Annotated in this window: 173 protein-coding genes and 6 tRNA genes (1 of these 179 cut by a window edge); 120 read left to right on the top strand and 59 right to left on the bottom strand. The window is 50.5% G+C overall.

What is annotated here, in order from left to right:
* The 4 genes from ACG2F4_RS00895 to ACG2F4_RS00880 form a co-directional block, all read right to left on the bottom strand.
* Nucleotides 1-515 carry the start of a SurA N-terminal domain-containing protein gene (locus ACG2F4_RS00895; RefSeq protein ID WP_395257346.1) on the bottom strand. Its footprint begins 1246 nt before the window's first position, so the window shows 515 of its 1761 coding nt (coding positions 1-515); it begins with the start codon at nt 513-515; the stop codon falls past the left edge of the window.
* 289 nt (nt 516-804) lie between these two features.
* On the bottom strand, nt 805-1737 hold the full coding sequence (locus tag ACG2F4_RS00890; RefSeq protein ID WP_395257344.1) for an MlaD family protein: 933 nt from the start codon (nt 1735-1737) through the stop codon (nt 805-807).
* A complete protein-coding gene (locus tag ACG2F4_RS00885; RefSeq protein WP_395257342.1) occupies nt 1721-2491 on the bottom strand; it encodes an ABC transporter ATP-binding protein in 771 nt (256 codons plus the stop codon). Before ACG2F4_RS00885 ends, ACG2F4_RS00890 begins: the two co-directional genes overlap by 17 nt.
* A 13-nt stretch (nt 2492-2504) precedes the next feature.
* Nucleotides 2505-3242, bottom strand: coding sequence for an MlaE family ABC transporter permease (locus ACG2F4_RS00880; protein WP_395257340.1), 738 nt, complete (start codon nt 3240-3242; stop codon nt 2505-2507).
* A gap of 124 nt (nt 3243-3366) precedes the next feature.
* On the opposite strand from ACG2F4_RS00880, the gene ACG2F4_RS00875 reads away from it, so the two are divergent.
* Nucleotides 3367-4464, top strand: a complete 1098-nt coding sequence (locus ACG2F4_RS00875; RefSeq protein WP_395257338.1) for a potassium channel family protein — start codon at nt 3367-3369, stop codon at nt 4462-4464.
* 154 nt (nt 4465-4618) lie between these two features.
* Nucleotides 4619-5821, top strand: a complete 1203-nt coding sequence (gene aroC / locus ACG2F4_RS00870; RefSeq protein WP_395257336.1) for a chorismate synthase — start codon at nt 4619-4621, stop codon at nt 5819-5821.
* A 389-nt stretch (nt 5822-6210) separates the two neighbouring features.
* Here the strand turns inward: aroC and ACG2F4_RS00865 are convergent, their stop codons facing one another.
* A complete protein-coding gene (locus ACG2F4_RS00865; RefSeq protein ID WP_395257334.1) occupies nt 6211-8538 on the bottom strand; it encodes a S46 family peptidase in 2328 nt (775 codons plus the stop codon).
* 474 nt (nt 8539-9012) lie between these two features.
* Between ACG2F4_RS00865 and ACG2F4_RS00860 the strand changes: the two genes are divergently transcribed.
* The 7 genes from ACG2F4_RS00860 (at nt 9013) to ACG2F4_RS00830 (ending at nt 15907) form a co-directional block, all read left to right on the top strand.
* Entirely contained in the window at nt 9013-9363 is a 351-nt protein-coding gene (locus ACG2F4_RS00860; protein ID WP_395257332.1) for a hypothetical protein, read from the top strand.
* 59 nt (nt 9364-9422) lie between these two features.
* Nucleotides 9423-10133: an RluA family pseudouridine synthase gene (locus ACG2F4_RS00855; protein WP_395257330.1), complete on the top strand. Its 711-nt coding sequence runs from the start codon at nt 9423-9425 to the stop codon at nt 10131-10133.
* A gap of 233 nt (nt 10134-10366) precedes the next feature.
* Nucleotides 10367-10864: a Dps family protein gene (locus tag ACG2F4_RS00850; RefSeq protein WP_395257328.1), complete on the top strand. Its 498-nt coding sequence runs from the start codon at nt 10367-10369 to the stop codon at nt 10862-10864.
* A gap of 83 nt (nt 10865-10947) precedes the next feature.
* Entirely contained in the window at nt 10948-11238 is a 291-nt protein-coding gene (locus ACG2F4_RS00845; protein ID WP_395257326.1) for a hypothetical protein, read from the top strand.
* A 96-nt stretch (nt 11239-11334) separates the two neighbouring features.
* A complete protein-coding gene (locus ACG2F4_RS00840) occupies nt 11335-12159 on the top strand; it encodes a mechanosensitive ion channel family protein (RefSeq protein WP_395257324.1) in 825 nt (274 codons plus the stop codon).
* 199 nt (nt 12160-12358) lie between these two features.
* On the top strand, nt 12359-14500 hold the full coding sequence (locus ACG2F4_RS00835) for a DUF349 domain-containing protein (protein ID WP_395257322.1): 2142 nt from the start codon (nt 12359-12361) through the stop codon (nt 14498-14500).
* 138 nt (nt 14501-14638) lie between these two features.
* Nucleotides 14639-15907, top strand: coding sequence for an MBL fold metallo-hydrolase (locus ACG2F4_RS00830; protein ID WP_395257320.1), 1269 nt, complete (start codon nt 14639-14641; stop codon nt 15905-15907).
* A gap of 271 nt (nt 15908-16178) precedes the next feature.
* Here ACG2F4_RS00830 and ACG2F4_RS00825 read toward each other — a convergent pair whose 3' ends face one another.
* Entirely contained in the window at nt 16179-16655 is a 477-nt protein-coding gene (locus ACG2F4_RS00825) for a hypothetical protein (RefSeq protein WP_395257318.1), read from the bottom strand.
* Nucleotides 16656-17035: 380 nt separating this feature from the next.
* On the opposite strand from ACG2F4_RS00825, the gene ACG2F4_RS00820 reads away from it, so the two are divergent.
* Both ACG2F4_RS00820 and ACG2F4_RS00815 read left to right on the top strand, forming a co-directional pair.
* Nucleotides 17036-17650 (top strand): TIGR04282 family arsenosugar biosynthesis glycosyltransferase, encoded by a 615-nt coding sequence (locus ACG2F4_RS00820; protein WP_395257316.1) that lies wholly within the window; start codon nt 17036-17038, stop codon nt 17648-17650.
* Nucleotides 17647-18333 (top strand): TIGR04283 family arsenosugar biosynthesis glycosyltransferase, encoded by a 687-nt coding sequence (locus ACG2F4_RS00815; RefSeq protein ID WP_395257314.1) that lies wholly within the window; start codon nt 17647-17649, stop codon nt 18331-18333. Before ACG2F4_RS00820 ends, ACG2F4_RS00815 begins: the two co-directional genes overlap by 4 nt.
* 174 nt (nt 18334-18507) lie before the next feature.
* Here the strand turns inward: ACG2F4_RS00815 and ACG2F4_RS00810 are convergent, their stop codons facing one another.
* Nucleotides 18508-19692 (bottom strand): CynX/NimT family MFS transporter, encoded by a 1185-nt coding sequence (locus ACG2F4_RS00810; protein WP_395257312.1) that lies wholly within the window; start codon nt 19690-19692, stop codon nt 18508-18510.
* A 160-nt stretch (nt 19693-19852) separates the two neighbouring features.
* Here ACG2F4_RS00810 and ACG2F4_RS00805 point away from each other — a divergent pair, with 160 nt between their 5' ends.
* Nucleotides 19853-20296 carry a hypothetical protein gene (locus ACG2F4_RS00805; protein ID WP_395257310.1) on the top strand — a complete coding sequence of 148 codons (444 nt, stop codon included), beginning with the start codon at nt 19853-19855 and terminating at the stop codon, nt 20294-20296.
* 72 nt (nt 20297-20368) lie between these two features.
* Here the strand turns inward: ACG2F4_RS00805 and ACG2F4_RS00800 are convergent, their stop codons facing one another.
* The 4 genes from ACG2F4_RS00800 to recN form a co-directional block, all read right to left on the bottom strand.
* Entirely contained in the window at nt 20369-21832 is a 1464-nt protein-coding gene (locus ACG2F4_RS00800) for a lipase maturation factor family protein (RefSeq protein ID WP_395257308.1), read from the bottom strand.
* 443 nt (nt 21833-22275) lie between these two features.
* Complete coding sequence (locus tag ACG2F4_RS00795; RefSeq protein WP_395257306.1) at nt 22276-23784, bottom strand: acyl-CoA dehydrogenase family protein; 1509 nt, start codon at nt 23782-23784, stop codon at nt 22276-22278.
* Nucleotides 23785-24068: 284 nt separating this feature from the next.
* Complete coding sequence (locus tag ACG2F4_RS00790) at nt 24069-24338, bottom strand: hypothetical protein (RefSeq protein ID WP_395257304.1); 270 nt, start codon at nt 24336-24338, stop codon at nt 24069-24071.
* 101 nt (nt 24339-24439) lie between these two features.
* Complete coding sequence (recN, locus tag ACG2F4_RS00785; protein WP_395257302.1) at nt 24440-26146, bottom strand: DNA repair protein RecN; 1707 nt, start codon at nt 26144-26146, stop codon at nt 24440-24442.
* Between the two features lie 393 nt (nt 26147-26539).
* On the opposite strand from recN, the gene ACG2F4_RS00780 reads away from it, so the two are divergent.
* The 6 genes from ACG2F4_RS00780 to ACG2F4_RS00755 all read left to right on the top strand — a co-directional run bounded on the left by ACG2F4_RS00780 (nt 26540) and on the right by ACG2F4_RS00755 (nt 33817).
* Entirely contained in the window at nt 26540-27592 is a 1053-nt protein-coding gene (locus ACG2F4_RS00780) for an RluA family pseudouridine synthase (protein WP_395257300.1), read from the top strand.
* A gap of 625 nt (nt 27593-28217) precedes the next feature.
* A tRNA-Arg gene (locus ACG2F4_RS00775) sits at nt 28218-28291 on the top strand.
* 170 nt (nt 28292-28461) lie between these two features.
* Entirely contained in the window at nt 28462-29904 is a 1443-nt protein-coding gene (locus ACG2F4_RS00770) for a tagaturonate reductase (RefSeq protein WP_395257298.1), read from the top strand.
* An 86-nt stretch (nt 29905-29990) separates the two neighbouring features.
* On the top strand, nt 29991-31643 hold the full coding sequence (locus ACG2F4_RS00765) for a UxaA family hydrolase (protein ID WP_395257296.1): 1653 nt from the start codon (nt 29991-29993) through the stop codon (nt 31641-31643).
* A 220-nt stretch (nt 31644-31863) separates the two neighbouring features.
* Nucleotides 31864-32739: a DUF3078 domain-containing protein gene (locus ACG2F4_RS00760; RefSeq protein WP_395257294.1), complete on the top strand. Its 876-nt coding sequence runs from the start codon at nt 31864-31866 to the stop codon at nt 32737-32739.
* 313 nt (nt 32740-33052) lie between these two features.
* Nucleotides 33053-33817, top strand: a complete 765-nt coding sequence (locus ACG2F4_RS00755; protein ID WP_395257292.1) for a lysophospholipid acyltransferase family protein — start codon at nt 33053-33055, stop codon at nt 33815-33817.
* A gap of 27 nt (nt 33818-33844) precedes the next feature.
* Here the strand turns inward: ACG2F4_RS00755 and ACG2F4_RS00750 are convergent, their stop codons facing one another.
* Complete coding sequence (locus ACG2F4_RS00750; RefSeq protein WP_395257290.1) at nt 33845-34714, bottom strand: nucleotide excision repair endonuclease; 870 nt, start codon at nt 34712-34714, stop codon at nt 33845-33847.
* A 332-nt stretch (nt 34715-35046) separates the two neighbouring features.
* Here ACG2F4_RS00750 and ACG2F4_RS00745 point away from each other — a divergent pair, with 332 nt between their 5' ends.
* From ACG2F4_RS00745 to ACG2F4_RS00735, 3 genes are all read left to right on the top strand, one after another.
* Entirely contained in the window at nt 35047-35850 is an 804-nt protein-coding gene (locus ACG2F4_RS00745) for a hypothetical protein (protein WP_395257288.1), read from the top strand.
* Nucleotides 35851-35972: 122 nt separating this feature from the next.
* Nucleotides 35973-39248: a UvrD-helicase domain-containing protein gene (locus tag ACG2F4_RS00740; protein ID WP_395257286.1), complete on the top strand. Its 3276-nt coding sequence runs from the start codon at nt 35973-35975 to the stop codon at nt 39246-39248.
* Nucleotides 39249-39513: 265 nt separating this feature from the next.
* Nucleotides 39514-39993 (top strand): BsuPI-related putative proteinase inhibitor, encoded by a 480-nt coding sequence (locus ACG2F4_RS00735; RefSeq protein WP_395257284.1) that lies wholly within the window; start codon nt 39514-39516, stop codon nt 39991-39993.
* 16 nt (nt 39994-40009) lie between these two features.
* Here ACG2F4_RS00735 and ACG2F4_RS00730 read toward each other — a convergent pair whose 3' ends face one another.
* Together ACG2F4_RS00730 and lhgO are read right to left on the bottom strand one after the other, a co-directional pair.
* Nucleotides 40010-42898: an FAD-binding and (Fe-S)-binding domain-containing protein gene (locus ACG2F4_RS00730; protein ID WP_395257283.1), complete on the bottom strand. Its 2889-nt coding sequence runs from the start codon at nt 42896-42898 to the stop codon at nt 40010-40012.
* Between the two features lie 360 nt (nt 42899-43258).
* A complete protein-coding gene (lhgO, locus tag ACG2F4_RS00725) occupies nt 43259-44461 on the bottom strand; it encodes an L-2-hydroxyglutarate oxidase (RefSeq protein ID WP_395257281.1) in 1203 nt (400 codons plus the stop codon).
* A gap of 182 nt (nt 44462-44643) precedes the next feature.
* Between lhgO and ACG2F4_RS00720 the strand changes: the two genes are divergently transcribed.
* Complete coding sequence (locus ACG2F4_RS00720) at nt 44644-45180, top strand: TlpA family protein disulfide reductase (protein WP_395257279.1); 537 nt, start codon at nt 44644-44646, stop codon at nt 45178-45180.
* 123 nt (nt 45181-45303) lie between these two features.
* The gene (ahcY, locus tag ACG2F4_RS00715; RefSeq protein WP_395257277.1) at nt 45304-46614 is read left to right on the top strand and encodes an adenosylhomocysteinase; all 1311 of its coding nucleotides are present in this window, start codon (nt 45304-45306) and stop codon (nt 46612-46614) included.
* A gap of 126 nt (nt 46615-46740) precedes the next feature.
* Here the strand turns inward: ahcY and ACG2F4_RS00710 are convergent, their stop codons facing one another.
* Nucleotides 46741-47733, bottom strand: a complete 993-nt coding sequence (locus tag ACG2F4_RS00710) for a carboxypeptidase regulatory-like domain-containing protein (RefSeq protein WP_395257275.1) — start codon at nt 47731-47733, stop codon at nt 46741-46743.
* Between the two features lie 181 nt (nt 47734-47914).
* Here ACG2F4_RS00710 and gldC point away from each other — a divergent pair, with 181 nt between their 5' ends.
* Complete coding sequence (gldC, locus tag ACG2F4_RS00705) at nt 47915-48250, top strand: gliding motility protein GldC (RefSeq protein WP_395257273.1); 336 nt, start codon at nt 47915-47917, stop codon at nt 48248-48250.
* Nucleotides 48251-48590: 340 nt separating this feature from the next.
* Nucleotides 48591-49676 carry a serine hydrolase domain-containing protein gene (locus ACG2F4_RS00700; protein WP_395257271.1) on the top strand — a complete coding sequence of 362 codons (1086 nt, stop codon included), beginning with the start codon at nt 48591-48593 and terminating at the stop codon, nt 49674-49676.
* A gap of 58 nt (nt 49677-49734) precedes the next feature.
* Here ACG2F4_RS00700 and amrB read toward each other — a convergent pair whose 3' ends face one another.
* Both amrB and nth read right to left on the bottom strand, forming a co-directional pair.
* Complete coding sequence (gene amrB, locus ACG2F4_RS00695; protein WP_395257269.1) at nt 49735-50997, bottom strand: AmmeMemoRadiSam system protein B; 1263 nt, start codon at nt 50995-50997, stop codon at nt 49735-49737.
* Nucleotides 50990-51718, bottom strand: coding sequence for an endonuclease III (gene nth, locus ACG2F4_RS00690; RefSeq protein WP_395257267.1), 729 nt, complete (start codon nt 51716-51718; stop codon nt 50990-50992). Before nth ends, amrB begins: the two co-directional genes overlap by 8 nt.
* 305 nt (nt 51719-52023) lie before the next feature.
* On the opposite strand from nth, the gene ACG2F4_RS00685 reads away from it, so the two are divergent.
* From ACG2F4_RS00685 to ACG2F4_RS00660, 6 genes are all read left to right on the top strand, one after another.
* Entirely contained in the window at nt 52024-52950 is a 927-nt protein-coding gene (locus ACG2F4_RS00685; protein ID WP_395257265.1) for an ATP-binding cassette domain-containing protein, read from the top strand.
* Between the two features lie 13 nt (nt 52951-52963).
* Nucleotides 52964-53689: an ABC transporter permease subunit gene (locus tag ACG2F4_RS00680; RefSeq protein ID WP_395257263.1), complete on the top strand. Its 726-nt coding sequence runs from the start codon at nt 52964-52966 to the stop codon at nt 53687-53689.
* Nucleotides 53686-55272: a GldG family protein gene (locus ACG2F4_RS00675; RefSeq protein ID WP_395257261.1), complete on the top strand. Its 1587-nt coding sequence runs from the start codon at nt 53686-53688 to the stop codon at nt 55270-55272. Before ACG2F4_RS00680 ends, ACG2F4_RS00675 begins: the two co-directional genes overlap by 4 nt.
* A gap of 145 nt (nt 55273-55417) precedes the next feature.
* The gene (locus ACG2F4_RS00670) at nt 55418-56359 is read left to right on the top strand and encodes a DUF4340 domain-containing protein (RefSeq protein ID WP_395257259.1); all 942 of its coding nucleotides are present in this window, start codon (nt 55418-55420) and stop codon (nt 56357-56359) included.
* Between the two features lie 324 nt (nt 56360-56683).
* Nucleotides 56684-57751: a hypothetical protein gene (locus ACG2F4_RS00665; protein WP_395257257.1), complete on the top strand. Its 1068-nt coding sequence runs from the start codon at nt 56684-56686 to the stop codon at nt 57749-57751.
* 357 nt (nt 57752-58108) lie between these two features.
* The gene (locus ACG2F4_RS00660; protein ID WP_395257255.1) at nt 58109-59389 is read left to right on the top strand and encodes a spinster family MFS transporter; all 1281 of its coding nucleotides are present in this window, start codon (nt 58109-58111) and stop codon (nt 59387-59389) included.
* Between the two features lie 73 nt (nt 59390-59462).
* Here ACG2F4_RS00660 and ACG2F4_RS00655 read toward each other — a convergent pair whose 3' ends face one another.
* From ACG2F4_RS00655 to ACG2F4_RS00645, 3 genes are all read right to left on the bottom strand, one after another.
* Nucleotides 59463-60884, bottom strand: a complete 1422-nt coding sequence (locus ACG2F4_RS00655) for an NAD(P)(+) transhydrogenase (Re/Si-specific) subunit beta (protein WP_395257253.1) — start codon at nt 60882-60884, stop codon at nt 59463-59465.
* Nucleotides 60884-61171: an NAD(P) transhydrogenase subunit alpha gene (locus ACG2F4_RS00650; RefSeq protein WP_395257251.1), complete on the bottom strand. Its 288-nt coding sequence runs from the start codon at nt 61169-61171 to the stop codon at nt 60884-60886. The genes ACG2F4_RS00655 and ACG2F4_RS00650 overlap by 1 nt, the downstream gene beginning before the upstream one ends.
* Nucleotides 61172-61266: 95 nt before the next feature.
* Nucleotides 61267-62400, bottom strand: a complete 1134-nt coding sequence (locus ACG2F4_RS00645) for a Re/Si-specific NAD(P)(+) transhydrogenase subunit alpha (RefSeq protein WP_395257249.1) — start codon at nt 62398-62400, stop codon at nt 61267-61269.
* 239 nt (nt 62401-62639) lie between these two features.
* Between ACG2F4_RS00645 and trxB the strand changes: the two genes are divergently transcribed.
* A complete protein-coding gene (trxB, locus tag ACG2F4_RS00640; RefSeq protein WP_395257247.1) occupies nt 62640-63611 on the top strand; it encodes a thioredoxin-disulfide reductase in 972 nt (323 codons plus the stop codon).
* Nucleotides 63612-63657: 46 nt separating this feature from the next.
* Here trxB and ACG2F4_RS00635 read toward each other — a convergent pair whose 3' ends face one another.
* Complete coding sequence (locus ACG2F4_RS00635) at nt 63658-64083, bottom strand: DUF4342 domain-containing protein (protein ID WP_395257245.1); 426 nt, start codon at nt 64081-64083, stop codon at nt 63658-63660.
* A 120-nt stretch (nt 64084-64203) separates the two neighbouring features.
* Here ACG2F4_RS00635 and ACG2F4_RS00630 point away from each other — a divergent pair, with 120 nt between their 5' ends.
* From ACG2F4_RS00630 to ACG2F4_RS00585, 10 genes are all read left to right on the top strand, one after another.
* Complete coding sequence (locus tag ACG2F4_RS00630; protein ID WP_395257243.1) at nt 64204-65742, top strand: YifB family Mg chelatase-like AAA ATPase; 1539 nt, start codon at nt 64204-64206, stop codon at nt 65740-65742.
* 403 nt (nt 65743-66145) lie between these two features.
* On the top strand, nt 66146-68590 hold the full coding sequence (priA, locus tag ACG2F4_RS00625) for a primosomal protein N' (RefSeq protein ID WP_395257241.1): 2445 nt from the start codon (nt 66146-66148) through the stop codon (nt 68588-68590).
* An 89-nt stretch (nt 68591-68679) separates the two neighbouring features.
* Nucleotides 68680-70635, top strand: coding sequence for a glutamate-cysteine ligase family protein (locus tag ACG2F4_RS00620; protein WP_395257239.1), 1956 nt, complete (start codon nt 68680-68682; stop codon nt 70633-70635).
* Nucleotides 70607-71560, top strand: a complete 954-nt coding sequence (locus ACG2F4_RS00615) for a succinylglutamate desuccinylase/aspartoacylase family protein (RefSeq protein WP_395257237.1) — start codon at nt 70607-70609, stop codon at nt 71558-71560. Before ACG2F4_RS00620 ends, ACG2F4_RS00615 begins: the two co-directional genes overlap by 29 nt.
* A 141-nt stretch (nt 71561-71701) precedes the next feature.
* Nucleotides 71702-72508, top strand: a complete 807-nt coding sequence (gene scpB / locus ACG2F4_RS00610) for an SMC-Scp complex subunit ScpB (protein WP_395257235.1) — start codon at nt 71702-71704, stop codon at nt 72506-72508.
* Nucleotides 72492-73325 carry a pseudouridine synthase gene (locus tag ACG2F4_RS00605; RefSeq protein ID WP_395257233.1) on the top strand — a complete coding sequence of 278 codons (834 nt, stop codon included), beginning with the start codon at nt 72492-72494 and terminating at the stop codon, nt 73323-73325. The genes scpB and ACG2F4_RS00605 overlap by 17 nt, the downstream gene beginning before the upstream one ends.
* A 10-nt stretch (nt 73326-73335) precedes the next feature.
* On the top strand, nt 73336-74211 hold the full coding sequence (locus tag ACG2F4_RS00600; RefSeq protein ID WP_395257231.1) for an alpha/beta hydrolase family protein: 876 nt from the start codon (nt 73336-73338) through the stop codon (nt 74209-74211).
* Between the two features lie 83 nt (nt 74212-74294).
* A complete protein-coding gene (locus ACG2F4_RS00595; RefSeq protein ID WP_395257229.1) occupies nt 74295-75455 on the top strand; it encodes a tetratricopeptide repeat protein in 1161 nt (386 codons plus the stop codon).
* Nucleotides 75456-75604: 149 nt separating this feature from the next.
* Complete coding sequence (locus tag ACG2F4_RS00590) at nt 75605-76516, top strand: ketopantoate reductase family protein (RefSeq protein ID WP_395257227.1); 912 nt, start codon at nt 75605-75607, stop codon at nt 76514-76516.
* Between the two features lie 75 nt (nt 76517-76591).
* Nucleotides 76592-77080 (top strand): metallophosphoesterase, encoded by a 489-nt coding sequence (locus ACG2F4_RS00585; RefSeq protein ID WP_395257225.1) that lies wholly within the window; start codon nt 76592-76594, stop codon nt 77078-77080.
* Between the two features lie 212 nt (nt 77081-77292).
* Here ACG2F4_RS00585 and ACG2F4_RS00580 read toward each other — a convergent pair whose 3' ends face one another.
* Both ACG2F4_RS00580 and fbaA read right to left on the bottom strand, forming a co-directional pair.
* Nucleotides 77293-77937, bottom strand: a complete 645-nt coding sequence (locus ACG2F4_RS00580) for a GntR family transcriptional regulator (RefSeq protein ID WP_395257223.1) — start codon at nt 77935-77937, stop codon at nt 77293-77295.
* Between the two features lie 233 nt (nt 77938-78170).
* The gene (fbaA, locus tag ACG2F4_RS00575) at nt 78171-79235 is read right to left on the bottom strand and encodes a class II fructose-bisphosphate aldolase (protein ID WP_395257221.1); all 1065 of its coding nucleotides are present in this window, start codon (nt 79233-79235) and stop codon (nt 78171-78173) included.
* Between the two features lie 223 nt (nt 79236-79458).
* On the opposite strand from fbaA, the gene ACG2F4_RS00570 reads away from it, so the two are divergent.
* From ACG2F4_RS00570 to ACG2F4_RS00470, 21 genes are all read left to right on the top strand, one after another.
* Nucleotides 79459-80520, top strand: coding sequence for an isocitrate/isopropylmalate dehydrogenase family protein (locus tag ACG2F4_RS00570; protein WP_395257219.1), 1062 nt, complete (start codon nt 79459-79461; stop codon nt 80518-80520).
* On the top strand, nt 80517-81158 hold the full coding sequence (locus tag ACG2F4_RS00565; RefSeq protein WP_395257217.1) for a cyclase family protein: 642 nt from the start codon (nt 80517-80519) through the stop codon (nt 81156-81158). Before ACG2F4_RS00570 ends, ACG2F4_RS00565 begins: the two co-directional genes overlap by 4 nt.
* Complete coding sequence (locus ACG2F4_RS00560; protein WP_395257215.1) at nt 81151-82563, top strand: four-carbon acid sugar kinase family protein; 1413 nt, start codon at nt 81151-81153, stop codon at nt 82561-82563. The genes ACG2F4_RS00565 and ACG2F4_RS00560 overlap by 8 nt, the downstream gene beginning before the upstream one ends.
* A 77-nt stretch (nt 82564-82640) precedes the next feature.
* A complete protein-coding gene (locus ACG2F4_RS00555) occupies nt 82641-83894 on the top strand; it encodes an MFS transporter (protein ID WP_395257213.1) in 1254 nt (417 codons plus the stop codon).
* A gap of 10 nt (nt 83895-83904) precedes the next feature.
* Complete coding sequence (locus tag ACG2F4_RS00550; protein ID WP_395257211.1) at nt 83905-84963, top strand: Gfo/Idh/MocA family protein; 1059 nt, start codon at nt 83905-83907, stop codon at nt 84961-84963.
* Nucleotides 84964-85229: 266 nt separating this feature from the next.
* Entirely contained in the window at nt 85230-85784 is a 555-nt protein-coding gene (locus ACG2F4_RS00545) for an RNA polymerase sigma-70 factor (RefSeq protein ID WP_395257209.1), read from the top strand.
* Between the two features lie 281 nt (nt 85785-86065).
* Complete coding sequence (locus ACG2F4_RS00540; RefSeq protein ID WP_395257207.1) at nt 86066-87085, top strand: FecR family protein; 1020 nt, start codon at nt 86066-86068, stop codon at nt 87083-87085.
* 146 nt (nt 87086-87231) lie between these two features.
* Complete coding sequence (locus ACG2F4_RS00535; RefSeq protein ID WP_395257205.1) at nt 87232-90744, top strand: SusC/RagA family TonB-linked outer membrane protein; 3513 nt, start codon at nt 87232-87234, stop codon at nt 90742-90744.
* Between the two features lie 48 nt (nt 90745-90792).
* Nucleotides 90793-92574, top strand: a complete 1782-nt coding sequence (locus ACG2F4_RS00530) for a RagB/SusD family nutrient uptake outer membrane protein (protein WP_395257204.1) — start codon at nt 90793-90795, stop codon at nt 92572-92574.
* Between the two features lie 101 nt (nt 92575-92675).
* Nucleotides 92676-93341, top strand: coding sequence for a hypothetical protein (locus tag ACG2F4_RS00525; RefSeq protein WP_395257202.1), 666 nt, complete (start codon nt 92676-92678; stop codon nt 93339-93341).
* Nucleotides 93342-93697: 356 nt separating this feature from the next.
* Nucleotides 93698-95281 (top strand): sulfatase, encoded by a 1584-nt coding sequence (locus ACG2F4_RS00520; protein ID WP_395257200.1) that lies wholly within the window; start codon nt 93698-93700, stop codon nt 95279-95281.
* A gap of 45 nt (nt 95282-95326) precedes the next feature.
* Nucleotides 95327-95848 carry a plastocyanin/azurin family copper-binding protein gene (locus ACG2F4_RS00515; RefSeq protein ID WP_395257198.1) on the top strand — a complete coding sequence of 174 codons (522 nt, stop codon included), beginning with the start codon at nt 95327-95329 and terminating at the stop codon, nt 95846-95848.
* A gap of 84 nt (nt 95849-95932) precedes the next feature.
* Nucleotides 95933-97240, top strand: coding sequence for an FG-GAP repeat domain-containing protein (locus ACG2F4_RS00510; protein ID WP_395257196.1), 1308 nt, complete (start codon nt 95933-95935; stop codon nt 97238-97240).
* A 460-nt stretch (nt 97241-97700) separates the two neighbouring features.
* The gene (locus ACG2F4_RS00505; RefSeq protein WP_395257194.1) at nt 97701-99998 is read left to right on the top strand and encodes a DUF6797 domain-containing protein; all 2298 of its coding nucleotides are present in this window, start codon (nt 97701-97703) and stop codon (nt 99996-99998) included.
* Nucleotides 99999-100138: 140 nt separating this feature from the next.
* Complete coding sequence (locus ACG2F4_RS00500) at nt 100139-101050, top strand: hypothetical protein (protein WP_395257192.1); 912 nt, start codon at nt 100139-100141, stop codon at nt 101048-101050.
* Between the two features lie 60 nt (nt 101051-101110).
* Nucleotides 101111-102295 carry a serine hydrolase domain-containing protein gene (locus tag ACG2F4_RS00495; RefSeq protein ID WP_395257190.1) on the top strand — a complete coding sequence of 395 codons (1185 nt, stop codon included), beginning with the start codon at nt 101111-101113 and terminating at the stop codon, nt 102293-102295.
* Between the two features lie 47 nt (nt 102296-102342).
* On the top strand, nt 102343-104322 hold the full coding sequence (locus ACG2F4_RS00490) for a DUF5060 domain-containing protein (protein WP_395257188.1): 1980 nt from the start codon (nt 102343-102345) through the stop codon (nt 104320-104322).
* 360 nt (nt 104323-104682) lie between these two features.
* Nucleotides 104683-106056 (top strand): hypothetical protein, encoded by a 1374-nt coding sequence (locus ACG2F4_RS00485; RefSeq protein ID WP_395257186.1) that lies wholly within the window; start codon nt 104683-104685, stop codon nt 106054-106056.
* Nucleotides 106057-106232: 176 nt separating this feature from the next.
* Nucleotides 106233-106760, top strand: coding sequence for a hypothetical protein (locus tag ACG2F4_RS00480; protein ID WP_395257185.1), 528 nt, complete (start codon nt 106233-106235; stop codon nt 106758-106760).
* Nucleotides 106761-107137: 377 nt separating this feature from the next.
* On the top strand, nt 107138-108265 hold the full coding sequence (gene pelA / locus ACG2F4_RS00475) for a pectate lyase (RefSeq protein WP_395257183.1): 1128 nt from the start codon (nt 107138-107140) through the stop codon (nt 108263-108265).
* A gap of 153 nt (nt 108266-108418) precedes the next feature.
* Nucleotides 108419-109888, top strand: a complete 1470-nt coding sequence (locus tag ACG2F4_RS00470) for a hypothetical protein (RefSeq protein ID WP_395257182.1) — start codon at nt 108419-108421, stop codon at nt 109886-109888.
* Between the two features lie 44 nt (nt 109889-109932).
* Here ACG2F4_RS00470 and ACG2F4_RS00465 read toward each other — a convergent pair whose 3' ends face one another.
* Complete coding sequence (locus ACG2F4_RS00465) at nt 109933-110277, bottom strand: hypothetical protein (RefSeq protein WP_395257180.1); 345 nt, start codon at nt 110275-110277, stop codon at nt 109933-109935.
* 313 nt (nt 110278-110590) lie between these two features.
* On the opposite strand from ACG2F4_RS00465, the gene ACG2F4_RS00460 reads away from it, so the two are divergent.
* Entirely contained in the window at nt 110591-110785 is a 195-nt protein-coding gene (locus tag ACG2F4_RS00460) for a hypothetical protein (RefSeq protein ID WP_395257178.1), read from the top strand.
* Between the two features lie 87 nt (nt 110786-110872).
* Here ACG2F4_RS00460 and ACG2F4_RS00455 read toward each other — a convergent pair whose 3' ends face one another.
* The 6 genes from ACG2F4_RS00455 to ACG2F4_RS00430 all read right to left on the bottom strand — a co-directional run bounded on the left by ACG2F4_RS00455 (nt 110873) and on the right by ACG2F4_RS00430 (nt 117027).
* The gene (locus ACG2F4_RS00455; RefSeq protein WP_395257176.1) at nt 110873-111877 is read right to left on the bottom strand and encodes an isocitrate/isopropylmalate dehydrogenase family protein; all 1005 of its coding nucleotides are present in this window, start codon (nt 111875-111877) and stop codon (nt 110873-110875) included.
* Nucleotides 111878-112120: 243 nt separating this feature from the next.
* Nucleotides 112121-113110, bottom strand: a complete 990-nt coding sequence (locus ACG2F4_RS00450; RefSeq protein ID WP_395257174.1) for a zinc-dependent alcohol dehydrogenase family protein — start codon at nt 113108-113110, stop codon at nt 112121-112123.
* Between the two features lie 222 nt (nt 113111-113332).
* The gene (locus tag ACG2F4_RS00445) at nt 113333-113764 is read right to left on the bottom strand and encodes a DoxX family protein (RefSeq protein ID WP_395257172.1); all 432 of its coding nucleotides are present in this window, start codon (nt 113762-113764) and stop codon (nt 113333-113335) included.
* 21 nt (nt 113765-113785) lie between these two features.
* A complete protein-coding gene (locus ACG2F4_RS00440) occupies nt 113786-114937 on the bottom strand; it encodes a PQQ-dependent sugar dehydrogenase (protein WP_395257170.1) in 1152 nt (383 codons plus the stop codon).
* Nucleotides 114938-115160: 223 nt separating this feature from the next.
* Complete coding sequence (locus ACG2F4_RS00435) at nt 115161-116087, bottom strand: cobalamin-binding protein (protein ID WP_395257168.1); 927 nt, start codon at nt 116085-116087, stop codon at nt 115161-115163.
* Between the two features lie 319 nt (nt 116088-116406).
* Nucleotides 116407-117027 carry a YceI family protein gene (locus ACG2F4_RS00430; protein WP_395257166.1) on the bottom strand — a complete coding sequence of 207 codons (621 nt, stop codon included), beginning with the start codon at nt 117025-117027 and terminating at the stop codon, nt 116407-116409.
* A gap of 212 nt (nt 117028-117239) precedes the next feature.
* Between ACG2F4_RS00430 and ACG2F4_RS00425 the strand changes: the two genes are divergently transcribed.
* The gene (locus ACG2F4_RS00425; RefSeq protein ID WP_395257164.1) at nt 117240-117725 is read left to right on the top strand and encodes a DUF4168 domain-containing protein; all 486 of its coding nucleotides are present in this window, start codon (nt 117240-117242) and stop codon (nt 117723-117725) included.
* Nucleotides 117726-117807: 82 nt separating this feature from the next.
* Here the strand turns inward: ACG2F4_RS00425 and ACG2F4_RS00420 are convergent, their stop codons facing one another.
* Both ACG2F4_RS00420 and ACG2F4_RS00415 read right to left on the bottom strand, forming a co-directional pair.
* Nucleotides 117808-118410, bottom strand: a complete 603-nt coding sequence (locus ACG2F4_RS00420) for a DNA-3-methyladenine glycosylase (protein WP_395257162.1) — start codon at nt 118408-118410, stop codon at nt 117808-117810.
* Between the two features lie 5 nt (nt 118411-118415).
* Nucleotides 118416-119330 carry a YihY/virulence factor BrkB family protein gene (locus ACG2F4_RS00415; RefSeq protein WP_395257160.1) on the bottom strand — a complete coding sequence of 305 codons (915 nt, stop codon included), beginning with the start codon at nt 119328-119330 and terminating at the stop codon, nt 118416-118418.
* Nucleotides 119331-119517: 187 nt separating this feature from the next.
* Between ACG2F4_RS00415 and mutS the strand changes: the two genes are divergently transcribed.
* Nucleotides 119518-122196, top strand: coding sequence for a DNA mismatch repair protein MutS (mutS, locus tag ACG2F4_RS00410; RefSeq protein WP_395257158.1), 2679 nt, complete (start codon nt 119518-119520; stop codon nt 122194-122196).
* Nucleotides 122197-122289: 93 nt separating this feature from the next.
* The gene (locus ACG2F4_RS00405; protein WP_395257156.1) at nt 122290-123183 is read left to right on the top strand and encodes a GntR family transcriptional regulator; all 894 of its coding nucleotides are present in this window, start codon (nt 122290-122292) and stop codon (nt 123181-123183) included.
* A gap of 184 nt (nt 123184-123367) precedes the next feature.
* Here the strand turns inward: ACG2F4_RS00405 and mnmD are convergent, their stop codons facing one another.
* On the bottom strand, nt 123368-124153 hold the full coding sequence (gene mnmD / locus ACG2F4_RS00400; RefSeq protein WP_395257154.1) for a tRNA (5-methylaminomethyl-2-thiouridine)(34)-methyltransferase MnmD: 786 nt from the start codon (nt 124151-124153) through the stop codon (nt 123368-123370).
* Nucleotides 124146-125456, bottom strand: coding sequence for a DUF4097 family beta strand repeat-containing protein (locus tag ACG2F4_RS00395; RefSeq protein WP_395257152.1), 1311 nt, complete (start codon nt 125454-125456; stop codon nt 124146-124148). The genes mnmD and ACG2F4_RS00395 overlap by 8 nt, the downstream gene beginning before the upstream one ends.
* 161 nt (nt 125457-125617) lie before the next feature.
* Here ACG2F4_RS00395 and ACG2F4_RS00390 point away from each other — a divergent pair, with 161 nt between their 5' ends.
* Nucleotides 125618-126817, top strand: a complete 1200-nt coding sequence (locus ACG2F4_RS00390; protein ID WP_395257150.1) for a M20 family metallopeptidase — start codon at nt 125618-125620, stop codon at nt 126815-126817.
* Nucleotides 126818-126864: 47 nt separating this feature from the next.
* Entirely contained in the window at nt 126865-127974 is a 1110-nt protein-coding gene (locus ACG2F4_RS00385) for an NAD(P)/FAD-dependent oxidoreductase (protein WP_395257148.1), read from the top strand.
* A 144-nt stretch (nt 127975-128118) separates the two neighbouring features.
* Here ACG2F4_RS00385 and ACG2F4_RS00380 read toward each other — a convergent pair whose 3' ends face one another.
* Nucleotides 128119-128775 carry an NUDIX hydrolase gene (locus tag ACG2F4_RS00380; protein ID WP_395257146.1) on the bottom strand — a complete coding sequence of 219 codons (657 nt, stop codon included), beginning with the start codon at nt 128773-128775 and terminating at the stop codon, nt 128119-128121.
* A 501-nt stretch (nt 128776-129276) separates the two neighbouring features.
* On the opposite strand from ACG2F4_RS00380, the gene ACG2F4_RS00375 reads away from it, so the two are divergent.
* The 5 genes from ACG2F4_RS00375 to ACG2F4_RS00355 all read left to right on the top strand — a co-directional run bounded on the left by ACG2F4_RS00375 (nt 129277) and on the right by ACG2F4_RS00355 (nt 135918).
* Nucleotides 129277-130272: an adenosine kinase gene (locus ACG2F4_RS00375; protein ID WP_395257144.1), complete on the top strand. Its 996-nt coding sequence runs from the start codon at nt 129277-129279 to the stop codon at nt 130270-130272.
* A 61-nt stretch (nt 130273-130333) separates the two neighbouring features.
* Nucleotides 130334-130930 carry an RdgB/HAM1 family non-canonical purine NTP pyrophosphatase gene (gene rdgB, locus ACG2F4_RS00370; protein WP_395257142.1) on the top strand — a complete coding sequence of 199 codons (597 nt, stop codon included), beginning with the start codon at nt 130334-130336 and terminating at the stop codon, nt 130928-130930.
* Nucleotides 130931-131011: 81 nt separating this feature from the next.
* Nucleotides 131012-132559: a sodium:solute symporter gene (locus ACG2F4_RS00365; protein ID WP_395257140.1), complete on the top strand. Its 1548-nt coding sequence runs from the start codon at nt 131012-131014 to the stop codon at nt 132557-132559.
* A 194-nt stretch (nt 132560-132753) separates the two neighbouring features.
* Nucleotides 132754-134358 carry a carboxylesterase/lipase family protein gene (locus tag ACG2F4_RS00360; protein WP_395257138.1) on the top strand — a complete coding sequence of 535 codons (1605 nt, stop codon included), beginning with the start codon at nt 132754-132756 and terminating at the stop codon, nt 134356-134358.
* Between the two features lie 141 nt (nt 134359-134499).
* Nucleotides 134500-135918 (top strand): serine hydrolase domain-containing protein, encoded by a 1419-nt coding sequence (locus ACG2F4_RS00355; RefSeq protein WP_395257136.1) that lies wholly within the window; start codon nt 134500-134502, stop codon nt 135916-135918.
* 118 nt (nt 135919-136036) lie between these two features.
* On the opposite strand, the gene ACG2F4_RS00350 is transcribed toward ACG2F4_RS00355, so the two are convergent.
* From ACG2F4_RS00350 to metH, 4 genes are all read right to left on the bottom strand, one after another.
* Nucleotides 136037-136969 carry an ABC transporter permease subunit gene (locus ACG2F4_RS00350; RefSeq protein ID WP_395257134.1) on the bottom strand — a complete coding sequence of 311 codons (933 nt, stop codon included), beginning with the start codon at nt 136967-136969 and terminating at the stop codon, nt 136037-136039.
* Nucleotides 136962-137909, bottom strand: coding sequence for an ABC transporter ATP-binding protein (locus ACG2F4_RS00345; RefSeq protein WP_395257132.1), 948 nt, complete (start codon nt 137907-137909; stop codon nt 136962-136964). The genes ACG2F4_RS00350 and ACG2F4_RS00345 overlap by 8 nt, the downstream gene beginning before the upstream one ends.
* Before the next feature lie 2 nt (nt 137910-137911).
* The gene (locus ACG2F4_RS00340; protein ID WP_395257130.1) at nt 137912-139096 is read right to left on the bottom strand and encodes an NEW3 domain-containing protein; all 1185 of its coding nucleotides are present in this window, start codon (nt 139094-139096) and stop codon (nt 137912-137914) included.
* Between the two features lie 872 nt (nt 139097-139968).
* Complete coding sequence (metH, locus tag ACG2F4_RS00335; protein ID WP_395257128.1) at nt 139969-143661, bottom strand: methionine synthase; 3693 nt, start codon at nt 143659-143661, stop codon at nt 139969-139971.
* A gap of 369 nt (nt 143662-144030) precedes the next feature.
* On the opposite strand from metH, the gene ACG2F4_RS00330 reads away from it, so the two are divergent.
* Nucleotides 144031-146220: an ATP-binding protein gene (locus ACG2F4_RS00330; protein WP_395257126.1), complete on the top strand. Its 2190-nt coding sequence runs from the start codon at nt 144031-144033 to the stop codon at nt 146218-146220.
* A 109-nt stretch (nt 146221-146329) separates the two neighbouring features.
* A complete protein-coding gene (locus ACG2F4_RS00325) occupies nt 146330-147295 on the top strand; it encodes a methylenetetrahydrofolate reductase (protein ID WP_395257124.1) in 966 nt (321 codons plus the stop codon).
* 55 nt (nt 147296-147350) lie between these two features.
* Here the strand turns inward: ACG2F4_RS00325 and ACG2F4_RS00320 are convergent, their stop codons facing one another.
* Nucleotides 147351-147815, bottom strand: a complete 465-nt coding sequence (locus ACG2F4_RS00320) for a CHRD domain-containing protein (protein WP_395257122.1) — start codon at nt 147813-147815, stop codon at nt 147351-147353.
* A 272-nt stretch (nt 147816-148087) separates the two neighbouring features.
* Between ACG2F4_RS00320 and ACG2F4_RS00315 the strand changes: the two genes are divergently transcribed.
* From ACG2F4_RS00315 to ACG2F4_RS00285, 7 genes are all read left to right on the top strand, one after another.
* Nucleotides 148088-148459, top strand: coding sequence for a hypothetical protein (locus tag ACG2F4_RS00315; protein ID WP_395257120.1), 372 nt, complete (start codon nt 148088-148090; stop codon nt 148457-148459).
* 432 nt (nt 148460-148891) lie between these two features.
* Entirely contained in the window at nt 148892-150151 is a 1260-nt protein-coding gene (locus ACG2F4_RS00310) for an MFS transporter (protein WP_395257118.1), read from the top strand.
* A gap of 265 nt (nt 150152-150416) precedes the next feature.
* Nucleotides 150417-151253, top strand: coding sequence for a hypothetical protein (locus ACG2F4_RS00305; RefSeq protein WP_395257116.1), 837 nt, complete (start codon nt 150417-150419; stop codon nt 151251-151253).
* Between the two features lie 167 nt (nt 151254-151420).
* Nucleotides 151421-152707 (top strand): phosphopyruvate hydratase, encoded by a 1287-nt coding sequence (gene eno / locus ACG2F4_RS00300; RefSeq protein ID WP_395257114.1) that lies wholly within the window; start codon nt 151421-151423, stop codon nt 152705-152707.
* Nucleotides 152708-152863: 156 nt separating this feature from the next.
* On the top strand, nt 152864-153991 hold the full coding sequence (gene recF / locus ACG2F4_RS00295) for a DNA replication/repair protein RecF (RefSeq protein ID WP_395257112.1): 1128 nt from the start codon (nt 152864-152866) through the stop codon (nt 153989-153991).
* Between the two features lie 195 nt (nt 153992-154186).
* Nucleotides 154187-154489, top strand: coding sequence for a DUF721 domain-containing protein (locus ACG2F4_RS00290; protein WP_395257110.1), 303 nt, complete (start codon nt 154187-154189; stop codon nt 154487-154489).
* A gap of 43 nt (nt 154490-154532) precedes the next feature.
* Nucleotides 154533-155540, top strand: coding sequence for a YbbR-like domain-containing protein (locus tag ACG2F4_RS00285; RefSeq protein WP_395257108.1), 1008 nt, complete (start codon nt 154533-154535; stop codon nt 155538-155540).
* Nucleotides 155541-156066: 526 nt separating this feature from the next.
* Here the strand turns inward: ACG2F4_RS00285 and ACG2F4_RS00280 are convergent.
* On the bottom strand, nt 156067-157323 hold the full coding sequence (locus tag ACG2F4_RS00280; RefSeq protein WP_395257106.1) for a 4-hydroxy-3-methylbut-2-enyl diphosphate reductase: 1257 nt from the start codon (nt 157321-157323) through the stop codon (nt 156067-156069).
* 563 nt (nt 157324-157886) lie between these two features.
* Here ACG2F4_RS00280 and ACG2F4_RS00275 point away from each other — a divergent pair.
* The 26 genes from ACG2F4_RS00275 to ACG2F4_RS00150 all read left to right on the top strand — a co-directional run bounded on the left by ACG2F4_RS00275 (nt 157887) and on the right by ACG2F4_RS00150 (nt 202216).
* Entirely contained in the window at nt 157887-158453 is a 567-nt protein-coding gene (locus ACG2F4_RS00275) for an RNA polymerase sigma-70 factor (RefSeq protein ID WP_395257104.1), read from the top strand.
* A gap of 366 nt (nt 158454-158819) precedes the next feature.
* Nucleotides 158820-161543 (top strand): SusC/RagA family TonB-linked outer membrane protein, encoded by a 2724-nt coding sequence (locus tag ACG2F4_RS00270; RefSeq protein WP_395257102.1) that lies wholly within the window; start codon nt 158820-158822, stop codon nt 161541-161543.
* Nucleotides 161507-161956, top strand: a complete 450-nt coding sequence (locus ACG2F4_RS00265; RefSeq protein ID WP_395257100.1) for a hypothetical protein — start codon at nt 161507-161509, stop codon at nt 161954-161956. Before ACG2F4_RS00270 ends, ACG2F4_RS00265 begins: the two co-directional genes overlap by 37 nt.
* Nucleotides 161957-162007: 51 nt before the next feature.
* Entirely contained in the window at nt 162008-163522 is a 1515-nt protein-coding gene (locus ACG2F4_RS00260) for a RagB/SusD family nutrient uptake outer membrane protein (protein ID WP_395257098.1), read from the top strand.
* Between the two features lie 145 nt (nt 163523-163667).
* Nucleotides 163668-167015 carry a VCBS repeat-containing protein gene (locus tag ACG2F4_RS00255; RefSeq protein ID WP_395257096.1) on the top strand — a complete coding sequence of 1116 codons (3348 nt, stop codon included), beginning with the start codon at nt 163668-163670 and terminating at the stop codon, nt 167013-167015.
* 397 nt (nt 167016-167412) lie between these two features.
* Nucleotides 167413-168519, top strand: coding sequence for a FecR family protein (locus ACG2F4_RS00250; RefSeq protein WP_395257094.1), 1107 nt, complete (start codon nt 167413-167415; stop codon nt 168517-168519).
* A gap of 300 nt (nt 168520-168819) precedes the next feature.
* Complete coding sequence (locus ACG2F4_RS00245; protein ID WP_395257092.1) at nt 168820-172287, top strand: SusC/RagA family TonB-linked outer membrane protein; 3468 nt, start codon at nt 168820-168822, stop codon at nt 172285-172287.
* A 113-nt stretch (nt 172288-172400) separates the two neighbouring features.
* On the top strand, nt 172401-173363 hold the full coding sequence (locus ACG2F4_RS00240) for an RraA family protein (protein WP_395257090.1): 963 nt from the start codon (nt 172401-172403) through the stop codon (nt 173361-173363).
* A gap of 48 nt (nt 173364-173411) precedes the next feature.
* Nucleotides 173412-174833, top strand: a complete 1422-nt coding sequence (locus ACG2F4_RS00235) for a mandelate racemase/muconate lactonizing enzyme family protein (RefSeq protein WP_395257088.1) — start codon at nt 173412-173414, stop codon at nt 174831-174833.
* A 165-nt stretch (nt 174834-174998) separates the two neighbouring features.
* Nucleotides 174999-176156, top strand: coding sequence for a bile acid:sodium symporter family protein (locus tag ACG2F4_RS00230; RefSeq protein WP_395257086.1), 1158 nt, complete (start codon nt 174999-175001; stop codon nt 176154-176156).
* A gap of 228 nt (nt 176157-176384) precedes the next feature.
* Complete coding sequence (locus tag ACG2F4_RS00225) at nt 176385-177782, top strand: mandelate racemase/muconate lactonizing enzyme family protein (protein ID WP_395257084.1); 1398 nt, start codon at nt 176385-176387, stop codon at nt 177780-177782.
* Between the two features lie 281 nt (nt 177783-178063).
* A complete protein-coding gene (locus tag ACG2F4_RS00220) occupies nt 178064-179434 on the top strand; it encodes an AGE family epimerase/isomerase (RefSeq protein WP_395257082.1) in 1371 nt (456 codons plus the stop codon).
* Nucleotides 179435-179587: 153 nt separating this feature from the next.
* A complete protein-coding gene (locus ACG2F4_RS00215) occupies nt 179588-181744 on the top strand; it encodes a PQQ-binding-like beta-propeller repeat protein (RefSeq protein ID WP_395257080.1) in 2157 nt (718 codons plus the stop codon).
* A 213-nt stretch (nt 181745-181957) separates the two neighbouring features.
* Nucleotides 181958-183055: a carbohydrate-binding family 9-like protein gene (locus tag ACG2F4_RS00210; protein ID WP_395257078.1), complete on the top strand. Its 1098-nt coding sequence runs from the start codon at nt 181958-181960 to the stop codon at nt 183053-183055.
* A gap of 455 nt (nt 183056-183510) precedes the next feature.
* Nucleotides 183511-184062, top strand: a complete 552-nt coding sequence (locus tag ACG2F4_RS00205) for an RNA polymerase sigma-70 factor (RefSeq protein ID WP_395257076.1) — start codon at nt 183511-183513, stop codon at nt 184060-184062.
* 255 nt (nt 184063-184317) lie between these two features.
* Nucleotides 184318-185256, top strand: coding sequence for a FecR family protein (locus ACG2F4_RS00200; protein WP_395257074.1), 939 nt, complete (start codon nt 184318-184320; stop codon nt 185254-185256).
* Between the two features lie 178 nt (nt 185257-185434).
* Nucleotides 185435-188935, top strand: a complete 3501-nt coding sequence (locus ACG2F4_RS00195) for a SusC/RagA family TonB-linked outer membrane protein (protein WP_395257072.1) — start codon at nt 185435-185437, stop codon at nt 188933-188935.
* A gap of 94 nt (nt 188936-189029) precedes the next feature.
* The gene (locus ACG2F4_RS00190; RefSeq protein ID WP_395257070.1) at nt 189030-190562 is read left to right on the top strand and encodes a SusD/RagB family nutrient-binding outer membrane lipoprotein; all 1533 of its coding nucleotides are present in this window, start codon (nt 189030-189032) and stop codon (nt 190560-190562) included.
* Nucleotides 190563-190836: 274 nt separating this feature from the next.
* Nucleotides 190837-191751, top strand: coding sequence for an RraA family protein (locus ACG2F4_RS00185; RefSeq protein ID WP_395257068.1), 915 nt, complete (start codon nt 190837-190839; stop codon nt 191749-191751).
* 46 nt (nt 191752-191797) lie between these two features.
* Nucleotides 191798-193099 (top strand): mandelate racemase/muconate lactonizing enzyme family protein, encoded by a 1302-nt coding sequence (locus ACG2F4_RS00180; protein ID WP_395257066.1) that lies wholly within the window; start codon nt 191798-191800, stop codon nt 193097-193099.
* Between the two features lie 299 nt (nt 193100-193398).
* On the top strand, nt 193399-194232 hold the full coding sequence (locus ACG2F4_RS00175; protein ID WP_395257064.1) for a fumarylacetoacetate hydrolase family protein: 834 nt from the start codon (nt 193399-193401) through the stop codon (nt 194230-194232).
* Nucleotides 194233-194236: 4 nt separating this feature from the next.
* The gene (locus ACG2F4_RS00170) at nt 194237-195796 is read left to right on the top strand and encodes an aldehyde dehydrogenase (NADP(+)) (protein ID WP_395257062.1); all 1560 of its coding nucleotides are present in this window, start codon (nt 194237-194239) and stop codon (nt 195794-195796) included.
* Nucleotides 195797-195885: 89 nt separating this feature from the next.
* Nucleotides 195886-197079, top strand: coding sequence for a bile acid:sodium symporter family protein (locus tag ACG2F4_RS00165; RefSeq protein WP_395257060.1), 1194 nt, complete (start codon nt 195886-195888; stop codon nt 197077-197079).
* A gap of 95 nt (nt 197080-197174) precedes the next feature.
* The gene (locus tag ACG2F4_RS00160) at nt 197175-199271 is read left to right on the top strand and encodes a PQQ-binding-like beta-propeller repeat protein (protein WP_395257058.1); all 2097 of its coding nucleotides are present in this window, start codon (nt 197175-197177) and stop codon (nt 199269-199271) included.
* A 244-nt stretch (nt 199272-199515) separates the two neighbouring features.
* Complete coding sequence (locus ACG2F4_RS00155) at nt 199516-200715, top strand: mandelate racemase/muconate lactonizing enzyme family protein (RefSeq protein WP_395257056.1); 1200 nt, start codon at nt 199516-199518, stop codon at nt 200713-200715.
* A 106-nt stretch (nt 200716-200821) separates the two neighbouring features.
* A complete protein-coding gene (locus ACG2F4_RS00150) occupies nt 200822-202216 on the top strand; it encodes a mandelate racemase/muconate lactonizing enzyme family protein (RefSeq protein WP_395257054.1) in 1395 nt (464 codons plus the stop codon).
* A gap of 115 nt (nt 202217-202331) precedes the next feature.
* On the opposite strand, the gene smc is transcribed toward ACG2F4_RS00150, so the two are convergent.
* From smc to rplM, 7 genes are all read right to left on the bottom strand, one after another.
* Nucleotides 202332-205793 carry a chromosome segregation protein SMC gene (smc, locus tag ACG2F4_RS00145; RefSeq protein WP_395257052.1) on the bottom strand — a complete coding sequence of 1154 codons (3462 nt, stop codon included), beginning with the start codon at nt 205791-205793 and terminating at the stop codon, nt 202332-202334.
* A 151-nt stretch (nt 205794-205944) separates the two neighbouring features.
* Nucleotides 205945-206514, bottom strand: coding sequence for a ribosome recycling factor (gene frr, locus ACG2F4_RS00140; protein ID WP_395257050.1), 570 nt, complete (start codon nt 206512-206514; stop codon nt 205945-205947).
* Nucleotides 206515-206832: 318 nt separating this feature from the next.
* Nucleotides 206833-207558: a UMP kinase gene (gene pyrH, locus ACG2F4_RS00135; protein WP_395257048.1), complete on the bottom strand. Its 726-nt coding sequence runs from the start codon at nt 207556-207558 to the stop codon at nt 206833-206835.
* 85 nt (nt 207559-207643) lie between these two features.
* Nucleotides 207644-208477, bottom strand: a complete 834-nt coding sequence (gene tsf / locus ACG2F4_RS00130) for a translation elongation factor Ts (protein WP_395257046.1) — start codon at nt 208475-208477, stop codon at nt 207644-207646.
* Between the two features lie 54 nt (nt 208478-208531).
* On the bottom strand, nt 208532-209419 hold the full coding sequence (gene rpsB / locus ACG2F4_RS00125; RefSeq protein ID WP_395257044.1) for a 30S ribosomal protein S2: 888 nt from the start codon (nt 209417-209419) through the stop codon (nt 208532-208534).
* Nucleotides 209420-209645: 226 nt separating this feature from the next.
* Complete coding sequence (gene rpsI / locus ACG2F4_RS00120) at nt 209646-210032, bottom strand: 30S ribosomal protein S9 (RefSeq protein ID WP_395257042.1); 387 nt, start codon at nt 210030-210032, stop codon at nt 209646-209648.
* 8 nt (nt 210033-210040) lie between these two features.
* Nucleotides 210041-210490 (bottom strand): 50S ribosomal protein L13, encoded by a 450-nt coding sequence (gene rplM, locus ACG2F4_RS00115; RefSeq protein WP_395257040.1) that lies wholly within the window; start codon nt 210488-210490, stop codon nt 210041-210043.
* 273 nt (nt 210491-210763) lie between these two features.
* Here rplM and acnA point away from each other — a divergent pair, with 273 nt between their 5' ends.
* Both acnA and ACG2F4_RS00105 read left to right on the top strand, forming a co-directional pair.
* Entirely contained in the window at nt 210764-213484 is a 2721-nt protein-coding gene (gene acnA, locus ACG2F4_RS00110; RefSeq protein WP_395257038.1) for an aconitate hydratase AcnA, read from the top strand.
* A 192-nt stretch (nt 213485-213676) separates the two neighbouring features.
* Complete coding sequence (locus ACG2F4_RS00105; protein WP_395257036.1) at nt 213677-214855, top strand: histidine kinase dimerization/phosphoacceptor domain -containing protein; 1179 nt, start codon at nt 213677-213679, stop codon at nt 214853-214855.
* Nucleotides 214856-214910: 55 nt separating this feature from the next.
* Here ACG2F4_RS00105 and ACG2F4_RS00100 read toward each other — a convergent pair whose 3' ends face one another.
* The 11 genes from ACG2F4_RS00100 to ACG2F4_RS00050 form a co-directional block, all read right to left on the bottom strand.
* The gene (locus tag ACG2F4_RS00100; protein ID WP_395257034.1) at nt 214911-216092 is read right to left on the bottom strand and encodes an FAD-dependent oxidoreductase; all 1182 of its coding nucleotides are present in this window, start codon (nt 216090-216092) and stop codon (nt 214911-214913) included.
* Nucleotides 216079-216777, bottom strand: coding sequence for a methyltransferase domain-containing protein (locus ACG2F4_RS00095; RefSeq protein ID WP_395257032.1), 699 nt, complete (start codon nt 216775-216777; stop codon nt 216079-216081). Before ACG2F4_RS00095 ends, ACG2F4_RS00100 begins: the two co-directional genes overlap by 14 nt.
* A 7-nt stretch (nt 216778-216784) precedes the next feature.
* Entirely contained in the window at nt 216785-217894 is a 1110-nt protein-coding gene (locus tag ACG2F4_RS00090; protein ID WP_395257030.1) for a type III polyketide synthase, read from the bottom strand.
* Nucleotides 217895-218073: 179 nt separating this feature from the next.
* Entirely contained in the window at nt 218074-219420 is a 1347-nt protein-coding gene (locus ACG2F4_RS00085) for an MATE family efflux transporter (protein ID WP_395257028.1), read from the bottom strand.
* Between the two features lie 176 nt (nt 219421-219596).
* On the bottom strand, nt 219597-223481 hold the full coding sequence (locus ACG2F4_RS00080; protein WP_395257026.1) for an ATP-binding protein: 3885 nt from the start codon (nt 223479-223481) through the stop codon (nt 219597-219599).
* A 37-nt stretch (nt 223482-223518) separates the two neighbouring features.
* Entirely contained in the window at nt 223519-224493 is a 975-nt protein-coding gene (locus ACG2F4_RS00075) for a 2-hydroxyacid dehydrogenase (protein WP_395257024.1), read from the bottom strand.
* Nucleotides 224494-224499: 6 nt separating this feature from the next.
* Nucleotides 224500-224916, bottom strand: coding sequence for a hypothetical protein (locus ACG2F4_RS00070; RefSeq protein ID WP_395257022.1), 417 nt, complete (start codon nt 224914-224916; stop codon nt 224500-224502).
* 18 nt (nt 224917-224934) lie between these two features.
* Nucleotides 224935-225354 carry a ribosome silencing factor gene (rsfS, locus tag ACG2F4_RS00065; RefSeq protein WP_395257020.1) on the bottom strand — a complete coding sequence of 140 codons (420 nt, stop codon included), beginning with the start codon at nt 225352-225354 and terminating at the stop codon, nt 224935-224937.
* A 4-nt stretch (nt 225355-225358) separates the two neighbouring features.
* Nucleotides 225359-225808 (bottom strand): LytR C-terminal domain-containing protein, encoded by a 450-nt coding sequence (locus ACG2F4_RS00060; protein ID WP_395257019.1) that lies wholly within the window; start codon nt 225806-225808, stop codon nt 225359-225361.
* Nucleotides 225809-225838: 30 nt separating this feature from the next.
* The gene (locus ACG2F4_RS00055) at nt 225839-226333 is read right to left on the bottom strand and encodes a hypothetical protein (RefSeq protein ID WP_395257017.1); all 495 of its coding nucleotides are present in this window, start codon (nt 226331-226333) and stop codon (nt 225839-225841) included.
* Between the two features lie 415 nt (nt 226334-226748).
* A tRNA-Ser gene (locus ACG2F4_RS00050) sits at nt 226749-226836 on the bottom strand.
* Nucleotides 226837-226946: 110 nt separating this feature from the next.
* On the opposite strand from ACG2F4_RS00050, the gene queA reads away from it, so the two are divergent.
* The 9 genes from queA to ACG2F4_RS00005 form a co-directional block, all read left to right on the top strand.
* Complete coding sequence (gene queA, locus ACG2F4_RS00045) at nt 226947-227993, top strand: tRNA preQ1(34) S-adenosylmethionine ribosyltransferase-isomerase QueA (protein WP_395257016.1); 1047 nt, start codon at nt 226947-226949, stop codon at nt 227991-227993.
* 2 nt (nt 227994-227995) lie between these two features.
* Nucleotides 227996-228688: a 2-C-methyl-D-erythritol 4-phosphate cytidylyltransferase gene (gene ispD / locus ACG2F4_RS00040; RefSeq protein ID WP_395257014.1), complete on the top strand. Its 693-nt coding sequence runs from the start codon at nt 227996-227998 to the stop codon at nt 228686-228688.
* Nucleotides 228685-229167, top strand: coding sequence for a 2-C-methyl-D-erythritol 2,4-cyclodiphosphate synthase (gene ispF, locus ACG2F4_RS00035; RefSeq protein ID WP_395257012.1), 483 nt, complete (start codon nt 228685-228687; stop codon nt 229165-229167). The genes ispD and ispF overlap by 4 nt, the downstream gene beginning before the upstream one ends.
* Nucleotides 229168-229170: 3 nt before the next feature.
* Entirely contained in the window at nt 229171-229815 is a 645-nt protein-coding gene (locus ACG2F4_RS00030) for a DedA family protein (protein WP_395257010.1), read from the top strand.
* Nucleotides 229816-230065: 250 nt separating this feature from the next.
* Nucleotides 230066-230137: transfer RNA gene (locus ACG2F4_RS00025), tRNA-Thr, on the top strand.
* Between the two features lie 49 nt (nt 230138-230186).
* Nucleotides 230187-230269, top strand: a tRNA-Tyr gene (locus ACG2F4_RS00020).
* A gap of 77 nt (nt 230270-230346) precedes the next feature.
* Nucleotides 230347-230419: transfer RNA gene (locus ACG2F4_RS00015), tRNA-Gly, on the top strand.
* A 27-nt stretch (nt 230420-230446) separates the two neighbouring features.
* Nucleotides 230447-230518, top strand: a tRNA-Thr gene (locus tag ACG2F4_RS00010).
* 73 nt (nt 230519-230591) lie between these two features.
* A partial coding sequence (locus ACG2F4_RS00005) for a GTP-binding protein (protein ID WP_395257691.1) occupies nt 230592-230686 on the top strand: 95 nt, incomplete at its 3' end.

Here is a 230686-nt window from a genome sequence, read left to right as displayed (position 1 = left end):
GACTGCACAAAATTGTTCATCTTTTCCTGGCGCCGCTTTTGGCGCAGTTGCTGTTCAATCATCACCCACACCTGGCTGTTTTCAGGTGATTCAATAGCCGCCTGGAGGGCGACCCGGTCGATGGTGCCATCCTCGCGCTGAAACTGTTGCCGTATAAACGGATCCGGATTTTCCCCGGTGATCATCTCAACAACCTCCTGGTCGGTCACAGTGATTCCCAACTCGCTCATCTTTTGTTGCAACAGCTTGCTGGTTACAAGTTCATTCCAGGCCTGATCCTCGTAGTAAGCCCGCATCTCCGGGGTGATGGAGTTGCCGGTCTGCTGCGAATAGCGATCGATATATCCGCTAATTCTGCTGTTGTATTCTTCCATCGAAATGGGATCCCCGTTGACACTGCCCAGGGAGCGGGGACCTGCCTGCATGGCATCAAAAACCTGTGTGTCAGCCAAAATCCAAAGTACACCAAAAGAGAAAATCAACACCCAAAGGATTACCCCGGTGTTCTTTCTCATTCTCTCCATTACGCCCATAACAAAAAACCTCGTATCTACTACAAATTTCAGTTTGAAAAATCGTTACAAATGGCCTCGTAACAGCCTGTATAAAGCTTGTAAATATACAAGAAGCCTGAACTAAGAGCAATTAAGGGTTCGAAGTTAATTCTATTACGGGTCAAGGCCCAAAGTATTGTTTGCAAGAGTCTTTTCAGAACCTGATGTCTAACCATTAGGTTACATGATTCGAATGTTTTGTCGAGTCCTCTGCAAGGGTTATTTAAACCGGTTTCGTCACTTCACATCCCTAAAAAACCTCTATAAGCCGCATGTGTTTGAGATATTTCTGAGGATCCTTGTTGATACCTTCGATCAGAGTTTTCATTTCCGCAGCCAGGCTGTCGTAACGGTTGTAAAGGGAGGGATCGTTGACCAGTTTGCCCAGCGTGCCGTCTCCATTCTCAATTTTACCCATAATGGTATTCAGCCGGTTCGAGGTTTCCGTCAGCTCTTTGCTCAGGCGTTCAACCTCCTGCAGGGAGCTGTTCATTTGAACCAGTGCGGAGTCGATCTGCTCCCGGTTGTCGGTGGTCAGCGTGTCAATGTTGGCCAATATGGAGTTGGCGTGATCGATGCTGGACTCCAGCTCATCGCGCTTGCTGTTGACAAGTTCGGAAACGTTGTTTGAAGTAGACTCAAGGTTGGAAAGCGTTTGTTCAATCCTGCCCCTGTTTTCTTCGGTCAGCGTGCGGTTGAGTTGTTCCAGCAGTGTATTAAGCTTGTTGAATGAGGAGGAGACATTGCTGCTCAGCTTTTCACCCTCGTTTTGGAGGGTTTCCATCATGCCGCCCTCGTACCGCCCCTTGATGTACCCGTCGTAGGGGACCAGCTCGTCGGATGTGCCTTTTTGGATGATAATTGCCTTTTCATTGAGAAGTCCCGATGACTCGAGTACGGCTACAGATCCCCTGGGGATGTCAACACCGAGATCGAATGTCATCCCCACAAGCACACTGTCTCCCCCCGCCAGCTCGATCTGTTTGACAGAACCGACCTTTACACCGTTGATATACACATAATTTCCCGCACTGAGGCCGTCCACACGGTCGAAATAGGCGTTTATTTTATGGGATTGCCGGAAAACCGGCATGTCTTGCATGACTCTGAACCCGAGAAACGCCACAACCAGCGACGCGATGATGGTGATTGCAACTTTCAGTTCGTTACTGATTTTTGCCAATGAAATTCTCCTTGTCTGTTTTTATTTGATATTCACTTGCCTTTATAAAGTCGAGTAGCTCTTTGTTGCCGCTGCTGCTCATGCTGTCGGTACGCCCGTGCCACCACAGTTTTTGTTCGTGCAGGAAAGCGACCTTGTCAGAAATATCCAGTACGCTGTGGATGTCGTGCGTTACCACAATAGAGGTGATGTTAAGATTGCTCGCCATTGAGGTGATTAGCGCGTTTATCTCATCGGAGGTTTGGGGATCCAGTCCCGAGGTCGGCTCGTCGTAAATCAAAAAGTCAGGCTGGAGCACGGTAGCGCGGGCCAGGGCCACGCGGCGGCGCATTCCGCCCGAAAGCTCACTGGTGTCTTTGTCGGCCGCTTCCAGCAGATTTACCATTTCGAGAGCCTCATGGACCTTCTCGGTGATCTTCTCCTCCGAAAAATCGGTAAAATACCGCATCGGGAAGGCCACGTTTTCAAATGTATTGATCGAATCGAACAGGGCCGATCCCTGGAACAGAACACCAAATCGCTGGCGCATTTTGCGAAGCTCTACGTACTCCAGCTCGAAAACATTTTCGCCGTCGATAAACACCTTGCCGGAGTCGGGATACATCAGCGCGTTCAGATGTTTCACCAGCACCGACTTGCCGCAGCCCGACCGACCGATAATGGCCAGGGTTTCCCCGTCTTCAATATCGAAGGAGACGTCCTGCCAGACCAGGAGGTCGCCGAAGCTTTTGGTTAGATTTTTTATCTCGATCATATAATCCTGCAATTTACAACATTATGGCGGCTAATAAGAAATCTGCCAGCAAAACATATATACAACTTAATACGGTGGCCTGGGTCGTACTGTTTCCCACCCCTTCGGCTCCACCGGTTGCAAAATATCCCTTGTAGCATGATATTGACGTGATTACGTAGCCAAATACAAACGCTTTGAGCAGGCCAAAGGAGACATCCCAGGGGTAGAAAAACTCTCGGGCCCCCTGCATATATTCGGCCGCCGGCACAGCGCCGGAAACTACAGCGGCGACGAGTCCGCCGGTAATACCCGATGCCGAGGCCACGATATAAAGTATCGGAAACATGATGAGGCCCGCCAGAACGCGTGGTACCACCAGGAACGAAACGGAGTTGAATCCCATCGATTCCAGCGCGTCGATCTGTTCGCTTACCCGCATCGTTCCCAGCTCGGTGGCAATGCGTGCGCCCACCTTGCCTGCCAGTACCAGGCTGGTAATCACGGCTGCAAGCTCAATCAAAATCGATTCCGAAACAATAGCGCCGATGACCGACTGCGGAACATAGGCGATTTCGAGCTGGTAGGCCGTCTGAAGCGTCATAACGGCCCCGGTAAATGCCCCCGTCAACAATACTATGGGTAACGACTCATAGCCTATCTTAACGAGTTCATTGACCAGGTTGTTTTTGTAATTATTATACTCATAGGAAGATCGAAGTGCGCGATAAAGCAGCAGTCCGTATTGTCCCAGTTTCTGTAGAGCTTCCATTCGGGTGTTTCGGTTTATATTTTCAGGGGTGGAAACTATTAAATTTACAAGTGGTTTTCATTTCATACGCTTTATTTTTCGGCTATATTGTCAACTTAATTTCCGACCAGTTCGTTTAAACACCGTGAGAAATATCTATAATGATATTATAAATAATATTGTCGCCTTCAGGATACTGGGGGCCACCGGTATTCTATGCATCATCTTTTTGGTGGGGTCGGCGGGATATCACCTCATAGAAGGTATGGATTTTTTTGATGGCTTCTACATGACTTTCATCACGATAACGACCATCGGGTTTTCCGAACTGCAGAACCTTTCCAACGCGGGGCGGGTCCACACGATGGCCCTGTTTGTGATGGGAATCGGGGTAATATCGTATATTGCCTCTCAGACAACACAGCTTATATTTGAAAGTGAAATTTTTAGAAAACGTGCTATGAAGAAGCAGCTGGAAAAAATGGAGAATCATTACATAATCTGTGGATATGGCCGCATCGGGCACCGTATCGGGCAGGTGTTGCGGGATGCGGACATCCCGATAGTGGTGGTGGAGAATCGGGATACCAGCATTGATCGAATCAAAGAGGATCGGCTCTTGTACGTGGAAGGAAATGCGCAGGAAGAAAATGTGCTGATTGAAGCGGGTATTGAACGGGCCAAAGGGCTTATCTGCACGCTTTCGCGCGATCAGGACAATGTGTTTGTAACGCTGATTGCGCGTGAACTCAACGAAGATATTTTTATTCTGGTACGTACCAACCAGCGCTCCAACACAAAAAAAATATTGCGTTCAGGGGCCAACAAGGTGATCTCTCCCTATGAGGTCGGCGCCGACCGGATGGCCAACGTGATACTGCGTCCGCATGTGGATCAGTTCATGGATAAAATTCTCGGGGGAACTACCCAGGACCATATTTTTGATGAAGTAAAAGTGTTCGAGGGGTCCGACCTGGCTGGAAAAACACTTTCAGAAGCGCGAATCAGGGAAAAATATTTTGTCGTTATCATCGCCATAATTCCCGAGGGAGATGCAAGTCGCATCAAGTTTAACCCGGGCAGCAGTGATAGCATCGAGGTTGGGGACTCCCTCGTTGTGCTTGGAGATGTCGACCGAATTGAGCAGCTGCGCGAAAGCGGCTGTGATGATACGCGCACCCTGGAAGAGCGGGTCTCCCGCCATGATTATATTAAGCACGAGCATATTGATATTGAGACCTGACGGCGAAAATAAAGGAAAACCCAGGTATGAAAGATTAAATCCTCTGAATATTAAACCCGCCTGTGCGGTTGATTTACAGTAAATAAGGAAGTTTGTGAACTGGCGTACAGGATAGAAAATTGCAATCTAACAACCCGTTTTACCCTACTACAGCATGATTCGATATATAACAGCAGGAGAATCGCACGGTCCACAACTAACCGGAATTATAGAAGGTATTCCCGCCGGCCTCCCGATTACAGAAGATGAAATTGCCCTTCACTTGGCGCGCCGCCAGAAAGGATATGGCCGCGGTGGCCGGATGGCATTTGAAAAAGATAGAGCAGAAATACTGTCGGGCGTCCGGTTTGGGAAAACGATGGGAACCCCCATCGCCCTGCAGCTGCCCAACCGTGCGTTTGAAAAAGATGACACCGGCTGGCCCAAAGTAATGAACAAGGAGGGAGACGGCGAAGATGTAGACCCGATAACCGTCCCCCGGCCGGGACATGCCGATCTCGTGGGGGTTCAGAAATACCGGTATGACGACATACGGCCGGCTATTGAGCGGTCCAGCGCCCGCGAGACGGCCATGCGCGTGGGATTAAGTGCGATTGCACGGAAACTGCTCAAGCATTTTGGTATCGAAATCGGCGGTCATATAATTCGTATCGGCAGTGTGGGGTATGAAGATGAGTGGCAGGATGTGCGTGCCGTTGCCGATCCCCTGATGGAGAAGGGGGCCGAAACGATATTTCGGGCTGCTGACGAGTCTCCCGTGCGCTGCCTCGATGAGGAGCTGACCCGCAAAATGCGCGAAGAGATCAAGCACTGGAGAAAAGAGGGAAGTTCACTCGGAGGCCACTGGGAGGTTGTGGTAACGGGTGTGCCCACCGGGCTGGGCAGTTTTGTGCACTGGGATCGCAAGCTGGAAGGTCAGCTGGCCCAGGCCATCATGGGTACCCAGGCGATGAAAGGGGTGGAGGTCGGGCTTGGCTTTGAGGCCGGTCGCCGCCCGGGACATCAGGTCCACGACGAAATCACCCATGAAAATGGAGCGTTCCGGCGCCGGACCAATCGGCTTGGCGGCTTCGAAGGAGGCGTCACCACCGGCATGCCGATAGTCATTCGCGGGGTGATGAAACCGATTCCCACCATGCTCACGCCCCTGAAGACCGTGGATATGAATACGAAGGAGGAGATGGATACCCGCTACGAGCGCTCTGATGTATGTGCGCTGCCTCGAGCGGTCGTCGTAATCGAAAATGTGATCGCCCCGGTAATCGCGAACGCTTTCCTGGAAAAATTCGGCGGTGATTCGGTCGAGGAGATTGAAGAGCACTACCATTCGTTTAAAGCAAGCAAAAAGAGGAAGTAAAAACCGGGACTTCTCCTCTTCAACAGGCTTTAAACGTTGTGGACGTAAGAGGTAGGATAACCTGAATTCGACATAAGGATCTCAACCAGAATGCCTGTTTGCGTTGAAATGGCAAGAAACGAGTCCCTCTTTGAGGAGGGTGGCCCAATCGCGTGGCTCTCGCAAATGGGCCGGGAGGTGCAGGTCTGAGATAGAGAATAACAACCCTTCCGCCTTGGGCAGGGCGTTGTTAAACCATACTTCTGCCCAATTCCGTCATTTTTGCACATTTGAAATCCTCATTTATGAGGTATAAGCTTCAGCCCCGAATGGGCTCATGGGTTGGTCTTGGACAAAACCCCTGGTTTTGCAACGCTTTCCTGCAATTCAATTGGCTGCACGGAAGTTTGTTATTCCGCGGCTTCCGGCAGTGCATTCGCCGGGTTATCCCGGATGATATCCAGTTCTTCCAGCAGCCGGTCGGCCCTGCTGTACTCCTCCATCAAAAACAGCATGTAGCGGATATCTACGTTGATGGTACGGTTAAGGTCGGGGTCATAATAGTAGTCGCCAATTACCCCCTCGTAGTTGCTGTCGAAGGCGATACCCACAATCTCTCCGTCACCGTCCAGCAGTGGACTCCCGGAATTCCCTCCCGTTATGTCATTCGTAGTCAGCAGGTTGACAACAAGGTGACCGGATTCCGTTGTATAGGGAACGGAGGCGGGATCCTCTGTATACCTGTTTTTGTAGTAGTCCTCGAGCTCCTGCGGCGTATCAAACGGCTCCTTACCGGTGTCTTTGGCGATCATCCCTTCAAATGTGGTGTAGGGCGAATTATAAAGGCCGTCGGTGGTGCTGTACCCGAGTACGCGTCCCCCGCTGAGCCGGAGCGTGAAGTTGGCATCGGGATATTCTGTGGAGTCCTGCCGGAATCGTTGCATGCCCTCCACGTACCGTTCGCGGGCAGGATTAAGGTAGGCAAAATGCTGGGAGTAGTTGTTACGGCTAAATTCAAAAGCCTCATACATGGCACGATACAGCTCTACCAGCGGGTCGACCGGCCGGGGGGATGACTTTTCGACAGGAGAAGCAAGGAGTTGTTCCGCCTGGGCGGGGCTGTAAATCATCGATTTTTTCAGCCGGTCTTCTACATAATGATTGATCGCTTTTGCCAGCGCATCCCCCTTTTTATCTGCGAAAAGATCAACGAAAAAGAGTGGTTTTTTGCCGGCGGGCAACGATGCCATAATATGGAGCATCTGCTGCAGCATCATGGTTTGGGCCTCGGGGTTGACCGATTCCAGCATCTGGCGGTGCTGCATCAAAAGGGTGTCTTTTCGGCCGGCACTAAAGGAGAGACTGTCGGGATGCTCAACGTAGGTAAAATAGTCGTCATACAAACCGGCGGCCTGCAAAAGCGTGTTGTTGTTTAGTGCATAATAGGTGCCATACAGCAGATCCCCGGTTTGCGAAGCGATATCAAATGCCTGCTCCAGCTGGCTGAGTACACGCCCGTAGCGCAGATCGCGGGCCGAATCACTTTCCACCCACTGCCGGAACTGCTGTTCCTGTTCTTTTTTTCTCTGCACGATTCCGTACTTGTCAAATCCATCCTGAACACCTTTGAGGTACTTTAGCGTGTTTGCTACCGAGGCGCGGTCAGAGGCCTGCTCAACTCTCACATCCTCATCCTGCTCCGCCGCATACTCCATCGCGTCGTGGATCGCCTGGAACGCCTTGATCATTACGGGATTGCGCACATTCTGGTAAAAGCTGAATGCATAGCTGCTCTGGTAGCGGTAGGTGGAACCGGGAAACCCCAGGGTCATGGTAAATTCGGTTGGTTTCGCTCCGTCTGCGTCAATAGCCAGGTGTCGTGAGGGCGTAAATGGGATGTTTTGTTCATCATAGGTTCTACCGCTGCCGTCGGGGCCCACGTAAGCGCGAAGGAAAGCATAATCACCGGTGTGGCGCGGCCACTCCCAGTTGTCTACATCCCCGCCATATTTACCGATGGACGAGGGCGGGGCGTACACCAGCCGGATGTCCCGGATCACTTTGTAAACAGCCATAAACTGGCGATTGCCGGCCCAGTAATCGTCGATCTCTACCACCAGGTCCTGGTTGCCCTCTTTTCGCTGCTGAATTAGCTGCTGCCGGACCTGCTGTTCCAGCTCGCTGCGTTCATAATTGTTGAGGGTATCCGGGATCTTAGCGCTGATCCGTTCCGTTACTTCGGTCTGTTCAACCGGGATATAAAGGGAATACCCCTCAGCCGGAATTTCCTCTGCTCCGTTCTCAGCGTAAAATCCCTGCTCAAGGTAGTTCTGCCGGGCCGTACTTGCCGAGGTGATGGCATCGTAGGCTACGTGATGATTGGTCAACAGCAGTCCCCGTTCCGAGACGAAAGAGGCCGTCCCTCCGCCGCCTTCACCGATATTCAGGCGAACAATGGCCTGGTTTAGTGAAGGAGTGTTGGGGCTGTAGATTTCATCGGAGGATAGGCGCAGACCCTTGGAAGCCATTTCGGCATGAACAGCACCCTCAATTTGGGGCAGTAGCCACATGCCGGCATCATTGGGGGTGTCGCCGAAAAGATAATGGGTCGAGAGGTCGGGAAGCTCCCCTGCTGCATCACGGGAGGAATCCGGCTGCTGAAGGCTGGCAGTGCTTGAACAGGAGGTAAATAGCAACAGACCCAGAAAAAGGGGAATCCAATATCTGATATTTGACATGGGAAGAAAGTTATTCAACTGGTAAATGGTTTTCGGAAGCGCTGTTTGTTTTGTTCTTTAATTAAAATGCCGGCCTGTTGTTCAGAACTACATCTTTGAATTCCGTTTTATTCATGTGCTGCCAAACTTGTTTTCTGCTAACCTGCAGCGATCCGGACTGACAACGGCTGGCTTGCATTGCGTTACTGCAAGATTGTAATAATTCAAGGATTCAAAAAACGGAAAACATACCTATATTAGACGCAGGCAAATATAAAATACTAAATACGAATATTTTAATTCGGTTATTGTGAAAATCGGATGTCATCTGGTGTTATGACGATCAGATTCATATGGCAGCAAGCCGTACGCTTTTGGATAGTTGAGTGATTTAACAGGGCATGAACCCAAACTCCAGCACGTAGTCTCGCACAAATAACGACTATACTAATTAACCAATAACCACATTAGCGAACCTATAAGTCACCTTTCAATATGATTTACAAGCAAAATTACTTTTATCTCTGTAAAACTCCGTTAAGTGCAGAAGGACCGGAAGATGTAGAAATTATTACACGGGCTGACAATAGCAAGGATTTCCCCCGCGTTTTCAAGGAATACGAAGAGCTGCGCTCGCACGCTTTTAACGAGGATAAGCTTTACAGCGTTGTGCGTGCCGATGACGTATACGACCTGATCCGGACCGGTACAAAAGAAGAAGCCAAAGAAGCCGCTTTTGAACAGGCACAACAGGAGATTATTACCAATCTTCAGCACCGGGTTATGCAGGATGAGGACAAAGATGCAAAGGCCATTCTGAGGGAAGTTCACGGTGTGGAAGGGTAAGACGGGCTATTCCCCACCAGATTAACGTAACAATACCGGACAAGGACTTCACTTCATCTATGGGTAGAAAAAGAGAATTTTATATCGTTCACCAGGACAAGGATATCTTTGTGGTGGACAAACCCGCCGGTCTCCTTTCGGTTCCCATCCCAAACAGCAATGTTAAAAACCTTTTCGACCTTGTTGCCGAACATCTTGGCAGGCATGGGGCGCGCGTGGGCAGCGTGCATCGCATAGACCGGTATACCAGCGGACTCATGGTATTTTCCAAGAATGAACGCGCGCATCACAACATGCTGGAGCAGTTTAAAAATCATACACCCGAACGCTGTTACCTTGCTATTGTTCGCGGCGTGTTGAAGGAGGATGAGGGAGAGCTGATTCACTACCTGAAGCTGATAAAGGAGGGCTTTCGGAATATTGTGGTAGATAAGGAGGAAGAGGGTGCCACGTATGCCCGCCTTACCTACAAAGTGAGAGAGCGGTTTGAGGAGAACACCCTGGTTGAGGTCTACCTTGACACGGGACTGAAAAATCAGATTCGCGTGCAGTTCAACGAGATCGGTCACCAGCTGGTGGGAGACCAGCACTATGCGCCCGAAGAGGAGCAAGAGCCGCTCATCAACCGCCAGGCGCTCCACGCGTACCGTTTGGCGTTTGAGCATCCCCGTACGGGTAAAAAGGTGTCTTACGAGGCCAAAATACCGGCTGATATGCTCCGTCTCATCGACCGGTTCCGGTGGAACCGGGAGCGTGCCGAAGAATCCTGAATTTGCTGTTTCTCTTTTGTCCTTTCTATCCCGGATATAGGAAGTTCCTATCGAAAAAGAGGAATGATTTTCCCGCTTTTGATGTAGTCAATAGTGAATTGCAAAGCCAATGCAGGAACAAGCAAAGATTAAGAAAAATTGTCTGCGAGCGGTCTGTTGCCAGCTGTCGAAAAGAAATATGAAGCAGACAACAGCATTCAATATTCAACAAAATTATTAGGAGGTATTATACGATGAGCAACAAAGATGGAGTCATGGATATGGAAATCAATATCGGGCTAAGCGAAGAGGATCGGAAAGCGATTGCGGAAGGGTTGTCGCACTTGCTGGCCGATTCGTACATGGTCTATTTGAAGACGCACAACTATCACTGGAATGTAACCGGCGAACTTTTTCATCCGCTGCATGAGCAGTTTGAGCAGCAGTATACCGAGTTGGCTGAAGCCATCGATGAGATTGCCGAGCGGATCCGCGCACTCGGGCACAAATCTCCCGGCTCGTTCAAGGAATTTAACCAGCTGACCTCAATCAAGGAGGATCCCGAGAAGCCGAAAGCCCTGGAGATGGTACGCCGGCTGGCCATTGCCAACGAGCAGGTGATCCGCACCGCACGGGAAGCGCTGGAAGCCCCTAAAAAAGCAGATGACGAGGCTACCATCGATCTGATCACCCAGCGCCTTAATGTGCACTCCAAAGCCGCATGGATGCTTCGCAGCCACCTTGAAGACTAAGGTGACCAGGTTGAAAATATCGATATTCGGCAATACCGGTTTCCCTGTTAACTTTAAATCATTAAATACCAGAGGAGGTCACTATGGCCACTCGAGAACAGTATATCGACAAACTCGAAAAACAGTTGCGTGAATGGAATCAGCAGATCGACACCCTGCAGGAAAAAGCGCAGGGAGAGTCGGAGGAGATCAAGACAAAGATTTCCGACAGGCTTGAAGAGCTAAAAGCCAGGCGCAGTGAATTGAACGAAAAACTGGATCGCATTAAAGATTCAGGCGAAGAAACCTTCGAAAAAATAAAAGAGGATGCTGAAGTCCTGTGGAAGGATGTGAAAGAGGGATTTTCAGAAGTGCGTTCTATTCTGAAAGGGTAGAAAACACAATTAACATAATATTTACCTAATTTAAGGCAGCATTTCGAAATGCTGCCTTAATTTTTTAGTACAGCCTAATTCAAAATTACAGGAGAAATGATGGAGAATATCAATACACTATGGCAGACTGTCAGGGAAGATCTTGCCGTATATGGACTCGATGTAATCGGGGCCCTGGGAATATTGATTGTCGGTTGGATCGTGGCAAACTGGCTGAGCAAGAGAGTACAAAAGGCTACCATAAAAACCGAAAGAATTGATAATACCATATCGCCCATTTTGATAAAGGGCACAAAAATTATAGTGCTTGTTATTACCATCCTGGCGGTCTTGAGCAAGTTTGGGGTGGAAACGGCCAGTATTATTGCCGTGCTCGGTACGATCGGACTGGCCATCGGGCTGGCTTTGCAGGGCACCTTGAGCAATATCGCTTCCGGCTTTATGCTGCTGGTACTTCGCCCGTTCAATGTGGGAGACGCTGTGGATATCGGGGGTACCTCCGGGGTGGTCGATGAGATCGGCCTGTTTGTAACCGAGATGCACACTTTCGATAATATCGGCGTCACCATGCCAAATTCCCAGATCTGGGGCGATAAAATTGAAAATTTCACGCGACATAACACCCGGCGCGTCGACATGGAGATCGGCATAGGCTATGACGACGACATTGATGAGGCGATGGCCGTCATCAATGAAATTCTGGATGCGGATGAGCGGGTTCTTCCGGAACCGGAACCGCTTATTGCCGTGGGAAGCCTCGGGGACAATGCCGTGGTCCTGCGCGTACGCCCGTGGACCGCTACAGAGGAGATCTGGCCGCTGCGGTACGATCTGACCAAGAAAATCAAGCAGCGTTTCGACAAGGAGGGTATCAGTTTCCCGTTCCCCCAGCGAGACGTGCACCTGTTCCAGCAAACCTGAAGCCGTGACCGCACAGGATGCATGATCCGTTGCTGTTTAAAAATGTGAAGCCGGCCGCTGGGTCGGCTTCCTTTTTTTACTTGACAGAAGAAGTTTGTAATAAATTGTATAGAAATATTATCTTAGTTCAACTTAACGAGTTTTAAAATATTGCAAAGGATAGGTCTCTAAAGAGGGAAAAGGGTCCCGGATTGAAGTTATGAGTGAAGAAACCAAGACAACAGTGGATGTGGAATTTGAAAATAAATTCTCCTATTTGACCGACAAGGGAGAGCTGATACTAAAGGAAACAAGCCTGTTTGGCGAACGGAAAATCGCAGAAGTGACAGACGAGGAAGAGCTTTCTGAAACGGTGGATGAATACCGGGAAATGTTCCAGCAGCTCGAGGACAAAATTAAAGCGTTTCTCGGGAAGGATGAGAAAAGTGCTGATAAAGTGGAAGCACTGATTAATGAGCTCAGGGAAGCACAGGCAATTGGCGATTTTGAGGAACTGTACAATCGGTTAAAAAAGGAGAAAGAACAGTTGAAAGAAGAAAAGTCCAAAGCGGAAGAGCCGGTGAATAAGCAGGAAGCTGAATCAGCTGTCAGCCCTGAGGATGGCGAGAAAAAGCCGGAAACCGATGAAGCTGAAAAACAGGAATCGGAGGAACCGGAGGAGCAGACCGGCCTTGGGTACTATAAGGAGCTGGTCGAAAAGGCGGAATCGCTGGCCAAGCAGTCTGACTGGCCCTACATCACGATGGAACTGGACAACCTGGGCGGCAAATGGGATGAAGGCCCCGAGATCGAAGGTGAAGAGGATATCCTGAAAAACCTGCTGAAGCGGTTCCAGGAGGCGAAAGAAACGTTTGAGCAGCGGAAAGAGGAACACTACGAACAGCTGAACAAGCAGAAGAAAAAGAACCTGGAAAAAAAGCAAAACCTGCTTGAACAGCTGACCGAGATTGTGGAAAACAAAAACTGGACGGCAACCGACAAGGTCAGCAGCATCAGGGGCCAGTGGAAAAGTGTTGGTATTTTACCTTCCGGCACCGGGGATGAGCTCGACGAGGAGTTTGAAGCCAGGCTAAAAGAGTTTGACGAACACAAGGTGGATCGCCTGGTAAGTAAACGCCAGCAGGAGGAAGACAATCTTACCGGCAAACTGATTGTGCTGGACAAGATGGAAGAACTGGCGGCCTCGATCGATGACAGTACAAGCGATTGGAAGGCGGTCGACAAGGAGTTTGACGATCTGACCAGGCAGTACAAGCGAATTGGCCGGGTTCCGGCTGAAAAATCGGACGAGGTGTGGGATCGATACAAGTCTGCACAGGACAAGTATTATGACAAGAAATACCAGCACGACGAGAAACATCGCCAAAAATTTGACAAGTATTACCAGAAAAAAGAGGATCTGTGCCGCAAGGCGGAGGCCCTGATGGACGAGGACAACCTGCCGAGGGCAGCCAAGGAGCTCAACAAGCTGCACCGGCGCTGGAAAAAGACCGGCAACCTTCCACAGCGCGATGAAGACAAACTGTGGGCGAGGTTCAAGGCGGCGACGGATGCCTTCAACGAATATAAATCCGAGCACTCGGATGAGCTGCGCAAGCAGGAGGAGGCCAACTATGAGAAAAAGGTTGAGCTGATTGAGAAGGCCCGCGAGATCAATGACACCACCGAGTGGGACAAAGGCCACAGCAAAATGCAGAGCCTGCTCGACCAGTGGAAAAAAGTGGGTCCGGTCCCGCGGAATAAATCCCGCAAGCTCTGGAAAAAATTTAAGGAGGCACAGGATGTATTTTATGAGCGCCGGCGCGAGCATTTCAAGGACAGGAAAGAGCAACAGAAAGAGAATCTAAAGGAGAAGGAACGGATTCTTGAAAAGTTGCGCGAGCTCGGCACGCATGATGATCCCATTGAGGCGGTTGAAAAGGCTAAGCCGCTGCAGGAAGAGTTTAAAAATATCGGCTATGTGCCAATAAAGAAGAAAAACGAGGTATGGAAACGGTATCGCGAGGCTTGTGATGTTATTTATGAGCGGTTTCGTGCGGCCAAATCGGGCAATAAGTTTGACCAGGAGCTGGCGAAAGCTGACCTGGAGCCCGACCAGCGGTCCAAAATTATGGATATCCGCAAAAAGTACAAAAAGGTGAAGCACGAGATGAATGAGCTGAAAGAGGAAGTGCTGCAATACCAGGAATCAAAAACCTACTTCAAATCCAGTGATGATGACAATCCACTTCTGAATGAGATACAGTCAAAAATTGACAAAGTGGAAGAAAAACTGCAGCAGAAACAGGATAAGCTGGACGAGCTGGATCAGAAGATTGATGAGTTACGAAGGGACGAGTAACGAATGACGAGACCGCAGGCTGGGAATAACAAATAGCGGGAATAATCTACAGGAACGGTTGCAGGCGGAACAACGGCTATTGATAACGCAGAAAAATGAATGGTTCAGGCAGGAAACGGTTGACAAAGGTCCCTTTTTGTGAGTGAAAAAAGAATAAATAAAAAGGTATTTCTTGTTTCGGAGTCCCCCTCCGATTTAACTGTGTTAACCCGGGCAATCGAGGAGAGCGGGTTGCGGCTGATCAAGGATAGAAATTCCGATAATGAGGAACTGGTAAACCGTATACGTACCAGCCATCCGGATCTTGTCTTTTGGGACAGCAGGGCATTTGCCACAGAGGCGATCTCCATAATTCAGGCCCTCAGAGACAACGCCGAGACGGAGTCGATGCCCGTATACCTGTTTCAATCAGCGAGGCAGGGAGTGAATGCCTTTCCGGCTGAATTTACCTCGTTTGAGCAAGTGACTGTGTTGGATGAGAATATCGATGCCCCCCAGGTACGTCGCCTCTTGAACGGTGTTCTGAAACCCAGCCTAGCGGTTAAACTGTGGGGAGTCCGCGGATCGACTCCATGTGCCAATAAAGAGAATATCGTTTACGGTGGGAATACCACCTGCGTGCAGGTGGAACTGCCATTTACCGACGAGTTGCTGATCCTGGACAGTGGTACCGGAATTCGCAACCTGGGCAACTATCTTTCGGCATTCCGGGAAGAGGTTACCGGCAATATATTTATTACCCACCCGCATTGGGATCATATTCAGGGCTTTCCTTTCTTTAAACCGATCTACAGTGCTGAAAATCATTTTGCCATCCACATGCCTCCCCAGGCCACCGGCGGGTGTCGTGAGATTCTTTCAGGCCACCTCTCCAAAACTTTTTTCCCGGTTACGCTGGATATGTTTGATGCCAGCCTCGAGTACGTCACCCAGGACACCGGAAAGCAGGAAGGCAACGGGTATTCCATAGAATACATGCTGGCAAATCACCCGATTAATACCGCTATTTACAAGTTGAAGGCTGCGGGAAAAACCATCGTGTTTGCCCCGGACAACGAGTTGCAACCGATCGATCAGAAATCCTGCGCCTTTTTTTACGAAAAGTTCAGGGAGTTTATCCGGGATGCTGATATTTTGATTCACGATGCCCAATATGACAAGATAAGCTACAGGAGCAAGGTCGGGTGGGGACACTCCGCGTGGGAGACTACCGTTGATTTTGCACGCCGTGCCGGGGTGAAAAATCTTTTGTTAACCCATCACGATCCGGATTCCGACGACACCTACCTGGCAGAACTGGATGAAAAAATAGAAAGAAAATTCGGGGAATATTTTGAATCCGTACAGCTGGCTAAAGAGGGAACCAAAGTAAAGCTGGAAGTCAGGGATCAGATCCGGAATGATTAGCAGAAGCCTTTGCAGAACCTGATCCTTAGTTGGGAGGTGGTTGTACACCGACCTTCTATAGCGCATAAAGCGGAAGTACAACTCCCTGCGAACGGTGATTCAAATGTTTTCCAAAGGATTCTGGCAGAGGTTTTATAAAATCGCTGCTATGCCCAATGTTAGCATTTCACGGGTTTGAAATTCTCATTTATGGTATAAAGTTATATCATTGCAGACCCCGGGAAGGGGCTGCTTCGAGAAGTAATCCCTTCTCAAACAACAGTAATCGGTATTACAGGTAAATCCGTACCCCCAGCGCCCCGCCGATGTCGAAATCAGTACTTGGCGCCAGGTTAATGGTGGGGGCCAGTTCCAGGAAAAGGCCTACCGGTGATTCTTCGAACAGATAGTTGATACCGACCGGTACGCGAACTCCGAGGACGGCATCATTTTCTGTAAAAATCAATCGCCCGCCGATACCATAGAACAGGGGGAGCTGGCCTTCCTCCACTTCGTCAAATACAGAATAATTGTGCCACAGGTAATCGGCATGCAGGTGGACCGCATCGTACTGCCCAAGCGACCATGCCAATCCCCCGTCAATGGCGTTTTGTTGCGACTGCCAGTATTTAAGGCTGATACCTGTGGGTTCGCCGACCATCAGGCCCACTCCGAGCTTGCCATCCTGGTTTTGAGCAACGGCAGAATGAGCGCTAAATAATAAACATAGTATTGAAACGGTTAACAATCCCGAAAGAGATTTCTTCATAGGTTGCAATAAGATTTTGATTATTTAGTAAGATTCGCTCGTCAAAGATGGTCTTTAAATTTAATAATTGCCAAAAAGTTTCGAACATGACAAATATTTTTCAGAAGGGCCCTGGACCAGGGGTTATATCTGGAATCAAGGTCGGATCAAACTCGAAACCAGGGTTTATCCCCCTGTAAATAAAGCTTTAACATTTGTGAAAACGCCGGGATTGGGCAAAATAAGAGTTTTTGAAAGTCCTCTTTTACGTAGAGCGATGATGATCACGGGTGGATTTTACACAAAATGGCCAAGCGGGGTGAAATTTCGATTCAGCATGGATATGTTACACTGGAATATCAACCGAGATCATAATCCTCAAAACACGTAATTGACAGCAGGTGCCAACAGAAGAACTTATACTTGTTTTCGTAAAGAATCCACACCAGGGAAAAGTCAAAACGCGGCTTGCTGAGTCGGTCGGCGCGCAGAAAGCGCTGCAGATATATCATCAGCTGCTCCGGTATACATGCGACGTTGTGAAGCCTCTTGAGGCCGATGTGCAGGTATGGTACTCCGACTATATTCCCCTTAATGACATGTGGGATGAGGTTGGGGCTGAAAAGAGAACCCAGATTGGAGAAACTCTCGGCCAGCGGATGAAACACGCGTTCAATTGCGGCTTTGCCGGTGGATACCAGCGCATTGGCATCATTGGGAGTGACTGTGCCCAGTTGGAAACCGACCATCTCCGCCAGGCCTTCCGGGAGCTGGAGGGAAATGAGGTCGTTGCCGGTCCATCTCGCGACGGCGGGTATTACCTGCTGGGGATGCGCAATTACTACCCGGAACTTTTTGAAGATAAAGAGTGGAGCACCAGTGGAGTTTATGCCGCCACAGTCGCCGATATTGATAGTCTCGACCTTTCATTTGCCGAACTCCCGGAACTCAACGATGTAGACACGCTGGATGACTGGAAAGAGGTCAAATACCGATTTGTTAACTCCCGGCCATGAAAATTAGCGTCATTATCCCGACCCTGAATGAAGAGGATATGATCGGTCGGACAATCCGGGCTGTAAAGAAGCGTTCCGGCGGCTACCTGGAAGAGATCATTGTGGTAGACGGTGGGAGCGCCGACCGCACGATTTCCCGGGCAAACCAGGCGGGGGCTACGCGGGTGCTGCAGACGGCCGAAAAAGGGCGCGCCCGCCAAATGAACAAAGGGGCCCGGCACGCCTCCTCGGAGATCCTGTACTTTTTACATGCCGATACCATCCCGCCCCATCAATTTGACGTGCAGGTGGCGGCGGCCTGCCAAAGAGGGGCCACTGCCGGTTGTTTCCGGCTTGCATTCGACCGCGATCACCCTCTCCTGAATTTTTATGCCTGGTGTACCCGGTTTGACCTGAACGCATTCCGCTTTGGGGACCAGAGCCTGTTCACCACCCGGACACTGTTTACACGTACCGGAGGATTTGATGCCGACCTGCTGGTCATGGAGGATAATATGATGGTGAGGAAAATAAAGAAATTAGACAATTTTGAAATATTGCCCGAGCAAGTGACAACCTCCGCCAGGAAGTATGAGAGGGTCGGTGTGGTTCGCCTGCAGCTGATATTTACGCTTATTTATGGACTGTTTTTCCTGGGCATATCCCAGGAGCTGCTGGTTCGCATCTATAAAAAGCTGATATAAAAAGGGAGCTCTTTGCAACCGTGTTGGGGTACTATCGTACCATTTATAGCTGAGACTATCTTTATTTCTGTATTTTAGTCTGCCCACTCAAGATATATTTGTCCTTTCATCGTTATTGTTGCTTGCCTTATTTCCCAAACAATATTGGTGGAAATCGGAACAGAAAAGCAGGAGTTAACACTTTTGGGGTTTTGCTGCCCCGAGTCCCACAAAAAGTTTAACCAGGAGAACGGCAAAAAGGAGTCCCAGCGGAACCAGCCAGGCCCCGGTAAAATCGTGAAGGGCCCCGAACAGGGTGGGACCGGTAGCGGCCAGCGCGTACCCGATGGATTGTGACATGCCGGAGAGCTCTGTCGAGGTTTCGGAGTTTTCGGTGCGAAGTACAATAAAGAGGAGGGCCAGTCCAAAGCTTCCTCCGAGGGCGATCCCGATAAGGGACACCCACAGCGGTACCCAAAATGTGCCGGGAAGTAATAGCCCGACAAGGCTGATAAGCTCCATAATTACGACAATCCAGACGGCAACGCGCTGGTCGCTCATCTGCTCAGCCCAGGTGGGAATAATGAGACTGCCCAGGATTCCCATTCCCTGCGACAGGGAGAGCATCCAGCCGGCATATTCGGCTGTCAGTCCCCGATCCACTAAAATTTCCGGGAGCCAGGCCAGCACAACATAAAAAGCAAACGACTGAAGTCCCATGAAAAGAGCCACCTGCCAGGCCAGCCTGGAACCGCCCAGGTCTTTCATTGCCTTAAGAAAACTGCGTGAATGTTTGGGGAGCGTGGTATTGCGGGTCTGGGGCAGCCACACCAGCAGGGCGATGACTGCGGGAAGGGCCCAGGCCCCCAGTGCCCAGCGCCAGCCCAATCCCACCTCAAAAGCCAGTGGAACGCTGATGCCCGCCGCTACCATGGCACCAAACGCCATGGCGCTGGAGTAAAAACTGGTCATTAAACCCGTTTTGTGGGGAAAATCGCGTTTTACCAGTGAGGGAAGCAAAACATTGCCAAATGCAATGGCGATGCCCAGCAGCAACGTTCCTCCGAACAGTGCCAGCGGAGACTCCAGCACGCGCAGCAGAATTCCTGAGGTCAGCAAAAGGAGCGCACCAGCCAGCGTCTCCTCAATACCGAACCGCTTGGTAAACAGGGGGGTAAGCGTAGAGAGGGCAGCAAATGCCAGCAGCGGCAGCGTTGTTAATAAACCCAGCAGCGTGTTGGAAAGTCCCGTGCTGTCACGAATCGCCCCGATCAAGGGGCCCACTCCCGAAAGGGCCGGCCGCAGGTTGATCCCGATTAAAAGGATCCCGGCTATGAGCAGAAATTGTTGAAGTGGTGACCGGGGTTTGGATGTAACCATCTGCAACGTTGATTAGCGGTTGAACAAAATGCAGCGGAAGATACAAAGCAATGGCAAAAAAGCCGAAGGCTAACACCTAAAATACCAGAAAGTATATTGCGTTTATTATTGGTGGATTAAAAGAGATCAGTTTCCAAAACTTTTGTAATACTTCAACAGTATGAGTGCACAGCGACTGTATATCGACATGGATGGAACGCTGGTCGACTTTGAGGCCGGTATCCCGTTGGTTAGTGAACATCAGAAAGAAGAGTACGGCGATGATTTCGATGATATCCCGGGATTTTTTGACGACCTGCCCCCGGTGGAGGGAGCTGTATCGGCATACCGCACGCTGGCAAACGCTTATGATACATATATTCTTTCTACCGCACCGTGGAATAACGAGACGGCATGGGCGGCCAAAAACTTGTGGGTGCGCCGGTATCTTCCCAAATCAGCTCACAAGCGACTTATTTTGACTCATCACAAGCACCTGGTGTTTGGAGATATACTTATTGACGACAGGAAAGCCCACGGGGTGGATAAGTTTGATGGGGAACATATTCATTTCGGAACTGAGCGTTTTCCGGATTGGCCGTCGGTACTGGAATACCTGCTGTAGCGCTAATCGTTTGAAGCAGGGATTCTCGATTTTGCACGTAGCATAATGTATCCAGATGAAGAACAACGGGTATCAGGGATCAACAAGGTCCGCACGGGAAAGAGGGCGTATGTAATCACTGACATAACTCCGTTTCCACCAGGTGCCGCCTCGCCTCCGTTCCTCTTTTGTAGCATACCTGTATTTGAACAGCCGGGCCCGGATATGTCGGGGTGATGCACCCTTGAAGGGAGTATCCCTCAGCAGTTTTTCTGTAGCCCTGTCGCCCTGCAGTAACTTTTGGATAAGCTGCCTGAGCCAGGGATTTCGGTGGGGCGAAGACATGGCTGCAAACCACATTTGCCAGTCAAGCCGCAGGTGGTAGGGCGATATTTGGGGAGGTCGCCGGGAAGGAGATCCGGGTTTGCCCTTGAACTCATAGGCTTTCCATTCGGTGTCGGGCCCAATCGAGCTGTCGCGGGTTCCCTCGAGTATTATCTCATATCGGGTTTTGGTTACAGAGCCGAATGCACCATAGGTATTTACAAGGTGGAGGGGATTAAAACTGAAATTCATCACCTGCCTCGGAGAAAGCATGTTTTTGACGGGACGGTAGCTCAAATATAGTACCGTTAGGCCCAGAATGACCAGCACAGGCCAGTAAAGTTCGGGAATAGGTGCCATTTGGGGAGGCGTAATGGTTACGAACCGTTGTATCACAGCGTCATTGAATCCACTGAAAGCCAGCGACAGGGTTAGCCAGTTCAGCCACGAATAGTTGCCACTGACGATGAGATAGGCTTGTGAGAGAATGATAAGGGCCGCGGAAATGGAGGCGATCGGTTGAGGAAAGAACAGGCCCCAAACTACAATAAGTTGTATAAAATGGTTGAACAGCGTTTCGGTTTTATGGATCCACTGCGGCATAAGGTGGAAATAACGACTCAGGGGATTGGGCAGCGGCTGGGTTTCGTGATGGTAGTTGAGGCAGGTAAGGTCGCGCCAGCACTGGTCGCCGCGCATTTTGATGAGACCAGCTCCAAATTCCACCCTGAACAGCATCCACCGAACCAGCCAGATTACCAGGACCGGAGCAGCCATATGCATTGGGCCCAGGAAGATGGCAAAGAACCCGGCTTCCAGCAGCATCGATTCCCAGCCAAAACCGTAGAATGTTTGCCCCGCATTTACAATGGAGAGGTATAGCACCCAGAGCAGAAACCAGATCAGCATGGAAAACCCCAGTGGCCCCGATTCCGAAAGACCCGTCAGGGCGATCAGCGATAGCACGATGCCGGTTCCGGCTACCCCTCTGAGCAGTGCGTCTGAGTATTTCCAGTGAAAAATACTGGGAGCTTTTTTGAAAGGGATCCGGTTGAGATGGGAATCGATAGGCATCAGGCCGTGTTTCCCGCAGAGCGGGGGGAACTGATTCAGCGCGTTGATAAATGCGATAAGATAAATAAAGCCGAGCGCCCGCTGCAGCAAGAACCGACTAATCCAATACTCTCCGCTATATAGCTGACCCAGGATCTCAAACACGTTTATTTTCCCCACCTCCGCTCGGGAAATTGTTAACGTTAATCAAATATCTTAAAATGTGAAGAAAATTCAACAGGTGACCTGCCAGAATCCCGCGTTCCCTCCGAATTTTAAACCGGATGCATTCAGCGATGAATTGGGTTTAGATATTTTCTCTACTCTCATTGTTGGTGGAATGATAAATGAATGCTCTGGGCTACTTTTCCCATTTTATAAATGGGGCGGGGATATCTTCAAAACATTCTTTGAGTGTAATATGGGCTACTGTTTGCCATCCCGTGAACACGCGGCAAGAAATGCAGGAATTGGGGAGAGTCCATTATTCATTACCAGATAAAAGTTGAAGACAACCCACGCCGAAATTTACCTGGGGCATCTGCTACACTCAATGGATCTGCAGTTCCTGCACTACGTTACATACAACGAACTACAGGTTTCGTATTTCCCGCCGGGTACAATTAGTCGTACTGTAGCTCGGGAGCTACAAAACGGACCCAGGAACTGTCTTCTTCATAGTGGTCTACAACCTCGGCAGTCTCTTCATTCTGGAACGAAGCCATCAGCTGCTCAACTTTGTCTTCCAGCGTACGAAGGCTGTTTTGGATCAGGTCTCGATTGAATCCATAATCTTCCAGCCGCAGGGTGTACTCCATGGAGATTACACGGCTGAGGATGCGCCCCATATCAACCATTTTGTGCTGTACCATCTTGGAATCCACATTAAAATTGAACAACCCGTTAAAACGGTCGGCCACATTGGAGGTCAGCTCATATTTTTGGAGGAAATCAAACATGTTGGTAAGCTTCAGCCGGCGCATTTTTTTGAACACCGATTCGGCAATCTGCTGGTAAAGAATATCGTTGGATCCCTCAAAGATCTGGAAGGGACGGCTGTCAATCAGTGAACGCCCTGCGATATGATCTAGCCGGTACCCCTTGGCTCCCATCAGCTGAAGCAGCGATTGCGAGGCTTCCTGCATAAGGTCGGTGGTAACGGTCTTGATCGTATTGGCCTGAACATCCATTGTTGAGGTGTCGCAGCTGAGTGGCACTTTGGTGCTCGTGTGTGTGCACATGGCAGAACAGACCGTAAACGCCATCTGGAGCCGGGCAATGCGGCGTTTTACCTGGTCGTATTCAAACAGGTTTTTGCCACCAACCAGTCGGGATTTGCAATGTTTGTGGGCTTCGTCAAGAAGACGCTTTAAAAAGCCCATGCCCATTCCGGGGAATTGCAGGCGGCTGCGGTGCAATACGTCGAGCATCATTTTGATACCGGTGGAACGGGGATTCAGCTTGTATTTCTGTGGAACGGTAATATCAATTTTGTTACGACCGTAGGGAAGCATGTACAGACCGAGGTTGTTATAGTATTCTTCGACTTCTATACCGCCGTTTCGGGTGTCATGAATGAAGAAGCCTATGTCGCGCCCCAGCCCGCTGCCGTTTTTCTTGTTCATGCGGGCGGTGATCAGCCAGTAATCCGCCTGTCCCGTCAGTCCCGCCCAATGTTTGGTTCCGGTCACCCGGTAGCTGGAAGTCTTGTCATCTTTTATGTAACTGGTTTCCATGCGCAGGGCATCGGAGCCGTAGTCGGGTTCGGTAATCATGAGACCGCCCATGCACTGATCGTCCAGGAAGCGTGAAAAGATATCCTGCTTAATCTCTTCATTACCATAATTGGCCAGGGGTTGCAGGAAAAGCGCCCCGTTGATTCCCATCATCAGCGAAAGTGCGAGCGACTCGTAGGAACTGGCTTCCAGCATGGAAAGAGCTTCGTGTGTTTTGCATCCTCTCCCCCCGTACTCTTCGGGGATAAAGGTCGACAGAGGCTGGCAGTCCATAACCTGCCGCAATGTTTTGGAGGGGATGCCCCGCTCCAGGCTTATTTCGTTGATATTGTCATCCGTTCTGAAAACAGTTTTAAGCCTGTTTCGATAGTTTTCTATAAACTCTGAAAAATCCATTCTTGCTATTTCAACTATTTGGAAAGGTAAACCGTGCTAATTCGTTTTATTGATCCCGGTTGCCAGGTGAAAGAAATTAATTCATTCATTTTGTAAAGATAATGAATGCGGTATCTAAGTGAAAGTACCGGAAATTCGACGCCCTCATTCCCCGGCATATATAATTAAAGCTGATCTGGTATATCTGATGTAATATAACGAACTCCTGCGATATTAAGTATTCCAGATGGGATAAAGTGAATTGAACAGGGAAGCTGTAATCAAAGAAAAATGAAGGAAGCTGCTCAGCAAATCTCCCCGGTTTGGGGATCGATATAGCAGCTGTCGCCTGAAACCATCCGTTGTTCACGTAGTTCTGTTTCCAGCTCGCGGAGAAACTGGTTGATCTGCTGTTTTCCCGTTACCAAATGATCGTTTTCCTGCAGGTAGGGGAGTTCCTGGTTCGCTTTGGCGGGATAGCGATGAATTTTGTGGGAGATGACCATCTCTTTCAATCGTTGTTCAATCTGGTCTGAAAGAGGATCAGGTTGTTCCGGGCGGTGAAGAAGAATCATAATCGTGTAATTTTATAGAGTGCTTTGCAAAACTTCTGGTTTTTCAAAACCCTCTTTATAATGTATGGAAAACCACGATGCGGTATCATCTTTTATGGGCCTTAGTTTTTAAAAGTGTTCCGTTCAATGAGCTCTCGGGCACTTTTTAGGGCGGCATCGGTGATATCCTCGCCGCTCATCAGGCTTGCCACCTCCTGTATGTGTTCCTTATTGGATAATGGATTTATGCGGGAGACCGTTCGCCCGTCCTTCTCCGCTTTTTCCACTTTGTAGTGATGGTGCGCCTGGCTGGCGATCTGCGGCTGGTGGGTGATCGCGATAATCTGGCACTGCTGGGAAAGGCGGCGCATGCTGCGTCCCACTTTTTCCGATATTTCGCCGCTGATGCCGTTGTCGATCTCATCAAAAATCATAACCGGCAGGCTCTGTTCCTTGGCCAGGATCGATTTTAGCGCCAGCATCACCCGGCTGATCTCCCCGCCCGAGGCGATTTTTGCCAGTGGTTTGGGTTCTTCACCCTTGTTCGTTGAAATGTAGAGACTGACTTCATCACAGCCATGTTCGGTGCATTCGACCGGTTGGCCATCCACCTGTATCCAGCCGTGATCCGAAAAAAGCCAGTCGACGCGCACTCGAAACTGCCCTTCAGGTATCCCCATCTGGCGCAGCTCATCCACGATATCCGCACTCAGTTTTTGTCCGATCTGCCTCCGCTTGTCATGCAGGGCCCGGGCGCGCTGGCTAAGTTCTTCGGCCTTGGCAGAGATCTTCTTCTCCATTTTTTCGATTTCCAGGTCAAAATTTTCAGCCAGGCTCAGCTCTTTACGGATCTGGTGGTGGTATTCAATGAGTTCCGGGATGCCGCGATTATATTTTTTGCGCAGCCGATTCAGCTCGGAGAGCCGGTTACGAAGTTCGTCAAGGCGCTGGGGATTAAATTCGATGCTCGAGCGATAACGTTCGGTAAAGTTAATCATCTCCTGTATGCTGATACGGGCGGTGGAGATCTCTTCAAGATAGGTCTCAAAGTCTTCCTCAATGCGGGCCATATCCTCCAGGTGAAGCTTTATTCTGTTCAGCAGCTCCATTACGTTTACCTCATCTCCACTCCCCATCTCGACGACAGCCGCCGCTTTTTGATCGAGGTCCTCTGCATTGTCCAGCAGTTTCAACTCTGCCTCCAGCTCCTCCTCTTCATCGGGGTCGAGATTGGCCTCTTCCAGCTCCTGGTCCTGGAACCGGTAGAGCTCCATTTTTTCCTGCAGTTCGTCTTCCCGCTGCTGCAGCTTGCGGAGTTCTCGTTTTAGTTTTCCCATCTCGTGGTAGGTCTCCCGGTACGCGTTCAGAAGGGGAGCTATTGCATCAAAGCCGTCAATGACCCCCCGGTGATTTTCCTCCTTCAGCAACAGCTGGTGATCGTGCTGCCCGTGGAGGTCCACCAGGTAGTTGCCCACCTCGCGGAGTACGGCAATTGTGACCGGTGTATCATTGATAAATGCCCGGCTGCCCGATTCCCGGATCTCCCGCCGCAGTATCAGGTCTTGAGCGTATTCAACGGCGTTATCCTCAAGCAGCTCCCGGATGGGGGGCATCTCTCCCACGTGGATGATGCCTTCGGTAATAGCTTTGTCAGCCCCCTGGCGAAGGAGCTCCGTGTCGGCACGTTCGCCCAGGATCATATTCAGGGCCCCGACGATGATCGATTTACCCGCACCGGTTTGGCCGGTCAGTATATTCAGGCCGTTGCCGAGCTCAACCTCCAGCTCATCGATCAGCGCGAAATCTTTTACATACAGTGATTTGATCATAGCGACACTTTTTTATTTTGATGACGGTACAATGTAACAAGCGAGCAGAAAAAAGTCTCATTCACGGTGCTGATAATCAAGCTACCGGCGATATCGGCATTCAGCCGGGATAAGGAGATAACAATTGCAGGCAGATTCAGTTCCATGAAAAAAGGCTTCCGATCAAGGGAAAACCGGAAGCCTTATGAACTCTGTTGGAATAGTTTAATAATGATATCTATAGAACGAACATCTCAAGTAACTCTCCCTTAATGAAGAGTCACTTTATTGATACTTTTCGGGCCCGATCCTTACAGAAAATTTTTATTTTTTTTGTGCGTTACCTGATAGCTAAAAAAATATGAGCTAAATTAATGAATGACAGTGGTTTAGCTTATTTTCAGTATTGCTGATATGGCTAGAGATACCGCGCTAATTTTAAAACTGGAGGCCGCAATTTTGGAAAAAAAAGAATTTACAGAGCATCAGTACCGGGTTCCGGACGATTTTACATCCGGAACCCGGCTTGACAAGTATATCGCCTCGTTGCTGGATGATACCTCCAGGACGAAGGTTCAGAAGGCGATTGAAGAGGGATATGTTACGGTCAATGAGAAGGCAGAGAAATCGTCCTATAACGTGGAGCCCGGCGACTGTATTAAAGTGAAGATTCCGAAACCGAAAGAGCCGGAGGCCATTCCCGAGCAGATGCCGCTGGATATAGTATATGAAGATGAAGACCTGCTGTTGGTCAACAAACGGGCGGGAACTGTGGTCCACCCCGCCAAGGGGAACTGGACGGGAACGCTGGTCAACGGTCTGCTCTGGCATGTAGACAGCCTTTCGGGCCAGGATGAGGATACGCTACGCCCGGGCATCGTTCACCGCCTGGACAAAGATACCAGCGGTCTGCTGGTTGTGGCAAAAAACGACAAAACGCACGAGGTACTGAGCTCTTATTTTAAAGAAAAGGATATTGAGCGGACCTACTGGGCGATCATCTGGGGAATCCCGGAAAAGGAATCGGGTACCATTACCGGCAATATTGGACGAGATCCACACCACAGGAAGCGAATGGCGGTACGACCTGAAGGACAGGGTAAACGAGCGGTGACCCATTACCGCGTGCTGGAATATTTTGATCACCTGAGCCTGGTTGAAGTGACCCTGGAGACGGGGCGCACGCACCAGATACGTGTCCATTTTGCTCATGAAAAGCACTGGGTGTTTGGCGACCGGCAGTACGGGGGCGACTCGGTCCGCTACGGCGCCAACACCGGTACACGCCGGCAGATGTTTAACAACCTGTTTGCCAACCTGAAGCGCCAGTGCCTGCACGCAAAGACGCTTGGATTTGAACACCCCACCTCGGGTGAGCCGGTTATCTTTGACTCGGAGCTGCCGGGCGACTTCCAACAGGTGCTCGCCACGCTCCGCCAGAACTGCAAGCCCGAACCGCTGTATTAACGTGAGTTCTATATTGCTTCCAGCTTTAACATTGTTTCTTAATTTCTTGGGGTAGGCCTTTAATCTCCCCCTTGGGGGGAGCCCCGCCGAAGGTGGGAGGGGTGTTCTTCTCTATGTCAGACCTGCACCTCCCGACCCATTTCGCAAAACCCGCGATTGGACCACTCTCCTCAAGGAGAGACTGTTTTACTGTCATTTTAAGGCAAACAGGCATTCTGGTTGCGATAATTACGTTGAACTCAGGTGTATTAGGTAGGTTGTTGGTTAAACTGACATGATAGTTCTCAGGGAGGCACAGATTATTTTTTGCGTCCTGTCTCGTACCGTCTTCTTTGGTGCGGAAGAATGGTCCTGTATTTCGGGTACCATCATATTGTTCCCGAAGACGTGTGATTACCACAGGCAAATGGCTATTAAGCAAGATTATTCCATCCAGAGTCTGGAAAATCCCTGGATTAAATACCAAAAAACATCTTGCCTGCCTTCCCAAAGGTGCTTATCTTTGCAAACTATTTTGGAGGAAGTGAGATGATTGGCAGATAAAACAGATTGATATGCCGGAATTTGAATGGCAGTCATCGAAATTCAGCCAATTGTTACGAATCCTTCTTTCTTTGAAAAAAATGCGCACGTAGCTCAACTGGATAGAGCACCGCACTACGGATGCGGAGGTTGGGGGTTCGAATCCTCCCGTGCGTACTTTAATCCCTGCAGGTCACTGGCTTGCAGGGATTTGTTGTTTTAGGGTGTATCTTCGATAAAAAGAATCCCCCAATATTCCATTTCCCTTGGTCCAATAAAATTTATTACATTAAGTAACCGGTTAAGTCCTTGTTATTAACACTCCAATCAACATAACCAGATTTTCTATGAAGCCTAAACCACTCAATAATGAAACTGTTTCCACGGCTCGCAACGGTACGCCCAAAATTGTTCAATTTGGAGAAGGGAATTTCCTGCGCGCATTCTTTGACTGGATGATTGAAAAGATAAACAGGGAGACCAGCTTTAATGGATCCGTCACCATTGTGCAGCCGATACCCAGTGGACTGGTGGATGTGCTCGAAGAGCAGGATGGATTATACCACGTGCAGTTGCAGGGACTTAAAAATGGCAAGCCCCATACGAGTACGGAATTGATAACATCGGTGCAGGGAGGGATTAATCCGTATGAGGATTACCAGGGATTTTTGAAGCTGGCGGAAAACCCCGACCTCGAATTCATTGTCTCGAACACGACCGAGGCGGGGATCGCATTTGATGAAAGCGATACAGGTTATGAAACGATCCCCAACAGTTTTCCCGCCAAGCTCACGGCGTTCCTCCTGCACCGGTTTAACCATTTTGATGGAGACCGAAACAAGGCGCCCGTGGTGCTGCCGTGCGAGCTGATCGACAAGAATGGCGAAAAGCTAAAGGAATATATACTCCGGTACGCCGACTTGTGGGATACAGATTACCTGTTTCGCGACTGGGTGGATACCTACATGACATTCTGTAACACGCTGGTGGATCGGATTGTACCGGGCTTCCCCAGTGACAATATTGAGCAGATACAGCAGGACCTCGGGTATGAGGACAAGTTGGTGGTTACCGGCGAATATTTCCACTTGTGGGTCATCGAGGGACCAGAGTGGATCCAGGAAAAACTCCCTTTCCAAAAAGCGGGACTGAACGTGCAGTTTGTGGATTCGCTCTCTGCGTACCGGACCCGCAAAGTTCGCATTCTCAACGGAATCCATACCAGCATGGTACCGGTCGGTTACCTGGCGGGTGCCCGCACGGTTAAGGAGGCGATGGATGATGACGAGGTCAGCGCTTTCCTGGAAGCGGCCCTTTTTCATGAGATTATCCCGTCGCTCGACATGCCGTTGCACGAGCTTGAAGGGTTCGCCCGCGATGTGCTTGAACGGTTCAGAAATCCATATATTAAACATGAACTGAGTTCCATTGCGCTTAACTCCGTATCCAAATACAAGGTTCGGGTGCTTCCGTCTCTGTTGAGTTACCGCAGGAAGAAAGGCGAACTGCCCCTCCGCCTGGTGTTTGCGCTGGCATCCCTGATTCGATTTTACAAGGGCTCGTGGCAGGATCAGCCCACGCCTATCAATGATTCAGAAGAGGTGGTATCATTCATACAGGATGCGTGGATGCAGGGCGACTATGAAGAGGTGGCAAATGCCGTACTTGGGAATACCGACTTTTGGGATCAGGATCTCTCGGAAATATCGGGACTTGCCGACCAGGTGGCCCGCTACCTTGAACATATTGACAACAAGGGAATAAACCGGTCAATAAAAAAGCTGTTTTAAACCCTCTACCAACAATTCACTCATTCACTCATTCATTCAATAATTAACCTCCCCGGTTCTATTAATTAACCATTTCCCCTATCAACATGAGTAAAAATACACTGCAAATACACCCGGACGACAACCTGTTAGTAGCCCTCACCGACCTGGAAGCCGGTCAGGTTGTCGAGACAGGCGACAGAAAAGTAACCGTAATGAACGACATCCCGGCCAAGCACAAGTTGGCGCTTCAAGACCTGGAGGCCGGTGACAAGATCTATATGTATGGGTCGCTGGTCGGCACGGTCACCGAAGATGTCCCCGCGGGAGGATTGCTGACGGTTCAGAATACAAAGCATGAAGTCTCCGAGTACTCCACGGATCCCTCTGGGGGCACCTGGAATCCCCCCGATGTAAGCAGGTGGAAAGACCGGCAGTTTATGGGGTATCACCGGCCGGATGGGCAGGTCGGGACGGCCAACTACTGGCTGGTGGTTCCCCTTGTGTTCTGTGAAAACCGCAATGTCAACACCATTAAAAATGCGTTCATGCAGGAGCTGGGGTACGCCAACAGCAATATTTATGAGAAATACGTATCGGAGCTGGTACAGCTGTATAAGGAGGGAAAAACCGGCCAGATTCAGGAGATGACAGACCCGCCGCCCAAAAGTGAACTCAATACTGCGGATCCGCTATTTGAAAATGTGGATGGTATCAAGTTTTTAACCCACGAAGGGGGATGTGGGGGCATTCGGCAGGATTCAGAAGCGCTATGCGGCCTGCTGGCGGGATATATTTACCATCCCAACGTGGCGGGAGCAACAGTCTTGAGCCTTGGCTGTCAAAATGCACAGATTGAGATCCTGCTTGAGAAGATCAGGGATCTGACTCCCGACCTGCAGAAGCCGCTGTATATTTATGAACAGCAGCAAAGCGGAACGGAGTATGAGATGCTCACCTCCGCTATTCGTCAAACATTTTTGGGACTGACCGAGGCAAACAAAAACGAGCGGAAACCAGCGCCGCTCAGCAAGCTCACCGTGGGGATGGAGTGCGGGGGCTCCGACGGCTTTTCAGGTATATCGGCCAACCCGTCCGTGGGACAGGCCGGCGATTTCATAACGGCACTGGGAGGCTCGGTTATCTTGTCGGAATTTCCGGAACTTTGCGGAGTGGAGCAGGAGCTGATAGATCGCACCACCAGTAGGGAGATGGTTGAGAAGTTTGTCACCCTCATGCAGAACTACTCGGATGCGGCGGAGGCGTCCGGTTCCGGGTTCGACATGAACCCTTCCCCCGGAAACATCAAGGACGGCCTGATTACCGACGCCATGAAATCGGCCGGCGCGGCAAAGAAGGGGGGCACTTCCCCGATCAAAGCGGTCCTCGATTACACCGAGTATGTGCGGGAACCGGGCCTGAACCTCCTCTGCACGCCGGGCAATGATGTGGAAAGCACCACGGCAATGGCGGGTTCGGGGGCAAATATCATCCTCTTTACCACGGGACTCGGAACACCTACGGGCAACCCCGTCGCCCCGGTCGTCAAAGTTTCTTCGAACAGCGCGCTGGCTGAGAAAATGCCTGACATCATCGATATTGATACTGGGCCGGTCATCAAGGGGGAGAAAACGATTGAAGAGATGGGGGCGGAAATCCTGGATTATATCATCGATTTGGCCAGCGGTAACATACAAACAAAAGCGATGCAGCTGAACCAGGATGACTTCATCCCCTGGAAACGAGGAGTTTCCCTTTGATTGGCGGCAGAATGCCTGGGCCTGCTTGCAAAAAATCGCATTTCATCCCCGCAAGGGATCCGGAAACCTGTAATGGCCGGTTTATAAGAACGTTTGGCACTCCATTCTCTTTTGTATAATATCAGCAAATTATTTTGGGAATGTGAATTCGCAAGATTTGTTGTATCCTGTTATTGACCGAATTGAGAGAAATACAACGTTAAATAAACCGAATCAAAAGATGAAGAAAATATTATTACCACTATTTGCATTTGTACTATTTTCAGCGGCCCCTTTAGCTGCGCAGGAAACTATTATGATCAGTGACACGCTGGCGGGATGGAGCCAAAGCTGGGTTGCCGGGCTCAACGGATCCCAGGCTTCCTACTCCAACTGGTCGCAAGGCGGTGTTAACAATATCAGCGTGACCGGTAATTCTACTTTTACCCTGAAGCACAGGAAAGACAGGTTTGGCTATGGATTTCTGTTGGGAACCCGGTACGGGAAATCCAAAATTGAGGACCAGGGCACGCGAAAAACAGATGACCGGCTATCTATACGGAATCGGTTTACGTATGAACTGGCCCGCGAGAACAGCAGCTATTCAGCCTATGGAAACATCAACTTCCGGACACAGTTTGACAAAGGGTTTGAATATGGCGCAGGACCGAATGAAACGGACGTGTTGATCTCCAGGTTTATGGCCCCAGCCTACTTCTCGCAGGGTGCCGGTGTGGCCTATATCCCGTCCGACTATTTGAGTGTGGAAGCAGGACTGGGACTGAAACAGACCATCGTAACGGATGATGACCTGGAAACACTGTATGGACTGGACGAAGGGGAGACCCTCAGGAATGAAGGGGGTGTCACACTGGGGATTGGATATGAACAGGCTGTGTTGCCTGATTTTCAGCTGAGTTCCAGCGTAGAGACATTCACCAATGTTAATGAAGCGTTATCGAGCACCGATATTTACTTCTCCAGCCAGTTGACGGGCAAAGTGAATGACCTCATCAACACTTCATTGAGGGTAGACCTGGCTTATGATGAGGATTTTTCTGATGAGATCCAGGTGTTGCAGGTATTTTCTCTCGGAATCTCTTTTATACTGCTTTGATGGATTGACCTTACAACCAGCAGAAGCCATTTATGGAAGCGTCGCATCAGAACCAGGTGCGGCGCTTTATTTTTTTCTGCTCATCTATTCCTTGATTTGGACCTTCTATTTCGAAATGGAAGCAAGGCCCGCGTCCCGGCCCACCCGCGATTACGTGCGTTGGGCGTTGAGCTGCTGCCAGTGGCATCTAATAAAATGAGATTGGTCAAGCCGGTAGCCCGCATTTGAACAATAGATGTTTCAGTCAATACTCGCCTCTTTTTAGCGTTGAGCTGTTTACATTGCTTAAAATTTTACAGTACTTCCATTTCTTATGTGGTCCTCCATAAAATCGATTGTTATATGGTTGGCGGTTCTGCTGCTGATTCTTTGCTGGCTCCCGGTGGTGGGACTGGTCTACCTGTTTGACAGCGATCCCGCCCGCTACCGAACAGGCCAGATGTTTCGGAAGCTGGGGAAGTGGATTACCAAAGTGAATCCGGAGTGGAAAATCCGTATTTCCGGCAACACATCGGTGGATGACCGAACCCCGTTTGTAATCGTCAGCAATCACCTTTCCAATGCGGATATCCCGTTGATCTCCAACCTGCCCTGGGAGATGAAATGGATTGCCAAAAAAGAGCTTTTTGAGGTACCGTTCTCCGGGTGGATGATGAAGATGGCCGGAGATATCCCGGTAAACCGGCGCGATCCGCGCAGCCAGATATCCACGCTCAAACAGGCGGTCCACTACCTGCGCAACGACTGCTCGGTGATGTTTTTCCCGGAAGGAACCCGGTCGCGTTCGGGCAGGCTGGGGCGATTTACCAACGGGGCGTTTCACCTGGCTATACGCGAGCAGGTCCCCGTTCTGCCACTCGTAATCGACGGTACGCAGCAGTGTCTCCCCAAAAATAGCTGGAAGTTTGGCCCAGCCCCGTCGATCCGCCTGAAGGTATTGGAGCCGGTACCCGTCGAAGGGCTAACCTCAGAGAATGTGGAGGCGTTAACCCGCCAGGTTCGATTGCAGATCCTGGAGCAGCTCGTCGAGTGGCGGGATGAGTCTCCTGAAAAGGTGGACGCTACAAGCCAACCCTGAGCAGCCACATCAAAAGATCAGCGTCATTCAATCCAGGGCCACCTCTATCAGGTAGTCATCAAGCTTTTGCTGGGGTATGATATGACTGTCGAGCTCCAGCTGAGTCACAATTTGCCGGTTGCGCCGGCAGCAGGTTGTATAAAATCGATTGAGCGATTCCAAATCTTCGAGGATCAGTTTGCCAATATACTGCTCCATAAGGTGTTCTCGCCGAAATTGTTCCAATACAACGTCAAAAAAGCGGCTTGATTCTCCGGTAAAAAGACGGCCAATAAGCCGGACGTCCAACAGCTTTTTGTCAGGCACAGGCAGTCTGTAATTCATGGGCGTCAGGTTTTTAAGCAACACCGGGGGTAAATGGTGGATCGAGTCGACGCGATGTTCCGCCAGGTAGACCAGCCGGAGCAGGGCGCCCAGGGCTTTGCGGACGACCACATGTCCCTTGAAAGCCCCATACGTTTTCCACTCCTTCTCCTCCATTCGCTGCCGCATATTGAGCCTGAAAACCAGCGCTTTTTCTTCTTTGCGAAGGTGGATAAAGTAGTATGTTTCGGGTGATTTTTTTGCATGATTGAATTCCGGCTGTTCCTGCCTGATCAATTTGTTCTCCAGTAGCAGCGCCTCTTTTTCATTCTTGCAAAGCTCGTACGTTATGTTGTGCACCATGCGAATAAGACGAATGGTCTTCCGGGAGGTCGCTCCCACTTTGGCCCGCCGGTAGCTGAAGAGCCGGGCTCTCAGATTTTTGGCCTTGCCAACATACAAAAGCAGGCCACTGCGCCCGAACATTTTGTAAACTCCGGGTTCCGATGGAAGCGCTTCAAAGAAATCGGTGCCCACCCGGTCTTCCAGTGGATTGTAATGATTGAAAAGTCGCTGCTGTTGGCTGTTTTTCATCTGTTTAAAGGCTCTTCATAAAAAGTATGCGGATCACGCAATGTATCCGGTTTCCCGGCTTTGTCTTTCCTATTCGGGTATACTCGTGCACTGGGGATCCAAATGTATAGATGATGTTGCAAAAAGTTGACTGGAAAAGTCCTCCGATAATTATTCAAGTGAAATCCGCAGTATTAGATGTACTCCGTTTCTGACTCCCTGGCAGATTGCTGAGTTTACGGGTGCTCGTTTCATGAATAAAAAATATTCTCCTTAATTAACACAAGAATTACCATTTTTCGAGTTATTTGCATTACTTTATAAATACAATCTTCAGAAAAAAAGGGGAAGTTATGAAGAAGCTATCAGGTACAGGGATGTTTTTGTTCATTATTCTTTTCACATCTGCGGGCTTTGGACAGTCAGAAGAGGCGAATTATCTGAGATTCGACTACGTGAAGGTTGCCCCGGGACAGGTTCAGGCATATGTGGAGTACATGAACTCCACGTGGAAGCCGCTTTACCAGCAGCAGGTTGAAGAGGGAAAGATTGATAGCTGGAGTCTTTACAGGGTCTTTACTCCCGGTGGAGATGGCGGCAAGTATAATTTTGTTGCAATCACATCGGCGGCAGGATTGAATGTTTTTGAATCGTTAAGTCCCCGTGATATCCTGATGATGGACCAGAGGTCCAGGGACCAGATCAATAATATGATGGCAAAAGCCAATGAGCTCCGGACGGTCATGTACACCGAATTCTGGAAGGCGATCAACAAAATTGCAGAAGATGCGGCTTCTCCCCATTCTGCTAAATATATGATGGTTGATTACATGCTTGTGGCCCCCGGGAAAGATTATGACTACCAGATGCTTGAGGATGAGGTCGCCAAGCCGATCCACCAGGAGCGAAAGGCCACAGACCGGATGGTGGGATGGGAGCTCTATTCCCTGATAACGCCAGGTGGACAAAATTACGGGTACAACTTCGCCACGGGCAATTTTTTTGATGAGCTGGAGGATGTGGAGTATGGATTCACCGAGGATGTAATCAAGAACGCCCTGCCCGGTACTGACATACCGGAACTGTTTGATACTATTTTTGACACGCGAAGACTCGTCAACAGCCAGATATGGGAGCTGGTTTACCGGGTGGATTGACAGCATGCAGGGTAATATTCAATGAGCCATCTGGATAACGATGTGTTTCTGTTATGGGCTTGTGTTTAAATGAGACATTCTCCATCTTCATCGTGAGCTGATTTCAAAGCAACCGCTGAAGCATGCCGTACATTGCCGATCTCCACGTCCATTCCCACTACTCCCGGGCCACGAGCAAGGATCTTAATCTCGAGTCGCTTTACCAGTGGGCGAAAATTAAGGGCATCAATGTTGTTGGAACCGGCGACTTTACCCATCCCGCGTGGTTCGCCGAGTTGAAAGAGAAGTTACGTCCCGACGGAAACGGCCTGTATGTGTTGAAAGACCCACCCCGCGAAGAGGCGATTCCCGGCACTGTGACTCGGGATATTGACGTTCGGTTCTGCCTGTCCACGGAGATCAGTTCCATTTATAAATATGGAGACCGGGTCCGAAAAAACCACAACCTCGTGTATGCCCCGGATCTTGAGACCGTAGCCAGGATCAATCACAGGCTCTCTTCCATCGGAAACCTGGAGGCAGATGGGCGCCCGATCCTGGGACTTCCCTCGCGTGACCTGCTCGAAATCGTGCTCGAAACGTCTGGGCGCGCCCACTTGGTGCCGGCCCACATATGGACGCCCTGGTTTTCCACACTCGGTTCCAAGGCGGGGTACGATAGTATGGAGGCCTGTTTTCGCGATTTGACACCCCATATTTTTGCAGTCGAGACCGGTCTCTCTTCCGATCCGGAAATGAACTGGAGGCTGAGTGCACTCGACCAGTATACGCTTATATCAAACTCCGACGCCCATTCTCCCTCCAAACTGGGTCGCGAAGCCAATATCATTGACACCGGATTAAGTTATGATGAGCTGTTTGACTCCTTCAAAACAAGGGACGGGTTCCTGGGGACTTATGAATTTTATCCTGAAGAAGGAAAGTACCACCACGACGGCCATCGAAAATGCAATATCGCCCTACCTCCTGAAGTGACGAAGAGATATCAAAAAAAATGTCCCGAATGCGGCAAGCCGTTGACGGTGGGTGTATTGCACCGGGTTGTTGATCTTGCTGATCGGGGAGACTCCCGAAAGCCAGAGAATGCTGCGGGATATAAGTATATCATCCCGATTCCGGAGGTACTGGGTGAGATTGAGGGAGTGGGGCCCAAAACAAAAACCGTTCGCAGGAAATACCGCGACGTGATCTCGAAGTATGGAAATGAATTCAGCTTGCTGCACGAGGTACCTACAGATGAAATCCGTAAGAACAGCGGACCGGTACTGGCAGAGGCCATAAGCCGGATTCGTAACAATGAGGTGACCCCAAAGGCGGGATATGATGGTGTCTACGGGGTTGTCAAGGTATTTGAAGAGGGAGAAATTGAAAGAATTCGGGGTCAGCTTGGATTCTTTAATATGGGAGAATACAGGAAGGAAGAAACATCTGCTAATGTAGCTGAGCCCGTCCAACCGTTGGATGTACAGGAAGACAAGGAAACGGCCTCTCGATTTTCGCTGAATGCCCGGCAGGAAAAAATTAAACAATCGGTTGAGGGAGCGACGCTGGTGGAGGCCGGTCCCGGGACCGGGAAAACTCACACGCTGGTGGAATGGATTGTCCGACAGGTAGAGTCGGGCAAATGGACCCCGGGAGAGATACTGGCCGTTACATTTACAAATAAATCCGCCGAGGAGCTGCAACAGCGATTAACTGGTCGGTTGGGAGGCAGGGCCGAGGCGATGACGATCGGAACGTTTCACGGCGTGGCATGGAAACTGCTGCGCGAGCTGAATCCCGGTCTTAACACAATTTATGACCGTGCAGCTCGGAGAATGGCCTTCCGTTTTCTTTTTCCGAAGCTGCGTCCCGAAGAGAGAGCGACGGTTGAAGATCAACTCGTGGACCACTTTGAGCTTGGGAAGGAGCTGCCAGGAAAGTTTCGGAGTTACCGGCAGCGGTATCTGGATTACCTGGCAGAGCAGGGCGCAGCTGACCTCTCAAATTTGATTAACCGACTGGTTGGTATTCTTGTTGAGGATGTGAGTCTGCAAGAAAAACTGCAGCACAGGTTCGGGGCGGTCGCTGTCGATGAATTTCAGGATATAAACCCAATACAGTACTCCCTGGTGAAATTGCTGGCCGGAGGCGATGACCAAAGTATCCTGGCCATCGGGGATCCACGCCAGTCGATTTACGGTTTCAGGGGGTCCGATCCCGGGCTCTTTTTTGAGTTTGGGCGCGAGTTTAAAGCACGGAAAATCTCGCTGAACCGCAACTATCGATCTACCGGCTCGATTGTACAGGCGGCGGGATCGCTGATACGCAACAATAAAGGAAGCGGCAGTACCAGAGTAAATGCCGTCAAAAAGGAGGGAAGTCTGGTTACTATTCATCGCGCGCGAAATCCATTTGAAGAGGCCGACTATATCCTGGATCAAATTGAACGCTATATCGGTGGTATTGACAGCCTGGCTTCCGGAACACATACCGACAGCGAGCACTCATATGGACTTGGAGACATCGCGGTACTTTTCCGCACCAACGCGGTCGGAGATGCGCTTTTCAAATCATTCCTGGAAGCAGGCATTCCCGTCAGTTACGGGGACGGAACGTCATTTTTGGCGGAGCCCCCGTTTACGGTAATATCGAATCTGCTGCAGTTACACCTTGATCCCGGGAACAGCATGGCTCTCAGTGATCTGCTTTCGGAGGCCTATGGATGGAGCGATGCTCAGGTAACGTCACTGTTAAGCCGGGTCAAGAACAGGTCCGATTCCTTGTTTGGGAAGCAGCTGTCGGAAAAAATTGGAGCTCCGCTTCAGGGCGATCTGAAAGAGCTTCGGAGGCTGCTGGAGCAGGTATCTGACGAAATGGAAATGGGAGGTAAAAGACTGAAGCGGGTGGTTGAGCTTATTTCATCACATTTTTTGCCGGATGAACTGCTAAGTGAGACGCAGCTTCTGAAAAAAGAAACACTTCTGGAACTGGCCGGGCAATCTGGCGGAAATATTGAACAATTCCTGCATCAGATGCAGCTGAATCCGTATACCGATGCGGGACGCCTTAAAACGGAGGGGGTCCACCTGTTGACGTTTCACGCCGCCAAGGGGTTGGAGTTTCCGGTCGTGTTTATCGCCGCGGCAGAAGAAGAAATTACCCCGCTCCTTCGGGAAGGTACGGACATGGAGGAGGAGCGTCGTCTCTTTTATGTTGCCATGACACGGGCTGAAGAAGAGCTGCAGATCACCTGCTCGAGGGAACGGAGCCGGTATGGGGAGATTCGCCCAATGGAGGAGTCCCGGTTTATTGCCGAAATACCGGAAGTCCTGAAAGAAGTAACCGGAAAAACGGAATCCGTACCGGAACAGCAGGAGGATAATTCCGCTCTCTCCGGGCAGCTTGGCCTGTTTTAGGGAATGCAGCAGTCTGCCAGTCTCATGTCACATGCCAACGATGAACATTCAGCTTTACAGGATCGAAGGTAATATTGATGCTGCAGATCACACAGAATAAGTAGTTCTGACAGTATCTTTCCAAGCGGTATGTGTAGATCAGCCTGATCGGTGGTATCCGCGTTATGTCAGGAACAGGCCGAATTGATGTGACACTAGTTATTGCCACCTGCAGCGTGTATTGATTACGCGCATAAGAGGAATGGAGAATGCAAACAATTGCAACATGAGACGACTTCTATACCTTGTGCCGGCACTTCTGGTCATATTCTCTTGTGAGAATGCCTCATTACTGTCGGGAATTGATCAGGAAGATCTGTTCCATTCGGTCAGGCATACCGACTCGCTGAGGATAGAGCTGGATTTTCAAAACCGGGAAATATCAGAACCGGAGGATATTGAAGCAGAATTTGTTCTTGAGAATATCACGGATGATACGCTACGCTATAGGTTTTCCTCCGGCTGCCAGGTTGGATATTTCATCAGCACCAGAGGCCAGAGAGTCTTCGACAGTACAGAGAGGGTGATGTGTACGGCCGCACTAACCAAGTTGGTAATAGAGCCGGGCAAAAGCGCCAGGTACACGATCTCCCTTGAGCACTTTGATACAGATGATATTCAGCTCGAAAAGGGGTTATACCGGTTAACAGCGTTTCTCCTTGGGGATAACGGGGTGAAAATTACTGCCCCGTTTGTAACCAGGTAAGTGGAAATATCATCCATCAGATGGCGGGTGAACCCACTTCAAGCGCGGGGTTGTTTTGGGCCAGCAATTCCGCCGGATGATACGCTTTCCTTCCTGTCCCGTCCCTGACCTGGTGCCGGCAAGAAAATCCGGGGGCACAAACCAGCGCGTCATCCGGAAGATCCCGTAATGCCGGGAAAAGCACCAGTTCTCCGATCTCCATGGATACCTCATAGTGGTCATGCTCGTATCCAAAGCTGCCGGCCATGCCGCAGCATCCCGTTTGCAGGTCTACTGGCTCGAAGCCCACTTTCTTCAGCAGCCTCATGGTTGGTTCCATGCCCACCAGTGATTTCGCGTGGCAGTGACCGTGCACATAAACTTTTGTGCCGGACGCGGATCGAAGGATCGAGGTATTATCCAGTTGGTTAATAAACTCCTCGAACTGGTAAGTGTGATCTGCAACGGCTTTGGCCTTATCTAGCTGTTCGTTGTCACACAAATCGGGGTACTCATCACGGAGTGTCAGGATCTCTGACGGTTCCAGTCCGACAATAGGAAGCCCCCTGTCCACGTAGTTAAACAAGGGAGGTATATTGGAGTTAACCATTTGTTTAACCTCCTTCACCATTCCCTTGGATAGATAGGTGCGTCCCAGTTCCTTAATCCCGGGTACCATTACTTCATACCCGAGCTGTTCCAGCAGGGAAACGGCGGCTTTGCCAATTTCAGGTTCATGGTAATCGGTAAAAAGGTCGACTAACAATACAACTTTTTTTGAAGAGGCGATGGAGCGGTGGCTTTTGAACCAGCTACGAAAAGTTTGGGAAGCGAATGCGGGCAGGTTCCTGTTGGGATGAATTCCGATGAACTGTTTAAGCAGCTCTTTGCCGGGATTGCTTTTGATAAACCAGTTGGTTAGTTCTGGCAAGAGAGAGGCCAGGGGGTACAGTTTGCCGGTGTGTCCAAAAAATCGTTCTGAAAGAGTGAGGCCGTGCTGCTCATGCCAGCCTTGCATGAACTCCGCTTTCATGCGGGCCATATCAACATTGGCGGGACATTCACTCTTGCATGCCTTACAACTGAGACAGAGGTCGAGGGCATCCCTGAGCTCTTCGGAATTAAACGCATCAGCTTGTTTGCCAGAAAAAAGCTGGCGAAAAAGATTGGCGCGGCCGCGGGTACTGTCTTTTTCTTCCCTGGTAGCCATGTATGAGGGACACATCGTACCGCCGCTTTCCGCCAGTTTCCGGCAGACGCCGGCTCCATTACACAGTTCCAGAGCGTCCCCGAAGCTGCCCTCGTTGCGCCACTTGAACTGGGTATCGATATCGGTTTTCCGGTAACCTGAGGCAGAAAAGCGAAGGTCTTCATCAATCGGGAGGGCACGTACAATTTTCCCCGGATTCAGGATATAGTTTGGATCGAACATCTCTTTTACTTTGTGAAGCAGTGGTATCATCTCCCGGCCCAGTACCTTGGGAATGTAGGGTGCCCGGGCCCGTCCGTCCCCGTGCTCACCGGAGAGCGACCCGTTGTAGCTATGCACCAGTTCTGCGATTTCTTCCGCCATTGCTTTCATTTTTTCGACTCCTTCGGGGGTGTGTATGTCAATAACGGGTCGCAGGTGAAGTTCACCCACCGAGGCGTGAGCGTAAAACACGCAGTTGGTGTCGTATTTGTCGAGCAGTGCCTGGAAGTCATCCACATAGTCGGGGAGATCTTGTACTCGTACAGCGGTATCCTCACAAAAGGAGGGAGATGGGGCATCGGCTCCCAGACCCATAAGGAGCCCGAGACCGGCTTTGCGAAGCTCCCACACCCGGGTTACTTCGTCCGGTTCTGTAAGGATGGGGGTGGAGTATCCGTAGCTTTTTTTCTGCAAAGCCTCTTTAAGCTCAGAACTTCTCTGCAGCAGCTCCTCCATCCGTTGGCCCTCGAGCTGTACGATCAGTATGCAGTGCGGCTCCCCATCCAGGAAAAAACGATTCTTTCGCTGCTCAATGTTTCCCTTTGTGGCGTCCAGTATAATGTTGTCGACCAGCTCCACGGCAGCGGGATCATGTTTGACAATCTCAACCGTGGCCTCCATCGCCTCCCGTATGGAGCTAAAATGGGGCACCAGCACCAACCGGCAGGGATCAAGTGGCACAAGGTTTATCTTCGCCGATGCGGTTATGGCCAGCGTTCCCTCGCTTCCGCAAAGCAATTCCGCCATGTTAAAGGGACGCCCATTCGGATCAAATGGCTGCATCGTGCAGAGTTTGTCCAGCGCGTATCCGGTATTCCGCCGGATAATATCGGGATGGGGATATGCCTGCAGGATCTGCTCCCGGTGTTCTTCAATAAGCTGTAGAACCCCCCGGTAAATATGACCTTCAAGATTCTCAAGCTGCTTTTTCTCCTCGAGCTCTTCCGGCGATAAAGGCTTAAAGACGGCACGGGTTCCATCACTCAGAACCGCTTCGATCTCCAGGACATGCTCCCGGGTAGTGCCGTATTTTATGGAAAACGAGCCACACGAATTGTTGCCGATCATTCCTCCCAGCATACATCGATTTGTGGTAGCCGTATCAGGACCAAACAGCAGTTGATGTTTCCCCGCCTCCCGGTTCAGGGTATCCCGGATCACGCCCGGTTGAACGTGGGCCATTCTATTTTGAGGATCCAAATCCAGGATTTGTGTCATATGCCGGGAGACATCCATAATAACGCCATCCCCCGTGGTCTGCCCGGCCAGGCTTGTGCCGGCACTGCGGGGCGTAATACTGAACTCCTGCTTGTTGGCCTGCAATACCAGCTGCTGGATCTCCCTGAGAGATCTGGGAAAGGCAACACCTTTGGGGATTTCTTCATACATGGAGGCATCGTTCGCGTAGAGACGTCGAGTTTGGGAGTCGGTCTTTATCTGGATCGATTCTGGCATATGCGTCTGTTTTTTTGATCAGGACAGTTCTAACGTAATAAATTCAGAGGAGTCGGCAAATGCAGTTTTGTTCCAAAAAGGAATACCTCTGTTTGGGAAGTGTTTCTAAAATTTTTTGAGAAAGGTCCAGTTAGATTCCAAATCCCAGGTTTTACAGGCTGAAGGAAGGGGAGGGTACGTCAATGCGGTAGTACGACTGCACCATCCAGCTGTGCCGGACTTTTATGAGAGCAACTGTCACTGAAAGACAGAATAACGATCTTCCGATTAACGTATCGTAGGGGCCGATTATATTGCATGTTTGTACAAGCAACGGTTGGGTAAAAGTTCCGTAATACATGAAATAGCCTGTTTCATGGCTCAAAATTCAAAATTTTGTTCTGCCCGCTTGACGACTTCATCCCCGATGGCCAGGCCTGCAGTAGCGGCGGGACTGGGCGCGTTGAGGATATGGATCTCATTGTCCGTGGTCTCAAAATGAAAATCATCCAGGATCTCACCGTTGGGTTTCAGCGCCATGGCCCGCACCCCGGAAGGGGAGGTTGTCAGATCATCTGCACGTATGGCGGGAACCAGCTTTTGAAGCCCTTCCACAAAAGCTTTTTTGGAGAACGAGCGGTAATACTCATCCAGTCCCATGCGCCAGTGCTGCCGGGCCAGGTTCCAAAACCCGGAAAAGTTGATCGTTTCAATGGTTTCGTTCAGGTTGAAAGAGAGTTTCTCATACCCTTCTCGCTTGAAGGCAAACACCGCGTTGGGCCCGCATTCCACCCCACCCAGCACCATCTTGGTAAAATGGACCCCCAGGAACGGGAACTCCGGGTTTGGCATCGGGTAAATGAGTCCGTTGACCAGGTGCTCGGCTTCCGGTTTCAGCTCGTAATATTCGCCCCGGAATGGTACAATCTGAATTTCGGATCGAACGCCGGCAGATTCCGCCACGTGATCGCTGTAGAGGCCGGCACAGTTAATCAGCCACGACCCCTCAAAATGATCGGTTTCGGTTTCTGCAATGACCGACCCGTTGTGATGACGGATATTTTGGACTTCCTGGTTGAATTTAACCTCATTTCCCTTCTCTTCAATAAGACTTTTTTGCTTTTCGCAAACACCGACGAAATCAACAATCCCGGCACAGGGAACGTGAATCGCTTTTACCCCTTCGGCATATGGTTCAATTTCGGCCAGCCGTTCGGGCCCGATCATTTCAATTCCTTCAATTTCGTTGATCTGCCCGGTTTCATAGATCTTTTCCAGACGGGGAATATCCTTCTCTTCAGTGGCAACAATCACTTTCCCGCAGATTTCATAGGCCACCTCGTGCTTTTCGCAAAAATCCACCAGCTGATGCCGCCCGTTTACGCAGTTTTTGGCGCGGTAGCTGTTCGGTTTGTAGTAGATGCCGGAATGAATGACGCCGGAATTATGTCCTGTCTGGTGGGCTGCCACCCGATCCTCTTTATCAAGGATTAAAATATTCAGATCGGGGTATTTCTCAGAAAGTTTGTAGGCGGTGGAAAGTCCAACGATGCCGGCGCCTACAATGATGAAGTCATATTTCATGGGTCTGGAATCTCATGATTGGTCGCATTCAAAATGAACTGAAATTACAAAAAGCTGAGTCTATAATCACAAATAAAATTACAACAGCTTCTTCAAAAAATGATAAATTACGGTCTCTGGTGAAATATTTTATTCACTAAACGGTTGTAGCACTTAATATTAATGGAATATTCTGATTCGATATGAAATCTACGGTTCTACTGGTATTTACCCTGCTTTTTGTGTTCTCTTGTGGCAGTGAAAAGCGGGAGGCGGCGGATACGCAAAATGAGTCATCCACACAAAGTAACGCTTCGGAGGCGCGCGCGGTAGAGCAGGCCGCATTTACTGACCTGGAGGGCAATACCGTGGAGCTCTCCGAGTTTGAGGGCAAGGTCATCCTGATTGATTTTTGGGAGACATGGTGCAAGCCGTGCCTCGATAGCTTTCCCACCATGCAGAAGCTGGTGGAGGAGTACCCCGACAAATTTGTGGTCTTGGCGGTAACGCCCGGGTTTACAAACACAGTTGAAGATGCCCGGCAATTTGCTGAAAAACAGGAGTATGATTTTGTGTATCTCTACGATGAGAACAAGCTGCATCAAAAATTGCAGGTGCAGGGTATTCCCTTTAAGGTATTTGTGGATGCCGAAGGCAATTTTATTGAGTCCTCGATGGGCAGCAGGGGGCCAGAGGGCGATTATAAGCACACAAAAGAGATCATAGAGGACCACAGCTGAAAATATTTTTTTGACAATCCCGGGAGCGCGGGAACAGGTCCGACCCCGGTGCTTCTTTTGATTGGGGATCTATTAACAGCTATCTTTAGTCAGCAATATTAAATTCTAAATTCAGGTAATTTTATGGCACAACAAGTTGAAGAAAAACTACCATACAAGGTGAAGGATATCGGTCTGGCCGAGTGGGGTCGCAAGGAGATCCGCCTGGCCGAAGCCGAGATGCCGGGACTGATGTCCCTTCGCGAGGAGTACCGCGATGAGCAGCCGTTGAAGGGCGCCCGTATTGCCGGTTGTCTGCATATGACGGTTCAGACGGCGGTGTTGATAGAAACGCTCGTCGAACTGGGGGCGGAAGTGCAGTGGTCCTCATGCAATATCTTTTCTACCCAGGATGAGGCGGCCGCCGCCATCGCCAAGACAGGCGTCCCGGTCTATGCCTGGAAAGGAGAGACCGAAGAGGAGTACTGGTGGTGCATCGAGCAGACCCTCTATTTTGAAGATGGAAAACCGTTGAATATGATCCTGGATGACGGGGGTGACCTGACCAAGGTTGTCCACGAAGAGCATCCCGAACTGCTGGATGACATACGGGGTATTTCCGAAGAGACCACGACCGGGGTAAACCGGCTGTACCAGATGGCGAAAAAGGGGGAGCTTGGGGCCCCGGCGATCAACGTGAACGACTCGGTTACCAAGTCCAAGTTTGACAACAAGTACGGCTGCAGGGAATCCTGCGTGGACGCGATCCGAAGGGCTACCGACATCATGTTTGCCGGCAAGGTTGCTGTTGTGGCCGGCTATGGCGATGTAGGCAAAGGATCAGCCGCTTCGCTGCGCGGGGCCGGTGCACGGGTTATTGTCACCGAAATTGACCCGATTTGTGCCCTGCAGGCTGCCATGGAAGGTTATGAGGTGAAGAAGATGGACGATGCGGTCAAAGAGGCGGATATCGTGGTTACGGCCACCGGCAACAAGGATATCATCACCGAGCGCCACTTCAAGGCAATGAAAGACAAGACGATCGTGGGCAACATCGGTCACTTTGACAACGAGATCGACGTGGCGTGGCTGAAAGCGAATGCGGAACGGGATAATATCAAGCCGCAGGTGGACCTGTTCAAAATGGAGGACGGCAAGGAAGTGATCCTGCTGTCGGAGGGGCGCCTGATGAACCTGGGGAACGCCACGGGTCATCCCTCGTTCGTGATGTCCAACAGTTTTACTAACCAGACGCTCGCACAGATCGCCCTCTGGAACCGCCCGGATGACTTTGAGCTGGATGTTCACGTACTGCCCAAAGACCTGGATGAGAAAGTGGCGCGACTCCATCTGGAGAAGATTGGGGTCGACTTGGAAGAACTTACCGAAGAGCAGGCTGAATATATTGGGGTTCCCAAAGAGGGACCATACAAGCCGGATCATTACCGGTATTAAAATTCTTCGGCAGATTTAAATTTGCATAAAAAAAGCCTCAGCTTACCTGCTGAGGCTTTTTATGGTTGAAGAAATATTTCTTACTGCATCTGCTACTTCGGCAGCGTGGGATTCGGAAGTATGTGTTTAATATGAGCCCAGGATTGTATCGGCATCGGTGCCGTAGTCAACCAGCTGGCTTTTGTATACCATTTCATCTTCCTGTTCGGTGGAATATTGGACCGTACCCCCGGGCACATCCAGAACTCTCCATATTTTTAAGTTGACCCCGGGAGATACTCCAAAATTAATCAGATCAGCTGAGTAGGTGCCGTCGGGGACCTCGATTTGAACGTCTCGCTCCTCGATAGCTCCTTCAATCGATTCTTGGGTAAGGCGATTCGGCTGTGAGTACCAGTTTTCAGTTACCGGCTTTTCCTGTGGATCGTTGTCCCCAATTTGTTCCCGGTAGCGGCGAATTGAGGATTTGTTGGTGTCAAACAACACTTCAGCCGTATACGAGGCGGTCGTGCCGTCCTCTTCAAACAGCTGGATTTGCCACCACTGCTGCCCGTCATCGGTTTCATTTAGAAACGCCTTTCTCATAACCAGTGTGTCATCCTCGTCATCTTCTTCGGTAACAAGACGCCATTTGGTCCACTCCCCGGCCTTGTAGTCGGTGAGCTCCATGTTATAGCCGAAACTGTTGAAGAGGTAGGTAAACATCATGGGATAAAGCTGGGCACCCGACATCTGGGCAAATCCACTGGTTAACCCGGAATAATCCACTTGCTGGGCCAGCCGGGCCGTTTTTAACTCGTTGTTATCGGTAGGCAGGGTGACCGTCATCCTGGTTGGCAGGTGATCGGAGGCCGATACGGTGACATTGTGAACGCCCACCGTTCCAAAACGAAGCGTGGCCATGCCGTTTTCATCGGTGGAAGTACTTTTCCCGTTGCTCGATTCAACGGTGGCTCCCTGTAGCGGTTCCCCGTTGGAGTCCAGCACCTCAAAGTTTACCGAATGTACCGGAACCCTGTTGAGCAGTTCGGTGCCCGGCGTGCATCCGGCCAATAGGGCTATTGACAATAATATTGCAAGACCGTTATATAGTCGTACTCCTTTAAAAAAGTTACTCATAATCATTATCCCGTGATTTATTTTAGTTGTAGCCTTGGGGCTATTTTTGTATTTGTAGGTGTTTGTTGAACGCGCCTCAAATCTTGTTATAGTATTATCAAATAATCATAGTCCCATATTATTAGCAAATTTGATTGGCTGCAAGTGTACAAACTGTATTTATAATTAAAGATTTGTAATAATGGCAAAAAAAAAGAAAGAAATTAATATTACCGTGGAACTTGACGAAAACGATATTCCCGAGCGCATCGTCTGGGATGCCAGCGACATGGGAGGCTCCGATGCCGCCACCTGCCGCGCAATGTTCCTCTCCATGTGGGAGCCGCAGGAAAAGGATACGCTGAAGCTGGATCTGTGGACCCGGGAAATGACGATCGACGAGATGAAGATTTTTTTCCATCAAACACTCGTTACGATGGCTGATACGCTCACCCAGGCAACGAAAGAGGAACAGATGGCTGAGGATATGCGTGATTTTTGCGCCTATTTTGCCGATAAAATGGAGATCATTGAGTGAGCTGATCCGCGATGCAAAGGCTGACTACAGTGGTGATGGGAAGGTTGGATCTGAATGTTGCAAATCAGTTTTGGGGCGGTTCCTGCAAAATGGTTATTAGGACCGGCTGAACTTCCTATAGCTATTCTCTTCTGTGGATGGGAAACCCGGGTTTAGTGGATTCCCCTACCTATCCGCCATTTCTTTTGTTATTGATTTTTGCAGAACCTGCTATTTTGTTGGGAGGTAGTTGTACTATTGACCTTATTGGCCTGTTAACGGAGTATAACTCCATCGGTACGGGGAAGTGAGTTTTTTTAAAGCCTTATTAAGAGAAATATAACCTGAAAATCGATCTGCCATGATATGCAGAAATATACTCACGCCGGTGTTTGTGTTGTTTTTTGTCTCCCTCTCGACTGAAATGTATGCTCAACCGGGTAACCGTTCCCCGGTTTATCCCGATACTAGCTGGATGCAATATGCCACCCCGGAAGAGGCGGGATGGTCTTCTGAAAAGATTGCGGAAGTCAAAGCCTATGCCGACTCGCTGGGTTCCGATGCCGTAATGCTCGTATATAACGGGGCTATTGTAACCGAATGGGGACACAATACCGAAGTGGAATTTATCGCTTCTATCTATAAAAGCCTGTTTAACGCATTGTATGGAATTGCGGTGGAAGAGGGCCGTATCGATACTTCCTCGACAATCGGGGAGCTGGGAATACAGGCCAAACCCCCCCTGTCTGAAACGGAAAAGGAGGCTAAGGTCATCCACCTGTTGTCAGCCAGTTCCGGGGTGTATCGTATGCCGGAGGGAAGAGGACCCGAGCGCGGCAGCAGTCAACCGGGAGAGCGATGGTATTACAACAGCTGGGATTTCAATGCTTTGGGCACCATCTATGAAGAACAAACAGGGGAAATCATTTTTAAAGCCATAGAGCAACAGATAGCGGAACCGACAGGGATGGAGGATTATGATGCAAGTTGGGGTCATTACTTTTCTCAGCCCTGGCGGTCGTTACATCCAAGCTATAACATATGGATGTCGGCCCGGGATCTGGCTCGTTTTGGGTTACTTTACCTCCGAGATGGCCAGTGGAATGATAAACAGGTTATTCCGTCTTCTTGGGTTGAGACAAGTACCAAACCACGATTCAGGAACATTCTGGGCGATAATATTCCGGCCCACTGGGGACTTCTTTGGTGGATACGGGGTGGGGAATTTGCCCGGTATGATGCCTATTTCGCCTCGGGTGTGGGCAGCCAGTCAATCTGGGTTTTGCCGGAACTGGATATTGTCTTTGTTCATCGGGCTTCACGTGACTATAATCAAGGGGTATATGGACTGGATGTCGAAAAAATATTGCTAAAACTCATCGAGGCCAGGACGGGGACGCCTGCCGCTCAACCGGAACTGATGCCAGTTCAATGGGGAGAGGAATGAGGACGGTTGCCGAAAGGTCTGTCACATTGAGGCTCGTTTTAGGGGTGAATTAAGCCCGTCAGCAGCTTTGCCGGGTGTATAGAACGGATCCAAACGAAACCGCACTTTCCCGCTCGCGTTCATCCCACAGGTCATAGGTAAGTTGGGTTCCGGTAAGCCCCGAAGCAGAACTTAAAAAGGAATAGAGTGGGGCAAAACCACAGATGCGGTAGGGATCCTGCTGCTCTTTCATAAGGTTCAACAGGGCTTTTCGATTGTTCTGTTCGGCATAGGTCAGGAACATTCGGTCAAAGCTCTTGACTTCAGTGAACAGCTGGGAGGCCGGCTGGTCATCCCCGAACTTTTTGCCGACATGCGCCAGGTCGCCGCTGATCAGAAAAAGTGTGTTCTCGTCATTCCCGAACTGTTCACGCAGGTAGCTTCCCAGGTGACTGACCTGTTGCCCCAGATGACCGTTTTCCATGTAGAAAAGCTCGTCGAAACCGCGAACCAGGATCGGAACCAGGGAGACGTCGTGATCCCACATGTAGCTCAGGAAAAGCAGGTGCAGCTCAATGCTGTGCTCAATACGATGGGCACGATCGTTGTCACTGAGCCCCATCTCCACCGGGTGATTCAGCATCCGGTCAATCGCCTCGGTATCGGAGGAAAACGTGCCCAGCGGCAGCTCAAAATCTTTATCGGACACGATGAAAGGGGTGTTCTCATACAGGTCGGGATACATGCCCGAGTAGTGCGAGGTGGCTAATATCACTACCCGTTTGGGTCGCAGGTTTTGAAGGAGGGAGAACGCCTTCACATAGCTTTCCAGCCCCACTCTCGGATCGATATGGGGAGCGTAAAGCGCCTTGATGGACTGTTCGTCGATATCAATTTCAGGGGGTGCATATCCTGTAAATGCCTCGTCCAGAAAAGCGCGCAGTTCATCGGGATCCTCCGGGTAGGAGTTGCCCGCAGTGATGGAAATGTGTGCCGAAGCAGATTCATACTGCTCTTCCACCTGCCGGGCATACGCCTGGAAGTGCGGGGTCAACAGCAGGCGGTGTTTGTCGAGAAACTGGATGTAGTCCAGCAGCTGGTCCGTGGTCACCCCTTCGCCAAGATAGGGCTTGAGCTCCTCCACACTGTGTTGACCGTCGAGCAGGGAGAGGAGGGGGGCGACCTGTCGGTCAACGGCAAAGTTTTTGGTAGCATAGCCCAGCGAGTCGCGAAAATAGAGATACGACTGCCCGTTATTTTCAATCGGGATGATGTCAATTTCTGGCCGTACCCGGGGGATGGGAGCCGTTTTAGAGCTGAAGAGCGTTCCGTTTTTATTCATCGTCTGCTTGTTCTCTCATTGTTCGGCATTCGCAGTTCTTCCCGTACTTCACGCAGAGGGGATGGTCGGGCGGTTCCGACAGCCGAGCTTTACAGGCTTCGCGCCCGTGGTGTATAAACAGGTGTGACAGGTTGGTCCAGTGCTCACGGGGGAACAGCGCCATCAGATCACGTTCAATTTTCTTGGTGTTTTTTTGCTCTTCCGTGAGGCCGAACCGGCTGGAAAGCCGTTTTACATGCGTGTCCACCACCACGCCCACATTGGTGTCAAAGGCATTGCCGAGTACCACATTGGCTGTTTTTCGGGCGACACCGTACAGCTCCAGCAGGTCTTCCATATTTCTGGGAACCTCTCCCCCGTGTTTTTTTACAATAATCTGGGATGACTGCTTCAGGGCCTTGGCTTTATTCCGATAAAATCCGGTCGACCGAACCAGCTCTTCCAGCTCCTGGATGGGGGCCTCGCCCATCGCCTCGGGGGTGGGATAAGCCTCGAACAGGTCGGGGGTGACCTTGTTTACGCGAACGTCGGTGCACTGGGCGCTCAGGATGGTTGCAATAAGCAGCTCAAACGGATTGCGGTGATCCAGAGCGCAATGGGGATTGGGATAATATTCATAAAGCGTATCCAGCAATTCACGGGCGTATGCCTTTTCCTCCTCGCTTTTTTCAGGTAGTTCCGGAAGTTTGTTCTTTTCTTTAGTGGTTTTGGACGGAGCCATAATCAGTTTTTTAACATGGAATGAAGTGGTTTAGTACGCAGTAACCGGCGTGAAAAATTACTCGCATAAAATTATAAAGTGAACTGACTTTTACAATTTCAAAGATGATTAGAATATGAAATCAAGAATGAACGTTAATCAACTTGAATCAAAGCCGGGTCATCCTGAGTACCACTTCGTTACGCTCAGGCTTTCAGCGGCTGTTTAGTAGTTTCGTAATTCCTGAAACAAATTTTACACTTGCATAAATAGGCTCATTTTTTTTAAAATTTTCCGTTCAAAAATGAACCTATTGAAACAGTCTCATGAGTATTACCGTTTCTAATCTCACAAAGAAATACGGTCCTCAAAAAGCTGTTGATGATATCTCTTTCGAAGTGAAAACGGGGGAGATCCTCGGTTTTTTGGGACCGAATGGTGCGGGAAAAAGTACCACCATGAAAATTATCACCTGCTTTATCAGCCCCACGGAAGGTGATGTTCGCTTAAATGGATCCAGCATTCATGAAGATCCCCGGTTTGTGCGCAGCCGGATCGGCTACCTGCCGGAGAACACGCCTCTTTATACCGATATGACGATCGTGGACTACCTGAAGCTTGCGGCGCGGCTGCAGGAGATGCCGAAGGACCAGGTTATGCCGCGAATCCGGGAAATGATTGATATCTGCGGGCTGGGCCCCGAGAAGCACAAGTTTATTGGTGAGCTTTCAAAAGGGTATCGGCAGCGGGTGGGCCTGGCCCAGGCGCTGATCCACGATCCCGAGGTACTTATCCTGGATGAACCCACCACCGGACTGGATCCCAACCAGATCGCCGAAATCCGGTCGCTCATTAAAGCGATCGGCAAGGAAAAGACCGTGATGCTCAGCTCCCACATCCTGAAAGAGGTGGAGGCTACCTGCGATCGCATCCTGATTATTAACAAAGGGAGGCTGGTGGCCGATGGGTCTACCGACGAGCTGCGTCAGCGAGCCAAAGGGGCCGACCAGCTGCTGGTGCAGATCCGCTCCAGCGGGGAGCAGGTGGAAAACAAGCTGTTGAAGTTGTCTTCCGTTGCGGGAGTGAACAGGGCGGAGGAGGGGAAAAATATGTGGCTTATCGATTCAAAGCCGGATCTCGATTCCAGGGAGGAGGTATTCAACCTCTGCGTGGAGAACAACTGGGTGCTGACCCAGATGACCCCCCGGGAATCAAGTCTGGAAGATATTTTCCGTGAACTAACCGTGGAATAGTTTATTGAAGGTTATGAATCATATTTGGACTATTTGCAAGCGCGAAATGAACGCATTCTTTGACTCGCTGATGGCCTACATCATGCTCGTGGTGTTTTTGGGTATCAGCGGGCTGTTTACCTGGATGTTCGGGGGATCAGATATCTTTTTTGTGGGGCAGGCCTCGCTGGGCAGTTTTTTTGAGGTCGCCTTTTGGACCCTCTTTTTCTTTATCCCCGCCATTACCATGCGGATGATGGCCGAGGAGGAGCGTGCCGGTACGCTGGAACTGCTGGCCACCAAGCCGATCTCCCATTTCCAGATTGTGGCGGGCAAGTGGCTGGCCGCCTGGTTGCTTATTGCGATATCGCTGGCCATGACATTGCCCTATTACATTACGGTGGCCAACCTGGGACCGATTGATCACGGCGCCACCATCAGTGGATATATCGCCCTGTTGCTGATCAGTGCGGTGTATACCAGCATCGGTATTTTTGTATCGAGTCTGACCAGCAACCAGATTGTCGCGTTTATCGGGACGCTTTTTATTGCCGTCTTTTTCCAGATCCTGTTCGGACAAATGTCGACCGTGCTGCCCGACCTGCTGTCCGGAATCGCGGAGTTTATGAGTTTGAATCAACATTACAGAACAATGACAAGAGGGGTTATCGGCATTACCAATATTGTGTACCTGTTGACATTGACGGTACTTGGTTTTCTGTTGGCTACGGTTTCATTAAAACGGAGGGCATGGCAATGAACAACTGGTTTAACGGATTTCTTAAGAACAGGCGCGAAACTTCCATACAACTTCTGCTGGTGGGAGGAATAGCAATAACAGTAAATGTACTGGCAAGCGAGCTGCTGCTGCGGTTCGACCTCACCGAAAACAATCGCTATACCCTTTCGCCGGCCAGTGTGGAAATTGCCGAATCGCTGGATGATCCGGTGACTGTCACGGCCTATTTTTCGCAAGATCTCCCTCCCCAGCTTTCTCAGGCTCAATCGGAGTTCAGGAACTTCCTTGAGGAGTTCAGGGCCTATTCGGATGGCAACATGGAATACCGGTTTGTCAATCCAGGCGAGAGCGATCAAGCCGAACGGGAAGCGCAGCAGGCGGGTATACGTCCACTCAGTATCCAGGTTCGGGAGCGCGACCAGGTTTCCCAGCAGCGCGCGTATCTTGGGGCGGTATTCCAGTATGGCGACAAGCGGGAAGTGATTCCGGTTATTCAGCCCGGAACAGCCCTGGAATACAGTATCGCAAGCACCATCAAGCAACTGACTATTGAGCAGAAACCGAAAATTGGACTGCTGCAGGGACACGGGGAGCCGAGCCGGCAGGAGATGAACGAGGTGACCAACCAGCTGAGCCAGATGTACGAACTCGTTGAGGTCTCCGGGCTGGATACCACGGCCGTGCCCCCGGATATCGAGGTATTGATGGTGGTGGCGCCTGAACAGCAGTTGTCGCAGCAGGAGCTGCTGCATATCGACCAGTACCTGATGGCAGGCGGGCGGGCTGTCTTTGCCATAAACCGCGTTCGTGCCAATCCACAGCGGGGTATGGCAACCCCGTTGAATACCGGTATTGAGCGGCTGCTCGCCTCTTATAATGTTCCCGTGAATGCGGATCTGGTTCGCGATGTGAACGCCGCTAATATCCAGGTTCAACAGCAACAGGGGGGCTTTCAGATTGTTAACCAGGTGCAGTACCCGTATATCCCCCTGGTCAATAATTTTGGAGATCACCCGGTCAGCGAGGGCCTTGAAACCGCGATGTTCCAGTTTGTCTCTTCAGTGGATGTCAGCCAGGCCGATTCCAGCCAGTCGCTGACGCCACTTGTCTTGAGTTCTGAACAGACGGGGGTGGCACAGGGGCAATTTAACCTCAACCCCATGCAGGAATGGAACCAGCAAATTTTTCCACAGGCCCATATACCGCTTGGTGTGGCTGTTGAAGGAACCTTTCACTCGGCTTTTGTGGATGTGGATACAATAGAGGTGGAACTGGCCAGCAGCCGGCAAACTTCCCTGGTGGTCTTTGGGGACGGGGATTTTGTCATCAACGGCCGGGGGCAGCAACAGCAGCAACGTTTGCCGCAGGATAATATAAACCTGATGGTGAACGCGGTAGATTGGCTTGCTGATGATACCGGCCTGATTGAATTGAGGACCCAGGGGGTAACCAGCCGACCTCTTGCCAACCTTGCAGACTCCACCAAAACCGTGTTGAAATACCTGAACACCTTCCTGCCGATCGCACTTGTAGTTGGCTATGGAGTGTATCGCTATCAACGGAGGAAAATCAGGCGCCGAAAATGGATAGAATCAGGCGTATAGAAATGGGCAATCCAGACCTGGCATTCACTAATTAACGGATGCAAAATCATTCTTGACTCAGCGCTGTGAATTAAGCAGCATCTCACGACTCACGACTCACGACTCACGACTCACGACTAATAACTAATAACCGGACAAAGCAGTCATGACGCAGGCAACAAAATCACTGGCCATTATTTGGGTAGTTCTATTGGTGATTACCGGACTTTTAAAGTGGACGGACACCTCGTCTTCCAGCGAGGCGTTCCGGACCAGCCTGGTGGAGGTGGATACCGCCATGGTGGACCGGATAGAAATTGAGTCGCCAACCCAAAATCGAATGATTTCTCTGCAAAGGGAAAACAGCAGCTGGATGGTGGGACAAAGTGCTGAAGAGGTGCATTACCCCGCTGATGAGAATGCCATAAAGCGGGCTATTGAGCAGTTAAATGCGTTGAATATACAGGCGGTTGCTACCCGGGATCCCCAAAAGTACACCCGCTTTAAAGTTGACAGTACCGGTACGAAAGTATCCCTGTATGACGATGAAACCCTGTTGTCGAGTCTTATAATCGGGGCTCCCCGGATTATAAGTCGTCAACAGTACAACAATTACGTCCGGCCTGTTGAGGATGAAGCGGTTTATGCCGTGGACCGACTGCTGAGTCCCACATTTGGCAAAGATCTGGAAGGATGGCGAAACAAGGTTGTCTGGGAGCTGGAGGATTCTCAAATTTCCCGGATTGATTTCCTGTTTCCCGCAGACAGTTCATACAGTATCCAGCGGGCGGGTACGGGAAACAGCTGGGTTTCAGAAGGAGACACCCTGAACAGCAGCTCCGTCAGCCGCATTACCAGCAATCTGGGCAGACTGAGAGCCGACGGTTTTGTCAAGGATCAAGCCCCGGATCAGTTCGGAAATGAACGTTATGCCATCCAGGTTCAGCTTCAAAACGGGTCCCGGAAAACACTGCGGCTCAAATCGCTGGATGGGGAGCCTTCATCTTATCAAGCCGTAGCTACCGATTTTCCATATACTTTTACTCTCAACAAGTCGTCGTTTGATAATTCCGTACTGAGAGCACGGGAGGATTTATTGGAAAATTGACAGAGGTTTTGCAAAATATTTTATTTTCAAAGACTCCAAACACCAACCCTCCCGCCTGATACGTGTTTCTGAAGTGGATAAGATGGATTTGAAATTATCGATGAATTTACGATGAGGGAGTGAAGTGGACCCGCCAATGTTATATGATTCACATCAATGGCCTTGCAGTTTCCATTTTGTATTTACACATTAGCTACGGTCCTGATGGGATGGACGAAATGGTTGCCTCTGGTGATGCTCATCCGGCAGACAGCGAAAGCCAGTTTAGGATGGAGTAAGAAGGCAGGGAATCACAAATAAAAATAGATAAAAGGAAGGGATTAAATGGCTGAATTTGCGGACTTGTGGTTTTTGGGGATGATTTTGGCAGCGTTTGCGGGGGGAGCTTTCGGGAGTGCCATCGGGGCCCTGCCCGCCTTTATTTTCACCGGTTTCATGGTGATTGCCGGGGAGACGGCCAGTATTTTGAGCGGAGATTTTTTAGAGCTTCTGACCGCAGACGCCGATCTTGCCAACACCAGTTCCATTACCGGGTCTATTGGCTTCGGACCGGTGTTTGGTCCACATATAAGTTTTGCTGCCGGCGCGGCCGCCTCGGCTTTTGCCGCCAAAAAAGGATACATGGATACCGGTTTTGCCTATCATGAAGCCAAGAATATCGCCTACGCCCAGGGACCCAGGCCGGATGTCATGTTTGTGGGCGGACTGTTTGGGATTTTGGGATACTGGATCACAACCCTTTCTACCACCCTTTCGCTTCCATGGGACCCGATAGCAATGGGCGTCGTGCTGTCGGCGGTGGCTCACCGGCTGGCATTTGGCTATCCACTGATTGGAGAGGCCAGGGAGGGGCTGTTGAATATGGAACCCTTTGAGAATGATGAGCAACGCGTAATAGGAGAAGCCGCAGCCGGAGACAGCAGTTCAGGGAGCCGTCTGAAAGTTGAACCTTGGCTGCCGCACCAGTATAAATGGGGGGATGTGGGAATGCTGGGCTTTGTGGTTGGTATTATGGCCGCTTTTATCACCGTTCAAACGGGAAGTGTGTTTCTTCCTTTCGGAATCAGCGCGGCTTCGCTGCTGTTTTTGAACTGCGGGGTCGCCAATGTTCCGGTCACCCACCACATCTCACTGGTGGCCAGTACGGCTATTGTCGCGGCAACGGGGGGCGAATATGCCCAGAGTTCGCTCTCGCTCATGGTGCTGCTCGGGGGATTATTCGGAATCATTTCAGCTGTTTTCGGCGAGTGGATACAGCGCATTTTTTATTCTCACAGCGATACCCATTTCGATCCTCCTGCGGCGGCGATCGTCATGAGCACCTTTTTGATTGCCATGTTAGCCCTCGCGGGCGTGTTCGCCTCGAGTGCCTGGGTGCCGGTGCCCTGGTGAGTTTGCCGTTAGTCAACAGGTATATCAATTTCCTGTTGATAAAACAGGCTCTGGGGCAAACTGGCTCGCCACAGCCTTCAGGCACACCGTAGGTTCCGGGGTGACCAATTCAGGGAGTGAGCGCGTCCAGCAAGCAATTTTCCATTCTTTTACGATACAGGCTGGGAAGCCGCTAAAAACTGGATACCATCGTCGATATCGCGGTTTATAAATGTTGGGACACATTGTATATAGTCTGCATAAGCGATAGTTTTTTACTCTTCATGATCAATACCAACAGGTAATATTTTTTGGAAAAGATATTTTCGATTTGTTCATTTCCTGATCCGAATAATTCGATGAATTAATTGATAGCGGATGCCCGTCCCGAACAAGAAGAAAGCCCTAAAGCTGGTTGGCAGCGGCTACGCCTGGTTTGTACTCGCCTTTTTAACCCTGGTCTATATCTGCAGTTTTGTTGACCGGCAGATTATAGCGGTGCTGGCCACACGCATTCAAGCAGAATTGAATCTGAATAATTTCAGCGTGGGCTTGCTGTACGGTCCCGCCTTTTCACTGATCTACGCTGTCTGCGGCATCCCGATGGGACGTATGGCCGACCTGTATTCCCGGAAGAAAATTATTTTGCTCGGGTTGGTTATCTGGAGTGTGATGACGTTTATTAGCGGCTTTGCCACCGGCTTGGTTCTGTTAATTTCAGCCCGATTTTTTGTGGGTGTGGCCGAATCCGCGCTAAGTCCGGCGGTATACTCACTCCTTGCCGATTACTTTGAGCCCCAAAGGAGGGCAACGGTGTTCTCGGTTTATGCCTCAGGCATTTTCCTGGGTATCGGAGTCGCTTTTTTAGGCGGTGGATCGATTGCGCAGGCGTATGACTGGCGGACCGCCCTGAAAGCAGTGGGCGCACCCGGAGTCCTGTTGGCTGTTGTCGGATGGTTTGCAATCCGGGAATTGCCGCGGGGACTCATGCAGGAGCAGCGCCGATACCAGTTTGAGCAGTCATTCGGAGACGTGATACGCTATATCCTGCAGAAAAAGACAATTATATTTCATTTTACGGGATTTTCTTTCCTGGCTTTTACCGGTTATACCATACTCGGTTTTATCGGGACGGTACTGACCGATATCCACGGGTCGGAACATCTGATACCCTATTATGGCTGGTTCATGCTGGCTACCGGTGGCAGTGTCATGGTATCCGGTCGACTGGCTGATTGGCTGGCTTCCCGTTATGTGCCCTCCCGGCGCTTTGTCATGGGCATGGTGGCCGCACTGGCCTGTCTCCCGCTTTACTATTTTGGGCTATTTGCGGAGACTGGTTGGTCAGCATTGATTCTAATCGGGGCCGCCAATGTAATTTCTTCATCCTATAACGGTGTCGCGGCGGCAATTATTCAGTACCTCGTACAACCCCATATGCGGGCACTGGCGGGTGGACTGTACCTGTTTGTGATCAGCGTGGTGGGATTCGGGATGGGGCCTCCCGTTACAGGATGGCTGATGGATACGGTATTTACCGGCAGTTACGGTCCTGCCAGGGCGCTCATGACGGTGATCACCTGTTGCGGGATATTGGGAACAGCCTGTTTTTTAATGGCGATGAAAACGTATGATGAAGATGCAGAAAAGGAAGGGTGAAAAGTAAGCGTTAAAGGCTACAGATTGGAAAAGCAACCTGCAACCTTCAACCTGTAACTTTCAACTTTCAACATTAAACATCCCCAAGCGCCTGTGAAAGGGCTTGAAGCGACTTCTTCGCATCTCCAAAGAACATCTGGTTGCTTTCCTTGTAGAAAAGCGGGTTGTCTATGCCGGCATAACCGGGAGAGAGGCTGCGCTTGAACACGATGGTCCGTTCAGCCTCATCCACATTCATGATCGGCATGCCGTATATCGGGCTGCCGGGCTCGGTTTTTGCGACCGGGTTCACCACGTCGTTGGCACCGATAATAAGTACAACATCCGTTGATTTAAACTCGGGATTGATCTGCTCCATGTCATAGAGCTGGTCGTAGGGGACGTCTGCCTCCGCAAGCAGTACGTTCATGTGTCCTGGCATTCGTCCCGCCACCGGATGGATACCATATTTCACCTCGACGCCCTTTTCTTCGAGCGTGTCCGCAACTTCTTTCAACACATGTTGGGCTTGGGCAACAGCAAGTCCATAGCCCGGCACAATGACCACTTTGTTGGCGTAGGAAGTCTGCAATGCCACATCCTCCGGAGTAGTCTCACGAACCGTTTTATCGGTATCAGCAACAGGTCCGCTTCCGCCTGAATCTCCCCCGCCACCGAAGGCACCGAAAAGCACATTGCTGAGGGTGCGATTCATCGCCTTGCACATGATGTTGGTGAGGATCAGTCCCGCAGCGCCGACCAGGGCACCGGAAATAATCAGCAGGTTGTTGTCGATCACAAAGCCGGCCATCGATGCGGCAATACCGGAGTAAGAGTTCAGCAGCGAAATAACCACCGGCATGTCGGCACCGCCGATCGGGAGCACCGTAAGAACGCCCAGCAGCAGTGCAATGCCGAAAATGAGCCAGAAGCTCAGCATGCTGGAGGGATTAACGGTGAACCATCCGACCAGGACCAATGTTCCGGCAGTCAGTAAAAGGTTGAAATAGTTTTGGCCGGGAAAGGCGATCGGCTTACCGCTTATAAAGCCCTTCAGCTTGCCAAACGCGATGAAGCTGCCGGTAAACGTGATGGATCCGATCAGGATACTGAGCCCGATGGTGACGAGATCCTGTCCGCCGAACATAGTGGCTTCCATTCGGGAAAACTCGCCCCATGCCACGAGCGCCGAAGCCCCGCCGCCAAAACCGTTGAAGACGGCTACCATCTCCGGCATGGCGGTCATCTCCACTTTTTTAGCCGCAACGGCCCCGATAACGCCACCAATAAGTACGCCGGCTATGATATATTCAAACGTCAGAATTTGCTGGTCAAACAGCGTGATTACCACGCCCATTAACATACCGAACGCCGCCATCTGGTTACCAGACCGGGCGGTTGCCGGTGAACCCAGTCGCTTGATGCCAATGATAAAGAACGACATCGCAACCAGATACAACAGTTGTATGAGGTCGGGTAGAATATTTTGAATACCTTGTGGTAGTAACTCACTCATCAGTTATCCTCCTTTTTCTTGAACATCTCCAGCATGCGGTCGGTCACCATAAAGCCTCCGACGACGTTAATTGTGGCAAAAATGATGGCGACCATTCCTATGATGTGCGCCAGGTTGCCGCCGACATCACCGGCAACAATAAGAGCACCGATAATGGTAATGCCTGAAATGGCATTGGCCCCGGACATAAGCGGGGTATGCAACGTGGGAGGTACTTTGGATATGAGTTCAAAGCCCACAAAAGATGCGAGCACAAAAATAAACAGATTGAAAATTAAACCAGACATAGTCGTTTTTTTGAATGAAGAATGTAGATCAGTGAATATCGAATTCTGAAGCAGAAAAAGTAAAGTTCAGAGTTCGATGTTCGTTATTCTGCGGTTCAGGATTCGGATTCCTTCAACATGGGGCTGATGATTTCCCCGTGATGGGTAATCGTGGTTTTCAGGATAATTTCATCCTCAAAATCAAAATTGAGTTCGCCCTCCTCATCAATCAGGAGGTTGAGGAGTGCCAACATATTTTTGGAGTAGAGTTTGCTGGCGTGGTAGGCAAGCCGGCTCGGCAGGTCCAGCGGCCCGATAATTTTGACTTCATGTTTCAGGACTGACTCCCCGGGCTCGGTCAGTTCGCAGTTACCTCCCTGCTCGGCTGCAATATCCACCACTACCGATCCCGGCTGCATATCCCGGACCATCTCCTTGGTGATGAGCAGCGGGGCCGGACGCCCGGGGATCAGGGCCGTGGTAATTATAATGTTGGACTTCTGGGCATGTTCGTGGATCACCTGCCGCTGCCGCTCCTGCTTGTCTTCCGAGAGTTCCTTGGCATAGCCGCTGTCGGTCTCGGTATCTTCGCCGACGTCGGGCACTTCCACAAACGTACCGCCCAGGCTTTCCACCTGTTCTTTGACTTCCGGGCGTATGTCGAACGCTTCAACTTTTGCGCCAAGTCGTTTGGCGGTGGCAATAGCCTGAAGTCCGGCAACTCCGGCTCCCAGCACCAGTACTTTTGCCGGGGCAATGGTTCCGGCCGCGGTCATCATCATCGGCAGGTAGCGATCCAGCTCGTTGGCCCCGATCAGCGCCGCTTTGTAGCCGGCTATGGAGCTCATGGATGAGAGGGCGTCCATATTTTGTGCGCGGGAGATTCGTGGAATGGCATCCATCCCCAGCGAGGTGACGCCCAGGCTTTGCAGCTTTTCGACAAGCTCTTCGTTTTGAAGTGCCCACAGAAAGCAGACGAGGACGCTATCTTTTTTAAGTTTTTGCAGGTCCTCTTCGGGCGGGGTGAGAATGCTCAGCAGAAGATCCGCTTCCGAAAAAAGCTTGTCACGGTCAGCGATAACCTTGGCTCCAGCCTCTTCATAGGCCGAATCCAGGAAGTTTGATGCATGACCGGCATCCTTCTCAATCCAGACGTCAAAATTCTTGTCGACCAGCTGTTTGGCCGTTTCCGGAATGAGAGCTACTCGTTTTTCTAATTTCCCTGTTTCTTTAGGTACTGCTATAATCAATATGTTCCCTCCAACTGTCGGTTATAAACTTGAGACACATATAATAAAGGAATAGAATGAAATGCAAATTACTGTAAAAGTAAAGTTTTATCTGGTTACCTCGTCTGTTAATTCGGATTAATCAATTTTGGGGCTAAAATATCGAAAAATACTATCGATTGTATAGGAAATATCAACTCAATCTTGAAGGTTATTTTTTGTATTATTGAACTGGAAATTCAAAACAAAGAATCAGAGAAATGGAAGACATTGCAGGTAAGACATTTGACGTAGTAATTGTTGGAAGCGGTCCCGCGGGATTAACGGCGGCCTTGTATGCGGCGCGCGCCGACTTGAGCCCGCTGGTGTTTGAGGGACCCGAACCCGGTGGCCAGTTGATGCAGACCACAGACGTGGAAAATTATCCCGGGTACCCCGAAGGCGTGCTGGGCCCGAAAATGATGGAGGACTTTCGCGACCAGGCCCAGCGGTTTGGAGCAGACTGCCGCTATGGCATGGTTACGAATATTGAATTTGACGAGCGCCCCTACAAGCTGACCGTCGATGAAGAGACGGACTTGTACGCAAAATCGATTATCATTTCCACGGGGGCTTCAGCCAAGTGGCTGGGACTTGAGAGCGAGCAGCGCCTCCGCGGGAAAGGAGTCTCTGCCTGTGCGACCTGTGACGGGGCTTTTTTCCGCGATGAGCACGTGATTGTAGTGGGCGGCGGCGACACGGCCATGGAGGAAGCCACATTCCTGACGAAGTTTGCCAGCAAGGTCACCGTGCTGCATCGCCGGCAGGAACTGCGAGCCTCCAAAGCGATGCAGAACCGGGCATTTGCCAATGAGAAAATTGAATTTATGTGGGATACCGAACTCCACGAGGTGCTGGGCGATGAAGTCGTGGACGGTGTAAAGGTGATCAACAACGAAACTCAGGAGATAACCACCCTCGACGATGTAACCGGCGTATTTATCGCGATTGGGCACAAGCCGAACACCGACCTATTCAAAGGGGTGCTTACGATGGATGATGTCGGATATATCCAGACGAAAGGCCAGTCAACCGAAACAGACCTGCCCGGCATTTTTGCCTGCGGAGATGCAATGGATCCCGTCTACCGGCAGGCCGTTACCGCTGCGGGAACCGGTTGTCGTGCCGCCCTCGATGCGGAACGGTATCTCGGTGAGCAGGAGGTAAAAGAAAAGGTTGCCGTAGCTGAATAATACAGTTCTAACAAGTAACGAGTGATGAGACGTTATTCATCACTCGTTACTCCTCCTCTTGCTTTTCCTTGCCCACCGTTTTCTCCGTCTCTTCCTCCTTTTGAGATGAATCATCCTTTGCTTTCGGGCCTTCATCCTCTTCAATGTCGATGACAACTTCCGCCTCGTCTACTTCGTATTCATCTTTATCCATCTCTTCTTCGGGATAGCGTTCAACGATAATTTTGACATCATTCATAAACAGGGCAAACATCCCGATGGCCGAAATAACGGGTGCCATTGCCGTAACGAGGGCCGTACCCGCCACGCCCGCGGTAAGCTGCGTCTGAAAGAGAACTTTTCCCTCCTTGTTCTCGATGATCAGCCGGCGCGCACTACCCTCTTTAATCAGTCGGCGAACCTGTTTAATTACCTCTGATACCGTTCCTTTTAACTCTTCCGTGAAGGTCGTTTTTGATTCTGAGGATTTCATAATCTCTTTTTTCATGTTATTCCAACTCCGATGCACAAAATAGATAAAATTTTGTAAGGATCACCCCGCTCACAGGTCTTACTACGTAGAGTTAACGATAAAGATTCAATATTCATAATCATGTTATCAAGAGTATACAGTGCGGCAACCATCGGGGTGGATGCCAAGATTATTGAAGTAGAGACGAATATGTCATCAGGAATGCCAAAATACTTTCTGGTGGGGCTGCCCGACCGGGCGGTTAGTGAATCAAGCGACCGGATAGAGGCGGCCCTTTCCAATTCGGACGCCAGCTTTCCACGGGGACGGGTTACCGTGAACCTGGCACCGGCGGATCTTCCCAAAGAGGGCAGCGCCTTTGATCTGCCCATAGCCGTGGGACTGCTGAATGTTTCCCGCCAGCTAAAGACTGACAAGCTGGATTCTACATTGATCGTCGGAGAGCTGGCCCTGGATGGTAAGTTGCGGCCGATAAACGGCGTGCTGCCGGTCGCCGTGGAAGCTCAAAAACAGGGGATGGAAAACATTATTGTGCCCGCCGATAATGGTCCCGAGGCAGCCGTGGTAGAAGGGATAAATGTCTACGCCTTTGAAAAACTGGTAGATGTGATGGCCTGGCTCGAGGATGATGTGGGGGAACCGCTTCGGGTTGACATTGACGAGATGTTCAGTAAAAATGGGCAGGGCGAAATACTGGATTTCAGTGATGTGCGCGGGCAGGAGAATGTGAAGCGGGCGCTGGAAGTGGCCGCGGCCGGTGGACATAACGCCGTGATGGTGGGTCCGCCCGGTTCCGGGAAAACGATGATGGCGCGTCGGCTCCCCACTATTTTGCCCCCGCTGACGCTCGATGAAGCCCTGGAAACCACCAAAATTCATTCAGTATCAGGATTGCTACCCTCCGGGAAGGCCCTGGTCACACAGCGCCCATTTCGTTCGCCTCACCACACGGTCTCGGATGTGGCCCTGGTAGGCGGCGGCAGCATACCGATGCCGGGCGAAATATCGATGGCCCATAATGGCGTCCTGTTTCTGGATGAGTTGCCGGAATTCAAGCGCAGTGCCCTCGAGGTGATGCGCCAGCCACTGGAAGATGGCTCGGTCAGCATTTCGCGGGCAAGAATGAGCGTCAGCTATCCCAGTCGTATCATGCTGGTGGCCTCCATGAATCCATCGCCGACCGGCGACTGGTATGACGCCTCCGATCCCGCGGGCGCCTCACCGGCACAGATGCAGCGCTACCTGAGCAAGATCAGCGGTCCCATGCTCGATCGCATTGACCTGCATATTGAGGTGCAGAAAGTGAGCTACGAGGAGCTCTCCAGCAAGTCGAAAGGGGAGACCTCGCAGGAGATCCGGGAGCGTGTGGTGGAGGCCCGCGAGCGGCAAACCCAGCGGTTTTTGGGAGTGAAAGGCGTGTACTGCAACGCCCAGATGAATACAAAAACGTCCCGGAAAATATGCAAGCTGGATGACAGCAGTTCCCAGATGCTTAAGAAGGCGATCACTTCACTGGGACTTTCGGCCCGCGCGTATGACCGGATTTTGAAAGTATCACGGACGATTGCGGACCTGGAGCACTCGGAAGAGATCCGGCCGAACCATGTTGCGGAGGCGATTCAGTATCGCAGCCTGGACCGGGAAGGCTGGCTGGGATGACTGCGGTGCATGGCGTGCATTAAAAAGAGTCAAATTTGCTGAGAAAAATTCCGGATGAACCCTTGGTTCGTAGAACATCGGTTGCAACAAAAAATGGTCCTGCTAGTACGAATAGGTGTCGATATCACAGTTGCCTGTTACAAAATGGATAAACATAGATAAGTAAATAGGCGGTTAATGATAAGCCGGCCTTAAAAATGACGCTTTAATGTCCCATGGAAAAATTAAAGATCACTGTTATGACCCAACAAAGTTACGGTAGAGGCGGTTTGGTATTCGTAATTCCCTTTTTGATACTCCTGTTATACCTGCTTTTTGTGTGATATTTCAAAGCAGTATTGACTTGGGGAAGCAAATTGGATATGCTGTCCGCAACTTGTGATGTTAACTCAATAACGGATTATTGCCACAGTTTGCGGAAATAGTATTCCCCACGGCCGTACGACACCCCTTTACGTACGGCGTACCGGATCACCTGCGGGATCAGCTCCAGGTGGGCACCCGCGTGTGGGTCCCCCTGCAAAAGCACAAGTCTATTGGCATGGTGGTGGCTGTCCACGATCGCAAGCCGGATTTCAGCACGCGGCCCATCGAAAAAGTGCTGGACGATACGCCTGTTCTTTCCGACGAACTGCTCAGTCTCACGCGGTGGATTCACCGGTTTTATTACTGTGGATGGGGAGAAGTGATTCAGACGGCCCTGCCGGTGGGACTGAATTTCTATGCTGAAAAATATCTCCAGCCCGGCGATGTCTCTTCTGAAGATGGTTTGGGCCAACAGGAAAAGGAAATTCTGCGGGAGATCAGTGAGAACGGGGAATACCTGCATGACGAAGCCCAAAAACGGTGGTCCAACGGAAAATACAAAAGGGCGCTGAACAGCCTCATCAGGAATGAAACACTCGAAGTATGGGAGCGTCCGGTAATGAAGATGAAACCGCAAACCGAAAAGCAGTGGGATTGGCACCCTGAAAGCACCCCGGAAGAGGTGGATCGGCTGGTTCAAAAGCATCTGGACGAAGGCAAGGAATACAAGTGGATTCAGGCGTTGAACAAGCTTCGCGAGCTGGATCTGCCCAGGTTGAATAAGGAGCTTACCGACCATGAGCTGCTGGAATATTATACGCTGAACAGGATCGCAGAAGAGGGTTTGATTCGTGCCGAAGAGGTAGAGGTAACGAGCACCATTGACGGCTTGGAGCATGATCCGTCCAAAATTAAGAAGCTGAACAAAAAGCAGCAGCAGGCGTTTGAGGCGATCGAAAATCCGCTGGAGGAGGGCAATTTTTCCAGCTTTTTGTTATATGGAGTGACTGGAAGCGGAAAAACGGAGGTGTATATCCATGCCCTTAAAAAGGCGCTGAAACAGGGTAAAGGGGGCATCGTACTGGTCCCGGAAATAAGCCTGACGCCTCAGACCGTAAGACGGTTTTACCAGATTTTCGGTGATACGATCGCTGTGCTCCACAGCGGGCTTACCGACCGCGAGCGTTACAATGCCTGGCAGGATCTTCGAAATGGGGAGAAGCGGATTGCCATCGGGGCCCGGTCGGCTATTTTTGCGCCGGTCCAGGAGGTGGGGCTCATCATCGTCGATGAGGAGCATGACGCCTCCTACAAGCAAACCGATCCGGCACCGCGCTATCACGGTCGCGATGTGGCCATTATGCGGGCTTACCTGAATGACGCTACCGTGGTTATGGGATCGGCCACGCCGAGCATGAACGTGCTGTATAACGCCCGGAAAGGCAAAAGCACCATGCTTACGCTCCCCAGCCGGCACAAGGGAGCGACGCTTCCGGAGGTCCATGTTGTTGACCTGAAGCAGTACCGGTCGGCGATGAAAGGACCGCTGGCGGTATCCCTTTTCAACGCGGTTGAAGAAGCACTGGAAAGGAAGGAACAGGTAATACTGCTTCATAACCGGCGCGGCTATTCCTCTTTTCTGCAGTGTGCCGATTGCGGGCACATCCCGGAATGTCCCAACTGCTCCGTAAGCCTGACCTATCACAAAATACAAGATACACTTCGGTGCCACTATTGCGGGTACTCTCAGCGCATTCCCGGCAAGTGTGGGTTCTGCAACGGCAGTGAGATCAAGCAGCAGGGTATCGGCACCCAGCAGGTAGAAAACGAGCTGGAGAAACTTTTCCCCGATGCGAGCATCAGCCGCATGGATCGCGATACGACGTCGGGCAAGGGAAGCCATGAACGGATTTTGTCGAGTTTTGGAGATGGGGCCATTGATATTCTGGTGGGGACGCAGCTCGTGGCCAAAGGGCTCGATTTCCCGAATGTTACCATCGTAGGCGTCATAAATGCGGATACCGAGCTGGCCTTCCCCTCGTTTCGATCGGCCGAACGGATGTATCAGCTTCTCAGCCAGGTTTCGGGACGGTCGGGTCGGGCCGACAAAAAGGGAGAGGTGTACCTGCAGACCTGGCAGTCAGATCATTTTGCGATTCAGTGCGCGCGGGAGCACGATCACCGTAAATTTGCCCGGCAGGAGATGGCCAAGCGCAAAGATCTCTACTATCCTCCCTATTCCCGCATCGTGGCATTTCAGTTTAAAAGCCGAGATTCCCAAAAGGTGGAGAGGGTAGCCCACGCCTTCACCCGCTGCCTGCGCGAAATCGCGGGACAATACCCGGTCCTGGGACCTTCACCCGCGGCGATCACCAGGATGCAGGGTTTTGTGCGCTGGGAGAGTATGCTGAAGCTGGATCCGCAGTTGAAGACCTCCGAAATTGAGCAGCTGCTGGAGCGTACGTTTGACTATTATGACCAGGAAAAACCAAAGGGAACCAGCAGCGTCCGAATAAATGTTGATGTTGATGCGATAGAGTAAAAATGTCGGCGTTTGCAATATGCGGAAGAAATTCGATTATTAAAGAGCGCAATTGTTATTGAAGCGGTTCCTAATAAGAGGGCAGAGTTATGGGTGAACAACGGGTAAAGCTGGCTGACAGCCAGGAGGAGACTCAGCAGTTTATGAAGAATGTGCTGAAAGACCTCCACGCACTGGACAAGATGTTGAAGGGCGATTGGTTTGAAACCGATCCGCTCCGCATCGGTGCCGAGCAGGAGCTCTGCCTGGTCGACCGGCATGCGAAGGCCTCTCCCACCTCTATGGAAGTGCTGGAAAAACTGGATGACAGCGACTCGTTTACCACGGAATTTGCCAAGTTTAACCTGGAGATTAACCTGGAGCCCCTGGAGTTTACGGGGCGGTGCCTTTCCGAGATGGAAGACAATCTTTCTGAACGGCTTGAGACCGCGCGCAAGGCCGCCCAGGGGTTAAACAGCGACCTTATCCTTACTGGAATTTTGCCGACCATCCGCAAGGCCGATGTGGACATGAAAAATATGACGCCGCTGCAGCGCTACCGGGCCCTCTGCCAGGCGATAAATAAACTGCGGGGCGAAGAGTATGATCTGCGCATCCAGGGGATGGACGAGCTGCTGATGAAATTTGATTCTCCGTTGCTGGAGGCCTGCAATACCGGCTTCCAGGTTCACCTGCAGGTTACACCCGAGGAATTTGTGCGAAAATACAACATCGCCCAGGCGATTACGGCGCCGGTACTGGCCTGTTCGGTGGGTTCTCCCATTCTGTTTGGAAAACGGCTGTGGAGCGAAACGCGGATCGCCCTGTTCCAGCAGTCGGTGGATACGCGCCAGGTGGGCGATCACCTGCGCGACAGCAGCCCGCGGGTGACGTTTGGCAATGAGTGGGTACGTGACAGCATCCTCGATATTTTCCAGGAGGATACGGCGCGGTACCGCGTGCTGCTGAGCTCGGAGATTGAAGAGGATGTGGAGAAAAAGATGTCGGAAGGCGAGCCCCCGCTGCTTACAGCCCTTCAGATTCACAACGGCACGGTGTACCGGTGGAACCGGCCGTGCTATGGCATAAGCAACGGCAAAGCGCACCTGCGGATTGAGAACCGCGTTTTTCCTTCTGGTCCCACCGTAACCGACGAGGTGGCCAACTCCGCTTTCTGGCTGGGATTAATGAACAAGATGGAGGACTACTACCCGGATATCAGGGAAGTCATGGACTTTGACCAGGCCAAGATGAATTTTATTGCAGCTTCCAAAATGGGACTCGATACCAATTTCAGGTGGATCGATGACAGGCGTATTGACGCTGTTGATTTGATTACGGAAGAGCTGCTGCCGATCGCCCGTGAGGGCCTTGAAAAGGCGAATATTCGCGGCAGCGATATCAATACCTACCTGGAGATTATTGAGGAGCGAACGGAATCCGGCCAAACCTTGTCGTATTGGATGATTGAAAATTATGCTTCCCTCCTGAAGGAAAACAGCTCCAAAGAGCAGAGCCTGGCTGCCATGACCACGGCCATGATCAAGTACCAGAAGAAGGGAGAGCCGGTTCACAAGTGGGGCCGCGCCCGGATGGACGACCTGGAGCACTGGCAGCCCACGAGCCTGCTGGTCGAAGAGTTTATGACCACCGATCTATTTACCGTGCAGCGGGACGATATTATTGAGTTTACCGCCGATCTTATCGACTGGCGCCGGATACGGTATGTCCCTGTGGAGGACGACAAAAAGCATCTGGTTGGACTGGTAACGATGCGCAATATTTTTCGCCGGTACAACAATGCCCTGCATCATGATGAGGAGCTGGAGACGACGGTGGAGGAGATCATGATAAAAAACCCAATCACCATTCATCCCGAGGCCTCCATTATTGAGGCGATGGATATCATGGAAAGCCAACAAATTGGCTGCCTGCCGGTCGTCAAAAACAACCGTTTGGTAGGTATCATCACCGAAGGAAACTATATGACTATTACCGCCCGTTTGTTAAGGGTCATACACGCTAACAGCAACAAAAATGATGAACAGTCCGATCTCGACTATTAACCCTACCCCCGCAACACAAGCCAGTTCACGCGTTGTCGGCCGAATTGATGGAGCCGATGATGGTCCCACTATAATTATTATCGCAGGTATCCACGGAAATGAGCCCGCGGGTCTGCGCGCGCTCGAAAGTTTATTTGCCGGGCTGGCGGGGCAGGAACAACATTTTAAAGGGAAACTGGTCGGAATTCGAGCCAATGAACGCGCCCTTTATGAAGGGGTGCGCTTTGTGGATGAAGATATGAACCGGATCTGGTTTCCCTCAATTATTGATAAAATTGAGCGCAGCGCGGCGGAAGAGCTGGAATCCACCGAGCGGGCAGAAATCAAGGAGTTGCTGCGGGTTATTCAGCGCGAGATTCCGGAAGAAACCAACAACCCGGTTATTTTTGTGGATGTCCACTCGTTTTCCGCACAGGGTGAAATGTTTGCTATTACCGCCCGGAAAGAAAACCATATGAAGCTTCTTTCTGCCATGCACGTTCCCATGATTTTTGGTATTGAAGAGGCCCTGCGGGGTACGGCGCTGCGCTATTTCCAGGATGCGGGTTACATTACGTTTGCCTTGGAGGGCGGGAATCACCAAAATAAGCTGACCGTCACCAATAACACCGCGGCACTCATGCTGCTGGTGGAAGCCGCCGGGTGCCTGCCCGCCGCGAACATTCCCAACTATGAAGAGTACAATCGCCATCTGCTTCATCAGAATAACCAGCTCCCCACGTCGGTGGAGTTTGTCTACCAGCATATCATCGAGGACGGAGACCGTTTTGAGATGCGCCCCGGCTATACCAACTTTCAGCCGGTAAAAAAGGGGGAGTGGCTGGCCAGCGACCGAAACGGGCAGATCCGCGCGCAGTGCGACGGCTATGTATTGATGCCCCTGTACCAAAAGCAGGGGGATGATGGATTTTTTATTGTCAGGTAGCAGGTATGATTGCCAAATTTTTTTATCTTGTACCAACCACCAATATTTTAGCTCTTTCATTATAAATGAGCTTAATTTGTACGAATTTTTGGCCAGTCACTGAAGGATTTGTCCTAATAGCATTAAAATCTCCCGTTTGCAATGAATGATTACCAGTTCATAGATGGAACAAGACTGTCATCCGTTATCGAATCGATTATCTTTTCGAGTCCGGAACCGATCACGGCCGTTAAGCTGTGCGAGGTGATCCAGCAGGGCGAAGAAAACCTGGAGCTCGAGCCCGATGCGATCGAAATGTTTGTATCCAAATTGAACCAGCGGTATGATGAAAACGGGCTGGCGTTCAATATTAAGCGGGTGGCGGGAGGCTTTACCTTTGCCACACGCAAAAAGTACGATCCCTGGCTGAGCATCATTCAGCACGAAAATGCCTATCGCAAGCTTTCGCAGTCAGCCATCGAAACCCTGGCTATTGTGGCGTACAAGCAGCCCATTACCAAGCCGGAAGTCGATGACATCCGCGGGGTTGATTCGGGCTATATTCTGCGCCAGCTGCTGGAGAAGGTGCTGATCGAGGTCTCGGGCCGGCTCGATGCTCCCGGCAAACCGCTGCTGTACCGAACGACGGAGCACTTTCTGCAGCATTTTGGGCTTAACTCGATTGATGAGCTGCCCAAGCCGCGGGAGATCGAGGAGATCCTCAAGGATGATGATATGGCGAAACACCGGCAGTTTTTGATCGATCGGCAACTTGAGCTCGAAGATCTGGAAAAGCAGCAGGGAGAGGAAGATGATATCTCCCTGATCGATGTTGTCAAAAAGTTGAGCGGGGACAGCGAGGGCAATGGCGCCCCTGAAGCTGGGCAGGAGGAGCATGACGGAGAAAATGAAGATGAACAGGAACAATCAGGTGATAAAGATAAGGTAGAAGATGTCGTCTCGACGTAAAAGAAAAAGACCTGGAAGCAATAAAAGTAATAAGCAGAATCCAAAGCAAACGCCCAACGAGGCACGGCAGGACTACGCCAAGGATGAAAAGATCCGTATAAACAAGTATATCGCCCATGCGGGATTATGCTCCCGCCGCGATGCCGATGAGTATGTGGAGCAGGGCAAGGTGAAAGTAAATGATGAAGTTGTCACCGAGCACGGGACGAAAGTAACGCGTGAAGACAAAGTTGAAGTTGACGGGCAAACCCTCAGTCTTGAGCCGTTTGTTTATATCCTGCTAAATAAACCGAAGGATACCATAACCACGACCGACGATCCCCGCGACCGTACTACGGTTATGGACAAGATTGAGGATGCCACCGGCAAGCGGGTGTATCCCGTCGGGCGCCTCGACCGCCACACCATGGGGCTGCTGATCCTCACCAACGACGGCGATCTTGCCCACCGGCTGATGCATCCCAGCTACCAGGTGCGCAAGACTTACGAGGTGGAAACCAGCCGGTACCTCACAGATGATGAGCTGGACGAAATGGTGCGGGGGATACCGCTGGAAGATGGAAAAGCGGAAGCATACCGGATCAGCAGGTTGCGCGGCAGGAACGGAATTTTGCTCTCTATCTTTGAAGGCCGTAATCGCCTTGTCCGCCGTATGATTGAATATTTCGGTGCCGAAGTGACCAAGTTAAAACGGGTAGAATATGCCGGTTTGACCCTCAAAGGGGTCAAAATGGGGCGCTGGCGCTATCTGAAACAGAAAGAAATAAACGGGCTGCGGAAGCTCGTCAAGCTGGATACGTTGAATTTTAGCAAGTAAGCAGATATCTATGCCTTTCACTAATATCGTAAAAACTTCAGGAGCGGTAGATTCAACAGAAGGTCTGCCGATCTATTACGACCTTTACGTCCCTTCGGGCAACGCAAGCGCGCGGTTTCCCGTAATTATATTCCTGCACGGATTTAAAGGGTTTAAAGACTGGGGACCCTTTCCAGACGCCTGTGACCAGCTGGCAAGAGCCGGTTTTGCCGTAGTGGCCATCAACTTTTCACTGAACGGGGTCGGGGAAAATATGACCGAGTTTGACCAGCTGGACCTGTTTGCCCGGGAGACGTTCAGCCAGGACCTGGATGATGTGGGCACTATAATCGAGGCCCTGAAGAGGAAGCGGATTTCAACCGATAAAGCGATCCTGGACACCGACACGATCGGCATCCTGGGGCATTCTCGAGGCGGACAAACAGCCGTTGCGGCAGCTGCCGAGTACCCCGAGATTGCATGCCTGGTCACGTGGTCGGCGGTGGCCGACTACAATGCCCGCTGGAGCATGCAGATGAAAAATGACTGGCAGAACAAAGGGTATACCGAGATTATGAACGGGCGCACCGGCCAGGTGATGCGAATCAATAAAGAGGTCTATGAGGATGCGGTGAACAATGCTGACCGCGTGATCGCCCTGAACCGCGTCAGCAACCTGCATCTGCCGGCACTTTTTATTCACTCGCGGGATGATGAATCGGTCCCGCACACCGAAGCTGAAAAACTTTACCGCAACTGTCCATCCGGCGAAAAGGAACTGAAGCTGGTGGATAATACGGGCCATACCTTTGGTGGAGCCCACCCGTTTAAGGAGGAAGAATTTCCCCCAAAGTTTGCCGAAATACTGGATGACACCACCCGCTGGTTCGAGGAGTATCTGAAGTAGCGGCTCGGCGGAATAAGATTTTCACGTGACGCACGTTTTATAAGCTGATGTGCAACTATTCCGATTTCAAACGAACCGTGTACGTGCTGAGATTATCTGTTATTGCGTTTATCCTCGTCGCCAGTCTGCAGCCAGCCCTCCATGCGCAGCATCCGCCGGAATTGATCAATGATGCCGAGTTCAGGCCGGTTGCCCGCCAGGCGGTCGATTCGCTCTATAATTTTAACCCGGAGGCGGCCCGCGACCTGCTCGAGCCCTGGAAAAGGCGGTACCCCGGGCATCCACTCTGGACACTGTTTGACGGAATTGAACTCTGGTGGCAGATTTTGGCCGATCTCGAAGATCGCTCCCACGACGAAAAGTTTTTCAACCTGATGGGGCGGGTGGATTATCAAAGCAGCCGGCTGCTGAGCAAAGACAGCAATCACGCTGATGCCCTGATCATGAAAGCGATCAGCAACGGCTATATTGCCCGGCAGCACGCCAACCGTGATAATTGGATAACAAGTGTAAACCAGTCAAGGAAAGCGTATAACGCCTACCAGTATTTACAGGAGGTACAACCCGAACTGCCGGATCTGAAGCTGGCCGAGGGCCTCAAACTGTATTATTCTGAATATTTGCCGGAGGCTTACCCGGTTGTAAAAACCGTATCATGGTTCCTGCCTGATGGCAACAAGCAGCAGGGGTTGAAGTTCCTGGCAGAAGCCGCACGACACGGAATATTTGCACAGGCCGAGGCACGGTATTTCCTGGCCAATATCAACTTGCTGTACGAGGAGAATTACAGCGAGGCAGCCCGAAACCTGGAGCAGCTGGTGCAGGCCTATCCCAACAACAACTATTACGCCCGCATATTGATTCGGAGTTATTTCCGCATGAACGAAGATGAAAAGGCCCTGCAGGCAATTGAAGTAGTTTTGAAGCGATGGGATCGGAAAAAGCTTGCGTTTGAAGGGGTTCTGAAGGAGGAACTGTTGACCTGGAAGGGGCGCATCCACTACCGGCGATTTCAGTATTCAGAGGCGGCCGATGTCTTACGGCTTGCTTACAGGGTCGGGGCGTCAATGGCCGATCCCGGCAGCCGGAGTCAGCACGTTATCGCCGGCTATTACCTGGGAAGAAGTCACCTGCAGGTTGGAAACAGGGACAAGGCCCGCCGATACCTGGAAGCCGTAACGCAGATGGATGCCCAGGAAAACTATCGAAGCCATGCGGAAGAGTTGCTTGATAAAAGTTTTTAACGCCTGCATACTGTACCTGCGGTTGCCTGTCAGCATCAGGATCGATAAAACAGGCAACTGTAAAGAGCAAAGTTCTTTTTTAAGAATTCCCAGGAAATTATGTATTTATCAAAGGAGGATTAAATAGCTAAGTTCAAAAATATTCGGATATGGAGTATAAAAAAATTATGGTCATGGGGGCGGGCGCCGTCGGGGCCTATTTTGGAGCTCGCATACAGCAAAGCAGTAACGCAGAGGTGGCATTCATAGCTCGCGGAGCGCACCTGGAGGCGATTCAAACCCACGGCATCCGTGTCGAAAGTCCCGAAGGCGACGCCAGGGTGAAGGTGGATGCCTTCGAAAGTCCGACGGAAGCGGGAACACCTGACCTGGTGCTGTTCACCGTAAAGTCTTACGATACAGAGGCGGCTATTGAGGACCTAAAGCCGGTGGTGAGCGAACATACTCAGATTCTGACTATACAGAACGGTATCGAAAATTATGAAAAGTTGAGACAGGCGTTCGGGTCGGATCGCGTGATTCAGGGATTCTGCCGCATCGGGGCGAGCATCACGGAACCGGGTGTTATCAGGCATATTTCCCTGGGGTCGGTGGTCGTTGGGGAGCCGGATGGAAGCAGAACGGACCGCCTGCAGGCCCTGGAAGGACTGTTTGAAAATACGCACATCCAGTTTACAATTTCTGATGACATATGGCACGAGGTCTGGGTTAAATTTACGTGGAACAGCATTTTCAATATGATGACAGCGGTAGGGGAGGTAACGGTGGATAAACTTTTTGTGGAGCCCGAGTCCGAGCAGTTGTGCTACAACCTCTTTGACGAGATCCGGCAAGTGGCAAAGCGGGAGGGGATTGAACTGAACGAGCAGGACCGGGAGCGCATAATCGAACAATCCAGAGCGCTGGAAGGATTTACTACCTCCACGTACAACGACCGCAAGAGTGGAAAAAAGCTGGAGTACGAGGCGTTTACGGGAGCGATCGTTCGACTGGCCCAAAAACACGAAGTTGCCGTACCCTGCAACCAAACGATGTATGCTTTTTTAAAGCTCATCACCTGAATGAGATCAATTATAGACAGCCTCCGGTAAAATCGTTAGTATTGTTCTGACTGATAATAAAAAAGATATGCTATTATGCTGACAGGCTTGATTTCAGATACGCACGACCATGTACCCCATATTAAAAAAGCGGTTGACCTTTTTGAGGAGAAGGGGGTGGAGCTGGTACTGCATGCGGGCGACTACTGCAGCCCGTTTACCATTCCCCATTTTAACGGCCTCAACCTGAAGGGCATTTTCGGAAATAACGACGGGGACCGGTACCTGCTGATGAACAAGTTTGATGCAATTGATGCCGACCTGGAGGGGGAGTTTATGGAGCTGGAGATCGGCTCTTTGCACGTCGCAGTGTACCACGGCACATATCCCGGCATTACGGAGGCGCTATACAAGTCAGGTCTGTATGATGTTGTCGTTAGCGGTCACACGCACACCGCCTTCACCAAAACGGTGAACCATACGCTGGCTATAAATCCCGGTACGGCCCACGGGTTTGATGAAAAGGCCACTGTTGCACTCCTTGATACCGAGACGCTGGACGTCGAGTTTGTTGAGCTGCATTGATTATACGAATTATCTCTGACTCAATGCATTGGTTATATTAAATCAGTTTTAAGAGCCCTTGATGTTACTCGTCAGAGGACTGTTTTCTCATCTGAGGAGTAACCTTAGGTTTTTAAAACCATTTGATTGCTAATAAGATATAGGCCTTAAGCCTCCTTTAACCTGGATTTGTGGTAAGATATTAACTCCCTCATGTACCTGGAGTTTTTGACTCAGTTATTCAATTTAATTTTTAAAGACTCTCGACTCCGCCTGATATGGATGCGCATGGCCTTTTCCGCCTCGTCGGCATTTCTGTTCAGCAGAGCTTGTATAATTTTTTTATGCTCCGGTAGCGTCTCTTCCGGGGGACGCAGTAACCCTTTCTGGTATGCCAGTATATGGACATTGCCAATCATTTCCAGCCGGGAGAGCATTTTATTGTCGCATAGCTGGCTAATAAGACTATGAAATTGTTGATCTGCTTTTTCATATTCTTTTTCCTCAATAGGTTCATTAGATTCGATAAATGGCACAAAGCAGTTCTTAATCGATTCTAAATCTGAGTCCTCTGCTTTTTCAGCTACAAGACGAGCTGCCAACCCTTCAAGAACCTCTCTGCACTCAAATACGTCAATCATCTCTTTTGTGCTGATTTCCCTGACATAATATCCTCTGCGTGGGATGCTCTCAACTAAAAATTCTGATTCCAGTATCTGTAATACTTTGAGCAACGGCGTGCGGCTTACACCAAGTTCCTCTGCGATTTCTTCCTGAACAATTTTTTGTCCTGGTTTTAGCTTATGTTCTAGTATTTGTGATTTCAATTGTTCGTGAATCCAGGAGGTCAAATCTATGTGTTCTGGTGGTGTACTCATATTTATGATATGTATGGTATAATGCTCTTCTTAAATGGACTATGATTTTTTGCAGACATGAAATGATCTGCATGATATCGAGAATATTTCTTTATCTGGGTAATAATTCAGGCAGTAAAATATAAGAGAAATAAAAATATTTAATTATTCCATGTATCGTTGGTTGATTTGAGGAGGGCTTCCATAAAAAAGAGATTGATGAAAACCGTCAGTAAAGACCCTTTACTTTATTATCAGCTATTTTGGTTTATGCATTTAAGATCCTCAAATGTATTGATAAGTCGGTTTACGATACCTTTTTCCCCTTTTCGGAGCCATACCTGTGGATTATAATAAGGTTTGTTGGGTTTATCTGGCCCGTCAGGATTACCGGTTTGTGACTGTAGATACGCCTCGTTCTGGGTATAGTAATCTTTTATACTCTCCCAGAAGGCCCACTGAAGGTCGGTATTGATATTCATTTTAGCAGTGCCGTACGATATCGCTTCCCGAATTTGATCCCGCGTACACCCTGATCCTCCGTGAAAAACATAGGTAACGGGGTTCTTGGCAGTGTTAAATTTCTTTGTAATGATCTCTTGGGCTTCTTTGAGTATTAAGGGTCTGAGTTCGACGTTATCGGGGTTATATACACCATGTACATTGCCAAAAGAGGCGGCAATAGTGAATTTGTCACTAATTTCTGAGAGTTGTTCGTAGGCACTGACTATTTCTTCAGGTCGAGTATACATACTGTTTTGTTCAACATCAGAATGGTCGAACCCATCTTCTATTCCTCCTGTAACACCAAGTTCTACTTCAAGAGTAATTCCCATCCGGGTCATTTTTTTAAAGTATTCTTTACAGGTCGCGATATTTTTGTCGATAGGTTCTGTGGATAGATCAAGCATATGTGAACTGAAAAGGGGGCTGCCGGTTTGTTCGAAATGTCTGCGATTGATAGTTAGCAAACCGTCTACCCAGGGGAGTAGGTCCCGGTTGGCGTGATCGGTATGTAACATAACCGGAACTCCGTACAGTTCAGCTACCTCATGAACATGGCGTGCTGCGGCCACACTCCCGGCAATAGAGGCCTGCTGGCTGGAGTTTAAGAGTTCTTTTCCCGCTATAAAATGACTCCCGACATTCGAAAATTGGATGATCACTGGAGAATTGACGGATTTGGCTGCCTCAAGTGCCGCATTTATGCTATTGGTACCGGTCACATTAACGGCGGGAATGGCAAACTCCTTTTCTTTGGCATGTTGGTAAAGTTGGGTTACGGAGTTACCTGTTAAAACACCGGGGGGGAATATCATGGTACTAATGGTTAGTAATTATTTTGTTAAGGTTTAGACAAAAGCGATAGCATCGTTCTATCACAACCACCATAGAGTAGCTGATTGCCAAAATTAAATTTTGTATTCAAAATTCAATATACGATATTCATTAATGCAAGGCCAGTTATAATCAGTGAATTAGATGGAGTTATCTGTTCACAGTCCTAAAGCTAATGTAAACCCAAAATGATACGCGTCAATAATGAAAAAATACACAATAGCAGCAGTTCACGGTGATGGCATCGGAAGTGAAATAATTCCTCCGGGGATTGCCGTGCTACAGAAGGCCGCAGATCAAATCGATTTTGCCCTTGAGGTCGATGAATTTGATTGGGGGGCGGGATACTATAAAAAACATGGGGACTTTATGCCGGATGATGGTTTGGAAAGACTCGGAAGGTACGATGCCATCTATTTCGGGGCCGTGGGTCTGCCGGATGTAGACGATACCCTTCCGGCCATGATGTATACCTTTAAAGTGCGCACGCATTTCAAGCAATACGTAAATCTTCGTCCCGTGCAGCTGTTGCCCGGCATTGCAAGTCCGTTGCGAAACAAGGGGCTTGACGATATCGACTTTGTGATTATCAGGGAAAACAATGAAGGGGAGTTTGTACAGAACGGGAAGATCATTCACCCGGACGAACCCCACGGTTTGGCAACGGATACGAGTGTATTTACGCGCAAGGGGATCGAGCAGGTGGCTCATTACGCATTCAGGCTGGCCCGGAAGCGGAATAACAAGGTTACCAATGTGACCAAGTCGAACACGCTCATTAACACGCTGGCGTATTGGGACCGGGTGATCGCGGAGGTAGCAGCGCAGTACAGCGACGTCGAGTACAACCAGATGTACGTGGATAATGCTTCTGCCACCTTTGTATTGAGGCCAGAAGTGTTTGACGTGATACTTACGACGAATATGATCGGGGACATTCTGAGTGATCTGGGAGGATCTATTATGGGCAGTCTTGGCCTGGGGCCCAGCGGAAATATAAACCCGGAGAAAGACTACCCGTCCATGTTTGAGCCGATCCATGGTTCGGCTCCTGATATTGCAGGGCAGAATATAGCAAATCCTATTGGCACCATCTGGTCGGGAGCTCTAATGCTGGATCATCTCGGAGAAGAGAAAGCCGCCAATGCAATTGTGAAGGCCATTCAGCAAACAACCCGGTCCGGAATCAAAACCGGGGATCTGGGTGGCAGTGCCAAAACCAACGAAGTGGCTGAACAAATTATCAAAAATATGGATCAGCAATGACTGGCAAGCGGTTGATAGATTTGACACTCACCTTTGATGAGCGCATGGATGGGGTATCCTTTGAAAATACAAGGGTACTTGAAAGAGACGGCTGGAATGCCCGGACCCTCCATATCTACGGACACTCCGGTACTCATATGGATGCCCCACTCCATTTTGGCGTTAATTCCCAAACGATTGATGATTTTGAACCCTCCGAGTTCATAGGACATGCTCATATACTCCGGCTGCCGGTCCAAGAAGATTCATACCTCATTTCGGTCTCCGACCTGGAATCGGTAAAAGATCAGATATCACCCGGGGACAGCCTGCTTATTCAAACCGGGTGGTCGGCATTTGTTTGGGAAGAACGTTATCGCAAAGGTCTTCCCCGAATTTCAGAACAGCTGGCCCACTGGATTGTCGACAAGGGAGTAAAAATGCTGGGGGTCGAACCGCCTTCGGTGGCCGATGTAAATAACCTGGATGAGGTTACCCGAGTCCACCAGATCCTCATGGAGGGTGGAGTTATTATTATTGAGGGGCTGACAAATATAGATAAAATACAGGGCGAAACCTGTACGCTTTTTGCCTTTCCCTTAAAAATAAAAGACGGCGATGGTGCACCAGCCAGGGTAATTGCAATAGAAGATGAATAATCAGATGACGATAGAGGAACAAATAAGGCAATGGCAATCCAATAGCCCGGATTCACGTCTGGTTCGGCAAATACGAAAAGAAAATGAGAAGCTGGATCGCACGCTGGTGGTGCTCGATGACGATCCGACAGGTACCCAGACCGTGCACGATCTGCCGGTGGTTACCTCGTGGGATGAAGAGCTCCTTGCCGAGCTATTCCGGGAGAAAACACCCATTTTTTATGTGTTGACCAACTCCCGGAGTTTAAACGCGGAGCAGGCCCGCGATCTCATTGCAACAATAGCCCGAAATTTAACGGCTGTTTCGGAAAGCACAGGACGGGATTATAGTGTCATATTACGGAGCGATTCCACGCTAAGGGGGCATCACCCGGCGGAGATGGATGCCCTGATTGAGACCATCGGAAAAGAACCCGATCTGAAAGTATTACACCCGGCATTTATTGAGGGGGGGCGGCTTACGTTTAACGGCGTTCATTATGCCGGTGAGGATGGTCGCTACCTGCCTTGTGGGGAGACCGAATACGCGCAGGATCCGACATTTGGTTACACATCATCCCATCTATCGGATTGGATTATTGAAAAAACCGGAGGGCGCGTATCATCTGATCAGGTAGTTTGTCTTTCCATTGACAGGATACGCAACAACAGTGTAGAAGATCTTGCCCGCCAGATACAATTGATAAGTAAAGGAAACTATCTCGTTGTCGATGCGCTGAGCTATCATGATATCGACAAGTTTTGTCTGGCCCTGCTTAAAAGTAAACGCAGCTTTGTAGCAAGGACGGCGGCATCATTTGTGGCATCAATGGGTGGAATAGAACAACGCCCACTGTTATCGGCTGAAGAGCTTGCCTACCATTCGGGATATGGTGGCTTGATTATCGCCGGTTCGTTTGTGGAAAAAACCACACGTCAGCTCAACAAGCTCATAGAGCAGGCTGATCTTAGGCACAAGGTACTTGATGTAAAACAGCTGCTTCAGACTGAGGATCGGGAAAGACTGCTGCAAGAATGGGTAAAAACAACGCAAAGATACATTGAGGATAACCAGGATCTGCTCATCTATACCAGCAGAGAGGTAGTGACCACTGATGAGGTTAACAAACATTTAGATATCGGCAAGAGGATATCAACATTTATTTCAGATCTGGTACGCGCTTTACCTGTCACGCCTTCCTTTTTGATTGCCAAGGGCGGCATTACCTCCAGCGATATTGCGACAGAGGCACTAAATGTAAAAAAAGCCCGCATTATGGGACAGATTCTGCCCGGAATACCGGTCTGGGAGCTGGGCAATGAAAGTAAGTATCCGGGCATGCCCTACATCATATTCCCGGGAAATGTAGGCGGGGACGAGGCTTTGGTGGATGCGCTGAGACGCATCAAGGGTGAGGAGATTTAATTACAGCATTTTTAAGTAGTTCATTTATCTCAAAAACCGGCAATGAAGTAAAATGTAAATCAACAAAATCTGACCTAATGAAAAAACGAGTTTTATTTGTGATTGGTACATTCACATTGTCCCTGTTGCTGTACATTGACAGGGCAATGATTTCTGCTGCAGAAGAGTCGATCTCCCACTCATTGGGGTTTACAGACACTCAGATGGGGTGGGTTTTTGCAATATTTGCTCTTGGCTATTCGCTGGCGCAGGTACCAACTGGTTATGTTGCTGACAGATACGGCCCGAGGAAACTGCTGACGGGTATTGTAACAGCATGGTCAACCTTTACCATAGCAACGGGTGCTGCGTACAATTTTATATCAATGTTGGTAGCCCGGTTTCTTTTTGGGGCTGGTGAAGCCGGCGCATTTCCCGGAATGTCTCGTGCTGTCTACTCCTGGATACCTCTGAAGGAAAGAGGAATTGTAACGGGTATCAACTTCTCAGGCTCTCGAATAGGAGCTGCCGTGGCCCTGCCTGCCGTAGCGTGGCTGATAAGTACCATTGGCTGGCGCATGAGTTTTATCGTATTCGGGATTATTGGATTCTTCTGGGCTCTGCTCTGGTACTGGTGGTTCAGGGATGACCCGGAGGACCATCCCGGCATTAGTGATGAAGAAAAGCAATATATCCTTGAAACCAGGCAAAAGCTTACCAAAGAAGAGGCCGAGGGAAAATTATCGTACTGGAATGTGTTGAAATCCGGGAATGTGATACTGGCGATGTTCCAGTACTTTGGCAGCAATTTCATTTTCTTTTTCTGCCTCTCGTGGTTGTTCCCCTACCTGAAACAGACCTACGATCTTACCATGGTTGAAACGGGTTTCTACGCTTCTGCCCCATTTTTGGCAGGGGCGGCCGGCAACTTTTTTTCCGGTTTCCTGGTGGACTATATCTATCGTAAGGGAAAATGGAAGCTTTCCCGCCGACTTCCGGCCATTATGGGATTTACACTTGTGGCGGTAGGCGTATTGGCAAGTATGCAGATGGATACTCCCGGTGGAGCCGTGCTTTTCCTGTCAATTGCAATATTTGGTGCCGACATGACACTGAGTCCATCATGGTCATTTTGTGTGGATATCGGTAAAAAATTCTCGGGTACCGTGTCCGGAACAATGAATATGGCCGGTAATTTCTTTGGCTCGTTCCTCGCTTCTCTTGCATTTCCCTATCTGACCTCACTGACCGGATCAACAGATACATTTTTCTACCTTGCCGCATTTTTTGCCGTGCTGTCGATAATAGCGTGGTCTTTTATGAATCCGGATAAACCAATCGAAACTATTTAATGCAGTAAATATGCATGATATAAAAGGAGTAGTTGTAGGAGCAGGATACTTCAGCCAATTCCATTATGACGCTTGGAATCGAATAGGAGGTGTGCGCATAAAGGCAATCTGCGATTTGGACCAAGAGAAAGCCCGCGAAGCGGCTGATATGTGGAATATTCCGCGCGTTTATAAAAATGCCGGTGAAATGCTGGAGAAGGAAAAGCCTGATTTCGTAGATATTATAACTCCGCCGTCAACCCATTTACAACTGACTAAATTAGCGGCTGATTTAAATATTGCGGTCATTTGCCAAAAGCCGTTGGCACCTACCTTTGAAGAGGCCGAATCAATAGTGGATTACACGAGAAAAGCCGGTATTCGCTTTATGGTACATGAAAACTGGCGTTTCCAACCGTGGTACCGGCAGATAAAACGTATGATCGATGCCGGCGAGATAGGAGAGCACCTTCACACCTTGTACTCCAGAATGCGTACCGGAGATGGATGGGGCAAAGATGCCTACCTGGATCGCCAGCCGTATTTCCGAACGATGCCTCGTTTGCTGATCTACGAAACGGGCATCCATTTTATCGATACCTACCGGTATTTAGCCGGAGAGGTAGACTCGGTCTATGCCCGGTTGAAACAATTTAATAAAGAGATAAAAGGAGAGGATGCCGGTATTGTGCAGTTTAATTTCAGCTCAGGGGCAATGGGGCTGTATGACGGGAACAGGTACAATGAAAGTATTTATGCCGATAACAGGTACACGTTTGGGGAAGTAACGGTTGAAGGAAATGGAGGTACGTTGCGATTAGATGGCAAAGGAAATCTTTCCATACAGAAATTGGGAGAACCCGTAAAACCAGTGGAATACGAACACCATAGGAAAGGGTTTGCCGGTGACAGTGTCTACTTTACGCAGATGCACTTTTTGAATGGTTTAATAAATGACTCTCCTTTTGAAACAAATGGGCCAAATTACCTTCGGAGCCTGAATATACAGGAAGCCATATATAAATCTGCTGAGAAAAATTCAGTTGTCAGAATGAAAACTGTCAAGTCCCGCAATAAAATTGTGGATTGACATATTCAAAAGTTATTTCCCGCAGTAATAAAGAGCAGTAAACAATGCTCGGTTAGTTTGAATAATGAGTTGAGTATCCAGGCTTTTGCTACTGAGCAAGAAATATACTTATAGAATAAAATTCTATTCCCATAAAAGGGATAGAGGACAAAGGAGAAAGGAAAATTAAAGAGAATTTTAGTCTCGGCAATGTGCAAGATGTGTGAATGAGTATTTGAAAACCTGTAAAAGGGAGCAATAAAGGGATGCTAAAAAAGGGATACGGTATGACAGCAATAGATACAAAATCGGATGAAGCCTTGCTCAGGCTTATCAAAGCTGATAGTCAAAAAGCCCTGGAAGAGCTGTTTGAAAAATATTATGACCGGCTCTGTGATTTTGCTTTTCAGTATGTAAAGTCCATTGACTTGTCTGAGGAAATTGTTTCAGACGTGTTTTTAAAAATATGGGAAAGGCGTCACAGGCTTAATATTTCAAAAAATTTAAAGGGCTATTTGTATACAGCTACCCGGAATCAAGCACTTAACTATCTGGAAAAGCAGGATAATGAGCTAGAGTCATTGACTGAAAATGCCCGTGAAATAGAATCTGGCAAATACCATCCTGACGAAGAACTCATATTCAAAGAACTGGAAAATCGCTTGGAAGCATTAATTAATACACTGCCCCCGCGAAGAAAGATCATTTTTAAGCTAAGTCGACTTGAGGGGTTTACGTACAAGGAGATAGCTGGAATTTTGTCAATATCTATTCATACGGTGCAGAATCAGATGGTAGCGGCAGTAAAGACATTAAGTTCCTATACGGAAGATGATCAGTGAAACATTTCATTCTTTTGTGACAGGCCATTGAAAAATCTATTTCATCACGAATGAGTACAAAAACAGGCGAATTGTGTTAATCCCTCCCCCTCCCCCCGTGTTAAGATCGCTACGCCCCCAACAATGTATAATTTGGAATACTGGCAATTTTACAGGTTGAGCCAATACACCTGTATGTTACTTTAATTTACAATAATTAAAAATTTATAATCAGCCTGGAGTAGTAGGTCACCCTCCATATTCCTGTCTAACAAGTGAAGTCAAAAGGTAAAATGTAGTTCATGAAGCAGTACGAAGAAAAAATCTGGATACTCATAACTCGTGATCTTTCAAATGAGATTACATCACAGGAGCAGGAATTGTTAGAAGAATGGCTTTCAAGCGATCCTGAAAATCGGGCTTTTTACAATCGGGTTAAAAAGGCTTGGGAAGATGAACCTGAAGTATCTCTTAACAATTCGCACTTGTTTGATTACGAGCGGGGGCTCAGCAGGTTAAGGTCGAAGCTTTCAAAAAAAGAATCCAATTACAAAAATGCCCACAATATTCTAAACAAATCTTCGAGTTTTTCTACCTGGAAAGTTGCCGCTTCCGTATTACTGATTGTTGTTTCCCTGTCGGTGTTTATTACCGTTCAGTATTGGGAGGAGCCAACAGTCACCTATACAACAGGCGGTATGGAGCAGCGAATAATATCACTTTCTGATGGCACAAAAGTGCACCTGAATAAAAATTCGAAAATCGAATTCCCCGAAGTTTTTAAGGGCGATTACAGGAGAGTGGAATTGAAAGGGGAAGCTTTTTTTCAAGTGGAAAAAAATAATGATAAACCATTTAAAGTCCACTTGGAACAGGGCATTGTGGAGGTGCTGGGCACCTCGTTTAACATAAAAGAGATGAAAAAAAGTGGTAAAACCCTGGTTGCGGTAAAAGAGGGTCGTGTTTCGTTTGAATCCGAAATAGCTGAACAAAACGACGCAGTCCTGTTGTCTGCTGATCAGGTCGGGATATTGTCCGCTATGGATAAGACGATAAGAGTAGAGGATTCCAGTGTAGATAATTACCTGAGTTGGAGAAGTGGTGAATTGAAGTTTGAGCGTATGCCCCTGGATCAGGTGTGCCTGCAACTGGAGCGTATTTATGAAATTCAATGCGAATTAGCAGATCCGGAATTGAACTCACTGACACTGACAGTGCATACGGAAAAACTCGAAATGGATGATGTTCTCAGTACGATGGCCATGTCACTGAATATAGAGTATCAACAAAAGGAAAATAAAGTTATTTGGTATCGTAACTAGTTCACGCTGTGAAACAGTAGGTAAATTTAATTTCAGATGTACGAATATTAAGCCAAAAGGAGGACAGCTTTGATGAGGAATAAGTAGGTACAGGGATTTAATGCAAGGGGATAAATAACAGTTATAATAAACAAGGATGGAAAACTATGAAATATTCGATTCAAACGTTACAGGTGCTAGGTGCGCTTGTTATCACAACTTTTTTTATGGTTGGGATAACATTTGCGCAGTCAGAATCTAATGAGGATGTCGATAAGCAACTCTCTTATAATGAAAGGCAGAGAGTGTTAACCGATTCCAATCCCATTATCAGTCTGAATTTGCAGAATGTAGAACTTGATGATGCCCTGAAATCAATTGCTCAAAAGTCAGGTGCAGGTCTCTACTATAATGCTGATCTGTTGCCAGAGAAGAAGATCAGTATTGAGCTAAAAGGGGTATCACTTAGCAGGGCGTTGGAAGAGGTGCTTGAAAATACCGGATTAGAACCATTTACATCCGGTCGCAATATTATGTTGCGGGAAAAAAATATAGCCCTATCTCATCAGGATAAAGTAGTAATTGAGCAGGTAACCGGTTCTGTAACTGATGCTGAATCTGGTGAGCCACTTCCAGGGGTTAATGTAGTTATAAAGGGGACAACTACCGGTACCTCCACTGATGCTGCAGGGGAATACCAGTTAAATGTACCTTCACTACAAGACACACTGGTATTTTCATTTGTAGGGTTTCAACGACAGGAAGTGCCAATAAATGGGAGAACAGAAATAAATGTCGAACTGCAAACCCAGGCGGTTACCGGTGAAGAGTTGGTGGTCGTTGGTTACGGCACGCAAAGAGAAGCTGATGTAACGGGAAGTATTGGGAGAGCAGATCCGGAGGATATGAACAGAGTTACATCAACAACTGTAGGTCAGGCATTGCAGGGTCGAGTTCCGGGCGTTTTCATTAAAAATCAGAATGGCCAGCCTGGTGATAATAAGACCTCTATCAACATACGTGGATTTGGTGATCCCCTTTTTATTGTTGATGGGATGCCTGTTGACAAGGAGGTATTCCAGGATCTGAACCCCAATGATATCGCTGAAATTAATGTACTGAAGGACGCTGCTTCAGCGGCAGTTTATGGAGCAAGAGCCGGAAATGGCGTAGTCCTGGTTGAAACCAAGCGGGGATCTGTTGGTGATATTCAGTTCTCATACAAGGGAGATGTGGGACTTCAAGGCCTGACAATGGTTCCAGATGCGATTGACTCTTGGGAATATATGGCCTTGTACAACATTGAAAATCGTGATGGTGGTCAAGATTATCGCTGGTCTCCGGAGACGGTCCAAGAGTTCAGACAGCATAATGATGGATCAGACCCAGAAAATTTTCCTAGCGTGGATATGTTTGAACTTATTCCTCGTGATGCGGCACCGATGATGACTCATAACCTGTCTGTATCGGGGGGGAGTGAGCGTGTACGTTATTTTGTATCCGGAAGCCTGTTTAATCAAGAAGGACTGGAAAAGAATGTCTTTGGTGGTACAGATACTGAATTTAACCGGTACACGGTTCGTGGTAACCTGGATGTGGCTATTAGTGAAAGGTTTGATTTTGGTCTCGATATGAGTTACAACCTGCAGGATTTTTACGGTCCTAGAAACCAAATGGAAGGCACAGACTGGTCGCAGGGTCAGGGAATTTTTGCCCGTAGTGGTCGGTGGCGTCCGTTTCATTCCATTGTAGAGCTTCCCGGCGGGCATCGTGAGTTTCCAAGAGGTGCACCTGGGGGACAAACCGTAAACCCTCTGAATTTAGCGAGTGCATATATTGGCGGTTCCCAGGAGTTTCAGAGACAGCTGATTGACCTGAAACTGAGTGGGGAGTATCAACTGCTTCAGGGATTAAGTACACGGGCTGTTTTAAATTATCAGACAACCAATTTGCAGGATAAGATGTTTCAAAAGGAAGGCCCGGAATATCGCTATAATGCAGAAACGGAACAGCATGAGCGTGTTCGTGCTCTAAATGCTGATACCAGGGTCGAACGAAGAAATACTCAAATCGAAAATATTAATTTCCAATACTTTCTGAATGGAAATCACACATTCGGGGAGGATCATACATTAACCAGCATGTATGTGTTTGAATATATCCAGGAAGATTTTGAACGATTTGATGCAAGCCGCATCGCATACGAATTTCCCATCCCCCAACTGAATGCGGGCCCGCCCAGCCAGATGTTTAATAATGATGTTATAAGCAGAAATAAACGGATGGGTCATATAGGCAGGCTTAATTACAATTATGCCGATAAATACTCCCTGGAGGCAAGTGCAAGATATGATGGATCCATACGGTTCCCGGAAGGTGACCGGTGGGGTTTTTTTCCATCCTTTTCCGCGGCATGGAATATTACAGAAGAACCATTTCTGCAGGAGAGCGAGACGCTGGATTTCCTGACGAACCTAAAGCTCCGGGCTTCCTGGGGACGACTTGGTTTTGACGGGGCCGGTGACTTCCAGTTCCTGTCAACATACTCATTTGATGATTTTGTAATCTTCCAGGACAATACTCTTCGGCGAACGATCAGTAGCGACGGCCTTCCCAACCCGAATATTACATGGGAAAAAATGGACATCATGAATATCGGTGTAGACGCCACCTTCTGGGAGGGAAAATTGGAAGGTTCATTTGACATTTTTAAACGGGATCGTTTCGATGTGCTGGGCCAACGCATTTTAGAGGTCCCGCCTGTCGTGGGAGCAGAGTTGCCTCAACAAAATTTCCAGGAATTTGAAAACAGGGGACTGGAATTCAGCCTGCGCCATAACAATCGAGTCAATAATGATTGGAATTATACTGTAGGTGCTAATTTTGGGATCCACGAGGAAATCGTAAGACACACAGATGAGCCTGATTTCATCAACAAGGAAGTAGAGCGACGTGAAAAGCAAATTGACCGGCGAGCAGTTTCAGGTCCGTTTGGGCAGATATGGTATTATGAAACTGACGGGTTGTTTGCATCTCAGGAGGAGATCAATAGCTGGGCGGATATTGATGGTAATGGAAATCGTTCTATCCAGGTGGGAGATGCAAAAGTCGTGGATAGAAACGGCGATGGCAGGATTACCGATGCTGACAAGTATATAGCCAGCTCCGGTACTCAGCCACGGTTTACATTCGGATTCAATACCCGTGTCGGCTGGAAAGGGTTTGAGCTTTCCACGTTCTGGCAGGGTGCGGCTCTTTTTGGCTGGAATCTTGACTGGAGTGAGTTTGAGGAACCGTTCCCATCCAATGGGGTTGCCCTGCAAAAGGACATAAAGGATGCATATATCCCGGAAAATGAATTTGGCCTCCCCACGGTAAGTGCAGAAGAGGCAAGATGGCCGCGAGCTTCGGGAATATTCGATGACGAGTACGACATGTTTTTGATTGATGGATCCTACTTGCGACTCAAACAGGTTCAAATAAGCTATACCGTTCCCACAGACCTAGTTAGTGGACTAGGATTAAGAGGTGTGAAATTGTATACAGGAGGAACCAATTTATTAACGTTCTCAGATCTTGATTTTTTAGACCCTGAGATTGATGAAAATCCTGCACAATTTTTTGGAAATTATCATCCACAGACCCGCGTGTACAATTTTGGGGTTGAAATTGATTTCTAAAATGAAATTCAATCAAAAAATTCACTGGTAAAACAAATTTATAAAGTTATGAAAAACACAAAGCAATTATATAAACCGGTAGCACCGCTTATCATTTTACTTCTGGTTTTGGTTTCCTGTGAGGGCGTTTTGGACCTTAATGAGGATCCGAGAGACCGGGTAAGTGCTGAGCAGGTATTTCAGGATGAAGCTTTTGCCGAGGCACTGGCAGCAGACTTGTACGCAGGGTTCCCCTTTAACGGTTTTAACAGTCCCGGCTTGCGTTTTGACGGCACGCTTGGACATCACGATTTAGGCACTGAGAGAGGGGGTAACTTTGAGGGTTGTAGAACTCATGGCGGAATGGATGCAGAGACAGATTGTGTAGGGTTATGGGACTACGAGTATATAAGGGATCTGAATTCCTTTATAGAAAATATCCGGGCTTCCGAATTGTCTGAAGATTTCAAGTCCCGGCTTGAAGGCGAAGCCAGGGTATTGAGGGCGGCCGTCTATTTTAAAATGCAGTCCAGGTACGGAGGCGTACCCCTGGTTGATGTTGTGCTCGATCCGTTTGAGGAGGTCCCGGAGCAATATCGGGTAAGAAGTACGGAGGAAGCACTCGCCGACTTTATAGACACGGAGTTGGAAACAGCAGCGGGTATGTTAGCGGGATTGGGAAATCCCGAAGAAAAAGGCCGTGTTAACGAATGGACGGCCTATGCCTATAAAGCACGGGCGAATCTTTGGTCGGCTTCAATTGCAAATTTTGGCACGCTGGCAGATAACGGGCTAACAGGCATTCCATCATCCAGGGCTGACGAATTTTACCAAAAAGCAAGTGATGCCGCCCAGCAGGTAATTAATTCTGGGGCTTATTCATTACTTCAAGGGGGCGACCCGGCCCAAACCTATTGGAATATTTTCGTTGAAGACTCAAATCCGGAGATTATATTTGAAAGAATATATAACGGCGTTGAAATTAACCATCCGTTCGCTCACCAGGTTCAACCGACTCCATTTTCAGAAGGACAGGGTTCGGAATTGAATCCCACACTGGGACATGTAATGAGTTTTGAAAATTTGGACGGTACGTTCACCAATCCGGATTTAGGGCCAGATAACTTATATGATAATGGTGCTGCGCCCTGGGCCAATAAAGACCCGAGAGTCCATGCACAAGTCCTGTTTCAGGGTGATTTATATGGAGGTAACGTTGTACAATCATATGAAGGTCTGGATCCGACACAAGGAGGGACCAACCCGGACAATATAATTTCGGAAGTCGGTGTAAATTTTGAAGGTACTCCCACCGTTGGAGATGCCAGTCGAAGGCAGGCTAATCAATTCTTTCCATCCACGGGACTTTTACTCTATAAATATGTGCCCGATGAAGATATACTGATACCGGATGATAGAGAAGATAACAATTGGAAAGAGTTGCGATTGGCCGAGATGTATTTAATTGCAGCAGAGAGTGAATTTGAACTGGGTAATCTGGCTGATGCAGCTGAATTTCTCAACTACACACGCGAAAGAGTCGGTTTACCAGAGTTGGATGCAGGAACAATAACGCGTGAACGGGTGAGAAGAGAACGAACGAGTGAGTTGGTATATGAAGCTCATCGATGGGATGATCTGCGAAGATGGAGAATTGCCCAGGATAGATTGGATGGCCAAAGGGTACAGGGAGTCCGGACTATTTTACACCATGAGACAGGTCAATTTTACTTTATTCCTATGGATGCTGAAGCGACGCAGCGTGAGTTTCGGCCGGAGCATTATTACAATCCGATTACCAATAGCAGAATTGAAGAAAATGGAGACTTGGTGGAGAACCCCGGGTACTAAGGGAGTGGCTGTTCCAAATTCTATTCAAAAAATAAATTTGCAATTTAAATAAGATGAAAATGAATGCTATAACAATTAGAAAAATTCCGACTTTAGTACTGATGGCAATTTGTGTAGTCGTTTTATCGAGTTGTAGCGAGACGGTCACTGATTTTGGTTATGATGGCCAGATCAGTGGCATGATACTCGATCAGGATGGAAATCCGGTTTCCGGGGATATCTCAAATGCAGCTTTAACGGTATTTGTTTTGGGGGAAGAGGATCGGGTACCGCTGGAATTGAGGGTTAACGGCGATGGTTCTTATTCAAATCTGCAGTTGTATCCACAGTCTTATACCGTTTGGATTGAAGGTCCTGTTGATGGCCCAGGCGACCAGAATGTGGATCTCACAGGTGACCCTGTAGAACATAACATTACCGTTACACCCTATTTGGTGATTCCTGAGCCCACAGCTACCGTTTCCGGTGGCGATCTTGAAGTCAATTATGAGATAACTCCCAGCCAGGGACATACAGCAGAAGAACGAGTTGTGCTGGTGAGTTCGGTTGCCAAAGTGGGTGTCAACACCGGCAATGGTCCCAGGTGGCAAACCCGACAGGAAACGCTAGGCAGCAATTCGGGAACTGCAACTGTTACACTTGATTCTGAGCTCCTGGAGATGGCGGAAGAAAGGGGCGGTGGCAATTTATATATCCGTGTGGCCGCGCGGTCTGACCAGACAACCGAATGGAATTATAGTGTCCCAATTGCTATCGAGGCTCCCTAAATATTCCAATATGAAGATAGATAGCGATAGAATAACGTAATAGATCGGGAATCTGGCAGGTAGGTGTTAGTGTCCAGTCAACCATAACCATTCGGGTTTACGGGATACTGGAACGCAGATGAGGCTTATACTGCGGATTAACCACAGAATAGGTGTTCCGAAGCATACCTTCACATGATCTACCTGCATAGATCAGCCTGATTGGTGGTATCCGCGTTCTGCCAGTAACGGCCGAAATCCAGGGTTTGGCGGCGTACACTAGTTACGGATGGCAGTAATAGTTCAGGGTGGCTTGTTAAGTGAAACGTTAAAGCCGAGACCCCGGAAAAATAGGCTCCAACACGAATATCAATCTCATGCGGAAAATTTTAGCACCATTTAGCCTGCTTCTGTTTTTCTTCTTTTCTGCAATAGAAGCTATTGCTATAGAAAATTTAGATGGAGGCGATGGTGTGAATATAATATATATTTTAGTTGATGATCTGGGATATGGAGACCTAAACCTTGAATTGGAGGGTGTTGATCAATTCAGCAATCCATATATAAAAACTCCAAATCTATCGCGATTCGCCAAAGAGGCGCTGGTTTTTACGCGGCATTATGCTGCGGACCCTACCTGTTCACCTTCCCGGGCTGGTTTATTGACGGGAAAGACTCCGACTAGGCATAATATCAATCGGTGGATAAACGATTTGGAGGAAGATGACCAATATTTTTTAAGCGGTAAAGAGGTAACTATCGCGGAATTGTTAAAACAAAATGGTTATCAAACGGCCATTTTTGGCAAGTGGCATTTAAACGGCGCGGACTGGACAGAACCCGAAAACTGGACAGGGTGGACCGGTTCTTTTCCCAATCAACAGGGATTTGATTATGCGTTTGTCTCCAAGGAAAATCCACACAGAACGGCCAGTTTACAGACGAATGCGATGCGTAACCCGGGCGATTTTTACTTGTCAAATGAGGAGGTGACCGGCAAACATCTGGGTGTAATTCAGGGCTATTCCTCTCAAATTATAACGGACAGGGCAATCGATTGGCTCCAACATAAAAGAAATCCTGATAAACCTTTTTTCTTGTACCTTCCCTATGATGCCGTTCATGAAAAAGTACAGAATCCTCCGGCTTTTAATGCTTTGTACAATACGGGCAATGTTCCGAAAAATAAGTACTATGCCAATGTAACCTACCTGGATCATCATATAGGGCGGATTCTGGATTTTCTTGATCAGCAGTGGGAAGTAGAAGACACCATACTCGAAAATACCATAATCTTCTTTTCAAGTGACAATGGACCTGAAGTACGCGATGTATACTGGGGTGCTCATCGCTCTTATGGGACTTCCTATCCGTTGTTCGGACAAAAGCGACAATTGTATGAAGGTGGAATTCGGGTACCTGGTATGGTTCGATGGCCGGGCAAAATAAAACCCGGAATTACCAGTGAACCCAACTCAACGGTCGACGTACTGCCTACCGTGGCTGAATTGACAGGAACAGAAATACCGGAGAATCTGGATCTGGATGGTGAAAGTCTTGTACCTTTGCTGCTAAAGAATGAAAAAATAGAGAGGGATAAACCTTTATACTGGCAGAATGAACTTACCGGCCAGGAGTGGGCAATAGCAGGCAATGGTTACAATCAAAAGTATGTTGGACCCGAACCACTTGACTTACCGGTTCCGAAGGTGGTTATATCAAGGGGACCGTATGTGATGAGAGGGTATACCGAGGGAAGAGAGGAGCAATTCAAAAAGCCGACAGTGTTTCAATTATATAACGTGGAGAAGGATCCGTTGGAAAAGGTGGAAATGTCATCGTTTAAGCCTGAACTGTATGAAGAAATGAAAGAGGAACTTCTGGCCATGTGGGAGAATGTACAACAGGATCGGCTGCAAACAGAAAATGAAATTGTCAACAAAATCGATCAGCGACAGTAATTCTTGGTCAATAATCATTTGAATACATAGCAGATAAAAATTTTTATGCAGAATCATTTTTTAATGTGTATCACCTTATTGCTTATACCTCTTTTTGTTATCACAACGCATGCGCGTACGACAGGAATAAATAGTTTGAATGATGATATCATAGAAAACACACCATATAAAACTAATGGGCATCATAAGGAGTATGGTGATACCACTGTTGTAGAGATCAGATCAGAAGGGGTTGAACTGAGTTATTCTGTAACAGAGATACGTGCCAAAGCGGGTAGTATTTTAAAGATTGTATATATCAATGACAGTGATATGAGTCATAACATTGTATTGGTCCGGGAAGAAAAGGATATCAGACCGGTGGGTATTGCGGCTCTTCAGGCAATATCCAATGATTGGATTCCGGAGAAAGAAATGGATCGTATTCTCGCATACAGTGCATTGGCTTATTCCGGTGATACAGTAGAAGTTGTTTTTGAGGTACCGCCACCTGGGACATATCCATACATCTGTACATACTCTGCTCACTGGACCCAGATGCAGGGTCGGTTAATCTCAACGGAATAAGATCTTCAAGTGGTACAACATTTATAGAATCAACGAAGAAAAGTCTTGCACAACAACAATTAATGTTCAACCAGTTTATCCATTATGGCTACAAATAACACGGTATATCGAAGTAAAAAGTGCCTAAACCTTACAGTTGCCTTCCTCCTGGTGTTGATGGTGGGTTCAGCTGTTGACACCATGGCACAAAGTTCAAATAGCGAACAAAAAGTAAAATTCAGAACACATATCATTGATGATTCTCTTATCGGGGGGGCGTTTTCCAATACAGCTCTTGCTGATATGGATGGTGATGAAAATCTTGAGTTCATCATGAGTTCGCGTGATACGGATAAAATATATGTATACAAATATCATGAACCTGGGTATTGGACCAAATTTATAGTGGGCGAAAATCCACCAACCGATGCCGGTGGTACTGTATTGGACGTAGATGGTGACGGGCTGCCCGACTACGTGGTAGGTGGCGCATGGTACCGGAATTCTGGTGATCTCAACGAACCGTATAAGCAAATTGTATTCGATGAAGACATTATGGATGGCTCTATCCACGATCAGGTCGTAGCTGATATCAATGGGGATGGACGAATGGATATGATTACAATGTCGGATCGGAATAACTTTCGGTGGTATGAGATTCCCAGTGATCCCACAGATTCATGGATACGACATGACATTGGAGAACCTGTCCATGGCGGTGTAGCACCCAAGGGATTTGGAGATCTTGATGGAGACGGAGACACTGATGTAGTTCGTACAGATGTATGGTATGAAAATGTTGATGGAGAGGGGACCGAATGGGAGAAACATGATCTGGGCCCCTTCATGCCCCTGCCGGAGGGCGAGCCAAGCTGGGCAGCCGATGCGGCAAGATCGTGGGTCGCTGATATAAATCAAGACGGGCGACCAGATGTAGTCCAGACCGTAGAAGAAATGCGAGGGGGCAGAGTCTGGTGGATGGAGAACCTTGGTCCGGATTCCAATGGAACAATAGAGTGGCACCGGCATGAAATTGCAGGATGGGATCGTGTAATGGGAGGTCTGCATTCCCTGGGTGTGGCTGATTTTACCGGAGATGGCAAACTTGATGTTATTTCGGCTGAACAGGACTGGCAGCGGGCTCGTCCGGGAGAAAACGGGGAATTAAATCCGCGCTATTATTTATGGGAAAATCTTGGAGTCGGTCCTTCCTGGTCCAACAATCCAACCGTTGAATGGAAAGAACATGTGATTTCTGATGAAAATCTTGGTGGTCACGAGATTGTATTTGGAGACGTTACGGGCAATGGTATGCTTGATATCGTTGGAAAGCCCTGGAGCCCGTCAGATAACAACGCTTTGGGAGGTAGAGCATTTGTAATATTCCTGGAAAACAAATCCATCCTGGAGTGAAATTTTAATAATCCATTTTGCTGGTTGAACATTAAGTCAATCCCGCCGGGGGACATAACGATCAGTCGGTGGGTAGGGATTGGTTATTTCCACTTTGGGATGGCTGATTAGAGCTGGTTTTTTAAACATACAGCTGTTCACCAGTGGCCATGAGTATAGTTGAGGAGGGCTTTGCAAAACCGTTGTTTTGACCAATATCGGTATTTTCGCAGATTCGAAATCCTCATTTATGGAGTATAAACTGCGGTTCCGAATCCGCTCAGGCTTTGATCTTGACCAAGACCCCTGGTTTTGCAAAGCCCTCTTGAGATGAGTTCAAATAAAAATTGATAAGTTAAATGTTAACATGGTTTATAAGATGAATGTTTTAAAACAGGTATTGCTATCTTCAGTATGTTTATGGTTTGCTTCTTTAGGCCTGCCGAAAACTACACAGGCCCAGTTTCAGCCCTCTGACAATATGAATCCGATGGACCATGGGCCATTTGTAACCTCTACGATTACCCATGATCCGGTTACGACCAGCAGCATATTTGTGTATAAAGGAATAGCTGTTAAAGTGGGAGAGGATCCAGAGGCCGTAATAACATTTGACACGGATCTGCTGCGCATGGCTGGTGCCTGGACCGGGGGATTTCTCCAGTGGTACCTGGCGCGGGACGGGCTTGAGGATTGGCCCAGCCCTGCTGGTATTACCCATTTCGAGACGAGTCAGACACCCGGATGGACGCTCGATGGAGAATTTGATGATCCCAGGAGATGGCCATATGGACCTATACCCAAAGAGCAGGGCCATTACAAGGGACTGTATACCCATGGGAAACAGGTTCTGTTTTCATATACCATTGGTGACAGTGATATCCTGGAACTGCCGGGTTTTGACCGTGTGGATACTCACCCGGTATTTACGAGAACGTTTAATTTGAGTCCCACGGAGGAGACGCTCTCTTTACATGTGTTGCAAGTACCGGATAGCGCAAGAACGGTAATACAATCTGTTTCCAATTCCAAAGAGTACATAAAAATACAAGTTGGAAACAACACCCGTACGGTCGGAGCGCAGGGAATTCCCGATGAGGCCGAATGGAGAATTACAAACCGCCATCTCATACTCGATCTGCCTGCTCTCATGAAGCCTACTCGATTTAAACTTGCTATCGGTCCGATTTTACCCGGCGAGGAAGCAGGTTATATGGAAGGGTATCTAAAACGGGCTGCAAGTGTATCTGATCTTTCTGAACTGAAAAAACCGGGACCGGACCAGTGGAAACCCCTGGAAACGGAGGCTGTAATGGGGGAAGAAGATGGACCGTTTACCGTGGATGAGCTCACAGTGCCTGAACCCAATCCCTGGAATTCGTTCATCAGGTTAATGGATGTGGACTTCTTGTCTGATGGCCGTGCCGTAGTCGCCTCTCTGAGTGGAGATGTATGGCTGGTAGAGGGGATCAGAGAAGATCTGGGAACACTCCGCTGGCATCGCTATGCAACCGGCCTTTTTCAACCAAGTGGCGTTAAGGTGGTTGATGATAAAATCTACGTTACCGGGCGCGACCAGATTACACGATTGCATGATGTAAACAATGACGGCTACGCAGATTTTTATGAAAACTTCAATAATGATCTGATGGCCTCAACCAATTTTCATGCATTTACAATGAACCTGGAGACGGACTCCCAGGGGAATTTCTATTTTGCAAAATCAACTCCCTGGCCCCCCTATCTCAGGGGAGAGGGCCCGCCCAGGGATGCAGAGGTGACTCCACATCACGGGGTTCTTTTTAAACTGTCACCAAATGGCGAAAAGCTTGAAGCCATTGCCAGAGGTCTGCGCAACCCCAATGGGTTGGACGTCGGTTCCGACGGCGAGATGGTATATGCTGATAATGAAGGCAACTGGGTTCCTACAAGCAAAGTACATAGAATAAAAAAGGGAGAATTCCACGGTTTTATCCCCTCGGCCCATCAGCCTGAACAACCGGAATCCTTTGTGCCACCGCTTATTTGGACGCCCCATTATATTGACAATTCACCGGCTAAACCGATGTTTATTGAGTCAGATAAGTGGCCCGCTGAACTGCAGGATGACCTGTTGCTGGCCTCTTATGGCAGGGCTAACCTTTCATTGATCTTAAAAGAAGACGTTGGCGGAGTATGGCAGGGGGCTCACTTAAACTTGCCTCTCATGTTTAAATCAGGTCTGGAACGCGGAAGATTCCACGAAGATGGGCATCTCTATATTGCCGGAATGACAAGCTGGCAATCAATTGGAGAAGACTGGGGTTCTTTTCACCGCGTACGGTATACCGGGCAGCCTTTGAACCTGCCGGTAGCCCTTAATACGAAAGCCGGGGGACTTGAACTGCGGTTTAATCAACAACTGGACCCCAAGACAGCTGCAGACCTGGAGAATTATGAATTGCAACAATGGACGTATCCGTGGACGAGCCAATATGGTACGCGGGGACAGTTGTATTCGGTAGAAAATCCTGGAGAAACCCATCCTGATCCGGTACATGTTGAGTCAGTTCGCTTATCTGATGACGGTAGAGCGGTATTCCTGGAAATCCCGGCTCTAAGACCGGGAATGGTACGCAGCTCACTGGGTACACTGGAGGAATTGCCGGATATGATTGAAGCCTCATTGGGACTGGTAATGTCGATAAATTACCAGATCTCCACCGCAGATGGGACGAACCTGAGTCACATGATTCATAAAACTATCCACCGGGTTCCAACCGAAAGATTTGAGGAATAGCTCAAATCCCAAACTAACATCTTAATTCTAACAGGTGTGTTGTTTCTGCAGCATGTATGGGGCGGCATCCGGTATGCCACGGGAAATTAATGATGTAAACATAGAATCGATTTAAAACATAATTACATAATACAAGCCATATGAAGTCATTAATTGTTGGTCTCAGTTTGCCCCTTCTGTTTTTTATGTACGGCTGTCAGGAAGACCAAAAGACAAGTGAGCCTGCTGCTAACCGGGGGAATACTGTAGTAGTGACGAAAGAGCAAAGGTTTGATTACCAAACCTGGAAGATTGAAACGGCAAATGGGACCTGGCATTTTGAATATGAACATGCTGACTCAGGGTATACAAGTACGGGATTTTCATCCGCCATCGATAGCGAGGGAAATGACTGGATAGGCAATGACTGTGTCGATAACCGGGAGTGGAGAGGGTGGCCCAACTTTGGTCCCGACGGATTCGGTCATCCATGCCGTGGAGGAGGGGATTCACGCTGGATTGATACGAATACTATTCCGATCAATTTTACGGATACACTCCGAGGTGAACATCTGATTTTAGAATCCTGGAATGACAATTACAGGGTACTCTATCATTTTTTTCCTAGTCATGCAGCTATAGAAGTGTTGGAGGCGAGACAGCCCTACGCTTTCCTGTTTGAAGGTCCGATTGCCGGCCAGATGGATATTGAACAGCAGCATTATGTGCTGGAAGATGGGGTTAAGTATGGACTGGAAAACGCCAGGGGCCTTGGCTACCTCAACCCGGAATTTGGAAACGATTTCCCCTCCCCGTTTTTCTACTTTACCGATAAAGAGGCCAGCCAAATTCTGTATGTAGGTGCAAAAGGCCATACCGAGGGCGGGGATGAAGGCTGGGCGCAGCCGGACAACATGGTCATCTTCAGCTATGGCCGGGATGAGGATGAGCATGCCCTGACTGGCACCGATGGTGTGGCCGTATTTGGCTTCCTGGACAAGGAAATGGGCCATGATCAAATTAGTGACTTCATCAATGCTCGTCTTGAAAACCCATTTAAACCTGTTGAATAGTGGATGGATGCAAATTCGTGGTAGGGATCTCAATTGGTGAATTATAAAGTTTACGTAATCATGAAAATAAAAATTTCCATTACAAGTCTATTATTGTTCTTAATGATTGCTTGTGATGAAGTAAAGAATCAGAAACAAAATGGAACAAGCAAGAGTGACAAAATTGTAGCTACTCAAGATACTTTACGACAAAACGAGGATACGATATTTCCGGGAGATAAATGGGAGCAAACTGAACCTGAATTACAGGGAATAGACTCCTCAAAATTGAACGAGGCGATTCTTTTTTTAGAGGAAAATTCCGGATTCGATGGAGTAAAAGAATTAATGGTTATACGGAATGGATATCTGATTTGGGAAGGTGAAAACGTGGATAAAGTACATGGTGTCTGGTCAGTGACCAAATCTTTTACCAGTACAGTTCTAGGCTTGTTGATAGGTGACGGCAAGGCCAATATTAATACCCTCGCGAGGGATATTATCCCAGAAATGGATGAAAATTATCCCGAGTTGGAACTCAGACACTTCGCAACCATGACATCCGGGTACAGAGCGCATGGCGACGAGCCGCGCGGCGATTATACACATGGTCCGAGTACAACACCGTTTATTCCCGGTGACCCGTTGTTTACACCTCCTGGTTCAAAGTACGCTTATTGGGATTCAGCTATGAATCAATTTGCAAATATTTTAACCAGAATTGCTGGGGAGCCACTGGAGGATTTTATCAAACGTCGAGTCTTGGACCCCATAGGTGTAAATCCTGATCAGTGGCGGTGGGGAGATTTCGGCGAGTTCGGGGGATATAAAATCAATGGAGGTGCGGGCAATAACAGTAATCATATTTTCATTTCAGCACGAGAAATTGCCCGTTTTGGCCATCTGTTCCTAAATCAGGGTAACTGGGATGGCAAACAGTTGATTCCAAAGGATTGGATACAGAAAGCCAGTGCCGTACAAGTTCCAGCCTCACTCCCCCTGGGACATTTCGAAAGTGGAATAGAAGGTAGTGGCATCTACGGGTTTAACTGGTGGGTTAATGGTGTCAAACCGAATGGGGATAGGAAATGGCCAGGTGCACCAAAAGGCACATTTGCAGCCTGGGGCCATAACAATAATAATCTTTTTATTATTCCTGAATGGAATATGGTGTTGGTACGATTGGGTTTGGACCAAAGTGACAAAGTAATCACCGACAAAATTAATAGTCAATTTATTCAAAAAATAGGTAAGGCTGTAAAGTAGAAATGCTTAAAGCAAATATAAACCATTACAATTAAAACATGAATACTATGAAGAAATTAACTTTTTTTATGATTCTAATATCAGCATTGCTGATAAGACCGGACATCATATTAGCTCAATCTAGCGGTTCGATTGATGGCGAACAAAAAAAGTGGCACCCGATCACTATTACATTTGACGGACCCGAAGTCAGTGAGACCGATGCCTTCAACCCGTTTTTGGGCTATCGGCTAAATGTCACATTCCGGCATGAAAGTGGTCAGAGCACGTACGTGGTTCCCGGCTACTTTGCTGCCGATGGCAATGCTGCGGAAACAAGCGCCACTTCAGGCAACAAATGGCGGGTCCATTTTACACCGGATCAAACGGGGGAATGGACCTATGTCGCCTCCTTTCGCCAGGGTGACAAGGTGGCGATTAAATTGGATCCGAATGCAGGAGAAGCGACTTCTTTTGACGGAGCCACCGGCACGTTGAATATTTCGGAAACAGACAAAAGTGGCCGCGACCATCGCGGAAAGGGGATGCTCCGCTACGTGGGAGAACGGTACCTGCAGTTTGATAACGGAGAGTGGTTCATGAAAGGCGGAGCCGATGCCCCCGAAACGCTGTTGGCATATGAGGATTTTGATGGCACCTACCTGCAAACAGGATCAACCAGCCACAGTTATAGTGATGAGCTACTGTGGGGAAGCACTCAGCATAACGACCGACGAGGCCCTGCACCGCTAAAATCATACAACGCACATGTACAAGACTGGAACCCGGGAGATCCCGTATGGCAGGGCGACAAGGGCAAGGGACTCATCGGCGCCCTCAATTACCTGTCTGAGAAAGGGATGAATGCTTTTTCGTTCATCACGATGACGGCCGGCGGTGACGGGAAAAATGTGTGGCCCTGGATCAACCATACGGAAACCGGTCGTTACGATGTTTCCAAGCTGGCACAATGGGAAATGGTATTCACTCATGCTGATGAACTCGGCTTGTTTGCTCATTTTAAGACACAGGAAACTGAAAATGATCAGTTGCTGGATGGCGGTGAACTGGGAACCGAACGGAAGCTGTATTACCGGGAACTGGTAGCCCGGTTTGCCCACCACCACGCCCTCAACTGGAATCTTGGGGAAGAGCATGATCTTTGGAATGAGTTGGGAGACCGCGATATGGATTTGGCAAAATCGTATGCAAAATATATCCACGACCTCGATCCGTACGACCACCCCGTGGTTATTCATTCCTATCCCGGGGATTATGATGAAGTGTATGGACCCCTTGTCGGCTTCGAATATTTTGAAGGTCCCTCCGTGCAAACCAATAACATGCAGCCGTGGGATAATTTTAACAGGATAAGATCCCTGGTGGAAATGTCGGACCAGTCCAGTCGCAACTGGAATGTATCGCTTGATGAAGCCGGCAGCGGTGGCCTTGGCGTTACAACCGACGACTGGGATGACAACTATAACCAGGATGATGCCCGGGCAGTCTACTGGGCAACCATTGCTGCCGGGGGGGACGGTTCGGAATGGTATTTCGGGTATAGTGAGGAGCAAAATGACCTGAATGCGGAAGACTGGCGAAGCAGGGACGCCTTGTGGGATTATACGCGAATCGCAATGGATTTTTATCGTGACAATAACATTCCTTTCTGGGAAATGGATAATGCAAACGGTCTGACGCGCAGTGAAAAGGATTTTGTTTTTGCAGATCCGGGGGAAGTATATGTGATTTACCTACCGGATGGCGGCGCCTCTACCCTTTTGCTCGAAGATTCCGGAACGTACTCGGTAGAATGGTTTAATCCGCGTGAAGGGGGCGAACTGCAACAGGGACGGGTCCTGGAAGTCCCGGAAACGTATTCGCGAGAGCCGGAAAGTGTACTTTCAGCTGTGCCCAACGTCAAGTCTCCGGTGGTACGAAGGGGACGCGTCGTTGAGGTAAATGGCCCTGGCCGTGTTTCTTTGGGTATCCCACCGGTGGAAGCTGAAGAACGACAGGACTGGGTCATACTGGTGCGAAAGCAATAACACGGTTCAAAGAGAGATTAACCCCGGATAATTCAGAGTAAATTCTTATGAAAGGAGCCCGATAATAACGCTCGAAATCCTAGATGGGTACGTTAAAGCTATTTTCGGGACAACACGGGCTCCTATTAAATTACGCAGCCTTTGTCCCGTCACCCAAATATGAGCTATGGATTACATCATTTATCCATCAAATGGTCGACGTTCGATAGTTCATTTTCTTACGAATAATCCGGGTAAACACAACAACTGTTATCAGAACAGAACAATATGAGAATACTATTTATAAAAAAAGTAGTTAAAAATATATTTGCCGGAAGCATAGTTGCTTTATCTATCCTCTTTATTACCTCCGGCTGTGAGATGGACAAAGAATCACATACACAGGAACGGAAAACAAAGGTGACTATCGTCGGAGAGCAGTTTTACATTAACGGTTCCCCGACTTACGAAGGGCGCACTTGGACGCCTTCTGATGGCAAGGAGGTTTTGATCGAGGGACTTCTAATGAATGCCCGTCTGGTGCAAGGAATATTTGACGACCTGAATACAAAAACTCGTGGACAATGGGCCTACCCCGATACGCGGCGATGGGATCCTGACCGCAATACAAGGGAGTTTAACGATGCCATGGCTACTTGGCGTGAGCACGGTCTGCTCGGTATTGCTCTTAACCTCCAGGGCGGTTGCCCGTACGGTTATTGCAGCGAACAGCGCTGGGACAACTCCGCATTTGCACCGGACGGTTCTTTGAGATCAGACTACATGAACCGGCTCGAGCGTGTACTAAACAGGGCTGATGAGCTGGGAATGGTCGTTATCCTCGGTTATTTCTACTTTGGACAGGACGGAAACTTTGAGAACGAGGAGGCGGTGATACAGGCGGTCGACAATGTGACTGAATGGCTGCTGGAAAAAAAATACACGAACGTAATTATTGAAATCAACAATGAGTGCAACGTGGCATATTCCGAAACTCCTATTCTCAAGTGTGATCGCGTACACGAATTGATCGAAAGAGCCGGTAATATTGAAAGGGATGGCCGATCTCTTTATGTCAGTACATCACTTGGAGGAGGCGGAGTACCACCGGCGAACATCGTTGACGCATCTGACTATGTTTTACTCCACGGAAACGGTGTTGAGAATCCTTCTCGGATAACTGAAATGATTCGCCAAGTCCGGGCGATGGATGTTTATACGCCTATGCCGATCGTGAGCAATGAAGACGACCAACCTTGGCGTGTTGAAGAACAGGGATGGGGAGATGAAGGAAATAACTTTGTTGTTAGTGCCCGGAACTATACCTCATGGGGATATTTCGATTTTCGGTTACCGGAAGAAAATGAAGATTACAATTTAGGCTATCAAAGTGTGCCGGTAAACTGGCACATTTCATCCGATCGCAAACGAGCTTTTTTTGACAAGCTGGCAGAAATCACCGGAAAACCCGGAACACCGGAACTGCGGATGGAGTGGCCGGGCCAGATTGGAGCAGTTACGGTGCATGTTGAGAAAGGACGCTCCAACGCTGTCATCAAATCCATAGACTTAATGATAGACAATGAAATTGTGGCTACAGCCAGCCAGGAACCGTATGAGTTCCATATCGAACAGATTCCCGAAGATGAACACTGGGTACGGGCACGGGCCTCATATCAGAATAATGGCAGGGAAATAGCGATTGAATCCCCTTATTATAGGAATCCATGGTGGCCATATGGAGGGAGGTATTGATTTACGGGGGCGGTTCATCGTTACCGTTGGTATAGTGGACGAAAAACTAATTATGATAATTTTAACCCGTGAAGGCAGAATTATTATTCTGAATTTACATTTTAACCCCATTCGTTATGATGTCAAGTTGTGTTCAATGCAATAGCAAAAAGGAAAGGTTCCCTGTAGCAGGCGTTATGTGTATATTTCTGCTTATAATGTTTCTATTGATCGGCTGTGGAAGAAGCGAGAAGCAGGAATCGTCTGCAACAATAGAAGTATCACAAACCGATACCCTTGTGGCTGTTCAGGATTTCGAACGGTTGGAAGTGGAGGGATATGTCCCGGCATATCGGGATGAATCCAGAGGGGTAATTGCGGTAAATTCGATTGAATATCCCGATGAATTTGGGGCCGTTGAGACGATTTGGAGAGGAGAATCGGGGGTTTACAATGTTACTATTGAAACAATGCCTGAAGAAGACGGAGAGTCTACCTATCGACTCTTTATCAATAGTGAGTTTAAAGCAGAGTTTGTAAATCCGGAGACAGACCAACCGTTTGGAAATGCAAGCCACACATGGGACAAAATCGAAATTAATTCGGGAGATACGCTCCGCATAGCATCCAATACGCATTCCAACGGACTTATACCTGAAGGTGATGGATTTGCCTGGGCGCGGGGCAGATGGAGTAAACTTATCTTTGAGCCCATCACTAAGTGAGGATGTTAGAATCAAATTATAAATGATCCCAAATTAAGAAATTTCCCATAATATCATCCTCTCTGTTTTTGAGTAGACAGAGGGGATTTTTTAACTATCTGTTTTGGACTGTTTTTATAATAGTCACTCCAGGTTATTGCACACCGGCCGAGTAAAGGTTTCTGTGGTTTTATCGCCCGTTCATAGTACCTTATCGACCGTTGGTCGAATATTTTTTGAGAGGTCTTCATTCATCAGTTGCTTATAGCTTCAATAGAACATTAAGACGATATGGGAAATGGAGTATTATGAATAACGAGCAACCGGTAAGATCGGGCTTTGATTCTCAACATGATGGTATCCATCCAAATCATGAATTGGAAAAGATAAAAATGGATATGAATAGCATATTAAGTTTGCGGTGCATACCCCTGTTTTTGGTTATGTTTTTTATCTCATGTGGCGAGTCGGGGCAATCAGGAGATCCGGCTGCAGTGGATTCCATTGACTGGGATGACGCACTTGAGCAGGAAGCGGAATGGTACCAGGGCCCTGAAGCTGTTCGCATAGCAGACAATGTGTTGCTCTACCAACACGAGAGTGGCGGGTGGCCGAAGAATATCGACATGTCGCAGGTACTCGGCGAGGCGGATAAAGACAGCATCCGCAACGAACAGTCCGCGGGAGGAACCACGCTCAGCAACATTACCATAGACAACGGTGCGACCTATACGCAAATGCGCTATTTGGCCCGGGTGCATAATGCGACCGGCCACGACCGCTTCAAAGAGGGGTTTCTGAAAGGCGTAGACTACCTGGTGGAGGCCCAGTACGATAGCGGCGGCTGGCCACAGTACTATCCCATCCGGGAAGGATATTATGAAATGATTACCTTCAACGACGGGGCGATGATCGGCGCGATGCGCATGCTTCGTGATGTAGCGGAAGGGCAGGATCCCTATACATTCGTTGATTCATCCAGGCGTCAGCGCGCTTCCGAAGCGGTCAACAAGGGGATAGTAGCCATCCTGGACATGCAGATCATACAGGATGGGCAGCGCACCGCCTGGTGCGCACAGCACGATCCGGAAACGCTTGAGCCGGCGTGGGCCCGTTCCTACGAGCCGCCGTCTCTTGCCGGTGCCGCGAGTGCAGGTATCGTACGTTTTTTGATGGCAGTCGAAGAACCCACCCCGGAGATCACCGCCGCTGTTGAAGGTGCCGTTGAATGGTACAGGGACACCGCGATCCACGGCTATCGATACGAGGAGTTTACTGATGAAAAAGGACGGGAAGACAAGCGGCTCGTGGAGGATCCCGAGGCGGGACCATTGTGGGCACGTTTTTACGAGATTGAAACCAATCGTCCCATCTTTATGAACCGTGATTCAGATATTTTCTATGAGTACTCCAAGGTTCCGCAGGAACGGCGCGCCGGTTACGATTGGTACGGCGACTGGGCCGGGGAACTGCTGGCCGAGGAGTATCCAGCGTGGAGGGCCAAACACAACCTATCGATGGAATGATCGATTTATGAATCTCAAAACCATTTATCGCAAATGTATTACAGGGCTCTTGTCATGCTTCAACTTTTGTCGAAACAGAGAGGACTGATTGCAGCTTTGATCTTAAGTTTTGTGATACATCGAATTTAAAGCTTCAATAAAAATACGAACACTATGCTTTTTAATAGATTAAGCCAGTTTCTGTTACTAATTTTATTTTTCCTGCTGCCTGAAGGGACTGCGCCTGTGGGTAATTTGGCCGGTGAGCCGGGAAATAAAACAACAGGTGCGATTCAGGCACCTTCTCCCATCCAACCCTATGATGAAAACCCGTGGTATTGGGAGTATGAGGGCGAGCCGATCCTGCTGCGCGGGGGCAGCGATGACGACAACCTGTTTCAGTGGACCGGCGACAAGCTGACCGATCATCTCGATCTTCTCGCGTCGGTGGGCGGAAATTATGTGCGCAATACCATGTCCAATCGCGATGAGGATAATGTTTCTGCCTTTCCGCGGAATAGTGATGGTTTTTATAATCTGGATCAGTGGAACGAGGAGTACTGGGACCGACTGACATTTTTTCTAAACGAGACGGCTAAACGGGGAATCATCGTACAGCTTACATTGTGGGATGTATTTGATCTGGGTGGACCGAACGATCCGTGGACCGGGAAAAATAATGTGAATTATTCCAATGAGGTTATTGGCGATGATGATGATTTCCATAACACGGTGGAAACGAATAATACCGAGGTATTAGCTTATCAAAAAAAATATATTGATAAGCTGCTTTCCATCGCCCTGAGCTATGATCATATTTTGTATAATATAAATAATGAAAGCAGTGAGGGACCGATATGGGAGAACTACTGGGCCCGGTACATTAATCAGGCAGCCAACGATATGGGTCGGGAAGCGTACGTAACCACCATGCAGTTTGATCCCAGCAACTCCGTACGGGCTGCCATGACGTACCATGATACCTACAGCTATGTTGAAATATCCCAGAATAACCAGGACTCAAGAGGGGCAAGGGGACAGGGGCACTGGGATAATATTATGGACTGGAGGAAGAAACTGGCCTCCGATCCCATGCCGATGAACAACGAAAAAGTGTACGGCGGGGCAGATGGAGTAAACTATTCCGCGGGCACGGAAACCGAGGCAATCAACCGGTTTTGGCGTAACATTTTTGCCGGCACCGCATCCAGTCGCTTCCACCGTCCCGCCCTGCCGCGCGTGTGGGGTTCGGGGCTGAACGAGCGCGTTCAGACTAATCTTAAGGCCATGGATATGCTGCTGGAGGAGTTTGATATCTTTTCCGCCTCACCGCATAATGACCTGTTGCGACATCGCGTGGCCGCGGCCCGAAGCGCGGTTGAAGCCTACGTTACGGCTGATATTGGAAATGAGTATGCCGTTTATTTCCCAAGAGGCCGTTTCATGATCGATCTTGATCCGTGGGAATATGTCGAACAGGTCAGGGTTCGATGGCTGAACATTGAAGAGTTGTCCTGGTCGGAACCGGAGGAAGTAGAGGTCAAGTGGGAAGGAGACCGGTCCAACTGGGGAGACCGCGGAACGATAACCCTAAAGACGCCGGGCAACGAGGCGTATGTGGCCTTAGTTGAGGTAATTAAATAACTGGTGACCCTCTTTCATAAACTTTCGGGTGTTCCTATACTCTTTCAGTAAGAATTGCCTTTTACAATCTCTCTGCAAACATTTATCGCACCTGTCCGGCCGGAATACTTCCACTTGGATTGTGAGATAATATTCACTTCCATTTGATTGGAGCGGGTTGCATTGGTAGAATAATGCAGGGTCCCTTGACCGCCGAAGCTGATTCCATCCAGATGCCGAATTGTCCAGTTGTGTTGAAAATACTCGGGGGTAACGACAACATAGTAAAGATCGTGGTATTCAACGACCATCGTATGTTTGTTATTCCCTTGGCATCTATGCTCGACCTTGTATTCTTGTGCTTGCAGGATGGATGGCAGTAGGATTAATAAAGTTAGCAACCATTTCATATTTATAACGCGTTTATATTGACGCTTGTCTGCAAAGGAATATACGCCTAAAAAATGGATGTTTGTGAGATAATACAGGAACAAAAAATGATATCATATTTCAGGTTCCTGTTCCGCTGTGCTGATACTCCTGCTTGCTAAAGCATTGGATTAGGAAGGTTACACTTTAATAGACTCACTGGCATTCAAAGCATTTTTTAAAAAGGCATCATTTGCAACTTCAGTTACAATCTTCAATTTTTTCAATAAAATCATCCTTGTAGCTTCGGCCGATGGGAATGACATCCTCTCCCAGGTACAGGTAGGCGCAGCCTTGAGACAGGAAGCGCGGGATAAGTACTCTCTTATTAACGATCAGCTATCTCTCTCCAAACAGGATTTGACGGAAGAAGAAATTATCTTGCGCCAGAGAGCGCTGGCAACCGACTATTCAATGAGCGCAACAATCGGGGTGAGCTATACCTTTGGTTCGATCTACAATAATATCGTAAATCCGCGGATGGACTAGATGACAAGTAAGTGAGTCTCTTGCAGATATTTGGAAATGCATTTCAATAGAATTTTTGATATCTGTTTTTGACTGTTTTATAAAAAGTTACTCCAGGTTATTACACACCGATCGTGTAAACGTTTCGGTGGTTCCCAGTCCGCCGATATCCGGGGTGCAGACCTTTTCGTATTTCAGGGTTTCGTACACTGCCTGGCGTATGCGTTCGGCCATTTCGGTCTCTTCCAGGTGATCCAGCATCATCAGGGCTCCAAACAGGAAGGCGATGGGATTGGCCTTGCCTTCGCCCGCAATATCGGGCGCCGAGCCGTGGACAGCCTCAAAAATGGCGGCATCATCCCCGATGTTGGCGGCCCCGGTAACGCCAAGTCCTCCCACAAGTCCGGAGGCCAGGTCCGAAAGGATGTCTCCAAACAGGTTGGTGGTCACAATAACATCAAAACGGTAGGGACGCATGACCATCTGCATGGCCATGTTGTCAACGATAAGGTCTTCAAATTCAATATCCGGGAATTCCGAGGCAATCTCCTGTCCCACCTCCAGGAAAAGTCCGGTAGTGAGTTTCAGGATGTTGGCCTTGTGAACCAGGGTCACCTTTTTCCGGTTGTTGCGCTCGGCATAGGTAAAAGCGGCCCGGATGATTTTTTCACTGGCTTCCCGGGTAACGACCGCGATACTCTCCGCATGTCCCTGCTCGGGTCCCACCCAATGCTCCTTGCCGATGTATAATCCCTGCGTATTCTCCCGGAATATCACCATGTCAACATCCTTGAACGATGTCTTGATATACGGCAGCGTTTTGGCCGGCCGGATATTGCTGTACAGCTTAAATTTTTGACGAAGTGCAACATTGACTGACCTGAAGCCGGAACCGACCGGGGTAGTGAGCGGGCCTTTTAGCGCAATCCGGTATTTATCCAGCGCCTCAAGCGTCTCGTCGGGAAGAGGATCGCCAAGCTCGTTATAGGCTTTAAGCCCGGCGTCACACCGGATCCAGTTGATTTCGGCACCGGCTTTTTTCAATATCGTGGTCACGGAATCAGTTATTTCGGGGCCGATACCGTCTCCCGGAATCAGTACAATATCATACATAGATAAAGAGCATTTTCGATTCAGATGGTAATGGGTCTTGCTAACCGCTCGGATAGTGCGGCAAATTTACAAAGAATCATGGTTAATATCACAACAGGTGAAAGGTCACAGGACAGACCATATGGAGCAAGATGACATTTAATTCAGCCTTAACCAATTTTAAAACAAAATAACCACGACAGCAGCTGTTGGTCGCCGGTTGTTTTTATGTGATCTCCCGTGCTTAGGTCTTCACCTGCGAGCTTAAGAACCTGTTGTTAAAACCGCGGAACCTTCGAAATTTCCTTCCCGCAGGTCATTAAGGGCCCGGTTCGCCTCTTCCAGTGGGTAGGTTTTCACGTTGCTTTTGACCGGAATACGGGGAGCCAGCTCCAGGAACTCCCGGCCATCCCGGCGCGTGAGGTTGGCGACTGATTCAATGCTTCGCTCCTCCCACAAAATATGGTAGGGGAATGAGGGAATATCACTCATGTGGATGCCGGCACAGACCACGGTTCCTCCCTTTTTCAACGCCTTGAGGGCTTGTGGAACCAGCGGCCCCACCGGTGCAAAAATGATGGCGGCATCCAGCTTTTCGGGGGGATATTTATCAGAGCCGCCCGACCAGACAGCCCCTTTCTGCCGGGCAAACTGCTGCCCTTGTGTATCGCCCGGGCGTGTAAAGGCGTAGACCACCTTTTGTTGATAGTTTGCCACCTGGGTGAGGATGTGGGCCGATGAGCCGAATCCGTAAAACCCGAGCTTTTGTGCATTTCCGGTCTTGCGAAGCGAGCGGTACCCGATCAGCCCGGCACACAGCAGGGGGGCGGCTTGCTCATCGGGGTAATCTGCGGGAATCGGAAAGCAAAAGCGGGCATCAGCAACTGTATACTCAGCAAAACCGCCATTTAGGTCGTACCCGGTAAACAATGCCTGGTCACAAAGATTTTCCTGGTCTTGCCGGCAAAATTCACACTGCCCGCATGTGTTGCCCAGCCAGGGCACTCCCACTTTTTCACCCGGCGAAAATCCCGAGACTTTCGTCCCCACCTCTTCGACGATACCGACAATCTGGTGCCCGGGAACAAGGGGCAGGTTGGGCTCATCAAGATCGCCGTCCAGGATGTGCAGATCGGTTCGGCAGACCCCGCAGGCACGTACGTTGATCAGCAGCTGATTTTCTCCCGGCTCCGGTTGGGGCAACTCTTGCAGTTCCAGGGGTTTGCCCGCCTTGTTGAACACCATTGCACGCATACGTCTTATCCTTCCTTGATTCAAATAATGTTGAACTGCTCAGTGATCACTCCATTGCAAAAACAAGTTAATGCACGGGGTGGTTCACTCTAAACCGGCCCGGCTTCGACCCATACAAGGTTGACTAAGGTGATAAAACCTGAATATTTCTGGATGATGAGCATACCCGGAAAGTCAATTTGCCTGTCACCGCTTCCGATGCTTCAGTTTAGCAAGGTATTGTTAAAACAGCCTCCGCCGCTTGTTGAGCCGGTTTTCCAGGCTGTACTTGCCCGGGCCGATAAAAATCATGCTGAAGAAAACAATCGCCATTTTCATGGGATGGGCGATCTCCGGGTATCCCGCGCCCTCCCCGATTTTGGAGGCCATGGCCACCAGCATCGTAAGGGTTAGCATGACCAGGATGGGGCGATAAAAAAGGCCGAGCATTAGGAATATGCCTCCAAACAGTTCGGTGATTCCCGCAATGAAACCAAAGAACATCGGCGCCGCATCGATTCCAAGGTATTGCATGGCCGTACCGTAGGCCGTCCATGCTTCCGGTCCCCCGAATACCTTGGGAAGTCCATGAAAGATAAAAGCGATGCCCAGGCCAATTCTGAGCAGAAGCAGACCTACATTGCGATATTTACCTGATCGTCGGGATCTCATCATAAGCGTGTATGAAAAAGTGAGTTATTGATTGCTGTTATAGGTTAAGCGATAGATGGTACCGCTTCGATCATCAGAAATGAGCATGGAACCGTCCTCAAGCTGGAGCAGGGCCACCGGGCGTCCCCAGACCGATCCATCCTCCCGCAGCCATCCTTCGATAAAGGGCTCGTAGGATACCGGTTGGCGATTTTCCAGCCGGACAAGTGTAACCCGGTAGCCAATCTTTTCGCTTCGGTTCCAGCTGCCGTGTTCGGCTATAAAAATCTGGTTTTGGTACTCCGCCGGAAACATGGAACCGGTGTAGAAGGTAACGCCGAGCGGAGCAACATGGGGACCCAGCAGCTGGGCCGGGGTTGTAAAATCGGTATCCATGGACATCCCTTTTTCGCCAAATTCGGGGTCCCATACTTCGTTGCCGTGCAGGTAGGGGTAGCCAAAATGCTGCCCCTGCTCCGTCAAACGGTTGAGTTCGCACGGCGGGAGATCGTCTCCCATCCAGTCGCGGTTGTTATCCGTAAACCAGAGGTTGCCGGTTTCGGGATGCCAGGTGAATCCCACCGTGTTGCGGACTCCGCGGGCAACAATTTCGCGGCCTGTGCCGTCGGGATTAATCCGGGTAATGGTGGCAAAAATCTCGTCTTCCGACTCGCAGATATTACAGGGAGCGCCCACCGGAACATACAGCTTGCCATCGGGACCAAAGTCGATATATTTCCAACCGTGGTGCTCCTCGGTGGGATAATCGTCGGTAATGACAACCGGATCGGGAGGGTTTTCCAAGTGGTCCTCAATATCGTCGTAGCGGAGAATCCGGCTGACTTCCGCCACGTACAGATCCCCATCCCGAAAAGCGACCCCGTTGGGCATCTCCAATCCTTCGGCAATCGTAATGACGCGGTCGGCCTGAAAGTCGCCATCTTCATCCAGTACGGCGTACACCTTGCCCGCCTGGCGGGTTCCCACAAAAAGAACTCCGGAGGGACTTCGAGTCATCGATCGGGCGTTGGGAACTTCCGAAGAGTAGATGGAAACCTGGAATCCCTCGGGCATCACAAGCTCGTCCAGGGTCGGTTCGATATCCCCTGAAAATGTGCCGCAGGAAACCAGGATAGAGACAGACAAAAACAGAAATAGTACCCGGCTGCTCCCGGTGTTAGTCAACTTGCTTTTCATTAAAATACCTGTTTGCTCGTGGTAACGGTATCACTCCTGACCGTAATGTACTGTTTGCAGGCTTTTAAATAAAATATCCCCCATATTATTTTTTGGAAACATATTTGAAAGGGTTTTGAAAAAACAGGAGCTTTGCAAAGCCCCTCTTGAAGGTTCCGCCGGGATGGATGTGGTCAACCTCAGTTCGATTGCGAGGCGGCGTCTTTATATTGGATTGTCCCGGCTATTTTCCTGCCTTTGCAGTAAATTTGATCCAGCCCGATTTGTGATGGCCTGGATCAAAGATGCCGGGATGAAAGATTTCAGCGAGTATCTCGGCAGAATCTGTGAGCCGGGGACCCGGCCGGTGAAAATAGTGGTGTCCCTCCGCCAGGAACACGCGGTTCTGCTGAACAGCCTTGAGCCGGCTCCACCCGGGGTGTGATGTCAAAGTGATCATTTCGCCGGCCGTTTTGTTGAGCGAATACCCGCAGGGAGAGACAAGCAGAATGTCGGGATCCTGCTCTTCCAGCTGTGACCAGTCTATCCAGGGAGAAGGTTCACCGGCAGTCCCGAGCAGGGAAGTGCCGCTGGCTATGCGGACCAGTTCCGGGAACCAGTTGCCCGATGCCATAAGGGGATCGATCCATTCTATGGATACAACTTCAGGAGAGGGCAGCTGCCCGGTCCTGGACTGAATTTCATTGAAACGGGTGATCATGGATTTGATGAGCGCCGTTCCCTTTTCTGGCACCCCGAGGGCTTCACCGATCTGGTTAATTGCTAAAAAGACCTCATCCAGATCGGTGGGCGAAACAGACAGGATTTCGACGCTGCTGCTCAGCTGTTCCTGTACGGCTTGCCGTACTTCAGCATAGGAGGCCGCGCACACCTCGCAATGATCCTGGGTGAGAATAATGTCGGGTTCCAGCGAGGCGAGCAGCGAAGCGTCTACGCGGTAGATCGAAAGTCCTTCCCGGATCAGCGTTGTTATCCGTTGATCAACCTGGCGGCTGGTGCCTTCAGCCTGATATTTCGGTTCGGTGCAGGCTGGAAGAGCTCGAACGGAGGCTGGAAAATCACACTCATGGGAGCGTCCCACGAGTTGGGATTCCAGTCCCAAAGCGCAAACAATTTCGGTGGTGCCTGGCAGCAGCGATACAATGCGCATATATTGATGTTGGGTTGCAATTTGCACGCAAGATTGGAATCCTCATGCAACAAATCCAGCTTGTTTTTGGAAGGAGATATAAAAAAAGATGGTCCGCCGCTAGCCCGGATTTCTCACCAAGAAATTTGTTTTTCAGCAAGGCGATTTGTCCTACAACGCAGCTGAAAGGCCAATATCGCAGCCTGTTACAGACTGTAATGATAATTTGGCAGCAATAAATGTCATAAGTTGTTGTCATCCATAAAGTTACTGGATTTTATCCAAAATACTCGTGAGAAATCCGGGCTAGACGGACCATCCTGGCGTGGGATCAATAAAATCAGCTGGAGGAGCTGTTCAGCTCAAGCGTACCGGTAATATCGACTTCACCGCCAACTACTGCTGTCGCAACCCAGTCGCCGGTTCCCACGTCGTAGTCGTTCCGGTTAATGGAGTGGGTAAATTTAATACCCGCCAGCTGCGTATTTTCCTGCATCGGATGGTCCCGGATGCCCAGCAGTGTGAATGGTAATTCAATTTTCCGGCTCACATCCTTGATGGTGAGGGTACCTATTGCGGCAAATTCGTTTTGCCCGCTTTTCTTTACTATTTCGTTACTGGAAAACGTGATGGTGGGATATTCCGCGGCGTTAAAGAAATCGCCGGACTGCAGGTGCCCGTCCCGCTTCTGGTTGTCCGTGTCGATGCTGCTTACCTGGATCTCTACATCCACACTGCTTTCCCCGAGATTGTCGGGATCAAAGTTGATGTCGGAATTGTAATCGGTAAATTGTCCGGAAACCGGGGTAAAGAAGTGGGTGACTTCAAACGAAATTTTGCTGTGTACCTTGTCAATTTCCCACGCTGTGGCAGCCATGTTGCTGATGGGGGTAAATGCCCCGCTGAATAATATAAAGAGAAGGGCGAGAAAACTACTCGTAACGGATTTTGATGAGATCATAAATGATTTGGTAGTGAAGTTATGGTTAGTGTCGCTTTAAATCGCTCCCCCCTTAATGCATTACTAGAAAAAAGTTTGCTTTAATGTTAAATTAATTTTTAAAATTAAGCTGCCGCTCTCAGGGAGAACCCAACGCCATGTTTTAGATCGGGGAAAATAATGGTTACATTAAGGTCATATTTTCAATTAAAACCCGTGGAATCTATAGTTATATGAAATTTTTCAGAACCTCTCTCTCTCTTTGTTTAATGTTATTTATTGCTGCCTCTGTAGCGTATGCGCAAGGCGGTCAGCAGCAGATGCAACCTCCCCAACCAGCGGCGCCTGAAGATGTCTCTGATGAAGAGTTGCAAAAATTTTCAAATATTACCGACTCTGCGCAGTCCATCCAGCAGGAAGTACAGTCTGAAGTCCAAACCCTGGTAGAGGATGAGGGGATGGAATTTGCCCGCTTCCAGAAAATAATGATGAGTCAGCGAAATCCGCAGTCGTCGGTACAGCCCAGCCAGGAAGAGCAGGAAAAAATCAAGACAATTCAGCCGGAGCTGATGAAAATCAATAAGCAGGCCCAGCAGCAATTTGTACAGCTGATACAGGATGAAGGACTGACGCCGCAACGTTTCCAGCAGATAATGAGAGGTGTTCAGACCAACCAGGAATTAAAGCAGCGGCTCCAGTCTGTGCAAGGCGAGAGCTAGTAGATACCACCTTTTGTATTTATTGTCAGAGTCCATCCATAGCGGGTGGGCTCTTTTTTTGAAGGGGTTGTTGAGAAAGTATTCAGCTTACCCACGCATGTTTCTCAACATAGAAGCGCCAGTTTCGCCCGGCGTGTTCCCCGGCATACTCTACCCCGATGCGCGGTGAGCTGGTAATGGATCTCTCAGAGATCAGCGACCCGCGATCCTCAATCCATATCTGCTCTCCCCGAAGGTCGTACCCGTAATGGTCGGTGGTGATACCGAGGGCCTGGGTCAGCCGTCCCGGTCCGGCGGCAACGGCGGGCGTCAGGGTGTCGGCCCCTCGGCGTTCGAGGATGGTATCAATACCTTCTACAGGTTCCACGGCCCGAATCAGTACGGCATCGGCGTGATCCTCTTCATTGGTTACTACGTTGAACAGGTGGTGAATACCATAGCAGAGATAGACATACGCCACCCCGCCGCGATGGTACATCACTTCCGTTCGTTTTGTCCGGGTGCCGTTGTTGGCATGGCAGGCCTTGTCGTTGTTGCCGGAATAGGCCTCTGTTTCCACGATCAGGCCCGCCGTCAGGGGCTGGTTGTGCAGGCGGGTGCAAAGCACCTTTCCCACCAGGTTGCGGGCAACCTGTGTCACATCGGGATCAAGGTAGAAGTCTTCAGTGAGCCTGGCAGCGGACATGGTGGTCAGGAAATTGAGGTATAGGGATTTTCTTTCAAATGACGGGCATCTACAAATACCTCTTGATAAGCACGGGCAACAATGGTAGCAAATACGAGCAGGGCGGCCGAATAAAAGGCCCAGATCCCGATTACCACGGCAATGGCATATCCCTGGTAAAAATAGCGGTAGGCCCGGAAGGCGTAATCAAGATAAATGCCTACGCCGAATTTTGCTATTTCAAACAGTACGGTATACACAAGGGCCCCGACAAATGCCACCTTTGGCTGCATCCGTTTTTCACTTATGTAACGGAAGATGATGTAGAATAGCAGGAAGGTAAATGCGACAGGAATAATCGTATTCAGAAATTCAAAAACCCAGCTGAGTTCAATAATCCGGTTGGTAAAGGGTACGGTGAGCTGGTCGAATGAGATAAAGGAAACGACATAGATGACCAGGCTGAAAAAGATGAAGACCCCTCCCACAACTCCAAAGGTAAAGAAGTTGTAGACCATTTCGAGAACGGGGTGCTTTCGATCCTGGATTTCAAAAACCTCGAACACCACATGCTTTACCGTGTGGAACAGGCCTTGAGCAAATACAATCAGGATTACCACACCCACTATACCAAAAATGCGCCGTACCCCGATAAGCGGTTTCAGCAGGGTTTCAACGGTGATGGCCCCTTTGTAGACATCTCCGCTTTGTGATTCAAATGCGAAACTGGGAAACAGTTCCTGGCCGTAGCGGATGATCTCCCTGAACGCCTCCTCGTAGGAGAGCACATATCCTATGATGGAGATCAACAGAAGTGTAAAGGGAATGGCACAGATGAAAAGGTTGAAGGTAATCGCGGACGCGTTGAAAAAAACATCTTTCTTTAAGACGAGTTTTACGATGAGCCGCCAGAATTCCTTATACTTATCCTTGTTAGTCAACACGACGGATGATTGAATTTCGATATACTGGAATAATAAAAAAAATTTGCACTTGATCGTTCAGCAACAATATTTCCTTTCTCAGCTGGCCCGGTGTTTACAACATGAAATATGCTGAACAGAAATTCTGTGAGCCAAGTATAAACCCGTTAATTCTGAAAAGTCAAATTAAGTAAGTATAAGGCAGATGAGCACAGCGACCAAAAAGCTGACCCCGTTAATGCGGCAATACCAAAAAATAAAGGATCAGTACGAGGGAACAATTTTGCTGTTCCGCGTGGGCGACTTTTATGAAACCTTTGACGACGACGCCAAAACGGTGAGCGAAGAGCTGGGCATCACGCTCACCAAGCGGAACAACGGAAGCGACCAGACGCCGCTGGCAGGTTTTCCCTACCATGCCCTGGACACCTACCTGCCCAAACTGGTGAAACGCGGCCACCGGGTTGCGATTTGTGAACAGGTGGAGGATCCCTCGGAAGCCAAGAATGCGGGACGCAAAGTGGTGGATCGCGAAGTGACGGAGATCACCACGCCGGGCGTTACCATGTCGGAAAAGCTGCTGGAACACAAGCGCAACAACTACGCGGCGGCGATCTGCTGGTCGGGCGATACGGCGGGCCTCTCGTTCGTGGACGTCTCCACCGGCGAATTCCAGCTCAGTCAGGTGCATAAAGATCAGCTGCTGGACCTGCTGCGCTCCATTACGCCATCGGAGCTTATCCTGCAGAAAAAGCTAAAAAACAACGTGCCGAAAGAGCTTCAGGATTATAATATCACGTTTGTGGAAGACTGGGTATACGAGGGGGATTACGGCTACAACCTGTTGACCGATCATTTTGAAACCCACTCGTTAAAGGGGTTCGGTGTAGAAGGACAGGAGGTCGCCCAGGTGGCGGCCGGCGCCCTGCTGCATTACGTGCAGGATACCCAGAAGGCGTCACTGGGACATATCAAGCGGCTGAAGGCGTTTGAAAACAACGAATATATGGCGCTCGACAGTTCCACGAAGCGAAATCTGGAGCTGATTACGAGCATCCAGGAAGGCGGCACCGAGGGCACGCTGATCTCCATTATGGATCAGACCAGCACGGCCATGGGCGGGCGCCTGCTGCGCAAGTGGATTATGCGCCCCCTGAAACGGATAGAGCCGATAACACAGCGTCTGAATGCCGTGGAGGCACTGAATGTGAACCATGAAGTTCGTGAAAACCTGCGTGAGGAGCTGGAACAGGTGGGCGACCTGGAACGGCTGATGTCGCGCATCTGTGTGGGGCGGACCAACGCCCGCGATCTGATGAAGCTGAAGCAGTCACTTGCGCAGGTGCCGCGCATCAAAATACAGTTCAACAAGCTGCAGGAGCCGCTGCTGACGGATATCCGCGATCGCCTGAAGCTGATGATTGAACTGCAGGAGAAGATCGAGAAAGCGATACAGGAGGATCCGCCCGCCAGTGTGCGCGACGGCGATATCTTTAAAGACGGCTACAACGAGGAGCTGGATGAACTCCGCGATGTGGCCCGCAATGGGAAAAACTACATCGCCAGGCTAAAGGATGAACTTTCGCAGGAGACCGGCATCCCGTCGCTTAAAATTGGGTATAACAAGGTGTTTGGATACTACATCGAGGTGACGAACACGCATACCGATAAAGTGCCGGAACATTTTAACCGCAAGCAGACCCTGGTCAATTCCGAGCGGTATATTACCCCCGAACTGAAAGAGGTGGAGGAAAAGATCCTGTCCTCCGAAGAGCGCAGCAAGACGCTGGAATATGAGCTTTTCGAAGAGCTGCGGCAGTATGTAGCGCAGTACGCCGAAGAGGTACAGCAGATCGCCCAGGCCGTGGCCGAACTCGACTGCCTCCACAGTTTTGCCGAGGTGGCCTACCACAACAACTATTGCAAGCCCAATATCGCCGACGACCAGGTGATCGACATTACGAAAGGACGCCATCCCGTCGTGGAGAAGACCCTCCCCCCCGGAGAGCCCTTTATCCCCAACGACCTGCACCTGGAAAATGAGGATGAGCAGATCCTGATTATCACCGGTCCCAATATGGCGGGTAAGAGCATTATTCTTCGTCAAACCGGCCTCATTGTATTGATGGCCCAGGTCGGCAGTTTCGTTCCGGCTGAAAAGGCACACATCGGGCTTGTGGATAAGATCTTTACGCGGGTCGGGGCTTCCGACAACCTTGCCGCCGGCGAAAGTACGTTTCTGGTGGAGATGAACGAGGCCGCCAACATCCTGAACAATGCCACCCGCAACTCGCTTATTTTGCTGGACGAGGTGGGTCGCGGCACCAGCACGTTTGACGGACTCAGCATTGCGTGGTCGCTGGCGGAGTACCTGCACAACCAGCCGAGCGTGGCTGCCAAAACGCTGTTTGCCACCCACTACCACGAGCTGAATGAGCTTCAAAACATGTATGAACACATTGCCAACTATAACGTGAAAGTGCAGGAACATGACGGGGAGATTGTCTTTCTCCACAAGCTGGTGCGCGGCGGGGCCGATCACAGCTACGGCATCCAGGTGGCGGATATGGCGGGCCTGCCTTCCATTGTGATTGAACGGGCCAGGGAGATCCTGAAGAACCTGGAGAACCACAGCATCGATATCACCGACAGCAACGGCACGCTGGAGGAGGGCGCCCAAAAGAAAAAAGAGGCGATCAAGAAAGCCACAAAAGAGATGGAGAAGCAGGGGCAGATCGACCAGATGTCGCTGTTCCAGACCCAGCTCGATCCCAACATCGAAACGCTGATCGACAAGCTGGACGCCTGCGATCCCAACCGGATGACCCCGATCGAATCGCTCATGCTGGTCTCGGAGCTGAAGAAACTGGTAGACAAGAAATGATAATTATTGACTTATAGATTTATTGAATTGCTGAATGACGGTATCAATTAAACAATTCTTTAATTCTGCAATTCAATAATTCAACAACTTCCCGTGAAAAATTCCGCCAAATACATTGCCGACCGCATCCGCCTGATGATCGCCACCAAGCAGTTCCAGGTGGGGGAAGTGCTGCCCTCTACGCGCAAGCTGGGCCAGCAGCTGGAGACCAGTTTCCATACGGTGCGCAAGGCCTACCATATACTGGCGGATGAAGGATTGGTAGCCAGTGAACAGGGGCGCGGCTTCATTGTCGAGCGGCAGACATCCACGCTGGATAAATCGGACCGGCTGGAGGTGGGGGCCGAGAAGATGCGGAAGCTGCTGGAGGAGCTGATCGGCTACGGGCTGGATGAAACCGAGATCGACGAGCTGTTCCAGGAGCAGCTCAGCTTTATGGACTGGCCGGATCGTATTGAAACATGTGCCACGGTCGGGGAAACGAAGGAGCTCGGGCGGATGCTGTCAGAGTCGATTAATAAACGGGTGGGGGTAAAAAGCACCATTCTCACCTCCGACCAGTACAATGAGACGGTAAAATATGATGCTCTTTTCGTGCCGGTGCACCTGCTGAATTCGTTCCGCGATTTTGCCGAGACCGGCCGCCTGCTGCCGATTGTCTACGGCTTTGACCCGGATGTGATTCTCTCGATTGTGGACCGGGCGGCCATAGAAACGATCGGGCTGGTTGCTGCCGAGGACAAAACGATTCCCAATGTGATAAACCAGTTAAAACTGAACATGAAGTTCGAGGGCTCGTTCGTGGCGGGGGCGACCTATGGCAAATCATTGCCGCTTTTTGTTCGGGAAACCGATCTCATCCTTTATACCCCGGACAGTGCCAGCCTGGTGGAACAGAAAATTCCGGAAAAAAGGCGTATCAAGCTGGAATACCAGATCTCCGAACAGAGCGCCCAGACGATTCGGGCGGAATTGTGGGATCAATGAGTGGTGTATATTGGGTCATCGGTCGTGAGTTATGGGTCGGGTGTGATCTGTGGTTTGTTTAGAAGGCTGGTATTACACATTACAGCAGCATTGATGAACCGGTATTTTATTGAGCACGGCTCTAAAGGTACAGGTAAAGGGATGAAATGAGGATATTGTAAAACCAATGTTTTTTTGAAGCCCTCTAAAAATCATTGGTTTCGTAGCGCCGGGCCAGTCGCTCTTCGTTTACACTCTCCAGGTGAGCCAGTTTTTTGGGATTTCTAGAGGCCACCGTCATCTCGCGCTTGTCTAGGGCGCCTTTTTCTCGTGCAACGTGCCATCCCGCCCAGGCCATCGCCCCGCGCGCTCTGGAGGCCGCGGAATAGGTCGTCAGTACGGCGTCGGCACTGCTCCATTCTGCCAGTTTCTTAAATACATCGCCGGTCCACAGTTCTTCGTTTACGGCGGGAGAAAAAGGGTCGTGAAATATAAAATCCGCTTCCAGATTGGCGGGGTTAAACTCCTTGAAAAGGCCAAAGAACAGGTGAAGCGTGACCCCGGGAATGAGTTCAAATTTGTTCAGGCCCGGTTCTATCTGCTCGAAAATACGGGGAAGCTTGTCCACAAGTTCCGGGTGATCCAGGTGGTTGGCATAGTTAAATGACCGGGCGGTTTCGGCATCCACCGGAAATCCCTCAATGCTGTAGAAATGGACTGCGTGCCGCAGTTTCCTGTTCAGGTATTCATCCGCGAGAAGCACCAGGTTGAGTCCCGTACCAAATCCCGTTTCCAGGATGGTAATGGACTCCGGTTCGGAAAGCCGGTCCAGCAACCCGTTTTTCTCAAAAAAATTGTGCCGGCTTTCCGCGACCGCCCCGTTGGGATTGTGGTAGTGCTGGTCGAACTGCCGGGAGTAGAGCGTGTGGGACCCGTCCTCGGTGGTGCGGAGGTTGTTGTTTCGAGTGGAATTATCTTCGTTGTCAGTCATTGGTCGAGATGGAAACAGTGCCATACCCGCAGTGGGCCGTTATCGGAAGCCCTCCGTCGTTGATGGCTCCTTCAATTTTACCTTTGGTTCGGGTACCATCGAACTCAAATGAATCGCTGATCGAAACCTCGGTACCACGAGCCGTAATATCGGCATTTAGCGAGCGGGGAAGCAAAAGTGAAATATTGCCCGCCGAGGTGTTGAAATCCAGGGGGCCCTGAAGAGATCGGATATCAGCGGAGATATTGCCCCCTGAAGTTTTCGCCTCACCTGTACCATGCAGGCGGTTGATGTTGATATGCCCTCCTCCCGTCGAAAGCTCTATCGTACCGCTGCTTTTTTCAATCCGGATATGGCCGCCGGAGGTCGTCAACATGATGTCGCCCTCAAGCTGTTCGCTGGTAATATGTCCTCCACGGGATGTTGCATGTATCGTACCCGAAAGGTCATTGAGGGTGATATGGCCGCCGCTTGTTTCCAAACGCTGATCGCCCTCAATACTGGTAATGGAAATGTGCCCGCCGGAAGTGTTAACCGTAAAACTGGTTTGTCGCGGAACCGTGACCGTTGTCTCCAGGTTGATTCGGTCTGAAAGCGAGGGGCGTTTTTTTGATAAAATGGAAAGAGCCATATTTCCATTTTCCTGTTTCCGGTCCACAGAGATGTTTTGGGCAAGGGCCCGTTGATCTCCGACATCCCCGGTGGCCTGTATGACGATCTCTCCACCGGTGGAATCGGCGCCGACAATATTAACATTTCCGAAGCTCAGATCGAGGTCCACATTGTTGTGCCGGGGAAGCTCAAATGATTTTCGATATACATACACGCCCGGCGAAACTTCAGACCAGGAGGCCTCTTCCACGTTGTACCGCCGGTTAATAAACACCTTTTTATCCTGCAACTTTATCTTAAAGTCTCCATGCTCGAGCTCCTGCAGTTTTTGCTCCAGCTTGCGGAGCGATTCGTCAACCGAACCTGTCGCCTCTTCTCCCAAGGCCAGTGATTCAGCCCCGTGCTGTATGAGTTTGTCGAGGTGTCGAAGTTCTATATCAATGTTTTCCAGGTTTTTCAAATTCTCAAGATTTTTCAGATTCCGGAGATTCTTCAAATTCTCCAGGTTTTGCAGGTCGATAACGATCGACGGGGGAAGCGGTGGGCGGGGTACCTGCACTGAATCGGTGGCGGCATTCGAAGGAGCCGGAGGGCGGGGCGGCCTGTCTTCCCGATTTAACAGGAAAATAGCGATGCCCACAAAAGCGAGGCCGGCGACCACAATTTCCCACGAAATGTTTTTGCTGCTCATTTTTTTGTGCTTAAATCGGTTAATCTGAATATAGACTATCTGTCACAGTTGACCGGTACGCGAACGCGAGGTAAAAGTTGCAAATCGGGATAAAAGAGTTGACCAAATTTAATTATTTTGAGTCACACTCGTATCCGGTCTCAATCTATTAAAACATAATCATGCAGGTAAAAAAAATTCAGGCGCTAACGGAACAATATTTTGACGAGATGGTCCAGGTACGGCGACATCTCCACCGGCACCCGGAAGTGAGCTACCAGGAACACGAAACGACAAAATATATTATCGAGAAGCTTGAAGAGCTGGATATTCCGGCAGACCGTCCGCTGGATACCGGCTGCGTGGGAGTGCTGGAAGGAGACCAGTCCTCCGACCGCGTGGTGGCGCTGCGCGCTGATATCGATGCCCTCGCGATCCAGGAGGAGGGAGAGCACAAGAAGGAATTTATGTCAGAAAATGAAGGGGTGGCCCACTGCTGTGGTCACGACAGTCACACGGCCAACCTGGTCGGAGCAGCCCATATTCTCAATGACCTGAGAGAGGAAATTGAGGGAACCGTATTGCTGATTTTTCAACCGGCCGAGGAAAAACTGCCGGGCGGGGGACGCCTGCTCTGCGAGACGGGCTACCTGCAGGAAAAAGGGGTGGATGTAATCTATGGACTCCATTCCAGTTCATTCCTGGAGCCGGGACAGATCGGTATAAAAGAGGGTCCGCTGATGGCCCGCCCCGACGAGTTTAATATCGAGATTATCGGCAAAGGGGGGCACGCCGCCTCCCCGCATGAGACGGTAGACCCGGTGGTACTGGCAGCCCAGGCTGTAACGGCTATCCAAACCATCGCCAGCCGCAATATTGATCCCAGTGAGCCGGTGGTCATCACGATCGGGAAGATTGCGGGGGGAACCGCCCACAATATCATCCCGGAAAAAGTGGAGATGATCGGCACCATTCGAACGTTCTCGCAGCAGACCGCTGAATTTATCAGCGAACGTATCGAGAAAATTGTGCAGGGGATCACTACCTCGGCCGGTGCCGACTATACCTACACGTTTGATCCCGGCTACCCGGCGGTCGACAATACCGGCTGGGCGACCGATATTGTTATTGAAACCGCGGCTGAGATCATCGGCAAAGAGCAGGTAAAGATACTCGAAAAACCGATTATGGCGGGGGAGGATTTTGCGTTTTACCAGCAGCATTTTCCAGGCGCTTTTTTCTTCCTTGGCAGCGGAAGCGAGGCCGCCGGAGCTGTTCATCCCTGGCACCACCCGCGCTATAACGTGGATGAAGAGTGCTTTAAGACCGGCGCGGCACTGATGGCTTCCCTGGTTTTTCATCCGCTCCCTCCAGAGTTGTGATTTAATCAGGACAAGCGATATTTTCACGCAATACGCAGTAAATCCCAATGAATGATCTCTCCTTTTGGGAAAAAGTTGCTTTTCAAACAAGCTACGATCTGATCGTCGTGGGGGCTGGTATTACCGGACTTTCGTCGGCCTTATTTTACAGGCAGTCCCATCCCGGCGGATCCGTACTGGTGTTGGAACGAGGGGCGGCACCGCGGGGTGCCAGCACCCGCAACGCCGGTTTTGCCTGCATCGGTTCCATCACCGAGCACCAGGCCGATCTTGATCGGATCCCCGAAGAGCAGCTTAAAACAAGGATAAAAAGGCGTTTTAATGGCCTGGAACTGTTAAAGTCGACCCTGGGAGCAGATGCCATCGGTTACAAACCGTGTGGTGGATACGAGCTGTTTAGGTCTCAAGCGGCGTTTAGCGAGGCCAAACAGCAGATCCCCAAATTCAATCGCTGGCTTTTGCAGCTGGCCGGTGAAGAAGAGGTATATACAACAGGCAGATTGAATGGTTATCCTGTGATTTTTAACCGCCTGGAGGGCGCCCTGCACCCCGGGAGAATGATGAAAGCGCTCATAGACCGGGCAAAAAAAGCGGGGATAGAGATACGCTGGAATGCAGAAGTTCAGCAAGTGGTTCCGGCCGGTTTTGTTTTGCTGGATGACGGGACCGAATTTGCGGGTGACCAGGTCCTGGTGGCCACCAACGGGTTTGTGAAAAACCTTTGGCCGGGCACGGAAGTAACCCCGGCACGGGGATATATTTTGTTGACCGCACCCATTGACAACCTGGAGTGGCGGGGTACATTTCACCACGATCGCGGGTATCTCTATTTCCGGGATGCCGGGGACCGACTGCTGCTGGGAGGCGGCCGGAACATAGCTGAACAGGAGGAAGCCACCGACCAGCTCGGGATTAATCTGAAGATAAAAGAGTACCTCGTCCGGTTTGCAGAGGAGACCCTGAAATTGCCGAGCGGCTGGAAAATCGAACAGGAATGGTCGGGCATCATGGGATTTACCGAAAATAAAATGCCGGTCGTAAAACATATGGAAGGCCGAATTTTTACGGCGGCCGGGTTGAGCGGAATGGGAATATCCATCGGCATGCAGGTGGGAAGCGAGGCGGTGGAACTGTTGCGGTCCGGCTCAAAAAAATGAATTGCCACCTCTGCTTCAAACAGATCATATGTAAACTCCTTTTTTTAACTCCATCCCGTTACGACTGGCAAACATCGAATGGGGCGTTCCGCAGATACCCGGATGACAAGGATGCGTTGAGCAGGAACAGATTTTCCGGCAAGGTCAGTCGATACCAGCATTATGAGCCTCCGATCTGAACTCCCGGTAGAGTTCCAGGAACTCATTCAGCATCATGGCGGTGGCTCCCCAGAGCGGCACGCGGTGGACATCCCAATACGGCACTTTGAAGGTGTGATTCCGCAGATTCCAGTCCTCCACGGTCAGATTTTTCTTTCCCAGCAGGCTTTCCAGCTCCACGGAAAAGGCCTCTTCCACTTCGCGGGGATCGAGGGATAATTCGGGCTGTTCCTCCATATAGCCTACTACGGGGGTCACATCGTTATTGGAATGACTGACAAAAAGCTTGGTCAGCTGCCCGGCGATATGCACCTGGCCGGGGTCGATGCCCACCTCCTCCCGTGCCTCGCGCAGGGCCGTTTCGACAGGAGTTTCTCCCTCCTCCGAACGACCGCCCGGGAAGCTGATCTGTCCCCCGTGGTCAATGTCGCTGCTTCGCAGGGTAAGCAGAATCTCCAGCTCCATCTCCTTATTGGGATAGAACAATACCAGCACGCTGCTCTGTCGCGCATGGGGCGTGGGCTCCATCTTGCGCTCAGGCCCACGGGTTCCGACCGGTTCGGGAGCCATTTTCAGCTGCACATTTCGCCCCGGCAGGGCCTGCTGAAGTCGTTGTTTTAGGTATGGTACGAATAAATGCATGGCGTCTAAAATAGATGATTTTCAGGAATAAATCGGGGGGAATGAGTTTTTCCCGTCCAGGGCGCCATTTACGTAAAATTATACTTAGAAGTATTTTTTAAAATATTCAAATCAGCGTTTGGAGGGAGTTGTACTCCCGTTTTATCTGCTATATAAGGTCGGTGGTACAACCAACTCCCAACAGCATAGTAGGTTCTGCAAAGGTCTCCACAATTAACTGATTCCTGGTAGTCAATTACTACGTTTCGCGGGTGATTCCAGTTGTTTTATCGAAAAAAATGAACGAGGAAAGAAGATAAAGGAGCCCAAAAGGGAAAAGGGCAAATTTGACTTTTTGAGGATGCCCTATTTAATCTCAGGATTCATCCCATGGAATGGATGTCACAGAATTGTCCCTGGACTGTTCCCGAAAGAAACCCATTTTCAAACCAGACGCAGAGTCCGTACTTTATTCGAGTTTCGTTTTAATCGTTAACATCATGATCTGTTACAGTTCCTGCTATGAAGAGAAAATATAACGTGTATGGCATCGGTAACGCCCTTGTGGACATAGAATTTGAGGTGTCTGATGATTTTCTAAGCAAACATAAAGTCAAAAAAGGGGTCATGACCCTGGTCGATGAGGAAACGCAGTTCAGGCTTATTGAAGATATCAACCACGCCGAAGCGGTTCGAAAACCGGGAGGCTCTGCCGCCAATACCGTGTACGCAGTCAGCCAGTTCGGGGGAAAAGCATTTTATTCCTGCAAAGTGGCCGATGACAAGTTTGGAGATGACTACCTGGAGGAGATGAAAGAGGCGGGAATCGACACGAACTTTGACCGGCAGCAGCAGCCGGAGGGAATTACGGGAAAATGCCTGGTCATGATTACCGGTGATGCGGACCGAACGCTCAATACCTATCTTGGAATTACCTCATCGCTCTCAAAAAATGAGGTGGATGAACATGCTATCAGCGTCTCCGACTACCTGTACCTCGAAGGTTACCTGGTGGCCTCCGATACCGGACTTGATGCGATGAAACAGGCGAAAAATATTGCGGAGAATCACGAGGTGAACACCGCCCTCACGCTGTCGGATCCCTCGGTGGTGGAGGCGTTCAAAGATCGTTTTGAAGAGGTAATCGGGGCTTCGGTAGACCTGCTGTTTTGCAACGAGGATGAAGCGAAGGAATATACCGGCAAGACGGACTTGCTGGAAGCCCGCGAAGCGCTCAAAAAAGAAGCCCGGCGTTTTGTTATTACCCAGGGCAGCAATGGCGCGATGATCTACGACGGCGACACGTTTATCGATATCGAACCTTATGATGTAAAAGCTGTTGACACCAACGGCGCGGGCGATATGTTTGCCGGGGCGTTTTTGTACGGAATTACAAACGGTATGGGGTTCGCGGCGGCCGGGAAACTGGCGAGCCTGGCCTGTTCCCGGATCGTTTCTCAGTTTGGTCCACGCCTCAAGTGGCACGAAGCCCAGGAAGTGTTGCGTCAGCTATCGTGACTTAAGCAATGAACCAGATGTCAATTAATTTTTCCAGCAATTTTAACTGTGAAACAGAAGTATGAAAAATCTGATACTGGCCAGCCGCAATGAGCACAAAATACAGGAACTGCGGGAAACGCTGTCCGACCTTGACCTGGAACTGAAGTCGGCACTCGATTTTGAGGAGCTCGGCGAAGTGGAGGAGGACAAGCAGACCCTGAAAGGCAACGCCCGGAAAAAGGCCCGCTACGTTTTTGAGAAGACCGGTCTGCCCGCCCTGGCGGATGACACTGGCCTGGAGGTGGATGCCCTGGATGGACGCCCCGGCGTGTTTTCAGCCCGCTATGCCGGCGAAAATGCCTCTTACGATGACAATACCGACAAGCTGCTGGCGGAACTGGCCGGGGTCGATGATCGGAACCGGACGGCCCGGTTTCGTACCGTGGTTGCGTATATCGATGAGAAGGGCGGTGAACACTTTTTCGAGGGAATCTGCCGGGGTAAAATTTTAAAAGAACGCCGGGGAGACAAAGGGTTTGGTTACGATCCTGTATTCCAGCCCGAGGGATATGAGCAGACGTTTGCCCAGTTGGATGCAGAAGAAAAAAACAGGATAAGCCACCGGGGCCGGGCCATCGGCGAACTGTACAGATGGCTGAGCAGCACGTTGAAATAGGGACGGGAGTGTCAGGATGCAGCAGGTTCGAGCTGTTCTGGTGATATAGCAGTTTAATCGTCACAAACAAAGGAAGCTGTTTTGGGATTTAGTGCCGTTGATTACATCGTCATTGTGGTGTACCTGGTGGGGGTGGCTGTTATCGGTATTCGCATCGCCGGGAAGCAGACCTCAACTTCCGACTATTTTTTGGGAGGAGAGGGCATCCCCTGGTGGGCAGTTCTTTTTTCCGTTGTAGCCACGGAGACCAGTACACTGACCTTTATCAGCATTCCGGCCGTGGCGTATGGTGGTAATCTCACTTTTCTCCAGATTACGCTCGGTTATATTGCGGGACGGGTGCTGGTAAGCCTGTTTTTTCTCCCAAAGTATTATGAAGGGAATCTCACGACGGCCTACCAGTTTCTGGCCAACCGGTTCGGTCCTGCCATGCGCAACGCCACCAGTACCACCTTTATGGTTACCCGCCTGCTGGCCGACGGAGTCAGGCTTTTTGCCACGGCTATTCCCCTGGCTATTATCTTGCGGCTGGGCGGGGCGTTTATCGGGTGGGGAGACCTGCAGCTGTACCTGTTGTCGATCAGCGCCATCTCCCTGGTTACCGTCATCTACACGCTTATTGGAGGAATCAAGGCCGTGGTATGGATGGACGTAATGCAGATGGCGGTGTATATCGGCGGGGCGCTACTGGCCGCCGGTATTATGATCGGCGGTATTCCGGGGGGACTCCCGGCCGCCGTTACGACTGCTGCCGAGGCCGGGAAGCTGAACTTCCTGGAGTTTGGCTTCGACATGAGCTTTACTGATTTTATTGCCACACCCTATACCTTCTTTACCGCCCTCGTCGGGGGTGCAATCTTTTCGGTGGCTTCACACGGAACCGACCAGCTGATCGTCCAGCGGCTGCTGACGACCCGTAACCTGGAGAACAGCCAGAAGGCCCTGGTCTGGAGTGGCGTGGTGGTGGCCCTTCAGTTTGCGCTGTTTCTGGGAATAGGAATCCTGTTATATGCATTTTACGAAGCACAGTCTGCCGAAGCGCTGGGACTGGCCACCACGGACGAAATTTTCGCCAAATTCATTGTCGAGCAGCTGCCGGCAGGCTTGTCGGGGTTAATCGTTGCCGCCCTTTTTGCGGCCGCCATGAGCAGCCTGAGCTCCTCACTCAACTCGCTCGCCTCATCTACTACGCTCGACCTGTACAAACCCTATTTCGGCAAAGACAATACCGAGGCCCGCGACCTGCAGGTCTCCCGCATGATCACGATCATCTGGGCATTGATTCTCACGGGTTCCGCCTACTTTTTTGCACTGCTCCAGCTGCAGGAGGGAGAACGTCCCGCTGTCGTCGAACTCGGGCTGGGTATCGCCTCCTATACCTATGGTGGGCTGCTCGGGGCTTTTGTGCTTGGCCGCTGGTTTGACAAGCCAGACCGCCGGGACGCCATGATCGGCTTTTTTGCCGGGCTCATTTCACTGCTTTTTATGGTGGAGGGACCTGTTCAGGACCTGCTGCCGGGAGAGGGACTTGCGATCGCCTGGCCGCTGTACACCGCAGTGGGAAGCATTATCGTGGTTGCCGCAGGCAATATTTCCAGGTGGACCAGAAAGGCCTGGAACGGGGGTTGATTTTGCAATTAGCAAAGAGCAGACCGGGCCGGGCTCTATTTTCTATCTGCATGACAACTTGTTAGAGGACCTTTGCAAAACAACGGTTTTTCAAAGGCCTCTTGTTAAAGAAAATTCATACTATTACTATTGGTGCCTCAGGCAGCAACAGGATGTTGGAAACGCTTGTCACCGTCACTCTAAACCTGATTAGCATGCTTCAATCGTTAGTCACTAAAATTGTTACCATTGTAATAGGAACAGGTATTCTATTGGCCCCCGACGCTTTTTCACAATCGACCGATAATGCGGCTCCCCGGGTCGAAACCGAGAACGGCACCGTTGAAGGAATTAACGATTCCGGGGTCTATATCTACAAGGGTATTCCTTTTGCGGCGCCACCAGTCGGCAAACTTCGGTGGAGACCTCCCCGGCCGGTTGACGACTGGACCGGGATAAAACAGATAAAACAGTTTGGTCCGCGCTGTATGCAGCGGCCCATTTTCGACGATATGGTTTTCCGGTCGGATGGAATGAGTGAAGACTGCCTCTACCTGAATGTTTGGTCGCCGGTCGAGAGTCCCGGGGCCGATCTGCCGGTGCTGGTCTATTTTTATGGCGGGGGATTGATGGCCGGCGACGGATCAGAACCGCGGTATGACGGGGAAAGCATGGCGCGAAATAAAGGACTTGTAGTGGTTACGGTAAATTACCGGTTGTCTGTATTTGGATTTCTCTCCCATCCCGGGTTGACTGCTGAGTCGCCGCATTCCGCTTCCGGAAATTACGGTCTGCTGGATCAGGCAAGGGCCCTGCAGTGGGTAAAAGAAAATATCGAGGCTTTTGGCGGCGACCCGGAGCAAGTCACGATTGCAGGTGAATCCGCGGGTTCAATGTCGGTGAGTGCGCAGATGGCCTCCCCGCTGTCCAGGGACCTGATTGCGGGAGCCGTGGGAGAGAGTGGTTCGCTTTTGGGGAGTCTTTCGGCAGTTTCCCTTCGAAAAGGAGAAAAAGCCGGGCGTACATTCCAGGATCTGCTCGGGGCCGCCTCCCTTGAAGAGATGCGACAGATGCCGGCTGAAAAAGTGCTGGAGGCAACGGCACGCGAAGATGTGCCCCGGTTTCCTGTAACAGTGGATGGGTACTTTTTTCCGAAAAAACCGATTGAGATCTACCGTTCGGGCGAACAGGCCGACGTGCCCCTGCTGGTGGGGTGGAATTCGGAAGAGATGAGCCACCAGTTTCTTTTCCAGGGTAAAAAGCCGACTCCCGAAAACTATAAGGCGCTGGTCAACCAGCTGTATGGCGAGCACGCAGATAAGATCCTGGACCTGTACCCTGGCAACACCGGTGAAGAAGTGCTGAAGTCGGCCACTGCCCTGGCGGGCGATCGGTTCATCGCTTTTAGCACGTGGAAGTGGAGTGATATCCACAGTAAAACGAGCACCAGCCCGGTGTACCGTTACTACTATTCGCGCCCGCGCCCCGCCATGGCGTCTGAAGAGGATTCCAAACCCCCGCCGGCCACGGGCGCCGTTCACGCTGCTGAGATTGAATATGTGATGGGAAACCTTCCCAGAAATCATGTGTACGCCTGGACGGAAGAAGATTACCAGGTCTCCGATATTTTTCGGGGTTTTGTGGCGAATTTCGTACAAAGGGGAGATCCCAACGGCCTGGGACTACCGGAATGGAAGGCACTGCAAGAGGGAAATAAACGCAGGGTGATGCAGATCGATGTTCATTCCCGCCTGCGGGCGGCACAGCACCAGGAACGGTATGAGTTTCTGGATCGGTTGGCATACCCGGAATCGGAATAAGAAGGGGGATATCCTTGGATCTAACCCGCATTTCTCACCAAGAAATTTGTCCTTCAACGCAGCTGAAAGGTCCATTTCGCAGCCCATTACAGACTGTAATGATGATTTGGCAGTAAAAAATAGTATAAGTTATGGTCATCCATGAAGTTACATGATTTTATCCAACATACTCGTGAGAAACCCGGGCTAACGCCTTCCTTCAAATTCCTGTTATGGCCCGAAGACGGGTACCACATCAATGAAAAACAGGAAGCAGCTGAAAAACTGTGCCCATTACGAGTATTATGGGCCATTCTAATTGTACCTGCGGTATTTATTTTTTCGGCCTGTTCAGATACCGTGAATCAGCAAAGCCGGGAGGCCGTCAGCATCTCCGCCGTCGACAGCCTGGTGGACCGCGCGGTAGCGCAGGAGCATATTCCCGGCGCCGTGGTACGTGTGCAGCAGGGTGATTCCATCCTGCATCACAAAGCCTACGGGTATGCTCAATTGTACACCTTTGAGTTGGAACGGCTGGAGCAGCCAGATACCATGACGACCGGGCACCTGTTTGACCTGGCGTCGTTGACGAAGGTGAGTGCCACGACGTTTGGTATTATGTTGCTGGCGGACAGCGAGCGGATTCAGCTGGATTCCCCGGTCCATCGGTGGCTGCCGGAGTTTGCCCGGGGAGATAAGAAAAAAATCACGGTGCGTCACCTGCTAAGGCATACCGCCGGACTTCCGCAGTGGGTACCCACCTATTACTATGCCTCCAACGCTGAAGAACAGTATGACTATATCGCTTCATTACCACTGAAGTACGAGGTGGGCGCGGAACGCCATTACAGCGACCTGGGATTTATGCTGCTGGGCGAAATAACTCGGCGCGTTTCGGGTCAGCCGCTCGACCAGTTCCTGGAGCAGGAGCTCTACCGGCCGCTGGACTTGAAACATACCGGCTTTAATCCGCTTGAAAGCGGGATCTCCCGGGAAAAGATTGCCGCAACCTCGCACGGTAACCCGTTTGAGAAGCAGATGGTTTATGACGATGATTTCGGATACAGCGTGGATGTGGAGCCTGAATCCTGGAATGGATGGCGCCTTTATACGTTGCGCGGCGAGGTAAACGATGGCAACGCCTGGTACGGAGCCGGGGGCGTGGCCGGTCATGCCGGATTGTTCTCCACGGCCGCCGAGCTGCAATCGCTGGTCCATCTGTTGCTGCGGAAAGGGAAATACCAGGGGAGACAGCTTATTTCCGAGGCGGCGATCAACACTTTTTTAACGATAGACCAATTTGGAAACGGGCTCGGATGGGCGATGGACCCTGCCGTTTTTTCAGCTGAGGGAGTGCCAAAGGGCAGCTTTGGTCACACCGGCTTTACCGGAACGAGCATTCTGGCGATCCCGGAATACGACCTGTCGGTCATCCTGTTTACCAACCGGCAACACGCGGGACGCCGGGAAAACGGCTACTACATTGACCTCGGTCCACTGCGCCAGCAGATTGCAACTGCCGTTTTAAAAAAAATCGGGCACCAGAGCCCATCCCGTTCCCTGCAAGGTAATCCCGGGTAGCCTGCTTTTTATTCCAGGTACGAAAAACAGGTTCGGCCAGCACCCCACAAATACACCACCCAAAACTCAAGACCCACGACCCAAGACTCACGACCCAAGACTCACGACCAAGACCAAGTCAAGCTCGTATTTCCTGCCTCATAAACAGCAGGTAGGAGAGGCCGAAACAGATCAACGTACCGGCGACAAGGGCCGTAATGTTGGGCCAGACCAGCAGCATGCTCTGTCCCAGCGGCAGCGTTGAGGGGATCGCCCCGGATACCTGTTCAAAACTCAGTGCCCCGAGACTCCGGATCGAAGGAGTTAGCAGGATGGTGGTTAATTCATTAAACAGGAAGTTAGGGGAAAACCGGGAGAGCATCACCGTAAGTTGCTGCACGGCCGACTGGTTGTAAAAAAAGAGATTTGCCACAAAACGAACCAGCATGGAATAGAAGACGGTGAAAAACAGCCAGACCGCCAGTACCGACAGCGCCGAGGTCGACGACTGCCTGAAAATGATGGAAGCGGTAATCCCCAGGTTCAGCCAGAAGGCGATATAGATACACGTGAACAGCAGAAACGCCATGATGCGCAGAAATTCACCAAACGCGGGCGGCAGCCCGATGACGAGGATGCCCAGTCCCAGCACCAGCAGGCCGAGTGACAGGATAAGCACGACAATGAGCGCCAGCGCCCCGGCAAACTTGCTGTTGATGAAATAGTCCCGCGGGATTGGCTGGGAGATGATTCGGCTCAACGTTCCGCTGTCTCGTTCCGAGTTTACCGCGTCGAACCCGAGGGCGATCCCGACCAGGGGGCCGAGAAAGCCGATCAGGGTAATAAAGGGCGGCAAGTTGCCGGTGGATTCCGTAAACAATTTAAGATACAGAAAGTTGGTATCGGCACTGATCTGCGCCGGATTCTGCTGGATTACGGAGAGAACCGTGTAGATCGAACCGGTGGTGGTCAGCAGTATGAGTGCCACGAGGATGATAAACCGCCAGCTGCGGACATGCTCCTTGATCTCCTTGTTAACCATTACGGAAAACGGTTGAACAGTATCAGACATCGATGGTACCTCCTTCAAAATAGTGTTGATAAATTTCGTCAAGTCCATACTCCTTGTAGGAAAGCCGGAACAGCCGGGCGCCCTGCTCCACGATATGGTTTGAGATCAGCGGGGCCGTCTCTTTCGGTGCCTGTATGATGAGCTCCCTGCCGTTGGCCTGCACGTGGCTGACCTTCTCCAGCTCCTGCAGGCTTCGGATCAGCGGGTCGGAGAGGGGAGAGACTTCAGCGCGAATGGTGGACTCCGCATCCCCGAACAGTTCGTCGGCCAGCTCGTGGATGTCGCCGAGGGCCAGCAGCCGTCCCTCCACCAGGATGCCCACCCGGTCGCATATTTTCTGGACCTGGTGCAGCAGGTGAGAGCTCAACAGCACCGTAATACCCTTTTCCTTGCTGAGACGACGGATCATCTGCAGGAACTCGTTGATGCCTTTCGGGTCGATGCCGATGGTGGGCTCATCCAGGATCATGATCTCCGGATCCTTGATCAGCACATCGGCCAGTCCCAGCCGCTGGATCATCCCCTTGGAGTAGGTTTTCGTCTTTTGGTCGCCCGCCTCCTCCAGTCCCACCATCTGCAGGAGCTGACGCGCCTCCGACTCCGCTTTCGGGCGGGGAATGCCGTTGAGCATGGCGGTATAAACCAGGCTTTCCACCCCCGTGCTGTTGTCCGAAAACCCGACCTCGTCCGGCAGGTAACCGGTAATGCGCTTCACCTTCAGCGGTTCGGAGGTGGCGTCAAAGCCCCTGATGGAGACCGATCCCCCGGTCGGTTCCGTCAGGCCGAGCATCGACAGGATGATGGTGGTTTTGCCCGCCCCGTTGGGACCCAGGAGTCCGAATATTTCTCCCTCCCGGATCTGCAGGTCCAGGTGATCCACCGCCCGGGTCTCCCCGTAATCCTTGACGAGATCCCGAAGCGTAATAATCGGATGTTCCATGGTTATCGCCTCCCGTATCTCTTGAAGAGGTAGGATATCCCGCCCAGCACGATTAGTATGATGGCGATGCCGATCGAGCCCCAGGTGATCGATTTGCTGACGGTAACCCGGAATGTTACATCCGAGGAGGCTTCCGGGGTGTCGGCGGTAATCTGCATCTGGTAGTCGCCGGCAATGGCGTTGTCACTGGCCGTGACCGTGGCGTTGACGGTGGCGGTTTCTCCCGGGTCCAGCCGTGCAATCTCTTTTTCGTCAAAAGTGGCATTCCAGTTTACCGGGGTATCGGCCGACATGCTGATATCGTGCAGCGGCACCGTGCCGGTATTTTGGATGGAAAGGGGGATCGTCTTTTCGCTGCCGGCCGTAATGTTGGTGCTGAGCCGACCGGAAGGGGTGGTTAGGTTCAGCCCGTATTTGCCTTTGATCACCGCCTCCAGGGTCGCTTCATCGGCTGTGGAGCCCGACCGCGCCTGTATGTTGATCGTCACGGTATCTGCCTCGGCTTTCTGGCTCGGCGTGGCCTTGACGGTCATATCCTTGCTCTCATTGGAGGCAATATTCACCGAGGTTACATAGTTTCCACCCGATCTGAACCGCACATCCCAACCGGCGGGAGCATCGGCGGTAAGGGCGTAGTTTTGTTCCCGGGCGGTCTGGTTGTTGATCGTCACCGTGTAGTTGAAATCGGAATCGGCATAGCCCTCCATGTTGGCCTGGTCCACCAGCAGTTCCGTTTCAAAAATTCCCTGTTCGGTGACTTGAACTCTCAGGGGCAGCTCATACTCCAGGCCTGTTTCTGTGGAAGCGAGGACGGAAAAGCGGTAAGTGCCTTTCTCGATTTTCAGGGGCACCTGCAGCTGCAGGGTAAGAGTCCTGGAGCCACCACCCGAGTCTCCCACTCGCGGCTTTATGGCGATCTGCTGGATGGTGTTGGCACCCGAAGTAAAGGAGGGCTCCCAGCTTTCGGGGACACGGAGCAGGTTCAGGTCCACATTCTGTATTCGCCCGGTGTTGTTAATAATTTCGATATCGTAATTGAGTGTTTGTCCAGGTGTCACAGACCGGCTGGTATAGGCGGTATACAGCATGATGCCCTGGTCCGGCTGGGCCGCGTTACCGGCCGGTGGAATAGATCCGATAAAAAAAAGCAGGAGACAGAAACTGACTGCGTAATATATCTTTTCCATACCTAGTACATGTTATGTTTTAGATTACAGAATACATTGTGAACTGTGTAAAGGATAGCCGATCAATACAGGAATAACACCTGTGTTGGGTCAGGTACAGCAGCCCGGCAAGCCTGTGCCTGCCGTAACCGGAAAGTGCCGATCCATGACCCTGTTTACGCAGGCCGGTTTTGTTGAACCTGTAAGATGATCCGCTGATGCCGGAAGGTCTGCGGTTGTTGAAGTGTACCGCGGATATCCCTTCCCGCCGTCGAGAGAGGTCGAAAAACCTATCCCCATTTTTCCCTTGGTTTAGGAACACATTGAAAGCAGGTAGACAGGTCTTTCAACGTCTTCTGACTGTATTGATTGGGTCCCACCAGTTGATCGCCCAAAAATTGTTTAAATGACCCCAAAAATTCAAGAGCCGGCGAGAAAGCTGATGATCTTATTTCCCAATCCAACGAACATAACTATACAGACCCGGAATTTATTATACAGGCGGTCCATTTTTTACGGACGGCCGGTGGACGCGTCGCCCGCGGAGCAATGCACACAAGGAAAGCAGCCGAATGTAGAGAGGTCCGCCTTGATAGCCGCTTCTTGTCGATAAAGGACAGGTTTAAGGATCGTCGTGCCCCTCCCTGGAAACATGCAATTATACCGCCCGATGAGAATTGATTGATATTTAGATCCAAAAATCCCTGTTTACAGACAATAAACGCCAATACAGGTACGGCTTATAATAGCACCTAAGAGGAATTGAACCGACGACCGACGATTGACCGCCTTAAATTTTTAATACATTGAGCATTTGAAGTCTACCACGTCTGCCGTTTCACGTCTCACGTCTATCCCCCTAAAAGCACTCACTCAATCATTTATTCAAACAACTACTCCGGATCATACTCCAGGTTCGACTGCAGCCATCGTTCTATCTCCTTTACACTCATGCCTTTGCGACGCGCATAATCCTCTACCTGGTCTTTTTTGAGGTTGCCGACGTTAAAATAGGTGGAATCCGGGTGTGCAAAATAGAGTCCACTTACCGAAGCCGGGGGGATCATGGCGTACGTTTCGGTCAGCTTAATGCCCGTTTTTTCCTGGACATCCAGCAGGTCGAACAGGATATCCTTTTCCGTATGATCGGGTTGGGCGGGATAGCCCGCTGCCGGACGAATACCGGTATATTTTTCCCGGATAAGCTCCTCGTTGTTAAAGTTTTCGTCGGGGGCGTATCCCCAGTACTCTTTTCGCACCTTTTCGTGCAACAGCTCGGCAAACGCCTCGGCCAGGCGGTCAGCCAGAGCCTTGGTCAGGATGGCGTGGTAATCGTCATGCTGCTCCTCGAACCGCCGGACCAGCTTCCCGGAACCCAGTCCGGCCGTAACGGCAAATCCCCCGACATAGTCGTCGATGCCGGTCTCTTTGGGCGCTACAAAATCAGACAGCGCCTTGTTGGGCTGTCCCCGGCGTTTTTCCGCCTGCTGCCGCAGGGTGTGGAGTACCGTACGGACTTCCGAGCGCGTTTCATCCGTATAGATTTCGATGTCGTCGCCCACGCTGTTAGCGGGAAACAGCCCGATTACCCCGTTCGCCTGCAGCAGCTGCTCCTTGACAATGCGATCCAGCAGCTTGTTGGCTTCCTCATACAGCTTTTGGGCCTCTTCACCGTACTTGTCATCCTCCAGCACCTGGGGAAAGCGGCCGGGCATCTGCCAGGTGATGAAAAAGGGTCCCCAGTCGATATAGTTGCGCAGCTCTGAAAGAGGGTAATCCTCAAAAAGGTGGATTCCCGGCTTCTTGGGCTTTACAATGGGGGTGTTTGGCCAGTCAATGTCTGTTTTATTGTTGCGGGCCTCCTCCAGGGACAGGTAATTTCTGCGGCTGGTGCGCCCTTCATGCTGGTCGCGCAGCTGCCGGTACTCCTCCTTGATCTCCGCCACAAAGTCGTTGCGCAGCGTTTTGGAGACCAGGTTGCCGGTTACGGAGACGCTTCGGGAGGCATCGAGTACGTGTACGACCGGCTGATCATACATCGGCTCAATTTTGACGGCTGTATGCAGTCTTGAGGTGGTGGCGCCGCCGATGAGCAGTGGCTGGTTGAACCCTTCACGCTTCAGTTCCTTGGCCACATGTACCATCTCATCCAGCGAAGGGGTGATGAGTCCGCTGAGGCCGATCACATCCACCTTGTTGCTGCGCGCCTCTTCCAGGATCTTTTCCGCCGGCACCATCACGCCGAGGTCGATCACGTCAAAATTGTTGCAGCGAAGCACTACGCCGACAATATTCTTGCCGATGTCATGGACATCGCCCTTGACGGTGGCGAGCAGTACCCGGGCCTTGGGCTCGCTGTTGTCGTTCTGGGCTTTCTCCTCTTCGATGTAGGGGATCAGGTGAGCCACGCCCTTTTTCATGACGCGCGCGCTTTTTACGACTTGGGGCAGGAACATCTTGCCGGATCCAAACAGGTCGCCCACCACGTCCATGCCCGCCATCATGGGACCTTCAATGACGTCGATGGCATGGTCAAGTTTTTGGCGGGCTTCTTCCACATCTTCAACAATATAGTCCACAATTCCCTTTACCAGGGCGTGTTCAATACGTTTCTCCACACTGTTTTCGCGCCATTCCTCTTTTTTTACGGCCTTTTGCCCGGATTCTTCATTTTTAATTTTTTCGGCATACTCCAGCAGTCGTTCGGTGGCGTCGTCGCGGCGATTCAGCAGCACATCCTCCACCAGATCCCGCAGTTTTTCCGGGATCTGCTCGTAGACCTCCAGCTGGCCGGCGTTGACGATTCCCATATCCATGCCGGCGTCGATGGCGTGATAGAGGAAAGCGGAGTGCATCGCCTCGCGTACAGGGTTGTTTCCCCGGAACGAGAAGGAGATATTGCTGACCCCGCCGCTTACCTTGGCTCTCGGCAGGTTTTCCTTGATCCACCGGGTGGCCCTAATAAAGTCCACGCCGTAGTTGTTATGCTCTTCGATGCCGGTGGCCACCGTCAGGATGTTGGGATCCATGATGATATCCTGCGGGGCAAACCCGACCTCCCTGGTAAGGATGTTGTAGGCGCGCTCGCAAATTTCGATACGTCGTTCAAAGTTGTCGGCTTGTCCCTTCTCGTCGAACGCCATGACGATAACGGCTGCTCCAAAATCAAGGATCTCGCGCGCCTGCTTCTTGAACTCCTCTTCACCCTCTTTCAGGCTGATGGAGTTAACCACGCTTTTGCCCTGCACCGTTTTGAGTCCCGCCTTCAGGACCGACCATTTCGAGGAGTCGATCATGATCGGCACTTTTGAGATATCAGGTTCGGCGGCGATAAGCTGCAGGAAGTCGGTCATTGCCTCTTCGGAATCGAGCATTCCCTCGTCCATATTGACGTCGACAATCTGGGCGCCGTTTTCCACCTGCTGGCGGGCCACCGAGAGCGCCTCCTCAAAGTCACCGTTGGTGATCAGCCGCTTGAACTTGCGCGACCCCATCACGTTGGTGCGTTCGCCCACATTCACAAAGTTGGTGTCGGGGCGCACCACCAGCGGTTCCAGTCCGCTGAGCCGCAGGTAGGGCTCCTGCTCTGGAATAGTGCGCGGCTCATACCGGGTGGAGGCCTCCGCAATAGCACGGATGTGATCGGGCGTGGTGCCGCAGCAGCCGCCCACGATATTGACAAACCCGGATTCGGCGTATTCCCTGAACTGGTCGGCCATAAATTCCGGCGACTCGTTGTATTCGCCCATCTCGTCGGGCAGCCCCGCATTGGGATAGAGGCTGGTAAAGCAGTCCGAAATGTTGGAAAGCTCCTCGATGTAGGGCCGCATCTGCCTGGAGCCGAGTGAGCAGTTCAGGCCCACGCTCAGCAGGTTGCGGGTGTGGGAAATCGAGATCCAGAACGCCTCGGTGGTCTGCCCTGAGAGCGTGCGCCCACTCTGGTCCACGATGGTTCCGGAGATCATGACCGGGAACGCCTGGCCGGTCTCTTCTTCGTGTTTGTGGATGGCGTAGATGGCGGCTTTGGCGTTCAGGGTATCGAAGATCGTTTCCACCAGCAGGATGTCGACGCCACCCTCGGACAGCCCGCGGATCTGCTCGGCGTAGGTCTCCACCAGCCGGTCAAACGAAATGTCGCGGTAGCCGGGGTCTTCCACGTCCGGCGAAAGGGAGAGTGTCTTGTTGGTGGGACCGATGGCACCGGCTACGAAGCGCGGTTTATCGGGATTCTGCCGGGTGTACTCGTCTGCGGCTTCGCGGGCGATTTGTGCGGATGCGACATTCAGCTCGTAGGCCAGGTCTTCCAGGTGGTAGTCGGCCTGTGAAATACGGTTGGCGCTGAACGTGTTGGTTTCGATAATGTCAGAGCCCGCTTCAAGAAACTGGGAATGGATCTCCTTGATTATATCGGGCCGGGTGAGGCTGAGCAGGTCGTTGTTGCCCTGCAGTTCGTGGTCAAAATCAGCAAAACGGGTTCCGCGAAAATCATCTTCTGCCAGATCATATCCCTGTATCATGGTGCCCATGGCGCCATCCAGCACCAGGATACGATCTGATAACAGATCTTTGAGTTGCTCTAATTTCATTGTCGGTAATCAATTATAAAGGTACTTTAGGTTGCACAAAAATTCTTCTGCAGCTCTATTCGGTGATTACCTTTTACAATTGATCTGCGCTGAACATTGTTAGTTTGCCCGGCAGATGTTAAAATAGACTGCTCCGAATTTTTGGATTCCAAATTTACAAATAATTGCGGGATTACATAAACTTTACCTGGTTATAATTCTTGTCATAATATGTTCTGTCGTATAAACGAGGCCTTTTGCAAAACTGTCGGTTGCATCATGCCTGGCGGGTGCGACAATCTGTTTTGACCATCCGGGCAAACAATGTAAATCCCCCGCTGTCCGGGATGCGATGTGGTGTTGGAAAAGATCTTTAATGGTGCTCTCTGAATGAATAACAATACGTTGGCTATGCATGTTTTTGGGAACTGGTTGTGGGAATTGCGGCATGTCATTAAACGGCTGATCCTGGCTGTGGCCTTCTGCTTTGGTGCCAGTAGTGCGGTGTGGGGACAACAAGGAGGGTCGATCGAAAGGATAAAGGCGAACCTGGAGAATTTGCCGGCCGACAGCCACAAGGTGAATATCCTTAATAAAATAGGCCGGGACGCCCTTGACCGAGGCCAGATGGACAGTGCGGAAGTCTATTTTTTACAGGCGCAGCATCTGGCCGATTCGCTCGGTTTTTTATACGGGCAGCAACAGGCCCTCCTGGGACGGGGCGAGCGGTTGCTTGAGCAACAGCAGGTAGATTCTGCCGAACGCGTGCTGGAACGGGCGATGGCCCTGGACACGGGCACCCCGCTGAGGCTGGAAAACCAAAATCTGCTGGCCACCGCCTACCGCTACCAGGGGGAGAATCACCGGGCTATCGAACTGTACAAGCAAGCCCTGGCCGATATCGACACGACCGAACAGGCGCGCAGGGCGGCCGGCTTTGCGATGAATATGGCAGGGGCCTACATGAACCTGGGATACACGGCCGAGGCGTTCAGGCATTTTGACAAGGGGATCTCCTACGCGGAAGCCGCACAGGATTCGGTCTACCTGGCCACCGCGCTGAATAACGTCGGGCTGGCCTATAACAATGAAGAGCAGTTTGGGGAGGCAAGCTACTACCTGCAGCGGGCACTGCGGATAAGCCGCGCGCTGGATTCTAAACTGGGAGAGCTGCGGGCGCTGCTAAACCTCGGAATCACGCGCAGCGGACAGTCGGAGTTCGCGGTGGCCGAGTCGCTTTACAACGAAGCGCTGGAATTGTCGGCCGAAGTGCGGCCCAATACGCCGCCGGTACGGATTCGGTATAACCTGGGAGAGCTCTACCACCGGATGGAGCAGTACGACCGGGCAGAAGAATACTTTCAACTTTCACTGGAGAACAGCCGCACCATGAAGTTGCCGCAGGGGATGTTTTACAACATATCGGGACTGGGAAATGTGGCGGAGGGCCGGGGCGATTTGGCCGGGGCCGTAGACTGGCACACCCAGGCGCTGGAGGTGGCCGAGCGCCTGGACAACCTCTCGTTTTTGCGGGAAGCCCATGAAAAACTGTACCAGGTCCAAAAAAAGCGACAGCAGTTTCAGCAGGCGCTGGGACACCTGGAGACCCTGAAGTCGCTGACCGACAGCCTGCATACCCAGCGGCGCGAGCAGATGCTGACGGAATACCAAACGCGGCTGGAGGTGCAGCGCAAAGACCAGAGGAACCGGGTGCTGGAGGCCGAAAAATATGAGCAGCAGGCGCAATTGAGATTCCAATACTGGTTGCTGGGCATCGGGGTTTTTGTTATCGCAGTAATCGGGATTTTCGCGTTCCTGTTGTACCGGGCGAACAGGGAAAAGAACAGGATAAATAGCGAGCTCGAATCTCAAAAGAGAGCGCTGGAAGAGACCAACAAGGTGCAGAACAAGCTCTTTGGCGTGGTGGCCCATGACCTGCGGAACCCGCTGAGTGCGCTGATCGGCATGCTGGAGCTGATCCGCAGCCAGACGCTTTCAAAGCGGGAGATAGAGTCGCTGGTGGCGGAACTGGAGCTCTCCCTTCAGCAAAATGTAAATATCATGGAAAATCTGCTGGTGTGGGCAAAACAGCAGATGTCCGGGCTCTCCCTTGAGCTGGAATCGATCAACGCGAAGGAGCTCGCCGATGATATTGTGGAGGCTCACAAGTTTAATGCTGAGCACAAGCAGGTGGAGCTGAAAAATAACATCCCGGGAGAGCTCGTCGCGCGGGGCGACTACAACATGCTGAAGCTGGTGCTGCGCAACCTGGTCTCCAACGGCCTCAAATTCTCGGAAGAAGGTGACAAAGTGACGATAGACGCCCGTGCCCGCGACGGGGAGATCCTTTTTGAGGTGCGGGATACCGGCATCGGGATACCCGAAAACATGCAGCCCGATATCTTTGGCGAAGAGGTCCAGAGCCGGAAAGGCACCCGGCGGGAGCGCGGCAGCGGCATGGGACTAAAGCTTTGCAGGGAGTTTGTCGAAAGGCAGGGCGGCACCATCTGGTTTGAGAGCGAGGAGGGCAGGGGCACCACGTTCTATTTTACGCTGCCGTCGCCTGCCGACAACAGGTAATGAGCCGCAGTCTGCTGACGGCGGCCAGGCCGGGTATTTAATTTATTTATTTGGAATTAAGTTCTTACCTTTTCTAGGCTTGAATATTACACCAGGAGTTGAATAAAGCATGAAAGTAACAGAACATTACGCACAGGCCACTGAGCCACTCATTTCGTTTGAAATCATTCCTCCCAAGCGCGGGGGATCGGTTTCTGAAGTGTTTGACGTGCTGGACAAGATCATGAAGTATAACCCGCCGTTTATTGATGTGACCTACCATGCGGCCGAATCGTATTTCGAGGAGCTGCCGGACGGCACCATCAAGCGACACATCAAGCGAAAGCGCCCGGGCACCATCGGGCTGTGTGCGGCCATCATGCACAAGTACGGGGTGGATCCGGTCCCCCACCTGATCTGTGAAGGATTTACCAAGGAAGAGACCGAAGACGCGTTGATTGAACTGAACTACCTGGGGATCGACAACGTGCTGACCATCCGGGGCGATGCCCCGGACGACAACGTGCCGCGGTACAAAAACGGGACCTACAACGAATACGCCATCGACCTGGTCCGGCAGGTCCAGGATATGAACCGGGGGAACTACCTGGAGGATATCGTGAATGCCCAAAAAACAAATTTCTGTGTAGGCGTGGCCGGGTACCCCGAAAAGCATTTTGAAGCCCCGAATCTGGACTGGGATATTGCGCGCCTCAAGGAGAAGGTGGATGCGGGGGGAGACTACATCGTCACGCAGATGTTTTTTGATAATGACGCCTACTTCCGCTTTGTGGACAAATGCAGGGCGGTCGGCATCGACGTACCGATCGTGCCCGGCCTCAAAGTGCTCACCAGAGAACGGCACCTGAACTTTCTTCCCAAATTTTTTCACCTGAATATTCCGGAATCACTTTCAGAGGAGGTGACAGCCAACCCGCAGCGGGCCCAGGAAATCGGCATTGAGTGGGGCACGCAGCAGTGTATTGAGTTGCTGGAGAAAGGTGTTCCGGGGATCCATTTCTATGTGATGGGCGATCCCACTCCCGCCCTGGATGTCATAGAAAAGCTGCCCCTGGGGAGCACAATCAAAAAATAGCTGTCAGGACTTTTTGAGGATCTCCTGGTTATTGAACTAATAGCCGGTAGCGGTACTATAAATCCGTGGGTAGCCAGGCCCCGATCTCTCCCTGTTTGTGCTGGTTGCTCGAAATCCTGATCGAAAGTTCTCCATTTCTCAAAAGCTCCATATGCGCCTCGGAAAGCTTGAACTGGTTATCTTCAGCCCTGAACGAACCGCCGGTCCGCTCTTCGTTAATCTGGGACTTCAGCCTGAATATCTGGTTTACCGCCAAGTCTTTTTTGGCATAATAGATGGCGGCACTGACGTAAGGCGCCATCAGATCCGAAAAGGTGCCCTCCACCGTCAGGGTATCCGCCTTTAGTCGCAGGGTTATGGTACCGCTGGCGCTGGTCGGTACCGAGGGGTTCAGTTTGTACCCGGCTAGTATAACTGTTTCAGTATTTCCTTTTGACTGTGCCTGCGCCTTGGTAACGGCAGTCAGTCCCATCCCCAGAAGGCAGGCCGAAAGTAGTGTGAGCAGTATCGGTTTTTTCATGATGTTCACGATTATTAGAGTTGAAATTTTGCGGCGCTACAGATCTACAACGTCAGGAACTTCACAAAAATTTACTTTTTTAAAAACATCTATATTTTAAAGAGAGTACATATCGGGGTGACAACACGGCGGCAGTGCCGCTGTTATCTTCAAGACAGAGCGTTTGTAGCAGTGCCCGGCGGACCGGGTGATGGTGATCTGCTCTTCGTTACCGGGATACGGGATATATACTGAAATGTAACAATCATTTGAATTAGCAGGAGACGTTGGCCATGAGATTGCATCTCAAATTGACACCGAACACTGAGCCGGTACCTTTCAACTACCAGCACGAGCTTACCGGTGTCCTCCACAAGTGGCTCGGTCAGAACGACCTGCACGACAAGATATCGCTGTACTCATTTTCCTGGCTGCGGGGCAAGGTGGACTCGACGAGCAATGGGTTGAATTTTCCTCAGGGCGCACGGTGGTTTATTAGTTTTTGGGAGAAGGAGTACGCTGAAAAGCTAAAAGATGGAATTTTATCTGCTCCTGAAGTTATATATGGAATGAAGGTTAAATCTGTTAAAGAACAGTCTATACCTGAATTCGGAGATGAGTATAGATTTAAAGTAGCCAGTCCTGTGTTAGTGAGAAAGAATTGAGATGATGGAACAAGGGAACATTTAGATTTTGAAGATGAGGAAATTAATAAAATAATATCCCAAAGAATGCAATCTAAACTAAAAGAAGCAGGGTTTGAAGCTGTACCTGCTGCACCTGCGTGTTCGGATCAGATGCTTTTAATAGCACCTAAGAGAAATTGAAATGCAGTTTCCGTTTGTCCATCATCCATCATCCGTCATATTTTTAAATCAGGTAAAGGAAATTTAAAACCCCATGTCTGCCGTCTCACCTCTCACTTCTCACCTCTGCCGTCTGCCGCCAACCACTTCTGCCGCGAAAAATACTCAATACCCGCATCACACATTTCCAAACTTCAAATTTTGCTTTCCGGTTCTAAATGCTAACTTACTTTCCGGTTTTGCAACGATTTCGGGATGTACAGAGTGTAAACAGTAACTAACAACAGGACTATGGACCGGCTTCTTCAGCTAAAGCTAAGTGCCATGATGTTTCTCGAGTTCTTTATCTGGGGAGCATGGTACACAACGGTAGCGGTGTTTATGAGCGAGCACGGAATGCAGGACTTAACCCACTGGCCGTTTACAGTTAATCCGATAGCCGCCATTGTGGCTCCCTTTTTTGTGGGATATATTGCCGATCGCTATTTCGCCACGGAAAAAGTGCTGGGCACCCTCCATATCATGGGCGCCCTGTTCATGCTGTTGACGCCCCAGGCGGCGGGGTCGCCACTTCTCTTTATCCTGCTGTTACTGGCGTACAACCTGTGTTATATGCCCACCATGAGCCTGGCCAATACGGTCTGTTTCCACAACATCGAAGACCAGGAAAAGCAGTTTCCGCTCATCCGGGTATTTGGTACAATCGGCTGGATTGTCGCAGGACTCGGTATCAGTTTCCTTTTGGGATCGTTTGTGGCTGATAATGTAAAGCCGGAAGAAACCGCCCTGCCCCTCTACCTGACCTCCGCGGCAAGCCTGCTGCTGGGCCTCTACAGTTTTACCCTGCCCCATACCCCTCCCCCGGCAAAGGGAGAGCAGGTATCGTTCCGCAGTATCGTCGGTATTGACGCACTCAAAAAGCTGGGCAGCCGATCTTTTTACGTATTCCTGGCCAGTTCCCTGCTCATCTCCATACCGCTGGCGGCCTACTATAACTTTACCCAGTTGTACCTGGGAGCTACCGGCTTCGAAAATATCGCCGCCACCCAGACAATCGGGCAGATGTCGGAAGTGCTGTTTATGCTGCTGATGCCGTTTTTCTTTATCCGCCTGGGCGTTAAATGGATGCTTGGCGTGGGTATGCTGGCATGGGTGGTCCGCTACGCCCTGTTTGCCCTCGGGGCTCCCGCCCCCGTAACATGGATGATTATCCTGGGTATCGCCCTGCACGGCATTTGCTACGATTTTTTCTTCGTAACCGGACAGATTTATATAGACAAAAAGTCGACACCCGATATCCGGGGGCAGGCCCAGGGGTTGATTATACTGATAACCTATGGCGTAGGTATGTTGATTGGCGCCCAGGTGGCGGGCAAGCTGTTCAACAGTTTCCTGGGAAGTGCAGACGCGCTGACGCTTGACCAATGGCAACAGTTTTGGTGGATCCCCGCACTCTTTGCCGCCGCGGTTCTGATCCTGTTTATCCTCTTGTTTGACGACCGCGTAATCGAGGAAGACGCCGAGGTAGACCCGGAGGAGTTCAGGGCGTAAGTGCTTAGTGGGCCTTGAAAACTCCCGGGCAATCGGTGCGGGTGATGCGGCCGGATCCGCAGGCGTGAGGTACACGGCCGACATTCACGTGATGGGCGAACCGCCCGGCATCGCGGTCACGTAAACTGTTGAAAACGGGTGGGGGGACCGGTAGTGTCGACGACCGTAAAATATTAGCTGTAAACGGGATCGTATATAATTTTTTCGGGTTCCGTAAGTTTTATATTATGTGTATATGGATTTTTATTTAATTCACGCAAAACCAATGGCTGTTACAAACCGCTTATACTTATGTACTACGGCGTTATTCCTGGGGCTGGCCTTGTTGCTGTCGGGACCCGCGCTTTCGTTTGCACAGACACAGGAGCCGGACGTAATGCCACTGCCGGAGCCGCGCACTCCACTCAGCGAGGGCAAGCACAACGCCCTGGGATTCGAGGTGATGATCAACAACTTCGGATTTGGAATCGGGGGGCATTATTCCCGCGTGCTGGGACCGTTTACAGAGCTTACTTTTGAGACCGGCATTACGGGAATTCGCGACGTCAGCGAGCAGACCTACACAGATCCGTTCTTTGGGCAGCAGATTATTCCCAATAAATACAACCGGGCGATGGCGTTCCCGTTTATGGCGGGGATCAAGAAACGGTTTTTTGCCCGTAAAATTTCGGATAACTTCCGGTTTTTTGCAGCTGCATCAGGAGGACCCGTCCTGGCGTTTGTATATCCCTATTTTAATGATTCCAACGGGAATGGATTTCGCGATAATTTCGTGGTGAACGGCATACGCCGTTCGGAGAGTGTAAACGATTTTTTCTCCGGCTGGAAAGATGGTGAAACGAAATGGGGCGTTGCCGGAGAATTCAAAGTGGGTGTGGATATCGGTGAAAACTTTTCCAAACTGACGACGGTCGAATTTGGCTACTATTTTTATTATTTCGACGAGGGGATCCAGATGATGGAACCCTATCGCCCCGTAATCAACAACCAGGGGCAGTATGTGCTGAGACCCGACGGAACATTCGAGCGGGAACCCTTCTTTGATGCCCAAAAATACTACGGTACGCCGCAAATTACCCTCACCTTCGGCGGCATGTGGTAGATATGGTCGTGAGTCGTGCGTCATGGGTCTTGGGTAGTGATCTTGAGTGGAATTTCTCAAAACCCACGACTCATGCCCCAAGACTATTAAACTTTATCCGCAGGTAAAATCCTCGTACATTCCCACCTGTAATTATTAAACCACGGGTAACTAAAATCAGTAGAAACATGAGTTTTATTGACGAAATTATTGGCAGGCAAATACTTGATTCCAGGGGAAATCCGACAGTGGAAGTGGAGTTGCTGCTGAATTCCGGAGTTGTCGGTCGGGCCGCTGTTCCTTCAGGGGCTTCAACAGGAGAGTTCGAAGCGGTAGAGCTGCGGGATGAAAACGCCGATCGCTACCTGGGCAAAGGGGTCACCAATGCCGTCGAAAATGTAAATACGATTATCAGGGATGAGCTGATTGGCTATGAAATATTCAACCAGGTGGAGATCGATAATACGTTGCTGGAAATTGACGGTACCGGTAACAAGGCCAGGCTTGGGGCCAATGCTGTTTTGGGGGTCTCGCTCGCTACTGCGCGGGCCGCGGCCAATGCGTTGAATCTGCCACTCTGGCGCTACATCGGCGGGGTTAATGCGAAAGTACTGCCGCTCCCGATGATGAATATTATTAATGGAGGTTCGCACGCCGACAATAATGTGGATCTGCAGGAATTTATGATTATGCCCGGCGGTGCTCCCACCTTTTCCGAGGCGGTGCGAATGGGGGCCGAAGTGTTTCACAACCTGAAAAAAGTATTGGGAAGCAAGGGATACAGTACCGCTGTCGGGGATGAGGGTGGATTCGCGCCTGACCTCAAATCAAATGAGGAGGCGGTGGAAGTGATTCTCGAGGCGATCGAAAAAGCGGGCTACCAGCCCGGAGAGGATGTCGTCATTGCACTGGATCCGGCCACCTCCGAGTTCTATAACGAGGAAAAGGGCGTGTACGAATTCCGGTGGAGCGACGGCAGTGAGCGCGATACCGCCGATATGGTCGAATTCTGGAGCAGCTGGGTCGACCAATATCCCATCGTCTCCATTGAAGATGCGATGGCCGAGGATGACTGGGAGGCCTGGAAGCAGCTGACGGATGCGGTCGGCGACAAGGTACAGCTGGTGGGTGACGACCTGTTTGTGACCAACACCGAGCGCCTGGCCCGCGGCATCAGAGAGGGGATCGCCAACTCCATCCTTATCAAGGTAAATCAGATCGGTACGCTGACTGAAACGCTGGATGCCATCGAGATGGCTCACAAGAACGATTACACGGCCGTGATCTCCCACCGCTCCGGCGAAACTGAAGACACCACCATTGCCGACCTGGCCGTAGCCACCAACGCCGGCCAGATTAAGACCGGCTCAATGAGTCGTACCGACCGCGTGGCCAAATACAATCAGCTGTTGCGCATTGAGGAGCAGCTCGGTGACAACGCGATTTTCCCCGGCATGGATGCATTTGGAATTTAACGGCTCAAACAGGTATGGGCTTGAAGGCAGCCTGTTTGTAATCTGAAAATGGCGGAATCGGCACAACCGGTTTCGCAAAGCCTTTTTGCTAAATAGCGAGGAAATTAGCTTCCTCGCTATTTTAGTTTATAGCTCTTTTATTCGAATTGTTTGATCATGGAGATCACCAGGCTCAAATTACAAAATTTCAGAAATCACACCGATACCGAGGTAGAGTGGGTGCCGCACCTGAATGTGATTACGGGACCGAACGGGGCCGGCAAAACCAATCTGATTGATGCGGTACATTATCTGTGTATGAGCCGAAGTTTTGTAGCCAGCAGCGACCGGTATGTCGTAAACCAGGATTCCACTTTTTTTATGATCAAGGGACATTTTGAGGGCAATATCCGTTCAAGTTTTGATGTGGGCTGTTCCTACTCGGGGGGAGAGGGGAAGAAAATATTTGTGAATGAGAGTCCGCTGGATCGCCTCTCCGACCTGATCGGCATGGTGCCGGTGGTGGTACTGGCGCCTGAAGATAAAAAGCTCACCAGCGAAGGTCCCACGGAACGCCGATCCTTCATCGATTCGTTTATCAGCCAGATCTCCCCAAAATACCTGAGAGACCTGATGGATTACCGCAAGGTGCGCAAGCAGCGGAACAAGCTGTTGCAGGAGTTCAGGGGCAGCCGGCGGGTACTGGCGGCCCACCTTGAACCGTGGGATGTGCAGCTGGTTGAGCACGGTTCGCGCATTGTGGCCAAGCGTACCGAGGTGTTGAACCAGTTCCAGGACTACCTGGCCAGGGAGTACGAGCTAATTTCAGGGATGGAGCACCGCCCGGGCCTGGAGTACCAGACGTTTTGCATTCCCTCGGAGTCTCCCGAAGTGGTCAGGGAACGGTATGAGCAGGCGCTCGAAGAAAAACGGGAACACGAAATGGAGCGCGAAGTTACTGTTGTGGGCCCCCACCGGGATGAAATCGTGTTTTATCTCGATGATTTTGAGCTTCGAAAGTATGGCTCGCAGGGACAGCACCGCTTGTTTGCCCTGGCTTTGAAGCTGGCTCAACTTTTTTATTTTTCTGATGAGCTGGACGATCTGCCCATATTTTTGCTGGACGATGTGTTCGGCGATCTTGACAAACAGCGTACCGAAGTACTGCTCAAGGCGCTTGAGGACCACGCCGGGCAAACGTTTATCACATCCGCAAACCCGGTTCCGTTCGACCGGTATGTAACGTTTGACGGACAAAAAAACAGAAAATACAGGGTGAAGGACGGAACCGTTCACGAAGTCTAACCCGATGATAACGCGGGAGCTTCAGCATACAGGATGCTGCAAATTTCCGCTGATGCAAAGAATCGGCAAGCGCCTGGCAAACGCAAAAAATCATTCAGCTATGTGCTGTTTTATTGGCATGTGATGCGGTATTTGGCAACCTTGCAGTTCAAGATTTTGTCATAGAACAGTTGTAAATTTGTAAAGTCTTAAACCATGGCACGTTTTAGCAGGAATAAACCGAAAGCCCTGAAAGATCTGCTCAAGAACTTTCTGGATGATTATCCCCATAAAAATAAATTGAAACGGGGAATGATACTTTCGATCTGGTCGAAATCGGTGGGGGAGAAGATCGCAGAAAAAACCGATAACATCTATTTCAAGGACGGAAAGCTGATTATCCATGTCAAAGACCCGGCCTGGCGGCATGAGATCCACATGCAGCGGTTTCAAATTCAGAAAAAACTGAACCGGGAAGTTGGCGACAAAATAGTAAAGGAGATTGTCGTTCGTTCTTGATTGCTGAAGACGGTCAACAGTTTTTCATTTAATTGAACAGACTATGAGCAACATAAATTTAAGCACGATCACCGACCGCCTCTGGGCATTCTGGGATAAACTGTTGAAGCGGGTGGATGATGAGGGCACGGAAGAGTACTCGCGGGAGAAGATCGTCGTGTTCATTATATCGCTGATCCTGGCACTTTGTCTCTGGTTCCTGGTAAACCTGAGCCGGGCCTATGTACTGAATGTAAATCTGCCGATTGAACTCGGTAATATTCCCGATGACCGGGCCCTGGCCGAGGATCTGCCGGATTTTGCGACTGTCAGCGTGCAGGGAGAGGGCTGGAAACTGCTCAATCTTTATAACAATCCACCGCAGATTTTTGTGGATGTGACTTCCGGGGAGGTTAACCTGTACGACCAGGTACAGCAGCAGATGAACGCGATACCGGATATCGACGTGCAAAAGGTGCAGCCGCTTGTTTTAAGTCTCAACCTGGAGGAGAAGGCATCAAAAAAAGTGCCGGTTCGGCCGCGGGTGTCGGTGCAATTTGAGCGGCAGTACGACTTTATAGAACAGCCGCGGCTGTCGCCAGACAGTATCACCATATCGGGGGCGTCCTCCATTGTGAACGAAATTGAGGCGTGGGAGACCGACTCGGTACACCTGGAGGGGATCCGCTCTGACATCTCTAGACCCATCAGCCTGAAGAAACCCTCCAAGCTCCTGTCGATCTCTGCCGATGCGGTCCAATATTCTGCCGGCGTCGCCCAGTATACCGAAGGAGAAACACGGGTGTTTGTCAGGGCGAGCAACCTGCCCGCAGGACAGAATATTACGTTCAGCCCGGCATATATAACCGTCCGGTACACGGTTCCTATAGAGGAGTATTCCGAGGTACAGGATCGAAATCCGATTACCGCCATTGTTCCGTACAGCACCCTGCGGGCCGATTCGACCGGATTTGTAACTCCCCGCATAGAGGTCCCCACGGATCAATACCATATTGAGATTGAATCGCACAAGCCAAAGGAGGTCTCCTATTTTGAAGTCGTCAGCGGGTAGAGGTGTTCCTTTTGGCTTGATCCAAAAGGAACCAAAAAAGGCTGCGAATGGGCCAAATGCTGCAGCCTGTGCAGGCGTGGATGTTGATGGTCCATAACGCTGGTCGCTCGCTATCATAGTTTTCACCGGTGCAACATCCACAATCGCCTACGTTGGCTTCCGCGCCCCATTCAAGGCCGGGAAGCCAGGGCGGCATTTTTTCTCCGATGCTCCTGTACTCAAAATAACACGCCGTTGGTTGTTATTTTTCATTACTCATCTCCCTGCACCCCCTTCGAACATCACTTCCAGCTTTTCAATCATAACTGCCACAAGGGGGAAGGACCCGCATTCTCCATCCCGCCACCCCTTCAAAATTCATAATTCTTCAATCTATATTCCCAACTCCCATCCCCTGGACGGTGATTTTTTTAGGTTCGTTTTTTGATCACTCAAAAAATGAACAAGAAAAGAGGATGACTTTTTGAGAATGCCCTGACTAAACCGCTGCTCCCGCACTCACAACCGATGATTGCAAATAATAACTTCAGGCCACTTCATCCAGCTTCTTTTCAAACGGCCTGATTACCTCCTCCACCTCTTTTGCATCCTCGAAATAAGAAAGAATTTTCAGCAGTACTTCATCCACAAGTACATCGGGGCAGGAGGCGCCCGAAGTCAGGGAAATAGTGACCGGCCGGTTGTCAGCGTCGGTTGGCAGCCAGCTTTCCGTTGTTTTTACCTCTTTGTCCCACTGGTCAAAATGGCGGATCAGGTCGGGCGATGAAATCTCTTCGGCATCGCGAACGTGGTAGGTCGGGAAGTGATGCTCCAGGATTTCAACCAGGTGCATGGTGTTGGAGGAGTTGTATCCGCCCACCACAACCGCAAGGTCAGATTCCGTTTCGGTAAGGGCTATGGTTGCCGATTGATTTTCGTTGGTGGCATAACAGAGCGTATCGGATGTGTCGGCGAAATGTTCCAGCACGTTCGACTGGCCGTGCCGCTGGGCCGCGGCCTGTTTCAGGATCTCCATCACCTCTTTCGTTTCGGTGGCAAGCATCGTCGTCTGGTTGATAACGCCAAACCGTTCCAGGTCCTCCAGCGGATCGAACCCCTCAGTACTTTTGTGTCCGAAATAGGTTTCAAAATCAGCGACGGGACGTTCCCCGGTCATGATATCAGCCAGGATGGTCGCCTCTTCGGGGTTCAACACCACCACACAGGGGGAATGTTCGGCACTGTGCGAAAAGGTGGCGCGGGTCTCTTCATGGCGGTGTTTGCCGTGGATCACCAAGGAATATCCCTTGTTACCCAGTTGCTCTCCCCGGCGCCATACCTTCTCCACAAAGGGGCAGGTGGTATTATATTCATAGGGATCGATCCCCTGCTCTTTCAGCTTCTGCTGTATCTCGAGCGTAGTTCCAAACGCGGGGACGATGACAATATCCTCCTCATCGAGCGAGGAAAGCGGGATCAGCTCCGTACCGTCGGTTTCGAACAGAAACTTAACACCGCGCGCCTGCAGGTCTTCGTTTACAGTGGGATTGTGGATCATCTCGCTCAACAGGTAGATATCGCGGTCCGGGTACTGCTCAACCGTTTTGTAGGCGATGTCAATAGCATTTTCCACGCCGTAACAGAAGCCAAAATGGCGCGGAATATGGAAGCGGACCGGCCCAAAGTCCAACAGTGATGGTTCTACATCTTTTTTCCGCGGATCCACCACCTTGTTCGCTTCCTTCACTTTTCGGATGATCGGGGATCGATAGATGTCGGGGATATCAAATTTTTTTCGTGCCATAACAGCTAAATATACGGAGCTTAAAGGGGAACATCAGAGACAAAATAGCGCAATCTCCCCGCTTTCTTTTTACAGCATGGAAAGTGATACTCGGAGGAGTCAGGGGGCTGTGGCGCTCTTCAATCCGGGAGTGGGGTGAAGGAGGATGGAAATATTTTTGCATGAAAGATCCATTTCTATATTTTGAATACGAATTAATTTTAGAAACCACGGGATCATAGAAGTAATATAATTCTTTAGAATCACTCAGGGGATTAAAAGATGATGATGTAATAGCACCAGTGTCGTGTCAAACCCTGGTTCGGCCGTAACTGGCAGAACGCGGATACCACCGGTCAGGCTGATTCTACACGGATATCATGTGAAGGTCTGTTTGTACACCATCTTGGGGTTCAACCGCAGTATCAGCCTCATCTGCGTTCCAGTATCCCGTAAACCCTAGTGGGTATGGTTGACTGGACACGAAAGCCCTGCCGCTAGTATACTTAAACGAAATTTACCGGGATTATTTTCCCGGTTTTTTTAACTGTTGTTGAAGTTTATTTAAAGATACTGATCTGATTGTGGAGACTGCACTCAACTATTCTGTTGAAAATTCTGACCAGTGGATAGAAGCGATCCGCAATGGGAATAAACAGGCGTTTGAGAAGCTTTTTCAAACCTATTACGACGATCTGCACCGGTTTGTCTGGGGATACATCAAGCGCGAGGATATCGCGGAAGAGCTGGTCCAGGATGTGTTTGTTAAAGTGTGGAAGGGGCGCCACAAGCTGGATCCGAACCGAAAAATAAAATCACTGCTGTATATGATCGCCCGGAACCTGGCGATCGATTTTTTGCGGCACCGTTCAACCGTTCTGGAATGGGAAAATGAAAAAAAGGCGCTTCGTAAATTTTCTGAACATCCCGATTACCTGGATGACCAGCTCGATAAAAAGATGAAGCTGGAGCATGTGCAGGCGGCAATTGAAGAACTGCCGGAGAGACGGCGGCTGATTTTTATTATGAGCCGATACAACAGGATGACCTACAAGGAGATTGCCGAGACCCTGGATATATCCGTAAACACTGTCGAAACCCAAATCGTCAGAGCGCTGAATACACTGAGAGAAGTACTTGCCTCCCTCTGAATAAACGACCAATTTTATCAACCCGCCACTATTGCAAAGCCCTTTTGTAATGAAAGCCGGTTCACTGTTTAAGCGTTTGACCTGTTACCCGTGGGGAATGGGGTCCAATACAAAAAAATCAACCATCGCTGTCATGGGATGATCTGAACTGTACGTACTATGGGCAGAAGGGAAGTGAAACTTAGGGAAAAAGTTATGGGATATACATGTATTGTTACCGGCAGATATACTGTGTGGTAACAATGAGCTGCCAGTCTCTGCTTTCCTTCTCATACAATTAACTTCGTCATCATGCTGAGGGCTCCCGCTTTACAGGGGGGGCTACTGCTCAAAATGATGTTAATTCTACAAAATGGAGATAACAGAATGAATACAAAGTTGAGGTACAACATTGTTTTTATTCTGCTTGCGTGTTTCACGTTTTTTCTTGCCGCAAGTGGGTATAGCCAGGGAACAATCACAGGAACAGTAATCGATGGCAACTCAGGGGAGACATTGCCGGGAGCCAACGTATCGATCCAGGGAACCCAAACCGGTGCTTCCACCGATGCCAACGGGGAGTATACCATTTCGGATGTGGATCCCGGAAGCTATACGCTGGTTGCAACGTTTATCGGCTATCAGCAGGCGACCCAGGAGATTACCGTGGTTTCCGGGGAGACCACCGAGGTCAACTTTGAACTTGTGCAGTCGGCCGTCGACATGGAAGAGCTCGTTGTTGTGGGCTACGGTTCGCAGACACGGGGACAGCTTACCGGCTCGGTTGGGAGCGTAGAGATGGACGAAGCGGTCAGTGCCGGCGAAAGTTCTCTGGAACAGTCGCTGCAGGGACGCGTTTCAGGGGTGCAGGTCGTCCAGACCGGCGGTGGAAAGCCAGGCGGGGCGATCAACGTAAATATCCGGGGGATCGGCACAATTAATTCTGAATCGCCCCTGTACGTAATTGACGGGGTTCCGATCCAGGACAGTCCCTCCGGACAGACTGGCACCGGTGTGCTCAACAGCATCAATCCCAACGATATCGAGTCGATCGATATCCTAAAAGACGCCTCGGCCGCCGCTATTTACGGCTCGCGGGCCTCGGGCGGGGTGGTGCTGATCACCACGAAAAAAGGAACCCGGGGCGGACAGGTCCAGGTGAATGTGGAAACCTCGTATGGAACCCAGGTGCAAACGGAACGGTATGATGTGCTAAACGCCGAGCAGTATGCCGCATATCTTCGCGACGTGCACTCCGATCCCAACAGCTCGGGACTGCCGGCAAATTTTCAGAATGGAGAGCGCCCGCCGCACAACACAGACTGGCAGGATGAGCTGTTCAGGGCCGCACCGCTGCAAAACTACAACCTGGATATTTCCGGTGGTGGAGAAAGTTCAACCTACAGCATAGGACTGGGATATATGGACCAGGAGGGAACAATGGTCGGCTCAGGCTTCAAGCGCTACTCCCTTAGGGCCAACACCCAGTTCGACGCGTCCGATAATATTAACTTTGGCGGTTCAGTATTGCTGAGTAAAAGCGATATTTCGGAAAATGACGGCAGCGGCGGACGCCGTTCTATTGAACACGCGGTAAAGCAGGCGCCCACGGTTCCCGTGTATGACGACTCTTTTGTCGGTGGTTTCGGGTGGCCGGTGACGGCCGACGGGCAGGATGCTTCCAACCCGATTGCCACTGCTCACCTGATCGATGATACCATCAATCGATACTCTATTGTCAGTTCCGTATACGGGGAGGTCACCTTCCTTCAGCATTTTACCTACAAGCTGCAGGCGGGAATCGATTTTCGGTACCAGGATTCCGGCACCTACAACGACTACTACCAGACTACTCGAAGGCTTGACGCCTTCTCTTCGTTGAACAGAACGAGAAGCCAGAACCTGAATCCGCTGATCGAACAGACACTGACATATGATCAAACCTTCGGTGCGCACGACGTCAGCGTGCTGGCCGGGTTTTCTGCCCAGTCGTTTGACAGTGATTTCGTAAATGCCAGCGGGCAGGAGATGCCGCGAAATGTGCGTTCTCTTGGAGCGGCTTCTTCGCAGTTGGGGGTAGACAGTGGGATCCAGGAGAGTTCGCTGCGGTCGCTTTTCGGGCGTGTAAGTTATTCATACGACAACAAGTACCTGTTTACGGGAAATATACGGCGCGACGAGTCTTCCAAGCTCTTTAATGCAACTGAACCGGTCGGGGTATTTCCCTCGGTGTCGGTGGGGTGGAGAGTCAGTGAAGAGGATTTTCTGGAAGATTCGGACCTGATCAGCAACCTGAAGATCAGGGCGGGCTGGGGCGAGCTTGGCAACCAGTCGGTACTGGGCAATTATCCCACCACGGTGAGCCTGAGCACCAATTACTTTTATGTGTTGGGCGATACAGAGGTCCAGGGAATCGGCCAGCAGACCATGGCCAACCGCGATATTACCTGGGAGACCTCGGTTCAGACCGATGTCGGGTTCGAGCTTGGCTTGCTCAACGATCAGATTTCACTGGATTTCGACTACTACAACCGGACGACCGAAGATCTGCTTTGGACCGCCCAGGTTCCGCAATCGGTAGGGCTGAATCCCCCGTTTATCAACGCCGGGACGGTGGAAAACCAGGGGATCGAAGCAGCCGTTTCCTATCAGAAATCGATCGGGGATCTGAACCTGAATCTTTCCGGCAATATTACAACCATCTCAAACGAAGTTAAAAGCCTGGGAGCCAACGACCAGGTGGAAATCATTGAAGGCAACATTGCCGATGATGTAACCGGGGTCTCCGTGACACGGGTCGGAGAACCGATCGGGCAGTTTTACGGCTATGTCTCAGACGGGCTGTTCCAGGACTGGGACGAGGTGTACAATCACGCCACGCAAAGCCAGGATCCCAATGGCGGTCGTGATGAGGCAACAGCAAGCCAGCACACCGCTCCCGGAGATATACGTTCAACGATCTTAACGGGGACGGGCAGATCAGTCCCGACGACCGAACCATCCTCGGGAACCCGATTCCTGATTTCACCTACGGCTTCACGGCTGATCTGGCATATAAAAATATTGATTTCAACTTGTTTATCCAGGGGAATTACGGCAACGATATTCTGAACGGCGCCACCAAGTGGCTGCAGGATTTTCGTCAAAACTTTAACCAGGGAACCGCGTACCTGGATGCCTGGACTCCCAATAATACGGACACCGATGTCCACCGCGTGGCCGCACTTGATCCAAATTCCAACATGTCTCGGCTTTCGGACCTGTATGTTGAAGATGGCTCATACCTGCGGGTTAAGACGCTGACAATCGGGTATACATTTGACAGCGACCTGGTAAGTCAGGCCGGCGCAAATCGCCTCAGGGTGTACGCCACCGGACGCAACCTGCTGACGCTGACCGGCTACAGCGGACTTGAACCCGAAATAGGATCGCTGGGCACCGGTACGGCGCGTGATGCCGGGATCGACAGGTTTGTGTATCCCCAGGCAAAGCAATTCCTTGTTGGGATACAGCTTGGGTTTTAATTCGCCTCCGGCTTTGACGAACGAAATTCAATTAATAAAGAACAGATAATTATGAAGAGAATAACCTTAATAACACTCTCATTGGTTGTTACGGCCCTCCTCTATGCGGGCTGTACGGACAGCTTCCTGCAGAAGTCTGACAGCAACAGCGTCAACTCCGACACCTTCTATCAGACTGAAGCGCAGGCACTTGCATCCGTGAACTCGGCATACGCTATGCTACAGGCGCACGGTCTCTGGGGGCGGAGCATCTTCTTTATGCTCGATTTTGCCGGTCAGGAAGTGGGAACGACCGGCAACACCCAGGGCCCTCCGCTTGAACTGCTGAACCATAACTACGGTCCCTCTGGCAATACTCATATTACCACTCCATGGGACAACCTGTATGATATGATTTCCAAGGCCAACTCCACCATCTTGAACGTCGGCCAGATGGAGGATATAGATACTGCGGTACGCGACCGCGTGGTTGCGGAAGCAACCTTCCTGAGGGGATTGGCCTACTTTTATATCAACGCCATCTATGGGGGTGGCCCTCTCCGGCTGGTCGAAAATCTCGACGAGCTCCACACCCCGCGGGCTTCTGAAGAAGAGATCTGGACCCAGGTTGAAACCGATCTGAGTGCAGCTGCCGGCGTACTCCCTCAAAAAGGAGGATATCCTGCAGCACAAGAAGGCCGGGCAACCTCGGGAGCAGCCTACGCCCTGCTGGGTAAAGCTCATCTCTACCAGGAGGAATATTCAGACGCAGAAACGGCCTTTCAGCAGGTGATCGACCAGGGCGTATATGACCTTGAGCGGGCAAGTGACTATGGCGGAAACACCATCGACAATGCAATACAGGCGATGCGGTGGAATCACCATCCGGATGAAAATAATAACAAGGAAGCGGTCTTCGAGGTACAGTTTAAGTCGGGTACCGGATTCGGCTGGTCTACCGACGGCACCGGCCGCAACGAAACCTCCATTCGTCCCCAGGAATACGGGGTTGACGGGTTTGCCTTCTATAATGCTGTCCCAGCCCAAGACTTGATCAACGCCTATGACAGTGATGACCCGCGGCTGGAGGCGTTCTATTTTGGTCCGAACAGCACCTATCGGGGGCAGCCGTATGATTTTGCCGGAAAGGGCTGGGCCTGGAAGAAATATCAAAAAACCGATGAGGCGGAAAACAGCGAATCGGATGCCAACATGGATGTTATCCGCTACGCCGATGTTCTGCTGATGATGGCGGAGGCCAAAATCATGCAGGGCGGTGCCAAGGTTGCGGAGGGTATTGAGCTGATCAATGAGATCCGGAGACGAGCCGATCCGACAGGTAACATCCTGGCCGATCGTGATACCAACGCCGGGCAAAACCAGGCCTTCGACTGGCTGGTCCTTGAACGGCGACTGGAGCTGGCGGGTGAGCAGACCCGGTTCTTTGATATGGTGCGCTGGGGCATGGCCGCGGATGAATGGGACTCGTTCCAGGCGGGAAAACATGAGGTGTTCCCCATCCCGCAGGAAGAGATCAACGCCAACACCGAAATGACTGACGAAGAGGATCAAAACCCGGGATACTAAGCCCCGGAAAATAGTATACTCTGCTTTTTTATAGAGAATGTGGAATCGGAACTTAGCTTTCCGGTTTCCATTCTCTATATTTTTATCTGCTTCACAACAGGATGTTGAAAAACCTTCCAAATATTCAGTAACAGGGATAGACAAAATGAATATAAGATGCGGGTTCGCCGGCTGGGTTGCATTCACTGCTTTGATGGTGGGGGCATGCAGCCTGACAAGTGACAAGCAGACCGACCCGCTTTTCCAAGAGCTCCCGCCTGACCGAACCGGCATCGATTTCAGCAACGATATTACCTACGATGTCGATTTTAACGTCATAACCTTTCCCTACATATACAACGGCGGCGGAGTGGCGGTGGGAGATATCAACAAAGATGGACGTCCCGATCTGTACCTGACCGGGAATATGGTTTCCAGCCGCTTGTACCTGAATGAGGGAAATATGGAATTCAGGGATATTACCAGTATTTCCGGCACGGGAACGACCGGGTGGGCGAACGGGGCATCAATGGTCGATATCAACGGGGACGGAGATCTCGATATTTACGTTTCGATGTCCGGACCGGAGGGCTCAACACCCGAAGAGCGGCGGAACAAGCTGTTCATCAATAATGGTGACAACACATTTACCGAACGGGCCCGAAAATTTGGACTTGCCGACACCGGGTATACCACGCATACTGCTTTTCTGGATTATGACCGCGACGGAGATCTCGACGCCTTCCTGATGAACAATTTTCCGGGATCGTTTTCCCGGGATAACAGCGTGGGCGTGCGCGATGAGATCAACGACGGCACTGCACTCAGTACGGACGCCCTCTACAGAAATAACGGGGATGGCACATTTACGGACGTATCGGCGGAGGCGGGCATAAGGAAAGAGGGATACAGCCTCGGTATCGCGGTACACGATTTCAACCGGGACGGCTGGCCGGACCTGTATATTTCCAACGATATCCAAAGCGACGATCTTCTGTACATGAACAATGGCGATGGCACCTTCACCGACCGGGCGGAGACCTCCCTCAAGCATACCAGTTTTGCCGGTATGGGCACGGATGCCGCCGACGTTAACAACGATGGCTGGCCCGATATCCTGCAGGTGGATATGATGCCGCCTTCCCTGGAGGGCCAGAAAAAGGTCTCCGGCGCCTCAGATTATGAGCATGTGAAGGAGCTGTATGAACGCGGCTACATGCCCCAGTTTCCGATGAATACCCTGCAAATGAGCAACGGTCGCGACAGGGAGGGGAATGTTATATTCAGTGAAATTGCGAAGCTGGCAGGTGTGGGATATACCGACTGGAGCTGGAGCGCCCTGTTTGGGGATTACGACAGCGATGGCCACAAGGATGTCATGATCACCAACGGATATCCCAAAAAAGTGAACGATTTTGACTACATCATAGATCTGAATCGGGCCGTAATGTTTGGGGATAACGAAGCCCACGACACAACCAAATTCATGAAAATTAATCAACTCGATTCCATTAAAGTCGAGAATTACCTGTTCAGGAACCAGGGTGATTTGACGTTTCGAGACCGGTCGGAAGCCTGGGGGTTTGAAAGCCCCTCATACTCCTACGGCGCGGTGAATGCCGACCTGGACGGGGACGGGGACCTGGAACTGGTGATCAACAATATCAACGAACCGGCCCTCGTGTATGAAAATCGGGCTGATACATTGAAAAAAGACCATCACAATCTGAGAGTCCAGCTGCGGGGTGATTCCCTGAATACCCACGGAATCGGCGCAAAAGTGCGGGTCTCTGCCGGCGGCAGATCCCAGTATGCCTATATGTCGCCTTACCGTGGGTACCAGTCCTCGTTGCCGCCGGTGCTCCACTTCGGCCTCGGCAAGGCCGGCACCGTTGATTCCCTCGAGGTGACCTGGCCCGACGGACGCTATCAATTAAAGACAAACCTGGAGGCCGACGCTAAAATCACGCTTCACTACCGGGAGGCCCAATCCTCTTCTCCCAGACGGGAAGTGAATCAATCCCCAAAATATTTTTCTGAAATAGATCCAGGTGCGATAAACGCGGCGTATGTTCATCGTGAAAATGAGTATAACGATTTTGACAAAGAGCCGCTGCTGCCCCACATGCTGTCCCGGCTCGGTCCCGGGATCGCCGTGGGCGATGTGAACGGCGATGGCAGCGATGATTTTTATATTGGCGGGGCTGCAGGATCGCCGGGAAGCCTGTTCCTGCAGCAGCCGGATGGAACTTTTCGGGAGTCTACGGCAGAACAACCCTGGGGTAATGACCAGGAGTATGAAGATGTTGACGCCACCTTTTTTGATGCCAACGGAGATAGTCACCCCGATCTATACGTGGTGAGCGGGGGCAACGAGTTTTCGCCGGCTTCCGGACTCCTGCAGGATCGCTTGTATATCAATGCGGGGGATGGAACATTTTTACGGTCGGAGGACGCCCTGCCCGAGATGCTCACGAGCGGCTCGACTGTTAAGCCCGCTGACTATGACAACGATGGTGATATGGATCTCTTTGTGGGGGGACGCCTTGTTCCGGGTCAATACCCGCGTCCTGCCAACAGTTATATCCTGCACAATGACAAGGGAACTTTTACGGATGTAACCGGTCAGGTGGCCCCGGAGTTGGCGGCATCGGGACTCCTGACAGATGCTGAATGGATCGATTTTGACGGCGACGGCGACCTCGATCTGGTAACCACGGGCGTCTGGATGCCGGTTACGTTTTTCAGGAATACCGGCGGTTCATTTAAAAACGTAACCGAATCGTTGGATATGGATCACCCGACCGGCTGGTGGTACAGCCTGGCATCAGGAGATTTTGACGGGGACGGCGACAAGGACCTGGTAGCGGGAAATCTGGGACTGAACAGCAATTACAAAACGTATCAGCAGGAGATCATGGAGGTCTATGCCGGTGATTTTGACGGGAACCAGTCGTACGATGCGATCCTGGCTGTCCGAAAAGAGAATGGTTCCTATCCACTGGCAGGAATGCGTGCCCTGCAGGACCAGATGTCAAGGTTGATGCGGCGCTACCAGAGTTTCAGCAGCTACGCCGATGCTACCGTCAGCGATATCATTGGACGCAAAAACAGGGATGACGCGCTGCATTACCAGGCCGAAAATTTGGCCAGTATCTATATTGAGAACAGGGGTGAAGGTACCTTCAGGCAGCGTCAATTGCCGAACGAGGCGCAGTTTTCCACGGTAAATGATATTATTCCCGGCGACTTTAACGGGGATGGCCATCTTGACATTGTTATTGCAGGGAATTTGTACGAAACAGCTCCGCAGACAGCGCCGAACGATGCAGGCAACGGACTGTTGTTGCTGGGAGACGGCGGTGGGGATTTTACCCCGGTTTCCCCCTTCCAGAGCGGATTTGTAGCACCCGGTAATGTAAAAGACCTGGCGTTAATCAGGACTGCCGGGGGAACAGCCCTGTTGGTGGGCAATAACAACGATTCGCTGCAGGTTTTCCGCGTGCGGAAATAGAGGAAACCGCCATGTTTTTGGTAGCGGGATCTGTGATTCGTTACTGTCATTTAATAGGTTAACGCATGGTAATTTCCTTGATCGGGTTGTTTCACGTTCAAATAAACATAAAAGAAACCCCTCTGCAACGGGAAGCGGGGCTAAATTTTTTTGAAGAAATCTGATTGTTTGAAAAATACTGTCGTGGTATCGTTTCCCACGAACGTATTATTATCTACTTATACCCCCGGAGGCAAAAAATCATTGTTTTTGACACTGAAATAGTCAGAAAAATTATTCACCTTACGGGGGGTTTTCGGTGTTGCTGTCAAAGCTGTCGGCGGCTGGAAAAGTCTCATAACAGGCGAAAAAACATATTGATATTATTTGATTTGTGAAGATGGAAGGTAGATCAAATTTGGAAAAAATATTGATCCGTTACATTCGGGGGGAATGTACGACGGAAGATAAAAGAGGGGTTGAAGAGCTGATACGCACCAACCCGGAGATCAATGAGAAATATGAAGAACTAAAGAGGACATGGGAAGAAACCAGGAATTTTCGGCTTGAGAGAAACAAAGAAAACAGTTGGCGGAGTGTCGAACAGCGGATTGAAGAGCACGAAGAAGCAGAAACACCCATTTACGAACTGAATGTTCCGGGCAAGACAGAATCGAGCCTTGGATCCCAACCCGGAAGCCAGCAGCGTTCACCTTCCGGCAGGCGTAAAAAATCCAGGCGTGTCAAATGGGGAGTGGGACTTGCAGCGGCTCTGCTATTAATGGGATTTGTTTCATACCTGCTGCTTTCTCCCCGTTTGACGGGTATGCTCCAGCAGGCGAACCCGGTAATGGAAAAGATTGCCACACAGCCCGGCGAGCGGGTCAGCGTAACCTTTAGCGATGGTACCCGGGTCAGGCTCAATTCGGCCAGTACCATACGGCTGCCGAAAAAGTTCGATGGCGATCTCCGGGAGATCGAGCTTGTTGAGGGTGAGGCCTATTTCGAGGTTATAACACAAAAAAACAGGCCGTTTGTTGTACACACATCCCGCGCGGATATCGAGGTGCTGGGGACTAAGTTTAATGTCAACTCCTATTCCCATAACGAAAACATCGAGGTGGTCGTTGCTGAAGGGGAGGTCGCCGTAAAAGGACGGCAGGACAGCGAAAGGGGAACCAGCGGCTCGATAAGAGAAAGCGTGCGGTTAAATCGCGGTCAGTTGACCCGGGTTGGCTCAACCGGCATCCCGAGTCGGCCGGAGAACGTAACCCTGAATTCATATATCAGCTGGGTTGACGGGGTGTTCACCTTTGAAAACAGCTCTCTTGCCGAGGTGATCGACCGACTCGGCAACCATTACGATTTGACTTTCGAGGTAGCCGATTCAAGTCTGTACAAGCGGAATGTAACCGCCGAATTCAGGAATGAGTCTCTGTCAACCGTTCTGGATGTGTTGATGTTTTCACTCGATATTGAGTATGAAAAACAGGGAACGCACATCATCCTGAAGCCGGAAGAATAGGGATAGTGGCACCGGCAAATCGCCGGGTGGTTATGAAAACAGCAAACGATCCTCTTGATAAAGGATCTTTGCAGAACCTGCTATGTTGTTGGGAGGTGGTTGTAGCACCGACCTTAGTGCCCTTTTTAAACGGGAGTACAACTCCCAAAGCGAGGAATTGAGGGTTTTGCAAAGTTCTTTTGATAATAAGTGTCATAAAAAATTGACAATAGGTCGGGAAAATACAGAGATTGGAGAATCATGGATGTGGATCACTCCCTCTGGTTTTTTCAAGGGGTTTGTTTAAGGCCGGAATAACGCATGGCACTTTTCATACATAGATTGAAAACATGCACGTACGTCTCATTATGGACGGTGTGTTGCCTGGCATTTACAAATGAAAGTACGTTTGCCCAGCACGCCGCGGATCGTGATACGGCTGCGGTAGATGTGGAGGGTTCAGGGTTCATGCGTACGGAGGTAAGTTTGAATGTTACGGAGGCCCCGCTGCAGGTAATTCTGGAGGAGCTGGAACGCAAGGCCGATATCCGTTTTTCGTACAGGAACAGGGTGATGGAAAAGAAGAGAACATTCTCGGTTCACATTGAGAACTACACTCTTGAAAAAGCTTTACAGGTTATTTTCAACAACTCGGAAATTCAATTTGTACCGTTTCCAGGGGGATATGTTGTGCTGAAAGAACGAAAAAAAAATAATGCGAAAACCCGGGCCCGGGCGGTCATCAGCGGCCAGGTGATGGATCGCAAAACGGGCCGCAGGCTTGCCAATGCCAGTGTACGGCTGATCCAGCGGCAGCAGGGGAGCTCGACGGATCGGGAGGGACGGTACGCGATTTCCGGGATAGAGGGCGGTAAATATATCCTTTCAGCCTCCTACCTGGGGTACAACCCGGCGCGTAAGCAGGTAACGGTAACCGGCGGAGACACTGCCGTCGTTAACTTTTTGCTGACGCCTGTATCGCTGGCTATGGAAGAACTGGTGGTTGTGGGATATGGTACCCAGCTGCGAAGCCAGCTGACCGGCTCGGTCGGAAGCGTACAGATGGATGAAGCGGCCGGTGCCGGGAACCGCTCGCTCCAGCAAGCGTTGCAGGGCAGGGTCCCGGGAGTGCAGGTCGTCCAGACCGGGGGCGGAAAGCCCGGAGGTTCAATAAACGTGAATATCCGCGGAATCGGGACGATCAACTCCGAGTCGCCGCTGTATGTAATCGATGGCGTGCCTATCCAGGGCAGCTCAACGGGACAGACCGGGAACGGGATCCTGAATACGATTAGCCCCAGTGATATCGAGTCGATTGATATCCTCAAGGATGCCTCTGCCGCAGCCATTTATGGTTCGCGCGCCTCGGGCGGCGTGGTACTGGTTACCACGAAAAGTGGATCAAAAAACGGTCAGGTACAGGTCTCCGCAGAGTCATCGTATGGCGTCCAGGTGCAGCCAAAGCGGTACGATGTGCTGAATGCCCGGCAGTACGCCGCCTATCTCCGCGACGTCCATTCGGATCCGAACAGTTCGGGTTTGCCGGCAAATTTTCAGAATGGAGAGCGCCCGCCGCACAACACGGACTGGCAGGATGAGCTGTTCAGGGCCGCACCGCTGAAAAACTATAACCTGGATATCTCCGGCGGGGGAAGCCGGTCAACCTACAGCCTGGGACTGGGATATTACGATGAGCAGGGTACGATGGTTGGATCTGGCTTCCAGCGCTATTCACTTCGTGCCAATGCCCGGTTTGATGCGGGTGATCACGTTACTTTCGGGGGATCGGTCCTGCTGAGTAAAAGCGATATCGATCAGAACGACACAAGTGGGGGGCGCCGCACTATTGAACATGCCGTAAAGCAGGCCCCCACAGTTCCGGTGTATGATGACACTTTCGTCGGCGGATTTGGGTGGCCGGTTACCGGAGACGGACAGGATGCCGAAAACCCGGTGGCCAACGCTCACCTGATTGACAATACCAGCGACCGGTATTCGGTTATCAGCTCATTCTACGGGGAGGTGGATTTTTTGAGCCACTTCACCTATAAACTGCAGGCGGGAATGGATTTCAGGTATACAGATGACCACGTGTACAACGATTTTTATGAATCGATCCGGAAGCTGGAGGTCTTTTCTTTCCTGAACAGAACCAGGACGCAGGAGCTGAATCCCCTGATTGAGCAGACCCTGAATTTCAATCGATCGTTCGGAAAGAATCAACTGGGTATTTTGGCCGGATTTTCAGCCCAATCGTTTAACGCGAGTGTAGTCAATGCCACAGGGCAGCAGATGCCGCGCAACGTGCGCTCGCTCGGAGCGGCTTCTTCCCAGCTTGGAGTTGACAGCGAAATCCAGGAAAGCTCCCTGCGTTCAATTTTTGGCCGTATCACCTATTCGTATGACAACAAATACCTGTTTACCGGCAATATCCGCCGCGATGAGTCTTCCAAACTGTTTAACGCCGTCCAGCCGGTGGGCATCTTTCCCTCGGTATCAGTCGGATGGCGTGCGGGCGAAGAACGCTTCCTTGAGAATTCCGATATCATCAGCCACCTGAAACTTCGCGCGGGGTGGGGACAGCTGGGAAACCAGTCGGTGCTCGGCAACTACCCGACGGCGGCCAGGCTCAGTTCCGATTACCATTACGTGCTCGGTAACCAGGTGGTGCAGGGCATTGGACCGCAGGAACTGGCCAATGATGAACTCACCTGGGAGACCTCTGTTCAGACGGATATCGGATTTGAGCTGGGCTTGTTCGATGGCTGGCTTGCAGTGGATCTGGATTACTACAATCGCCGAACGGAAGACCTTATCTGGCCCGCCACAATTCCTGAATCCGTGGGGCTGAATCCCCCGTTTATCAATGCAGGAACGGTTGAAAACCAGGGGATCGAAGCCGCGGTTTCTTTACGGCAGTCGCTGGGTGCGCTGACCCTTGATCTTTCCGGAAATCTCACTACCATCGATAATGAGGTAAAAAGCCTGGGAGCCAACAACCAGTTGGAAATTTTTGAGGGTGATATCGCCAATGATATCACCGACGTATCGGTCACGCGGGTGGGAGAACCGATCGGCCAGTTTTACGGGTATGTCTCGGATGGACTTTTTCGAAGCTGGGATGAAGTGTACAGCCATGCCAGCCAGAACCAGGACCCCAATGGAGGGCGGGATCAAGCGACCGCCAGCCGCTATACCGCCCCGGGAGATATTCGTTTCAGGGATTTGAACGGGGATGGACAGGTCGACAGAGACGACAAGACCGTCATAGGCAATCCGATTCCTGATTTTACCTATGGGTTTGTTGCGGACCTGACCTATAAAAATGTGGACCTCAACCTGTTTATTCAGGGAAATTACGGGAACCAGATTCTTAACGGGGCTATAAAATGGCTTCGGGACTTTCGCCAGAATTTTAACCAGGGAACGGAATATCTGGACGCGTGGACGCCCGAGAATTCCGACAGCGACATTCACCGGGTTGCCGCACAGGACCCGAACTCCAACATGTCGCGCCTTTCCGATATCTATGTGGAGAACGGCTCATATCTGAGGATAAAAAACCTCACACTCGGGTATACTTTTAACCGGCAGCTGGTCGAACGGGCGGGCATTCGTCAGCTCAGGGCATACATGGCAGCTCAAAATTTGCTGACACTCACCGGTTACAGCGGACTGGAGCCGGAAATAGGCTCGCTTAGCTCGGGAACGGCCCGCGATGCCGGGATTGACCGATTCGTATATCCCCAGCCCAAACAGTTTTTGGTTGGACTGGAAGTCGGATTCTGACTGAAACCGGGATGAACAGTTCCAGTGAAGTAAAAGGAATAAGAGTGATACATCTTCAATAAATCAAGTAAAACATAACATGTAAATATAAAGTCATATTAACCATGGATACAATGAACCCTTTAGAGCATTTTTTTACCAGAAGATTTAAACAGGGTACACTGCTGGTGGCCGCATTTATTCTTTGCCTGCAGGTTCCCCTTAACGCACAAAAAATTCCCAGGCAAACCTTGATTTCCATGACCTCTGAGTGGGAGGGGGAGCGCTACCCGGACGGCCGTCCCAAGGTGCCTGCCGACGTATTGGAGCGGATGGAAGAGGTATCGATTGAAGAAGCCTGGGGAACGCTGCGGCAGCACGACTACCACAACCAGTTTGCCGGAGGCCCCTGGAAAATACTTAAACCGGGGGAAGTAATGGTTGGCCGCGCGTTAACGGCGACGTACTATCCTGCACGACCGGGCGTGCAGAAGCACATTTCGGAACAACAGGAGAAAGCCGGACATACCGGTCCCACCAACACCTGGCCGATAGATATGCTCAACCAGGGCGACCTGTATGTGGCCAATGGATTTGGCAAAATCAAAGACGGTACGCTGATCGGTGATCGGCTGGGCAACACCATTTATGCCAATTCCGGAAACGGCGTGGTGTTCGAAGGTTCTTCCCGTGACCGAGAGGGCCTCTCCGAGATTGAGGGATTCAACGCCTTTGTCAGAGACTGGGATCCCTCCTTTATTCAGCATATGATGCTGATCGGTCTGAATACCCCGACGCTGATTGGAGAAGCTACCGTGATGCCCGGTGACGTGGTACTGGCCAAGCAGACTGGTGTTATCTTCATCCCGGCTCATCTTGCAGAAGAAGTCGTGATCGATTCGGAGCGAACCCGCCTGCGAGACGGTTTTGCCCACCAGCGCGTGCAGGACGGTACCTACACCGCCGGGCAGATGGATACCGAGTGGACAGACGAAATACGGCAGGATTTTGAAAACTGGTTGCGGTCCAACAGCGAGGAGCTGCAGGAAAAGTTCGGGGTAGGCCAGGCAACCATTGACGAACTCCTGGAAGAGTAGGGTGAAATTCTTGCAGCACTGAATAAAAAAATCAAAAAATATAGTCTTATGAGTAAAGAAACCAACAAGAAGGGTGTGAATCGAAGAGATTTTATTAAGCAGGCGGGAATGGGAGGACTGGGCTTGGGGTCTGTCTTGATGGCCCCGTACGAACAGCAGCTTGAGCAGGCCACCTCAAGGGTAAACCGGAATTCCGCCCCGTCCGACCTCGAAATTACCGATATGCGAATTGCCGAGATTGACGGTATTCCCTTCCGGACACCGATCATCCGGATCGATACCAACCAGGGAATTTCCGGCTTCGGGGAGGTTCGTGACGGGGGCGACCCCCGCTATGCGTTGATGCTGAAGAGCCGTATCCTGGGGCTCAATCCATGCAATGTTGAAAAAATATTTAAAATTATCCGCCAGTTTGGCGATCACGGACGGCAGGGCGGCGGCGTGTCCGGGGTGGAAACGGCCCTCTGGGATCTGACCGGGAAAGCGTACGGGGTGCCCGTCTATCAGCTGCTGGGCGGGAAATACCGTGACAAGGTACGGCTTTACGCCGATACTGCAGGGGCCGACGATCCCCACGTGTTTGCCAGGCGGATGAAAGAGACCCGGGTCGACAAGGGCTACACCGCCCTGAAGATGGATATCGGCATCGGGCTGCTGGATGATATCGAAGGGGCCTTGGTGAATACGCACCATCACGCACCGCAGGGCAGCCGGGAGCTGCAGAGCCAGTACTCCGGCACGCACGGGGAATACGGGCAGATCGATCACCCGTTCACCCGTATCCAGATTACGGAAAAAGGACTGGACGCACTGGAGGAATATGTAAGCGTTATGCGCGATACCATCGGATACGAAATACCGCTCGGCATCGATCACACCGGTCACTTTGACACCGACGAAGCGATCAAGCTGGCTCGCAGGCTCGAACCTTATACGCTGGCCTATATGGAAGATATGGTTGCATGGAAGTGGATCGACAAATGGAAAGAAATTACCCGCTCTACTACCACTCCCACCATGACCGGCGAAGATATCTTTGGCCTGGAGGGAGGCTTCAAGGAGCTTATAGACAAGCAGGCGGTGAATATGGTGCATCCCGATCTTGGGTCTACAGGGGGGATCCTGGAGACCAAGAGAATTGGGGATTACGCCCAGCAGGGCGGCCTGGCGATGTACCTGCACTACGCGGGTTCCCCCATCGGATTTTTTGCCTCTGTACACGCAGCGGCAGCCACCGAAAATTTTGTGGCCCTGGAGCATCATTCAGTAGAAAACGATGCCTGGTACAGCCTGATTGCCGGCGATACGGTGGTATTTGACGAGGGATACGTGCCGGTACCGGAGAAACCGGGGCTGGGCTTCGATCTCAATATGGAGGCGGTCAAGGAACTGCTCATTGACGGTGCCGGGTTCTTTGAGCCCACCCCGGAATGGGACGAACAGCGATCCTGGGATCGGCTCTGGAGCTAGCCGCATTTTTTGCCAAAATTATCGTGAAAAATGGGGATTAAATTGACAACCGGGCAGGCGGGGAAGGCGATGAATGGATTTTTCCCCGCTTCCCTTCCAATCTCGTATTGCTCCACACGCTCAAATGTTTTGAATACACTAATTTAAACACAAAAAGTTGTATAGATGAAGTTATCGTTCAAGCTATTATTGTATCTGAGCCTGCTCTGTTTTCTCGCGGCCGGGGTGGCCCTGGCCCTGGGCTACGGTGCGAGCCTGCTCGGTCCGCTGATCACCACCATGTTCGTGGCCCTGGCGATCGGGGTACGGGGCACCGACACGATCTTCAAGTCGTTCGCCTTCTCCCTGTGGATCTTTGCCTCCGTCTCTTTTGCCATGTTTTACCCGCAGTATATGACAAGCTGGGGCGGGTATGACCTGAGTAACCTGATTGTCCCGCTGATCCAGCTCATCATGTTTGGGATGGGCACCCAGCTGAGCCTGCAGGATTTTGCCGGCGTGCTGAAAAAACCCAAAGGCGTGGCGGTGGGCCTGGTTTGCCAGTATTCTATTATGCCGCTGGTGGGGATCAGCCTGGCGCTGAGCTTCGGCTTTCCCGCTGAAATTGCCGCCGGTGTGGTGCTGATCGGTTCCTGCCCGGGCGGGGTGGCCTCCAATGTGATGGCCTTCATCGGCAAGGCGGACCTGGCCCTGTCGATTACCCTGACGGCGGTCTCCACGATGCTCTCGCCGCTGGCAACGCCGTTTCTGATGCAGCTGCTGGCCGGCCAGTTTGTCCCGATCGATGCGATCGGGATGATGTGGAGCATCCTGAACATGATTATCGCCCCGATTGTGCTGGGGCTGCTGTTTAACCATTTTCTGCACGGAAAGGTCAAGTGGCTGGACGATATCATGCCACTGGTTTCGATGGCGGGCATCGCCTTTATCATTGCGGTGATCACGGCGGCAGGCCGCGACTCGCTGGTCTCGATCGGGCTGCTGCTGATCCTGGCGGCCGTCATTCACAATGCGCTGGGCTACTTTTTTGGCTACTGGGGCTGCCGGCTGTTCGGGATGGACGAGAAGTCGTGCCGCACCATCGCCTTTGAGGTGGGCATGCAGAACGGGGGGATGGCCTCCGGGCTGGCCCAGGAGATGGGCAAGCTGGCGACCGTGGGACTGGCTCCCGCCGTGTTTGGCCCGTGGATGAACATCTCCGGTTCCACCCTGGCCAACTGGTGGCGCCGCCGGGCACTGGCCGAGGAGGGAGAGCTCCCCGGCGAAGAACCCGAGACCGCCAGGGCTGAGGCCGGTACCCAGCAAGTCAGTGACGCGGAGTAAACAGGTCAAAAAATACCAAAGAGGGTTGTTTTATAACACCTTCTTTTGAGGGAGTTGCACTCTCGTTTAAAAGGGCAATACGGTCGGTGGTACAACCACTTCCCAACAAAGTAGAAGGTTTTGAAAAGGTTCCTCATATAAAAATCCGGAAGTTGTGCCACGATCGATTGCGGATATAATCGGCCGGGAGTTCAACGGATTCAACAAATTAAATGAAGGATGGCATGTATGGAAAATAAAACAGGTAAAAACAGTCGGAGAAATTTTCTTAAAAAGGTCGGACTGGGCGGGCTCAGTATGGCTGGTTTGACACTGGCCCCGATCGAGGACCAGGTGGCTTACGCCTCTCAACACGTCAACCGTAATTCGAACCCTTCGGAACTTGAAATTACCGACATGCGGGTCACGCGGGTTCTTCGCACGCCCATTATCCGTATCTACACCAACCAGGGTATTGTCGGTCATGGAGATGTCCGCGATATTGGGGATTATCGCTATGCCCTGATGTTGAAGAGCCGCATCCTGGGACTCAATCCCTGCAACGTCGAAAAAATATTTAAAATCATAAAGCAGTTTGGCCATCACGGTCGGCAGGGCGGTGGCGTATCGGGTGTGGAAACGGCCCTGTGGGACCTGGCCGGGAAAGCGTACGGCGTGCCCGTCTACCAGATGCTGGGCGGGAAGTACCGTGACAAGGTGCGCATCTACTGCGATACCACGATGTCGAGCGATCCCCAGGAGTATGCGATGCGGATGCAGGAGCGGGTAGACCGGGGATATACCGCCCTGAAAATGGATATCGGCATCAGCCTGCTGGAGGATGTCGAAGGAGCGCTTGTCAACACCGAACACTGGGAAAACAAACCGGGCGGGCTGAGTGGCTGGAATTCGATTCCCGGCAGTTATGCCAACACCGAACACCCGTTCACCCGTGTGCAGGTAACCGAAAAGGGAATCGACCGGCTGATGGAGTACCTGGACGTGATGCGCTCGCAGATCGGGTACGAAATACCGATGGGTACCGACCACTGGGGACATTTTGGCGTAAACGAGGCGATCAAGCTGGCCCGGGCGGCCGAGCCGTATAACCTGGCCTACATGGAGGACCTTATTCCCTGGCAGTACACGGACCAGTGGCGAGAGATCACCGAAGCCTCCACGACGCCCACCCTTACGGGCGAAGATATCTACATGCTGGAAGGGGGCTTCAAGGAGCTGATCGACAAGCAGGCGGTGAATATTGTGCATCCCGATCCCGTGGGCGCCGGCGGACTCCTGGAAACAAAAAAAATTGGCGACTATGCTCAACAGAAGGGCATCCCCATGCAGATGCACCATGCTTCATCCCCGGTCTCGTTCCTGGGTTGCGTGCACGCCGCGGCCGCCACTGAAAATTTCCTGTGGCTGGAGCATCACTTTGTGGATACCCCCTGGTATGATGACCTGGTTACAGGTATTGAGAAGCCGATTGTCCAGAATGGCTACGTCAAGGTCCCGGAGAAACCGGGTCTCGGGGTGGAGCTGAATGAGGAGGTTATAAAAGAACATATGGATCAGGAGCTTGGCTTCTTCGAACCGACCCCGGAATGGGATGAGCAGCGCTCCTGGGATCGCCTGTGGAGTTAATCCGGCTGGTGGAAATTTTCGCGATGCAGAACATAGACTATTTAACCAGGAAATAGATTCATGAGAAAAGCCGCTTATCCCGGATTATTCACTAAGAAATTTGCTACGGCACTCAAATTTGAGCTATAGATGATTTTCGATATATCAAACAATATCAATGGCTTATACATCTATTTTTAATATGATTGTGAATAGTTCGGGTTATGGATTTCAGTTACTCTCATAGTTGAATCTGTGAGACGGTTGTGTAACGGTAAAATTAAAAGTTAGGGGATAAAGGTATGTTGAAATTTAATGAGGGATTTAGTGCAAACACAGTTCGTTACCTGATTATCGTCCTGGCAGGTTGTTTAATCACCAGCTGTCAGACTTCGACCACTGAAAACCAGTCGGTACAGCAACGGCAGGAAATAGCTTCCGAAATTGACAGCGTACTGGTTGACCAGTACAACTTGTGGTACCCGCGAACTGTTGATAATAAGTATGGCGGTTTTTTGAGCCGGTATTCCCATGACTGGCAGTCGATTGGTCCCCAGGATAAAATGATCGTTACCCAGGCGCGCCATACCTGGACGGCGTCAAAAGTTGCCTATCGCGATCCATCCAGGAAAGATTTTGTCAAATATGGAAAGCACGGGTTCGATTTTCTCCGGAATCACATGTGGGATGAGGAGTATGGCGGTTTCTATACCAGCGTAACGCGCGAAGGAGAGGTGATTCCCGACGATGACGGGGTCATCCGCAAAGGACTCTACGGGAATGCATTTGGTATCTACGGGCTGGCCTCCTATTACCAGGCTTCGGGGGATTCGGCCGCCCTGGTGCTTGCCCGGCAGGCGTTCGAGTGGCTGGACGAAGGCTCCTACGATCATGAACACGGCGGCTATTTTAACAGCCTGACGCGAGAGGGAGAGCCGTACGAGCAGGGCTATCCCAAGGATTACAACAGCGGCATTCACATCCTGGAGGCTCTGGCAGAACTCTACCAGGTGTGGCCAGACCAAACAGTTCGGGCCCGGCTTTACGACATGTTCCGGGTGGTACGCGATACCTTTACCACCGACAGGGGATATATGAACCTCTACTTCCGGGAAGACTGGACGCCCGTCGTGTATACGGATTCCTCACGGGCAGTCCAGGAACAGAATCTGGCCACCGACCACATCACATTTGGGCATGATATAGAAACCGCTTTTCTGATCCTTGAGGCCGCTCATGCCCTTGATTTCAGCGAAGATTCAGTGTTGACGCACGCGAAAAAGATGGTCGATCACACAATCGACAAGGCATGGGATGAGGAGGAGGGTGGTTTCTACGACCGCGGCTATTATTTCCAGGGTGATAGTGAGATAACTATCACCGATTCATCCAAAGTCTGGTGGGCCCAGGCAGAGGCACTGCATTCACTGCTCATCATGGCCCGCCATTTTCCCGATGATCCGGAGTACAACTATTTTGACCTGTTTGCAAGGCAGTGGGAGTATATCAAGAACTATCTGCTGGATCCCCGGCACGGCGGATGGTATGAGCGAGGTCTTGATGAGGACCCCGATATGAGAGAAGCCCCCAAAGCAACCATCTGGAAAGGGAACTACCACACCATGCGGGCACTGCTTCGATGCAAACAATTGCTGCAGGATATGGGGCAATAGTCGAAAAACGACGGGGAATATTGCAACAAACAACTAATGAGTAGAGGGCTTTTATAAAAAAGCAGGATATCTGCAGGGCCCGCAAACAACAAACCTGAAGTTAACAGCAATATCAGTTTGGGGAACATAAGATCAATGGTGAGCGGGTATTTGATGCCACTAGATATATCTGGATTTCTTCGAAAAGTTGGCTGCTGCTTTCTTGTTATTTTGCTGGCAAAAGGTTGTCAGCCGGAGACTCGTGACGATGATTGGCCGATCTACAAGTCGGATGCCCACAGCAGCAGCTACTCCGGGCTGGCCCAGATCAACCGGCAGAATGTGGATCAGCTGCAGGTGGCCTGGACCTACCGCACCGGCGACCTGGAAGAAGGGGGATACTCCACGATGGAAACCAATCCCATTATCGTGGATGGGGTACTGTATGGGGGCTCTCCCCGGTTAACCGTGTTTGCCGTGGATGCGGCCACCGGCCAGGAGTACTGGAGCTACGCTCCCTTTGAGGATCCCCCGCGGGGATATATGCGCGGGGTCACCTACTGGCAGGACGGGGCTGAGAAGCGGATTTTATTTTCTGCCGGCACGTACCTGTTTGCCCTGGATGCGGAGACCGGCCGGCCGGTCGACGAATTTGGCGATAATGGCCGCATAGATCTCAATGAGGGGCTGGGGCGGGATCCCGCCACCATCTCCGTTAAATCTCCCTCTCCCGGTATGATCTATGAGGATCTGATCATCATGGGGTCGGCCACGGGGGAAGGCTATGCGTCGGCCCCCGGCCATATTCGCGCCTATAACGTACGTACCGGCCGGCAGGAGTGGATATTTCACACAATCCCTCGGCCCGGCGATCTCGGCTACGACACCTGGCAGCAGGTGGAAGGGGACCAGGAGATTGCCAAAGGGGGCGTCAACAACTGGGCGGGGATGAGCCTGGACCGCCGCCGCGGGATCGTGTACGTGCCGCTCGGTTCCCCCACCTACGACTTTTACGGGGGCGACCGCCCGGGGCAAAACCTGTTTGGCAACGCCCTGCTCGCCCTGGATGCGGTCACGGGGCAGTATAAATGGCACTACCAGACGGTGCATCACGATCTGTGGGACTACGACCTGCCGGCCCCGCCCAACCTGCTGACGGTGCAGCGGGAGGGCGAGCAGATCCCGGCGGTGGCGCAAGTCACAAAAACAGGATTTACGTTTGTCTTTAACCGGCAGACCGGCAAGCCGCTGTTCGAGATTGAAGAGCGGCCCGTGCCGCAGTCGAATGTGGAGGGGGAACAGGCCTGGCCCACCCAGCCCCACCCAGTGGCACCGGAGCCCTTCACCCGCCAGAATTTTACGCGGGATGAGGTCCCGGAGTTTTCCAAACAGGCCCGCGATTCGGTATCCGCAATGGTTGACCGGTACCGGACCGACGGATTATTTACCCCGCCCGACCCCAGGGGCACGCTCCTGTTTCCAAGTACGCGGGGCGGGGCCAACTGGGGCGGGGCAGCCCACGATCCTGAAACCGGCCTGCTCTATATCAACGCCAATGAAACACCTGAGCTGATGAGGTTGCGGCGGGTCGGGCGGCAAACCCCGGCCGATGGTACCCTGTCCGAGAAGGGCAAGGCGATCTACGAGCAGAGCTGCGCAACCTGCCATGGTGCGGACTTGAGCGGTCAGCATCCTGTTTACCCGGCCCTTGCCAATGTCGGGGAGCGCCTCTCCAGGGATCAGGTGCGCTCGATCATCCAGGAGGGCGGAGCCCGGATGCCCGCGTTTTCCAATATTACAGATGAGGAAATTGAGTCCATCATCGCCTTCCTCTTTAACGAGAACCAGGCGACCACAGAACCGTCTGATGGGGATATGGAACAGCAGAAAAATGAAGGGAGCGGGCGATATATGAATATGAGCGCCTACAGCCGGCTGGAAACCCCCGATGGGTTTCCGGCCATCAAGCCGCCCTGGGGTACGCTGAATGCGATTAACCTGAATACCGGCAGGATTGAGTGGCGTATTCCGCTGGGCACCGATCCCGACCTGGCCGACCGCGACATCTCTCCCACGGGCCTGGAGAGCTGGGGCGGTCCGATGGTGACGGCCGGCGGGCTGGTGTTTATCGGCGGAACACCAGATAAGAAGTTCAGGGCCTTTGACAAGACGACCGGGGAGCTGCTCTGGGAGACCACCCTGCCGGCGGGCGGGTTTGCCACCCCGGCAAGCTATAGGGTGGACGGCAAGCAGTATGTCGTCATTGCCGCCGGCGGCGGGCGGGGAATCGCCCCGGGCGATTATTACGTGGCCTTTGCCCTGCCGGAATAAAGGGGCATTTTTCCTTGCTGCAACCGTTCATGGGACCGCTCCCCTCCCCCGCGAATAGCAAGAGAACAATATAACGGCCGTACAAAGTCCATGATAAACATGAGTCAACAAGGCATGATGATATATACAGATAGCCGCACTATAGATGAATTAAGTATACCCGTCCTTGGAGCCAGAATGAAATTACCATATATCTCTCTGGTTTTTTTGCTTATGCTTTCAACGTTACCGGGCTGCAGCGCTGAAGAGTCCAATAGCCCGGGGAGCAGCGAATATGAAGAGTTCGCCAGGCCGCAGATTGAATTTAATCCCAAAACCTATGTGGTGTACAAAACCGGTGAGCCGATTAACGTGGATGGTGTTCTGGAGGAGGCGAGCTGGGAAGAGGTCCGCTGGAGCGACGATTTTGTGCCGATCGATGGGACTACGGAAACAAAGCCGGAGCACCGGACGCGGGTCAAACTGCTGTGGGATGAAAAGTACCTGTACGTGGCCGCGGAGTTGGAAGAGGACGATATCTGGGCAACGATGACCGAGCGGAACGCCCCGCTGTACCTGGATAATGCGTTCGAAATCTTCGTGGATCCCAACGCCGACACCCATAATTACCTGGAGTTTGAGATCAACGCACTCGGAACCATTTGGGACCTCTTCCTGACAAAGCCGTACCGCGACGGCGCCCAGGCGCTCAGCAACTGGAACCTGCTGGATCACCAGTCGGCAGTGGCGTTGGAGGGATCAATCAATAATCCCGACGACGATGACAACAAATGGAGTGTTGAGATAGCCCTCCCGATGGAGGCCCTGCTGGAGGTGGCGCCCGGCAGCAGGGAGGTTCGGCAGGGCGACCGGTGGAAGGTCAACTTTGCAAGAGCTCAACGGCGCCTGGAGGTTAAGGATGGCACGTATCAACTCGAAGAAAATCCGGCCACCAACGAGCCCTGCGGCCCTGAGTTCGCGGTGTGGTCGCCCCAGGGATTAAACAATATCCATTATCCCGAGATGTGGGGGGTAGTCCAGTTTTCCGGAAAAATTGCCGGGGAAGAGGAAGAGCAGTTCAGGCAAGAACCCGGCGAGCGGGTGAGATGGGCACTGCGGCAGCTTTACTACGAGATGCGGGAGTACAAACTCAATTACGGTTCATACACAGATGATCCGGAAGTGTTGGGGATACGGGACATCGACATTGAAGGCATGGAGTTTAATCCTGATATAGAGGTGACAACGAGGATGTTTGAGGTTTCAATACCCGGGATAGACGGCGAACAAACCTGGCACATCCGGCAGGACGGCAGGGTATGGATCGAGTAGGGACTGCTCCGGTTATTCCTGGCGTAGAATAACCGGAGATACCTGATTTTCCATGTCGAAGCTATTTGAAGCACAAAAAAAATACGCAAATCCACAAACAGGCCAGCGGTGGTCGGTCTGCACAATGTGCCTTGTGCGGGCTCTTTCATGCCGTTAATACCGGTGTGATTGGGGATCCTTACGATTTCTTCTATATTGCTGATTCAAACGGGATAGGGCACACTTATAATGTAACTCACTTCTACTTAACACTATGAATACCTATAAACACCTCACGTGTATACTTCTGTTTTTTTTAATTTCCAAAACTGGATTACTGAATTAAGAATTATGTAGACGGCTGAATAATAATTTTTCAGTTCGTAATATTATACAGAAAGGGCATTAACAATTAACGTACCAGATTTTTTCAGAAGCAATTGAGGACAGGCCCCCCAAATAACGGTGATCAGTTGGTGTGGATTGAAAAGATCCAAAGGGGGGATCACCAGGCGTTCGAGAAATTATTTAAAGAGTACTACCTATCGCTGACGCGCTTTGCCTGGCGATATGTGAAATCAAAAGCAATTGCAGAAGAAATTGTTCAAGATGTGTTTGCTGATTTATGGGACAACCGGGAGGATTGGAGGATTGATTATTCAATACGTTCCTACCTGTATAAAACGGTCAAGAATGAGAGTCTCAATCATTTAAAGCACCAGAAAATTGAGGAGAAGTATGCTGGCAAGTGGACGGATCAAAAAGAGAATCCCACGATAGAGTTTGACTATGAGCTGAGAGAAGAGCAGATAAGAGAGGCAGTGAAAAAGGCTATTGATGAGCTCCCCAGACGTGCAAAGATGACGTACAAACTGCATCGTCACGACGGGTTGACATACCATGAAATTGCTGAAGTGATGGAGATCTCAGTTAAAACCGTGGAATCGCAAATGACGCGCACATTAAAGACGCTACGCGAACGACTTTCCTACCTGTTACCCATTTTTCTGACCTTTCTGATCGTGTAACAGTCATAACTTTTAAAATTATTTCTTCCATAAAGCCCCCTTGAAAGATTATAGGGGCCTTTTGGGGGATGGTGTGGATATCTGTCAAGAAAAAATAAAAAAATTACGGGGTGCACTCTATCTAGGTTGTCTTAGTATTAGAAGTGATAAAAACCAAGCTAAAATAACACAGTAAAGTTGGAAAACTGGAATTTAATACAGCGATACATTACGGGAAATGCATCGCCCAAAGAAAGGCGAGAACTATGGCGTTGGATGGGCAAAGATCCTGAGAACAGGGAGCTGGTGAGAGAGCTCCAGGAAATCTGGGAGTTAACCCCTGAAGAGGAGTTTGAAACTAATGTTGAAGATGCGTGGAAGAAGTTTCGGGAAGAAAAAATTGATGCTCCGAAAACCCCTTCAATCGGTTACAGGAGTCATCAACATACTTCTGTTTTAACATATGTGTTCCGCGCTGCAGCCGTAATACTGGTTATTCTGCTTGCGGGTTATTTCGCTCAAAACTATTTGACCAATTCAAATACCGAAGATCCCCAGGAGTTTTATGTGATGCAGGATCTTGTAACAGAGAGCGGGGAAAAGGCGAGTGTAAGTTTTTCTGACGGGACCCGGGTTATCCTTAATGCAGCCAGCACTCTCCGGTTTCCCAAAAGGTTTGATGGTGCAAAACGGGAAGTCTACCTGGATGGTGAGGCTTACTTCAAGGTGGCTCACAACCCGGAAAGTCCTTTTGTCGTGCATACGGATAAGGCTGAAATTGAAGTGTTGGGAACGGAATTCAATGTGCAGGGATGGGAGGAAGACACTAACACGGCCGTAACCGTCAGCGAGGGGAAAGTATCTGTAAAATCGATGAATCCCGATAAAACCGAGAAGGCCGTTCTCACTAAAGGAGAATATACCAGGGTGGAAGAAGCAAAAGGTCTTGCCCCGGTCCAACGAGTAAAAATTGAAAATCACCTGCTGTGGACCCAGGGGGGAATACATTTCGATAATGTCCCTTTCAGACAGGTATTTCGGCACCTGGAGCGAAAATTTGATGTGCAGATTCAGGTACCCGACAAAGGGATTTTGGATGTACCATATACCAGCACGTTTCGCCAGGCAGAGCTCAACGAAATCATACACGTACTCTCTGCTTCACTGGATATGACATATGAGCGAAACGGTTCTATGATAAAGTTTAAAGAATAAAGAAGGACTGTACGAAAATTTGATCGGAACCTTGTTTTCTGGTCATTGGGATGAAAATCACACAGGGAACGTCGGCTCTTTAGCTTTTGGAGTGGCGATAACGTGATTTTCGGGATAGAATTAAAATAGAAATGCAGGAAGGGAATCCTGCAGATCATAACTTAAGAAAGGGAAAATCATGGGAACAAGATTACACAGTCATGCCAGATGGATTTCAGTCTTTTTAGTCGTCATTGTAGGGCTTCCGTTACAGAGCCTGGCGGCCCAGCAGTCTCAGGAGGAACAGAGGTTTGCCAAGGTCCAAAATGTGACAGCGTCCGATATTCAACAGATGTTCTACAAGGTCGAGATCGATAAAAAGATTGATCTCAATATAGTTAATTCAACCGTTGAAAAAGCGCTTAAGCAGGTTGCCCGAAAAACGGGGCTTAAGTTGACATATCGTGGCGATATAATGAACAATGATAGAATTACAATCAAGAAAAAGGGTATAGGGGTCAGTAACGCACTCGATCTGATCCTGAAAGATACTCATCTTGACTATATGTTCTCGCAAAATGGGTACCTGTTAATCAGTAATAAAAAAGGTCAGTTTGACCAGCCTGTTGTGGTAGAAACTGTTAGTGGTTTGGTAACGGATGCGCAAACGGGCGACCCTATGCCGGGAGCAAACGTTTCTGTAAAGGGAACGACAACGGGAGCCTCTGCCAATAGCGATGGTAGTTATGAGCTGGCAGTCCCAACATTACAGGATACCCTGGTTTTCTCATTTATAGGTTATGAGACACAGGAAGTACCAATTAATGGGCGTACTCAAATTGATGTTCAATTAGTACCCCAGGCGGTAGCTGGAGAGGAATTGGTGGTTACAGCTCTTGGAATTGCCAGGGAAACCCGTTCAATAGGATATTCGACATCTACGGTAGAACCAGATCAATTTTCCGTAAATCGCTCGGGCAATTTTATGAACTCGCTCCAGGGACAGGTTGCCGGGGTGAATATAGAATCTGTTGCTTCGGGAGCCGGTAGCTCCAGTCGTGTTCGTATTCGTGGATTGTCCAGTTTCGGGAGTAATAATTCCCCGCTTATTGTAGTGGATGGGGTTCCCATATCAAATCAGGGACATCACGCCGCTATTGGTGCAGATGGTGAAATAGACGGTGGGGACGGGTTAAATAGTATAAGTCCTGATGCTATTGAGTCAATGACGGTGTTAAAAGGCGGAGCTGCGGCTGCTTTGTATGGTTCCCGGGCAAAGGATGGCGTGATAATTATTACTACTAAACGGGATGCGGGAGATCGCGGAATAGGAGTGACATTTAACAGCAATGTTCAGGTGGCTGCACCTTATGATGACCGGAATATACAGACAGAATATGGACAGGGCGAGGGCGGGCAACGTCCTACCTCATCTTTCCCCGGTAGCGGAGTCTGGAGCTTTGGTGAGAAAATTGAGCCCGGCATGACCCAAATATTGTTCGATGGTATAGAAGTGCCGTATGAAGTGCAGCCCAGCCATGTCGAAAATTTTATGCGTAATGCCGTAACAGTTAATAATTCTCTTAACCTGTCAACAGGAGGCCCCTCGAGTGGACTTAACCTGTCAGTATCTCAACTTAGCCAGGAAAGTATTGTGCCAAACTCAAATTTTAATCGGAACAATATAAGCTTTGGCTTCACACAGGATATAATGGACAATCTCAATGCGACCGGTAACATTAATTACAGTTATGAAAAAAATAATATGCCGGTCACAATGAATAACCAGGTTCTTAACGTACCTACGGTTATTTATACGTTGGCCAATACCCTTCCCCTGGACTTGCTAAGAGAAAACACATATGATGAGAATGGGAATGAAATTTTCTATTCCAGATTTGCTCACAGAACCAATCCATTTATTTCCACGGACCCTGACAAGCGGATTAACAATTCTCGCAGAGATCGTTTATATGGGAACGTGGCATTGCGATATGATCCTGCTGACTGGCTCTATCTTCAGGCACGGATCGGCCAGGATTATTTCAACCGGGATACGGAGGTAAATACACCAACCGGACTGGCTTTTGCCGGACCGGCGCCCGAAGGATTCTACAATGGCAGTTACGATGAGAATCTATACAGTTTTCGCGAAATAAATTTTGATTTTCTATTGGGAATTGAGCAGCAACTTAATGAACAATTAGCATTAAGTGGAACTTTTGGCGGTAACATAATGAATCAGCGGACGGACTCAAATACCCAGTCTGCCGATGATTTTATCGTTCGGGATCTGTACACACTGGGAAATGCCCGCCAAATTGCTGCTTCTTACAATTATACAGAGCGCCAGGTGAATTCATTGTTTGGAGAAGTTGAGTTTGACTACAAGAACTATCTGTATTTGAATTTCACCGCCCGTAATGATTGGTTCTCAACCCTTGACCCCGATCAACGGAGTATCCTGTATCCTTCTGTTTCCAGTAGTTTTGTTTTTACAGACGTGATTAATGACCTGCCGGACTGGTTAACACAGGGTACCCTGCGGGCGGCCTACTCAGAAGTGGGAAGCGACTCTGACGTTGGTTTTGCAGCGGGTCAGTTAACCTATGCCACAGCTACCAACCCTTATCCAAGCCGGGATGGTGGAATGCGTTCTATAGGTAGTATAGATGGTGCTACACTGCCTGTTTCCGGTTTGAAACCGATGCGGGTAAAAGAGTATGAGGCAGGTCTTGACCTTCAGTTGTTAGACAGGATTAACATTGATCTGACCTATTATAATAAGCGAAGCTTTGATCAGATATTAAATCAATCTATCTCTACGTCAACGGGATTTTCTCAACGACCCGTCAATGTCGGCGAAAGTGAAAACAGTGGAGTTGAGCTGCTGGTTGACGTTACACCGGTTCAGGCCCGTGATTTCGTCTGGAACTTTAGTGTAAACGGTTCCTACAATAAATCGAAAGTTATCGATCTGGGAGAAGAAACTGATGTACTGCCGGTAGGTGACGGAGACTGGCAAACCCCGGGAGGCACCATTCGTCATGTGGAAGGCAACCCGATGGCAGAGATTTGGGTGACGGGGTATCTGCGGGATGATCAAGGCCGAAAAATAATTAATCAGAATAATGGCTTGCCAATGCACACGCCAGAACCGATTAATTTCGGTACCGCGATTCCCAAATGGGTGGGAGGTATTAACAACTCCTTCCAGTACAGAAACCTGGGCTTTTCGTTTTTGATTGATTTTAAACTGGGCCATAAACTCCTGTCTGGTCTGGGACATAATCTGTATCGCCACGGGCTGGATCCACGTACACTGCCCGGCCGAGAAACCGGACGTATCGTCGTAGATGGCGTGGCCCCGGATGGGTCAGAAAATACGGTAGAAGCGAACGTATATTCTTTATACGGTTCTTATGGATCGTTGCGCGAACACCTGATTTATAATGCCGGATACTGGAAGCTCCGACAGGTCACCCTGGATTATAATTTAACCAGTCTGGTGTCTGATTTCCTGCCTGTAGAAAATATGGTGTTAAGTTTGGTTGGAAGACATCTGCTTGTTTTTAAAAAGTGGACTGAACAGCACGATCCTGAACAGGTAAGCTTTACAGGCGATAACAATATTGGAATTTCGGGAGCCGCTTTACCGATGACCAGGAATTTTGGATTTAACCTGAAAATAGAACTCTGACCGCAATTCTGTGAGAAAAAAATTATAAATATTTAAATCCATAAATACGATGAAAAAGTTAAATATCAGATCCGTTGTTATAGTATGCAGTGTCATGGGACTATTAAGTTTCTTTACGAGTTGCGATGCAGGGTTCGATTCAATGAATGTTGATGAAACAGCCGTAAATGAACTTGAGCCGATGACAATTCTTAATGATCAGATCCAGCTAACACCCAGTTCGGGTATATACGGACACCTGTTATACGATGCAGCCATCGTACAACAGATGATTGCCCCCTACGGTCAGACGTTGGCCGGGGGGAATTTCAACCAGGATAACCAGTTTCCATGGGTTATCGATTATTTTGACGATGACTATTCTATAATTAGTCATGCTGTAGATGTGATCGAAAATACCCGAGATGATGATTTCTACCATAACGCCCATCAGAAGGCCAGGATATGGAAAGCCTTTGTAGGGTTGCTGGCGACCGATACAATCGGTGATGCCCCGTATTCAGAGGCGGGTCTGGGATATCACGAGGGGGTACTGAATCCCTCTTATGATACTCAGGAATCGATCTATGAAAGTGCTCTGCAAGAAATACAGCAAGCTACCGAGGCCCTGGATCCCAATTCCCGGATTGAAACGAACGATATTTTATATGCCGGAGATATCACCAAATGGAAACGTTTCGGTTATTCCTTGCTGCTAAGGTATGGTATGCGGCTTAGTGAAATAGCTCCTGGTACCGCTCAGCAGTATGTGCAGGCGGCATACAATGGCGGAGTTTTTCAGTCAAATGAAGACAATGCAATTATCGTCCGCAATGATAACTATAACTTTTCTTTGTCAGGAACTTTTAACGGAGGAGAGCGCCATAATTTTTACCTGACTGAGGTATTTGTTGATTACATGAAAGAAAATGATGATCCGCGACTCCGTTCTATTGCCGTTAGATATGTCGGGGCAACCGGTATCGGCGATCAGGACGAACGTCTGAACAGAAGCACGGATCCCGCAGATCAGATAGGCATGCCTCTGGGCCATGACCAGACTACCATTCATGACCAGGCCGCATCAGATGGGCTGGAATCTATGTGGGACTATTCCCAGGTGGACAGAGACCGGATGGTTTCTCAGACAGCCCCAGACTTTCTGATTACCTATGCCCAGACGCAACTTCTTTTAGCCGAGGCAGCGGAGAGAAACTGGATTTCGGGGCCGGCTGTAGATTTCTTTACCGAAGGAGTACGGGCACATCTCGAACAGATGGAACAACACCATCCGGATATGGCCATTCCCCAAAGCGAGATCGATGATTATGTATCAGAACAGGAGCAGGCCTATCTTGCAGAAAACCCCTATGAACATATACATAATCAATATTGGGTTGCTGGTTTCATCATAAATCCTCGGGAGGTTTTTTCAAATTGGAGACGCACCGGTTATCCCCAATTAGATCCTAATCCATATCCCGACCAGGAAATTAGTGGTGACTTTATCAGACGCAGGAAATATGTCGAACGTGAGATTGCAGTCAATGCCGATAATGTTCGATCAGCAATCGAACGACAGGGATGGAGTGGTAATAATTTGGATGCCCGTGTCTGGTGGGATACGGAATCGTATAACCCAAACTGATACGTACGCCGGATGAATGGTAAAATATTCTGGAAAGATCCCGGCTAACTTGTTATGAACCAAGTTTTGTTGGGATCTTTTTTTGTAAATAGGCCAGCAAAGGGTCTGATTAGGGAATAGAGATGTTTTTTTGAAGGCAGGAGTTTTTCTTTTTATCTAATCTTTTATGAGTAAAGCTTTTATTTAGTAGATACGCAATAATATTAATTTTAATTATGCAGGTATGACAATAAAAAGCAGCTGGACTTACACGATTTGTTTGTTAGTACTTTTTATGATTTTCCATTTTCCGTTGGAGGCACAGGAAGTGCAATTTTCCGAACAGGAGCTGATAGCCCTGACCCCGGAATGGGAGGGGGATCGATACCCTGACGGCCGCCCGAAGGTCCCGGAAAGCCTGCTGGAACGGATGAAACAGGTGACCCTGGAAGAGGCGTGGGCGGTGCTGCGCAACAACAACTACGAGCATCAGTATGCGGAAAACTGGCAGGTGCTGAACCCCGACAGCGTGCTGGTGGGCCGGGCGCTGACAGCCACGTTTATGCCGGGCCGCCCCGACGTGCAGCGTGTGCTTGAGAAACAGGGAGAAAAGGTAGGTCGCACGGGCTCGCAAAACTCCTGGCCGGTAGAGATGCTGCAACCGGGCGATGTGTATGTGGCCGATCAGTTTGGTGCCCACGAGGACGGGCCCACCATCGGTGACAATGTGGGGAACGCCATCTATACCAATTCGGGTAACGGGATCGTCTATAACGGGGCGTTGCGCGATGTGGCCGGGCTGAAGGAGATCGATGGTTTTACGGCTTTTTTTCGCAGCTATCATCCCTCGCACCACTTGAACAATCCCGATGGGGAGCTGAATACCACCCTGGTGGGCATAAACCACCCCACCCGTATCGGTGAGGTGATGGTCATGCCCGGGGATGTCGTGCTGGGGCGCGATGGCGGGGTGATATTTATCCCGCCCCACCTGGCAGAACAGGTGGCCACCACCTCGGAAATTGTGCGCTTGCGCGACATGTTCGGCCAGCAGCGGATTCGCGAGGGCGTATACAGCGCCGGGCAGATCGACGCACGCTGGTCGGAGCAGATCGAGAAGGATTTCTCCCGCTGGCTGGAGGATCACATCGATGAGCTGCCGGTGCCCAAAGAGCAGATCCAGGAGCTGCTGGATGAGCGCACCTGGTAATATCGGCCGGAAAACCACTAAGATGAATTTAGAAAGAGGAAACAATATGGACAGTACAAATAATAAGTATTCGCGACGATCATTTTTATCAAAGAGTGCGCTGGGCGCCGGTGCGTTTGCGGCGGCCCCGTTCACCGGAGCGGGCAAGGGCCTTGAGCAGGCCGTAAACAAAACGAAGAAATATTCCCGTCCGTCCGATCTTGAGATTACGGATCTGAAGGTGGGGTATATCCGCGGGGGCAGTCACCTGTTTGTCAAGATCTACACCAACCAGGATATCGTCGGCCACGGGGAGGGAGCCGATGCGGTGCGCGGGACCGATCAGCTGGTGCTGGGCTGGGGGCGCCGCCTGCAGGGCCGTAACCCGCTGGATGTGCATCGCCTTTATTATGAGATCCGGCGTTCCGGGGTGTTCGGCGGGGCGCAGTCGGGGATGTACCTGGCGGCCCTGGCGGCCGTGGAGACCGCCCTGTGGGACCTGGCCGGGAAAGCCCTGGAAGTGCCGGTCTACCAGCTGCTGGGCGGGAAGTTCCGTGACCGGGTGCGGGTGTATATGGACACGGCCCTGTACCAGTCCTCCCAGCCCTCTCCCGAGGAGTTTGCCCAAAGCGCTCAGAAGGCAGTTGACTACAACATGACGGCCGTCAAGTTTGACCTGGATCAGGCCAACGACCCGGCCCGGTGGGACCGTTACAACTGGACGGCCAGCCAGGGAGAGATCGAGCGAATGTACGCCCAGATGATGGCCGCCCGCGAGCAGGTCGGCCCGGATGTGGATATCTGCGCAGACATGCACGGGCGCTACGACCTGCCGAGTGCCAAAAAGATTGCCCGCAAGATGGAACCGGTCAACCTGATGTGGCTGGAGGACCCGATTCCGGCTGAAAACCCCGAGGCATACAAGTATATCCAGGAAGAGACCACCACACCGCTGTGTACCGGGGAGAATCTCTACCTGGCCCATGATTTCCGGGAGCTGTTTGAGATCGGGGCCGTGGATATGATTATGCCGGACCTGCAGAAAGCGGGTGGCCTGGGGGAAGGCCAGCGAATCGCCAATCTGGCCCAGCTGTACTACATACCGTTTGCCCCGCACATGGTCAGCTCCTACCTGGGGGCGATGGCCACGGCCCACGTGTGCGCCTCGGTGCCCAACTTTATGATTATGGAATGGCAGATATACTTCCACGAGGACCCGATGTTCAAGGAGATCGTCAGCTGGGACGGCGACCAGATGGTCGATGAGGATGGCTACCTGCCGGTCTCGGACCAACCCGGCATCGGGGTGGAGATCAACGAGGAGGGCATGCGCAAGTACGCCACCGAGGGCTATCCGTTTTTTGAATGAGTTTTCTCTAAATCCCAAATCTGACCGGGCTTGCAGGGACGGGTCCGGTCATTTATTAGAAGGCAACTGCAGCCTGAGAGAAGATTGGGAAATAATCAAATAGTATCTGCCAACCGGTTACCCAATCCTGCAATCAGGCTCATGAATACACATAGGGACCTTTGCAGAACCTGCCATTTTGTTGGGAAGTAGTTGTTACCGACCTTGGTGATCTTTTAACGGGAGTACAACTCCCCCTAAACGAGGAATTGAGGATTTTGCAAAGCCCTCTGCATACAAGACCAAACGGGTAGATTTGCATGAAAGTATACAAGACCACGGCGGGAATAGTAATCGAGCACAGGGATGCATTTTACCTGTTGGACCAGGAGTGGGACTCGTTTATTAATGATGACGGGCTGGCCGGTAAAATCGAACGCATCGTGTCAGCCCAGGAGCCAGTGGCGAATGGACAGGAGCTGGTGGAAAACGAACTGGAGGCCCCGATTGGCCGCCAGGAGATCTGGGCCAGCGGGGTGACCTACTACAAGAGCAAACTGGGCCGGCAGGAGGAGTCAAAAGAGGCCGGTGGCGGTGATTTTTATGATCGCGTGTACAGCGCAGACCGGCCGGAACTTTTTTTTAAAGCTACTAGAAACCGTACGGTTGGACCTGGTGAATATGTTAGAATAAGAGAAGATTCGACTTGGGACGTGCCCGAACCGGAGCTCACGCTGATGATCACCTCTGCCGGAAAAATCGTGGGATACACCATCGGCAACGACATGAGCTCCCGCAGTATTGAAGGCGAAAACCCGCTCTACCTGCCCCAGGCCAAATGCTACGACGGCTCGGCGGCGCTGGGCCCGTGTATGTATGTGACCGAAGACTCACTTCCCCCGGAAACAACTATTGCATTGGAGATTGAACGGGACGGGACCATTGTGTTTGCCGAAGATATAGAGATTAACCAGATTAAACGCTCATTCAGTGAGCTTGTATCTTACCTATACCGGGAGTGCTCATTTCCAAAGGGAAGTTTGTTGATGACGGGCACCGGTATTGTGCCCACCAACGAATTTACGCTGCATCACGGCGATGAAATCAGAATTTCAATTTCCCACATCGGGACATTAATCAACAAAGTTAAATAGGCAGATGGAACTGACAGGGGAAAATTTTATAGGAAACACTCGGTCAGCCGATGGGAGTGTGATCTTCCAGGCGGTCAACCCGGCGACGGGTGAAGACCTTCAGCCAAGCTACGTGGAGGCCACAGGCGATGAGGTCGACCAGGCCTTCCGGAAGGCAGAGGAAGCCTTTAAGGTGTATCGCCAGAAAAGCGGGACCCGGCGGGCTGAACTGCTGGAGGCGATCGCCGACGAGATCGAGGCCCTGGGCGACCAGCTCATCCGGCGCTGCAGCAGGGAAACCGGCCTGACGGAAGGACACCTGAACGGTGAGCGGGGTCGCACCGTCGGGCAGCTGCGGCTGTTCGGGAAGGTGATCCGGGAGGGCTCGTGGGTGGATGCCCGCATCGACACCTCCAAGGAGGGCCCTGACATCAGAAGCATGAAGATGGCGCTCGGCCCGGTCGGCATTTTTGGGGCCAGCAACTTCCCTCTGGCCTTTTCAGTGGCCGGCGGAGACACCGCATCGGCCCTGGCCGCGGGATGCACCATCGTGGTGAAAGCACATCCCGCCCACCCGGGCACCTGCGAGATGGTCGGGGGCGCGATCCGGAAAGCAGTGGAAGAGACGGGAATGCCAGACGGAACCTTTTCGATGGTACAGGGAACCTCCCACGAGGTGGGTCAGGCGATGGTCGAACACCCGCTGGCAAAGGCGATCGGGTTTACCGGCTCATTTAAGGGAGGGAAAGCGCTCTACGATGCGGCCACCCGTCGCCCGGAGCCGATTCCGGTCTATGCCGAGATGGGCAGTACCAATCCCATGTTCCTGCTGCCGGGCGCCCTCAAAGAGCAGGGCGAAGAGCTCGCCGAAGGGTTGGTCAACTCCGTCAACCTGGGGGTGGGACAGTTTTGTACCAATCCCGGGCTGGTGGCCTACCAGGATTCTGATGAGGCCCGCGCGTTCCAGCAAAAGGTCTCCGAGCATTTCAAAAAAGCCAGCGCCGGGACCATGCTGACGGCCGGTATCCAGTCGGCTTACAAGCAGGGACTCGAAAAACTGCTGCAGCAGGAAGGCGTCCGGCTTGTCGCAGATGGAAAAGACAACGGCTCGGCCACCCCGGGGGTACCGCACCTGCTTAATGTAAGTTCAAAGGACTTCCTGGCCAACCGGTTCCTCGAAGAAGAGGTCTTTGGCCCGTCCACACTGACGATAACGGCCGGCGGCAAGCAGGACCTGGTGGCTATTGCGGAGAATCTGCAGGGCCACCTGACGGCCACGTTGTACGGAACGGAACAGGACCTTGAAGAGTACTCCGAACTGGTGAGGGTACTGCAGCGCAAAGTTGGTCGCCTGATCTTCAACGGCTTTCCGACCGGGGTGCAGGTGAACCACGCCATGGTACATGGGGGACCGTTTCCCGCCACCACCGACGCCCGGGCCACGTCGGTGGGAACCCTGGCCATTGAGCGGTTTGTACGCCCGGTCTGCTTCCAGGGATTCCCGGAGGAGCAGCTGCCGGATGAGCTCAAAGCGGACAACCCGCTGGGCATCGGGCGGCTTGTCAACTGGGAGCGTACGAAATAGCAGGAAAGGAGAAGTTATTTCAGCTGAAACAGTCGGTATATGAAGGGAACACACAGGAAAAAAATATTTGCAAATAGATAAATATTGATATGATGGAAAAGAACGAAAATGGTAGTCGGGGTAATATTTTGTACACGATATTGCAATATTTAAGTGCACTAAGTTGTGTCTCAATTTTTGTATTACTGGGCCTTGGATTTAATGCTGATGTCATAGGCGCAGCCGTCGTCACGATGTTCATCTCATTGGCTATTGGGGTGCGGGGCACCGACTCGGTACTTCGTGACTTTGCCTTCTCGATCTGGGTGTTTGCCTCGGTGGCGGCCGCCATGTTCTACCCGGCTCCCTTTACTGAGCTGGGCGGGGTGGAACTGAGTGTCTTCATCGTTCCGCTGATCCAGATCATTATGTTTGGGATGGGGACCTCCCTGAGTATCCAGGATTTCGTGGGCGTGGTGAAGATGCCCAAGGGCGTTATCGTGGGACTGATCTGCCAGTTTACCATCATGCCGGTGCTGGGGATCACCCTGGCACTGAGCTTCGGGTTTTCGGCTGAGATTGCCGCCGGTGTGGTGCTGGTGGGCTCTTCCCCCAGCGGGGTCGCCTCCAATGTGATGACCTATATCGCCGGGGCCAACCTGGCCCTGTCGGTCACGCTGACGGCAATCGGGACCCTGCTGGCGCCGCTGGCCACGCCGTTTCTGATGCAGCTGCTGGCTGGCCAGTTTGTGCCGATTGACTTCCTGGAGATGATGTGGAGTATCATCAATATGATTATTCTGCCGGTGGTACTGGGCGTGCTGTTTAACCGCTACCTACACGGGAAGGCCCAGTGGCTGGACGATATTATGCCCACGATTTCGATGACCGGCATTGTGGTAATACTGGGGATCATGACGGCAGGCGGACGCGATTCTATCCTGACACTTGGTTTCCTGATTATTGTGGCCGGCGTGATCCACAACCTGGCCGGCTACTTTTTCGGCTACTGGGGCTGCCGGCTTTCGGGGCTGGATGAAAAATCATGCCGCACCATCGCCTTTGAGGTGGGCATGCAGAACGCGGGGATGGCCTCCGGCATCGCCGTGGAGATGGGCAAAATCGCCACGGTTGGCGTCCCCTCGGTGATCTTTGGGTCATGGATGAACGTCTCCGGCTCTGCCCTGGCCAACTGGTGGAGGCGAAAGGCTCTGGTTGAAGAAACTGAACAGGGCGATGCGACCGGGTCTGCAAAGGAAGGAACCAAAGCTTCTGAAGTTGTTGATACAGACTCAGATAATTGAATAATGTCCCGACGATTTAACCGAAGGTAAAGTTGAATAGAAATTTCCCCATAGTATTTCTGTACTCTAACCTGATAAAATTAACAGGATCACTCTTGTTGCTTTTCTCAGGTTGCCAATCTGACCCAGAAACAAGTGACTGGCCAGTATATAAGGCAGACACGTACAGCAGCAGTTACTCAGAACTGGATCAGGTCAATAAGAATAATGTAGACCGGCTGCAAGAGGCCTGGGTTTATAAATCCGATGATCTCGAGGAAGGGCGCTATGCCACGATCGAAACGAATCCCATCGTTGTCGACGGGGTACTCTATGGGGGAACTCCAAATCTCAATGTATTTGCACTGGATGCCCAGACAGGTGAAGAGCTGTGGATGTACAGGCCTTTCCCCGAAGATCCGCCGCGGGGGTATATGCGTGCGGTGACATATTGGGAAGATGGCAGCGACAAACGCATCTTCTTTTCGGCAGGTATATATCTTTTTGGACTGAATGCCCATAATGGAGAATTGATTGAAGATTTTGGAGCGCAGGGGAAAATTAATTTAAACGAAAATCTGGGTCGTGACCCGGCCAGTATCCAGGTTAAATCTCCTTCTCCGGGAATCATTTATGAGGATCTGATTATTATGGGGTCGGCAACGGGCGAAAGCTACGGGTCAGCTCCCGGGCATATTCGGGCCTATGATGTTCGTACCGGTAGCCTGGAGTGGATCTTCCACACAATTCCACAGCCCGGACAATTCGGTTATGAAACGTGGGAACAGGTCGAAGGGGAACAAGAAATTGCCAAAGGAGGAGTCAACAACTGGGCCGGAATGAGCTTGGATTCAGAGCGGGGTATCGTTTATGTACCGCTGGGGTCTCCCACCTACGATTTTTATGGCGGGGATCGCCCGGGGAAAAATCTCTTTGGAAATGCCCTTGTAGCTCTTGATGCGGCCACCGGAGAGCGTATTTGGCACTATCAGACAATTCATCACGATATTTGGGACTACGACCTGCCGTCTCCTCCGAACCTGGTAACGGTAGAACGGAATGGGAAAAAGATTGACGCTGTAGCACAGGTAACCAAAACCGGTTTTACGTTTGTATTTGATCGTGAGACCGGGGAGCCGTTATATGACATTGAAGAACGACCGGTTCCGCAGTCCAATATCGAAAGTGAACACGACTGGCCTACCCAACCGCATCCAACAGCTCCCGAACCGTTTGTTCGGCAAAATTTTTCCCGGGATCAAATAACGGATTTGTCTCAGGAATCCCACGATTCTGTATTGGCTGAATTTGAGAAACTTCGAAACGACGGATTCTTCACACCTCCGGACCCCGGGGGGAGCGTCTATTTACCGAGTTCGAGTGGCGGTGCTAACTGGGGTGGTGCGGCTCACGATCCGGAGACGGGTATTTTATATATCAACGCCAATGAAATTCCCGAATACAGCACAGTTAAAAAAGTGTTACACGATATTGTTGCTGATGGATCATTTTTTGAACAGGGAAAGACTTTTTATTACCAACAATGTGCGACCTGTCATGGAACTAATTTGGAAGGCCGGGATCCGGACTATCCCGCTTTGCATGATGTATCTCAGCGGATGAACAAAGAGGAGGTGCTCTCTATTATGGAAGACGGTGGGGGACGTATGCCGGCATTTACACATCTTTCGGAAGAGGAAAAAGAGGCGATTTTGGCTTTTCTGTATAACGAACGAGAGGCTGTGTACGAAGGAAGTGGTAAAGAGATGGAAACAGCTGAAAGCGGACAATATTTAAATGTAACGGCCTATCAAAACTTTGAAGATCCGGAAGGGTATCCAGCAATTAAACCTCCCTGGGCCACACTAAATGCTGTCAATCTGAATACCGGTGAGATTGAATGGAAAGTTCCACTTGGAACCTATCCGGAGCTTTTGGAAAGAGGAATCCCGCCGACGGGTTCCGAAACATATGGAGGCCCGATCCTCACGGCCGGTGGACTCATTTTTATTGGGGGAACTGAGGATGGAAAGTTTCGGGCGTTCGACAAAGATACGGGAGAAATCCTGTGGGAGACAACCCTGCCGACAGCCGGTTTTGCTACCCCATCCACCTATATGATAGATGGCAGGCAATATGTAGTGATTTCTGCCGGCGGCGGCCGGGGAGCCAAACCTGGTGATTACTATGTGGCATTTACGCTACCGAATTAAAATAAGATCGTAGAATAATGGCATTCTGACTACTAAAGAGAATGCCATTATTGAAGACAGTAAATACAAGACTTTTTATTGCTGCCGGGGATGGGATTTATAGTATCCAGGGGCGAATAGGTGGATATGCACTGATTTGAATGATATAGCTTAATAGTTCAAACAAAAAGGTACAATAAAAGGAGTTATTATGGACAGAAGTAGTTTTATAAAAAGCCTAGCCCTTACGATACCTGCCGTTAGTATGTCTTTTTTTGATTCGGTAGTCAAATCGGACTCCGGTCAGGTAAAGATCACCGATGTCAAATGCATGCTGACAAATCTTGGGGCCAGAGTAAGTCCCCTGGTAAAAGTTGAAACGGATGCGGGTATTTCGGGAATCGGGGAGTGTCATCACGACTCTCAGGGATATGGTGCCAAAGATATAATTCTGAACGTATTTAAGCCCCTGTTGGAAGGGGAAGATCCCTTTGATCTTGAGCAGCTGGTGTTTAAGATGAGTACGAATACATCGTTCTACGGGGGAAATCACGGTATAGCAACACATGCCGTGACAGGTGTTGAAATGGCGCTGTGGGATATCATCGGAAAAGTTACGGGACAACCGGTTTACAAAATACTTGGGGGCGGTTCGCATGTGGATGAGGTGAGGGCCTATCTTTCTTCGCGACCAGAGGATATGCTTGACAAAGATTCTTGTGCTAAATATGCCGAAATGGTTAAGGGCGGGGGATACACGGCCGTTAAAGTGGACATACTGCGAGACCAGCACTGGCTGCGCTCTTTGGAAAACAGGCAGATGTCGAATGCGGAAATAGATATGAATGCCAGGGGATACCAAAATCTTCGAGATGCTTTGGGTCCGGATATTGATATCGCCGTGCATTGCCATTGGGAGCTGAATTTTGACAGTGCACTTCAACTTGCCAAGGCCGTTGAACCCGTACGTCCCTGGTGGATAGAAGATCCAATGCCAATAGGATTTAATGAACAGTGGGTTCGCCTGACGGAACAGGCACCTGTACCCATTCTATGTGGAGAAAATCTTTACAGGCGTGAAGATTTTCGACCCTTTATCGTAAATGCGGGTGTTAACAAGATTGAAATAGATGTGGCAATGGCTGGAGGATTGCTGGAGGCCAAAAAAATAGCTGATTTGGCCGAAATTTATTATATCCCTGTGGCAACCCATAATGTTGCAGGGCCAATAGCTACAGTTGCTTCAGCGAATTGGGCCGCCTCTGTTCGTGAGTTTCTGGCACATGAGATATTTCCCTTTGGAGAAAACTGGTCGATGAATGGTGATCCGCGAATACTTGGCTATGACAAGGAGTTGATTAAAGACGGATATATCCAGCTGAGCGACCGGCCCGGCTTTGGGTTTGATCTGAATGAAGATCTGCTCAAAGAGTACATGCTGGAGGGGGAAGAGTGGTGGGGGTAAGTGTTTGTGATTTTCCGCTCCTGAATACTATACCCCTCTCAAAAAAAGTCCATCCCGGACATTATATATCGGGATATAACCATATACTCAAAGAAATAATCAAGTTATGAAAAATAAAAAGAATAAGGATGGTCGCCGGGATTTTATCAAGAAGATGGGTCTTGGAGGACTCAGCCTGGCCGGGATGACCCTGGCCCCGATCGAAGACCAGCTGGCCCATGCTACCCAAAAGGTAAACCGCAATTCCAATCCTTCTGATCTGGAAATTACGGATCTGCGTATAGCGGAAATCAGCGACGTGGTGTTTCGCACGCCCATCATCCGTATCTACACCAACCAGGGAATTGTAGGACATGGGGATGTACGCGATGGGGCAAGTAAGAAATATGCCCTGATGCTGAAAAGTCGCCTGTTGGGAGAGAATCCCTGCAACGTGGAACGGCTTTTTAAGATCATCAAGCAATTTGGGCACCACGGTCGCCAGGGTGGCGGCGTGTCAGGGGTGGAGATGGCCCTGTGGGACCTGGCCGGGAAGGCCTATGGGGTGCCTGTGTACCAGTTGTTAGGCGGTAAGTATCGCGATCGAATTCGGGTATATTGTGATACTACCGTTTCTGAGGATCCCCAGGAGTATGCCCGGCGCATGCAGGACCGTGTTGACAAAGGATATACAGCCCTGAAGATGGACATCGGGATCAATCTGCTGGAGGGGATTCCGGGTGCGTTGGTTAATGCCCCTGGCGGGGACCTGCAACCCTGGCAACATGAGTATACCGGTTATAACTTAACCGAACACCCCTTTACGCGTGTGCAGATAACGGAAAAGGGAATAGACCACTTGATGGAATATCTGGATGTGATGCGCTCGAAGATCGGCTATGAAATACCGATGGGAACGGACCACTGGGGTCATGTTGGGGTAAATGAGGCGATAAAACTGGCCCGTGCAGCCGAACCCTATAATCTGGCATACATGGAAGATCTTATTCCGTGGTTCTATACCGATCAGTGGCGTGAAATTACCACCTCCACGACCACACCGACACAAACCGGTGAAGATATTTACATGTTGGAAGGAGGGTTTAAGGAGTTGATTGATAAACAAGCGGTGCGCATTGTTCATCCTGATCCCAATACTTCTGGTGGGATTCTGGAAACCAAAAAAATCGGTGATTATGCCGCTCAAAATGGGGTTGCATTTATGCATCACCATGCGGCCTCACCGGTCTCCTTCCTTGGATGCGTGCACAGCGCTGCAGCCACCGAGCATTTTATGTGGCTGGAGCATCACGCTGTTGACAACCCGGAATGGGAGGACCTAGTAACCGGTATTGAAAAGCCGATTGTTGAAGAGGGCTTTGTTAAAGTCCCTGAGACCCCGGGACTGGGAGTGGAACTCAATGAAGAGGTAGTGGAAAAATATCTCATTGAAGGAGAAGAGCTGTTTGCCCCGACCCCCGAGTGGGACGAGGTGCGCTCCTGGGATCGGCTTTGGAGCTGAGATAGAATAGTTGGACCAACGCAACCCTTTGCAGGGTTGCACTTTTCCCTAAGTGTCCATTTTGTAGTAAACATCCAGCCTTGAGAGGGCTGGATGTTTATTTTTATTTTGATCCTCACCCCGCCGGGATTTCATCCAGCTGTACGCCCACCAGGCGGCTGATACCGGTCTCCGGCATGGTGACTCCGTACATCATCTCCGCCTTGCTCATCGTCTTTTTGTTGTGGGTGATGATGATAAATTGCGTGTCCTTGCTAAAACGGCGGATCATATCTGCAAAACGTTCGATGTTGGCATCATCCAGCGGGGCGTCGACCTCGTCGAGTACACAGAATGGAGAAGGCTTGACCAGGTAGATGGAAAACAGCAGGGCGATGGCTGTCAGCGTTTTTTCGCCACCCGAAAGCTGGTTGATGCTGGAGGGGCGCTTGCCCCGAGGGTTGGCCTTGATCTCGATCTTGGCCTCCAGCGGATCCTCCACATCCTCCTCAATCACCAGGTCGCAGAAATCATCCTCGTTGAACAGCGTGTGGAACACATCCTGGAAGTTTTGACGGATCTCCTCAAACGTTTCATTGAATCGCGCAGTAGCTTTTTTATTGATCTCTTCGATCGTCTCGCGAAGCTCCTTTTCCGCTTTCTGCAGGTCGGCAATCTGTTCCTCATAAAATTCCAGACGCTCTTTCTCCTCCTCGAACTCCTCGATGGCCAGGGGATTGACCTCACCGATTTTATTTAGTTTTTGCTTAAGCCATGCAATTCGCTCCTTCACTTCGTCCGCATCTGTATCCTCCGGGAGCTCCTCTTCAATCTGGTCCATCAAAATGCCGTATGTTTCCCAGATGTGATCAGAAATATTTTCTGCCTGCATCTCAAACTTTTCCTGGGCCTTGTCAAGGTGGTGGACCAGCTCCATATTCACCTCTTTCTGATGGCGCAGCTCTTTCAGCTCTTTTTCAATCTCATTGATACGTCCGCGCTGCCTGGCGTTCGCCTTCTCGGCTTCTTCGAGATTTTCGTCGGCCTCCTTCTTTTGCTCGCGGGCTTCTTCAAGCTGTTGTTCCAGCGTTTCAATGTTCTTGTTGTATTCTTCGATACGAGACCGGGCTTCTTCCTTCCGTTCTGACCGATGCTTGAGGCGCTGTTTCAGGCTTTTGATCCCTTCTTCCGCCCGTTTGATTTCCCGCTCGTGGTTTTCCACCTTGTTCTTCAGGTCCTGATGCTTGAGCTGTGCATCATTATACCGGCTCTGGGCTATGGAACGTTCCTCCTCCAGCTGTTCCAGGGCCTCCCGCTTTTCCTGCTGTTTCTGCTCTATTTCCGCCAGTTCCTGTTTCAGCTCCTTCTGGCGTGGCTCAATTCCTTTTAATTCGGACTGAGCCGAATCCTCATTATCATACTTGTCTTGGCGCCGGTTTTTCAGTTCCCCAATATTTTTTTCATAGATCTGGATTTTGGAGCCGGCACTATTTATCTCCTGCTCCAGGCGGCGGACTTCTTTTTCACTTGCTTTGAGCTCCTGTTCCAGCTCCTGTATGTGGATCGATTCATATTGTTGGGTGACACTTTTCAGCGAGTCCCGGGCTTCTTCAATATTTGATTGCGCCTCGCGGGCCCTCTGTTCAAGTTTCTCAATTTTGTCTTTGAGTCCCACCCGCATGCCGGCATTTTTACTTTTGCTCCCGCTTTGGAAAAAATGGTGCGAGGTGATAACCTCTCCCTCCGTCGTTACCCCGATGTTTCTGGTTCCCCGCAGGGTCTTGTAGGCTTCGTCAACCGAGTCAAACAGAAGCACATTTCCCAGCAGCAGCTCTTTGAGGGTGTTGAACTTCGAGTCCGACTCCACATACCGGCAGAGCGACTGGTCAGCCACTTCATAGCGTTCGGAAAGCTGGTCCAGCGGGATAAAGGTGGCGCGGCCCTTGTCCTCCTCTTTTAGAATGGCAGCGGCTTTACGGGCATCGGCCAGCGTATCCACAACCACAAAGTTAAGCGCTTCTCCCAAGACGTTTTCCAGGGCAACCGAGTGTTGCTGGTCGGTCGACAGGATATTCGACACCACATCCAGCAGATCAAACTGTTGCTGGCAATTTTCAAGCAAAAACTGGACGCTGGAGGGAAACGCCTCGTTGGAGTCTGCGATATCGCGCAGCAGTTCAACCTCCGACTGGATGGAGTCCAGCTTGCTTTGGCGTCGGCGGATTTCATCTTTAAGCTCATCCCGCTGCTCGCTGAGCTGCTGCCGCTGTTTCCTGGCCTGGCTTATCGCTTCCTCTATCTCCTCACGTTCGCTGCGGGCTTTTTCCACCTGGTACCGGAGAGAATCCCGTTCATTTTCCAGTGCTTTAATCTGTTCTTCAAGATCAAAAATTTCATTGGCGATACGCTGCAGGTCTTCCTCGGTATTTTCAAGGCGCGACTCAATGCGTATCCGTTTATTTTGTAACTCATTCAGTTTGCGGCTGGTTGCGCTGTGCTGCTGTTCGAGCTCACTGAGGACATTCCGTTCGGAAGAAAACTGCTGCTGTATTTCCGAGTATTTAACCTTTGACTGGCTTAGATTATTTTCGGCCCGATCAAGTTCAATATGGAATGAATCCAGTTTGTTGGTAGTATTTTTGAAGATTGTGCGCAGCTCTTCCAGGTCCTGTTCTGCCTGCTCAATATCCTTGGTATATTGTTCAATGACGCCCTTTTCATTACTGATCTTTTCTTTTGTGATCTGGAGCTCCGTCTCCGTATCCCTGATATTACCCTGCAGCTGAGAGACACGCCGCTGGGCTTCAGACTGCTTCTTCTCTTTTTTATTGAGCATGGTGCGAGCGGTCTCTTCCGCCTCCTCCAGGGATTCCAGCTTTTTCTGGATCTCCTTTTTCTCTTTGTCTGCGTTGGCAATACGCCCTTTCAGCGGCTCCAGCTCATCCTTGATATTCTGGTACTGCTGCTTGCTCAGCGCTTTGTCCAGCTGTTCCAGCTCCTGCCGGTACTGCTTGGCCTTGCGGGCTTTTTCGGCCTGCCGTTCCAGCGACCGCGTATTTTTGCGAACCTCCACGAGAATATCTTCCACCCGCTGCAGGTCTTTTTGCGTACTTTCCAGCTTTCGAAACGTTTTTTTGCGCTTCTCTTTGTAGCTGGTCACGCCGGCTGCCTCCTCAAACAGATGGCGCCGGTCGCTTTTGTCATTAAGTATGTCTTCCACCATTTTTAGCTCAATCACGGAATAGGCGTCAGATCCCATCCCGGTATCCATAAACAGCTCGTTGATATCCTTCAGGCGGCAGGTGGTGCCGTTGATGAGATATTCACTTTCTCCCGAGCGGTACAGGCGGCGCGTGATGGTAACTTCGCTGTACTCGGTGGGAAGCAGCCCCTTGTTGTTGATGAAGGTGAGGGAAACCTCGGCCATGCCCAGGGCATTTTTCTGGGCCGTACCGTTGAAAATGACATTTGCCATGGTGGATGAGCGCAGAAGGGTGGGGCGCTGCTCTCCCAGTACCCACCGCATGGAATCAACGATATTGGATTTTCCACACCCGTTGGGACCGACAATGGCGGTTATACCATTGTCAAATTTCACCTTGGTTTTGTAGGCAAAACTTTTGAAACCCTGTAATTCAAGTTCAGATATATACATGTATTGAAGGAACGACGAACAAGCGGGCTGTTACCGTCAATTCCGCCTGCTCTTGCCTTAGAAGAAAAGCTGTGTCAGACCGTTGAATATGGAGTTAAACAGTGCGAATTTCGCCCTCTTTTTTCTTCAGCAGCTTATCCACGTTTTCGGTGTGTTTATCAGTTATACGCTGTATTTCCTCTTCTGCCTCATACCGGGCATCCTCGGAGAGTGATTCGTTTTTCACCGTCTTTTTGATTTCGTCATTCGCTTCTCTGCGGGTATTGCGTATGCTGATGCGGGCATCTTCTGCGATTTCACCACAACGTTTAACCAGCTCCTCCCGGCGCTCTTCGGTTAACATGGGCAGTGGAATACGAATGATATTCCCGTCGTTGTTGGGATTTAGTCCCAACCCGGCACTCATGATTGCTTTTTCGATATCTTCGAGGGCCGATTTATCATAGGGCTGTACGGTTAACAGCCGGGCTTCCGGGGCGCTTACGTTGGCCAGCTGGTTTAACGGGGTCTGGCTGCCATAGTAGTCGACTTTCACACCATCCAACAGCGAAGGTTGAGCCTTTCCTGCACGGACGTGCGATAGTTCTTTCTTAAAAAAATTGACCGTTTCATCCATCTGTTGATCAGCGTCGTCGATAATAGATTGTAGCTCCTGAGGTATCATAATACGCACTTATGTAAAATTTGGGTTGATTGATGCCGTGTGCCAGTGCAGAAGGCAGCTAAGGAATTTAAAAAAACTGGTTCTTTTCACAAATTTTGCTTCCCCAGAAAATGCAAGCTTGGTAGCTGCGGATGTTGGAATCGCCTGTTCCTTCTGCCCGGCAAGTCCGCACGAAAGATGGATAGGGTTTGTTTTGCAAAGCCCTCAATACCAGAACCTTTACAAGCCCTTTAGTTAATCAAAGAGAAATAGATGATAAAGCGAGTATTGACCAAAACGATTATACCAGGAAAAAGAGGAAATAAGTGGCTTATGGGCCTACTCCTGATCCCAAACCACTTTGGTGCCTACTTTTTCGTCCCCCACCACCACTTTTTTGAGATTACCCGGCACATTCATGTTAAAGACGATGATCGGGGTATGATTTTCGCGGCAGAGCGTAAAGGCCGTAAGATCCATAATGTCGAGCCGCCGGTCGAGTACCTCGTTTCCTGTAATAGTGTGAAACTTTTCGGCATCGGGATTTTTTTCCGGGTCTGAGTCAAAGATACCGTCCACCCGCGTGCCTTTCAGTATCACATCCGCTTCTACCTCGATGGCCCGTAGTGAGGCTGCAGTGTCGGTGGTAAAATAGGGGTTGCCGGTACCCGCCCCGAAGATAACCACGCGACCCTTTTCAAGATGGCGGATGGCACGACGGCGAATGTAGGGTTCGGCAATCTCCTCCATGCGAATAGCAGACATCAGCCGGGTATATACGCCGGATCGTTCAAGCGAATCCTGCAGTGCCATGCTGTTGATCATGGTCGCCAGCATGCCCATATAGTCTCCCTGCACGCGGTCCATGCCCTCAGTCGCCCCCTTGACACCCCGGAAGATGTTGCCCCCGCCGATGACGACACATATCTCAATATCCTCTTCATGCAGATTTTTTATCTCCTCGGCATACTGAGAGAGAATATTCCCGTCAATCCCGTGTCCCTGTTCACCTAGTAGCGCTTCACCACTCAATTTGAGTAAGATGCGTTGATATTTTTTTGCCACTGTCACTGAATTTGTTGTTTTGAAATCGTTTATATATAAAAAAAAGGTTACCGAATTGGTAACCTTTTTTGGAAAATCATGGGGGTCAGGAGTTCTCCCCGAGCTGTAGCCGGTGAAACGATTTCACCAGCGGTGCCTCATTTTGTTTCAGGTAATCCTGCACGGTGAGACTGTTGTCCTTGACAAATTTTTGTTCCAATAGTACATGTTCTTCATAAAACCGGCGAAGCTTGCCCTGCGCGGCTTTTTCGGCAATCTCTTCCGGTTTGCCTTCGTTCAGGAGCTGATCTTTGGCGATTTCGAGTTCCTTTTCAACTACGCTACTGTCAACGCCGTCGCGATTTACAGAGATCGGTTTCATCGCTGCAACCTGCATGGCCACATCTTTGGCCACCTCTTCATCGGCAATGTCGTCTTCGAATTCCACCAGCACGCCGAGCTGGTTGCCCGGGTGGATGTAGGAGACCAGCTGACCATCGGACTTGGCGAGAACAACGCGGGAGATCTTAATTTTCTCCCCGATTTTGCCGATCATGTCTTTGAGGTGATCGGCCACCGCGAGGCCGTCAATTTCAGTATCCAGCAGCTCTTCGACCGTCTCAATCTCTTCTTCGAACACCAGATCGACAAATGATTTTGCACGCGCCTGGAAATCCTCATTGCGTGCTACAAAATCTGTTTCGCAGTTGATCTCCAGGGCAGCCGCCTTGGTCCCGTCTTCACTGACCCGGGTCACAATAAGGCCCTGGTCGGCTTCCCGGTCGGCCCGCTTTTCGGAGAGTTTTTGTCCTTTCTTCCGTAGAATTTCGACTGCGCTTTCAAAATCGCCGTCTGATTCTTCCAGGGCGTTCTTGCAGTCCATCATGCCGGCCCCGGTTTGGTCTCTTAGTTTTTTTACGTCAGATGCAGAAATACTCATTTCTGTTGAGAATATTAAATTTTTGGGATTTTGTTTTTTTGTGAAGCCAGCAGCTTATTCTTCTTCGTCGCCGGCGTTTTCTTCAGTATCTGCAGCCTCAGCCTCTTCGTTGTCGCTGTCTTTGTCATCATTGTCGGCGGACTCGGAATCATCAGAAGATTTTCTTCGCCGGGTTCGGCGTTTCCGCTGGGTTTGCTCCGCCTTTTTAGCTTCTTCGGCGGCCTGTTCCAGCAGTTCTTCCTCATTTTGAGCTTCTCGCTCTGCGTTTCCTTCGATGATGGCGTCTGCAACCATGGAGGTTATCAGCTGAATCGTACGAGCCGAGTCGTCATTGCAGGGCACGATGTAATCAGGGATATCCGGATCGCTGTTGGTGTCAACCATCGCCACAATTGGTATATGCAGCTTGACCGCTTCTTTGACGGCAATATTTTCCTTGATTGTATCCACGATGAACACCGCACCGGGCAGATGATTCATGTTGGCGATTCCGCCGAGCGTCTGCTCCAGCTTGTCCTGCTCGCGCTCCAGCATCAGGGCTTCTTTTTTTGTCAGGTCCTCAAAAGTGCCATCCTTGCTCATCCGGTCGATCTCCTCCATCCGGCCGATGCTTTTCTTGACGGTGGAAAAATTGGTAAGCATACCGCCCAGCCAGCGATGGGTAACATAGGGCATGCCGCAGCGAATGGCTTCAGTTTTAACAATATCCTGGGCCTGTTTTTTGGTACCCACAAACAGGATGGTTTTACCGGCCCGTGCCAGCTTGGTGACTTCTTCGAGCGCATTTTGGAGGTATTGCTCGGTCTTTTTCAGGTCGATGATATGAATCCCGTTGCGCTCCATAAAGATGAATTCCTTCATCTTTGGATTCCATCGGCGGGTGAGATGCCCGAAATGGGCACCGGATTTCAATAGTTCTTCTAGATTGGGTGCAGTTGGCATAAATATAGTATGTGATTTCTATTTGAGTTAGTCCGCTACACAGGTCATTCCTGGCGCTAACCCAGCATCACATTTTCAGGTTGTGTGCTGAGCACTCGGCGCACGAGGTGCTGTGTATGTGTGATATTTTAGTTATTGGTTATCTGTTATTAGTTATTTGGTTGGAGTTGCCTGTATTGGAAACAGGGCTGTACTAATAACGAATAACCAGTCAACAAATAACAAATTACCGCTTGGAGAACTGGAATTTCTTTCGGGCTCCGGGCTGACCATACTTCTTGCGTTCGACCATGCGATCGTCGCGCGTCAGCAGGTCGTGCTCCTTCAAAATGGAGTGCAGCTCTTCGTCGTAATCATCGAGCGCACGGGCCAGCGCCAGCTGAATAGCTCCGGATTGACCGGTCATTCCACCGCCCCGGACGGTTACCTTGATGTCAAACTTGTCGTTGTTTTCGGTCAGCTCCAGCGGAAAAATTGCCAGGTTGCGATGAGCCCGGGTGTGAAAATAATCATCGAGCTCACGATTATTGACGATAAACTCCCCGTTCCCCGGCTGGATATAGAGCCGTGCTGTCGAGGTTTTACGTCTTCCTATAAAATTCTTTTGAGCCATAGTCCTAATTAGCTGTCGAGTTCAATTTTTTCAGGTTTTTGTGCGGTATGCGGATGCACGGGACCAGCATAAACCCGCAGGTTGGTAAGCAGCTTGCTTCCCAGGCGATTCTTGGGCAGCATTCCCTTGACGGCATTCTTGACCAGGAAGGTGGGATCTTTTTCCATGTATTCCTCTGCAGTGGTAAAACGCTCTCCGCCGGGATATCCGGTATGGCGGAAATACTCCTTTTGCTGCATTTTTTTACCGGTAAGCTTTACCTTTTCAGCATTGATAACAACAACATTGTCGCCGGTGTCCATGTGCGGGGTAAACTCCGGTTTGTGCTTTCCGCGCAACAACGTTGCCACCTTGCTGCTCAGTCGCCCCAGGGGCTGGTCTTCTGCATCCAGCAGAACCCATTCTTTCTCAATATCGCTGGGTTTTGCCGTGTATGTCTTAAAACTTGTAGTATCCACAATAATTCCAGATTAAATTGCTTTTTTGTGAAGTCTCGAAAAATAGGCTTCTTAAAAACAACTTGCAATGAAAAAATAGGAGATATATACAAACGCAGGCCAGAACATTGAGATTCCGGCAGAGAAGGTCCCGCTTGAACAGGGAAACGCGTCAAAAGAGGAATGGAAATTTAGGGCGTTCCACTACAAGATATTTTACAAAATTAGTCGTAAATTCAAGTGGCTGAAAACAAGCAGGAACAACAATAGAACACAAAAGACTCCAAGAATAACATGAGCGACAGTAACCTACTGAAGGAAACACGCCGAGAATTCGACACCGGTACCGGTAAAGCCCATCTGTATAGTCTTGAAAAGCTGGAGGATCTGGGGTATGGAAATGTCAACAAGCTTCCGTTCACCATCAAGGTATTGCTGGAGGCGGTATTGCGTGAATATGACGGATATGTAATTACCGAAGATGACATTGAAAGGCTTGCCGGTTATAACGCGGAAGATCCCGAGGGGGAGATCCCCTTCAAACCTTCGCGCGTGGTTCTGCAGGACTTCACCGGCGTTCCTGCTGTCGTTGACTTGGCCGCACTGCGATCGGCCATGAAGCGGATGGGGGGCGATCCCCAGTCTATCAATCCCCAGGTTCCGGTGGACCTGGTAATTGACCACTCCGTGCAGGTTGATGAGTTCGGGCAGGAGTACGCCTTTATGCACAATGTTGAGAAAGAGTTTGAGCGCAATCGTGAGCGGTACGAATTTTTGAAATGGGGACAGAAAGCGTTTGATAATTTCCGGGTTGTACCTCCGGGGCGCGGCATCGTGCACCAGGTAAACCTGGAATATTTGGCAAAGGGCGCATTTACAAAAGAAGATGAAGATGGCAACCTGATCGCCTATCCCGATACGCTCGTGGGAACCGACTCACACACTACCATGATCAATGGGCTGGGAATCCTCGGATGGGGTGTCGGCGGAATCGAAGCGGAAGCCGCGATGCTGGGTCAGCCTATCCACATGCTTATTCCCAAAGTTGTGGGAATGAAGCTGACCGGCCGCCTTCGTGAAGGGATTACGGCTACTGACTTGACACTCACCGTAACACAAATGCTCCGGCGGCACGGCGTGGTTGGCAAGTTTGTCGAGTTTTACGGGGATGGGCTCTCCAACATGAGTCTGCCTGACCGGGCCACAATCGCCAACATGTCGCCCGAATACGGGGCTACCATGGGGTTCTTCCCGATGGATGATGAGGCGATGCGCTATATGCGGCGCACAGGTAGAGCGGAAGAGCATGTAGAGCTGGTCGAACGCTACATGAAAGAGCAGGGCCTGTACCGAACCGAAGATACCGAAGACCCGGTATTTTCCGAGACGCTGGAACTTGATTTGGGAGAAGTCGAAACCTCTCTTGCTGGACCTAAATTACCTCACGATCGCATTACGCTGCCAAATATGAAGTCCACCTTCGAAAGCAGTTTGACCAGCAACGATCCTACGATGGGCTTTAACCTTGCACAAGATCAGCTGGCAAATAAAGGGATATTCAAAAACGGGCGTGAAGTGGAGATGAAACATGGCGATGTGGTTATTGCCGCCATCACCAGCTGTACGAACACTTCCAACCCGAGCGTAATGCTGGGCGCGGGCATTGTGGCTAAAAAAGCCTATGAAAAAGGGCTGCAGGTTCCGCCCTATGTTAAAACGTCGCTGGCTCCGGGATCGCGTGTGGTTACCGATTACCTCGAAGAAGCGGGACTCACAGATTATATGAACAAGCTCGGGTTTAACCTGGTCGGGTATGGATGCACAACCTGTATCGGGAACTCCGGTCCACTGCCGGAAGCGGTCGAAGCGGCCGTCAAAGATGGCGAGCTGATTGTCGCTGGAGTTCTTTCAGGAAATCGGAATTTCGAGGGACGTATCCACCCGTATGTTAAAGCCAACTACCTGGCTTCACCACCGCTGGTTGTGGCTTACGCGCTGGCCGGCACGGTAGATATTGACCTGGAAAATGAACCGCTCGGAAAAGATAAAGAGGGCAACGATGTGTACCTGAAGGATATCTGGCCCACCTCCGATGAAATTGCCGAGCATCTTGACAGCGCCATTCGTCCCGAACTGTTTAACAAGCAGTATGGCGACATCTTCAAGTCAGAAGAGTGGGATAAGATTCCGGTCGGCGGCGGAGAGCTGTACGAGTGGAAGGAGGAATCCACCTACATCCAGGAGCCACCGTTCTTTATGGATATGGGAGAAGATCCCGACCCGATCACACCAATTGAAGGGGCGCGTGCGCTGGTCAAGGTCGGGCAGTCGATTACGACCGACCATATTTCCCCGGCAGGTAACATCAAAAAGGAAAGTCCGGCCGGACAGTACCTGATTGAGCACGGCGTGGAAGAGAAAGATTTCAACTCTTACGGGTCGCGTCGCGGCAACGATCGGGTAATGACCCGGGGGACGTTTGCAAACGTCCGCTTCAAAAACCAGCTTGCTCCGGGCAAAGAGGGGGGATACACCAAGTACTTCCCGGATGATGAGATTACAACCATCTATGATGCGGCTACACGATACAAGAAGGATGGCACGCCGCTGATCGGGCTGGCCGGCAAGGAGTATGGAACCGGATCTTCGCGGGACTGGGCTGCCAAAGGCACAATCCTGCTGGGAGTGAAGGCTGTAATAGCCGAGTCGTATGAGCGGATCCACCGCTCCAACCTGGTGGGGATGGGCGTCTTGCCGCTTCAGTTTAAAGAAGGCGAATCGGCCGACAGCCTCGGGCTCGACGGCTCAGAAGTCTTTACCATACAGGTAAATGATGACCTGCAGCCACGCCAGGAGGTAGCCGTTGAAGCTAAACATGCAAACGGGAAGGTGACGAAGTTTAGCGTGATGAACCGAATCGATACCCCCGTGGAAATTGATTACTACCGCAATGGGGGTATATTGCATTATGTGCTGAGGCAGTATTACAAAAGCGAAGAACAGCAGTCCGGCTGATTAAGGCGTAATACGGTATATTTGCAAGGCCCGGCCAGTCAAAGCCGGGCTTTTTTAAAGCTTTCATCTATTATTAGTATTTTTATAAGTACTTGATATTTTTAGGTTTTACCGGGTTTTTTTAGATTGTTTTATTGGTAGGATCTTTTAATACGAAATCATTTACCTTACGGCAACCTAGCGGGAAAAAGTATGGAAAAGGAACTCGATAGCCAGGCTTTTCAAAAAATAGATCTACAGGATCAACCCAGAGAGAGTTTACAGTTACTGCTGGAAACGATTGAGGGGATAAACCGCACCGTCGAGTTGAAATCACTTCTTGCCGAGAGCATGGAGGCCACTCGTATCGTTATGCGTACAGAAGCCAGCTCGCTTATGCTGCTCGACCAGAGTACCGGGGAACTGTTCGTCAGCTTGCCGACCGGCCCGGTAAAAGAGGAGATCAAGGGCAAAAGCATTCCCAAGCACAAGGGAGTCGGGGGCTGGGTGGTGGAAAACAGGGAGCCGTTCCTGTCGAACAATGTGGAGGAGTCGGAGGTGTTCTGGGGAGATCTGGCAGAGGATTTCAATACCAGGAACATCCTGTGTGTACCGCTTATCTCCAAGGATGATGAAGTGATCGGGGTATTGCAGGCGATCAACCGGCGCCAAAATGAAGAGTTTACGCCGCACGATATCCCGGTTTTCCAGGCCCTCGCCTCTCATGTTACGGTAGCGATCGAGCGGTCCCGCCAGATCGAACGCCTCCACTCCCGGCTAAAGGAGAAAGAGGTAATGCTGACCGAGACGCATCACCGGATCAAGAACAACCTGAGTGTTATCGCGGGTCTTATCGAGATGGAACTGCCTTCGGTAACAGATGCGGATGCCAAGGAGGTGCTGCAGACGACCTACACCCGCATTCAGTCGATGATGAGGGTGCATGACCTGCTTTGTGAAAAGGGGCTGTTTAAAGATATTGAGCTGGGGTTTTATCTTAGACAACTGACGGAGCAGATTGAGAGAACACTGGGCGACATGCCAAAAGATATTGCCATAGACCTGAAGGCCGAAAATATCCATATTTCTGCCAATAAGGCGTTACTCTGCGGGATCGTCCTAAATGAGCTGCTGGTTAATATTTTTAAACACGGGTTCAAGGATCTTGACCACGGAAAAGTAACGGTCGACCTGTATAAAGAATCTGAAGAGGTCAACCTGAGCATCTCTGACAATGGCGTGGGCCTGCCCGATGATTTTGAAGTGAGGAGCAGTAAAACAATCGGGATGTGGATTATTGATGTGATGCTAAAAAAGCTGGATGGAAACCTTGAATTTGAAAACCAGGATCAGGGATCTCATTTCCATATGTCTTTTCCCGCCGAAGGCTGATCACGATGTATTCTTCTGCTTAACTATGTTCACAGTTCTGGTCGCTCAAACCATGTTAAATGGGCCACTTATCCAGCCCGCGCATCGTAAACACCTGTGCCATCAGCCGTTTGAGTGGGGTGTTAAGCATCAGCCAAACCAATCCGTTTTTGGGATACGGAAATAGTGAACTCCTCCCAAGCCGCATGTTGAGCTCGGCACGCCGGGCCGCCTTCCGGGCCGCTCTTCTCCTGGATGCACTGTATTGTTCACCCTGTTCAGCAGGATCTGCCTTGCCGGTAATCATTTTTTTCAGGTGACCGGACAGGGCGTGGGCATCGAACCAGCCCAGGTTCATGCCCTGCCCGCCTATGGGACTGATAATGTGGGCGGCATCTCCTGCCAGAAAAATGCGGCGGTTGGCCATCGGGTTGGCGAGATATTTTTGGACTCCAAAACTGCTTAGCATGTAATTGGTCGTACCACTCAGCTCATGGTTGATCCGCCGCCGTATCATGGTTTCGAGCGTCGTTCGATCCGGCGATGGGATAAAATGATCCGTTTTTACCACCCAGCGGCGCCGCTCCCGTCCCAGCGGGAAACTTTCGATTAAGCCGGCGCTGTGGAGAAATATTCCGGCGGCATTTCCCAGGTCGGTGTTGTCAGAGAAGTCTCCCATGACATAGGTATCGGGATACTGCTTGCCATCGAAGGAGAACCCCGCCGCGTTTCGGACAAAACTGTTGTTGCCATCGCAGCCCACCAGCAAATTGCAGCGTATTGAACAGGACTGCCCGCCACGCCCCTCTGACTGGATGGAAAGATCAACGGAGGTTCGGTTCTGTTTGAGTCCCGCTAGCCGGGCTCCGCGGACCAGGCACCGGGGATCAATGTTGTTTAGTTTATTTTCCAGCAGCTGTTCGGTTTTGTACTGCGGCAGGGAGAGTACAAAGCGATATGGGCCCGGGCAGCTTTCGAACGAGAGTACGCCTAATTTTTTGTGATCACTCCATGCCATTCCCCGCCTGATCTTGATTCCCTCCTCGATCAGTGGATTTGCCAGGCCGATTTCTTCCATCAGCTCCAGTGAAACGGGATGTATACCCAGTGACCGGGAGTGGGTGATCCGCGAAGTTCGTTTTTCAAGGACAACACAATCGATATTCCGAAGGCGAAGTAAGATGGCCAGGAACAGCCCGACGGGACCTCCACCGACTATGGCAACCGGGTACGCTTTGTTGAGTTTATTCATGCTCATAAGTCAGAAGCAGCCGATAGGGAAAAAGAGAATGCACCTGCCATCCCTCAGGCACACTTTTTTCCAGCTCTTTATGGGTATAACTTCGCTTTATCGAGGTCAGGCCATCTTCGGTGATAAAAGAGTTCCTGAACAGGGGACGAGAAAGCAGGTTGAACAGGAGGTACCCGATATCACTGCGTTTGATATCGTTAAACAACACCCTGTGTCTGCACAATATACGGGCCTCGTGGAGTACCGTTCGCACCTGGTTCGCTTCCAGGTGGTGGAGCAGGTGGTTGGAAATGACGAAATCATAGCGCACTTTTCGTGCTGCCATCGCAGTGGAGGAAGCCAGCCGAAAGGAGACCGTGTCGGGGGCATTGAGCTCCCGGACAAATTCGAACGCACGGTCATCGGTTTCGATGGCAACGATCCGTGGGGTGATATTGTCGTTGGCGCACCACCTGGCGAGTGTTATCGGGATATCTCCGCCGCCAAAACCGATATCCAGGATGCTGCATGAACGCCCGTGCGAAAGGGCATAAGGGCGAATGTACTTTTTATAGATAGACTTCCACCGGGAAACAAGCCGGTTGATGAGGCGAAACTGCCGGTAGGTATTGAAGAGTGTATCACGATCGCACAGGGGGTCATCCATCCGTTCTTGGGTATGCAGGTCTCGTTCCTTGAGATATAGCGGCATGTTTTCTCTATCCCTTCTGTTTGAGGAAAAGTCCGCTTTCTACCGTCAGTCCGGGGCCAAAGGCCATGCCAAGCACTGATTCCTTCTCTTGCTGCATCGGTTGTTCCAGCAGGTGCTTGAGTACAAATAAAATCGTGGCGCTGCTCATGTTGCCGTATTCGGCCAGTACCGATCGGGAGGAGGCTAGTTGTGTCGGCCGGATTCCGAGGTTCTGTTCCACCTTGTCCAGGATAGCGCGGCCCCCGGGGTGGATCGCCCAATGGTCGATCTGTTGCAGATCGATGTTATAGGTCTTCAGCAGGGGTTCCAGAGAAGAACGCAGGTTCGATTCAATAAGCTCCGGGACATAGGTTGAAAGGATCATGTCAAACCCGGTGTCCCCGATGGTCCACGCCATATCCTTCTCACTCTGCTCAATGATGGAGGTTGCAAAATTATCTATCTCAAAAGTGGTTTCCTCTTTTCGTGGAGAACGGGCACTGACAATGGCACCGGCTCCACCGTCGGCAAAAACAGAAGCAGAGATCAGGTTGTCGGTATCTTGTGACCGCTGAAAATGGAGGGTACAAAGTTCCAGGCAGATGATCATGACCACTGCGTTTTCCTGTGCCTCACAAAATGACTTTGCCATCTTGAGGGCCGGAAAGGCGGCAAAACATCCCATAAATCCCAGGTGAAAACGCTGCGTTGAAGGATTCAGCTGAAGCTGTTTGACAATTTCGTAGCCGGGTCCCGGCGCGAAAAAACCGGTGCAGGAAACCGTTATCACATGCGTGATGTCACCGGCCTGTAGCTGCGGGTTTTCCCCGATCAGTGAACGGGCCACATCCACAAACAACTTTTTGGCGTGTTTGGTATACAGCTGATTCCGCGTGCCGGTAGAGGGTGCCGCCAAAGATCCATCTTGCTGAAAGAAAAGGCGTGGATCTCCGTTGGCATTGAAATCATTAACTACGGTATGTCGCTTGTCGATGCCTGACTGGGAGTAGATGCGGTGGATGATACTGCGCGTGACCCGATCCCCATCCACATACTCCTTCATTTTATCGCGCAGAAAATCCTGTTGATAAATTTGTTCGGGTACCGTGGTAGCAATATTCTGGATAAATGCAGCCATATTGATTGGATAAGAAGTAATAAGTAACGAGTAAGATCGGGTTTATCAAATGATTACTACTTACTCGTCAACGTTAGATAACCCTGGGTTATGTAATTTTTACCACCTGCCACATTAATTTAGTATAGGAATACATAGGCTTTTAACGAAACATTGGCATGGAAGGTTCTCTCCAGGTGCTATTTTGTGAGATAGTGAAACCGCAGGTTGTGCAGGATGCCCGCAATACTGAGCCCGGCGATGAGCCCCATCCACAGTCCCTGGGGACCAATTTGCTGTATGATGCCCAGGTAGTAGCCGAGTGGAAGCCCCACAATCCAGTAGGAGATGAGGTTTACGTACATCGGTATTTTGGTGTCTTTGAGTCCACGCAGGGCACCAAATCCACCGACTTGCAGACCATCAGAGATCTGGAAGATGGCAGCCATGTAAAGAAGTTCCACGGCAACAGACTGGACTGAAGAATCATCAGTGTAGATTCCGGTAATAAGCTCCGGAAAAGTGAACATGAGAAGGGCCGTAAAGCTCATGAAGATGACGCACATCCCCACCCCGAGGAGCCCGCGTTTGCGAGCCTCGGCAAAGGAGCGGGCGCCGGCCGCATTACCCACCCGCGTGGTGATGGCCGTGGCAAGCCCGAGGGGAACCATGAAGGTCATGGCTGCAAAATTGATGGCGATCTGGTGCCCGGCTACCGTATGCGTCCCCAGCGTTCCCATCAGCAGGCTGACGACCGCAAACATGGTAACCTCCATCGCCGAGCTTATCCCGATGGGCACTCCTACCGATAACACCTCTTTCAGGTAGCTCCACTCGGGCAGCTTGAAAGAACTGAACAGTTCAAACCGTTTGAAGGTATCAAATGTGGCAGTAAATAGGAGCATGCAGCCAAACATCACAAATGCAACCAGCGAGGAAGCATAACCGCAGCCAACGGCACCCATTTCCGGGAACCCGAGCTTGCCATACATCAACACGTAGTTGCCCGCGATATTTACAAATACGCCCACCAGGGCAAAGTACATGCCCGGCCGGGTAATGGAGAGTCCTTCACTAAAAAAACGAAGAGCCATATAGGCGAAGATGGGAAACACCCCCCAGGAGATGGCGTCGAGATAACCGAGGGCTACGGGGATTATTTCCGGGGTGACATTCATCAGGGACATTAATACGCCCAGGTTCCGGATGATAAAGAAAAAAGGGAGTGCCAGTATTTGGCTGAGCCACAATCCCTGCCGCACATTTCGCCCGATATCACCGAAATTCCGGGCGCCCCTCAGTTGAGCTACAATAGGAGTGAGGGCCATGAGCACGCCCGCTGCCAGCATAATGAAGGGGAAATAGATGGCTCCCCCAACCGCAATGGCTGCCAGGTCTTGTGCGGAGAGATTCCCGGCCATGACAGTATCCACAAAATTCATTGACATTTGCAGAAGCTGCGCTATGATGACCGGTCCCCCGATCATGAGCGTTTTGGAGACTTCACTCCTTAAATTCTGTTGATTTGGCCAGATTGAAGAGATCAAAATATCACGGAAAGCTGTGCAGTTTTAACGAACGCACATGGTAGGAATATCAGAGCGAAAAAGGAAGGATCGGGGAAATTTAACTGGAGGACACGGAGTTTTTCAGTATAAATGTGCAATCGAATGTTGGTGGTGTGCCCAATGAGGTCCCTGTTGTAGAAGGGGAAATGAGCCCGTTATTTTTTCCAGAGCGGGAGTTTGATTACAAAGGTGGTCCCCCTGCCCTCAATCGAGGCAAAGGTGATGGAGCCGTCGTGTGCCTCAATAATTTTTTTACTGATCGCCAATCCCAGCCCGGTTCCGCTGGATTTGGTGGAAAAATTTGGAACAAATATTTTGGACTTGTCCTCTTCGGAAATGCCGTTCCCGTTGTCCTCGATCTCAATGAATGCACTGCCTTGCCTGATATAGCTTTTTATGGTAATTCTGCCTCCGCCGTCCGGCATCGCCTCAAAAGCGTTTTTTACGAGGTTTATGAATACGCGCCTGAGTTCGTCCGCCACGCCGCTTACGTGGATTGAGTAGCCGGTAAGCTGCATTTCGATCTGGGTTTTCTCATCCTGCTGGTAGAGGTCAGCCACAGAGTGCAGAATAGAGTTTACATCGATCCTGGAGAATTCCTGGTCTATCGGTTTGGAGAATTTGGAAAAATCGGAGGCTATGTTGTTGAGGGTTTGAATCTGTTCGGTCAGGTTCCCCGTTATTTTTTTTATGCTGGAGGTAAGCTGGTCGAGATCCTGCGTGCCGTTGGCCAGTTGGCGCTCCAGGTGTTGAATATTGAGCTTCATCGGCGTGAGCGGGTTCTTTATTTCGTGGGCCACCTGCTGGGCCATCTCTTTCCAGGCCGCTTCGCGCTCGGCGATAGCCAGCTCGTTGCGCACCTCTTTGAGTCGTTCCACCATTTCGTTGTAGGCCCCGGCCAGCAACCCGATCTCATCCTCCGACTTGACGGGAATTTTTGTGTCCAGCTTGCCTTCTGAAATCTTGTTGAGTCCCTCCTGGATGGAGCGCAGGGGCTGGGTCACGCGTTTGGCAATCATCGTGGTGGCGAGGATGAAAATTCCAAACGTGAACAGGTAAAAGACAACAAGGTAGCTGGTGGTCTCCAGGAGCTGCTGGTCATATTTCGGTGACTCCAGGAACGTGGGAATGGCTACAGCCCCAACGGGATCGCCCTCTTCCGAAAGCAGGGATTGGTAGCCGATAAGCAAATTTTGTGAAGCCAGCTGAACAGTACCGGTAACCTGGCTTTTCTGACGCAGGTACAGATCGTTGTATACATCAAAGGGCAGCACAGAGGGCAATAAATTTTGTTGATAGATCTGGGGCGTGGTAGATTCCGCCAGCAGTTTGTCTTTGTAGTAGGCGGCATCCACGTTTAACGGGGCTACCAGGGGCTGCATCGAAAAACTGGTGCTCAAACCAATACGATCGATGGAATCGATATTGGTTTGAGCTGCGGTAGCCAGCTTGTCTAGCTTTTCAAACAGGTCCTGGCGTACAATTTCTTTATTCTGGGTGTGAATGGCGTAATGCGTGGTAGCGATCAGCAAGCCGAGAAACAAGAGGGTGGCAATCAGGAAGCTGTCAAAGATCCGGTATTCAAATCGTTGATTAGAGTGTCTCAGGGCCGCTCTTCCAGCAGTAACCAGGAGGTAAAGAGGGATAAAAATCAGCCCGACAAGAAGCACAGAAAAACTGAACCGGAAGAAGGCAAAGAGCTTGTTGTTGGTATTTGGGTACACGCTGTTGCCCTTCAGCACGCTATCCCGGCCGGTCTGAACCAGTACGTTGCGGTAGGTCTGCTGGAATTCGCTGCTTGAGTAGAAGAGTACGGAGTCTGAGGACAGGGCGTTCAGTTCGGCATCCCGGAGCGTATGAAAACGAGGGAAATGACCAGCCAACCCATGCTTGGCGGTATGGACAAGCGCCCCTTCCTGGTATTCAAGGACTACGTAGGAGTCATCCCAGTTGGTATAAGTGAGCGAGGCGAGCACGGCACGGATCGGCTTGTTGAAGTCGGGATGTTCGCGGTAGACCGAACAAAGGATCCAGGCGATCTGCTCGTCGCTGTCAGGGCTGAAAATGGGGATCCACCCACGGTAGAAGGTTTCGTAGCGATCGCTGTTTTCCAATTCCGGCAATTGAACGATGGGTCGGTTGTTGGACTTGCTGATCCGTTCGATTTCAGTGACCGCCGACAGGTCACTCATGTCAAAAACTGTTGTCCAGTTTGGGGCGTTTAAATCGGTGGAGTAATCCGCAATTAGTTCTCCGGATGGCCTGATCAGCTGAACGTTGAACGAGTAGCTCCTGAGCCGGGGAGTCAGCGCCTGTTCAATTGTCTGCGTAAATCTCGATTGCAGGAACGGGATGCGTTCACCCAGGTCACTGGGGGTGGTACCCCTGAAGTGATTTTCGAGGGTGACAAGCATCTGCCGGGTTGCCTGCCGGGCCGTCGTATCTTCCTTGCCATGATAGGAACGGACGCGTTCGAGCAAATCGTTGTCCATTCTCACAAACTGCGCATTTTGCAGGACAGGATAACAGGCCAGTGTAACAAGGAAGGTTCCCAGGGTCGTGGCTCTTATTACAGAAAAAGAAGCGGGAAAATAGGAAAATCGGGCACGGAATGCGGAAATAACCAACACCCCGGTAAATATGGCAAGCGATAACCAGGTGGCCCAGTTTAACGAGATGGCGTCGGGCAGGTATAACTGCAGGAACATCAGCCCGATAAAAAAACTGAAAAATGCGATGATCAACACCAGCTTGTAGGGCCCGGATTCCACTTTTAACAGAACATATCCCAGTCCGGCCAGTGCATAGATAACGGCATAAAACAGCAGGGCCAGGCTGATGTAGACAACAAATGTTTCAAGTGAAGGAAAGATTTGCAGATCAAAGAGCGAAATATCGATCTGGATCAGCAAGCGGTAGCTTTCATATATGATGCCCGTTATAAATCCAACCCCGGCAAGACCAAACACCGCCGCACTGAACATGGTGCGTATAAAGTTGGAGTCATCGAATGATTCAATTTTATGGTATAGCGAACGCACAACGGCTTCTGCAGTCAAAAAAAGGAATATACTCTCCCGGGCCAGCAGTATAATATTCAGCTGAGAGGAGCCCCCGTTTTCGGAAATGTTGAGGAACCATTGTTCAGGAATATGGAGGGCCCTGAACAGGAGCCATGATCCTACAATAATTAAAAGGCGGAGGGCGGCCGCACTCCACGAGCGACGGGGGCTCAGCCGGCGATACAGCAGTATCATGATCGCGATATAGGCAATGACGCCCAGAAGAGATCGCCAAAACCAGGCTTTTTCTTGCCACTGCTGATCTGTTTGCCCGTATATGCCGGGCGGAATGTAGGCTACCCCGACTGAATCCCGGCTTTGGGTAGACAACACGCGGAATCCGAGTGCAGAGTCGGGGAAAGTCTCAAAAAAAGAGAGTTCAGCCGGGTACTGCAGCGAGAGCTCTTGTTCGGCAAGCAGGTCAAATTCATGGCTCTCACCTATAGGCAGGGCGTTGGTCTGCCTGATTCTCTGGGTTGTCAACAGTTCATATTCGACCGCACCACTGCTGTCTTCCACGGCAAAAGGAATGCGACACAAAAAGGAGATAACGTTATTCTGTTTGATCACATCCACAAACGGCCCGTCTCCGGCAGAAGCGGGAATAAACTCGCCGGGATAGCTGGATAGCGAAAATCCGCTCCAGACCTGGGGCACACCGGCATCGTTAAAAAGCGTTGTTCCCCAAAAGGATGAATACTGTTTTACGAGCTGGTAAAGGGCCTGCCGGTTGGCCCCGGCCTGCAATTGGGCTTCGAGTTGTTCTGCAAGGGACTGACTTCGATCCAGTAGCTGGTTGTGCCGTTCGTTATAACGGTCAACCGCTTCGGTCAGGCTGCTTTTGTAGCTGATATTCTCGGTTGGTGGGTAGGGCTTGATATGGTAGAGCCACCCCTCGAGGAGTAAAAGCAGGCAGAGGAGTCCCCCGGCTACAGCTAACAGGGTGCGAAGACTGTATACACGTTTCTGTTTTTCCATTCCATAATGTAGTAAAGAATGGAAATATGGGGTGATTTTAATCCTGAATCAAGTTTGGTATTTCCTCATCAGGAGTTCCTTCAAGCACGCCGATGATGGCATTGGCCGCAAGCATTCCGATCGCTTTGCGTGTCTCGTGCGTGGCGCTTGCGATATGGGGCGTTAACACACAGTTGGGAGCGGAGAGCAGGTCGGGATGGACTTCCGGTTCTTCTTCAAAAACGTCGAGGCCTGCTCCCCCTATGGTACCGTTATGGAGGGCTTCGGCCAGGGCGGCTTCATCGACCACCGGACCTCTTGCGGTATTGATAAGCAGGGCGTGGTCAGGCATTCGCTCGAGCATCCCGGCATCGATGGCGTGATGCGTTTCATCAGTAAGCGGGCAATTGAGGCTGAGCACATCCGCCTGTTCAACCAGGGTGTCCAGTTCGGGAATAAATTCAGCTTCCAGCTTCTGTTCGGTTTCCTCGTCCACGCGGCTTCGGTTGTGATATGTGATATGCATCCCAAAAGCGCGGGCCCGCCGGGCAACTGCGGTGCCAATGCGCCCCATCCCGAAAATACCCAGGGTTTTGTCGTTCAGTTCCATTCCCAAAAAAGCGAGGGGGTCCCACCCGTCAAATTTACCGTCGTATAAAAATTGCTGGGCGTCCACGATTTTTCGAGCCACCGCCAGCATCAGGGCCATTGCACAGTCCGCACTCGATTCACTAAGTACGCCGGGCGTGTTGGCTACTTTTACTCCTTCCTGCCGCGCGGCCTCAACATCGATGTTGTTATAGCCGACCGCATGATTTGCCACAATCTTTAGCCGGGATCCCGCGCGCAGCACCCGTTCGGTTACAGGACAAGAGAGCATCGGCAGGAGTGCGTCAAATTCGGGGATCGCCTGAACAAGCGTTTCCTCATCACTGTATTGGCCGCGAGTTCCCACGACTACCTCGTAATGCTCTTCAAGTTTTTCGATTACAGAATCTACGATCGGTTCGGTAATGAGGATGCGGTACGACATGAAATATTATTGGGTTAAGGAGTAATCTGTTCCGTTAATGTTGACGACGCGGGCTTCCCGGAGTACGGGTTCGGGAATTTTTCGATAGATAAATGAAAAAGCGACCAATGCCTGGGTACAAGCCTGATCAGGATTTCGCCAGGTACTCAGTGATAATGAAATTGTGTCGGCCCGGGTCTGGAAATCAGCCTCACCAATGCTTGTGCAACCATCGGGAAAAGCCCCTAAAACGAGCAGAGAAAGCCGATCATCCGACTCATACACCTGTACTGAATCGATATAAACCGTCGATTCAACCGTATTTTCAAGATCGGCAGCCGGTTTCAATTCAACCTGGTTGGAATAGGCTTCTGGAATCGAGTTTTTTGTGTGTGAAGAGCCGCAGCCGAGCAGCAAAACCACGAAAAGTGGAATAAAAGACAAACCAAATTTGAACATGTATTACTCGCTGTCTTCGACTCTTGTGACTTCAGCATCATTCCACATTCGTTCGAGTGCATAGTAATCGCGAAGTTCTTTTTTGAAAATATGGACCACCACATTCACGTAGTCAAGAATCACCCACCGGCGAGAGTCGCGTCCCTCTTCCTTCCAGACCGCTTCTCCCAGTTTTTCTTTGGTAGCCTGCAGCACGTTGTTGGCCAGTGCCTTGATCTGTACATCGGAGGAGGCGTGACATACCACAAATTTATCAGTCAGGGTGGTCAGCTCGTGGACATCCAGAATAGTGATTTCCTCTCCCTTTTTTTCGAGAAGTGCATCCGTGATAACGGTTGTCAGCTGGTCGGTATCAGCTGTCTTGGAAGAGTTTACCGCGGTAAACTGTTGCTCATCTTTCTTCGTTCGGGCGTTTTGGGTCATATGGTCATTGTATGGTTAGTGATTGATAGTCGGAGCCGATTACGACAGTGGCATCCAGGTAAAAATCATCAGAAGCTTCAATAATGATGTTTTTTTCTTCGATGCCGAGTGCTTCTGCAACACGCTGTGCATTTTCTTTGTTGAAAGTACGCGCTACGACAATGGTTTCCTCAAGATCAAAGTTTTCAAAATTTCCGGTTTCAACTACATCAAATCCGTTTTTGCGCAGGAGTGAGGTAAAATCATTGGCCAGCCCGGAAACACCGCAGCCGTTCAGTACCTCTATTTGGATAATATCTCCTATCAGCTCGGCTGTTTGTTCTGAACGTTGATTTTCAATGCGTGGAAAAAGAACGCGGGTTCCGAGAGCTATAAGCAGGATAACCAACAGCAGGCTCAGGAAACCAATAACTGCATTCAGGGCCAGATTGTTATCGGTATCGGGTTTTGTCATGCGCTCTCGGCAAGCAGGCTAATTGGGATGTTAATATCTGTTGTATCCAAAAGGATTATAAGGATTTCCCCCGTATGGTGAATAGAAAGAACCGGGATGCTGCTGAAATTGAATGGTAATATGGCTTTTCTCGCTCAGCTGGTAATTAAGGGCGGCATTCCGAATGACGATATCAGCCCCGAGCTGATTGTTGGTGTTGGAAAATCCCTGCCCAAACGGGGAGTGCATCAGTGAAATGTCGAGCTCCCCCGTCAGCCGGTCCGAGAAAAAGAAATCCATGCTGTTGGTGTAGGCGTTTACATTGCGGTATTGGCCGCCCATGCTCATAAACGACATCGAATAAGAGTGACTCATTTTCATGTTGAACAGGTTCGACCAGTTCCCGGCCTCGCTGCGCTGTTGCTGCACCAGCGGTCCCGTAAAATCCTGGTTATGTTCCTGGTCCCTGAACTGTCCATAAGCGGTTATGGCAGAAATAACAAAAAGAGAGAGCGTAAAAGCGATTGCTAAACCTGTGGTTTTCATAAATCGATGATTTTAAAAGTGCTGTCCTTGCGAGTATACTCGTCAACGTAATGCAGTAACATTTAATTATAACAAAGAGTTGCAGAATTGGAAAGAGATTGATGTACTTTTGGAAAAAAAATGTAAGTGTATGGTACTTCCGGAAAATAACGTGTTGTGGCACCAGGTAAAGGGCCTTGCTGGTAGATGGCAGTTAAAATTTTTCAACGCCTTCCTAAGCACAAAGTACTGTTCTTGCTGTTTCAGGTGCAAGAGCAGGACGCTTTTGGGAACGCAAAGGTGTGGAGAGGTCGACCTGCCGATCATATACGTTTTTTTATTAATAATTGGCCAAGCGGGAAACAGGTTTGCCGGGGTCAGAGAATACGTTAGAGAATGGAAAAGGCAATAGATGTTTCGCTCTGAAGAACGAGTGCGGAGGTGGAGGGATTCGAACCCCCGGAACCGTAAAACGGCTCAACGGTTTTCGAGACCGCCCCATTCGACCGCTCTGGCACACCTCCGACGGGGAATAGAAAACTTGTCCTGGCAGATAAAATGGAGTATATTTACAGGCTTTCAATCTTCGGAAGATAAAGGTAATTCAACTCAAATAAAAGTCCGCTGTTAAAGAATGAAATTAACTGATTTTAAGTTTGAAACTGATGAATTCAATGTTCCTGAGGAACCTGTTGAGCCAAGAGATGCAGCTAAATTGATGGTTCTCAATCGGGAAGACCAGTCGATCAAACATGAGACATTTGCTGATATCCACAAGTATTTGAACGAAGGAGATGTATTAATTTATAATGATACCAAGGTTTTTCCAGCCCGCCTCAAGGGAAAAAAAGAGAAGACGGAGGCCGATATCGAGGTTTTCCTGTTGCGCGAGTTGATGCCGGAAAACAAGCTCTGGGATGTGCTGGTTGAACCTGCGCGGAAAATTCGGATCGGGAATAAACTCTATTTCGGGGAAGATTTGATGGCCGAGGTGATCGACAACACGACCTCGCGCGGGCGTACGATCCGGTTCCTTTTTGAGGGAACCAACGAAGAGCTGTATGCAAGGCTGGATGAAATCGGGGAAATGCCGCTTCCACCCTATATCGAGCGGGATCCCGTAGAGGAGGACAAGGAGCGCTATCAAAGTATTTTTGCCAAGGAGCGAGGGGCCGTGGCGGCGCCTTTTGCGGCCATGCACTTTACGCACGAACTGGTGGAAAAGCTCGAGGACAAAGGAGTTGAACTGCTTCCAATAACGCTGCATATCGGCTGGGGAACGTTCAGGCCGGTTGAGGTTGAAGACCTTACGAAGCACCGGATGGACTCAGAAAACTACTTTATTTCCGAAGAAACCTCTGCCAAGATTAATGAAGCGCTACAGAGCAAGGATAAAAAAGTGGTTGCCTGCGGCACAACGTCTGTACGGACCATCGAAACAAGTATCACTGCCAGTGGAATCTCAAAGCCGAGCACGGGGTGGACCGACAAGTTCATTTATCCTCCCTACGACTTCAAGATCACGGAAGCTGTAATTACCAATTTTCACCGGCCGGAGTCTACCATGTTGATGCTTGGAGCCGCGTTTGCGGGCTACGATTTTCTCATGGAAGCGTATGAAGAAGCCCAGGAAAAGGATTATCGTTTCTTCGCCTTCGGAGATGCAATAATAATTCTATAGCAGTGGATTCTGTTGCACTGATTATTCCGGCTGCGGGATCGGGGGAGCGGCTGAATCGCACCACTGCCAAACCGTTTATCAGTATTGCGGGAAAAACGATCCTGGAGCACACCATCACCCGGTTTGTCCCGCTGTCTCAGGTTCGGCAGATAGTGGTGGCTACCACCACCGAGTATGAGGATGTCGCCCGCTCGATCCTGAAACGCTCGCTGCCTGAAAATATCAGCTACGTCTGCGTGCAGGGAGGCACAGAGCGGCAGCATTCTATTTATAACGCTTTGAGGCAGACAGCAACTGTCGATTTGGTCGCTGTGCACGATGCTGTTCGCCCATTTGTCACCCAACAGGTGATTGGGCAATGTATCAAGGCGGCTTCGGAGATTGGCGGAGCTATCGTCGGGGTGCCTGCAAAAGATACGATCAAGAAAGTGGATGAAAGCCAGCTCGTCACGGAAACGCCGGACCGACGTTGGTTGTGGCAAACCCAGACGCCCCAGATTTTTAAAAAACACGTTTTACTGGAGGCCTATGAAAGTGCTTTTAAAGAGGGTTTTATCGGGACGGATGATGCCTCCCTGGTGGAGCGGAGCGGGTACCCCGTAAAGATGGTGAAGGGCGATCGTGATAACTTTAAAATTACCTATCCTGTTGATCTGAAACTGGCCAGGCTGTTATTGGAGGAAAAAGGAAAATGAAAGATATACGAGTCGGTCATGGATACGATGTGCACAAGCTGGTGAGGGGGCGCCCGTTGGTTGTTGGCGGCGTCACTATTCCCCATGAAAAGGGGCTGGCCGGGCATTCCGATGCCGACGTACTGCTTCACGCTGTATGCGACGCCCTGCTGGGAGCGGCAGCCCTGGGCGACATCGGGCAGCAGTTTCCCGATGATGACGCCTCATTTAAAGATATTGACAGCCGTATTTTGTTGCGAAAATGCCGCGCACTGCTGCAGGAGCAACAGTTTTACGTCAGTAATGTGGATGCCACCGTCGTCGCAGAGCGTCCCAGGTTGGCTCCCCATATCACCGAGATGAGGCAGAACGTGGCCGAAGATCTGGAATCGTCGATTGGTCGGATATCGGTCAAGGCCACAACGTCGGAAGGGCTCGGTTTTGAAGGGATGGAAAAGGGCATGTCGGCATACGCAACCGTGCTGATACTTAAAGAATGATTTATGCTTGAAGAGTTTACACAAGATTTGATCCAGTGGGTTAAGGTCCTGCCGCCGATAAGTATCTACGCGGTATTTTTTGTTGTAGCGTATGTCGAAAATGTACTGCCTCCCATACCCGGCGATCTGCTGGTCGCATTTGGGGGATACCTTGCCGCCGAAAATATTATTCACCTGGTGCCGGTTTTGTTACTTACAACCGTCGCATCGGTCATTGGATTTATGACAATGTACTGGCTGGGAAGCCACTGGGGTACTCAAATTCAGCAGCAGCGTGAACGGTTCTGGATCGTAAGATTTATTCCGGTAGAGTATGTCGAAAAAGTAAGGCACTGGATGCAACGGTGGGGCCAGGGGGTAGTGTTGGCCAACCGCTTTCTGGCGGGGACCCGTTCAGTGATTTCACTCACAGCCGGCATATCGCACACACCGGTTATCCCGACCGTAGTAAGTTCTACGATAAGTTCTGTTTTGTGGAATTCAATCCTGCTCGGCTTTGGATGGATTGTCCATGAGAACTGGCGCATCATCGGAGAGTATCTGGGCATTTACAGTAGAATCATACTGGGAATTATTGCCGTAATTATTCTTATAAAAGCTGGTATGCACTATTTTAGGAAGAAAAAAAATGTCAAAAGTGATGTGTAGGTGGGAGTAAAATTTTTCGTAAAATTAATGTTGACAAAAAAAGAAACGGTTCTTAGTTTTCGAGTCTTTCGCTTAGACGTTGATAGGAGTCTGGGCTGAACCCGAAAAATGCTGTGTTCCTGTTCGGTTGAAAAGGCGGTACTGTCTTTTCAATATATTGCATTGCATGGTGTTTTTTTTCTTGTTTTATGTATGAATAAGATAGTTGGATCAGTATTTGTTAATTAAGATTTTTTGAGTTCCAACATAAGCCAGCGTAGCTCAGGGGTAGAGCAGCTGTCTTGTAAACAGCCGGTCGTCGGTTCAAATCCGGCCGCTGGCTCATGTTGGCGCCAAAGCGTCTTGTTTTTTTTGACATGTTGAAACCGATTGGGGGGATACCAAAGTGGCCAACTGGGGCAGACTGTAAATCTGTTGGCGTGAGCCTTCGTAGGTTCGAATCCTACTCCCCCCACAGTACGAATTGGTGAATGATTGAATGTGATGAAGTTTTCCATCATTCATTGATTCAATCATTCAATAATTTCAGAAGCGGGCGTAACTCAATTGGTAGAGTGTCACCCTTCCAAGGTGAATGTTGCCGGTTCGACTCCGGTCGCCCGCTCTTTGAAAATCATTTTGCTGCAGTTAAGCCGTTATAGCTCAGGGGTAGAGCACTTCCATGGTAAGGAAGGGGTCGTCGGTTCAAATCCGACTAACGGCTCATACGCTGTTGCCAGCTCGGTTCAACTTTAGAACGTTTGTATTAATAAACATTTAACGCAAGAATATTAATCATGGCAAAAGAAACCTTTCAGCGAACGAAGCCGCATGTAAACATAGGAACGATAGGTCATGTGGATCACGGCAAGACGACCCTGACGGCGGCCAT

The organism is Halalkalibaculum sp. DA3122 (assembly GCF_043951865.1).
Lineage (GTDB): Bacteria > Bacteroidota > Rhodothermia > Balneolales > Balneolaceae > JAMQKA01.
This window is presented reverse-complemented; position numbering and strand designations above follow the sequence as displayed.

Excerpts from the sequence above, each read along its gene's own strand:
- ACG2F4_RS00565 (WP_395257217.1), top strand. The coding sequence starts at position 80,517 with ATGACTGGCAAGCGGTTGATAGATTTGACACTCACCTTTGATGAGCGC.
- ACG2F4_RS00540 (WP_395257207.1), top strand. The coding sequence starts at position 86,066 with ATGAAGCAGTACGAAGAAAAAATCTGGATACTCATAACTCGTGATCTT.
- ACG2F4_RS00385 (WP_395257148.1), top strand. The coding sequence starts at position 126,865 with ATGAATGATCTCTCCTTTTGGGAAAAAGTTGCTTTTCAAACAAGCTAC.
- ACG2F4_RS00700 (WP_395257271.1), top strand. The coding sequence starts at position 48,591 with ATGATATGCAGAAATATACTCACGCCGGTGTTTGTGTTGTTTTTTGTC.
- lhgO (WP_395257281.1), bottom strand. The coding sequence starts at position 44,461 with ATGAAATATGACTTCATCATTGTAGGCGCCGGCATCGTTGGACTTTCC.
- frr (WP_395257050.1), bottom strand. The coding sequence starts at position 206,514 with ATGATACCTCAGGAGCTACAATCTATTATCGACGACGCTGATCAACAG.
- ACG2F4_RS00790 (WP_395257304.1), bottom strand. The coding sequence starts at position 24,338 with ATGATTCTTCTTCACCGCCCGGAACAACCTGATCCTCTTTCAGACCAG.
- ACG2F4_RS00090 (WP_395257030.1), bottom strand. The coding sequence starts at position 217,894 with ATGGCTGCATTTATCCAGAATATTGCTACCACGGTACCCGAACAAATT.
- eno (WP_395257114.1), top strand. The coding sequence starts at position 151,421 with ATGAGTTTTATTGACGAAATTATTGGCAGGCAAATACTTGATTCCAGG.
- ACG2F4_RS00850 (WP_395257328.1), top strand. The coding sequence starts at position 10,367 with ATGAGCAACAAAGATGGAGTCATGGATATGGAAATCAATATCGGGCTA.
- ACG2F4_RS00320 (WP_395257122.1), bottom strand. The coding sequence starts at position 147,815 with ATGAAAAAACCGATACTGCTCACACTACTTTCGGCCTGCCTTCTGGGG.
- ACG2F4_RS00765 (WP_395257296.1), top strand. The coding sequence starts at position 29,991 with ATGAGTAAAAATACACTGCAAATACACCCGGACGACAACCTGTTAGTA.
- ACG2F4_RS00660 (WP_395257255.1), top strand. The coding sequence starts at position 58,109 with ATGCCCGTCCCGAACAAGAAGAAAGCCCTAAAGCTGGTTGGCAGCGGC.
- ACG2F4_RS00675 (WP_395257261.1), top strand. The coding sequence starts at position 53,686 with ATGAACAACTGGTTTAACGGATTTCTTAAGAACAGGCGCGAAACTTCC.
- tsf (WP_395257046.1), bottom strand. The coding sequence starts at position 208,477 with ATGAGTATTTCTGCATCTGACGTAAAAAAACTAAGAGACCAAACCGGG.
- ACG2F4_RS00550 (WP_395257211.1), top strand. The coding sequence starts at position 83,905 with ATGCATGATATAAAAGGAGTAGTTGTAGGAGCAGGATACTTCAGCCAA.
- ACG2F4_RS00600 (WP_395257231.1), top strand. The coding sequence starts at position 73,336 with ATGCCTTTCACTAATATCGTAAAAACTTCAGGAGCGGTAGATTCAACA.
- mnmD (WP_395257154.1), bottom strand. The coding sequence starts at position 124,153 with ATGACTGACAACGAAGATAATTCCACTCGAAACAACAACCTCCGCACC.
- ACG2F4_RS00855 (WP_395257330.1), top strand. The coding sequence starts at position 9,423 with ATGGGTAGAAAAAGAGAATTTTATATCGTTCACCAGGACAAGGATATC.
- ACG2F4_RS00835 (WP_395257322.1), top strand. The coding sequence starts at position 12,359 with ATGAGTGAAGAAACCAAGACAACAGTGGATGTGGAATTTGAAAATAAA.
- ACG2F4_RS00710 (WP_395257275.1), bottom strand. The coding sequence starts at position 47,733 with ATGAGTAACTTTTTTAAAGGAGTACGACTATATAACGGTCTTGCAATA.
- ACG2F4_RS00470 (WP_395257182.1), top strand. The coding sequence starts at position 108,419 with ATGCTTTTTAATAGATTAAGCCAGTTTCTGTTACTAATTTTATTTTTC.
- mutS (WP_395257158.1), top strand. The coding sequence starts at position 119,518 with ATGAGCACAGCGACCAAAAAGCTGACCCCGTTAATGCGGCAATACCAA.
- ACG2F4_RS00665 (WP_395257257.1), top strand. The coding sequence starts at position 56,684 with ATGGCTGAATTTGCGGACTTGTGGTTTTTGGGGATGATTTTGGCAGCG.
- ACG2F4_RS00560 (WP_395257215.1), top strand. The coding sequence starts at position 81,151 with ATGAATAATCAGATGACGATAGAGGAACAAATAAGGCAATGGCAATCC.
- ACG2F4_RS00430 (WP_395257166.1), bottom strand. The coding sequence starts at position 117,027 with ATGATCTCATCAAAATCCGTTACGAGTAGTTTTCTCGCCCTTCTCTTT.
- ACG2F4_RS00670 (WP_395257259.1), top strand. The coding sequence starts at position 55,418 with ATGACGCAGGCAACAAAATCACTGGCCATTATTTGGGTAGTTCTATTG.
- ACG2F4_RS00350 (WP_395257134.1), bottom strand. The coding sequence starts at position 136,969 with ATGTCTGATACTGTTCAACCGTTTTCCGTAATGGTTAACAAGGAGATC.
- ACG2F4_RS00425 (WP_395257164.1), top strand. The coding sequence starts at position 117,240 with ATGAAATTTTTCAGAACCTCTCTCTCTCTTTGTTTAATGTTATTTATT.
- ACG2F4_RS00535 (WP_395257205.1), top strand. The coding sequence starts at position 87,232 with ATGAAATATTCGATTCAAACGTTACAGGTGCTAGGTGCGCTTGTTATC.
- ACG2F4_RS00315 (WP_395257120.1), top strand. The coding sequence starts at position 148,088 with ATGAGATTGCATCTCAAATTGACACCGAACACTGAGCCGGTACCTTTC.
- ACG2F4_RS00770 (WP_395257298.1), top strand. The coding sequence starts at position 28,462 with ATGAAGCCTAAACCACTCAATAATGAAACTGTTTCCACGGCTCGCAAC.
- ACG2F4_RS00520 (WP_395257200.1), top strand. The coding sequence starts at position 93,698 with ATGCGGAAAATTTTAGCACCATTTAGCCTGCTTCTGTTTTTCTTCTTT.
- ACG2F4_RS00255 (WP_395257096.1), top strand. The coding sequence starts at position 163,668 with ATGAATATAAGATGCGGGTTCGCCGGCTGGGTTGCATTCACTGCTTTG.
- ACG2F4_RS00190 (WP_395257070.1), top strand. The coding sequence starts at position 189,030 with ATGGGACTATTAAGTTTCTTTACGAGTTGCGATGCAGGGTTCGATTCA.
- queA (WP_395257016.1), top strand. The coding sequence starts at position 226,947 with ATGAAATTAACTGATTTTAAGTTTGAAACTGATGAATTCAATGTTCCT.
- ACG2F4_RS00170 (WP_395257062.1), top strand. The coding sequence starts at position 194,237 with ATGGAACTGACAGGGGAAAATTTTATAGGAAACACTCGGTCAGCCGAT.
- ACG2F4_RS00380 (WP_395257146.1), bottom strand. The coding sequence starts at position 128,775 with ATGCATTTATTCGTACCATACCTAAAACAACGACTTCAGCAGGCCCTG.
- ACG2F4_RS00455 (WP_395257176.1), bottom strand. The coding sequence starts at position 111,877 with ATGTATGATATTGTACTGATTCCGGGAGACGGTATCGGCCCCGAAATA.
- ACG2F4_RS00235 (WP_395257088.1), top strand. The coding sequence starts at position 173,412 with ATGAGTAAAGAAACCAACAAGAAGGGTGTGAATCGAAGAGATTTTATT.
- ACG2F4_RS00075 (WP_395257024.1), bottom strand. The coding sequence starts at position 224,493 with ATGTCGTACCGCATCCTCATTACCGAACCGATCGTAGATTCTGTAATC.
- ACG2F4_RS00105 (WP_395257036.1), top strand. The coding sequence starts at position 213,677 with ATGGAAAAGGAACTCGATAGCCAGGCTTTTCAAAAAATAGATCTACAG.
- ACG2F4_RS00680 (WP_395257263.1), top strand. The coding sequence starts at position 52,964 with ATGAATCATATTTGGACTATTTGCAAGCGCGAAATGAACGCATTCTTT.
- ACG2F4_RS00555 (WP_395257213.1), top strand. The coding sequence starts at position 82,641 with ATGAAAAAACGAGTTTTATTTGTGATTGGTACATTCACATTGTCCCTG.
- ACG2F4_RS00885 (WP_395257342.1), bottom strand. The coding sequence starts at position 2,491 with ATGATCGAGATAAAAAATCTAACCAAAAGCTTCGGCGACCTCCTGGTC.
- ACG2F4_RS00615 (WP_395257237.1), top strand. The coding sequence starts at position 70,607 with ATGATGAACAGTCCGATCTCGACTATTAACCCTACCCCCGCAACACAA.
- ACG2F4_RS00465 (WP_395257180.1), bottom strand. The coding sequence starts at position 110,277 with ATGAAATGGTTGCTAACTTTATTAATCCTACTGCCATCCATCCTGCAA.
- ACG2F4_RS00345 (WP_395257132.1), bottom strand. The coding sequence starts at position 137,909 with ATGGAACATCCGATTATTACGCTTCGGGATCTCGTCAAGGATTACGGG.
- ACG2F4_RS00635 (WP_395257245.1), bottom strand. The coding sequence starts at position 64,083 with ATGAAATCCTCAGAATCAAAAACGACCTTCACGGAAGAGTTAAAAGGA.
- ACG2F4_RS00440 (WP_395257170.1), bottom strand. The coding sequence starts at position 114,937 with ATGAAAAGCAAGTTGACTAACACCGGGAGCAGCCGGGTACTATTTCTG.
- ACG2F4_RS00780 (WP_395257300.1), top strand. The coding sequence starts at position 26,540 with ATGGCTAGAGATACCGCGCTAATTTTAAAACTGGAGGCCGCAATTTTG.
- ACG2F4_RS00100 (WP_395257034.1), bottom strand. The coding sequence starts at position 216,092 with ATGAGCATGAATAAACTCAACAAAGCGTACCCGGTTGCCATAGTCGGT.
- ACG2F4_RS00515 (WP_395257198.1), top strand. The coding sequence starts at position 95,327 with ATGCAGAATCATTTTTTAATGTGTATCACCTTATTGCTTATACCTCTT.
- ACG2F4_RS00280 (WP_395257106.1), bottom strand. The coding sequence starts at position 157,323 with ATGGCACGAAAAAAATTTGATATCCCCGACATCTATCGATCCCCGATC.
- ACG2F4_RS00325 (WP_395257124.1), top strand. The coding sequence starts at position 146,330 with ATGAAAGTAACAGAACATTACGCACAGGCCACTGAGCCACTCATTTCG.
- ACG2F4_RS00175 (WP_395257064.1), top strand. The coding sequence starts at position 193,399 with ATGAAAGTATACAAGACCACGGCGGGAATAGTAATCGAGCACAGGGAT.
- ACG2F4_RS00825 (WP_395257318.1), bottom strand. The coding sequence starts at position 16,655 with ATGAAGAAATCTCTTTCGGGATTGTTAACCGTTTCAATACTATGTTTA.
- rpsI (WP_395257042.1), bottom strand. The coding sequence starts at position 210,032 with ATGGCTCAAAAGAATTTTATAGGAAGACGTAAAACCTCGACAGCACGG.
- ACG2F4_RS00810 (WP_395257312.1), bottom strand. The coding sequence starts at position 19,692 with ATGGTTACATCCAAACCCCGGTCACCACTTCAACAATTTCTGCTCATA.
- ACG2F4_RS00510 (WP_395257196.1), top strand. The coding sequence starts at position 95,933 with ATGGCTACAAATAACACGGTATATCGAAGTAAAAAGTGCCTAAACCTT.
- ACG2F4_RS00495 (WP_395257190.1), top strand. The coding sequence starts at position 101,111 with ATGAAAATAAAAATTTCCATTACAAGTCTATTATTGTTCTTAATGATT.
- ACG2F4_RS00240 (WP_395257090.1), top strand. The coding sequence starts at position 172,401 with ATGAACCCTTTAGAGCATTTTTTTACCAGAAGATTTAAACAGGGTACA.
- ACG2F4_RS00220 (WP_395257082.1), top strand. The coding sequence starts at position 178,064 with ATGTTGAAATTTAATGAGGGATTTAGTGCAAACACAGTTCGTTACCTG.
- ACG2F4_RS00285 (WP_395257108.1), top strand. The coding sequence starts at position 154,533 with ATGAGCAACATAAATTTAAGCACGATCACCGACCGCCTCTGGGCATTC.
- nth (WP_395257267.1), bottom strand. The coding sequence starts at position 51,718 with ATGGCTCCGTCCAAAACCACTAAAGAAAAGAACAAACTTCCGGAACTA.
- ACG2F4_RS00655 (WP_395257253.1), bottom strand. The coding sequence starts at position 60,884 with ATGAGTGAGTTACTACCACAAGGTATTCAAAATATTCTACCCGACCTC.
- ACG2F4_RS00340 (WP_395257130.1), bottom strand. The coding sequence starts at position 139,096 with ATGGAAAAGATATATTACGCAGTCAGTTTCTGTCTCCTGCTTTTTTTT.
- ACG2F4_RS00880 (WP_395257340.1), bottom strand. The coding sequence starts at position 3,242 with ATGGAAGCTCTACAGAAACTGGGACAATACGGACTGCTGCTTTATCGC.
- ACG2F4_RS00330 (WP_395257126.1), top strand. The coding sequence starts at position 144,031 with ATGAATAACAATACGTTGGCTATGCATGTTTTTGGGAACTGGTTGTGG.
- ACG2F4_RS00525 (WP_395257202.1), top strand. The coding sequence starts at position 92,676 with ATGGCAATTTGTGTAGTCGTTTTATCGAGTTGTAGCGAGACGGTCACT.
- ACG2F4_RS00580 (WP_395257223.1), bottom strand. The coding sequence starts at position 77,937 with ATGAGTACACCACCAGAACACATAGATTTGACCTCCTGGATTCACGAA.
- ACG2F4_RS00530 (WP_395257204.1), top strand. The coding sequence starts at position 90,793 with ATGAAAAACACAAAGCAATTATATAAACCGGTAGCACCGCTTATCATT.
- ACG2F4_RS00060 (WP_395257019.1), bottom strand. The coding sequence starts at position 225,808 with ATGACAAAACCCGATACCGATAACAATCTGGCCCTGAATGCAGTTATT.
- ACG2F4_RS00505 (WP_395257194.1), top strand. The coding sequence starts at position 97,701 with ATGAATCCGATGGACCATGGGCCATTTGTAACCTCTACGATTACCCAT.
- ACG2F4_RS00605 (WP_395257233.1), top strand. The coding sequence starts at position 72,492 with ATGTCGTCTCGACGTAAAAGAAAAAGACCTGGAAGCAATAAAAGTAAT.
- ACG2F4_RS00500 (WP_395257192.1), top strand. The coding sequence starts at position 100,139 with ATGAAGTCATTAATTGTTGGTCTCAGTTTGCCCCTTCTGTTTTTTATG.
- ACG2F4_RS00865 (WP_395257334.1), bottom strand. The coding sequence starts at position 8,538 with ATGTCAAATATCAGATATTGGATTCCCCTTTTTCTGGGTCTGTTGCTA.
- recF (WP_395257112.1), top strand. The coding sequence starts at position 152,864 with ATGGAGATCACCAGGCTCAAATTACAAAATTTCAGAAATCACACCGAT.
- ACG2F4_RS00305 (WP_395257116.1), top strand. The coding sequence starts at position 150,417 with ATGGCTGTTACAAACCGCTTATACTTATGTACTACGGCGTTATTCCTG.
- ACG2F4_RS00230 (WP_395257086.1), top strand. The coding sequence starts at position 174,999 with ATGAAGTTATCGTTCAAGCTATTATTGTATCTGAGCCTGCTCTGTTTT.
- ACG2F4_RS00735 (WP_395257284.1), top strand. The coding sequence starts at position 39,514 with ATGAGACGACTTCTATACCTTGTGCCGGCACTTCTGGTCATATTCTCT.
- ACG2F4_RS00545 (WP_395257209.1), top strand. The coding sequence starts at position 85,230 with ATGACAGCAATAGATACAAAATCGGATGAAGCCTTGCTCAGGCTTATC.
- ACG2F4_RS00200 (WP_395257074.1), top strand. The coding sequence starts at position 184,318 with ATGGGCAAAGATCCTGAGAACAGGGAGCTGGTGAGAGAGCTCCAGGAA.
- ACG2F4_RS00155 (WP_395257056.1), top strand. The coding sequence starts at position 199,516 with ATGTCTTTTTTTGATTCGGTAGTCAAATCGGACTCCGGTCAGGTAAAG.
- ACG2F4_RS00360 (WP_395257138.1), top strand. The coding sequence starts at position 132,754 with ATGCTTCAATCGTTAGTCACTAAAATTGTTACCATTGTAATAGGAACA.
- ACG2F4_RS00570 (WP_395257219.1), top strand. The coding sequence starts at position 79,459 with ATGAAAAAATACACAATAGCAGCAGTTCACGGTGATGGCATCGGAAGT.
- ACG2F4_RS00760 (WP_395257294.1), top strand. The coding sequence starts at position 31,864 with ATGAAGAAAATATTATTACCACTATTTGCATTTGTACTATTTTCAGCG.
- ACG2F4_RS00195 (WP_395257072.1), top strand. The coding sequence starts at position 185,435 with ATGGGAACAAGATTACACAGTCATGCCAGATGGATTTCAGTCTTTTTA.
- ACG2F4_RS00750 (WP_395257290.1), bottom strand. The coding sequence starts at position 34,714 with ATGAAAAACAGCCAACAGCAGCGACTTTTCAATCATTACAATCCACTG.
- ACG2F4_RS00450 (WP_395257174.1), bottom strand. The coding sequence starts at position 113,110 with ATGCGTGCAATGGTGTTCAACAAGGCGGGCAAACCCCTGGAACTGCAA.
- ACG2F4_RS00395 (WP_395257152.1), bottom strand. The coding sequence starts at position 125,456 with ATGAGCAGCAAAAACATTTCGTGGGAAATTGTGGTCGCCGGCCTCGCT.
- trxB (WP_395257247.1), top strand. The coding sequence starts at position 62,640 with ATGGAAGACATTGCAGGTAAGACATTTGACGTAGTAATTGTTGGAAGC.
- ACG2F4_RS00355 (WP_395257136.1), top strand. The coding sequence starts at position 134,500 with ATGAAGTTACATGATTTTATCCAACATACTCGTGAGAAACCCGGGCTA.
- ACG2F4_RS00845 (WP_395257326.1), top strand. The coding sequence starts at position 10,948 with ATGGCCACTCGAGAACAGTATATCGACAAACTCGAAAAACAGTTGCGT.
- ACG2F4_RS00585 (WP_395257225.1), top strand. The coding sequence starts at position 76,592 with ATGCTGACAGGCTTGATTTCAGATACGCACGACCATGTACCCCATATT.
- acnA (WP_395257038.1), top strand. The coding sequence starts at position 210,764 with ATGAGCGACAGTAACCTACTGAAGGAAACACGCCGAGAATTCGACACC.
- aroC (WP_395257336.1), top strand. The coding sequence starts at position 4,619 with ATGATTCGATATATAACAGCAGGAGAATCGCACGGTCCACAACTAACC.
- ACG2F4_RS00310 (WP_395257118.1), top strand. The coding sequence starts at position 148,892 with ATGGACCGGCTTCTTCAGCTAAAGCTAAGTGCCATGATGTTTCTCGAG.
- ACG2F4_RS00630 (WP_395257243.1), top strand. The coding sequence starts at position 64,204 with ATGTTATCAAGAGTATACAGTGCGGCAACCATCGGGGTGGATGCCAAG.
- ACG2F4_RS00055 (WP_395257017.1), bottom strand. The coding sequence starts at position 226,333 with ATGAAAACCACAGGTTTAGCAATCGCTTTTACGCTCTCTCTTTTTGTT.
- ACG2F4_RS00740 (WP_395257286.1), top strand. The coding sequence starts at position 35,973 with ATGCCGTACATTGCCGATCTCCACGTCCATTCCCACTACTCCCGGGCC.
- ACG2F4_RS00260 (WP_395257098.1), top strand. The coding sequence starts at position 162,008 with ATGAAGAGAATAACCTTAATAACACTCTCATTGGTTGTTACGGCCCTC.
- recN (WP_395257302.1), bottom strand. The coding sequence starts at position 26,146 with ATGATCAAATCACTGTATGTAAAAGATTTCGCGCTGATCGATGAGCTG.
- ACG2F4_RS00650 (WP_395257251.1), bottom strand. The coding sequence starts at position 61,171 with ATGTCTGGTTTAATTTTCAATCTGTTTATTTTTGTGCTCGCATCTTTT.
- metH (WP_395257128.1), bottom strand. The coding sequence starts at position 143,661 with ATGAAATTAGAGCAACTCAAAGATCTGTTATCAGATCGTATCCTGGTG.
- ACG2F4_RS00720 (WP_395257279.1), top strand. The coding sequence starts at position 44,644 with ATGAAATCTACGGTTCTACTGGTATTTACCCTGCTTTTTGTGTTCTCT.
- ACG2F4_RS00480 (WP_395257185.1), top strand. The coding sequence starts at position 106,233 with ATGTGTATATTTCTGCTTATAATGTTTCTATTGATCGGCTGTGGAAGA.
- ACG2F4_RS00795 (WP_395257306.1), bottom strand. The coding sequence starts at position 23,784 with ATGGATTTTTCAGAGTTTATAGAAAACTATCGAAACAGGCTTAAAACT.
- ACG2F4_RS00420 (WP_395257162.1), bottom strand. The coding sequence starts at position 118,410 with ATGTCCGCTGCCAGGCTCACTGAAGACTTCTACCTTGATCCCGATGTG.
- ACG2F4_RS00730 (WP_395257283.1), bottom strand. The coding sequence starts at position 42,898 with ATGCCAGAATCGATCCAGATAAAGACCGACTCCCAAACTCGACGTCTC.
- ACG2F4_RS00755 (WP_395257292.1), top strand. The coding sequence starts at position 33,053 with ATGTGGTCCTCCATAAAATCGATTGTTATATGGTTGGCGGTTCTGCTG.
- ACG2F4_RS00165 (WP_395257060.1), top strand. The coding sequence starts at position 195,886 with ATGATGGAAAAGAACGAAAATGGTAGTCGGGGTAATATTTTGTACACG.
- gldC (WP_395257273.1), top strand. The coding sequence starts at position 47,915 with ATGGCAAAAAAAAAGAAAGAAATTAATATTACCGTGGAACTTGACGAA.
- ACG2F4_RS00745 (WP_395257288.1), top strand. The coding sequence starts at position 35,047 with ATGAAGAAGCTATCAGGTACAGGGATGTTTTTGTTCATTATTCTTTTC.
- amrB (WP_395257269.1), bottom strand. The coding sequence starts at position 50,997 with ATGAATAAAAACGGAACGCTCTTCAGCTCTAAAACGGCTCCCATCCCC.
- ACG2F4_RS00290 (WP_395257110.1), top strand. The coding sequence starts at position 154,187 with ATGGCACGTTTTAGCAGGAATAAACCGAAAGCCCTGAAAGATCTGCTC.
- ACG2F4_RS00245 (WP_395257092.1), top strand. The coding sequence starts at position 168,820 with ATGGCACTTTTCATACATAGATTGAAAACATGCACGTACGTCTCATTA.
- scpB (WP_395257235.1), top strand. The coding sequence starts at position 71,702 with ATGAATGATTACCAGTTCATAGATGGAACAAGACTGTCATCCGTTATC.
- rpsB (WP_395257044.1), bottom strand. The coding sequence starts at position 209,419 with ATGCCAACTGCACCCAATCTAGAAGAACTATTGAAATCCGGTGCCCAT.
- ACG2F4_RS00390 (WP_395257150.1), top strand. The coding sequence starts at position 125,618 with ATGCAGGTAAAAAAAATTCAGGCGCTAACGGAACAATATTTTGACGAG.
- fbaA (WP_395257221.1), bottom strand. The coding sequence starts at position 79,235 with ATGATATTCCCCCCCGGTGTTTTAACAGGTAACTCCGTAACCCAACTT.
- ACG2F4_RS00185 (WP_395257068.1), top strand. The coding sequence starts at position 190,837 with ATGATTTTCCATTTTCCGTTGGAGGCACAGGAAGTGCAATTTTCCGAA.
- ACG2F4_RS00590 (WP_395257227.1), top strand. The coding sequence starts at position 75,605 with ATGGAGTATAAAAAAATTATGGTCATGGGGGCGGGCGCCGTCGGGGCC.
- ACG2F4_RS00620 (WP_395257239.1), top strand. The coding sequence starts at position 68,680 with ATGGGTGAACAACGGGTAAAGCTGGCTGACAGCCAGGAGGAGACTCAG.
- ACG2F4_RS00270 (WP_395257102.1), top strand. The coding sequence starts at position 158,820 with ATGAATACAAAGTTGAGGTACAACATTGTTTTTATTCTGCTTGCGTGT.
- ACG2F4_RS00435 (WP_395257168.1), bottom strand. The coding sequence starts at position 116,087 with ATGCGCATTGTATCGCTGCTGCCAGGCACCACCGAAATTGTTTGCGCT.
- ACG2F4_RS00860 (WP_395257332.1), top strand. The coding sequence starts at position 9,013 with ATGATTTACAAGCAAAATTACTTTTATCTCTGTAAAACTCCGTTAAGT.
- ACG2F4_RS00815 (WP_395257314.1), top strand. The coding sequence starts at position 17,647 with ATGAAAATTAGCGTCATTATCCCGACCCTGAATGAAGAGGATATGATC.
- ispF (WP_395257012.1), top strand. The coding sequence starts at position 228,685 with ATGAAAGATATACGAGTCGGTCATGGATACGATGTGCACAAGCTGGTG.
- pelA (WP_395257183.1), top strand. The coding sequence starts at position 107,138 with ATGAATAGCATATTAAGTTTGCGGTGCATACCCCTGTTTTTGGTTATG.
- rsfS (WP_395257020.1), bottom strand. The coding sequence starts at position 225,354 with ATGACCCAAAACGCCCGAACGAAGAAAGATGAGCAACAGTTTACCGCG.
- ahcY (WP_395257277.1), top strand. The coding sequence starts at position 45,304 with ATGGCACAACAAGTTGAAGAAAAACTACCATACAAGGTGAAGGATATC.
- ACG2F4_RS00485 (WP_395257186.1), top strand. The coding sequence starts at position 104,683 with ATGGACAAAGAATCACATACACAGGAACGGAAAACAAAGGTGACTATC.
- rdgB (WP_395257142.1), top strand. The coding sequence starts at position 130,334 with ATGAAAAATCTGATACTGGCCAGCCGCAATGAGCACAAAATACAGGAA.
- ACG2F4_RS00445 (WP_395257172.1), bottom strand. The coding sequence starts at position 113,764 with ATGATGAGATCCCGACGATCAGGTAAATATCGCAATGTAGGTCTGCTT.
- ACG2F4_RS00080 (WP_395257026.1), bottom strand. The coding sequence starts at position 223,481 with ATGGAAAAACAGAAACGTGTATACAGTCTTCGCACCCTGTTAGCTGTA.
- ACG2F4_RS00180 (WP_395257066.1), top strand. The coding sequence starts at position 191,798 with ATGGACAGTACAAATAATAAGTATTCGCGACGATCATTTTTATCAAAG.
- ACG2F4_RS00375 (WP_395257144.1), top strand. The coding sequence starts at position 129,277 with ATGAAGAGAAAATATAACGTGTATGGCATCGGTAACGCCCTTGTGGAC.
- ACG2F4_RS00225 (WP_395257084.1), top strand. The coding sequence starts at position 176,385 with ATGGAAAATAAAACAGGTAAAAACAGTCGGAGAAATTTTCTTAAAAAG.
- ACG2F4_RS00490 (WP_395257188.1), top strand. The coding sequence starts at position 102,343 with ATGAAGAAATTAACTTTTTTTATGATTCTAATATCAGCATTGCTGATA.
- ACG2F4_RS00685 (WP_395257265.1), top strand. The coding sequence starts at position 52,024 with ATGAGTATTACCGTTTCTAATCTCACAAAGAAATACGGTCCTCAAAAA.
- ACG2F4_RS00215 (WP_395257080.1), top strand. The coding sequence starts at position 179,588 with ATGCCACTAGATATATCTGGATTTCTTCGAAAAGTTGGCTGCTGCTTT.
- ACG2F4_RS00840 (WP_395257324.1), top strand. The coding sequence starts at position 11,335 with ATGATGGAGAATATCAATACACTATGGCAGACTGTCAGGGAAGATCTT.
- ACG2F4_RS00805 (WP_395257310.1), top strand. The coding sequence starts at position 19,853 with ATGAGTGCACAGCGACTGTATATCGACATGGATGGAACGCTGGTCGAC.
- ACG2F4_RS00210 (WP_395257078.1), top strand. The coding sequence starts at position 181,958 with ATGCTTTCAACGTTACCGGGCTGCAGCGCTGAAGAGTCCAATAGCCCG.
- ACG2F4_RS00030 (WP_395257010.1), top strand. The coding sequence starts at position 229,171 with ATGCTTGAAGAGTTTACACAAGATTTGATCCAGTGGGTTAAGGTCCTG.
- ACG2F4_RS00150 (WP_395257054.1), top strand. The coding sequence starts at position 200,822 with ATGAAAAATAAAAAGAATAAGGATGGTCGCCGGGATTTTATCAAGAAG.
- ACG2F4_RS00095 (WP_395257032.1), bottom strand. The coding sequence starts at position 216,777 with ATGCCGCTATATCTCAAGGAACGAGACCTGCATACCCAAGAACGGATG.